Source organism: Sorangium aterium (assembly GCF_028368935.1).
Taxonomy (GTDB): domain Bacteria; phylum Myxococcota_A; class Polyangia; order Polyangiales; family Polyangiaceae; genus Sorangium; species Sorangium atrum.
This window is the reverse complement of sequence record NZ_JAQNDK010000002.1, coordinates 288,358-519,043: the sequence shown is the minus strand read 5'-3', so window position 1 is coordinate 519,043 and position 230,686 is coordinate 288,358. Positions and strand designations below refer to the sequence as shown.

The 230,686-nt window shown below is 70.7% G+C and carries 179 protein-coding genes (2 of these 179 running past the window's edge); 100 read left to right on the top strand and 79 right to left on the bottom strand.

Features of this window, described 5'->3' with window-relative positions; translation table 11 throughout:
- The 3 genes from POL72_RS16860 to POL72_RS16850 form a co-directional block, all read right to left on the bottom strand.
- On the bottom strand, positions 1 to 318 hold the start of the coding sequence (locus tag POL72_RS16860) for a S8 family serine peptidase (RefSeq protein ID WP_272096397.1). Its footprint begins 1,617 nt before the window's first position; only the first 318 of its 1,935 coding nucleotides appear in the window; its start codon is at positions 316 to 318; its stop codon lies off the left edge, out of view.
- Between the two features lie 483 nt (positions 319 to 801).
- A complete protein-coding gene (locus tag POL72_RS16855; protein ID WP_272096395.1) occupies positions 802 to 2,340 on the bottom strand; it encodes an aminopeptidase P family protein in 1,539 nt (512 codons plus the stop codon).
- Positions 2,341 to 2,437: 97 nt separating this feature from the next.
- Positions 2,438 to 3,178 (bottom strand): SDR family oxidoreductase, encoded by a 741-nt coding sequence (locus POL72_RS16850; RefSeq protein WP_272096394.1) that lies wholly within the window; start codon positions 3,176 to 3,178, stop codon positions 2,438 to 2,440.
- A gap of 104 nt (positions 3,179 to 3,282) precedes the next feature.
- Here POL72_RS16850 and POL72_RS16845 point away from each other — a divergent pair, with 104 nt between their 5' ends.
- A complete protein-coding gene (locus tag POL72_RS16845; protein WP_272096393.1) occupies positions 3,283 to 4,131 on the top strand; it encodes a hypothetical protein in 849 nt (282 codons plus the stop codon).
- Positions 4,132 to 4,204: 73 nt separating this feature from the next.
- Here POL72_RS16845 and POL72_RS16840 read toward each other — a convergent pair whose 3' ends face one another.
- The 3 genes from POL72_RS16840 to POL72_RS16830 form a co-directional block, all read right to left on the bottom strand.
- Positions 4,205 to 4,750: an HdeD family acid-resistance protein gene (locus tag POL72_RS16840; RefSeq protein WP_272096392.1), complete on the bottom strand. Its 546-nt coding sequence runs from the start codon at positions 4,748 to 4,750 to the stop codon at positions 4,205 to 4,207.
- Between the two features lie 251 nt (positions 4,751 to 5,001).
- Positions 5,002 to 6,348, bottom strand: coding sequence for a DUF1552 domain-containing protein (locus tag POL72_RS16835; RefSeq protein WP_272096391.1), 1,347 nt, complete (start codon positions 6,346 to 6,348; stop codon positions 5,002 to 5,004).
- Between the two features lie 43 nt (positions 6,349 to 6,391).
- Positions 6,392 to 8,086, bottom strand: coding sequence for a DUF1592 domain-containing protein (locus POL72_RS16830; protein WP_272096390.1), 1,695 nt, complete (start codon positions 8,084 to 8,086; stop codon positions 6,392 to 6,394).
- Positions 8,087 to 8,808: 722 nt separating this feature from the next.
- Here POL72_RS16830 and POL72_RS16825 point away from each other — a divergent pair.
- From POL72_RS16825 to POL72_RS16765, 13 genes are all read left to right on the top strand, one after another.
- Complete coding sequence (locus tag POL72_RS16825) at positions 8,809 to 11,070, top strand: bifunctional salicylyl-CoA 5-hydroxylase/oxidoreductase (protein WP_272096389.1); 2,262 nt, start codon at positions 8,809 to 8,811, stop codon at positions 11,068 to 11,070.
- 128 nt (positions 11,071 to 11,198) lie between these two features.
- Entirely contained in the window at positions 11,199 to 12,050 is an 852-nt protein-coding gene (locus tag POL72_RS16820; protein ID WP_307730597.1) for an AraC family transcriptional regulator, read from the top strand.
- A gap of 83 nt (positions 12,051 to 12,133) precedes the next feature.
- Complete coding sequence (locus POL72_RS16815) at positions 12,134 to 13,378, top strand: MFS transporter (protein ID WP_272096386.1); 1,245 nt, start codon at positions 12,134 to 12,136, stop codon at positions 13,376 to 13,378.
- Positions 13,379 to 13,500: 122 nt separating this feature from the next.
- Complete coding sequence (locus POL72_RS16810) at positions 13,501 to 14,220, top strand: MerR family transcriptional regulator (protein WP_272096385.1); 720 nt, start codon at positions 13,501 to 13,503, stop codon at positions 14,218 to 14,220.
- A 343-nt stretch (positions 14,221 to 14,563) separates the two neighbouring features.
- Positions 14,564 to 15,577: a YihY/virulence factor BrkB family protein gene (locus tag POL72_RS16805; RefSeq protein ID WP_272096384.1), complete on the top strand. Its 1,014-nt coding sequence runs from the start codon at positions 14,564 to 14,566 to the stop codon at positions 15,575 to 15,577.
- A 63-nt stretch (positions 15,578 to 15,640) separates the two neighbouring features.
- Positions 15,641 to 15,979: a hypothetical protein gene (locus tag POL72_RS16800; RefSeq protein WP_272096383.1), complete on the top strand. Its 339-nt coding sequence runs from the start codon at positions 15,641 to 15,643 to the stop codon at positions 15,977 to 15,979.
- Positions 15,980 to 16,072: 93 nt separating this feature from the next.
- Positions 16,073 to 17,023, top strand: a complete 951-nt coding sequence (locus tag POL72_RS16795) for a diacylglycerol/lipid kinase family protein (protein WP_272096382.1) — start codon at positions 16,073 to 16,075, stop codon at positions 17,021 to 17,023.
- Between the two features lie 135 nt (positions 17,024 to 17,158).
- Positions 17,159 to 18,283: an AAA family ATPase gene (locus POL72_RS16790; RefSeq protein WP_272096381.1), complete on the top strand. Its 1,125-nt coding sequence runs from the start codon at positions 17,159 to 17,161 to the stop codon at positions 18,281 to 18,283.
- The gene (locus POL72_RS16785) at positions 18,280 to 18,981 is read left to right on the top strand and encodes a hypothetical protein (protein ID WP_272096379.1); all 702 of its coding nucleotides are present in this window, start codon (positions 18,280 to 18,282) and stop codon (positions 18,979 to 18,981) included. Before POL72_RS16790 ends, POL72_RS16785 begins: the two co-directional genes overlap by 4 nt.
- A gap of 158 nt (positions 18,982 to 19,139) precedes the next feature.
- A complete protein-coding gene (locus tag POL72_RS16780) occupies positions 19,140 to 20,444 on the top strand; it encodes a ketopantoate reductase family protein (RefSeq protein ID WP_272096378.1) in 1,305 nt (434 codons plus the stop codon).
- A 226-nt stretch (positions 20,445 to 20,670) separates the two neighbouring features.
- Positions 20,671 to 22,626, top strand: coding sequence for a hypothetical protein (locus POL72_RS16775; protein WP_272096377.1), 1,956 nt, complete (start codon positions 20,671 to 20,673; stop codon positions 22,624 to 22,626).
- 2 nt (positions 22,627 to 22,628) lie between these two features.
- Positions 22,629 to 24,455: an acetyltransferase gene (locus tag POL72_RS16770; protein WP_272096376.1), complete on the top strand. Its 1,827-nt coding sequence runs from the start codon at positions 22,629 to 22,631 to the stop codon at positions 24,453 to 24,455.
- A gap of 29 nt (positions 24,456 to 24,484) precedes the next feature.
- Positions 24,485 to 25,972 carry an OmpP1/FadL family transporter gene (locus POL72_RS16765; protein ID WP_272096375.1) on the top strand — a complete coding sequence of 496 codons (1,488 nt, stop codon included), beginning with the start codon at positions 24,485 to 24,487 and terminating at the stop codon, positions 25,970 to 25,972.
- 24 nt (positions 25,973 to 25,996) lie between these two features.
- On the opposite strand, the gene POL72_RS16760 is transcribed toward POL72_RS16765, so the two are convergent.
- A complete protein-coding gene (locus POL72_RS16760) occupies positions 25,997 to 26,332 on the bottom strand; it encodes a hypothetical protein (protein ID WP_272096374.1) in 336 nt (111 codons plus the stop codon).
- A gap of 337 nt (positions 26,333 to 26,669) precedes the next feature.
- Here POL72_RS16760 and POL72_RS16755 point away from each other — a divergent pair, with 337 nt between their 5' ends.
- Entirely contained in the window at positions 26,670 to 26,879 is a 210-nt protein-coding gene (locus tag POL72_RS16755; protein WP_272096373.1) for a hypothetical protein, read from the top strand.
- A gap of 172 nt (positions 26,880 to 27,051) precedes the next feature.
- Positions 27,052 to 27,333 carry a hypothetical protein gene (locus POL72_RS16750; protein ID WP_272096372.1) on the top strand — a complete coding sequence of 94 codons (282 nt, stop codon included), beginning with the start codon at positions 27,052 to 27,054 and terminating at the stop codon, positions 27,331 to 27,333.
- Positions 27,334 to 27,448: 115 nt separating this feature from the next.
- On the opposite strand, the gene POL72_RS16745 is transcribed toward POL72_RS16750, so the two are convergent.
- Positions 27,449 to 27,715, bottom strand: a complete 267-nt coding sequence (locus tag POL72_RS16745; RefSeq protein WP_272096370.1) for a hypothetical protein — start codon at positions 27,713 to 27,715, stop codon at positions 27,449 to 27,451.
- 7 nt (positions 27,716 to 27,722) lie between these two features.
- Here POL72_RS16745 and POL72_RS16740 point away from each other — a divergent pair, with 7 nt between their 5' ends.
- The gene (locus tag POL72_RS16740) at positions 27,723 to 30,599 is read left to right on the top strand and encodes a serine/threonine-protein kinase (protein WP_272096368.1); all 2,877 of its coding nucleotides are present in this window, start codon (positions 27,723 to 27,725) and stop codon (positions 30,597 to 30,599) included.
- A gap of 161 nt (positions 30,600 to 30,760) precedes the next feature.
- Here the strand turns inward: POL72_RS16740 and POL72_RS16735 are convergent, their stop codons facing one another.
- The 9 genes from POL72_RS16735 to POL72_RS16695 form a co-directional block, all read right to left on the bottom strand.
- Entirely contained in the window at positions 30,761 to 32,290 is a 1,530-nt protein-coding gene (locus POL72_RS16735) for a sigma-54-dependent Fis family transcriptional regulator (RefSeq protein ID WP_272096366.1), read from the bottom strand.
- Positions 32,291 to 32,924: 634 nt separating this feature from the next.
- Entirely contained in the window at positions 32,925 to 34,979 is a 2,055-nt protein-coding gene (locus tag POL72_RS16730; RefSeq protein ID WP_272096365.1) for a GAP1-N1 domain-containing protein, read from the bottom strand.
- A 3-nt stretch (positions 34,980 to 34,982) separates the two neighbouring features.
- Positions 34,983 to 35,837 (bottom strand): TRAFAC clade GTPase domain-containing protein, encoded by an 855-nt coding sequence (locus POL72_RS16725; protein ID WP_272096364.1) that lies wholly within the window; start codon positions 35,835 to 35,837, stop codon positions 34,983 to 34,985.
- A complete protein-coding gene (locus POL72_RS16720) occupies positions 35,834 to 36,790 on the bottom strand; it encodes a TRAFAC clade GTPase domain-containing protein (protein WP_272096363.1) in 957 nt (318 codons plus the stop codon). Before POL72_RS16720 ends, POL72_RS16725 begins: the two co-directional genes overlap by 4 nt.
- Before the next feature lies 1 nt (position 36,791).
- A complete protein-coding gene (locus POL72_RS16715; RefSeq protein WP_272096362.1) occupies positions 36,792 to 37,883 on the bottom strand; it encodes a GTPase-associated system all-helical protein GASH in 1,092 nt (363 codons plus the stop codon).
- Positions 37,884 to 37,900: 17 nt separating this feature from the next.
- On the bottom strand, positions 37,901 to 39,238 hold the full coding sequence (locus POL72_RS16710) for a metallophosphoesterase (protein WP_272096361.1): 1,338 nt from the start codon (positions 39,236 to 39,238) through the stop codon (positions 37,901 to 37,903).
- Positions 39,238 to 39,450, bottom strand: a complete 213-nt coding sequence (locus POL72_RS16705; protein WP_272096360.1) for a helix-turn-helix domain-containing protein — start codon at positions 39,448 to 39,450, stop codon at positions 39,238 to 39,240. Before POL72_RS16705 ends, POL72_RS16710 begins: the two co-directional genes overlap by 1 nt.
- 110 nt (positions 39,451 to 39,560) lie before the next feature.
- Complete coding sequence (locus tag POL72_RS16700; RefSeq protein ID WP_272096359.1) at positions 39,561 to 39,833, bottom strand: hypothetical protein; 273 nt, start codon at positions 39,831 to 39,833, stop codon at positions 39,561 to 39,563.
- A gap of 236 nt (positions 39,834 to 40,069) precedes the next feature.
- Positions 40,070 to 41,527 (bottom strand): peptidoglycan-binding domain-containing protein, encoded by a 1,458-nt coding sequence (locus tag POL72_RS16695; protein WP_272096358.1) that lies wholly within the window; start codon positions 41,525 to 41,527, stop codon positions 40,070 to 40,072.
- 374 nt (positions 41,528 to 41,901) lie between these two features.
- On the opposite strand from POL72_RS16695, the gene POL72_RS16690 reads away from it, so the two are divergent.
- Positions 41,902 to 43,002, top strand: coding sequence for an LLM class flavin-dependent oxidoreductase (locus POL72_RS16690; protein WP_272096357.1), 1,101 nt, complete (start codon positions 41,902 to 41,904; stop codon positions 43,000 to 43,002).
- A gap of 379 nt (positions 43,003 to 43,381) precedes the next feature.
- Here the strand turns inward: POL72_RS16690 and POL72_RS16685 are convergent, their stop codons facing one another.
- On the bottom strand, positions 43,382 to 45,319 hold the full coding sequence (locus POL72_RS16685; protein WP_272096356.1) for a sensor histidine kinase: 1,938 nt from the start codon (positions 45,317 to 45,319) through the stop codon (positions 43,382 to 43,384).
- Between the two features lie 103 nt (positions 45,320 to 45,422).
- Between POL72_RS16685 and POL72_RS16680 the strand changes: the two genes are divergently transcribed.
- From POL72_RS16680 to POL72_RS16650, 7 genes are all read left to right on the top strand, one after another.
- Complete coding sequence (locus tag POL72_RS16680; protein ID WP_272096355.1) at positions 45,423 to 46,013, top strand: Uma2 family endonuclease; 591 nt, start codon at positions 45,423 to 45,425, stop codon at positions 46,011 to 46,013.
- 34 nt (positions 46,014 to 46,047) lie between these two features.
- A complete protein-coding gene (locus POL72_RS16675) occupies positions 46,048 to 46,575 on the top strand; it encodes a carbohydrate binding domain-containing protein (RefSeq protein WP_272096354.1) in 528 nt (175 codons plus the stop codon).
- Positions 46,576 to 46,909: 334 nt separating this feature from the next.
- Complete coding sequence (locus POL72_RS16670) at positions 46,910 to 47,158, top strand: AbrB/MazE/SpoVT family DNA-binding domain-containing protein (protein ID WP_272096353.1); 249 nt, start codon at positions 46,910 to 46,912, stop codon at positions 47,156 to 47,158.
- A gap of 2 nt (positions 47,159 to 47,160) precedes the next feature.
- The gene (locus POL72_RS16665) at positions 47,161 to 47,487 is read left to right on the top strand and encodes a type II toxin-antitoxin system PemK/MazF family toxin (protein WP_272096352.1); all 327 of its coding nucleotides are present in this window, start codon (positions 47,161 to 47,163) and stop codon (positions 47,485 to 47,487) included.
- A gap of 84 nt (positions 47,488 to 47,571) precedes the next feature.
- Positions 47,572 to 48,336 (top strand): ABC transporter ATP-binding protein, encoded by a 765-nt coding sequence (locus POL72_RS16660; RefSeq protein WP_012241252.1) that lies wholly within the window; start codon positions 47,572 to 47,574, stop codon positions 48,334 to 48,336.
- Positions 48,337 to 50,457, top strand: a complete 2,121-nt coding sequence (locus POL72_RS16655) for an FtsX-like permease family protein (RefSeq protein ID WP_272096351.1) — start codon at positions 48,337 to 48,339, stop codon at positions 50,455 to 50,457.
- 684 nt (positions 50,458 to 51,141) lie between these two features.
- On the top strand, positions 51,142 to 52,923 hold the full coding sequence (locus tag POL72_RS16650) for a right-handed parallel beta-helix repeat-containing protein (protein WP_272096350.1): 1,782 nt from the start codon (positions 51,142 to 51,144) through the stop codon (positions 52,921 to 52,923).
- A 27-nt stretch (positions 52,924 to 52,950) separates the two neighbouring features.
- Here POL72_RS16650 and POL72_RS16645 read toward each other — a convergent pair whose 3' ends face one another.
- Entirely contained in the window at positions 52,951 to 53,673 is a 723-nt protein-coding gene (locus tag POL72_RS16645; protein ID WP_272096349.1) for an RNA polymerase sigma factor, read from the bottom strand.
- A gap of 459 nt (positions 53,674 to 54,132) precedes the next feature.
- Between POL72_RS16645 and POL72_RS16640 the strand changes: the two genes are divergently transcribed.
- From POL72_RS16640 to POL72_RS16630, 3 genes are all read left to right on the top strand, one after another.
- On the top strand, positions 54,133 to 56,079 hold the full coding sequence (locus POL72_RS16640) for a YgiQ family radical SAM protein (RefSeq protein WP_272096348.1): 1,947 nt from the start codon (positions 54,133 to 54,135) through the stop codon (positions 56,077 to 56,079).
- The gene (locus POL72_RS16635; protein WP_272096347.1) at positions 56,054 to 57,286 is read left to right on the top strand and encodes an aminotransferase class V-fold PLP-dependent enzyme; all 1,233 of its coding nucleotides are present in this window, start codon (positions 56,054 to 56,056) and stop codon (positions 57,284 to 57,286) included. The genes POL72_RS16640 and POL72_RS16635 overlap by 26 nt, the downstream gene beginning before the upstream one ends.
- 400 nt (positions 57,287 to 57,686) lie before the next feature.
- Complete coding sequence (locus POL72_RS16630) at positions 57,687 to 60,233, top strand: FG-GAP repeat protein (protein ID WP_272096346.1); 2,547 nt, start codon at positions 57,687 to 57,689, stop codon at positions 60,231 to 60,233.
- Between the two features lie 6 nt (positions 60,234 to 60,239).
- Here POL72_RS16630 and POL72_RS16625 read toward each other — a convergent pair whose 3' ends face one another.
- A complete protein-coding gene (locus tag POL72_RS16625) occupies positions 60,240 to 60,821 on the bottom strand; it encodes a hypothetical protein (RefSeq protein WP_272096345.1) in 582 nt (193 codons plus the stop codon).
- 39 nt (positions 60,822 to 60,860) lie between these two features.
- The gene (locus POL72_RS16620; protein WP_272096344.1) at positions 60,861 to 61,739 is read right to left on the bottom strand and encodes a hypothetical protein; all 879 of its coding nucleotides are present in this window, start codon (positions 61,737 to 61,739) and stop codon (positions 60,861 to 60,863) included.
- 92 nt (positions 61,740 to 61,831) lie between these two features.
- Between POL72_RS16620 and POL72_RS16615 the strand changes: the two genes are divergently transcribed.
- From POL72_RS16615 to POL72_RS16600, 4 genes are all read left to right on the top strand, one after another.
- A complete protein-coding gene (locus POL72_RS16615; RefSeq protein WP_272096342.1) occupies positions 61,832 to 63,697 on the top strand; it encodes a bifunctional homocysteine S-methyltransferase/methylenetetrahydrofolate reductase in 1,866 nt (621 codons plus the stop codon).
- Between the two features lie 75 nt (positions 63,698 to 63,772).
- Positions 63,773 to 66,436, top strand: coding sequence for a M1 family aminopeptidase (locus tag POL72_RS16610; RefSeq protein ID WP_272096341.1), 2,664 nt, complete (start codon positions 63,773 to 63,775; stop codon positions 66,434 to 66,436).
- A 44-nt stretch (positions 66,437 to 66,480) separates the two neighbouring features.
- On the top strand, positions 66,481 to 67,269 hold the full coding sequence (locus POL72_RS16605) for an enoyl-CoA hydratase-related protein (protein WP_272096339.1): 789 nt from the start codon (positions 66,481 to 66,483) through the stop codon (positions 67,267 to 67,269).
- 108 nt (positions 67,270 to 67,377) lie between these two features.
- Positions 67,378 to 68,253 (top strand): hypothetical protein, encoded by an 876-nt coding sequence (locus POL72_RS16600; RefSeq protein ID WP_272096338.1) that lies wholly within the window; start codon positions 67,378 to 67,380, stop codon positions 68,251 to 68,253.
- Between the two features lie 138 nt (positions 68,254 to 68,391).
- Here the strand turns inward: POL72_RS16600 and POL72_RS16595 are convergent, their stop codons facing one another.
- Positions 68,392 to 69,543: an FAD:protein FMN transferase gene (locus tag POL72_RS16595; RefSeq protein ID WP_272096337.1), complete on the bottom strand. Its 1,152-nt coding sequence runs from the start codon at positions 69,541 to 69,543 to the stop codon at positions 68,392 to 68,394.
- Positions 69,544 to 69,722: 179 nt separating this feature from the next.
- Here POL72_RS16595 and POL72_RS16590 point away from each other — a divergent pair, with 179 nt between their 5' ends.
- Entirely contained in the window at positions 69,723 to 70,910 is a 1,188-nt protein-coding gene (locus tag POL72_RS16590; protein WP_272096335.1) for an amidohydrolase, read from the top strand.
- Between the two features lie 6 nt (positions 70,911 to 70,916).
- On the opposite strand, the gene POL72_RS16585 is transcribed toward POL72_RS16590, so the two are convergent.
- Complete coding sequence (locus POL72_RS16585; protein WP_272096334.1) at positions 70,917 to 71,501, bottom strand: hypothetical protein; 585 nt, start codon at positions 71,499 to 71,501, stop codon at positions 70,917 to 70,919.
- A 177-nt stretch (positions 71,502 to 71,678) separates the two neighbouring features.
- On the opposite strand from POL72_RS16585, the gene hemE reads away from it, so the two are divergent.
- The 7 genes from hemE to POL72_RS16550 all read left to right on the top strand — a co-directional run bounded on the left by hemE (position 71,679) and on the right by POL72_RS16550 (position 81,259).
- A complete protein-coding gene (gene hemE, locus POL72_RS16580; RefSeq protein ID WP_276596791.1) occupies positions 71,679 to 72,767 on the top strand; it encodes a uroporphyrinogen decarboxylase in 1,089 nt (362 codons plus the stop codon).
- Between the two features lie 78 nt (positions 72,768 to 72,845).
- Positions 72,846 to 73,631, top strand: a complete 786-nt coding sequence (locus POL72_RS16575) for a class II glutamine amidotransferase (protein WP_272096333.1) — start codon at positions 72,846 to 72,848, stop codon at positions 73,629 to 73,631.
- A gap of 1,293 nt (positions 73,632 to 74,924) precedes the next feature.
- Positions 74,925 to 75,788, top strand: coding sequence for a diguanylate cyclase (locus POL72_RS16570; RefSeq protein WP_272096332.1), 864 nt, complete (start codon positions 74,925 to 74,927; stop codon positions 75,786 to 75,788).
- 44 nt (positions 75,789 to 75,832) lie between these two features.
- Entirely contained in the window at positions 75,833 to 77,194 is a 1,362-nt protein-coding gene (locus tag POL72_RS16565; protein WP_272096330.1) for an aspartate aminotransferase family protein, read from the top strand.
- A 48-nt stretch (positions 77,195 to 77,242) separates the two neighbouring features.
- Complete coding sequence (locus POL72_RS16560; RefSeq protein WP_272096329.1) at positions 77,243 to 78,430, top strand: LuxE/PaaK family acyltransferase; 1,188 nt, start codon at positions 77,243 to 77,245, stop codon at positions 78,428 to 78,430.
- On the top strand, positions 78,430 to 79,554 hold the full coding sequence (locus POL72_RS16555; protein WP_272097931.1) for an acyl-CoA reductase: 1,125 nt from the start codon (positions 78,430 to 78,432) through the stop codon (positions 79,552 to 79,554). The genes POL72_RS16560 and POL72_RS16555 overlap by 1 nt, the downstream gene beginning before the upstream one ends.
- 148 nt (positions 79,555 to 79,702) lie before the next feature.
- The gene (locus POL72_RS16550; RefSeq protein ID WP_272096327.1) at positions 79,703 to 81,259 is read left to right on the top strand and encodes a GAF domain-containing protein; all 1,557 of its coding nucleotides are present in this window, start codon (positions 79,703 to 79,705) and stop codon (positions 81,257 to 81,259) included.
- Positions 81,260 to 81,286: 27 nt separating this feature from the next.
- Here POL72_RS16550 and POL72_RS16545 read toward each other — a convergent pair whose 3' ends face one another.
- Positions 81,287 to 81,409: a hypothetical protein gene (locus POL72_RS16545; protein ID WP_272096326.1), complete on the bottom strand. Its 123-nt coding sequence runs from the start codon at positions 81,407 to 81,409 to the stop codon at positions 81,287 to 81,289.
- Positions 81,410 to 81,541: 132 nt separating this feature from the next.
- On the opposite strand from POL72_RS16545, the gene queD reads away from it, so the two are divergent.
- Positions 81,542 to 81,904: a 6-carboxytetrahydropterin synthase QueD gene (queD, locus tag POL72_RS16540; protein ID WP_272096325.1), complete on the top strand. Its 363-nt coding sequence runs from the start codon at positions 81,542 to 81,544 to the stop codon at positions 81,902 to 81,904.
- 4 nt (positions 81,905 to 81,908) lie between these two features.
- Positions 81,909 to 82,193, top strand: coding sequence for a (2Fe-2S)-binding protein (locus POL72_RS16535; RefSeq protein ID WP_272096324.1), 285 nt, complete (start codon positions 81,909 to 81,911; stop codon positions 82,191 to 82,193).
- 63 nt (positions 82,194 to 82,256) lie between these two features.
- Here POL72_RS16535 and POL72_RS16530 read toward each other — a convergent pair whose 3' ends face one another.
- Together POL72_RS16530 and POL72_RS16525 are read right to left on the bottom strand one after the other, a co-directional pair.
- Complete coding sequence (locus POL72_RS16530; protein WP_272096323.1) at positions 82,257 to 83,084, bottom strand: class I SAM-dependent methyltransferase; 828 nt, start codon at positions 83,082 to 83,084, stop codon at positions 82,257 to 82,259.
- Positions 83,084 to 83,761 carry a HEAT repeat domain-containing protein gene (locus tag POL72_RS16525; RefSeq protein WP_272096322.1) on the bottom strand — a complete coding sequence of 226 codons (678 nt, stop codon included), beginning with the start codon at positions 83,759 to 83,761 and terminating at the stop codon, positions 83,084 to 83,086. The genes POL72_RS16530 and POL72_RS16525 overlap by 1 nt, the downstream gene beginning before the upstream one ends.
- A 207-nt stretch (positions 83,762 to 83,968) precedes the next feature.
- On the opposite strand from POL72_RS16525, the gene POL72_RS16520 reads away from it, so the two are divergent.
- Positions 83,969 to 84,901, top strand: a complete 933-nt coding sequence (locus POL72_RS16520) for a M23 family metallopeptidase (protein ID WP_272096321.1) — start codon at positions 83,969 to 83,971, stop codon at positions 84,899 to 84,901.
- Here the strand turns inward: POL72_RS16520 and POL72_RS16515 are convergent.
- Both POL72_RS16515 and POL72_RS16510 read right to left on the bottom strand, forming a co-directional pair.
- Positions 84,883 to 85,572, bottom strand: a complete 690-nt coding sequence (locus tag POL72_RS16515) for a response regulator transcription factor (protein ID WP_272096320.1) — start codon at positions 85,570 to 85,572, stop codon at positions 84,883 to 84,885. The two genes, POL72_RS16520 and POL72_RS16515, sit on opposite strands and share 19 nt — an antisense overlap.
- A gap of 190 nt (positions 85,573 to 85,762) precedes the next feature.
- The gene (locus POL72_RS16510; protein ID WP_308738125.1) at positions 85,763 to 88,156 is read right to left on the bottom strand and encodes a hypothetical protein; all 2,394 of its coding nucleotides are present in this window, start codon (positions 88,154 to 88,156) and stop codon (positions 85,763 to 85,765) included.
- Positions 88,157 to 88,770: 614 nt separating this feature from the next.
- On the opposite strand from POL72_RS16510, the gene mgtE reads away from it, so the two are divergent.
- The gene (mgtE, locus tag POL72_RS16505; protein ID WP_272096317.1) at positions 88,771 to 90,156 is read left to right on the top strand and encodes a magnesium transporter; all 1,386 of its coding nucleotides are present in this window, start codon (positions 88,771 to 88,773) and stop codon (positions 90,154 to 90,156) included.
- Positions 90,157 to 90,399: 243 nt separating this feature from the next.
- A complete protein-coding gene (locus POL72_RS16500) occupies positions 90,400 to 91,017 on the top strand; it encodes a single-stranded DNA-binding protein (RefSeq protein ID WP_272096315.1) in 618 nt (205 codons plus the stop codon).
- Positions 91,018 to 91,277: 260 nt separating this feature from the next.
- On the opposite strand, the gene POL72_RS16495 is transcribed toward POL72_RS16500, so the two are convergent.
- The 4 genes from POL72_RS16495 to POL72_RS16480 form a co-directional block, all read right to left on the bottom strand.
- On the bottom strand, positions 91,278 to 91,940 hold the full coding sequence (locus POL72_RS16495) for a hypothetical protein (protein ID WP_272096314.1): 663 nt from the start codon (positions 91,938 to 91,940) through the stop codon (positions 91,278 to 91,280).
- Positions 91,921 to 92,286, bottom strand: coding sequence for a MerR family transcriptional regulator (locus POL72_RS16490; RefSeq protein ID WP_272097930.1), 366 nt, complete (start codon positions 92,284 to 92,286; stop codon positions 91,921 to 91,923). The genes POL72_RS16495 and POL72_RS16490 overlap by 20 nt, the downstream gene beginning before the upstream one ends.
- A gap of 11 nt (positions 92,287 to 92,297) precedes the next feature.
- Positions 92,298 to 92,603: an integration host factor subunit alpha gene (locus tag POL72_RS16485; protein ID WP_272096313.1), complete on the bottom strand. Its 306-nt coding sequence runs from the start codon at positions 92,601 to 92,603 to the stop codon at positions 92,298 to 92,300.
- Positions 92,604 to 92,922: 319 nt separating this feature from the next.
- Positions 92,923 to 94,488 (bottom strand): glycosyltransferase family 2 protein, encoded by a 1,566-nt coding sequence (locus POL72_RS16480; protein WP_272096312.1) that lies wholly within the window; start codon positions 94,486 to 94,488, stop codon positions 92,923 to 92,925.
- Between the two features lie 517 nt (positions 94,489 to 95,005).
- On the opposite strand from POL72_RS16480, the gene POL72_RS16475 reads away from it, so the two are divergent.
- Positions 95,006 to 96,046, top strand: a complete 1,041-nt coding sequence (locus POL72_RS16475; protein ID WP_272096311.1) for a hypothetical protein — start codon at positions 95,006 to 95,008, stop codon at positions 96,044 to 96,046.
- A gap of 82 nt (positions 96,047 to 96,128) precedes the next feature.
- Here the strand turns inward: POL72_RS16475 and POL72_RS16470 are convergent, their stop codons facing one another.
- From POL72_RS16470 to POL72_RS16435, 8 genes are all read right to left on the bottom strand, one after another.
- Entirely contained in the window at positions 96,129 to 96,503 is a 375-nt protein-coding gene (locus POL72_RS16470; RefSeq protein ID WP_272096310.1) for a DNA-binding transcriptional response regulator, read from the bottom strand.
- A gap of 282 nt (positions 96,504 to 96,785) precedes the next feature.
- Positions 96,786 to 97,544 carry an ABC transporter ATP-binding protein gene (locus POL72_RS16465; protein WP_272096309.1) on the bottom strand — a complete coding sequence of 253 codons (759 nt, stop codon included), beginning with the start codon at positions 97,542 to 97,544 and terminating at the stop codon, positions 96,786 to 96,788.
- Positions 97,541 to 98,341: an ABC transporter ATP-binding protein gene (locus tag POL72_RS16460; RefSeq protein ID WP_272096308.1), complete on the bottom strand. Its 801-nt coding sequence runs from the start codon at positions 98,339 to 98,341 to the stop codon at positions 97,541 to 97,543. The genes POL72_RS16465 and POL72_RS16460 overlap by 4 nt, the downstream gene beginning before the upstream one ends.
- The gene (locus POL72_RS16455; RefSeq protein ID WP_272096307.1) at positions 98,338 to 99,588 is read right to left on the bottom strand and encodes a branched-chain amino acid ABC transporter permease; all 1,251 of its coding nucleotides are present in this window, start codon (positions 99,586 to 99,588) and stop codon (positions 98,338 to 98,340) included. The genes POL72_RS16460 and POL72_RS16455 overlap by 4 nt, the downstream gene beginning before the upstream one ends.
- 56 nt (positions 99,589 to 99,644) lie before the next feature.
- Positions 99,645 to 100,373, bottom strand: coding sequence for a ClpXP protease specificity-enhancing factor SspB (locus tag POL72_RS16450; RefSeq protein WP_272096306.1), 729 nt, complete (start codon positions 100,371 to 100,373; stop codon positions 99,645 to 99,647).
- A gap of 289 nt (positions 100,374 to 100,662) precedes the next feature.
- A complete protein-coding gene (locus tag POL72_RS16445) occupies positions 100,663 to 101,985 on the bottom strand; it encodes a phenylacetate--CoA ligase family protein (RefSeq protein WP_272096305.1) in 1,323 nt (440 codons plus the stop codon).
- 282 nt (positions 101,986 to 102,267) lie between these two features.
- A complete protein-coding gene (locus POL72_RS16440; RefSeq protein ID WP_272096304.1) occupies positions 102,268 to 103,191 on the bottom strand; it encodes a DMT family transporter in 924 nt (307 codons plus the stop codon).
- A 70-nt stretch (positions 103,192 to 103,261) separates the two neighbouring features.
- Complete coding sequence (locus POL72_RS16435; RefSeq protein WP_272096303.1) at positions 103,262 to 104,929, bottom strand: IgGFc-binding protein; 1,668 nt, start codon at positions 104,927 to 104,929, stop codon at positions 103,262 to 103,264.
- Between the two features lie 482 nt (positions 104,930 to 105,411).
- Between POL72_RS16435 and POL72_RS16430 the strand changes: the two genes are divergently transcribed.
- Positions 105,412 to 105,693 carry a hypothetical protein gene (locus POL72_RS16430; RefSeq protein WP_272096301.1) on the top strand — a complete coding sequence of 94 codons (282 nt, stop codon included), beginning with the start codon at positions 105,412 to 105,414 and terminating at the stop codon, positions 105,691 to 105,693.
- Here the strand turns inward: POL72_RS16430 and uvrA are convergent.
- The 8 genes from uvrA to POL72_RS16390 all read right to left on the bottom strand — a co-directional run bounded on the left by uvrA (position 105,671) and on the right by POL72_RS16390 (position 118,865).
- Positions 105,671 to 108,709 carry an excinuclease ABC subunit UvrA gene (uvrA, locus tag POL72_RS16425; RefSeq protein ID WP_272096299.1) on the bottom strand — a complete coding sequence of 1,013 codons (3,039 nt, stop codon included), beginning with the start codon at positions 108,707 to 108,709 and terminating at the stop codon, positions 105,671 to 105,673. The two genes, POL72_RS16430 and uvrA, sit on opposite strands and share 23 nt — an antisense overlap.
- A 126-nt stretch (positions 108,710 to 108,835) precedes the next feature.
- Complete coding sequence (locus POL72_RS16420; protein WP_272096297.1) at positions 108,836 to 109,606, bottom strand: Stp1/IreP family PP2C-type Ser/Thr phosphatase; 771 nt, start codon at positions 109,604 to 109,606, stop codon at positions 108,836 to 108,838.
- Between the two features lie 439 nt (positions 109,607 to 110,045).
- Positions 110,046 to 110,492, bottom strand: coding sequence for a hypothetical protein (locus POL72_RS16415; protein ID WP_272096295.1), 447 nt, complete (start codon positions 110,490 to 110,492; stop codon positions 110,046 to 110,048).
- Positions 110,493 to 110,505: 13 nt separating this feature from the next.
- Positions 110,506 to 111,369, bottom strand: a complete 864-nt coding sequence (locus tag POL72_RS16410) for a DUF2894 domain-containing protein (RefSeq protein ID WP_272096294.1) — start codon at positions 111,367 to 111,369, stop codon at positions 110,506 to 110,508.
- A 149-nt stretch (positions 111,370 to 111,518) separates the two neighbouring features.
- Positions 111,519 to 112,151, bottom strand: coding sequence for an OmpA family protein (locus POL72_RS16405; protein WP_272096293.1), 633 nt, complete (start codon positions 112,149 to 112,151; stop codon positions 111,519 to 111,521).
- Between the two features lie 118 nt (positions 112,152 to 112,269).
- Complete coding sequence (locus POL72_RS16400; protein ID WP_272096292.1) at positions 112,270 to 115,659, bottom strand: hypothetical protein; 3,390 nt, start codon at positions 115,657 to 115,659, stop codon at positions 112,270 to 112,272.
- Positions 115,660 to 115,677: 18 nt separating this feature from the next.
- Positions 115,678 to 116,484 (bottom strand): hypothetical protein, encoded by an 807-nt coding sequence (locus POL72_RS16395; protein WP_272096291.1) that lies wholly within the window; start codon positions 116,482 to 116,484, stop codon positions 115,678 to 115,680.
- Between the two features lie 236 nt (positions 116,485 to 116,720).
- A complete protein-coding gene (locus tag POL72_RS16390; RefSeq protein WP_272096290.1) occupies positions 116,721 to 118,865 on the bottom strand; it encodes a prolyl oligopeptidase family serine peptidase in 2,145 nt (714 codons plus the stop codon).
- 888 nt (positions 118,866 to 119,753) lie between these two features.
- On the opposite strand from POL72_RS16390, the gene POL72_RS16385 reads away from it, so the two are divergent.
- Positions 119,754 to 121,385, top strand: coding sequence for a caspase family protein (locus tag POL72_RS16385; protein ID WP_272096289.1), 1,632 nt, complete (start codon positions 119,754 to 119,756; stop codon positions 121,383 to 121,385).
- Positions 121,386 to 121,411: 26 nt separating this feature from the next.
- Positions 121,412 to 121,879, top strand: coding sequence for a hypothetical protein (locus tag POL72_RS16380; protein WP_272096288.1), 468 nt, complete (start codon positions 121,412 to 121,414; stop codon positions 121,877 to 121,879).
- Positions 121,880 to 121,934: 55 nt separating this feature from the next.
- On the opposite strand, the gene POL72_RS16375 is transcribed toward POL72_RS16380, so the two are convergent.
- Positions 121,935 to 125,030 carry an AAA family ATPase gene (locus POL72_RS16375; RefSeq protein ID WP_272096287.1) on the bottom strand — a complete coding sequence of 1,032 codons (3,096 nt, stop codon included), beginning with the start codon at positions 125,028 to 125,030 and terminating at the stop codon, positions 121,935 to 121,937.
- Between the two features lie 189 nt (positions 125,031 to 125,219).
- Here POL72_RS16375 and POL72_RS16370 point away from each other — a divergent pair, with 189 nt between their 5' ends.
- Together POL72_RS16370 and POL72_RS16365 are read left to right on the top strand one after the other, a co-directional pair.
- A complete protein-coding gene (locus POL72_RS16370) occupies positions 125,220 to 126,326 on the top strand; it encodes an AraC family transcriptional regulator (RefSeq protein WP_272096285.1) in 1,107 nt (368 codons plus the stop codon).
- A 261-nt stretch (positions 126,327 to 126,587) separates the two neighbouring features.
- Entirely contained in the window at positions 126,588 to 127,388 is an 801-nt protein-coding gene (locus POL72_RS16365; RefSeq protein WP_272096284.1) for an alpha/beta fold hydrolase, read from the top strand.
- A 119-nt stretch (positions 127,389 to 127,507) separates the two neighbouring features.
- On the opposite strand, the gene POL72_RS16360 is transcribed toward POL72_RS16365, so the two are convergent.
- From POL72_RS16360 to POL72_RS16350, 3 genes are all read right to left on the bottom strand, one after another.
- Positions 127,508 to 128,623 carry a lactonase family protein gene (locus POL72_RS16360; RefSeq protein WP_272096283.1) on the bottom strand — a complete coding sequence of 372 codons (1,116 nt, stop codon included), beginning with the start codon at positions 128,621 to 128,623 and terminating at the stop codon, positions 127,508 to 127,510.
- Positions 128,624 to 128,678: 55 nt separating this feature from the next.
- The gene (locus POL72_RS16355) at positions 128,679 to 129,992 is read right to left on the bottom strand and encodes a lactonase family protein (RefSeq protein WP_272096282.1); all 1,314 of its coding nucleotides are present in this window, start codon (positions 129,990 to 129,992) and stop codon (positions 128,679 to 128,681) included.
- Positions 129,993 to 130,262: 270 nt separating this feature from the next.
- Positions 130,263 to 131,171, bottom strand: coding sequence for an AraC family transcriptional regulator (locus POL72_RS16350; protein WP_272096281.1), 909 nt, complete (start codon positions 131,169 to 131,171; stop codon positions 130,263 to 130,265).
- 111 nt (positions 131,172 to 131,282) lie between these two features.
- Here POL72_RS16350 and POL72_RS16345 point away from each other — a divergent pair, with 111 nt between their 5' ends.
- From POL72_RS16345 to POL72_RS16330, 4 genes are all read left to right on the top strand, one after another.
- Positions 131,283 to 132,170, top strand: coding sequence for an SDR family oxidoreductase (locus POL72_RS16345; protein ID WP_272096280.1), 888 nt, complete (start codon positions 131,283 to 131,285; stop codon positions 132,168 to 132,170).
- A gap of 222 nt (positions 132,171 to 132,392) precedes the next feature.
- Entirely contained in the window at positions 132,393 to 134,723 is a 2,331-nt protein-coding gene (locus POL72_RS16340) for a nitric-oxide reductase large subunit (RefSeq protein ID WP_272096279.1), read from the top strand.
- Complete coding sequence (locus POL72_RS16335) at positions 134,720 to 135,031, top strand: hypothetical protein (protein WP_272096278.1); 312 nt, start codon at positions 134,720 to 134,722, stop codon at positions 135,029 to 135,031. Before POL72_RS16340 ends, POL72_RS16335 begins: the two co-directional genes overlap by 4 nt.
- Before the next feature lie 71 nt (positions 135,032 to 135,102).
- The gene (locus tag POL72_RS16330) at positions 135,103 to 136,068 is read left to right on the top strand and encodes a universal stress protein (RefSeq protein WP_272096277.1); all 966 of its coding nucleotides are present in this window, start codon (positions 135,103 to 135,105) and stop codon (positions 136,066 to 136,068) included.
- A 13-nt stretch (positions 136,069 to 136,081) separates the two neighbouring features.
- Here the strand turns inward: POL72_RS16330 and POL72_RS16325 are convergent, their stop codons facing one another.
- The 3 genes from POL72_RS16325 to POL72_RS16315 all read right to left on the bottom strand — a co-directional run bounded on the left by POL72_RS16325 (position 136,082) and on the right by POL72_RS16315 (position 137,830).
- Positions 136,082 to 136,393, bottom strand: coding sequence for a monovalent cation/H(+) antiporter subunit G (locus POL72_RS16325; protein WP_272096276.1), 312 nt, complete (start codon positions 136,391 to 136,393; stop codon positions 136,082 to 136,084).
- A gap of 19 nt (positions 136,394 to 136,412) precedes the next feature.
- A complete protein-coding gene (locus tag POL72_RS16320; protein ID WP_272096275.1) occupies positions 136,413 to 136,697 on the bottom strand; it encodes a hypothetical protein in 285 nt (94 codons plus the stop codon).
- A gap of 272 nt (positions 136,698 to 136,969) precedes the next feature.
- On the bottom strand, positions 136,970 to 137,830 hold the full coding sequence (locus tag POL72_RS16315; RefSeq protein WP_272096274.1) for an aldo/keto reductase family oxidoreductase: 861 nt from the start codon (positions 137,828 to 137,830) through the stop codon (positions 136,970 to 136,972).
- A gap of 76 nt (positions 137,831 to 137,906) precedes the next feature.
- On the opposite strand from POL72_RS16315, the gene POL72_RS16310 reads away from it, so the two are divergent.
- From POL72_RS16310 to pfkB, 9 genes are all read left to right on the top strand, one after another.
- Positions 137,907 to 138,809, top strand: a complete 903-nt coding sequence (locus tag POL72_RS16310) for a LysR family transcriptional regulator (protein ID WP_272096273.1) — start codon at positions 137,907 to 137,909, stop codon at positions 138,807 to 138,809.
- Between the two features lie 13 nt (positions 138,810 to 138,822).
- A complete protein-coding gene (locus tag POL72_RS16305; RefSeq protein ID WP_272096272.1) occupies positions 138,823 to 138,957 on the top strand; it encodes a hypothetical protein in 135 nt (44 codons plus the stop codon).
- A 218-nt stretch (positions 138,958 to 139,175) separates the two neighbouring features.
- On the top strand, positions 139,176 to 139,565 hold the full coding sequence (locus POL72_RS52255) for a hypothetical protein (protein WP_272096271.1): 390 nt from the start codon (positions 139,176 to 139,178) through the stop codon (positions 139,563 to 139,565).
- A complete protein-coding gene (locus tag POL72_RS52250; protein ID WP_506377474.1) occupies positions 139,447 to 139,980 on the top strand; it encodes a hypothetical protein in 534 nt (177 codons plus the stop codon). Before POL72_RS52255 ends, POL72_RS52250 begins: the two co-directional genes overlap by 119 nt.
- Positions 139,977 to 141,380, top strand: coding sequence for a cbb3-type cytochrome c oxidase subunit I (locus POL72_RS52245; protein WP_272096270.1), 1,404 nt, complete (start codon positions 139,977 to 139,979; stop codon positions 141,378 to 141,380). Before POL72_RS52250 ends, POL72_RS52245 begins: the two co-directional genes overlap by 4 nt.
- Positions 141,381 to 142,045: 665 nt before the next feature.
- Entirely contained in the window at positions 142,046 to 142,876 is an 831-nt protein-coding gene (locus POL72_RS16290; protein WP_272096269.1) for a metal-sensing transcriptional repressor, read from the top strand.
- Complete coding sequence (locus POL72_RS16285; RefSeq protein ID WP_272096268.1) at positions 142,876 to 143,346, top strand: lysylphosphatidylglycerol synthase transmembrane domain-containing protein; 471 nt, start codon at positions 142,876 to 142,878, stop codon at positions 143,344 to 143,346. Before POL72_RS16290 ends, POL72_RS16285 begins: the two co-directional genes overlap by 1 nt.
- On the top strand, positions 143,343 to 145,841 hold the full coding sequence (gene mgtA / locus POL72_RS16280) for a magnesium-translocating P-type ATPase (protein WP_272096267.1): 2,499 nt from the start codon (positions 143,343 to 143,345) through the stop codon (positions 145,839 to 145,841). The genes POL72_RS16285 and mgtA overlap by 4 nt, the downstream gene beginning before the upstream one ends.
- A 312-nt stretch (positions 145,842 to 146,153) precedes the next feature.
- Complete coding sequence (gene pfkB / locus POL72_RS16275) at positions 146,154 to 147,083, top strand: 1-phosphofructokinase (protein WP_272096266.1); 930 nt, start codon at positions 146,154 to 146,156, stop codon at positions 147,081 to 147,083.
- Positions 147,084 to 147,125: 42 nt separating this feature from the next.
- Here pfkB and POL72_RS16270 read toward each other — a convergent pair whose 3' ends face one another.
- Positions 147,126 to 147,263 carry a hypothetical protein gene (locus POL72_RS16270; protein ID WP_276596788.1) on the bottom strand — a complete coding sequence of 46 codons (138 nt, stop codon included), beginning with the start codon at positions 147,261 to 147,263 and terminating at the stop codon, positions 147,126 to 147,128.
- A gap of 258 nt (positions 147,264 to 147,521) precedes the next feature.
- The gene (locus tag POL72_RS16265; protein ID WP_272096265.1) at positions 147,522 to 147,959 is read right to left on the bottom strand and encodes a hypothetical protein; all 438 of its coding nucleotides are present in this window, start codon (positions 147,957 to 147,959) and stop codon (positions 147,522 to 147,524) included.
- A 291-nt stretch (positions 147,960 to 148,250) separates the two neighbouring features.
- On the opposite strand from POL72_RS16265, the gene POL72_RS16260 reads away from it, so the two are divergent.
- From POL72_RS16260 to POL72_RS16235, 6 genes are all read left to right on the top strand, one after another.
- Positions 148,251 to 148,952 carry a DNRLRE domain-containing protein gene (locus POL72_RS16260; RefSeq protein ID WP_272096264.1) on the top strand — a complete coding sequence of 234 codons (702 nt, stop codon included), beginning with the start codon at positions 148,251 to 148,253 and terminating at the stop codon, positions 148,950 to 148,952.
- Positions 148,949 to 150,364 (top strand): ABC transporter ATP-binding protein, encoded by a 1,416-nt coding sequence (locus tag POL72_RS16255; protein ID WP_272096263.1) that lies wholly within the window; start codon positions 148,949 to 148,951, stop codon positions 150,362 to 150,364. Before POL72_RS16260 ends, POL72_RS16255 begins: the two co-directional genes overlap by 4 nt.
- Entirely contained in the window at positions 150,361 to 151,455 is a 1,095-nt protein-coding gene (locus POL72_RS16250; RefSeq protein ID WP_272096261.1) for an ABC transporter ATP-binding protein, read from the top strand. The genes POL72_RS16255 and POL72_RS16250 overlap by 4 nt, the downstream gene beginning before the upstream one ends.
- A 285-nt stretch (positions 151,456 to 151,740) precedes the next feature.
- The gene (locus tag POL72_RS16245) at positions 151,741 to 152,502 is read left to right on the top strand and encodes a hypothetical protein (RefSeq protein WP_272096260.1); all 762 of its coding nucleotides are present in this window, start codon (positions 151,741 to 151,743) and stop codon (positions 152,500 to 152,502) included.
- 190 nt (positions 152,503 to 152,692) lie between these two features.
- Positions 152,693 to 153,319 carry a hypothetical protein gene (locus POL72_RS16240; protein WP_272096258.1) on the top strand — a complete coding sequence of 209 codons (627 nt, stop codon included), beginning with the start codon at positions 152,693 to 152,695 and terminating at the stop codon, positions 153,317 to 153,319.
- Positions 153,320 to 153,419: 100 nt separating this feature from the next.
- The gene (locus tag POL72_RS16235) at positions 153,420 to 154,418 is read left to right on the top strand and encodes an NADPH:quinone oxidoreductase family protein (RefSeq protein WP_272096256.1); all 999 of its coding nucleotides are present in this window, start codon (positions 153,420 to 153,422) and stop codon (positions 154,416 to 154,418) included.
- Positions 154,419 to 154,532: 114 nt separating this feature from the next.
- On the opposite strand, the gene POL72_RS16230 is transcribed toward POL72_RS16235, so the two are convergent.
- Entirely contained in the window at positions 154,533 to 156,746 is a 2,214-nt protein-coding gene (locus tag POL72_RS16230; protein WP_272096255.1) for a glycoside hydrolase family 3 protein, read from the bottom strand.
- Between the two features lie 1,023 nt (positions 156,747 to 157,769).
- Here POL72_RS16230 and POL72_RS16225 point away from each other — a divergent pair.
- Complete coding sequence (locus POL72_RS16225) at positions 157,770 to 159,047, top strand: hypothetical protein (protein WP_272096254.1); 1,278 nt, start codon at positions 157,770 to 157,772, stop codon at positions 159,045 to 159,047.
- A gap of 33 nt (positions 159,048 to 159,080) precedes the next feature.
- Here the strand turns inward: POL72_RS16225 and POL72_RS16220 are convergent, their stop codons facing one another.
- Positions 159,081 to 161,006: a fructose-bisphosphatase class III gene (locus POL72_RS16220; RefSeq protein WP_272096253.1), complete on the bottom strand. Its 1,926-nt coding sequence runs from the start codon at positions 161,004 to 161,006 to the stop codon at positions 159,081 to 159,083.
- Positions 161,007 to 161,269: 263 nt separating this feature from the next.
- On the opposite strand from POL72_RS16220, the gene POL72_RS16215 reads away from it, so the two are divergent.
- Positions 161,270 to 161,623 carry a response regulator gene (locus POL72_RS16215; protein WP_272096252.1) on the top strand — a complete coding sequence of 118 codons (354 nt, stop codon included), beginning with the start codon at positions 161,270 to 161,272 and terminating at the stop codon, positions 161,621 to 161,623.
- Positions 161,624 to 161,831: 208 nt separating this feature from the next.
- Positions 161,832 to 162,194, top strand: a complete 363-nt coding sequence (locus POL72_RS16210; protein WP_272096251.1) for a VOC family protein — start codon at positions 161,832 to 161,834, stop codon at positions 162,192 to 162,194.
- A 77-nt stretch (positions 162,195 to 162,271) separates the two neighbouring features.
- Here the strand turns inward: POL72_RS16210 and POL72_RS16205 are convergent, their stop codons facing one another.
- Entirely contained in the window at positions 162,272 to 164,809 is a 2,538-nt protein-coding gene (locus POL72_RS16205; RefSeq protein ID WP_272096250.1) for a serine/threonine protein kinase, read from the bottom strand.
- Positions 164,810 to 165,089: 280 nt separating this feature from the next.
- Between POL72_RS16205 and ggt the strand changes: the two genes are divergently transcribed.
- On the top strand, positions 165,090 to 166,919 hold the full coding sequence (gene ggt / locus POL72_RS16200; RefSeq protein ID WP_272096249.1) for a gamma-glutamyltransferase: 1,830 nt from the start codon (positions 165,090 to 165,092) through the stop codon (positions 166,917 to 166,919).
- Positions 166,920 to 167,764: 845 nt separating this feature from the next.
- Complete coding sequence (locus POL72_RS16195) at positions 167,765 to 172,726, top strand: AAA family ATPase (RefSeq protein WP_272097929.1); 4,962 nt, start codon at positions 167,765 to 167,767, stop codon at positions 172,724 to 172,726.
- Positions 172,727 to 172,832: 106 nt separating this feature from the next.
- On the opposite strand, the gene POL72_RS16190 is transcribed toward POL72_RS16195, so the two are convergent.
- Together POL72_RS16190 and POL72_RS16185 are read right to left on the bottom strand one after the other, a co-directional pair.
- A complete protein-coding gene (locus POL72_RS16190) occupies positions 172,833 to 173,735 on the bottom strand; it encodes a terpene synthase family protein (protein WP_272096248.1) in 903 nt (300 codons plus the stop codon).
- Between the two features lie 338 nt (positions 173,736 to 174,073).
- Entirely contained in the window at positions 174,074 to 175,267 is a 1,194-nt protein-coding gene (locus POL72_RS16185) for a cytochrome P450 (RefSeq protein WP_272096247.1), read from the bottom strand.
- A 1,353-nt stretch (positions 175,268 to 176,620) separates the two neighbouring features.
- On the opposite strand from POL72_RS16185, the gene POL72_RS16180 reads away from it, so the two are divergent.
- From POL72_RS16180 to POL72_RS16170, 3 genes are all read left to right on the top strand, one after another.
- Complete coding sequence (locus tag POL72_RS16180; RefSeq protein ID WP_272096246.1) at positions 176,621 to 177,289, top strand: TetR/AcrR family transcriptional regulator; 669 nt, start codon at positions 176,621 to 176,623, stop codon at positions 177,287 to 177,289.
- A 22-nt stretch (positions 177,290 to 177,311) separates the two neighbouring features.
- Entirely contained in the window at positions 177,312 to 178,076 is a 765-nt protein-coding gene (locus tag POL72_RS16175; protein ID WP_272096245.1) for an SDR family NAD(P)-dependent oxidoreductase, read from the top strand.
- Between the two features lie 204 nt (positions 178,077 to 178,280).
- Positions 178,281 to 179,807, top strand: a complete 1,527-nt coding sequence (locus tag POL72_RS16170; protein ID WP_272096244.1) for an ATP-binding cassette domain-containing protein — start codon at positions 178,281 to 178,283, stop codon at positions 179,805 to 179,807.
- A gap of 46 nt (positions 179,808 to 179,853) precedes the next feature.
- Here the strand turns inward: POL72_RS16170 and POL72_RS16165 are convergent, their stop codons facing one another.
- From POL72_RS16165 to POL72_RS16155, 3 genes are all read right to left on the bottom strand, one after another.
- Positions 179,854 to 182,076 (bottom strand): S46 family peptidase, encoded by a 2,223-nt coding sequence (locus POL72_RS16165; RefSeq protein ID WP_272096242.1) that lies wholly within the window; start codon positions 182,074 to 182,076, stop codon positions 179,854 to 179,856.
- 502 nt (positions 182,077 to 182,578) lie between these two features.
- Positions 182,579 to 182,839, bottom strand: a complete 261-nt coding sequence (locus POL72_RS16160) for a hypothetical protein (protein WP_272096241.1) — start codon at positions 182,837 to 182,839, stop codon at positions 182,579 to 182,581.
- Between the two features lie 142 nt (positions 182,840 to 182,981).
- On the bottom strand, positions 182,982 to 184,958 hold the full coding sequence (locus tag POL72_RS16155; RefSeq protein ID WP_272096240.1) for an ABC-F family ATP-binding cassette domain-containing protein: 1,977 nt from the start codon (positions 184,956 to 184,958) through the stop codon (positions 182,982 to 182,984).
- A 363-nt stretch (positions 184,959 to 185,321) separates the two neighbouring features.
- Between POL72_RS16155 and POL72_RS16150 the strand changes: the two genes are divergently transcribed.
- Positions 185,322 to 186,284 (top strand): BON domain-containing protein, encoded by a 963-nt coding sequence (locus tag POL72_RS16150; RefSeq protein WP_272096238.1) that lies wholly within the window; start codon positions 185,322 to 185,324, stop codon positions 186,282 to 186,284.
- Here the strand turns inward: POL72_RS16150 and POL72_RS16145 are convergent.
- The 4 genes from POL72_RS16145 to POL72_RS16130 form a co-directional block, all read right to left on the bottom strand.
- A complete protein-coding gene (locus tag POL72_RS16145) occupies positions 186,266 to 187,093 on the bottom strand; it encodes a carbohydrate-binding family 9-like protein (protein ID WP_272096237.1) in 828 nt (275 codons plus the stop codon). The genes POL72_RS16150 and POL72_RS16145 overlap by 19 nt on opposite strands.
- Positions 187,094 to 187,334: 241 nt before the next feature.
- Positions 187,335 to 188,975: a signal recognition particle protein gene (gene ffh / locus POL72_RS16140; RefSeq protein ID WP_272096236.1), complete on the bottom strand. Its 1,641-nt coding sequence runs from the start codon at positions 188,973 to 188,975 to the stop codon at positions 187,335 to 187,337.
- Between the two features lie 215 nt (positions 188,976 to 189,190).
- Entirely contained in the window at positions 189,191 to 189,628 is a 438-nt protein-coding gene (locus tag POL72_RS16135; protein ID WP_272096235.1) for a hypothetical protein, read from the bottom strand.
- 134 nt (positions 189,629 to 189,762) lie between these two features.
- A complete protein-coding gene (locus POL72_RS16130) occupies positions 189,763 to 190,305 on the bottom strand; it encodes a hypothetical protein (protein WP_044967211.1) in 543 nt (180 codons plus the stop codon).
- A gap of 345 nt (positions 190,306 to 190,650) precedes the next feature.
- On the opposite strand from POL72_RS16130, the gene POL72_RS16125 reads away from it, so the two are divergent.
- From POL72_RS16125 to POL72_RS16115, 3 genes are all read left to right on the top strand, one after another.
- A complete protein-coding gene (locus POL72_RS16125; protein ID WP_272096234.1) occupies positions 190,651 to 191,493 on the top strand; it encodes a hypothetical protein in 843 nt (280 codons plus the stop codon).
- Between the two features lie 169 nt (positions 191,494 to 191,662).
- Positions 191,663 to 192,373, top strand: coding sequence for a hypothetical protein (locus POL72_RS16120; protein ID WP_272096233.1), 711 nt, complete (start codon positions 191,663 to 191,665; stop codon positions 192,371 to 192,373).
- Positions 192,374 to 192,412: 39 nt separating this feature from the next.
- Positions 192,413 to 193,456: a hypothetical protein gene (locus POL72_RS16115; RefSeq protein WP_272096232.1), complete on the top strand. Its 1,044-nt coding sequence runs from the start codon at positions 192,413 to 192,415 to the stop codon at positions 193,454 to 193,456.
- Here the strand turns inward: POL72_RS16115 and POL72_RS16110 are convergent.
- Together POL72_RS16110 and POL72_RS16105 are read right to left on the bottom strand one after the other, a co-directional pair.
- The gene (locus tag POL72_RS16110) at positions 193,425 to 193,850 is read right to left on the bottom strand and encodes a type II toxin-antitoxin system VapC family toxin (protein WP_272096231.1); all 426 of its coding nucleotides are present in this window, start codon (positions 193,848 to 193,850) and stop codon (positions 193,425 to 193,427) included. The two genes, POL72_RS16115 and POL72_RS16110, sit on opposite strands and share 32 nt — an antisense overlap.
- 26 nt (positions 193,851 to 193,876) lie before the next feature.
- A complete protein-coding gene (locus tag POL72_RS16105; protein ID WP_272096230.1) occupies positions 193,877 to 194,161 on the bottom strand; it encodes a hypothetical protein in 285 nt (94 codons plus the stop codon).
- Positions 194,162 to 194,495: 334 nt separating this feature from the next.
- On the opposite strand from POL72_RS16105, the gene thiO reads away from it, so the two are divergent.
- From thiO to POL72_RS16085, 4 genes are all read left to right on the top strand, one after another.
- On the top strand, positions 194,496 to 195,605 hold the full coding sequence (thiO, locus tag POL72_RS16100; protein WP_272096229.1) for a glycine oxidase ThiO: 1,110 nt from the start codon (positions 194,496 to 194,498) through the stop codon (positions 195,603 to 195,605).
- Positions 195,606 to 195,821: 216 nt separating this feature from the next.
- Positions 195,822 to 196,406, top strand: coding sequence for an RNA polymerase sigma factor (locus POL72_RS16095; RefSeq protein ID WP_272096227.1), 585 nt, complete (start codon positions 195,822 to 195,824; stop codon positions 196,404 to 196,406).
- Positions 196,346 to 197,089, top strand: a complete 744-nt coding sequence (locus POL72_RS16090; protein WP_272096226.1) for a zf-HC2 domain-containing protein — start codon at positions 196,346 to 196,348, stop codon at positions 197,087 to 197,089. The genes POL72_RS16095 and POL72_RS16090 overlap by 61 nt, the downstream gene beginning before the upstream one ends.
- A gap of 21 nt (positions 197,090 to 197,110) precedes the next feature.
- Positions 197,111 to 198,217, top strand: a complete 1,107-nt coding sequence (locus POL72_RS16085; protein WP_272096225.1) for a cytochrome c biogenesis protein/redoxin — start codon at positions 197,111 to 197,113, stop codon at positions 198,215 to 198,217.
- 15 nt (positions 198,218 to 198,232) lie between these two features.
- On the opposite strand, the gene POL72_RS16080 is transcribed toward POL72_RS16085, so the two are convergent.
- Both POL72_RS16080 and POL72_RS16075 read right to left on the bottom strand, forming a co-directional pair.
- Positions 198,233 to 198,661, bottom strand: coding sequence for a (deoxy)nucleoside triphosphate pyrophosphohydrolase (locus POL72_RS16080; protein WP_272096224.1), 429 nt, complete (start codon positions 198,659 to 198,661; stop codon positions 198,233 to 198,235).
- Between the two features lie 214 nt (positions 198,662 to 198,875).
- On the bottom strand, positions 198,876 to 200,228 hold the full coding sequence (locus tag POL72_RS16075) for a hypothetical protein (RefSeq protein WP_272096223.1): 1,353 nt from the start codon (positions 200,226 to 200,228) through the stop codon (positions 198,876 to 198,878).
- A 152-nt stretch (positions 200,229 to 200,380) separates the two neighbouring features.
- On the opposite strand from POL72_RS16075, the gene POL72_RS16070 reads away from it, so the two are divergent.
- Positions 200,381 to 201,289, top strand: a complete 909-nt coding sequence (locus POL72_RS16070; RefSeq protein ID WP_272096222.1) for a PhzF family phenazine biosynthesis protein — start codon at positions 200,381 to 200,383, stop codon at positions 201,287 to 201,289.
- Positions 201,290 to 201,544: 255 nt separating this feature from the next.
- Positions 201,545 to 202,591, top strand: a complete 1,047-nt coding sequence (gene purM / locus POL72_RS16065; protein WP_272096221.1) for a phosphoribosylformylglycinamidine cyclo-ligase — start codon at positions 201,545 to 201,547, stop codon at positions 202,589 to 202,591.
- A gap of 102 nt (positions 202,592 to 202,693) precedes the next feature.
- On the opposite strand, the gene POL72_RS16060 is transcribed toward purM, so the two are convergent.
- On the bottom strand, positions 202,694 to 206,374 hold the full coding sequence (locus tag POL72_RS16060) for a serine/threonine-protein kinase (protein WP_272096220.1): 3,681 nt from the start codon (positions 206,372 to 206,374) through the stop codon (positions 202,694 to 202,696).
- A gap of 217 nt (positions 206,375 to 206,591) precedes the next feature.
- Here POL72_RS16060 and purN point away from each other — a divergent pair, with 217 nt between their 5' ends.
- Together purN and POL72_RS16050 are read left to right on the top strand one after the other, a co-directional pair.
- Positions 206,592 to 207,305 carry a phosphoribosylglycinamide formyltransferase gene (purN, locus tag POL72_RS16055; protein WP_272096218.1) on the top strand — a complete coding sequence of 238 codons (714 nt, stop codon included), beginning with the start codon at positions 206,592 to 206,594 and terminating at the stop codon, positions 207,303 to 207,305.
- Entirely contained in the window at positions 207,302 to 208,927 is a 1,626-nt protein-coding gene (locus POL72_RS16050; RefSeq protein ID WP_272096217.1) for an NAD(P)-binding protein, read from the top strand. Before purN ends, POL72_RS16050 begins: the two co-directional genes overlap by 4 nt.
- A gap of 362 nt (positions 208,928 to 209,289) precedes the next feature.
- Here POL72_RS16050 and POL72_RS16045 read toward each other — a convergent pair whose 3' ends face one another.
- Complete coding sequence (locus POL72_RS16045) at positions 209,290 to 210,084, bottom strand: ABC transporter ATP-binding protein (RefSeq protein ID WP_272096216.1); 795 nt, start codon at positions 210,082 to 210,084, stop codon at positions 209,290 to 209,292.
- A gap of 327 nt (positions 210,085 to 210,411) precedes the next feature.
- Here POL72_RS16045 and POL72_RS16040 point away from each other — a divergent pair, with 327 nt between their 5' ends.
- Together POL72_RS16040 and POL72_RS16035 are read left to right on the top strand one after the other, a co-directional pair.
- Positions 210,412 to 211,866 (top strand): cellulose binding domain-containing protein, encoded by a 1,455-nt coding sequence (locus POL72_RS16040; protein ID WP_272096215.1) that lies wholly within the window; start codon positions 210,412 to 210,414, stop codon positions 211,864 to 211,866.
- A 291-nt stretch (positions 211,867 to 212,157) separates the two neighbouring features.
- Positions 212,158 to 213,522, top strand: a complete 1,365-nt coding sequence (locus POL72_RS16035; protein ID WP_272096214.1) for a hypothetical protein — start codon at positions 212,158 to 212,160, stop codon at positions 213,520 to 213,522.
- 205 nt (positions 213,523 to 213,727) lie between these two features.
- Here the strand turns inward: POL72_RS16035 and POL72_RS16030 are convergent, their stop codons facing one another.
- Together POL72_RS16030 and POL72_RS16025 are read right to left on the bottom strand one after the other, a co-directional pair.
- Positions 213,728 to 214,750 (bottom strand): aminoglycoside phosphotransferase family protein, encoded by a 1,023-nt coding sequence (locus POL72_RS16030; protein ID WP_272096213.1) that lies wholly within the window; start codon positions 214,748 to 214,750, stop codon positions 213,728 to 213,730.
- 211 nt (positions 214,751 to 214,961) lie between these two features.
- Positions 214,962 to 215,303 (bottom strand): hypothetical protein, encoded by a 342-nt coding sequence (locus tag POL72_RS16025; RefSeq protein ID WP_272096212.1) that lies wholly within the window; start codon positions 215,301 to 215,303, stop codon positions 214,962 to 214,964.
- 98 nt (positions 215,304 to 215,401) lie between these two features.
- Here POL72_RS16025 and POL72_RS16020 point away from each other — a divergent pair, with 98 nt between their 5' ends.
- Positions 215,402 to 217,192 (top strand): DUF2169 family type VI secretion system accessory protein, encoded by a 1,791-nt coding sequence (locus POL72_RS16020; RefSeq protein ID WP_272096211.1) that lies wholly within the window; start codon positions 215,402 to 215,404, stop codon positions 217,190 to 217,192.
- Positions 217,193 to 217,307: 115 nt separating this feature from the next.
- Positions 217,308 to 218,756, top strand: a complete 1,449-nt coding sequence (locus POL72_RS16015; protein ID WP_272096210.1) for a type VI secretion system Vgr family protein — start codon at positions 217,308 to 217,310, stop codon at positions 218,754 to 218,756.
- Between the two features lie 64 nt (positions 218,757 to 218,820).
- Here POL72_RS16015 and POL72_RS16010 read toward each other — a convergent pair whose 3' ends face one another.
- Positions 218,821 to 220,023 (bottom strand): STAS domain-containing protein, encoded by a 1,203-nt coding sequence (locus tag POL72_RS16010; RefSeq protein ID WP_272096209.1) that lies wholly within the window; start codon positions 220,021 to 220,023, stop codon positions 218,821 to 218,823.
- Between the two features lie 565 nt (positions 220,024 to 220,588).
- Entirely contained in the window at positions 220,589 to 220,933 is a 345-nt protein-coding gene (locus tag POL72_RS16005; protein WP_272096207.1) for a DUF4288 domain-containing protein, read from the bottom strand.
- Between the two features lie 702 nt (positions 220,934 to 221,635).
- Between POL72_RS16005 and POL72_RS16000 the strand changes: the two genes are divergently transcribed.
- The 6 genes from POL72_RS16000 to POL72_RS15975 all read left to right on the top strand — a co-directional run.
- Positions 221,636 to 223,090 (top strand): ATP-binding protein, encoded by a 1,455-nt coding sequence (locus tag POL72_RS16000; RefSeq protein WP_272096205.1) that lies wholly within the window; start codon positions 221,636 to 221,638, stop codon positions 223,088 to 223,090.
- On the top strand, positions 223,050 to 225,107 hold the full coding sequence (locus POL72_RS15995; protein ID WP_272096204.1) for a hypothetical protein: 2,058 nt from the start codon (positions 223,050 to 223,052) through the stop codon (positions 225,105 to 225,107). The genes POL72_RS16000 and POL72_RS15995 overlap by 41 nt, the downstream gene beginning before the upstream one ends.
- A complete protein-coding gene (locus POL72_RS15990; protein ID WP_272096203.1) occupies positions 225,104 to 226,156 on the top strand; it encodes a hypothetical protein in 1,053 nt (350 codons plus the stop codon). Before POL72_RS15995 ends, POL72_RS15990 begins: the two co-directional genes overlap by 4 nt.
- A gap of 29 nt (positions 226,157 to 226,185) precedes the next feature.
- The gene (locus POL72_RS15985; RefSeq protein ID WP_272096202.1) at positions 226,186 to 227,247 is read left to right on the top strand and encodes a hypothetical protein; all 1,062 of its coding nucleotides are present in this window, start codon (positions 226,186 to 226,188) and stop codon (positions 227,245 to 227,247) included.
- Positions 227,248 to 227,404: 157 nt separating this feature from the next.
- Positions 227,405 to 229,210, top strand: a complete 1,806-nt coding sequence (locus tag POL72_RS15980) for an ATP-binding protein (RefSeq protein ID WP_272096201.1) — start codon at positions 227,405 to 227,407, stop codon at positions 229,208 to 229,210.
- Positions 229,207 to 230,686, top strand: the 5' end (the start) of a protein-coding gene (locus POL72_RS15975; RefSeq protein ID WP_272096200.1) for a hypothetical protein. It continues 3,944 nt past the right edge of the window; 1,480 of the gene's 5,424 nt are visible here — the first part of the coding sequence; the start codon lies at positions 229,207 to 229,209; the stop codon falls past the right edge of the window. Before POL72_RS15980 ends, POL72_RS15975 begins: the two co-directional genes overlap by 4 nt.

Genomic DNA, 230,686 nt, shown 5'->3' with positions numbered 1-230,686 from the left:
GTCGAGCTCCGAGGCCATGCCGTGCAGCGGCTCACCCGCTGTCGCAACCGGTTCGATCAGCAGGTCCTGGCCGCGCAGCGACGGGCCGACATCGACCGGCAGCGCAGTGTTGACGTACCCAGGGAGGTGAGGCTCGAGCATCCCCGGCGAGCGCGCCGCGAGGACGGCGCCGGCGCCTCGGCCGTCCGTCCCATCCTCGGCCCTGGCCGCGCCCGCCGCTGCGACCACCGCTGCCGCGGCGAGCAGCGACGTCGCGAGCGCGCGTCCGGTTCGGAGATTTGCGGTCCCTGGCCAACGCAGAAGACGAGACGTGTGCATGCGGGTCTCCTCATCGGCAGGGTAGCGCCGCCGCCCGCGAGCAGCCATCGCTCCAGCATCCTCGCGCCCGCCGTTGCGTCCGTGCGCCAGCCCCCCTCAAGCCCCTCGCCGTGTCCCGACGGCATCAACCGCCCTCCACAACCACGGACTTCCTGGAACCACCAGACACCACCCCACCGCCCCTCAAGCCCAAGCTCCCAACCACCGCCCTCCATGGCAGAGCCGCCGGCGGAGGGTGGAGCCGCGCGGGAGGGCGGCGGGGGTGGGCCCCACAAACCCGAGCGCCGACCCGCACCGAAGCGAGTCGCCCCCAGCCCCACCCCACCCTCATGTACGGCAACAGCCCCCCAAAAGGCGCGAGTTTGTGGGGGGACCCCCGCCGCCCTCCCGCGCGGCTTCACCCTCCGCCGGCGGCCCCCGCGTCTAGGTGCGCCCTCCAACTCGCTCGCGTGGGCCGTGCCCCCGCCCGCCGTTCAGCTCAGTTCACTTCGGCGTGGCCCAGAGTCCCGCCATCCACGCTTCCACGTCGCTCACCGACCTCGGGATATCGCTCGACAGGTTCCGATACCCCGTCTCCGTGACGAGGATGTCGTCCTCGATGCGCACCCCGATGCCGCGGTACCTGGCCGGCACGGTCTCGTCATCGAGCTGGAAATACAGCCCTGGCTCGACCGTGAGCACCATGCCCGGCTTGAGCTTGCCGAATTTGTAGACCTGCTGCCGCGCCTGCGCGCAGTCGTGCACGTCGAGGCCCAGCATGTGGCTGACGTTGTGGAGCGAATACCGCCGGTAGAGCTGCCTGTCGTCCTTGAGCGCCTCCTCGGCGGAGACGTGGAGGATACCGAGCCGCTCGAGCCCCCGGGCGAGCACCCGCATGGCCGCCCGGTTCGGCTCCATGAAGTCGTTGCCCGGCTTCACCTCGCGGATCGCCGCCTCCTGCGCCTCGAGCACGAGCTCGTAGATCTCGCGCTGCTCCCTCGAGAACTTCCCGTTGATCGGCAGGGTCCGGGTGATGTCGGCCGTGTAGAGCGCGTTGCCCTCGACGCCGGCGTCGACCAGGAGGAGCTTGCCCGGCTCCAGCGCGCCGTCGTTCCTCGTCCAGTGCAGGATGCACGCGTGGTGGCCCGACGCGGCGATGGTCCCGTAGCCGACGTCGTTGCCCTCGACCCGGGCGCGCAGGTTGAACGTGCCCTCGACCTCTCGCTCGCTCCGCGCGCGAGGGAGCGCGCGGATGACGTCCTCGAAGCCCCGCTTCGTCGACGCGACGACCGCCTCGAGCTCCTGCACCTCGAGGGCGTCCTTGAGGAGGCGCATCTCCGAGAGCGCCTCGCCGAGCTGCTTGTCGCGATCGTGCCGGGCGAGGAGCTTGTCGACGCGCTCGGACATCCCGCGGAGCACGCGGTGGGGGCGCGTCACCGTGCCGACGAGGCCGCTCAGGTACGCGTCCAGCTCGGGCAGCCCGCGGCACTCGTCGACGCCGAAGTGCGCGCGGCTCTGCTCGACGCCGAGGCGGGGGCCGACCCAGAGCTCGCCCTTGGCGCGATCGGTGAAGAACGTCTTGTCGCTGCGCCCGGGGTTCGGCTCGACGAAGAGGATGTCCCGGTGCCCGCCGCCCTCCTGCGGCTGCAGCACGAGCACGCAGTCAGGCTCGAGGTTGCCCGTCAGGTAGAAGAAGTCCGAGCCCGGGCGGAAGCGGTAGTGCGTGTCGTTGGAGCGCACCTTCTCGTGCCCGGTCGGGATGATGAGCGTCTCCGCCGGGAAGAGCTTCGACAGGGCGCGGCGGCGGGCAGCGAACACCTCTGCGTGCGCGATCGCCTGCGGGAGCTCGCCGGACGCCGGCGCCCAGCGCTCCAGCATGAACGCGATCAGCGCCTCGGGCAGCGTCGAGTCGTGGCTCGCCGGCTTCGCCTCGGCGCCGGGAGCCGCAGCCGCGGGCGCCTCGGCCGGGCCGCCGTCGGCGGGCGCGCTGTGGGCAGGATCTGCCTGGAGGGGGGCGGCGCTGGTCTCGGGCGGTTGGCTCATCAGGCTCGAACTATGGGTCGATCAGGTGAGGTCGTTCAAGCCAAAGCGCGCGCCCGTTCACGCTGGGGCGGATCCACCCGTGCGCCGAGGCGGCGCGTCACCCGACCGAGGCGCCGCCGTCGACCGCGAGGATCTGGCCGGTGATGAAGTCGTTTTCAGCAAGGAACACCACGGCGCGGGCGACGTCTTCCGCCTCGCCGATGCGCTGGAGCGGGATGCGCTCGCGGAGGCGAGCGAGCGTGGCCTCATCGTAGGAGGACGGCGGCAGCACCGTCCCGGGTGCCACGCCGTTCACGCGCACCTCCGGCGCCAGCCCCACGGCGAGGCCGCGGACCAGGTGCGCGAGCGCGGCCTTCGACACCGAATACGGAATGTAGTTCTTCCAGGGCCGCTCGGCGCTGATACAGACCATCGCGACGACGCTGCCGCGGCAGACGCGGAGCGCTGGGGCGAGCTCGAGCGTGAGCAGGTACGGCGCGGTCGCGTTGAGCGCCATGGCGCGATCCCACGCGTCGGCGGAGAGCTCGGCCGGCGGGACCCGATCGAAGTTCGCCGCGTTGTGAACAAGGAGGTCGAGCCGGCCCGACGACCAGTCGAGCACCGCGCGGGCGAGCGCGGCGAGCGCCCCCCGGTCGTGGAGGTCCGCCTGGAATGCTGCAGCGCGGCGGCCGAGGGAGCGCGCCTCGTCGACGATGACGTCCGCGCCGGCGGCGCTCGTGGCGTAGTGGACGGCCAGGTCGGCGCCGGCGGCCGCGAGCGCGCGGGCCGTCGCGGCGCCGAGGCGGGTGCCGGCGCCGGTCACGAGGGCGATACGGCCGGTCAGGGGGGCATGGGGCATGGGAGCTGTGTAGTCGATGCGGGGCCCCGCGCGTCGAGAGGGCCGACGTCACGCGCCGCCGTTTTTTTCGTCCGCGCCGCGCGCCATGGCACGCTGCTCCGGCTTTGCCGACGCCTCCGACACGCCGAGCAGCCGCACAGGAACGGTCCCTGGAGCCGCCGCGCCGCCTGCGCGCCCTCGCCGCGGCGCTGCTGTGCGCGACCGGATGTACGGAGCGGCTCGAGTCCATCGATCTGCCGAGCATCGGCCTGCCGGGCCTCGATCCGCCCGCCACGAGCGCCCACGCGGCGCCGGCGAGCGCGGCGCCGCGGGCCCCGAGCGCGCCGCGCGCCGCCGGGACAGCGAGCGCCGCGCCGCGCGCCGCCGCGCCGGCGACCCGACCCGAGTGCGACGAGCTGCCGACGGAAGAAGAGGAGCGGCGCGCGCAGCTGCCGCCCCTGACGGCGCTCGGGAAGGCCGTGCCCACGGAGCCGTGGTCCCCGCCGCCGTACGAGGTGCTCCCGGGCGTGACGCTCCCGGCGAAGATCGCCGCCAAGGTCGAGCAGATCGACCAGGGCTACGCGCGACGCACGCGCGAGCACCTCGTGATCACGAGCGGGACACGCGACGCGAACCGCCAGGCCAGGGCGATGTTCACGAAGCTCAGGCTCGGCGAGGACCTCCTCCAGCTCTACCGCAACAAGGCGGCGGTCCAGGAGATCAAGAAGGCTTATCAGGCGAACTCCCGCAAGCCGCCGGAGCAGGTGGTGGCCGCCATGGAGGCCGTCATCCAGGACCAGATCGACCGGGGGATCTACGTCTCCGCGCACCTGCGGAGAGGCGCCGTCGACGTGCGCAACAGGACCATGTCGTCCAAGGAAAAGCGCGCGTTCCTCGAGAGCGCCGCGGAGGTCGGGGGTGTCCTGGTGCTCGAGGAGACGACGCCCGCGCACTACCACCTGCAGATCGATTGACGGGCACCTGCAGATCGATTGACGGGCTCGCTCCGCTCCATGGCGCGCCGTCTACATGGCGCGCCGCCGGGCGTCACGGCATGCGCATCGGCGCGACCACGCTCGCCACGCGGCGCAGGCGCAGCGAGTGCCCGAGGAGCATCGCTCCCTCGACGATCGCGAACGCTCCGATGAACCAGACGAGCGCCAGCACGCCGGCCGCCGGGAGCGCCACCATGAGGACGCCGAAGATCACGAAGACGGCGCCGCTCAGCCCGAGCCAGACCTCGTTGGTGATCACGTGCCGGAGCTTCACCGCGCTGACGATCTTGAAGATGCCCAGCACGATGGCCCACGCAGCGATCACGCCGTAGAGCGTGAGCGCGGTGATCATGGGCCGCCAGAACGTCAGGACCGCGATCCCGACGCCGAAGATGCCCTCGACCACGGAATACACGCCGCCGCGGCCGCTGAGCGCGGACGCGAACGCGGCGCAGCCGTCGAAGAACGCCCACACGCCGAACAGCAGCACGAGCGTGGCGAGCGATGGGAGCGGCCACAGGAAGAACAAGAACCCGAAGAGGATCCCGACCACGCCCCTCAGGGCCAGCAGCCACCAATACCGTCCCAGCGATTCCATGCCTCACCCCTCCTCTGGCATCCACGTCGCTCACATCCGGCGGACGCGCGCGGCCTGAGCGCACGGCGCGTCCGCCGCTCACGCGCGGAGAGCTGTGCCGCTCATGCCCGCACGGCGTCACATGGCCCGGGCTGGATGCACGTCCCCTGCCCGACCGTGGCGGGCGAGCTGCTCAGCAGCCTCGGGCAGGCGAGCCCATCGAAGGTCGATCGCTGGTAGGTGTCACGCGCAGGCCTCGCGGCGCGCGAGGCTCACAGGCCGGCGATAGGCCCGCTCGCCGGGTCGCCGTACTCCGACAGCTCGACGCCGAAGTAGTTGATGATGGAGCAATGGAGCGCGCCGGTCGGCGGCTTGTTGGCCTTGACGGCGCGGCCTGTCTGGAACCCCCCCACGTGCCCGGCGAGCATGATGGGCATGTTGGTCCGACCGTGGGAGTCCCCGTCGCCGTTCTCTGACGTGTAGAGCACGAGCGACTCGTCGAGCAGGTTGCCCGTCGCCGTCTGGGCGGCCTTCATCGCGTTGAGCAGGTAGGCGAAGCGGCGCACCTTGAACCGCGACGTCTGGACGACGCGGGCGTTCGCGATGCGCATCGCCTCCGCCTGCGGCAGCCCGTCGAGATCGGTCGCGCGGTCGCGATCGCCGAGCTTGTGCGAGATGAAGTGATCGCTCCAGTCCCCCACGCCGTCGGGCAGATCGTACCCGGCGAAGTCGAGGCCCCAGCTGTTCGAGTACTGCAGGACGAGCACCCGCGTCAGGTCGCAGGTGAGGGCGAGGAGCCCGAGATCGATCATCTGCTTGAACTTGCCGTGCAAGTTCTGCCCTTTCGTGGGCGCGCCGGGGACGGTGCAGCCCGACTGCGCCGTGGACTGGATCTGCTTCTCCAGCTCGAACACCGACTCGAGGTGCTGCTCCACGCGCGCCCGATCCGCCGCGCCGAGGCGCAGGTTCAGGCGCCTCGCGTCCTCTCGCACCCAGTCGAGGACGCTGGCGCGGCGCCGCCGGATGTCGTCCATCTCCTCGCTGGGGTTGCCCATGTTGCTGAAGAGCGTGTCGAACACCTTCGCCGGATCGCGGAACGCATCCTCGACCTGACCGCCGTCCCTGAACGAGATGAAGCCCTGCGTGACCGCCGTGTCGCCCGTGGGGGACAGGTTGAGGTTGCGGAACGGGGTCTCGGCCGCGATGTGGTTGGCGAGGTACTGGTCGAGCGTGGCCTTGCGCGGGACGGCCGTCCCGCCGCCGTCGGTGTGGGCGCACAGCGCCATGGCCGGGCTGTGGATGTCGGAGCAGATCCCCTGGTGGTCGACGCCGGACACCATCGTGACGTCGCGCCAGATCGCGTCTCCCGCCGGCCACTCGCGCTCGGCGTCAAAGCCGTTCATGTCCACGAGACAGGGCGGCAGCCCCTCCGCCGAGAGCGGCCCCTCCGTCTTCGGGTGCCACGCCCCGGGATCCGTGCCGTTCGGGACGAAGAACGCCACGAAGCGCTTCGGATCCGCCGGCGCGGCGCTGGCGCGCTGGGGCCGCATCACGTCGAGGAACGGCAGGGCGACCGCGACACCCGCCCCGCGGAGCAGAGCTCTTCTCGAGATCTTCACTGGCGACACTCCTCTTCCGTCGGTCGAACCGTGTGCGAGCACATCACTCTGGCGCCCTCCGCAGCCGGAACTCCGGCGAGCGCACGATGGCGGTCAGGAAGGAGCGGAACCGGTTGCCGTCCTGCGTGAAGCTCCCCGCGGAGGCGTCGATCGCGCAGCGGTCCTCGGCCGCCGGCTCGCGCCCCTGGGTGTAGATGAACAGCTTCTCCGCGACGCAGGCGGCCAGATCGGGGCTCCGCCGCAGCTCCGCCGCCAGGGCAGCGAGCGAGTCGAACGACTCGTTGGCAGCGCCCTCCAGGCGCGGCGCCAGCCCGAACTCGTCGATACCGATGCTCCCATCGTACTTCCCCAGCTTGTCGTACTGGGCGAAGCCGACGCCGATGGGATCAATGAGCGAATGGCAGCCAGCGCACCCTTCCTGGGTGTTGCGCTTCTGGAGGACCTCGAGATACGTCAGGCCGGAGAGCTCGCTCTCCAGCTGCTCGAGGAGCCCCGCGGGGATCGAGATCTTCTCGCAGAGGAAGGCCGCCCGGAGCCACTGGCCGCGCACGGCGATGAGATCGCCGTCGTTCTTGGCGCTGATGAGGCTCGCGTGCGTGAGAAGCCCCGTGTTCGCCCGGTGGTGGCCGGCCGGGAACTCCACGCGGCTCACGCCGTCTCCCGATACCTCGAGGCCGTAGAACTTGCCGAGCGCCGGGGTGACATACGTGTGGTTCGCGGTGAGCGCGTCGAAGAAGTCGACGTCAGGCGTGAACGCGTGCTCGCCGAGGACGAGCTCGCTTTCGGCGATCATGTCCTCGAGCAGCGCGGGCGTGAACGACGCGTCCGGGTTGACCGGCGCGCGGAGCTGCTCGAAGGTCAACCACTGCTTGAAGAAGGCGTTGAAGAAGACCTGCGTCCGCTCGTCTTCGACCATCTCCTCCGCGACCGCGCGGAGGCCCGCTTCGCTGTCGAGCTCGCCGGATTCGGCCCGCTCGAGCAGCGCTGCGCTCGGGGACCGGCCCCACAGCGTGAACGACAGCCGCGACGCGAGCTCGAGCGGCGTCAAGGTCGACGTCTGCGAGCCGGCCGAGCCGACCTCGATCCTGAACAGGAAGCTGGGCGAGGTCAGCAGCGCCTCGACGACGAAGCGGAACGCGTCCTCCCTGTCCCGCGCGACCTCGCTCGCCCGCGCGACCAGATCGCTCGCCTCCTCGGCCGAGAGCGGCCTTCGATACGCCAGCTTGCCGAAGCGCTGCACGAAGCGCTCGAGGCAATCGTCGGCCTCCGGCTCGCAGCCGAGCACCGATGTCCGGCGCGCCTCGTCCGCCATGAGCTCCTGCCCGAGCGTCTCCGCGATGGCCAGGTAGGCGCGCAGGTGCTGATCCGACACGTTCTGGAGGGCGGCGATCGTCCGGAAGCCCCCCTGACCTGTGTCTTCCGGGATGCTGTCCACGGCGGGCGGCTCGTCGAGCTGGAACAGATCCTGAAGGGTCAGCTGGACCTCGACCTTGGACAGACGGCGCAGCACGCTGGGGCTCGTCCGGGCCTCGCTGCAGTCGTAGGCGGCCGGCTTCCCGGTGGTCGGGTCGATGGGCCTGTCGTCGTCGGTAGAGCTGCCCGGGCTCCCATCGCCGAGCTGCCCGGTGCAGGCAGCCGCCGTCAGGCCGACGAGCCCCATCGCGAACATGCCCGCCGCGATGGAACGGCGGAGGAACGGTACCGATCGATCGGTGTCGGGCGGCGCTGTCTTGCTCATGGAGTGACCAGCCGTTCGGGTGGAGTTCAGCTGGCGCATCCCGAGACGTGTCCCGGCGATGAGCCGCATCGTGGCTAAGGAGAATATTTGAAGCAGAGCGGTACGTGCGCCCCGGCGTCACCTCGGGGTTCGGCCTACATTCCCGACGATCGCTCTTCTGATCAACGCTTACCCTACTTACGCCCGCCGACCAACCCCGTTCGTCGGTCGCCCGGAGACGCTCCCGCAGAGGCATTCAGGGCGGCAGAGGGATTCCGTCGAATTTTCCGTGGCGGATTGAACAGGAGGCGGGGGCAAAGAGGATCAAAATCCGACCGAATCTCCCCGTCTTTTCACCTCCCTGTTCAATTTTCCGCCACATGCCAGGCAATGAGAGGAATTGTCGGATCAGGCGGACCCATCTGCTCCAGCGCGCCGAATTCGCTCTCTGGCCGCCGGGCTCGACACCGATGCTCGTGGCGCTCTGGGAGCCTCCAAGAAATCTGGTGTGGAGATCGCCTCTGACGACAGCGTCGCCGGCTGCCTGTGCGAGCCGGGTGACGGCGCGGACTGCCGCGCTCGATCGCGCGATGAGGCGAACCAGCTCTTGCGAGTCCCGGAAATCCTGTTCTTCGAGCCTGTCCGCGCTTGATTTCCACCGGAGCGGCGCTGTACGCGCTGTACCTCGCGTTCTCGTGTAGGCTCCGGCGCGGGCGCAGACGCGGGAGCAGAGGAGCAGGGCGGTGAAGATCACATGCGTGGGCGGCGGGCCGTCGGGCCTCTATTTCGCCCTCCTGGCAAAGCAGGCAGACCCCCGGCGAGAGGTCGTCGTGGTGGAGCGGAATCGGCCCGATGACACCTTCGGCTTCGGGGTCGTGTTCTCGGACGCGACGCTCGACGGCCTCGCCGACGCGGATCGCCCGAGCTACGACGCGATCCGGAGCAACCTGGCCCACTGGGACGAGCTCCACGCGCACTTCGGCGGCCGTGTCCTCGTCTCGAGGGGGCACGGCTTCAGCGGCCTCTCGCGCCGGAAGCTGCTCGCGATCCTGGGGGACCGGGCGCGGGAGCTCGGCGTCGTCCTGCGCTTCGAGGAGGAGGTGACGGACCCGGCGGAGGCCGTCGCCGAGAGCGACCTCGTTGTCGCGGCCGACGGGGTGAACAGCCAGATCCGGGAGCGATTCGCCGACCGGTTCGGGCCGCGCATCGACGTCCGCCCGAACCGGTTCGTGTGGCTCGGCACGACGTTCCCGTTTGACGCGTTCACCTTCTACTTCGAGGAGAACCGCCACGGCCTCTTCCGGGTCCACGCGTACCGCTACGAGCCGGAGCGCTCGACCTTCATCGTCGAGTGCCGAGAGGAGACCTTCCGGCGGGCTGGCCTCGATCGCGCCAGCGAGGACGAGACGATCGCGTACTTCGAGGAGCTCTTCGCCGAGAAGCTCCAGGGACACCGGCTGCTGAAGAACCGGAGCGTCTGGCGGAGCTTCCCCACGGTGCACAACGAGCGCTGGAGCGCGGGCAACGTGGTGCTGCTCGGGGACGCCGCGCACACGGCGCACTTCTCGATCGGCTCGGGGACGAAGCTCGCGCTCGAGGACGCGATCGCGCTCGTCGACAGCCTCCAGCGGCACCGGGGCGTGCCCGAGGCGCTCGCCGCCTACGAGGCGGAGCGCAAGCCCAAGGTGCTCGCGCTCCAGCGGGCCGCGCAGGTGAGCCTCCTGTGGTTCGAGAACACCGAGCGCTACATGGCGCTCGACCCGGTGGAGTTCATGTTCAGCCTGCTGACGCGGAGCCTGCGGGTGACGCACGAGGGCCTGAAGGCGCGCGACCCGGCGTTCGTGCGCGAGATCGACGCGCACGTGGCGCGCAAGGCGGAAGCGCAGGCGGGGGCACGCCTCCTCGACGGAAATGGGGCGCCTCCGCCGCCGATGTTCACGCCGTTCCGGCTGCGATCGCTCGTGCTGGAGAACCGGGTCGTCGTGTCGCCCATGTGCCAGTACTCGGCCGCGGACGGGCGGATCGACGACTGGCACCTCGTCCACCTCGGCAGCCGGGCGCTCGGAGGGGCAGGGCTCGTCATCACGGAGATGACCGACGTCAGCGCCGAAGCGCGCATCACGCCGGGCTGCGCGGGGCTCTATCGCACCGGCCACGTCGAGGGGTGGCGGCGCGTCGTCGATTTCATCCACGCGCGCTCCCGGACCAAGATCGGCGTCCAGCTGGCCCACGCCGGGCGCAAGGGCGCGACGAAGCTGCTCTGGGAGGGCATGGATGTGCCGCTCGAGAGCGGCGCCTGGCCGCTGCTCAGCGCCTCCGCCATCCCCTACCTCGCCGAGAGCCAGGTCCCGAAGGCGATGGATCGCGGGGACATGGACCAGGTGACCTCGGACTTCGTGCAGGCGGCGAGGCGGGCGGACGAGGCCGGGTTCGACCTCATCGAGCTGCACTGCGCGCACGGCTACCTGCTCGCGAGCTTCATCTCGCCGCTCACGAACAGGCGCGACGACGCGTACGGCGGTCCGATCGAGAACCGGATGCGCTACCCGCTGGAGGTGTTCGACGCCGTGCGGGCCGCGTGGCCGGCGGAGAAGCCGATGAGCGTGCGCATCTCCGCCACCGACTGGGCGCCGGGCGGGCTCACGACAAACGATCTGATCGCGCTCTCGACGATGCTGCGAGAGCACGGCGCCGACATCATCCACGTCTCGGCGGGACAGACGGACCCGTGCAGCAAACCGGAGCACGGCAGGCTGTTCCAGACGCCGCTCTCGGAGCTCGTGCGGCTTTCGGCCGACGTGCCGACGATCGCGGTGGGCAACATCCAGAGCTACGCGGACGTGAACAGCATCATCGCGGCCGGGAGAGCCGACCTGTGCGCGCTCGCGCGGGCGCACCTCTACGACCCGTACTGGACCCGGCACGCCGCCGCGGAGCAGGGCTTCGACATCGACTGGCCACCTCAGTACAGGTCGGTCGAGAGATACACGCTCCGCATGCGGTGACCTGGCCAGGGCGGCGGCAGCGATGCCGCGCCGACCGATCGGAGCGCAGCACCCCGCGCCGGCGGTTCTCCGCACCCGCCGCAGCGCTTGCGCTCCACGTCTCCGTCTCGCAAAGTCACAAGACCCGGATGACGTCAGAGGACGTCCGCTACCGCGAGCTTGCGCCACACCCGCTTTTGCGCGGTGCGGTGCAGAGTTATTCCTCTTACGAGGAGCTACATACGGTGAGCACGGAGGAGCACTGCCTCCTGCCGGACGCCAACATCGACCTCGTCTTCAACTGCGGCGATGCGCGCCTCGAGGGGCGCGATGGACGCCTGCGTCCCTTGCCGCCCGTCTTCGTCATCGGCGCGCGGGACGAATCCACCCGGATGGTGTCCCGGGGCCTGTCGCGCGTGCTCGGCGTCCGGTTTCACCCGTGGCACGCCCTCTCCTTGCTCGAGCACGAGGCCGACGTGCGCGGATGCTGCACGATCGTGGGATCGGGCCTGCATGCGCTCTCCCAGCGTGTCGGCCCGCTCCTCGAGAGCGGCGACCACGACGCCGCGCTCCGGCTGGTCGAGGGGTGGCTGCTCGCGCGGCGCCGCGTGGCCCGCCGGGCCGCGGCCACGGTGGAGGCGGCGGGCCTCGAGCTGTACGCGAGCAACGGGGGCGCGCGCGTCGGCGCGCTCGCCGAGCGGCTCGGGCTGTCGGTCCGGCAGCTCGAGCGGCAGTTCAAGCGCGCCGCTGGGCTGTCCCCCAAGGTGCTCGCGCGGCTCATCCGTTTCTCCCGGGCCACCGAGCGCCTCGAGCTCGACCCGGGCGTGAGCCTCACGGCGCTCGCCTTCGAGCTCGGCTATGCGGATCAGGCGCACTTCATCCGGGAGTTCCGCGCCTTCACGAGCATGAGCCCCGGCGCGTACGCCGGCGAGGTGCGGCGCCGCTGGCCGCGCGACGGCAGCGGGAGAGGCGCTCCTCGAGGGGAAGACACGCGCGCTTGACCTGACCTGCGCATCACCAGCGCGCAGCGCGCCATGTCGCGTTTGTTCAATCGGAGGCGGCGCGGGGTCGTCACGGTGACCGCATGACGAGCACCGTCCACCGCCATCCCGGCGCGGGTCTGCGCCCCGGGGCGCTCTTCTTCCTTCAAGCCACGGCTTTCCTGAGCGCGGTCGGCACCGGGCTGGTCGCCCCGGTGATCCCCTTCCTTGCTGCGCGGTTCGACGGCGATCCTGCCCATGTGGCTTCGGCGGTCGGCCTGCTGAGCGCGTCCTATTCGCTCTGCGCCTTCTTCTCCGCGCCGGCGCTCGGGGCGCTGAGCGACGCGATCGGCCGCCGCCCGGTGCTCCTGCTCAGCCTCGTGGGCTCCGCGGCCGGCCATGCCTTGTTCGGCTTCGCCGACGCCCTTCCGCTCCTGTTCCTCGGGCGTGTGATCGACGGCATCACGGCGGGCAACGTGGCCACGCTGTTCGCGTACCTGGGCGACGCGTCGCCGGTCGAGCAGCGCGCGCGGTACTTCGGGCGGGTGGGCGCGATGTTCGGCGCGGGGTTGATCGCCGGCCCGGCGCTCGGCGGCCTGGCCCTGAAGCTCGGCCTGAGAGCGCCGTTCTTCCTTGCGGCCATTCTCACCGCCTTGAACGCCGCAGGGAGCTACGTGTTCCTCACGGAGAGCCTCGACCCCGAGCACCGGGCCCGCGCGGTGCCGTGGCGAAGGCTCAACCCCTTCTCTCAGCTCGCCGGTCTGCTCCGCCTGGAGCACCTCCGTCCGCTCCTGGCCGTGGGCGTGCTCTGCACAGCGGCCTTCGTCGCCCTCCAGGCGACGTTCGCGCTCCTGGCCAAGGACCGGCTCGGATGGGGCGCCGACGCGGTGAGCTTCACCGTCATCGCGGTCGGCGTCACGGACGTGTGCGTCCAGGGGATCTTGCTGGAGCGCCTCGCAAAGCGCCTCGGGGATTCACGCGTGCTGGCGCTGGGCCTCGCCCTCGTCGGCCTTGCCCTCGTGACCATGGCGCTCGTCGCCACCCTGCCCGCGGAGCCGGCGTTCATCGCGGCCATCGTGGCCTTCGCGGGCGGCGAGGGCCTGATCACCACGTCCTTCTCCGCTCTCCTGTCGCGCCTCGCCGGGCCTGCCGCGCAGGGACAGGCGCAGGGTGGCAACCAGGCGCTCCAGGAGCTTGCCTACGTGATCGTTCCGCTCGTCGCCACCCAGCTTTACGCGCGGGCCGGCGCGGGTGCGCCGTTCTGGGCAGCGGCGGTCGCCGCGGCGCTCGCTGGCATGCTCCTCCGGACGCGCGTCGTCGAGGCCCCCACCGCCGGCGGCGAGGAGTGACCTGTCCGGGCGCGCGAGGGCAACGAAAAAAGTTGAGGGCAGGCCTTGATCCTCACGCTACGTGAGGACCTAGCCTCCGGGGCATGGACGTCCTCACCCGCCCTGGAAACAGGGGTAGCGCCATGCGTTCAGCACCGTTGAAAGTCGGCGATCTCGCCCGGCAGACCGGCCTCTCCGTCCGCACGCTCCACTATTACGAGGAGATCGGCCTGCTCGTCCCGTCGCATCGCACCGCGTCGGGGCACCGGATGTACTCGGTGGGCGACGTCGCCCGGCTCCAGCAGATCAAGTCGTTGCGCGAGCTCGGCTTCAGCCTGGAGCAGATCGCCGCGTGCCTGGACCAGCCGGGGTTCTCTCCGCTCCAGACCATCGAGCTCCACCTGTCGCGGCTGCGCGAGCAGATCGCGCTGGAGCAGCGGCTCTGCACGCGGCTCGAGGGCCTGGCCCATGTCCTGCGGTCGGGAGAGGACGTCTCTGTGGAGCAGCTCCTTCAAACCATCGAGGTGATGACCATGAGCGAGAAATACTACACTCCAGAGCAGCTCGAGGAGCTCAAGCAGCGCGCGGAGGCGATGGGCCCCGAGAAGATGCGTGAGGCCGAGTCGGCGTGGAAGCAGATCTACGACGACATGCGGGCGGAGATGCAGAAGGGCTCCGACCCGAAGAGCGAGCCGGTGCAGCAGATCGTGAAGCGCATGCGGGAGCTCATCGACGCGTTCACGGGGAAGAACCCCGGCATCGAGAGAGCGCTCAACACGATGTACCGGGAGGATCCGTCGGTGAGGACGCAACACGGGAATGATCCGGCGCTGCACGAGTTCATCGGCAAGGCGATGAGCTAGCTCGCGGCGCAGGCCGCCGGCGGAGCGCCCGGCCGCACGGGGCGGAGCGCCCGCGCCGCCGGCGCCGTACGCCACGGCGCGAGCGCCCGGCCAGGTGGCCTCGGGCGCTCGCGCCGTGGCCGTTCTGCCGTGTGGGGCAATTCGCGCCATGCGCAGCGGTAGAGCCGCCGCTGCGCTCGGCCGGGGTCCAGCGCGGGAGACCGCCGACCCCTCCGGCCAGCTGCGACCGCGACTGGCCTGGCACTCGCGTTGCTTTTATTTCATGGACAGCGGACGGCGCCTCCGGCACGAGCCGCCCCAGGCAAATCCAGCAGCGCTCCATGCACCCCAGCGAGGGCCCATCATGCACCTGCCCGGAAGAGAGATCCCCTGGAAGGTTTTCCTGCACGAGATCTCGCAGGAATTCGTCAAGGACAAGATCGACACCGTCGCTGCTGGACTGGCGTTCTTCGGTGTCCTCTCGATGTTCCCGTTCCTGCTCTTCGCGGTCGCCCTCGCCGGCCTGGTCATCGACCCTGCCGATTCCGCGAGGCTGATGAGCGAACTGTACCAGGTGGCCCCGCCTGCCGTGGCCACCATCCTGGGCGAGCGCCTTCAGGCGCTCACCGGAGGCCAGAGCCCGGCGCTCCTGACCGTCGGCGCCCTCGGCGCGGTCTGGGCCGCCTCGGGAGGCGTCACCGCGCTGATGGACGCGCTCAACTCCGCCTACGGCGTCGAGGACAGCCGGTCGTACCTCAAGCGCCGCGGCATCGCCCTGCTTGTCACCATCGGCGGCGCCGTCCTGCTGACGGTCGCCTCGGCGATCGCGGTCGCCACACCAGCGCTCGCCGCGCACCTCGGCCCCTTCGCGACGCCCGTCCTCTGGCTGCGCATGCCGGTGTCGGCGCTCATCGTGATGGCGGTCCTGGCGACCCTCTATTACTTGCTCCCCGACGTCGAGCAGAAGTTCAAGTTCATCACCCCGGGGTCGGTCGTGGCGGTCGTCATCTGGGTCATCGCGTCGCTCGGCTTCTCCTTTTACGTCAGCCGCTTCGGCAGCTACGAGGTGAGCTACGGCGCGCTGGGCGGCGTCATCATCCTCCTCCTCTGGATGTGGATCTCGTCGATGGCGGTGCTCCTCGGGGCCGAGATCAACGCCATCATCGAGCACCGCTCGCCCGAGGGGAAGCGCACGGGCGCCAAGGACGCCAGCGATACGGGGGCGGATCTGCCCAAGACCGCGAAGGAAGAGGCGCAGAATGCCGCGGTCACGACGGGCCTCGCGCACGCCCCGCGCGACGAGAGCTCGGGCGGCGACGCGGCGCTCCCCCACCCCGTCGGCTCGCGCCGCTCGGAGCTCCATCGAGGGAGGGCATAGGCGACGCCTCTTCACCGCCGAGCCCCGCGCAGCGGGCCTGTCTCTGCCACCGGAGCCACCTTCATGCCGACTCGACACATCGCCTCCTCGCCATCGCTGCTCGTGCTGCTCGGCTCGCTCGTCATGGGTTGCCACGGCGCCCCGAGCGGCGCGCCCGCGGCAGCTCCGCCGGCCGACAGCCCGAAGGGCGCGGAGACGGGCAGCGTGCGGGGCCTGGAGGGCGAGCCGACCGGCGCCGGCGGCGCGCCGGGCGCGAGCAGCCCGCAAGGCTGCGGCACCGACAGCCCGATGCTCAAGTACGTCGGGCAGAGCCACGACGAGTGCGCCCGGATCCGCTTCGTGTGCGAGCCCGGCTGGAGCTACTTCAGCGACGACTGCGGCTGCGGCTGCACGAAGCAGTGACCGCCGCCGAGCGCGCCGAGGCGTCGGCCCGCGGGTCTCGCGACAAAAACACCTCGCCCTGGGCGGCCTGCGGCATCTAGCATCGGTGCTCGCATGCGCCCCCTCCTCATCGTGAATCCCCGGTCCAGCGGCGGAAAGACGGGCAGGCTCTTCGACGAGATGCTGACGCCCATCCGCCGCATCCTCGGCGACGTCGACATCGTGCGCACGGAGCGCCCGCGCCACGCCGCCGATCTCTCGCGCGAAGCCGCGCTCGGCGGGCGCGAGACCGTCGTGGCGGTCGGCGGGGACGGCAGCATCAGCGAGGTGGTGAACGGCCTCATGCAGGCGAGGGACCGGGGCGCCAGCGGCACGCGGCTCGGGATCATCGGCGCGGGCACCGGCAGCGATCTCTGCAAGACGTTGAAGCTCACCCGCCGGCTCGACAGCTTTTGCACCGCGATCGCGAGCGGCCACACGCGTCGGCTCGACGTGGGCCGCCTCTCGTACGAGACGCGCGACGGCCAGCGGGCCGATGCGTTCTTCGTCAACGTCCTCTCCACGGGGATGAGCGGCATCGTGGTCTCGCTCGTCAACCAGTCGTCGCGGGTGCTCGGCAACACGCTCGCCTACACGATGGCGTCGCTCCAGGGCCTCGTCCGCAGCCGCGTCGGCCGGGTGCGCTGCGTGGCGACGCTGCGCGGGGAGCGCCGCGAAGAGGAGATCTCGACGCGCATGCTGGGCATCTGCAACGGCCGCTTCTTCGGCGCGGGCATGCAGCTCGCGCCGATGGCGAAGCTCGACGACGGCGTGTTCGACGTCATCGACCTGGGCAGCGCGCCCCACCTCCGCTTCGCGGCCGTGTCGACCGGCATGTACACGGGCTCGCACATCCGCCATCGGGACGTGCGCCACTTCCAGTGCGATAGCATCGAGCTGACGCTCCTGAACCGCGACGTCGAGCAGGCGTTCTTCCTCGACGTGGACGGCGAGCCGCTCGGGAAGCTGCCGATCAAGGTCACGCTGGAGCCGAAGGCGATCGAGGTGCTGGCGCCGGGCGATTGAGGGGGACCGCGGGGGGAGGCGCTGCGGTCGAGCCGGAGGGCTAGCCGGAATGGGGGAGGCGCGTAGACTGACCGCCGTATGAGGATCCTGACCTTCGAGTTTCAGAGCGCTGGGCGTGGCTGGACGCTCGAGCCGATGGCGCTCGATGCGTTCAACCTGCTGGTCGGCGTGTCCGGGGCGGGCAAGACGCGGATTGTACGGGCGATCGAACAGGTCCGCGCCGTCGCGCTCGGAGAGAAGGAAGAAGATGAGCTGATCGACGCGATCCGCGGGGCCAGCTTCGCGATCGGCTTCGAGCACGAAGGGCTCACGTACCGCTGGGAAGCCGAGCTGGAGCCGCGCGTCGGGCGAGGGGCAGAAGAGCACGGCGCGCTGCACGCTGAGGAGCCGCCCCTCATCCGGACCGAGCGCGTCCTCGAGGGGGACCGGGCCATCGTGGAACGCTCGCCTGAGCGCTTCCTTCTGAATGGCCATGCACTCCCGAAGCTGGACCGTGCGCAGAGTGCGATTGGCGTCCTCAAGGAGGACTCGCTGATGGCTCCGCTTTACAAGGCCTTTTCGCGCTGTATTCCTCGATCAGCGCTCGAAACATTGCCGAGCCACGGAATTACGACGGAGACTCACTTCGAGAAGCGGCGGGGCAACTACCAATCCGCGGCAGATCTCGGTGCGGACTTCACGCTGCCGCTGCACCATAAGGCCGAGCTTCTCCAGGAGGTGTTCCCAGAGGCGTTCGCCGAGATAGAAGAGGCGTTCCGGGAAGCGTTTCCCACGGTCGAGAGGCTCAAGGTCCAGCGCTATTACCCTTTGGGCCCCGAGGCGAGCAAAGAGTCAAGGGGTACCTACAACCTCGCGCTCGCGGCAGCCGAGTCGGGCGTCGCTAGCTGGATCTTCTTTTACGACATGTCCTCTGGCATGCAGCGTTACCTCTCCTTCCTTATCCACCTCTCGTTCGCTCCACCAGGCACGGTGGTGCTCATCGATGAGCTGGAGTCGAGCCTCGGCGTCAACTGCCTGCCCGCAGTAACGCGCTTCCTCCTGAGCCGGGCGCCGTACCTCCAGCTCGTCCTGACCAGCCACCACCCCTACATCATCGAGCAAATCCCGCCAAGACACTGGAAGATCGTCACCCGTAAGGGCAGTCGCGTGCGGGTCCTCGACGCCGAGAAGATCCCGGCGATGGCGCAGGATCGCTCGCACCTCGACCGCTTCACGCGCCTCATCAACCTCCCGGAGTACGAGCACGGAGTCCAGGGATGAACCTCGTCCTCCTCGTGGAGGGTGCCGAGACCGAGCCGAGGGTCTACGAGGCATGGCTGCGACACCGGCTCCCCGCGCTGCATCGCGTGCCCAACGTGGCCGACCTGATCGCCGACGGCTACGTCCTTGTGAGCGGCAAGGGCTATCCCTCGTGCTATCGCAGGATCGCCGGCCTCCTCCGGGACATCGAAGCCAACCCCGGTCGCGTGCAGGAATTCTGGATCTGCATCGACTCGGACGAGGACACGTACGAAGCCCGCTACGCCGAGGTCCACCGCACCGTGCAGGCCGAGCTCCAGGGCGCCCGCATGGCGAGGACCAATCCGTCTCTAGAGATTCGCATCATCATCCAGCACTGCTGCATCGAGACCTGGTTCCTGGGGCACGACGGCTTCCTCCGCGCCGGCCCGCAGTCACCCCAGCTGGTCGATTTCAAGCGGTTCTACGACGTGAGCGCGGACGATCCCGAGCGGATGGGGACCTATCCCGGCTACGCCACGCGCGCCAGCTTCCACCTGGCGTATCTCAAAGCCATGCTCATCGAGCGCAGCCATCGGTACACGAAGCAGCGCCCGGGCGTGGTGATCGACCCGTCGTACTTCGACGCGCTGCGGGCGCGTTGCGCGCGCACGGGGCACCTCCAGAGCTTCCGGCAACTGCTCTCAGCCTTCGAGGCAGCTGGGGACGCGGGGCTGTAACGCCCATGCGGGCCGCCCCTAGAGCCACCGCCGCATCGCCCGCTCCTCACCCATGACGCGCTGCGGAAGCCACCGTGGTTTCCGATACCCCTGTCCCCTTGTGCCGCTCCCCCTCGAGCCCGTCGAGCCCGCGCCGCAGCGGTGGTAAGGGATCTCTCATGAGCTTCATCGATTCACCTGCCGAGCTTGCCGCGGGCACCTCCGTGGCCCCCGCTTCCTCCGCCCCCCGGCTGCTCGTCGTCGGTTGCGGCGGCATCGGCGGCATCATCGCCGCGTACCTCTTCGAGCAGGGCCACGACGTCACCGCCTTCACGACGAACCCGCTCATCGCGGACGCCATCAACGTCGGCGGCTTCCGGGTGCGCGGCGAGGCGAGCCCTGGCACGGTCGGGGGCCGCGCGGTGCGGGAGCTCGGCCAGGATACCCGCCCGTTCGACTACATCCTCCTGGCGACGCAGCCGCCGCAGGTCGAGGAGGCTGCGCGGAACGCGGTCGCGCACCTCGCCCCGACGGGCGCCATGATCTGCCTCCAGAACGGCCTCTGCGAGGAGCGCGTCACGCGCATCGCCGGCCCGGAGCGCACCTTCGGGGGGATCGTCGCGTGGGGCGCCTCGATGGTGGAGCCCGGCGTGTACGACCGCACCTCGAGCGGCGGCTTCGTCCTCGGCCGGCTCGACGGCGCGAGCGACCCGCGCCTCGACGAGCTCGCGCGCATCCTCGAGGCGATCGGACCGACCACCGTGACGGACAACCTCGCCGGCGCGCGCTGGTCGAAGCTCGCCATCAACTGCGCCATCTCGTCGCTCGGCACCGTCGGCGGCGATCGCCTCGGCGCGCTGCTCAGGCACCGCTTCGTCCGCCGCCTCGCGCTGGAGATCATGACCGAGACCGTGCAGGTCTCGCGCGCGATCGGCGTGCGCCTCGAGAAGGTCGCAGGGACGCTCGACCTCGACTGGATCGCGCTCACGGACGCCGAGCGCTCCGCCGTGGGCTCGCCGGGGCTCTTCGCGAAGCACGCGCTGCTCCTCGCGGTGGGCGCGCGCTTCCGCCGCATGCGCTCCTCGATGCTCGCCGCCATCGAGCGAGGCCGCCCGCCGGCCGTCGACTTCCTGAACGGCGAGGTCATCGAGCGCGGCGCGGCGCTCGGCATCGCGACGCCGATCAACGCAGCGATCCGCGAGGAGGTGCTCGCGATCGCGGCGGGCAAGCGCAAGCCGAGCCTCACGCTGCTGCGCGCGTTCTTCGACCGGACGCGCGAGCTCGTGGGCGCGCCGTCGTCCATCCGGCCCCCGCCGCCGGCGGAGCCGCCCGCGGTCGCGCCGCCGCCTGCAGCCCCGCCGGTTGAGCCGCTCATGGCCCCAGCGCATGATCCGCCCGCGACCGCAACGAGCGCCCAGGCGGACGCGTCGGGCGAGCCGTCCATGCCAGCAGCGAACGTCCAGAGCGATCTTGGAAGCGCGTAGACCGCGCGCCGAGCAGCTCGGCGACAGAAGACCGACAAGCAACCGATAGGCAGGCGAGCGGACGAAGGACACCGACACGTGTCCTGGCCTTCCCGGCGTCGTCGCGGATCGAGCTCGCCGCGTCGTCGCGGCACGAACTCTTTGTCGCGCCGTGGCGTCGAAGTTCGGTAGCATCGGGCGTCTCTTCCTGCGGATCCTGAGAGATCCCTCGACGAGGAACCCTCGCATGACGCACTTCTCGCTCGCCCTCTCCTCCCGGCGCGGCGCCGCCCTCCGCGGCGCTTCCCTCGTGCTGCTCGCCGCGCTGGCCGCGTGCGGCGACGACGGAGGCGGCGGAGGCAGCGGGGCCGCGGGCGGCGCGGGAAGCAGCGGCGAGGGCGGCGGGGGCGGCGGAGCGGTCATCACGGAGCCGAACAGGTTCCGCCTGCGCATCGACGACGCCGAGGTCCCGTCGGTCGTGCTGGAGCTCGACAAGCAGAAGGCGCTCCAGGTCTTTGGCGAGGACGGCGCCAAACAGATCACGATCCTCGACGTGGACACCACCGAGCTGCTCCGGAACGCGCTCGAGCAGATCCAAGACGCGTGCGGGACGTCGTGGCGGAACAACAGCGCGGATCCCGGCCACAACTGCTCGCTCACCGAGCTCGGCCGCAGCTTCGGGCCAGAGTGGCGGACCTCCCCGGAGTTCGCGCTCGTCCGGCTGCTCAGCATGACGCCCGCCAACGCCGTTGTGACGGGGACGCGGCTCGAGGATCTGAGGAATTTCTTCGAGGAGAACCCCGGCTCCTTCGTGTTCGACTTCGCCGATGTCCTCGCCGACACCGTCAATGTCGATCTGAGCGTCGAGCCGCCCCCCTCGACCGCGCGCAACCGGACGGCGCCGCTCGTGCCGATGGACAAGCTCATCAGCGCTCTCCAGCGGCAGCTGCTCGGCACGCACCCTGCCATCCCCGCGGCGGACGGCGTAAGGATGCCTGTCACCCTCTACGAAGCCCTGTTCGATCTTCAGCCGCTCTCCCAGAAGCTCGGCCCGTCCGGAGACCACCCTGGCGTGCTCGTCCCCGATGACGAGGAATTCACCACCAGGAGCGATGTCCTCCTACCCGATTTCCAGATGCGTGTCGTCGCCGAGTCGGGTTTGCGCAGGGTCGCCGGGGTCGACCTCTCGAAGGGGGGCGGCGACATGTTCCTGCGCGACGGCGACGCGCCGCTGCAGTTCGACTTCAATGATCCCGACAAGCTCCAGATCAACGGCATCGCACCGGCACCGATTGTGGACTTGCGGATCTCGCTCCGCGAGTTCCCGTCCGCAGTGCCGCCTTGCGACGGCGACATGAACCCGGACTGCAAGACCAACTCCCCGGATACCCCCGTCGGCACCGATCATATTTGGTCCGTCCCTCCCTACCTGCTCGAGTCGATCGTCGGCACGGCGGGTTACCTCACGCACCGCGATCGCGTCCCTTATTCGGGGTGTTACTGGAGGGCCGGCGGGACGTGCCGGCTCGGCGTGAACATCGGCCAGGGAGGCAATCCGCCCGGCTGGTCTGTCTTCCTCGGCAACATCTCATTTCCGCCCGATCCACCGCCCGAGGTACCAGGTCCGCAGTTCTTCTGGGAGCTGCTCGCCGATGTAGCGCAGGTCGCCATCCACGACCCGACCGGCGACGGCAGCCCCGAGATCCCGGAAGGCGCCGCCCAGCCGGTCTTCGCGCTCCACAACGTCGGCATCGGCCTTACCGCCGACGAGATCGTGGCCGACCTCCGCCCGACCCTGCAGAGCCAGGCCAAGCAGATCGCGGACATCATCCTGGGCCGTTACTGGGTCAACAACGACGGGCTCGACTTCTTCTACGGCCGCGGCGCGCCCGACGGCGCGCCCACCTTGTTCTTCGTCGCCGAGGACGACCTCCGGCCTTCGGATCAAAGCTCGGAGGCCCCTCGCGCCTACACCTACGAACGTCCCGGCTTCTTCACGAGCCCGGACCTCAGCGAGGCGAGCAAGGTCTCCAGCAAGGAGCTCGACGGCGTCGACGACACGACGCACGAGAAATACAGGCTGCCGCCGGGCGAGACCACGCTGTACATGAAGGACGACGAGGGCGCCGTCTACGAGGTCCGCTTCTACGTGCCCGAGAGCGACGATCCGGTGGAGATCACCGCCGACGTGGAGAAGCTCTGATCATGGAAGCGCGAGACTGCACCCGCCCCGCCGCCCCCGCCGTCCGCCGGCTCTCCCGGCTCGGCCCCCTGCTCGCCGCCGCGCTCTCCTTTGCGCTGCCCGGCTGCGTCGAGGCCGTCACGGTGGAGCAGCCGCCGCCCCCGCCGGCGCTCGGCGTGCGCGAGAGCCGCACGCTCACGCTCGAGTTCCTGCGGTTCGACGCGAGGCGCTTCGCCAAGACGCTCACGCTCGACGAGCTCAAGGCCATCCCGCGGCCCACCCTCGAAGGGATATGGCTGCTCGATCTCGACATCTCGACGCTCATCGAGAACGCGCTGCTCAAGGTCATGTACATGCCCCCCGCGGAGGTTGCGGCGCTCTCGCCCGCGTCGCGGAACCTCGTCGGGCTCCTGAACATGACGCCGGAGAACGCCGACCTCAGCGGCACGAGCCTCGAGGGCCTGCTCGGGGTCGGCAACGCCGTCGGGCTCTCGACGTCGAAGATCCTCTCGGACCTCACGGGCGCGGCTGGCAACGAGCGGCTCATCCCCGTCCAGATCACCTCGCAGGCCGTCCTGGAGAACCTCGTCAGCACTCACCCGAACACCCAGCACCGGAGAGGGCCGGTCGACGACGAGCACCCGGACGGCGTCTACCCCGTCGCGCCGCACTCCATCCCCGTCACGCTCTACGACGTCGTCACGGACTTTGCCGGCCTCGCCGCGCAGTTCGGCCCGACGCCGCTCGATCCGGGCGACCCGGACGGCGCGAAGCACCCCGGCTTCATCAAGGCCGCTTCGGGGGTGAAGGCGGCCCTCGACGACTTCACGATGACGGTCCGCGTCGACGTCAACGCCCTGCCGTACAAGGGGGTCGACGCCACGATGGCCGATGTCGCGAGCGTCAACAGCACGCCCGGCCAGATCGACACCCTGTTCGACTTCAGCCAGGACGACTGGCTCGTTCTGGACAACCTCGCCAGGAACCTGAGCATCGGCGAGCTGACGCTGGCCATCCCCGAGAGCGCGATGCTCCTGCCGGGCGGCACGAGCCGGGAGCCCGCGCCGCGCGGCAATTCGCCCGTGTGGGAACAGCCGCTCTGGGAGTTCGAGCACATCCTCGCCCGCGCGGGTGAGCTCAGGGCCGCCAAGATCAAGGATCACTGCTCGAGCTACGGGCCCGCGGGCACCTCGATGAGCGACTTCGAGGCCGTGAAGGTCTGCATCGACGAGAGCGGATGGACCGAGATCAGCGTCGACCAGAGCGTCGTCCTGGAAGACCCGCCTCCGGCGCCGTCCTACTTCTGGGACATCCTCCTGGACGTCGCCCAGGCGCGGCTCCACGACGGCGGCCTCGCCGAGGGGGAGGCCGACCTCGAGGTGACCCTGCGCGACGTGCCGGTCGGCGTGAAGACCGAGGATCTCGTCGCGAGCATCAAGAAGAACCTCGCGAGCGATCCGGCGGTCCTCAAGGACATGGCGCTCGAGCTCAACGACAACGCCGCCGGCGACGCGGACTTCTATCTCTATCAGCCGAGCACCGAGAGCGGCGTCGCCGGCCAGCGGGATTACCTCTACTTCGTCGCGCCCGACGACATCCGCAAGGACGCGGACGGCGTGCGCGTGCGCGACTATGCCTACGAGAGCCCTGGCTTCTTCTCCGACCCCGCGCTCGAGAAGAAGGTGTCGACGACCGAGGAGATCGACGGCGACGCGCTCCACGAGAAGGTGGAGGTCAAGGCAGGAGATACGCTGTACTTCGCGGACGACGAGGGGCACCGCTACGAGATCGAGGTCGGCGACAAGCCGAGCCCCCATCGCCTCTCGCTCACCCTCACCCGGATCCAGTGATCGGCCCCCCCACCGTGAGGACCCGTCTCATGCAAGGAGCTCTGCCGCCCTCGCGGCCCCGCGCCCGTGCGCGTCAACGAACACGACGTGAACTCGCCGCGCTCTCGCTCGCGACAGGCCTCGCCTGCCTGACGGCGCGGGATGCGCACGCCTCGGGCATCGACGCGCCCTGGGTGACGAGCGGCCTCTCGGGCCCCACGACGTCCGACGCCGCGGCCGTCTACTGGAACCCGGCCGAGCTCGCGGGGGTCCAGCGGCCGGAGCTCGTCCTGGGCGCGGGCCTCATCGTCGGCCATGCCACCTACCAGCGCGAGCGGCGCGGCACGTACCAGACGCCGGACACCCTCCAGTTCAAGCTCCCGCTCGATCCGGCGAACGTCGACGCGAGCAAGCGCGGCCGCGCCGAGGAGGTGTCGACGACGCCGATCGCGCCGACGGGCAACGCCTTCCTGGCGATCCCGGTCCTGCCGAACCGCCTCACGGTGGGCGTCGGCCTGTATGTCCCCTATGCCGCGGCGCTCAGCTTCCCGGACGGCGCGCAGCGCTGGCAGCTGCGGCAGGCGTTCATCGTGTCGACGTCGCTCACGGCGGCCGCGGGGCTCAAGCTGACCGACCAGGTCTCGCTCGGCGCCGGCGTGTCCTATGTCAGCGGCCTGGCCGAGCTCTCGAAGGTGCAGGACTTCGGGAGCCTCAAGGAGTTCCACGACGGCCTCGACTACCTCAAGCAGGACAACGACTTCGGCCCGAGCACGCCGTCCGAGCTGCGCGAGCTCGACGTCCTGGCGCGCTCCATCTCGATCAAGGAGGCCCTGTCGCACGGCGCCTCGTTCCACCTCGGGCTCGCCTTCAATCCCAACAAGGATCTCCGCTTCGGCCTCACGTACCAGCACAGCGCCGCGATGCGGTACAAGGGCAAGTTCGCCATCGACATGAACCACCCGTTCTTCACGCAGGACCTCGCCGAGCAGGGCCTGCGTTACAAGCCGCTTGTCGAGGGCGACGCGGAGCTCTCGTTCACGCTCCCCAAGCGGCTCACCGTCGGCGTCGGCTACCGGGTGAACGACAAACTCAGCCTCGATGGGCTCCTCTCGTACGTGCTCTATTCGGACATCGAGGCGTTCGTCGTCGAGGCCTCGTCTCCGGATCTCGCCCAGCCGAAGCTCGGTATCACCGATCGTGTCACCGTGACGCTGCCGCGCAGGTGGAACGACACGGTGTGGGCGGAGATCGGCGCCAAGTACAAGCTGAGCGAGGCGTTTCTGGCGACGGCGTCGGTCGGGTACCAGTCGGCGGCCTCGCCGGACAGCACGATCGACGTGGCCTCGCCCGACAACCACCGGCTGATCGGGGACGTCGGGGGTGTCTTGAAGCTCAGCGATCGCGTGTCGCTCTCGGGCGACGTCCGCGTGCAGGGCATCCTGCCGCGCACGGTGACCGGCTCGGATTACGACCTCGGCAACGGGGAGTACTCGCTCGTGCTCGCGACCGTGGGCGGACACCTCAAGTTCGTGTTCTGAACGCGACTCGATGACCGCCCGCGGCTACTGGACCCCGGTCGAGCAGTAGGGGCTATCGACGCTCTTGCAGGAGTAACACCATCGGCCCCCAGCACTCGTCGTCCTCGACCACGGACTCCTCCTTGGCGGTGAGGATCGGAGCGGGGTAGCCGCGGTGACCGAGATGCACTGCTTGCCGTAGACGTAAGGCGTACCGGCGGCGCTGAAGGTCACGGAGAGCCCGCCCGGCGCGGAGTCGAAAAACTCCCACTGCGGTCGTGACGACTCGCCCGTCACCGGCAGCGGTCCGCGGAAGTTCGAGGCCCACGCGATCGCGGCATGCGTGGTCGTGCCACCGCCGCTGCTGCTCGATGTGTTCACGTCGCGGCTGTTCGCCCCGAGCCGGCGGGCTGCTCTCCGCGAGGAACAGGTGTCTCCTCCAGAGAGACAGGGCGCTCTCCAGCCGCGTGCTCAGCGCCGGAGATCCGGGGAGGGATAGGCCTCGTTTTCGGCGCAAACGCGGGACCTCGCCGGCAGACGCCCGGCGCGCTCGCGGTGGCATGGCGTCTGCAAAACCTTTCGCCGGACGCTTCGTTTCTCGCCGACAACGCCGCTTCAACGCCGCTTCGACCACCGCGCCGTGCACGTTGCGCGCGGGTCGACGCGCAGAGGGCGGCTCGCCGGCGTGGAGACGACCAACAACCCGAAGGAGTTGACCATGAAGCACCTGTTCTTCGCCGCGTTCTTGCTGCCGCTCGCGCACGCCGGTGATGCCGACCCCGCCATGCCCGGATCGAGCGAAGGCGCGGTGGTCGAGGCCGCCGACGAGAGCCACGCCGAGCCGATGCCGCTGGCCGCGCCCATCTGCCTGCCCGGTGAAAAGCTCGTGTGCACCCTGGGGCCGCCGCCTCGCTGCCGTTGCGAATGACCGCCGCGAAGGGCCGTCGCGCGGCCTGCGCCGGCCCTCTGGCGAGCACGTGGCTCGCAGAGAGCAAGGGCCGCTCGCCGTGGGCTCCTGCCGAGTTCAACGAGATCGCTGTTCCACCTGTCCGGTCACCATCGAGGAGAGTCGCATGTTCACTCGCGTCACCCAACGATCCATGTCCGTCCTTCTCGCGTCGCTGCTGGCGAGCTTCGCCCTGTTCGGCTGTCAGGTCGAGGTCGCCGAGGAGCCGTCCCCGGGCGGCGACGTGGGCGAGGCGAGCCAGGAGTTGCTCAACTGCAAGGGCCAGTGCGCCAAGTTCTTCATGCTCTGCGTCCAGTGGGGCGAAGACTACGAGTCGTGCGCCGCCGAGCGCGATGCCTGCATGGCGGAGTGCGACGAGCAGACCTGCGAGCCCGGGGAGCCCGGTTGCTGTCAGGGTCAGCCGACCTGCTGGTAGCCGCCTCTCCCCCGCCCCGCCGGGATGATGGAACCGCCAAGGCGCCATGAGACGCCAAGATTATTGATATTTTCTTGGCGTCCTTGGCGCCTTGGCGGCTCAAAAGACCGCGCCTTCAGTCAAAGTACCCCACCACCCTGGAGAGGGTGACGCAGGGACCGCAGGCCGCGACGCGGCATGCTACACAGCGTCCTGTGAGCCTGGGCGAGAGCGTGATCATCTGCCCGGGGTGCAGCGCGGAGAACTCTCCGTTCAACCCGCGTTGCACCCGCTGCGACGCGCTGCTCTCGGAGGAGCCGCGGTCGCGCTCCGCGACCACCGAGGAGCCCCCGTCGAGCCGCTCGACCTCCCGCGACGAGCACACGTCCTCGAGCGTCACCATCGATCCGTTGGCAAGCACGATTGTCGTCCCGGACGGGCAAGCGTCCGAGCCTCCGGTGCCGCCCGGGGCCGATGCATCGCTCGATCTGCGCCCGGGGACGAAGCTCGGCCGGTTCGAGGTGCTCGATCGCCTCGGCGAGGGCGGCATGGGCGTGGTGGTGCGGGCGCGCGATCACGTGCTCGGCCGCGACGTGGCGATCAAGGTGCTGCGGCCCGAGGTGCTGGGGCGCTCGGGCGCGGCGACGGCCCTCGCGCGGCTCGTCCGCGAGGCGCAGGCCATGGCGAGGATCAAGCACCCCAACGTCGTCACGGTGCACGAGGTCGACGCCTCGGGCGGGCAGGTGCGCGTGGTGATGGAGCACGTCGACGGCCGGACGCTGCGCGCGTTCTGCGTCGAGAAGCGGCGGCCCGCGTCAGAGGTCGTGGCGGCCTTCCTCCAGGCGGGCAAAGGGCTGTCGCAGGTGCACCACGCGGGCCTCGTGCACCGCGATTTCAAGCCCGACAACGTCCTTGTCGGCGCCGACGGCCGCGTGCGCGTCACCGATTTCGGGCTCGCGGGGCTCGCCGAGGGCGAGGCCGTCAGCGGCCCCGCGGAGGCGGGGATAGAGGCCGCGCTCACGCGTTCGGGCTCGTTCTTGGGGACGCCGGTCTACATGGCGCCGGAGCAGCACCGGCGAGAGGCCGCGGATGCGCGGGCCGATCAGTATGCGTTCTGCGTGTCGCTATGGGAGGCGCTCGCGGGCGAGCGCCCGTTCGCCGGCACGACCTACGACGAGCTGCGCGAGAACGTGACGCTCGGGCGGGTGCGAGAGCCGCCGCGAGGGGCCGAGATGCCGGCGCGGATCCGCCGCTGTCTCGAGCGCGGCCTCTCCGTCGACCGGGACGCGCGATACCCCGACATGGACGCGCTGCTCGCCGACCTCGCAAAGGATCCGGCGGCGGCGTGGAGGCGGGGGCTCGTCGCGGCGTCGGGGCTCGCGCTCGCGGGCCTCCTCGTGTTCGCGTTCGCGCGGCAGCCTGCGGACAGGCTCTGCAAGGGCGGCGAGGCGAGGCTCGCGGGCGTCTGGGACGAGGCGACGATGGCCAAGGTGCGGGCAGCGTTCGCCGGCACCGGGCGGCCGTACGCGGAGGACACGTACCGGCGCGTGGAGAAGGCGCTGGGCGAGCGGGCGCGCGCGTGGGTCGCGATGTACGCCGACTCGTGCGAGGCCACGCATGTGAGGGGCGATCAGTCGGCCGGGCTCCTCGATCTCCGGACGCTGTGCCTGGAGCGCCGCCGCCAGGAGATGGGGGCGCTCACGGCGCTCTTCGCGCACGGAGCGGATGCCGAGGTGCTCGATCGATCGATCGAGGCATCGCTCGCGCTCCCCGGCCTCGAGCGCTGCGCGGACGCGGGCGCGCTGACCGCGGCGGTCCCGCCGCCTGCGGACGCCGCGGCGCGGGCCCGCATCGACGCGCTGCGGGGCCGCCTTGCCGAGGCCAGGGCCCTCGACGAAGCCGGCAAGTTCGGCGAGGCGCTCGCGCTCATGCGGCCGCTCGCCGACGAGGCCCGCGCGGCGGACCATGCCCCGATCGAGGCGGAGGCGCTCCTGATGCTCGGGCGCGCGGCGCGGGACGCTCACGACGCCCCGGCCGCGGAGGCGGCGCTCCGCGAGGCGCTGCGCGCGGCAGCGCGGGCCAGGGACGACGCCCTCGCGGCGGAGGCATGGCCCCAGCTCATCTACGTGATCGGCTACCTGGAGGGCCGGCACGCCGACGCGCTCGCGCTGCAGCTGGCCGCCGAGGGCGCGGTCGAGCGGACGGGGGGCGACACGCTGGCGAGCGCGCGGCTGCTCGGCACGCTGGGCAGCGTCCTCGACGAGCAGGGGAAGTACGGCGAGGCAGCGCAGCATGTGGAGCGCGCCCTGGCCGGCCTCGAGAAGGCCCTTGGTCCGAACCATCCCGAGGTCGCGGCGACGTGGAGCCGCCTGGGCACCGTCCTCCTCCACCGCGAGAAGTTCGACGACGCGGAGCGCGCCTACACCCGAGCGCTCGCCATCCGAGAGGAGACGCTGGGCGCCTCTCATCCGAGCGTCGCGCTCACGCTCAACAGCCTGGGTCGCCTCTTCAACACCCAGGGCAAATACCGAGATGCTTTGCCCCGGATCGAGCGCGCCATCTCCATCCAGGAGAAGGCGCTCGGCCCCGATCACCCGTTCCTGGCGGCCTCCGTCAACAACCTCGGCAATGCGCTCGTCATGCTCGGCGAGACCGACGCGGCCAGGCGTGCTCACGAGCGGGTGCTCGCCATCCGGGAGAAGGCGCTCGGCCCCGATCACCCCGACGTGGCGGCATCCCTCAACAACATCGGGGCTGTCCTGGAGATGCAGCAGAGGTTCGCCGAGGCGACGCCCTATTACGAGCGATCGCTCGCGATCCGCGAGAAGGCGCTCGGCCCCGATCACGCGAGCGTGGCTTCCTCGCTCGCCAACCTGGGGAGCACGCTCGTCGCGCAGAAGAGGTACGCCGAGGGCCTTGTGCGCCTCGAGCGCGCCGCGGCGATCCAGGAGAAGGCCGTGGGCCCGAGCTCGCATGCGGTCGCATCGCTGCTCACCGGGATCGCCGGCGCCCACAACGACATGGGCGAGCCGGGAAAGGCGCGCCCGTTCGCCGAGCGGGCGCTCGCCATCTATGCGGCGAAGGGCGAGGGCGTCTCTCCGATCGAGTTCGCCGATACGCGCTTCCACGCGGCCCGGGCGCTCTGGGCCTCGGCGCGGGACCGGGCGCGGGCGGTCGAGCTAGCGACCCAGGCGCGCGACGCCTATGCGGCCGAAGAGGGGGAGTACGCGAAGCGCGCGCTCACGGCGGCGAAGGAGTGGCTCGCGGCGCACGGCGGCGCGCGGTGAAGCGGGGGCCGCGCTCGGGGAGGAGCTCCCGAGCGGGTGGCAGGAGAGTTCCCCCACCCTACCGGAATGAGGGAACCGCCAAGGCGCCATGAGACGCCAAGATGATCAAGATTCTCTTGGCGTCCTTGGCGGCTTGGCGGTTCAAAGGCCGGCGGCGTCCGTCACCCATCGAAGGCAGGGCGCCGGCCACCTGCGCCGGCGACCCGGTGCTTCGCCAGGAGCTTCTGCAGGTAGGTCCGATTGAACCCGGACTCCCGCGCCGCCTGCGACACGTTCCCGCCGTGCCGATCCATGAGCGCCACGAGGAACGCACGCTCCAGCTCGGCGACGCCCGCCTCGCGCGCCGCCTCGAGCTCGTCGGCGGAGAGCCGCGAGAAGCGCGGCGCCAGGGGCCCGGGGCCTGCTGGCTGAGCCACATCGGGCGGGAGCAGATCCACGTCGAGCTCCGGTCCCGTCGCCAGGATGCACGCGCGCTCCACCACGTGGGCGAGCTCGCGCACGTTGCCCGGATACGCATGCTCGCGGAGCGCCCGCGCGGCGCGCTCCGTGAAGCGGGGCCGCTCGCCGGGGCGTTTCCAGCAGGTGCGGAGGAAATGCTCGACGAGGAGCGGGATATCGCCCGCGCGCTCGCGCAGCGGCGCAATCCCGATCTCGATCACCTTGAGCCGGAAGTACAGATCGCGCCGGAACTTCCCTGCCTCGACGAGCGCCGGCAGATCCTGGTGCGTCGCCGCGATCACGCGGACATCGACCTTGTCGGTCCGGTCGGAGCCCACGCGCTGGATCTCGCCGAACTGCAGGAAGCGCAGGAGCTTCGCCTGCACCTCGGGCGCGATCTCCGCGACCTCGTCGAGGAAGAGCGTGCCTCCCTGCGCCGATGCGACCCGCCCGACGCGGTCCCGGTCGGCCCCGGTGAACGCGCCTTTGACGTGGCCGAAGAGCTCCGACTCGAGGATGGTGCCCGGCAGCGCCGAGGTGTGCAGCGTGACGCAGGCCTTGCTGCGCCGCGGGCTGTTCACGTGGAGCGCGCGGGCGATGAGCTCCTTGCCGGTGCCCGTCTCCCCGCGGACGAGCACGGTCGCGTCCGAGTCGGCCACCTGCGCGACCGTCTTGAGGAGCGCGAGCATCCTTGCGTCCTGCGTGACGATGCCCTCGAAATCGTAGCGGGCGAAGAGATCGCGCTCGAGGCGCTGGCTCCGTCGGCGCAGCGCCTCGCGCTCGCTGGCCCGCTTGAGGAAGAGCCCTGCGAGCTCGGCGAACTCGGCGACGAAGCGGAGCGCCTCGTCGCTGGCGGCCCGCGACTTGTACTCCACGTAGACCGCGCCGTAGACGTCGGCGCCGTGGGCGAGGGGCGCCACGAGCGCGGCGGACGCGCCCGACTCCTCGAGGCTCTTGAGCAGCGAGGAGCGCGGCTCGTCGGCGTCCCTGGAGAGGTGAACGATCTGCCGAGTCTCGATGGCCTGCCGCACGAGGCCGCGGCTGAACTTGCGCTCCTTGTCGGAGATCTTCGCCTTGTCGAAGTGGACCGCGAACTTCTGCTCGTAGGAGCCGTCCTCACGGACGACGATGAAGCCGCGGTCGGCGCCCGTGGCTTCGAGGACGCGGCGGAGGACGAGCTCGGGAGCCTTCGCGTCGTCGTCCTCGGAGAGGAGGATCCTTACGATCTGAAGGAGCGAGGGGTAGAGATCCATGGCCGCAGAGCGCAGGGTACGATGAGGGGGGGAGGAAACACAGAGCGATTCCCTGTGGTGTCGGCGGTGCCGCCGTGGTGTCGCTGGGGAGCGTCGCGGAGAATGGTTCGGCGCCTGCGCGCGCCTTGGCCTGGCGCGGGTGGCTCGCCGGGGGCGTGGTCCGGGCTGCATTCGGGGAGGGGTCGCTTGCACTGCCTCCTACGTGTGCGCCGAGGGCACCGCGGGAAGCGTCACCGAATCGCCCGACCGACCAGCGCTCGCGGGGTTAGCATCCACGATCGCCAGATTAGACGCTGATCCGACCCCCTCGAAATCCACAGAAACCCGCCCCGTCGCATTTTCCCGATTCTTCTGGAAAGTGACGCTGTATCAGCAACTTATCAATGCATCAAGGGGGCCGCGTTCACTCTATAGCCTGCGGGCGCGTCAGCGGCGCGGTGTGCGAAGCGGGACAGCGTTCGCGCAGAGAACACCGAGCGCGGGACGGTTGGCCGCGCGGGACGTTCTGGACGCCGTTCGCGCGCGCTTCTCTGTCCCGTGGGGCGAGAGACGCCGAGAGCGTTTAACAGCAGGCCGGGACAGACACGCGGCGATTAACCGTCGCGTATAATAGTCTGCCGTCGGACGCGTCTGGTTACCAGTCCTCAAGCAGCGCGTCCCGCTGGTCACGCGTACCGACGGTCGAAGAAGACTCGGCAACCTTGCGAAGCGACTTCAGGTACGGGCGCATGTCCCTGTCATCGTCGAGGATGGTGGCCACCTTCCTGATGGCCGGGCGGCTGTGCACGATCCCGAAGACGGTCTCCAACGACGCGCTCCGCTTCTCGAGCAGACGAGCGAGAGCGGCCGCGAGCCTCTCGCAGCGATCCCAGTCGCGGTACCAGGACGTCGGAGGAGCCTGTTCGCGCAGCCAATCCCACTCCTCGTACTCGAGACGTGAGTTGCTCGCAGCGTCGTATGTGGGCTGGAAGCACGCCGCGAGAAGCGGCGAGCTCACGTCCCCCTCCCAGAATGCCAGCGTCAAACCGAACGCAGCAACACGAGGCCCCATCGAGGCCGCCCCCGCAGCGCCGCTCTTCCACACCGTCACGAGTCGCGCCTGCGTGGCCTTCGGGCTCACGAAGCGACTGCCCAGCTCAAGATCGCGAAGCGACGGAGCGGACAAGCTCTCGAGCCACTCGAGCACGGTATCTGGCTGTGCCGAGAGCGCCGAGCGCCATTGCCAGAAAAACTGGAGCTGACCGGACGCAAGGGCCGAGAGGGCTCGGGTGATCGCTACCTTGCCGCCGAAACGGACGAGCGCGTCGATGGACACGTCACGCCCCGATATGAAGATCGCGTCGATGACAGCGCCACGCGCGTCGTCATCCAGATTTGCGCCGCTAAGCTGCGAGAGCACGTCGATGGCTCGCGACCCAACTCGCTTCCAGAGGATGGACGATTGCGCGAGAACCGGGTTCGCGCCAACGATGGTCGACAGGAACGGCGCCTGCGCGTCTCCAAAGGCCTCCACATCATTAGGCACAAGCAGGAGGACTGCAGTACGAAGCACGCATTCTCCGACTTCGGTCAGCTCGCCGCTGACGAGCGAGAGGACCAGTGCGACGCCCTCGGTGCGCGCTTCTTCGAAGAGCCGCCGCGTCTGGTCTTCGAGCATCGTGGCAATCGGTGTGAGATCGTTGTCTCGATGCCCGCAGAGGTCCTGAAGCAGTTCACGCCGGCCGGTTGCTCCAGCCTCCGTGTCGACCCGGTCGAACACCATGCTGACGAGTCGGCTCCGAGTACCCAGCTCAATGTCCTTCGCGCTCACAACGCTCGCGACAACGCGTCGTGCCGAGGAGCCCAGCGCGTGCCACTCGCCAAAGATTGGCGCGACGCTCGGCACGATGGCCCGCCCCGCATCCGCCCCGACAGCAGCCTCAAGCCACGTGCGAAACGTTGCGTCGCCTCTCACAGCGCCATCGAGAACCAGATCCACCCACGCCTCGGGCTTACTCGGCGCGCGAAGGTCGAGGACGAGGGCAGCGCTAGCGCTCTTGCGGAACTGCGACGGCGGAATCGCGCGAGGGACAGCTTGAAGGTCCAGCAGCGCGCCGGCATTCGAACGCGGCATGAGTGCGCCCGTGCAGAAGGAGAATCGTGCCCTTTCCGCAGGCCACAGCTCCTCCCAGAGTCGCAGGAAGACTGCTTCGAACTGGACCGCCGTGTCGGCGACGACGATCACCGGACGGGGCTGGCCCAAGACCGCACCGATCATCGATGCGGCGAGTCCCCTGTCGGCGAAACCGTCCAGTTTGGCGCCGCCGGACGTCACCTCGTCCACCACGACTGGCTTCGAGGCCGCGCTCTCGACGCCCTCGATTTGGGGACGTTGAAACGCCCCGAGCAAGCTCGCGGTCGGCACGTGGGCGACATGCGCTCGAGGGATGAGCAGCGAATGCGTCCACACGCACCCGGGGCGCTGCATCTCCGGAGCGTACCACGTTCTAGCGAAAACGAAGAGGTCCGTCCCAGGCAGTGGATAGGCAGTCACATACTCGTCGAAACCGGGCTGCATCGACGGGCCGGACATATCACTCAGAACGAGCATCGTCCGTGACGCTTCCGCAGTCAGCGGAATCGAGTTGCTCAGCAGGCGGTGGCCATCGCGGTATCCGTGGATCGCCTGGTGAATGCTCGCAGGTGCCATGAGCTACCTGCCCCTCAAAAGCCATGCGATCGGCTTCGTGATGTCTTGGCTGGTGTGCTGGTCCTCCCGAACCTTGATGCGCTTTAACGCATCGTCGAGTTCGAGAAGCGTCTGCTTCTTAGCCTCGACGGTGATGTCGCCCCCCTGCGCGCTCACACCAAAAATGGAGTGTTCGAACAGATCGTCGTTCGCCTCCAAGAATTGCTGAAGCAAGGGAAGCTCGCGTGCAACGAAGGCCCGCGGCGCTCCGAGGTGGTCGACGAGGTCCCATGCCGACACCACCACGGCGACGCGCAGCCTTCGCTGCGTGCGTTCGAGGACAAACTGCAGGAGTTCCACGAGCTGCGCCTGGGTCGGGAGCATGTCGGGAGACCAGGTGTTCGCCATGGTGCTGGTTGTCGCAGCATCTCCCTTCTGGCTTGCGGACAGCTCGGCCTCGAGTCGACGCGCAACCGAGAGCTGCGTGCCCTTCTGGACATCAGGGTGAAGGAACAGCATCACCCCCGTCGCGTCTTGAACGAACCCGTTGTGGTGCCGGCTCATCCTCCGATCCGTCAGTTGCTGCTTGAAGGCTTCGCCGGCCAAGTCCGGGATCGAGAGGTCGAACGCGCCGAAGCGCTCGCCGTCGAGATGAAGAACGACGACCTGCTCCGTCTGAAGGTTCGTGCGCGGCACCTGGGAGCACTCGCGCCACTCCTTCGTGATCTGATTGAGGTAGGTCCGGTCGCCGCTCAGCTTCCTCAGCTTGAGCGTCGTCGAGCTGCTCCGGTCCGAGAGCACGTGCCACAAGGCAGCCAAAAAGGTCGTTTTCCCCGAACCGGGCAACCCGATGAAGAGGAGGTTCGCCGAATTGCTCACCGGTCCCTCCAGGTCCGCTCGAAGTGTCGCCAGCCGAATTTGCTGAACTCTCGCTCGTCGCGCGCGGGAGCCGGGCCACCATGATGCTTATCTAGCGAGGCCGGCGGCGCGACGCGCGTCCATGAGACGAACGCCTCCGCGAGCCCACCATCGGAGTTCTCCTGCTCCGATGAAGGCGCAGGACGCGCCGCGATCTTCTTGAACGCGAGGTTCGGAACGCGGGCACGGAACTTCCCTTCGAATTTCTCCTGAGTCTTGGAAAGGAACTCGAGCGCAGCCTTTCCCGCAGCCGTGATGCGATCGAGCTTGGAAAAGACGATCTCCACCTGACAATTGGGGCTCACCAGTTTGGCGTCGAGCAAGCTCTCCAGAATGTCCGCCGCATCAGCCTGCGCGCTCGTGCGTTGCGCGACGGCTGCGAGACGCTCGCCGTCAACGAGCACGACGATCGTGTCCGCCCGCCGCAAGAACGTGAGCCGCTCAGCGTCCTCCAGTGAGTCCTTCGCCATGCGAAACAGCTCACCCGACATCGCAGAGAGGAGAACGTCGCGGCGGGCCGCCGAAGGTTCCGTGCCTCGCAGGACGAGGTGGTAGTACTTCGTCTCGTCGGTCAACCGCGTTCGCTGCGTGTCCGGCTGGACCCCACCCGAGGCGAGTCGGTTCAGGTGGCAGATCTCCTCGAATCCAGGCAGCGACCTTGAGCCAGCGAACCTGAACCCAGCGAACGGCCCCTGATTCAGGCGCTCGTAGATCGAGGCCAGCACCGTCGTCTTTCCGCTCCCTTCCGCTCCCGCGAATACCACGAGGTGTGTGCGCGAGCGCAGGGTGATCGCCTCCGCGTCGGTCGCCCCGAGCACCGTGCCGGAGAAGAGGTCGATGAACTCGGGCTCCGTTTCTTCGACCGGCGACCCGGTGGCTTCCACCTTCGCATCTGCAACGACTGCGTCGGCCATGTCACTCCTCCGTCTCGGCGTCGGCCAGCGTCCGCAATAGGATAGCCTCGACGTATGCCTGACGAGCCACGCGAGCAGCCGTCAGTTGGGCGGACGACTTCATTCCGCTGGACGAGTCGAAGTACTGCTGCCAGCTCGCCGTGTCGCTTTTGCCTCGATGAAAGATGGCGAGCCTGAGCGGAGTCAGATCGAGCGCGCGCTCATCGGCCCTCTTCCCCAGCTCTTGGGCCCACTCGTCGGGCAAGACGTTGACGTAGTTGGACAAGGCCGACTCCCTCTTTGCCGTCGATTCCGAAAGCACGCGCTCTAAGAACGCCGACGCATTACGCGGCCCCAATGCCACATCGGTGAGGTCAGCGAGTTCAGTTCCGGCAATTACCGCTGCGCCGTCCTTGAGCGCGGACCAGGGCTTGTTCGTGTCGCGACTGCAGCCACCTTCAATCCACCACAGGATGTTGGTCTCCTCGTCGGCGGACCGAAGGCTCTGGGCGGCGTCCGTCAGCTCGACATCGGCCGCCCGGACTGCATCAACAAGCGCCTGAAAGATCGGCGTGACGACGCTCTTAAGGATATCCCAGTTGGAGATGCTGGGAATCTGCTTCATCGCCTCAACTGCGGCATCCGCCTTCTCCCGGATGACATCACAATTCACCGACCTTCGTTTACGCTGCTCGACGGTTATGACGTGCAGCCCGGTAGCCACCTCACGCGCGATCTCATCGAGCCGAGGCTCCTTGGCGCGAAGGCTGGAAGCCTCCAGCGCAGCGCCCGCGAGGATGGCCGCGTGCAAGCCTTCGCCGTCGGCACCAACCGACTGAACGCACTCGACGAGGGATGCGCCAGCGAGCACCTGCAGCTCAAGATCGTTGCGCTGCGGGAACGCGGGGTCCTGCTGCCGAAAGACAGCGAGGAACGGATCCCTCGACGCCTTCAACGGCAGGCCTTGGAAGATGCGGACGGTCTCGAGGACGCTCTCGTCGTCGTTGCGAAGTGCAGTCGCCCACGCCTTCACCCCGGCCCAGCGCTTCGCGAGCTTCGCTCCGTCGGGTTCGACAGCCACCAGCCGATACCATTCGCCAAAGTTCTTGTGCATGTGCGCTGCTCTCCCGGCTACTTCGAGGTCTCAAAAGGGTTGAAGGGCGCCGGATCGGCGTGACGCTCCTCAGTCTCTTCCCACAGCCTCGCGAGCAGCCCGTTCGCTGCTGCGCGCTTAAAGAGTTCGCGGAAGAGCGCTTCGTCGCTCAGCGCGCGGTCCTCGTCGGTCAGGACGTTGAGGCTGTTCGCGATGGCGATCTGGTGGCGGAACGGCAACGTGAGGAATCGGAACGTGAGCCTGCGCTCGTGGTTCGGTGGCGGCATGGCATCGGTGTCCTTCGCCGTCGTCTTCGCGGCGACGGCTGCCGACATCGCGCTATCGGCTGCTGTCACCCTCGGAGCCTCGATGGCGAGTGGCTCCTTGCGTGCCGGTCGCGGACAGTCCTGCCAGACGTAGTCGTGATGGGGTTGGTTGGTGTTCCTGTCCTGATCGGCCAGGAAGTGATGGTTGTCCTTGTGCCATCGCCGCTGAAACAGACGGACACCGAGCCGTTGGTCGTCGAGCCGCGAGATCTCGATGACGTTGTACATCGGCTCCCAGCCGCTCTCGTTCCGCTCTGGATGCATGGCCCCGGCGGTGACCCGGAGCGTCTTGTTGATCTCCTGCACGCGCTGTGAGTGCTTGTGTCCAAAGAGCTGCATTCGGACCTTCGACTCGAGGTGGCTGACCACCGTGTCCTGGTCCTGAAGCCAGTCAGGCGGGTGATGGCAAAGCGTGAGGTACTCGACCCCGTCGACGCGGTGAACGTTCACCTGCGCTTGGCCGAGGACGATGTTATTCTTTGCGTCGTGCTCGTTCGAGACGAAGGCGCTGCAAAGGCCTCGCAGTCGGATGATGGTCCCGCACGGCAGCACGAGGTCTCGCTCCCAGTAGGGCTTTGCCGCGGAGACCGAGCACTGGAAGCGCGCCGCGAAGGCATTGTACTCCGCGAGTGGCGCAAGAAGCGCCTTCGCCGAGTTCTCATCGGTGAGGATCTCTCGGAGTTCTTTGTCAAGCGTGGGGCCCTGCTTGGCGCGGATGCTCTCGTGCAGTGTCTTGGTGACCTTGCTGTTCGCGATCTTGCGGTCGACATCGTGGTTTCCGGGCACGACCCACACGCTCTCGTCGGGACACTCGATGGCGCGGCAGAACTCTAGGAGCCAAGTCGCGGCCCGATCGTATTCGGTGCGCTGGCCAGAGTACGCGATGTCGCCCGTCACTAGGACACCCGTCGCGCCGCCGAGTCCCTTCGTGACTCTGGCGGCATCGCGGAGAAGCTCGTTCCGCACCTCGGAGTCGAGGTCGTGAACGGAGGTGCCCGACGCGCCGGTAAAGTGAATGTCCGAGAGATGTACGAGGACGAGTTTGTCCATCAGCGCCCGCCCTTCTCATAAACGCCACCGTCGTGATCGTCGGCCCGTCCGGCTCGGACCAACGCGTCACCTTCAGAGAGCTTGAACTTCCAGAGACGATCGATCTTGTGGGCCGGGAGGTTCCGCGACTCGATCCAACGGTACACGGGGTCCTTCGCAACCCTGAGGTGCTTGGCGACATCGTCGACCGCGGCCCATGGCTCCGTCATCATCGGATCTCTCCTGGTCGCTTGGATCTGCACGCGCGAGCAGGGTAACGAAGTCGAGCTTTGCCAACAAGGCCCAAGCTGAGTCGAAAAGGCCAAGCGTCTCTCGGGGCCAACTAGGCCCGCGTCAGAGCTACGCACGCGGTGCGCTGTGCGGCCCATGTGCCCGCGTGAGGCACGCCCCGCAGCGTTCGCTCGGCCACCGGCTCGAAGCCGTCGACGGCTTCGAGGACCAGCGCGGCCTGCTGGATGTCGGGCGCCAGCATGAGCAGGTTGAGGATCTGCGTGACCCAGGCGCGCGTCAGCCCCAGCTTGCGCGCGACGGCAGCTCGATCTTGGGCCAGCCCCGGGTCGATGTGGCTCTGCAGGTGGTGCGCGAGGGCCAGCATGCGGGGCGCCTTGGTGGGCCTGCGCACGGGCAGGGGCTAGGAAATCCAAACGCGATTCGAAAGTCAAGCTCCTCGCCGCCGTCCCACCGTACAGCCAAGCCGCACACGCTGGTTGACATAGAGACCCATGCGCGATCCGCATTTCTCCTGGAAAAGCGACGCCATCACCACATCATCCACGCGTCGGCCCAACCGCCTACACTCAGCGCCCCGTGGCGCTCCCCTCCCCGCGAGGTTCACCCCCTGATCGTCGCGCCATGGATATGCGCCGCAAAATCGGCGTACTTCATCCGAAACCGCCCGCACCCCTCCGGCAGCGGCGCGCGCGGCGGAACGCCCTGGCAGCTGTCCGACCCCGCAGGATTGCGCAGGATCACCGACGCAGGCGTGCCGTCCGCCCCCCTCTCGATCTTCTCGCCCGCGACCCAGTGATAGCCCCCCTCCCACTTCAGGAGAACCGGCACCTTCTCCCCGCGCCCCAAAGCCCCAGCGACATCGTCAGCGACGGACGCCCCGCTGCGCAGCAGCGCCGAGACGCTCGTATAACTGCCGCCCATGATGTCCTGGAACAGGCTCGTGAAATTGCCGAGCGGCACGCGCGAGTCGCCCCCCAGAGCAGCCCAGAACGAGTCGTTGTCCTCGGGGTTGTCGTAATCGAAGATCCAGCTCATCAGGGTCGCGTGGTTCATCAGCGCCGACTGGAACATCCGGTCGATGTCGATGCGGCCCGAGGCGTCGCGCGAGATCGCGTTGCGCGGCATCCTGAGCACGCGGCCGGAGCGGAGCGTCACCTCGCCTGCCTCCCGCGTGATCCCGTCGAGGAGCCGCGTGAACTCGGCCGGATCGGCGCGCAGCAGGACGTACTCCATCGTCCCCGCGCCGCAGGTGCCGTGCCGCGCCCCCTGCTTGACGCGCAGCGGGTTGTCCACGTGCCGGATCGCCTGCGCGAGCACGAGGTGCGGATCGATGCCGCCCTCGAGCACGAGCCTGCCATCGCGGGGGACGCCCGCCATGGTCGCTAGGTTCGGCAGGAGCGCCCCCGCGTGCAGCCGGCCCGCGGCGAGCAGCCTGTCGAGCGCGGCCAGCGCGCGCACGTCGCCCCGGAGCGCGCGCCGGACCTCGTCGAGGCGCGCGCTCCGATCGGCGGCGAGCGTGCCCGCGGCGGCAGTCGCGGGCCTGTCCTCGACGGAGTCCACGGCGGGCGGCGGCGTGTCCGGGTCCGGCTCGGCCCCCGGCACGACCCGCGGGAGCCTGCTCGCGTCCGTGAAATAGCCCTGATCGTGGCGCGAGGCCGCGGCGGACGCCTGGACCGCGGACGGCTTGCGGCCGAGCGCCGCCGCCTCCTCCGGGCTGAGCCCCGCAGCCCTGGCCATGGCCTCGTCGAGCGCCACCGTACGCCGCGCCGCCATGCGCCTGTCGAGGGCGGCGATCGTCGCGGCGTCCACGATGCCCGTCTGCGGCAAACCCTGCGCGGCTTGCAGCGCGACGATGGCGGCGTGCGTCTTCGGCCCGAACGAGCCGTCGGCCTTCATCGGGTCGCCGAGCGCGATCGCGCCGAGCGCCTCTTGCAGGGCGCGCACGCCGTCGCCGTGCGCCCCCTGCGCGAGCGTCGCCGCGCCCGCCGCGACCGCTCTCAGCACCTCGTTCGACGCGAGCTCCGGGGCGCCGAGCCCTGTGTTCCCGTTATCCCCCATGGGTCCCCTCCTGCGATCACCAGGCGCGCTGGGTCCATCCCAGGGTACCACGCCGCACCCATCGGTGCGCGCGTCAGGCGGCGCTGCGGTGCGCGGCCGGTTCAGCATCAGCACCGCGAATTCGTCCTTTGGATCGCGGGACTCCTCCTTATCCTCGAGCCGCGACGATCAGCCCGGCACGAAGAGCCATCGGCTCTTGCCGAGCGTCTGCTGGAGCTGCGTACGTCGGAGCACCCCGAGAACGTCGCTATACCGGCCGCCCAACACAGGTCACGCCAGCAACGTGCTCTCGCAAGCTGCGCCGCCCCCGGCCGCGTGTCTCCTCTTTCGCGCGTGGTGCAGGGCGTGAGACGATGGGGGTCGGAGGGGCATCCATGAAACCGATCGCAGGAGCAGCGGGGGACGTCGGACATCTGGAGCTAGGGATGTTCGGCCCGAACGGTACGGGTCACTCGATGTCGAAGGTCCCCGAGCGATGGTATCCCACCTGGGAGAACAACCGCGACCTGGCGCTCGCAGCCGAAGCGGCGGGCCTGGATTTCCACATCCCGTTCGCGCGCTGGAAAGGCCACGGCGGTGAATCCAACCCCCAGGGCGCCATGCTCGATCCCATCGTCTGGGCGGCGGGCATCCTCGCGATCACGAAGCGGATCAAGGTCTTCACCACGGTGCACACGCCCTTCGTCCACCCCATCGTCATGGCGAAGCACCTGGCCACGATGGATCATATCGGCCCGGGGCGCGTCGGCGTGAACATCGTCAGCGGCTGGGACAGGGAAGAGTTCGAGATGTTCGGCATCCCCCTGCGCGAGCACGATGAGCGCTACGAGTACACGAAGGACTGGCTCGACGTGATGCGCACGCTCTGGACGGCGGACGCGCCCGGCCATCATCGGGGCAGATTCTTCGACCTGCCCGGGCTCATCGGCGAGCCGAAGCCGCGGGGCAAGATCACCCTCATGAACGCGGGCACGTCCAGCGCCGGCCGGGCCTTCGCGGTCGAACACTGCGATCTGCTGTTCAATATCCTCGTCTCTCCCGAGGCGTGCCGGGAGGAGGTCGCGACGGTCAAGGAGGCGGCGCGCCGCGTGGGTCGCTCCATCGACGTCTACACGACGGCCTGCATCGTCTGTCGTCCCACCCGGAAAGAGGCCGAGGACTACCACGATTATTACTCCCGCGAGATGGCCGACTGGCCCGCGACCGACCACCTCATGCAGCAGCTCGGGATGGACTGTCAGTCCTTCTCCCCGGAATTCTACGCCACGTTCCGGAACCGGTTCGCCGCGGCGCACGGGCACTGCTCGATCGTCGGCGATCCGGGCCATGTGGCCGAGGAGATCCGGCGCATCCGTGACACGGGCGTCCGGGGCCTCACCCTCGGATTCATCGACTTCGCCAGCGAGTTCTCGTACTTCAAAGATGAAGTGATGCCGCGCCTCGTCGACCTGCGCGTCCGCCGGCCGCCCGGCTGATCCCGCGGGCCTGCTCCTTGGCCCGCTGGGCCCACGTCGACGTGGCGCGGTGGCTCGGCATCGAGACACCCTGGCCAGGAAACAAGACAATACTCGATCTTATCCAGAAAATCGGCTCAAGTTTCTGGATAAACACGGGCTTCATCCAGAGTTTATTCTCTAATATCTAGACAATCACGAGCCAAATTCAGAGAATCAACTCAAAGAACAAGCTAAAATCACCCGGTATCCAGAGAAACTTCTCAGAAATCGAGCCAATCGGACCGGCCCGCTCGTGCTCGCTCGGTGAAGACACGCCCCGGCTCGAGAGCCGGCGTGCTCGTCGTCTGTTCAAGGCAACCGATGGATCAAGGCAACCGATGGAGACGAGCAGAACGCCTCACGTCCAGCCCTGGGCCGGCCGCGCGTCCGCCGGCAGCCGCATCGTGAACGTCGTACCGCGACCGGGGGCGCTGTCCACATGGACGCTCCCGCCGTGGGCTTCGGCGCAGGCGCGTACCAGCATCAGACCGAGGCCCCATCCGGGCGCGCGGTGCTCGCCTGCGGCGCGCGTGAACGGATCGAACAGCGTCGCTTGCGCCTCCGGCGGGATCGGCGCGCCCTCGTTGTGCACGCTCACCTCGACGCCGTCCCGCAGCTTCGTGATGGCGACGGCGATCGGCGCGTCCTTCGCGCCGTACTTCAGCGCGTTCGAGATCAGGTTCCAGAGCGCGCGCCGCAGCTCTGAGGCACCCCAGATCCCTCGGACGCCCTCGTCTGCATGCAGCACGATGCGGCCAGGGTGATCGGCCGCGAGCTCGTCGACGAGCTCGCGGCCGATCTCGCTCAGGTTGCACTCCTCGAGCGTGACCGAGAGACGCCGGCCGGCGTGAATCCGATCGGCGTCGAGCAGATCGGTCACCATGCGGTCCGCCCGATCCAGGTTGCGGACGACGACCTCGACCCGCTTCGCGACGACCGGCCCGCTCGCGTCCGGCTGCGCGGCGAGCATCGTCGCAGCCAGCCTCGCTGCCGACAGCGGACCGCGGAGATCGTGCGCCAGGACCGAGACGAACTGGCTTCGTAGCTCGCGCGCGACGCGGAGGGCATCGAGCTGTTCGAGCAGCTCCGTGTAGAGTCTGGCGTTATCGACGTGGAGCGCGAGCCGCTCGCCGACCGCCGCGATGCGCCGCGTCTCACGGGCGGTGAACGTCCGCTTTCCACGGAGGCCGACGTACAGGACACCCATGAGAGAACGCTGCGGCGGAAGACGGATGCCGAGCAGCGAATGGATGCCGCTGTGCCGGAGTCTATCCGGCACGTCGAGCAGCGTGGTCTCCACGTCGCGCATCGACATCGCATAGTCCTGCAAGGCGACGGAGCCTGCGAAGGACGATGCGTCGACGGCTCGCACGTACTCGACGAGCGGCTCATCGGCCAGGCCCACCGAAGCGACCATCTCCAGCTTCCCGGTCCTGATGTCGTGCAACAGCAGCGCAGCCGTATCGGCGTCCATCGACTCCATGACGACCTCGAGGACCTTCTTCAAACGCCCCGGCGACAGGGGCGCCTCTCCGCCGAAAGGCTGCAAGAACGGGTCATGGAGCAGCCGCAGGTAGCGCTTCTCGGTTTGCTCGTCCTCCAGGAGGTGTTGCCGGAACGCTTGCGCTATGAACACGGAACGGGCGTGGATCTCGGCGAAGAGGCGATCGATCTCCTCCAGGCTCGGCTGCTCTTCGGGGCCTGCGATGGCCCAGGTGCGCACGATCGCACGCCCGAGGATGGCGAACTCTTCCAGCGCCTCCTCGAGGCTGAAGCCGGCACGCAAGCGTGAGGACATATGGCTCTCGATGAGCTCGTTTCGCTCGCGGTGCACTTCCTCCCCATCCCATCCACGCGCGAGCGACCGCACGTACTTGGGCATCATGTTCGTCAGCTCGGGGCTCGCCAGCCCCCGCGCCGCCGCTGACCTGTTCGCTTCGCTGGCCCACGCTTTGACGATCTCTGGTGCGTGCGCCGCGATGATATGCTTGATCGTCCGCATCGACCCCCCACGTCCTTGTCGAGATGATGCTTGAGCGGCGCGACGGGGCTCGTGCCAGTGCGCGTCACCGAGGCTCCGGATCCTACCACCCGGGCGCTTGCCGGATTCCTGGATCTCACGGTCAGTGTTGGGGGCTCGATGGCAACGGGATAAAGCAGGAGCGCGTTCGGCTGAGCTGGCGCAGGGAGGCCGGCATCGAGCGCGCGCCGCCAGGGCATGCGTATCGGGCGGCCGGTTCTGCGCGTCGAGGTCGAGCGGACGTTGGAGCTCAGGGCGCAGGGCCTCACGCTGCACGACGTTGCCAGGAGACTTCGTGTGTCATCGGCGACGTTGAAGCGGGCTGGCGAAGCTGAAAAAGCGCATTGCCTCACCGCCCACCCCCGGGCAGGCTTCGCCCATGGGCCAGCCCGCCGAGAAGCAGCGCCGCGCCACGTACGCCGATCTCGGCGCCGTCCCGCCGAACAAGGTGGCGGAGCTCATCCGCGGCACCCTGCACGTGTTCCCCCGGCCGGCACCGCGACACGCGAGCGCCGAGAGCGCGCTGCAGGGGGAGCTCTTCGGTCCCTTCCAGCGGGGGCGGGGTGGCCCAGGAGGCTGGCGCATCCTTGTCGAACCCGAGCTCCACTTCCCCGATCCGGACGCGCCGGGGGAGGTCGACGTGCTCGTGCCCGACCTCGCCGGCTGGCGCGCCGAGCGCATGCCCGAGCTGCCCAAGACGGCTTATTTCGCGCTCGCTCCCGACTGGATCTGCGAGGTGCTGAGCGCATCCACGGAGAAGGTCGACCGTGACGAGAAGATGCCTATCTACGCGCGCGAGGGCGTGCGGTATGCGTGGCTGGTCGACCCGATCGCGCGGACCCTCGAGGCCCACGTGCTCGACGCGGATCGTCGCTGGGGACCCGCGGCCGTCCACCGCGACGCCGCGCGTGTTCGCGTCGCGCCGTTCGAGGCCATCGAGCTCGACCTGTCCGTGCTCTGGGCGGAGTAGCAGGCTGCTACGCTGTGAGCGCCCGGCCATCGTCATGGGCAAGGCCAATTCGGGTAACCTGCGCGCCCCTCGCCCGGCCCGGGCGGGGCGTCACCGCAGAGAACGCCATGAAGTGGGGTCCGCTCGCGCCGGCCGCCGACAGCTACGTCTGGGCGGACCGACGGGCGGAGAGCTCAGCGTGGGCCCCGCCAGCGAGCGCGAAGGCGCTGCAGCCTGCGTGAGCGGACGGACCGAGACGAGCCACGGGCTCCGCCAGGAAGCGCTGGTCGAGCCGCTCGCCGCAGGGGGCCCGTTCACGTTCTCCAGCTGGATACGCGTGGGCGGCGCCGGCGGCCAGACCGTCAATGCCGCCCTGACGATCACCGAGGAAGGGCAAGCGCTGCGAGACCTCTCGCTCGCCACCATCGTGGCCGCCGACGGGCGCTGGATCGAGCTCGCGGGGAACTTCGGCCTCGGCTTCAACGCGGCGCCCGTCACCATCGAGCTCAAGCTCTACGGACCATCGGCGGACGTGGAGCTGTGCGCGGCCGACGTGAAGATCCAGCCCCTGTCTGCGCGCTGATCCAGGTGTCGGTGAATGAGGCGCGCCGCGAAATGTTGACGGCGTCCTGGCGAATCCCCTCATTTTATTGGCATTTTAGCGAAAGATTGAACAGGGAGACGGGGACATTGGTGAGATTTTTCTCCCCGTCTCCTGGCCTCTCTGTGAATCTGCCCGAAAAATTCGAGGGATTCTTCAGGTCGGCGTCGCGAGGGGCAGCGCTCCCGCCTCGCCCTACACGAGCGGCGCTCCGTGGACGGATCGGCGAGTCCTCCGGGGGCGCACGAACGGCGCAGTCCGGGTTGCCTTGACGGCGCCTGCCTCGGTAGGTACGTTGTGATCACGCAGGCTGAACATGAAAACCCGCCTAGTCCGCATCGGCAACTCCAAGGGAGTCCGGCTCCCGAAGCCTCTCATCGAGCAAGCAGGCTTGACCGAGGAGGTCGAGCTCCAGGTGCGTGGCAATACCATCATCATCGCCGCACGAAAGTCGCCTCGAAGCGGCTGGGCGGAAGCCGCTCGGCAGTCGCACGCCGAGGACGGCGACCGGATGCTCGACGCTCCCACGCCGACACGCTTCGACGAGGCCGAATGGCAGTGGTAGGCGTGAAACCGGTCCGTCGCGGGGATGTCTTCCTCATCGATCTGGACCCGACCCGCGGAAGCGAGATCCAGAAGACGCGCCCCTGCGTGGTGGTCTCGCCGGACGAGCTCAACGCGCATCTGCGCACGGTCATCGTGGCGCCGCTCACGACGGGAGGGCAGCCTTACCCGTTTCGCGTCGCGTGCCGCTTCTCGAACAAGAGCGGGCACGTCGTCATCGATCAGCTTCGCACCGTCGACCGGGAGCGTCTCGTCCGCCATCTTGGTCGCATATCGCCGGCGACCTTCACGCGCATCCTGGCCGTCCTTCAGGAAATGTTCTCTCCCTGAGCGGAGGAACGCGCACCGCCGAACACCACAGATAGAATAGGTTCTGACACTCGGCACGTGACGAGCCCGGCACCGCGCACGCCCATGAGCACCCCCTCGACCCCTGCCTCCGACGAGGCCGTCCTCCGCGTCCGCAACCTCCACAAGTCCCACGCGCTCGGCGCGACCCCCATCGAGGTGCTCCGCGGCGTCGACCTCGACATCCACGCCGGCGAGATGTGCGCGATCATGGGCCCCTCCGGCGTCGGCAAGAGCACGCTGCTCTCGTGCGTCGCGGGCCTCGAGTCGCCCGATCGCGGCGAGATCCGCGTGCTCGGCGAGGACATGGCCGCCCTCGACGAGCACGGGCGGACGCTCCTGCGTCGCCGCCGCGTCGGGATCGTCTACCAGTTCTTCAACCTCGTCCCGACCCTCACCGGCTACGAGAACATCGTCCTCCCCTACCTCATCGACGGCGCCGCGCCCGACCACGACGCCGCGTCGCGCATGCTCGATCGCGTCGGTATGCGCGCCCGCGCCGAGCACCTGCCCTCGCAGATGTCCGGCGGCGAGATGCAGCTCATCTCCATCGCCCGCGCCCTCGTCCGCCGCCCCGCGCTCGTGCTCGCCGACGAGCCGACAGGCAACGTCAACGTCGCGACCGGCCGCCGCATCATGGCGCTGCTCGCCGACGCCCTCCGCGACGCCGGCAGCGCCATGCTCCTCGTCACGCACAACGCCGAGGACGCCGCCCGCGCCCACCGCGTCGTCTTCATGCGCGACGGCCTGCTCCTGCACGACGCCGCCCTCGCGGGCCCCGCCGTCACCTCGGCCGCCGTCCACGATCGGCTGAAAGAGCTCGGCATCTGAATGCTGCTCCTCCTCCGCGCCCTCTTCCAGCCGCTCGTCCGGATCCTCGCCCTGCGCAACCTGCGCGCCGACCGCTTCGGCGCCATGGCCGCCGTGCTCGGCGTCGCCCTCGGCACGGCCACCGTCAACGTCGTCCTCATCCTCGACGTCGGGACGCGCGCCGTCGAGGCGAGGAGCGCCGTCACCAACCCCGACCTCCCCGTCTTCACCGATCAGACCATCACCCTGCGCGGCTTTCGCCCGGACGGGCAGCCCATCGACGCCGAGGACGCCCAGGAAGAGACCCACGAGGACTACGAGATCATGCGGTCCGCGATCCGCCTCGGCTCGCTCGCCGCGTTCCTCGTCGGCGCCCTCATCGTCTTCTTCACCTTCAACGTCGCCGTCGAGCGCCGCCGCCGCGAGATCGCCCTGCTGCGCAGCGCAGGCGCGCTGCCGCCGCAGGTCGCGGCGGTCTTCGTCCTCGAGGCGCTGCTGCTCGGCGTGGGCGGCGCGGCGCTCGGCCTGCTCGGATCGATCCCGCTCGCGTACCTCGCCGCGAAGGCGGGCATCACGACGACGGGCCGCGCGCGCATCCCGCTCGACGCCATCGTCCTGCCCTGGGGCGCGATGCTGCTCGTCTCCGGCACCGGCGCCCTGACCGCGCTGCTCGGCGTGCTGCGCCCGGTGCGCGACGCGCTCCGCCTCGACATCGCGCGCGCCCTGCGCCCGCGCTTCGTCGAGGGCGGGGCCGAGCAGCGGCGGCGCATGCGCGGCGTCACGCTGCTCGCGCTGCCCTTCATGGTGCTCGTCTACGGCCTGCTGCGCCCGTTCTTCCGGGAGTCCGTCCCGCTGTTCGCCTTCTTCGTGCTCGAGGCGGGCCTCGCGTGCGCGGCGTTCCTGGCCGCCATCGTCTTCGTCCCGGACCTCGTCGCGCGCCTCGGCGCCCTCGCCGTGCGCCTCGCGCCGCGCCGCTGGGCCGCCGAGCGGCTGCTCTTGCGGCGCCGGGTCGAGCACAGCGGCCACGAGCTCGCCTGGAGCGTCGGCGGCGTGATGATGGTGTTCGCCCTCCTGCTCGCGCTGCACATCGCCACGTCGGCGCTCAAGCAGGAGGTCTCGGCCTGGGCCGGCCGCGCCCTCGCGCCCTACGCGTTCCTCTACCCGGACGAGCCGCTCGGCCACGCCGAGCGCCTGCTCCCACGCCTGCCGAAGCGCCTCGTCGCGGCGCGCTTCTCGAGCCGCACCCCGTGGCCCAACGTCGCCTACGCCGTCCCCGCCGACGAGCTCCTCGCGCTCGCCGAGGCCACGGGCCGCGCCGAGCCGATCGCGCTCGCCCGCCGCTTCGGCCCGGGCAAGGCGCTCGTCTCCACGATGATGGCCCGCCGCTTCGGCGTCGGCCCCGGCGACCTGCTCGAGGTGGGCGGCCGCGCCGGCGCGCGCCGCCTCGAGGTCGTCGGCATCACGGACGAGCTCGGCTACGTCCACGCGGCCGGCGCGTACCGCAACCTGCGCACGTACGCGGTCATCGACGCGTCCGACTTCCCGGTCATCTCCCCGTACGCGACCGCGATCGGCCACACGGTGGCGATCGCCGATCCGGTGACGGGCGCCGCGGCGGCGCGGGGCGGCCCTGCGACGCCGCCCTGGGCCGAGCTCCTCGCCGACGTGCCGCGCGCGCGCGACGTCCGGATGCAGACGGGGGCCGAGATCGAGGCCGTACGCCGGAAGGCGACGGGCCGCGACTTCGTGATCTTCGACATGATCCTCGGCTTCACGACCGTGCTCGCGGCGATCGGCGTGGCGAACCAGATGGTCCTGGCGCTGCACGCGCGGCGCCGGGAGCTCGCGCTGCACCGCGTGCTCGGCATGACGGCGGGGCAGGTCCGCCGGATGGTCCTGATGGAGGGCGCGCTGGTGGGCGCGCTCGGCGGCGCGCTGGCCGTGCTGCTCGGGATCCCGCTGGGCTCCGCGGCGCTCGGCGCGCTGCGCACGGTGTCGAGCTTCGAGGTCGAGCTCAGCATCCCGCCGGAGTACGGCCTGTTCACGGCGCTCGGCGCGACGGCGGTGGCGCTCTTCGCGTCGCTCTATCCCGCGCGGAGCGCGGGGCGGAGCAACGCGGCAGAGTCGGTCCACTACGAGTGACCACGAGCAGGGGCGCGCGCCCGTCCTTCACGAAACTCGCCCGGCCGTCGCGGGCTCTCCTCCCCCGATCGCCCTCGGCGGGACGCCGCGAAGCGCTCGGACACGGCGCTTGCGCAGAGGCGTTCAGCATGACAAGTCACGTGGCATATCGTGGGCGCGACCACATCCCCGCGGGCGCGTGCGGCGGTGCCTCCGGCGCGTTCAGCGCGACGGGCGACTCGCTCTCGAAAGTAACTGTCACGGACAGCCTCGCTAGAACACGGATCACGTCGATCGAGCGAGAAGTGAGCCGCCAAGGCGCCAAGGACGCCAAGAACAGAACCCTCTCCTGGCGTCCTTGGCGCCTTGGCGGTTTGAAATCCTGCTCTTTGCTGGCGATTTCAACCCGTTTGTCGCGCTAGCCGTCGACCGCGAGCCAGCGCGCCCCGGCCCCCAGCGTCCCTGGCGTTGACGTGCCCTCTCCGCGCCCGCCAGGGCGGGCCGCTGCGCCGCGCGCGGCGCGCCCGCTCATCAAAATCGCTCAGGCCGGACGCGGAGGAACGTCTGTGTGCTCGCGTCGCGGCGACCCCGGAGAGGTGAGTCTCTCCCTGGCACAGCGGTGCTCCGCTCGACTTCTGCGCTCGCTCCTTGCTCCTGGTGGTGACTGACATCGACGGATCGACCCTCGTCCGAGAGGAGGTATGTGTGGTATTGGATCAGCGGTTTGTGCAGATCTGGATCGGAGTCCTGCTCGCGCTCGCCTCCGCTCCAGCCGGAGCGGCGCCGCCCCCGGAAAGCACCGCCCGCTCCGAGGCGGGCTGGGGATATCACCCTCCTCCGGAGGAGCGCGCCGTGTCCTCCCAGGGGTTCTGCAGCCTCGATCAGCCCTACACCGAGCCGCCCTTCCTGGCAGACCAGACGACCGGCATCGCTTGCCCCGGTTACGCGACGCAATCGCCGCTCTGCACGGGGCCTTTCTGCCCCGAAAGCCGCGTTTGCCCGGGGACGAGGACGCTGCACGAGGACCTGAATGCTTGCGACGGGGCAGGCTGCTGCCTGCCAGGCTCCGTCGACCCGGACGGCGTGGTCGACGTCCTGCCCTACCTGGCGAGGCCGGCGGAATGGCCCTTCTCCGCCGACGCGTCCGTCGACCGCAGCACGAACGTCGACGACAGCCCGGGCATCGCGACGGCCATCGAGTGCGCGGCGTCGCTGAGCGCCAGCAGGCGCACCGTGGCTTTCGCTGCCGGGCGTTACGTGCTGCGCACCCCGCTGCGGCCTCACCATGACGCGCTCACCCTGGAGGGACCGGAGCTGTCTCCCGAGGCCCCCCCGGGCGATCCCAGCACCGCGACCCTCGTGGCGATCCCCTGCAATCCGGAGCAGTACCCCGGGGCCATCCAGGTCACCAGGGTCGTCAAGCCGGACGGGACCATCATCAGCGCGGTCCAGGGGCTCTGGATCCGCAATCTGCAGATCGCGATCACGGAGGGGCCACGCACGAAGGCGAACAGCGGCATCCAGCTGAACACCTGCTCGGACTGCAAGGTGGAGAACGTCATCCTGCGGTACTCGCCCCTCGTTCCCCAGCTACCTTCCTGCAAGCCGAGCAACCTGGAGGGCATCGGCTTCACCTGGGGCTCCGGGGGCGTCATCCGCAACGTGCTCGTGGATGGCTTCTCGAAGAGCGGCATCTACCTGTCCTCCATCGCCGGGTACCACGACACGCCGCCCATCCTCGTGGAGAACTGCGAGATCAGGAACATCGACGGCCCGGTCAGCGCCAGCGGGATCAAGATCGTCACCGCCAACGTGACCGTGCGCAATTGCCACGTGCACCACAACATGATCCATCCCGGCGACGGCTCCACCACGGTCAGCGGCGGGCATGGCATCTGGATCTCCACCCAGATCTCCCCTGGGCCCGGGATCCCGAGCCCGGTGCCGTACAACGTCGTGGTCAAGGACAGCTACTTTCATCACAACGGCGGCTCCGGCGTCGTGCTCGCGAGCCCCCTCGAGAACGAACGTCCGAAGGGGATCCTGATCAAGAGGGTCAAGTTCGCTTACAACGGGGGCCATGGCGTCCACGTGCAGGCTGGCGCCGGCGTGGAGTTCTTGGACGTCTGGTCCTGGGGCAACGCGCTCTACGGCGTGCTCGTGAGCTCGCGGACGACGCTGCCCGCGACCTCGACCCGGGTAGAGGATGTGATCCTGGAGAACCTGCTCGTCTTCGACAATGCCCTGCGCTTCACGTCGGGCTCCTATCCCGGTATCAGGATAGAGGCCAGCGACGTCACGATCCACGGCGGCGCGGTGGCCCGCTGCGAGCCCTGGCGCGGGATGCAGTCGCGATCCATCCAGCAGCAATGCTGGCTGTCGGGTCCGGCCGGCGCCCAGGTGCTCTCCCATCCGGAAGAGAACGTCATCTCGGACGTGCGCACCGATGGCCTGAGCGCGCCGGAGGTGCTGGCGTGCCCCTATTGACGAGCGGCCAGGGCGCGCTGCGCCGGCTCAGGTCCCCCGCCTGCGCCGCCGGGGGGCCGGCCGGCGGCGCGTCGTCGCCTCGGCGGCGAACGGCCTGTCGCCGAGGCGCAGCGCGTTCCGCTGCTCCGGGTCGAGCCGCTTCACCGCCGCCCGGAAGTCCTCCCGGGCCAGCCGTAGCCGGTTCTGCCCTGTATTCTCGTTGATCTGGAGCTCCCGGGCGATGTCCACGACCGGGATCTCCAGCATGTCGTGCATCACCAGCATGACCCGCCGCTGCGGGTCGAGGCTGGCGAGCAGCGCGTCGATCACCTCGGCCCGCTCCATCGCCTCCAGCCGCTGCTCCAGAGGGGACCGGCGGTCGACGCCGGCAGAGATGGCGATGAGCCGCAGGCCGTCCGGGATCTCGCGGCGCCGATACGCCCGGTCGCGGTAGTGGCTGACCTGCCGCCACGCGATCCCGTAGAGCCACCGGTAGAGCGAGTCCCACACCCGCCGCGGCTGCGGCTGCCCCTCCCCGATCCACGGGAGCACCTCGCTGAGCGGCACCGGCTCGTGGTCCTCGTCCTCGAAGTCGTCCTCGAAGAAGTCGTCCTCGTCGCGCCGCCCCTGCAACGCGCGCAGCAGGCGGCTCGCGTCGAAGGTCTCCAGATTGCGGTAAGCGGCGAGGAGGACGTCGTAAACCACGTCCTCGCGATCGTTCGCCCCCACGCCGAAGCCCCGGAGCAGCCCGCGAAGGAAGGGAACGCCCACCTCGTGCACCACAGCGAAGCTGAGATGTTTGGCGCGGAGGGCATCATCTGATCGTGATTCCACATATTATTTTTACGAACCCTCTTTCCGGGTCGTTTTGGAACCCTCCCCCGCGCGCCAAAACCCCTTGTTTTGAAGCGTTTTTTGACGACCTCGCCAGCGGCTGACGCCGTGTGGAACGCGCGGCTCCCCGCGGCGGTGCGCGCAGCCCTCATGTCGCGTCCGGAGATCCGGTGCGCCGGTGAGCAGAAGCCGTGACCTGCTGGCCGGGTATCGTGCAATTTGTGCGTTTCTCCCGGGAAAACGCGGGCTGCGCCCTCCCGCCGGCCCCCCGCGCGCCGGCCTCGGCCGCGGCCCCGCGGGGCTCCCCGGCGCCGTCACGCCGTCACGCCGTCCCCTCGCCCCCGCCGGGGCCGCCCCCTTGCCGCCCGCGCTTCCGGCCCGTAGGGTGACGGCGCCGTGCCCCTCACCCAGCTCCGCCGAAGCGCCGGCGCCGCCCCCCGGGACCTGACCGCCTTCCTGCCGACGACCCGGGAGGAGATGCGCGCCCGGGGCTGGGAGGCGCTCGACATCCTGCTCGTCAACGGCGACGCCTACGTCGACCACCCGGCGTTCGGCGCCGCGATCATCGGCCGCTTCCTCGAGGGGCGCGGCTTCCGGGTCGGCATCGTCTCGCAGCCCGGCTACCAGGACACGAGCGACCTCCTGCGGATGGGGGTGCCCCGGCTCATGGTCGGGGTCACCGCCGGCAACCTCGACTCGATGCTGAACAAGCTCACCGCGCAGAAGAAGGTGCGCAGCGAGGACCAGTACTCGCCGGGCGGGCAGGTGGGCCTCCGCCCCAACCGGGCCTCGATCGTCTACGCGAACCTCTGCCGCCAGGCGTTCCCCGGCGTCCCCATCGTCCTCGGCGGCATCGAGGCGTCGCTCCGGCGCATCGCCCACTACGACTACTGGTCCGACCAGGTCCGCCGCTCGGTCCTGCTCGACGCCAAGGCCGACATGCTCATCTTCGGCATGGGCGAGAAGGCCGTCTGGGAGGTCGCCGATCGCCTCCGGCGCGGCGAGCCCGTCCGGTCGATCCGCGACGTCAGGGGCACCGCCGTCCCCCTGCGCAAGGGCGAGTGGGAGCAGATCGAGGGCTCCCGCTACGTCGCCGACGGCAAGGCGGTGATCCTCCCGAGCTACGAGGAGGTCGCCGCGGACAAGGGCGCCTTCGCGGAGATGTCACGCGCCTTCCAGTTCGAGACGAACCCCGGCAACGCCCGCCCGCTGCTCCAGGCGCACGGCGCCGAGGCGGTGTACTTCAACCCGCCCGCGTTCCCGCTGGAGACGGGCCAGATGGACGCGCTCTACGACCTGCCGTTCACGCGGGTGCCGCACTGGTCGTACGACGCGCCCATCCCCGCGTACGAGACGGTGAAGCACTCGGTCGTCACGATGCGCGGCTGCTTCGGCGGCTGCACGTTCTGCTCGATCACCGAGCACGAGGGCCGGGTGATCCAGTCGCGCTCGGCCGACAGCATCCTGCGCGAGGTGCGGGCGCTGCGGCGCATGGACGGCTTCCGCGGCGTGCTCAGCGACCTCGGCGGGCCGACCGCGAACATGTACCAGATGCGGTGCAAGGACGAGGCGATCGAGAACGCCTGCCGGCGGCTCTCGTGCGTCTTCCCCGAGGTCTGCGAGAACCTGAACACCGACCACGGCCCGCTGCTCAAGCTGATGAAGGCGGTGCGCGAGGAGCAGGGGATCAAGAAGGTCTTCATCGCCTCGGGCGTGCGCTACGACCTCGCGGAGCGGTCGCCCGAGTTCATCGAGGAGCTCGCCGCGCACCACACGGGCGGCCAGCTCTCGGTCGCCCCGGAGCACAACAAGAAGGACGTGCTCGACAAGATGAAGAAGCCGGGCATCGAGAGCTACGAGCGCTTCGCCGAGCAGTTCCGGTGCGCGAGCGAGGAGGCCGGCAAGAACCAGTTCCTCGTGCCCTACTTCATCTCGGGGCACCCCGGCTCGACGCTGCGGGACATGGTCGACCTCGCGATCTACCTGAAGAAGAGCGGGATGAGGCCGCGCCAGGTGCAGGATTTCATCCCGACGCCGATGTCGATGGCGGCCTGCATGTACCACACGGGGATCGACCCGCTCACGCGGGAGCCTGTGTACACGGCGAAGGACCTGCGCGAGAAGAAGCTCCAGAAGGCGCTGCTCCTCTACTGGGACCCGGCGCACCACGACGAGGCGCGGGAGGCCTTGATCAAGGCGGGCCGCGGGGATCTCATCGGCACGAAGCCGCACTGCCTCGTGCCGCCGGCGGCCGGGAAGGGGGCGCCGCCGCGCTACCTCGCCAAGGTCCGCGGGGAGCGCCGGGGGAAGCCTGCCGATGCGACACACCGCCGAAATCGATAGGGATCGGGCGTTCACCGCGAAGCTCGGCGATCGCGGGCTGTTCCCTCACCTCGCGCCGCTCGTCTACGTGAACCACGCGGGGATCTCGCCGCCGTCGCGGCCGGTGCGCCTCGCGATGACGGCGCTGCTCGACGACTACGCCGCGCAGGGGGCGGCCGCGTACCCGGCGTGGCACGCGCAGCGGCTCCGCCTGCGGGAGAAGCTCGGCCGGCTCATCGGCGCGGCGACGGCAGGTGACGACATCGCGCTGGTCCAGAGCACGACGCGCGGGCTCACGGACATCGCGCTGTGCTTCCCCTGGCGGCCGCGCGACCGGGTGATCCTCTTCGAGGGGGAGTTCCCGGCCAACGTGACCCCGTGGCAGCGCGCGGCCGCGATCTTCGGCCTGGAGGTCGTCTTCCTGCCGCTCGGCGGCTTCGCGGACGGCAGCGGCGCGGGCCTCGCCCGGCTGGAGGGCGAGCTCGAGCGCGGGGCGCGGCTCGTCGCGGTGAGCGCCGTGCAGTTCCAGACGGGGCTCAGGATGCCGCTCGCGGAGATCGGCGCGCTCTGCCGCGCGCACGGCGCCGAGCTCTGCGTGGACGCCGTGCAGGCGATCGGCGCGACGCCGGTGGACGTCGAGGCGGCCGGGGTCGATTACCTCGCGTGCGGCGGCCACAAGTGGCTGATGGGGCTGGAGGGCACGGGCTTCCTGTACATCCGCCGCGAGCGCCTGCCGTCGCTGCGGCCCGCGGTGGCGGGCTGGCTGAGCCACGAGGACGCCGTGAGCTTCCTGCTCCAGGGCCCGGGCAAGCTCCGGTACGACCGGCCGATCCGGCAGCGCGCCGACTTCGTCGAGGGCGGCAACCTCAACGCCGCGGGCTTCGCGGGGCTGGAGGCGGCGGTGGACCTGATCCTGCAGATCGGGGTCGAGCGGATCCACGAGCACGCGAACCGGTTCCTCGACCCGCTCGAGGAGGCGCTCCGGGAGCGCGGTTGGGAGAGCCTCCGGCCGACAGATCCGGCGCTGCGGGGCTGCTCGCTCGGGGTGAGGCCGCCGGGCGGCGCCTCGGTGGTCGAGCTGTACCGCGAGCTCACCCGCCTCGGGATCGCCTGCGCGATCCCGGACGGCGTGCTGCGCTTCTCGCCGCACTGGCCCAACGCGCTGGACGAGTGGGAGCAGGTGCTGCTGTCGGCCGACGAGGCGCTCGGGCGGATCGCGACCGGGTGAGCCGGCGTCGCGCGCGGCGCGTCGCGCGTCGCTCAATGCCGTCGCGATAGCTGTCTGACATCCACGCATTGAAGGACCCACCTTCACACCACAACCTATCGATACAGCGCCCCGACTCAACGTCATCGAGGCTCGCCCTCCTTGACACGCGCGAAACCGAAGAGGACGATGACAACGGCGAATAAGGACGAGACCGTCCTTCGCGTGACCTAACCATCCGCGTGTGCTCGTGCGCTGGCGCGCTCCGCAAGGCGCTCGACGGCAGCGAGCCGCTGTGGACCGCCTTCCAATCCAAATTCGGGTCATTGGCTCCGGCGCCGCACACGCCGCCGGTCCGTCAGGGTCTATCACCGACAGGGAGAGCCACATGCCGCGTCATCGAACATCCATTCATGCACTCTTGTTTTGCATCACCGCCGTCACGTCGTGCAGCGCGGAGGTCGATCCAGCGAGCACGGACAGCGCCGAGGAAGCAGGGCCTCACGAGCAGAAGGGACCCGACGCCGCGTCCGCAGAGCACCGCGCGGCGTTCATCGCGAGCGTTCAGAGACAGGCGCCTTCTGACTACAATGTAAACCTCGACGCGTCGGCCGTGCGCGCTGGGGTGAGCGCTCTCAATCCGGCGCACGGCTTCATCTCCGAGTTCACCTCGGCCGGCGTCGCCGTGACCCGGGAGAGCTCGGAGAGGGCGGGTCGACTCACGATGAAGCTCGCGCGTTATGGCTGCGAGGGGGCGCTCGTCCCCCTGGACGTCGCGGCCGAACCACGCGGGACGAACAACCGCGTCGAGCTACGGCATCGAGCCCCGTCCGCGGGCCTGAGCGTCACGGAGTGGTACCTGAACGGCCCCCTCGGGCTGGAGCAGGGCTTCTCCCTGGACTCGGCGCCTCCATGCCGGCGCGAGGGCGAAGGCAGGGTGGAGCTCGAGATCGCGCTCGGGGGCGATCTCTCGCCGGAACTATCCGAGGACGGCCAGTCGGTGGCGCTGGTGGACGAGTCCGGCGCGGCCGTGCTGCGGTACGCCGATCTCGTCGTCCAGGACGCGCGCGGGAGCGTGCTTCCGGCAGAGATCAAGCTGAGCGACGCGAAGCTCTCGATCGTGGTGGACGACGCCGGCGCGACCTATCCGCTGGAGGTCGACCCGCTCATCGCCACGGAGCAACAAGCGCTCTACGCCAGCGATGCCTCGAGCGACGACTATTTCGGGTCGTCCGTAGCCATCTCGGGGAACACCGCGGTGGTCGGCGCCATGGGCGCGGAAGCAGCTTACGTGTTCGTGCGCGACGGCGCGTCGTGGTCCCAGGCGGCCGTGCTCACGCCCAGCGATGGCCAGCTGGGAGATTTCTTCGGCGTTTCTGTGGCCATCGACGGAGATACGATCGTCGTCGGAAACAGCACTCGTTCAATGGAGCGCCGCGCCGTGTACGTGTTCGCGCGCAGCGGCGGCGCCTGGCACGAGCAGCAAAAGCTCGCCTCACAGGACGACGGAGGCGGCGACGTTCGGTTCGGATATGCCGTCGCCATATCGGGCAATACGATCATGGTCGGGGCCCCCGACCGTTATGGTCCAGGCGGTGCGTCGATCTTCGTCCGGAGCGGCGCCGCGTGGGCGCAGCAGGCCAAGCTCGCGCCCAGCCACGACACCCGGAACCAAGGCTACGCCGTCGCCCTGCACGGCGACACCGCGGTCATGGGCAGCGACTGCGACGACGGTCCAGCGAAACCATCGTGTCGAGTCTACGTGTTTACCCGCGCCGGCAACGCCTGGTCCGAACAGGCCGTTCTCTACCCGCCGGCCGGAGCGACACCGCACTACAGGTTCGGCGGCTCGCTCTCGTTGAGCTCGGAGACGCTGGCGGTGGGCACCATCGTCTACAATGAGTATGGCCCTGACAGGCTGGCCGCCGTGGTCTTCGCGCGCAGCGAGGGCGCGTGGACCCAGCAAACCATGCTGTACTCCAGCGATGTCGATGCTCCTGGCTGGGGGGGCTGGTTTCGCAACACCAGCGTCGCCATGTCCGGGGACAGGTTGATCCTCGGAAGTGACGACGGCGAACAGGGACCGAGGGTCTTCGCCAGGATCGGCGGCGCATGGACGCCGCAGGCCACGGTCGATAGTTCCACATGGAGCAGGTGGGAGGTTCGTGTGGCGCTCTCGGGAGACACGCTGATTGCCGGCACGTGGGCCGACGGCGTTCGCGGCAACAGCGCCGGCGCAGCTCATGTCATCAAGCTGCAAGAGGGTCCGCCTGCTCACCTCGTGGGAGCCCGCGCTTTCGTCGAGCATGCCGCCGACCTGCCGTTCGTGCTCGACAGCGCCGACACCAACAGGTTCGGGACGCCGAGCAGCATCGACTGGGCGAGCTTCACCGGGACCACGCAGGGCGCGTCGCTGTTCACCCTGTCCCTCTTGCATGAGGATCCCACGCTGACGACCTCGATCCTCCGCGGCTGGTGGGGCTCCACGAGCCCGACCTCCACGAACCTGTACGGTCAGGTCGTGGCCGGGAACCACTTCAAGCGGATCTCGAAGATCAGCGACGTCCTGCCTGGCGATCTGCTGGTCATCAACTACACGGACGGCGGCTCGGGACACACGGCGATCGTCGACGCGTCCCCGACCGCCATCGCGGCCGTCGAGCCCGTCGTCCCCGGCACGACCCAGTATTCGCTCCGGGTCATCGACTCGACGAGCACCGCCCACGGGTGCACCACGGACCCGAGCACGGGGGACACGCGATGGGTGCCGGCCGATCCGACCAGGCCCTGCCGCGGCGGGAGCACGGACGGCGGGGCAGGTAGGGGCACCATGCGTCTTTACGCCGTCTCCCCGGGCCGGGCGAACGCCGGGGACCTCACCGGGTACAGCTGGAGCCTCACGTCGGGCTCCGCGTACTTCCCGCAATCCGGCGCGCGGCCCCACGCGATCGGCCGGCTCGTCCGCTGACCCCCCTCACCGCCCCCGCTCGTAATCGAGCGCTGCCTTCTCCACGACGTCCCAGTCCCGCGCGGCCCGCTCGGCCTCGGCCACGAGGTCCGCGGTGAACAGCGTGAGCCCCCAGATGCCGTTGTCGCGCCGCCGGAACGGGTACCGCGTGCCGCGCGCCGTCTCGACCGTGGCCCGCTCGCCCGTCACCTCCACCTTCCCGATGCCGGACAGGTCGCGACGGAGGCGCGCGATGAAGCCCTGCTTCGTGGCCATGTCGACCCACACGTCCGCCCCGTCCTCGGCCATCGCGTGCGCGCGGTACTGCTCCAGCAGGCGCGCGCGCTCCGGCTCCGGGTAGCTCGCCTCGATCCGCTCGCTCGCCTTCCGCCGGTAGTCGCGGATGGTGTACGCCGCGTGCTGCGCCCGGTCCTCGAGGTACGGGAAGCACGCGCGCGCATCGCTGACGCCGATGTTGTACGCGATGCGGAGGTAGGCGCCCTCGGGCGTCGTGTCCGGCGGGAACTGGTTGAGCTTGCGCCAGACGAGCACGAGGGCCAGCAGGGCGACGACGGCGGCGCCCCAGGCGATGGCGCGGCGACGGGTCATGTCCGGCTCATCTCTCGCTCTCTCCAGCCGCCCGGCGCACTAGTCGATGTGCCCGCCGAACTGCAGATAGAGGGACGCGACCCGATCCCTGTCGAACGCGGGCCCGAGCGGCTCGTCCAGCGCGAGGAGCAGGCCGGCCCGCATGAAGAAGGTCTTCTGGCTGTCGTACACGAAGTACGGCAGCAGCGAGACCTGCCCCCGGTCGTCGTAGACCGACGACGGCACCCACACCGTCTGGAGCGCCACGCCGCCGCCGAAGCCGGAGCGGCTCTGGAGCTCGGGCTCGACCTTCGCCTGGAACACCGCCTCGAGATCGTCGGAGTCGTCGATGAAGCCGCGCCGGACGCCGTCCCCCACCGGGACGAAGAACGTGAGATCCCCGCCCGCCCGGAGCACGAACGACCTTCCGAAGCGGTACTCGATGCCGCCCAGGCCGCCGATCGGGAGCGAGTTCGCCGACCAGAGGTGCAGATCGTACCAGGCCATCGCCATCGCGCTGTAGCCCCTGGCCACGTGCCAGTCGAGGCCGTCGATCGCGCCGAGCGGCAGCCCGGCGCGGCCGCCCGCGTACCAGGTGAGCTTGCGGCCCGCGTCCGAGTAGTAGAGCGTGAACGTCGGGTTGCCGAGCGCGGCGCGCGACTGGCGGTCGAGATCTTCGGCGTCTCCCGGGCCGTCGAACGAGAGCGCCAGCGGGAACTTCAGGTTGATGAACAGGTTCGGCGTCGGCTCGAACTGCACGAAGGGGACGGCGGCGAGCGACGTGCCGTAGAAGCGGGCGCTCCACAGGTAGAGATCCACGCCGGCGTCCGAGCGGTGCACCACCGGATCCCAGGCGTGCGCCGCCGTGGGGGCGGCGAGGAGCGGAGCAGCGGCGGAGACCGCCAGGGCGAATGCGCGAAGCCATCGGTGCGTGCTCATCTCGAGAACTGCCTACCGAGATCCGCGCCGCGCCGTCAACCGCGTCGCGCCCCCCCTTCCTGAGAAGCCGGAGCGCCCCTACGATGCGCCCCATGTCCCGCACGAGACCAGAGGCCCCGTTCCTCGACGCGCTCCGGCGTTCGACCCTCGTGTTCGACGGCGCGATGGGCTCGCTGCTCTACGAGCGCGGGGTGTTCGTCACCCAGAACTTCGAGCAGCTCAACGTCGCGCGCCCCGATCTCGTGAAGAAGATCCACGCCGAGTACGTCGCGGCGGGCGCGAACGTCATCGAGACGAACACCTTCGGCGCGAACAGGTTCCGGCTCGAGCGGTACGGGCTCGTCAACGAGGTGCGCAACTTCAACCTCGCGGGCGCGCGCCTCGCGCGCGAGATCGCGGGCGGCGACGCGTACGTCGCCGGCTCGATCGGCCCGACGGGGCTCGTGCCCGGCGTCGCCACGCGCGACGACCTCGCCGCCGCGGCCGCCACGTTCGCGGAGCAGGCCGGCGCGCTCGCCGAGGGCGGCGCGGACCTCCTGATCCTTGAAACATTTCGCCATCTCGACGAGATCAAGCTCGCCATCGACGCGGCGCGGGCGGCCGCGCCGGGGCTCCCGGTCCTCGCGTCGATGACGTTCGACACGAGCGGCGTCGCGGCCGACGGCAGCGAGCCGGAGCGCGTCGCGCGGACGCTGCGGGACTGGGGGGTCGACCTGCTCGGCGTCAACTGCGGCGACGGCCCGCAGCTGTCGCTCGCGATGGCGGAGCGGATGGCGACCGCGGGGCTCCCGCTCTGCGTGCAGCCGAACGCGGGCCTGCCGCGCACGGTCGACGGCCGCCAGCTCTACATGGCGACGCCCGAGTACTTCGACGTCTTCGCCCGCCGCATGATCCAGGCCGGCGCGGCGATGATCGGCGGCTGCTGCGGGACCACGCCGGAGCACGTCCGGTGGATGGCCAAGTCGGCCCGCATGCTCCGGGGCGGCGCCGCGCCCGAGGCCGCCGCGCGCCCGCAGATCACGATGGACGCGCCCACGGGGCTCGAGCCCACGCCGCTCGGCGAGCGCAGCCCCCTCGCGGCGAAGATCGCCGCGGGCAAGTTCGTGGTCTCCGTCGAGGTGAACCCGGCGCCGGGCCTGAACCCCGAGAGCGCGCTGAGCGCCGCCAAGATGCTCATCGACAGCGGCGTCGACGTCGTGAACGTCGCCGACGGCCCGCGCGCCACGGCGCGGATGACGAACCTCGCCTTCTGCTCGCTCCTGGTCCAGCGCTACGGCATCGAGCCGATCCTGCACGTCTGCGGCCGCGACCGGAACCTCATCGGCCAGATGGCGCACCTGCTCGGCGCCCACGCGATCGGCATCAAGAACCTCGTCATCATCACGGGCGATCCGCCGAAGGTCGGCGACTACCCGGAGGCGACCGCCGTCTACGATCTCGACTCCATCGGGCTGCTCCACATGGCGAGCACGATGAACCGCGGCCTCGACCCGGCCGGCAAGCCGATCCCGGGCGGCAAGACGTCGTTCCTGCTCGCCACGGGGCTCGAGCCCGGCGCCCAGGACCTCGACAAGGAGATCGCGCGCTTGGAACGGAAGCGCGCGGCGGGGGCCGACATCATCATGACCCAGCCGATCTTCCACCAGGATCTGCTCGAGAAGGTGCTGCGGCGCATCGAGCACCTGGGGATGCCGGTGCTCGTCGGCGTGCTGCCGCTGGTCAGCCACAAGAACGCCGAGTTCCTCCACAACGAGGTGCCCGGCATGCAGATCCCCGAGGAGATCCGCGAGCGCATGCGCAAGGTGCCGGCCGGCCCCGAGGCGCGCAAGGAGGGGGTGAAGATCGCCCGCGAGATGCTCTTCTCGGTGCGCGACCGGGTGCAGGGGGCCTACCTGATGCCGCCCCTCGGCAAGTACGAGCTGGCGCTCGAGGTGCTCGACGGCCTCAAGACGGGCTGATCCGACCAGCGGCCCGCCCCCGCGCACGAGTTCTTGCTTGCAGCGCCGGGCGCCGCGCGGGGAAACTCCGCGGAGATGTCCCTAGAGTACCGGCTCCACTCGCGCTGCGCCTGCGGCTCCGTGCTGTCGTCGTCCGAGTTCGCGGCCGCGTCCCGCCCCTTCACGCTGGCCGGGACGAGGCGCGTCTACGAGCGCTCGCGCCCCTTCACGATCCGGCACATCGCCCTCGATCTCACGCTCGACGTCGAGGCGCGCTCGATCCGCGGCACGGCGCGGCTCGACGCGGTCCGCGTCGACCCCGGCGCGCGCGAGATCGCGCTCGACGCCATCGGCTTCGACCTCGAGGCGGTCGAGATCAGCGCCGGGGCCGGGCGCGCCGCGAAGCCCAGGCGCGGCGCGGGCAAGGCGGCGAGCGGCGCGTTCCACCCGGCCGAGCACACGTACGACGGCGAGACGCTCCGCGTCGCCGTGCCGCTCGACGAGGCCGAGGCGTCGATCCTGGTCCGGTACCGGGCGACGCCGCGGCGGGGGATCTACTTCCTCCAGCCGGACGAGCACGTCCCCGATCGCCCGCGCCAGGTCTGGACGCAGTGTCAGGACGAGGACGCGCGCCACATCTTCCCGTGCATCGACAAGCCCCACATCAAGCAGACGACCGAGCTCCGCGCGCAGGTTCCGCCGGGCTGGTACTGCCTGTCGAACGGCGAGCTCGAGAGCGACGCGAGATCGCAGAAGGAGGGCGTCTATCACTACCGGCTGGACGAGCCTCACCCGAGCTACCTGTTCACGCTCGTGGCGGGCGAGTTTGCCCGCATCGACGGCGCGGCGCTCGACGTCCCGCTCGCGTACTTCGTGCCGAAGGGGCGCGAGGAGGACGGCCGCCGCACGTTCGCGCGCACGCCGGACATGATCCGCCACTTCAGCGAGAAGCTCGGCGTCAAATATCCTTTCCGCCGCTACGCGCAGGTGGTGGTGAGCGACTTCATCTTCGGAGGGATGGAGAACACGACCGCCACCACGATGTACGAGCACATCCTGCTCGACGAGCGGGCGGCGCTCGACATCTCGTCGGACGATCTCATCGCCCACGAGCTCGCGCACCAGTGGTTCGGTGATCTCGTGACCTGCCGCGACTGGTCGCACGGCTGGCTCAACGAGGGATTCGCGACGTTCATGGAGCACGTCTATCGGGAGCACCACCTCGGCGCCGACGAGTACGATCACGGCCTGAAGGCCGATCTCGACTCGTACCTTGGCGAGGCGCGCGGGCGTTACCGGCGGCCCATCGTCTGTCAGGACTACGACGCGCCGCTCGACGTCTTCGATCGACACCTCTACGAGAAGGGCGGGCTCGTGCTCCACCTGCTCCGCCGGGAGCTCGGGGACGAGCTCTTCTGGCGCGGGGTGAGCACCTACCTGACGCGCCACGCGCGGGGGGTCGTGGAGACACGGGATCTCGCCCGCGCGCTCGAGGACGTGAGCGGCAAATCGCTGGAGCGCTTCTTCGAGCAGTGGGTCTTCCGCGCCGGTCACCCCGAGCTCGACGTGAAGATCGAGATCGAGGGCGACCAGTGCACCGTGACGGTGAAGCAGGCGCAGGCGGCCGGGCAGCCCAGCCGGGAGCACGCGCTCCAGCCGGACGCCTCGACGCCGCCCGCCTTCGCGTTCGACCTGGTGCTCGATTTCGGCTTCACGGAGGGCAAGGGCTCCATCACGCGGCGCGAGGTGCGGCGCGTGGATCAGGCGGCGCACACGTTCGTCATCCCGCTCCCGCGGCGGCCTCGCTTCGTGGTGGTGGATCCGGACCTCAGGATCCTGGGCGAGGTCAGGGTGGACGCGCCCGGCGATCTCCTGCGGGCGCAGCTCGCCCACGCGCCCACGGCGCGCGGCCGCCTGCTCGCCGCGAAGCCGCTCTCGCGGCGCGACGACCCGCCGACGGCGCGGGCGCTCGGGCAGTCGCTCTCCGACGCGAACGAGTTCTGGGGGGTGCGCGCCGCCGCCGCGGCCGCGCTCGGCGCGCTCCAGTCGAGCGCGGCGTTCGCGCTGCTCGAGGGCAGCGCGGGCGTGGAGCACCCGAAGGTGCGCCGGGCGGTCGCGGGCGCGCTCGGCAACTTCAGGTCGGCCAAGGCGGCCGAGGTCCTCGGCAAGCTCGCCCTGCGCGACGCGAGCTACCTGGTGCAGGCCGAAGCGGCGCGGGCGCTCGGGGCCACGCGGCAGAGCTCGGGGTTCGAGACGCTCGTCGATCTCCTGGATCGCCCCTCGTGGGGCGAGGTCATCCGATGCGGCGTGATCGACGGGCTGGCCAACCTGCGGGACGAGCGCGCCGTGCCGCACCTGACGGCTCGCACGCGCTACGGCGTCCCGACGCGGGGGCGGCGGGCGGCGATCATGGCGTTGCCGAAGCTCTCCAGCGATCGGCGGACGCGCGAGCTCCTCGAGGAGCTCCTCGATCAGCCGGATCCGTACCTCCGGGTCGACGTCGCGCGCGCGCTGGGCGATCTCGGCGACGGCCGGTCGCGGGGCGCGCTCCAGCGGCAGCTCGACCGCGATCTCGACGGCCGGGTGCGGCGCCGGATCCGCGAGGTCCTGCGCGATCTCGGCGGGGCGGGCAAGCGCGAGCTGGATCGGCTGCGGGACGAGCTCGAGGCGCTGCGGCGCGACAACGCGGAGATCAGGGCGCGGCTGGGCAAGCTCGAGGCGGCGAGCACCAAGCCCAAGAAGGCGGCCGACGCCAAGTGAGCGAGCCTCTTTGCCGCGCCGCCGCGGTCGATTAGGCAGGATCCATGTCGGAAGCCCCTCCCGTGAAGCTCGACCGGCGCGGCGCGGTCGCGGTGCTCACCATCGATCGGGCGGATCGCCGCAACGCGCTCTCCCGGGACGCGCTGCTCACCTTCGGCCGCCTCGGGCGCGAGCTCGTGGACGACCCGGAGGTGCGCGCGATCGTGATCACGGGCGCCGGGGACAAGGCGTTCTGCGCCGGCGCCGACCTCAAGGAGCGGCAGGGCATGAGCCCCGACGACGTCCGGCGCCAGGTGGGCCTGTACCGGACGGAGCTCGGGGTGCTCGCGCGGAGCCCCAAGCCGGTGATCGCGGCCATCAACGGCGTCGCCTTCGGCGGGGGGCTGGAGCTCGCGCTGATCTGCGATCTCCGGGTGGCGGCGCCGCACGCCGAGCTCGCGCTGCCGGAGACGTCGCTCGGCATCATCCCGGGCGCGGGCGGCACGCAGCGTCTGCCGCGGGTCGTCGGCGAGGCGCGGGCGAAGGAGATGATCCTGCTCGGCAGGAAGCTCACCGCGCCCGAGGCGCTCTCCTGGGGCCTCGTGAACCGGGTATCGCCCGAAGGGACGCCGGTGGTCGACGACGCGATCGCGTGGATCGAGCCGATCGCGAGCGGCGCGCCCGTCGCGCAGGCCGCGGCGCTCGGGGCGATCGACGACGGCTATGACGTGCCGCTCTCGCTCGGGCTCGAGATCGAGCGGGTCCACTACGACGAGACGCTGCGCAGCGAGGATCGGCTGGAGGCGCTGCGCGCGTTCGCCGAGAAGCGGAAGCCGGTCTACAAGGGGCGGTGAGGGCAGCGAGCGGCGGTGACGGCGCGGCGCTGCTCGCGCTGGGAGCGGCCCTGCGGCGCGCACTGGCCCGGGGGCGAAGCTCGCAGCCTTCGTGCTAGCCTTGTCCGCATGGATCCCAAGCCGACCGGTGCCGCGCTCCTGCTCGCCCCGGCCGCCCGGGGCGGCGCGGCGGTGAGGCTCCCGCCCGCGGAGCCGCAGCGGGCGCATTTCCCGGCCGTCGATGAGCACCTCGTGGCGCCCGAGGTGACGCGCGACGAGCGGATCCGCGGGCGCAAGGTCGTCGCGGCGCCGGCGCTCGAGCCGCACGCCGAGCAGCAGGTGCGGCTGGATTTCCTGATCGCGCCGCACCTTCGGCCCGGCTACATCGGCGCGGCCGATCTCATCACCCGCGTCGCCGAGGGCTCGGATTTCGCCACCGACCTCTCCATCCGCAGGGCAGGGCTCGATCCGGCGACGGGACGCCGGTATCTGGAGGAGCTCTCGTTCGAGATCGTCAACGAGCAGTCGATGCAGGACGCGCGCGAGAAGGCCGAGGATCTCGTCGCCCGAGGCGTGCGCCGCGTCTTCGTCATCTTCGTCAAGCGTGATGAGGTCGCCGAGTGGTCGGCGGCCGAGGGGCGGTTCGTGCTGCTCGCGCCTGACGCGACGATCGAGGATCCGTGCTTGGTCCGTCCGGTCCCCGTCCGCGCGTTGCTCGACGGCGCGGCGGCCGAGCGCGAGGTCGTCCGCGCGCTGGAGCGCAAGGGCAACCCTGAAATCGAGGCCATCAAGGCCCGCGAGCGAAAGGCGGCGCTCGATGAGGGGCGGCGCGCGGGGCTCGACGAGGGCCAGCGAGCCGTGCTGCTGCGCCAGCTCCGGGCGCGGTTCGGAGAAGTGCCCGAGGCGAGGCGGGAGCAGGTCCTCGCTGCGTCCGGGGAGCGGCTCGCGGTATGGGCCGAGCGGATCCTCACCGCCAAAACGCTGGACGAGCTCTTCGAAGGCTGAAACGCCCGCGCATCGGTCGACTTTGCCCGAGAAAGATCACAGGGAGACGGGGAGAGTTACTAAGTTTTTCTCCCCGCCTCCCTGTTCAAATTGGGCCAGTACCCTGTCCGGGCAGCGCGTCCCCCGCGTAAGCCCCACCTACAGCCCATCGGTCGGCTGGCGGAGCACCTCGGCCTTTCCTTCCAGCCGCTTCGACACCCACACCTTGTTGTTCCGGTCGACGATCACGGCGCCGCAGTCCTCGATCGACTCGACGAGCGCGAGCCCCTTCTCGGCCCCCAGGATGAACACCGCATCGTCGACGGCGTCCGCGGTCAGCGCGTCCTTTGCCCAGATGGTCACGCTCCGGCTCTCCGACGCCGGGAAGCCGGTCCGCGGATCGATGATGTGGTGATAGCGCCTGCCGTCCTTGATGAAGCTCCGCTCGTAGTCGCCCGCCGTGGAGAAGGCGTGGTCCTCCACCTCGATCATCGCGAAGTAGTCGTTCGCGTCCTTGCCGCGCGGATCCCGCACCCCCGCCCTCCACGGCGACCCGTCCGGCTTCTTTCCCGCGATGTACAGGTCACCGCCGGCCTGCACGAAGAACGACGTCAGCCCCTCCCCCCGCAGCACCCGCGCCGCGGCGTCGACGGCGTAGCCCTTCGCGATCCCGCCGAGGCTCATCCGCATCCCGGGCTTTCCGAGCATCACCGTGCGCCGCGCGCGATCGATCTTGATCTGCCTGTGATCGATGAGCGCGCGCGCCCGCTCGACGTCTTCCTTGTGCGGCACGTTGTCGTCGATGTCCTCGTCGAACTTCCAGAGCCCGTGCATCGCCTCGAAGGTGACGTCGAAGACGCCCTCGGAGCGCTCGCTGATCCAGAGGCTCTTCTCGATCACGGCGAGCGACTCCGGGCTCACCTCCACCGCGCTCTTCCCGGCCGCCGCGTTGACCCGTGACAGCTCGCTGTCCGGCCGCCAGGTCGTCATGAGCCCCTCGAGCCTGCGGATCTCGGCGATCGCCTTGTCCAGCCGGACCCTGATCGCCGCCTCATCCATCGCCTCGCTCGTGTAGGCGGCGAGGAGCAGGCTCGTGCCCATCGCCCTCGCCTCGACCGCGACGCGGGCGGGCCCGGCCTGCGCTGGAGCGGACTGAGCCGGCAGCGGCGCCACGCTCGCGGCGGCCGGCCCGGCCTCCTGGCGGGCGCGTGGGGACGCGTCGCAGGCAGCGAGCGCGAGCGCCGCCGCGAGGAAGGGGAAGCGGGGTAAGCGGGGTAAGAAGAGGAGCGGAGAACAGCGCGGTCCGTGCATTCGAGGGTCCTGGGTCCGTGAGAAGTCCCGACAGCGTGGCGGCGCGCGGGGTGCCGATGTGCGAACGAGGGAACACGCGAACGCGCGAACGTGACCACGGGGCGGCGGCGGAGCTCCTCCGCCAGCGCCACCATGGCCCGGGCGAGCCGCGCGGATCCAGAGTAGTATCGCTCGCCCCTATGAGCCTCGACCCGAGCCGCATCCAGCGTGACATCGACGACCTCTCCCCGGATCTCCGCGAGATCGCCGCGCGCATCCACGCGCACCCGGAGCTCCGGTTCGAGGAGCACAGGGCCGCGGCCTGGCTCGCCGAGGCCGTCGAGAGCCGCGGCATCCAGGTCGAGCGCGGGCTCGCCGGCATGCCCACCTCGCTGCGCGCGCGCATCGGGCGCGGCGGGGGGCCTCACCTCGCCATCCTGGCCGAGTACGACGCGCTCCCTGAGATCGGCCACGCCTGCGGGCACAACCTGATCGCGGCGGGGGCGCTCGGCGCGTTCCTCGCGCTGGCGCGGCAGAAGGACGCCGTGGCCGGCACCATCGATCTGGTCGGGACGCCCGCCGAGGAGGGGGGCGGCGGCAAGATCAGGCTGCTCGAGGCGGGCGCCTTCGAGGGCGTCGACGCCGCGATGATGTTCCACCCGTTCGACCGCGACCTGCTCGCGCACGACACGCTGGCCAGCGTCTGGCTCGAGCTCCAGTTCCACGGCAAGCCGTCGCACGCGGCGCTCGCGCCGTGGGACGGGAGCAGCGCGCTCACGGCCTGCCTCGACACCTTCCGGCTGATCGACGGCCAGCGCGTCCACTTCCGCGATGGCGTCCGGGTGCACGGGTTCATCAAGAACGGCGGTCAGGCGGTCAACATCATCCCGGAGCTCGCCGTCGCCGAGTTCTCGGTCCGCGCCCTCGACACCGAGGAGCTCGCCCGCGTGCGGGCGATCGTGGAGCGCTGCGCCCGCGGTGCGGCCATGGCGAGCGGGGTCGAGCTCACGCTCGTCGATCAGGGCGGCTACAAGAACATGGTCAACAACCGGAAGATGGCGCGCCGCTTCGGCGAGCACCTGCGCGCCCTCGGCCGCTCGCCGATCGAGATGGACCCCGCCGTCGGCACCGGCTCGACCGACATGGGCGACGTGTCCCACGCGCTCCCCGCCATCCACCCGTGGATCGCGATCTGCGGCAAGGGAGAGACGACCTGCCACCAGCACGCGTTCGCCGCGCGCGCCGCGAGCCCCGCCGGCCAGGACTCGATGCTGATCGCCGCCAAGGCCATGGCGATGACGTGCGCGGATCTCCTGCTCGACCCCGAGCTGCGGCAGGGCGTGCGCGAGGAGTTCGCGCAGCGGAAGGCCGGGGCGAGCGCGCGCTAGGCCTGTTCAGCCGTCGTCCTGAAGGGGGTTCCCGAGGTCGTCCATCAGCCCGGTTCCCCCCTCGACCGGGATCGCCCGCGCCAGGGCGACCCGCTCCAGCATCACCGACAGCGCGATCTTGTCTCCGACGTCCGGCAGCCAGGTGCGGGACCCATCCCAGAGATCGAGCCGGATGTTGCTCGCCGGCACGCTCCCGCCGACCGCCGCCGCGCCGCCGGCGCGCGCCTGCGCGGAGGGCACCGCCATCCGGTCGATCTGCGACCAGGCGAAGCGCCGCACGCGCGGCACGCCGAAGGTGAGCAGCTCGCGCAGCTCGATCCCGTCCGGGTGCACGACGACCCCCCGCATCTGCTCGCGTAGCACCATCGCCACCGCGCTCACGCACAGGACGATGGCGCAAACGCTGGAGGAGACGAGCCGGTGGCGATCGCCCTCGACGACGTACTGGAAGAGCCGGGAGCTCGAGGGAGCGTTCTGGCCATAGAAGATCACCCCCGAGACGCCGAGGGCGAAGGTCAGGTAAAGCAGCGCCGGGAGGCGCTCCTTCAGCGGCGGCCCGAACGCGATGCGCTTCTCGGGCCTGTACGTCATGTCAAAGCCGGGAGGTCTGGAGGGACGCGCCATAGGCTCCTAGTCTACACGGCGAGGGAGCCGACGCTTGGGTCCGCCCCCTCGACGGGCCGCCTCGGGCCCGGCCGCGCCGCGCTCCCGGCGAGCCGCGCGCGAGCGATGGGCTGAAACCCATTGCCGGGCGATGGCTGAACGGACATGAAGGGGCGTCCCGTCGACCCCCTCCTGGAGCCTTCCATGCACGATCGCTTCCTGCGCGCCTGCCGGCGTGAGCCGACCGATGTCACGCCCGTGTGGTTCATGCGCCAGGCCGGCCGGTACATGGCCGAGTACCGGGAGCTCAGGAAGAAGTACACGCTCCTCGAGATCTGCAAGACGCCCGAGCTCGCGCTCGAGGTGACGCTCCAGCCGCTGCGGCTCGGGATGGACGCGGCGATCCTCTTCGCCGACATCCTCCTGCCGCTCGAGCCGATGGGCGCCCCCTTCGAGTTCGCGAAGGGCGAGGGCCCGGTGATCCACGAGCCCGTGCGCGATCGGGCCGGCATCGAGCGGCTGCGGGTGTTCGAGCCCGAGGAGGGCCTCGGCTACGTGCTCGACGCCGTGCGCCTCATCCGCAAGGAGCTGGACGGCAAGACGCCGCTCATCGGCTTCGCCGGCGCGCCGTTCACCATGGCGAGCTACCTCGTCGAGGGGGGCAAGTCGAGCGACTACCGGCTCACGAAGCAGCTGATGTGGAGCGACCCCGAGGCGTGGTCGGCGCTGATGGGCAAGATCTCGGAGGTCGTCCGCCGCCTGTTGCGCGCGCAGGTCGCCGCGGGCGCCCAGGCGGTGCAGCTGTTCGACTCGTGGGTCGGCTCGCTCTCGATCGACGACTACCGCGAGCACGTGCAGCCGCACGTGCGGCACATCCTCCGCGACCTCGAGGCGACGGGGGTCCCGGTCATCCACTTCGGTACGAACACAGGGGCGCTCCTGGAGGCGCAGCGCGACGCCGGCGGCACGGTGATCGGCGTCGACTGGCGCACGCCGCTCGACAAGGCGTGGCAGCGCATCGGGTACGATCGCGCGGTGCAGGGCAACCTCGACCCGCTGCTGCTCTGCGCGCCGCGCGCCGTCGCCGAGCGCCGCGCGCGCGCGGTGCTCGCGGAGGCGGGCGGCCGCGCCGGGCACATCTTCAACCTCGGCCACGGCATCATCCCCGAGACGCCGGTCGATACGGTCAAGGCGGTCATCGATCTCGTCCACTCCATCCCGCGCGCGTCGCTCCAGGGCGAGCCGGCGCGCTGACGCCGCGCATCGCGCCGCGGCATCGATCGGGATCGGATCTCAGACCCCCTCCGGGGGTGATATGGTCCACCCGCGAGCATGTGCGAGCTCCTCGGGATGGAGTGCAACGTCCCCACAGACATCGTCTTTTCGTTCAACGGCCTCCGGCACCGGGGCGGCCGCACAGGTCCCCACGCTGACGGTTGGGGCCTCGCGTTCTTCGAGGGGCGCGCCGCGCGCGTGTTCCTCGATCCGAGCCCCGCCGCGGAGAGCCCGCTGGCGCGATTCCTCAGCGAGACGCCCATCAAGACGCTGCTCGCGATCGGCCACATCCGGCGCCGCACCCGCGGCGATGTCCTCCTCGCCAACACGCACCCGTTCGTGCGCGAGCTCTGGGGACGCCACTGGGTCTTCGCGCACAACGGCACGCTCCCTCGCGTCCGGCGCCGCGCGCTGGGCCGCTTCAACCCCATCGGAACGACCGACAGCGAGCACGCCTTCTGTTACCTGCTGGAGGGGCTCCGCAGCTCGTTCCCCGGCTATCCTCGCCGGCCCAGCGAGCTCTGGGAGGCGATCGCGGCGCTCGGCGGCGAGCTAGGCCAGGACGGGACGTTCAACTTCCTGCTCGGCGACGGGCGCCACCTCTTCGCCCGCTGCGCAACCCGGCTCTGTCACATCATCCGCAAGGCCCCCTTCGGCATCGCGACGCTCCTGGACGACGATGTCCGCGTCGACTTCTCGGCCGTCACGACCCCGAAGGATCGGATCGCGGTGGTCGCGACGAGCCCGCTCACCGCGAACGAGACCTGGACCACGGGACGACCGGGCGAGCTCTGGGTATTCGACGGCGGCGAGCTGCGCGCGACGCTGTCGTCGCTCGCCTGATCGACGCCAGCGCGGTGTCCACCCCTCACGCCCGCGCCTGCGCGTCAGGGATCGCGCCGTCGATCCCGGCTTCGTGATGGGGGTCGGCCTCTCGGCGCCTTTCTCCGCAGCGGGCGCAGCGACGCCTTCCCGCCGTGGCCGGTTCCAGCATTGACGGAGCGTTGCGGCTGGCGGAGGAACGAGCTGCTCCTGGAGCCATCCAAGGCAGGAAGCGCGCTGCCGTGCCGCGGCCTGGAGATGGGCACGGCAGCCTGAAAAGAAAAACGCCGCGACGGACCTGGGGGGGGAAGGTCTCCGCCGCGACGCAGGTCTATCCTACGCACCCTGTGTGCCAAGTCAACTGACCGGCAACGCTGGCGGGAGGCCTCTGCGCTGCGGGGTCGCAGCACGCGCGGCGTGCAGCGCACGCGGTCCACGCGGCCCCGCTCCGGCTCCGCGCCGTTCCGCGCCGTTCCGCGCCGCTCGCGACGTTCTGCTCGGCTTCGCTGGGTTCCGCTCCGCTCGGTTCCGCTCCGCTCCGGTTCCGCTCCGCTCCGGTTCCGCTCCGCTCCGGTTCCGCTCCGTTCCGTGCCGCTTCGCTCGGTTCCGGTCCGCTGCGTTCCGCTTCGCTCAGTTCAGCGTTGTGATGCGCCCTCGTTTTGAGGCAGAACTCACAGAGCCTCGTCCCCGCAGAACGCGGACATGCCAGGCGAACAGACACATCGTGTTCCAGCAAACCATTCCCTCCCTTGCCGGCTCAATCGCTCGCCGGACGGGTGGCGGCGCGCTCGGGAAACGCATAGAGAGACCCGCGTCCTCGGCAGCTCGGGCTGTACAAGAGGAAAGAGATGGGGCGTCAACTGCGATAACAGCGCACAGCGCCCCACAAGGCGCATCGGCGAGCACCTGCGGTGCGGCGCGGCGTGAGCGGCAGCGAACAGCGGCGAGGGGGCGGACGGCGTGCGGGGAACAAGCCGAGAACGTGGAAGGGCGCAACGGACGCAACCGACGCAACCGACACGACCGACACGACCGAGCGCAGAAGGCGACGTAGGCCGTTGTCGGGTCGGGAAGGCGGAGGAAGCACTGAAGACGGCTCCGCCCGGATGGCCGTCTTGACGGGAGTCGGGGCATGTCAGTACGCTTTGACGTTGGGCGAGCTAGGGCATATCGAACCGTTGCATCGCGACCGAAGAGCCACGCCCGGGTAGGTTCCGTCTCGGGAAGAGCTCGAACGATGTCGAGGCTAGGTCGCACGACGGGTTGGGCTGAGCGCGCGTGAGTGACTTCGACGAAAAGACTCGTGTAACGCAGGTGGTCCAGCCCCCACCGGGCGGCGGCAGCAAGAACACGACCGACTGCCTGGTCGTGATCTACACGAAGGAGCCCACGCTGCTCGGCAAGCGGTTCGTGCTGGAGAACAACCCGACGCGGGTCGGTCGCGGCGCGGACAACCACATCGTGCTCGACGGCGACTCCGTGTCACGAAGGCACGCCCATTTCGAGCAGCGGCCGAGCGCCTGGATGGTCGTCGACGATGGGAGCACCAACGGGACGTACTGCAACGATGAGCAGATCTCCCGCGAGGTGGTGCTGAAGAACGGAGACCGGGTGAAGATCGGCCCCACGATCTTCAAGTTCCTGTCCGGCGCCGACGTGGAGGCGCAATACCACGAAGAGATCTACCGGATGACCATCATCGATGGTCTCACGCAGATCCACAACAAGCGCTACCTCTACGAGGCGCTCGAGCGCGAGATCATCCGCGGCCGCCGCCACGAGCGGGACCTCGCGATCCTCCTGTTCGACATCGACCACTTCAAGCGCATCAACGACGTCCACGGCCACCTGGCCGGCGACTTCGTGCTGAAGGAGGTCGCGCGCATCGTGCAGAGCCGCATTCGCCGCGACGAGGTCTTCGCGCGCTACGGCGGCGAGGAGTTCGCCATCATCCTGCCGGAGACGTCCATCGAGGGCGCGGCGGCCCTCGGCGAGACCCTGCGTCAAAAGGTCGCGGAGCACCTGTTCGTGTTCCAGGCCGACAGCATCCGCGTGACGATCAGCGTCGGCGTGGCGCTCCTCCAGGAGGGCGATCGCACAGCGAACGACCTCATCAAGCGCGCGGACGAGCGCCTCTACCACGCGAAGAACAGCGGGAGAAACCGGGTGTGCGCCTGAGCAGCCGCCCGCGGGCGCGCTAGGTTCCGGCGGAGGTAAGGACGATGCCGAACAGCGATCTGCCGCTGCCGGCGGCGCCGGACGCGGGCAGCGGCGCTGAGCTGCCCGCGATCCTGTCGCCGCCGCCTGGTCCCCTGTCGCGGAGCGCCCTCGAGCGGCTCGAGCGCGTCGAGTGCCCGGCGTTCGGCCGGCGGCGCGAGGCGCGGGCGCAGAAGAGCGGCGCCGACATGCTGCCGATCGTGCTGTCGCACGGGCGCGGCGCGAACGTCTGCGACGTCGACGGGAACCGGTACGTCGACCTGTGCGCCGGCTTCGGCGCGCTGCTGCTCGGCCACGCGGCGGCGCCGGTGCGGCGCGCGGCGGAGGAGCAGCTGTCGCGGCTGACCCTCGCGCTCGGCGACGTGTACTCGGCCGACGTGAAGATCGCCCTGCTGGAGCGCCTCACGGCGCTGCACCCCGGGCCCTCGCCCATGGCGCTGCTCGGCCAGAGCGGCAGCGACGCGATCACCGCGGCCGTCAAGACGGCGGCGCTCTCGACCGGACGGCCTGGGCTCGTCGCGTTCGAGGGCGCGTACCACGGGCTCGGGTACGCGCCGCTCGCGGCGTGCGGGCTGCGCGAGAGCTACAGGGCGCCCTTCGCGGAGCAGCTCAACCGGCGCGTGACGTTCGCGCCCTACCCGCGCGACGAGGCGGGCGCCGCGCGCTCGGTCGACGCCGTCGAGCTCGCGCTGCGCGGGGGCGACGTCGGCGCGGTCCTCCTCGAGCCGATCCTCGGGCGGGGCGGCTGCGTCGTCCCGCCCGACGCGTTCCTGCACGCGGTCTGCGAAGCGGCGCACCGGCACGGGGCGCTCGTGATCGCGGACGAGATCTGGACCGGCCTCGGTCGATCGGGGGCGATGACGCGCACAGGAGAGCTCGGGGCGCCGGTCGATATCCTCTGCTTCGGCAAGGGGCTCGGCGGCGGGCTGCCCATCTCCGCGTGCGTGGCGCCCGAGCCGATCATGCGGGCGTGGGCGCGCGAGGGCGAGGTGGTCCACACCTCGACGCACTCCGGATCGCCCCTCGCGTCGAGCGCCGCGCTCGCGACGCTCGACGCCCTCGGCGAAGGCCGGCTGGCCGCGCGCTCGCGCGACGTGGGCGCTCGCTTCCAGGCGATGCTGCGGGAGGCGCTCCCACGCAGGGCGGGCGTCGTCGACGTGCGGGGCGCGGGGCTCATGGTCGGCGTCGAGCTCGAGAGCGCCGAGCTCGGGCTCCGGGCCCTGCGCGGGATGCTGGCGGAAGGGTACCTGGTCCTCACGGGCGGGGTGCGCGGCGAGACGCTGACGCTGACGCCGGCGCTCACCATCCCCGAAGCGCTGCTCTCGGCCGCGGCCGGGGCGCTCGCCCGCGTGCTGCGCGCGTGTTGACGGCCTAGCGCGCGAGCGGAGCAGGACGCGCGTGCTATCCCGGTGCCCGTGGGACCGATAGACCAGAGCGAGGCGCTGCACCGCCGCGCGCGGGCGTTCATCGAGGCGTCGCTCCGCGTGGACGGGGCGGGCTCGACAGGCGCCGGCCGAGCGGCGGGAGCCTCTCCTCCGCAGGACCAGGGCGAGCGCGGGGCGCTGCCGGAGACCTTCGATGCGCTCGCGCTCGCCCTCGCCCGGCACCAGGCCGCGCATTGCGCGCCGGTCGCCCGCCTCTTCGAGGCGCGCGGCGCGGACGTCGCCGCGATGGATCTCGCGGCGCAGATCCCCGCTGTGCCGTGCGACGTGTTCCGGTTCGCGCGCGTCGCGGCCCACCCGCCGGAGGCGGACGAGCGCGTCTTCCGCACGAGCGGGACCTCCCTCGGCGCGGCGTCCCGCGGCGAGCACCCGTTCCGCACGACCGCCACGTACGAGCTGGCCGCGCTCGCGTGGGGGGAGCGCCTGCTGTGGCCCGACGGCGCGCGGCTCCGGGCGATCGTCCTCGCGCCGCCGCTCGACGAGGCGCCGGACTCGTCGCTCGGGTTCATGATCGACCGCTTCGCGGCGCGCCTCTCGGGGCCGGCGAGCTGGCACGTTCGCGGCGGCGAGCTCGACGCCGCAGGGTTCGCCCGCGCGTGCGCCGAGGCGCGCGCCTCGGGCGAGCCGGCGCTCGTGCTCGGAACATCGTTCGCTTTCGTGCACCTGATCGAGGCGAAGCTGCCCGAGGGCGCGGCGCTGCTGCCCGAAGGGAGCCGGGTCATGCAGACCGGCGGCTACAAGGGCCGCTCGCGCGAGGTGCCCGCGGAGGAGCTGCGGGCGTCGATCGCGCGGGCGCTGGGCGTGCCCCTCTCGCATGTGGTGAGCGAGTACGGCATGACCGAGCTCTCCAGCCAGCTCTACGAGGGCACGCTCGCGGCGGCGCTCGCCGGCGCACCGCGCGCGGCGCCAGGGCTGTACCTCGCGCCCCCCTGGACGCGCGTCACCGCGGTGGACCCCGAGACGCTCGCGCCGCTCCCTGCGGGCGCGATCGGGCTCGCGCGGATCGTCGATCTCGCGAACGTCGACTCGGCGGTCGCCATCCAGACCGCCGACCGCGTGCGCGTCACCGCGGAGGGCGTCGAGCTCCTGGGCCGCGCGTCCGGGGCGCCGCCGCGCGGCTGCTCGATCGCGATGGACCAGATGCTCGGCGGCGGCCCGTGATGATGGACGACGGCGCGGCGCGGCGCCGCCGGGTCGAGCGCGCCGTCGCCGCGGCGGCGCGGATCGCGGACGCGCGCGATCCGCTGGGCGAGGAGGCGCGCCAGCGGCTGCCTTCCACGAGCGGCCTCTCGCAGGAGGGCGTGGAGCTCGCGCTCGGCCGCCACCTCGAGATCGCGCCGAGCGATCGCGAGCTCGACGCGCTCGTGGCGGCCTCGGGGCGCGCGCGCCGCTGCCACGTGGTCCTGGCGGCCAACGTCTGCACGGCGCCGCTGCGGGCCATCGCCGTCGCGGCGGCGACAGCGCCGGAGGTCGTCGTGCGCCCGTCCCGCCGCGATCCCGTCGTCGCGGAGCTCCTCGTGCGCGCGCTGCAGGCCGACGAAGGTTTCCGCCGCGCAGGCGGGACCATCGCGCTGGTCGCGGACATCGCGCTCGGGGACGCCGGGGCGCCGGCGGCCGGTGAGGGCGGCCCCGGGGATCTGCCGGGCGCCGAGCTGCACGTCTACGGCTCGGACCAGACCGTGGCCACACTGCGGGCCCAGGTCGGCCCGGGCGTGCTCGTGCGCGGGCATGGCGCCGGCCTGGGGCTCGCCGTCGTCGGCCTGAGCGCGAACCTCGCCGAGGCGGCGCGGGACATCGCGGCGGACGTCGCGCCGTTCGATCAGCGCGGCTGCCTGTCGCCGCGCTTCGTGCTGGTGGAAGGCCCGGCCGAGCGCGCGGAGGCGCTCGCGCGCGCCCTGCACGAGGCGCTCGAAGAGCTGGGCGCGCGCGTCCCGCGCGGGCCGCTCGACGGCGCCGCCCGCGCGGAGGTGACCATGTACCGGGCCACGCTCGAGGCCGTGGGCTCGTTCTGGGAAGGTCGAGGGCACGGGGTCGGCCTGGATCCGGCGCCGCGATCGCTGCTGCTGCCGCCCGCGGCGCGCGTGGTCCACGTGGCGGCGAGCAGCGCCGAGGCCGCGCCGGCGCTGCTCGCGCCGATCCGCGGCGCGATCACCGCGATCGGCGCGGGCGGAGCCGGGCCGCTCACGCGCGCGGCGGCCGCGGCAGCCCCGCGCGCGCGGCTCTCTGCGCTCGGGTGGATGCAGCGCCCGCCCCTCGACGGACCCGTCGACCTGCGGACGCCCTGACCTCCGGCTGCCCACCCGCGCTCTCGCCGCGCGGGCGGCTCGCAGCGAGCGCGCACACCGCGCGGCCGCGCCGTCCAGACCGCGCCGCGGTCCGGAGGCGGCGGGAGCAAGGTGCGCTCGAGCGACGGTGTGTGATAGCGATCATGGCATGTCGTCGCGCACCGATCCGAAGGCGACCCATCCGCCCACGGAGCTCGAAGCGATCGCGAGCCCGTCCGCGACGCCGTCCGACGTGGAAGGCTCACGGGACAGCTTCCCGGACCGCGCGCTGGACGGGCCCGGCCCCGACGAGGAGGACGCGTCCGTCTCGAGCGACCCGGCCCGCAGCTCGGCCCGCGCCGCGGATACCGACGACGAGGGCGCGCCGCCGTCGGTCGCCTCCGCGAGGATCCAGGTGCGCCGCGATGAGCGCCTGGATCTCGTGATCGAGTACCTCGCCTTCGTGGCGAAGCCGATGCCGCTCTCGCTCCTCCTCGACGAGGCGCCGCAGCGGATCGCCGCGATCCTCGGCGCCGACGTGGCCTCGCTGTACCTCCTCGAGGGCGACGGCGACGAGCTGGTGCTGCGCGGCAACGTCGGCTTTCCGCGCGAGGCGCGCGGCACGGTGCGGCTCTCGGTCGGCCAGGGCATCACGGGCATGGCGGTCGAGTGCCTGCGGCCGATCTCGGTCGTCCAGGCGACCGAGCACGAGCGCTACCGGGCGTTCCCCGAGCTCCGGGAAGAGCGCTTCCCGGTCTTCCTCGCGGCGCCCATCCTCGGCAGCGGCCGCCCGCTCGGCGCCCTGGTCGTGCAGCGGGCGGGCGATCGCGCCTTCACGGCGCGCGACGTCGAGCTCGTCATGGCGCTGACCGCGCCGATCGCGGCCGGCGCGCGCCACGCGCAGGTGCTCGACGAGCTCCGCGAGCGGCGGCGGCGCACGGGCGGCGGCACGCGCAAGGTCACGCTGCCGGGGTTGCCCGTCGTCGCGGGGCGCGCGCTCGGCGCCATCGCGGCCCTGCGGCGGCCGGCGACCTCATCGCTCGGCGCGCGGCAGGGCAGCGGCGATCCGAAGCTCCTGCGGTTCGCTTTCGACATCGCGGAGAAGGCGCTCCTCGACCTCAACGCCCGCGCGGCGAAGCGAGGGCTCGCGCAGGAGGCGGCGTTCCTCTCGACCTACCTCCTGATGATCGGCGACGGCCGCCTGCGCGCGCGCGCCTTCGAGCTCACGGCCAGCGGGCGCAACGTCGCGCAGGCGCTCGGGACGGTCGCTCGCGAGGTGGCGCGGGCCGCCAACGGGATCGTCGGCGACCCGTTCTTGCAGGATCGCGCCCGCGACATCGAGGATCTCTGCGATGCGATCCTGATGCTGGCGACCCCGGACGCCCGGGCCGAGCTCCCGTCGAAGGCGGTCCTCGTGGGAGACCAGCTGACGGTCTTCGACCTCCTGATCTCCGCCCGGGCCCACCCGGTGGGCGTCGCGCTCAGCGACCGGTCCGGGCCGCGCTCGCTCGTGCTCCTCCAGCTGCTGGAAGTGCCGTCGATCGTGGATGTGGCGGGGGCGTTCCGCTGGGCATCGCCGGGAGACGTCGCGCTCCTCGACGCAGACCATGGCTTCCTCGTGATCAACCCGTCCAGGGCCGAGGTCGCGACCGTTCGCGCGGCGCGGCGCAGGGGACCGGCGTCGCCGGGGCCGGACGACAACGAAGAGGACGAGCCGGCGAGCTGAGCACCGGCCGCGGCCGGTGCTCGCGGCTCAGCTGCCGGATCGCGCGGCGGCGGCCGGCTCGGCCGGCGTTCCCTGGGCGCTCTGCAGCTCCTTCTTGGCGCGCCAGTTCGCCAGGCGCTTCGTGTCGCGACGCTTCTTCTTGGCTCTCACTGCGGGCTTCTGCGGCATGGCCGGGGGTATAGTCGCTCGAGCGCCTCGAGGGAACCCCGTACCTCGCACCGCCCCTCGCGAGGCCGCGGGACGTTGACGCCCCACGGCGGCCGCCCCATGACCGCTGCTCCGATGAACGTCCGTCTCGTACACGAGTTCCGCTTCGAGGCCGCCCACCGCCTTCCCAGGGTTCCGCAGGGGCACAAGTGCGCGCGCCTCCACGGTCACAGCTTCAAGGTCGAGGTCGCGATCCGCGGCCCGGTGAACGAGGAGACGGGGTGGTTCATCGATTACAGCCACCTCTACGAGGCCTGGGCTCCCCTCCACGACCTGCTCGATCACCACTACCTGAACGAGGTCCCCGGGCTGGAGAACCCGACGAGCGAGGTGCTCGCCCGGTGGATCTGGAGCCGCCTCGCGCCGTCGCTGCCGTCCTTGAACCGGGTCACCATCTTCGAGACCTGCGACGCCCGCTGCGAGTACGAGGGCGACTAGGTCGATGAAGACGCTCGTCTGCCGCTGCGAGGACGTGACGCTGCACGAGCTCGAGGCCGCGATGGATCGTGGCTACAAGGACATCGAGTCCGTCAAGCGCTACACGGGCTTCGGCACCGGCTGGTGCCAGGGCAAGTGGTGCCTCGCGCTCTGCGCGCGGCTCATCGAGGAGCGCGGGGGCGACGCCCGGAAGCCGATCACCCCGCGGCCGCCGTACCACCCGGTCTCGCTCGCGGCGCTCGCCGGGCTCGACGAGCTCGGGCTCCGCGGCGGCGGGCGCGAGCGCTAGCGCAGGCCGCGCTCCGCGCGACCAGCGCCCCTCGCTCGATCGTCAGCCGTCGTCAGGCGATCGTCAGCCCAGCGGGCGCCGAGCGCTCACGCACCCGACGTTCACGGTCAGCTCGAAGACCCCTTCGGACCAGTACTTCGAGACCGCGTGGTGCAGGTACTTGAGCATCGAGTCGATGATCTGCGGCTCGACGTCGAGCATCGCCGTCGACTCGGGGATCACCATCAACCTCGAGATGGGATCCTCGAGGAACTCACGCCCGCTCTCGAACGACACGGCGATGAGCTGGACGTCGACCTCGACCTCGTCGAGCCCCGCGCCCTCGATCTCCTCGGCGATGGTCTCGATCGTGGGGCGGCTGACGGCGGCGGCGTCCACCGCGGCGCCGAGCTCCGAGAGGTCTTGCTTGAGCGCGCACTCCCGAGCGATGTCGGCGATCTCCGGGAACGAGCCGCGCAACGGCAGCGCGATGAGCGCCTGGCCGCCGGGGACCAGGACCCGGCGCAGCTCGGCGAGGAGCTGCGCCCGCTCGTCCGGACGGCAGACCGGGTGCAGCGTGAACGCGTGGGAGAAGCTCGCGTCGGGCAGCGGCGTCGGCAGGGCGTCGGCGAGCATGTAGCTCGCGTTCATCCCGGAGAACAGCGCGGCCTTGTCGCGCGCGAGCTCGAGCGCGGCGGCGGAGCCGTCGACGCCCACGAGGGTCGCGCCGGGCAGCTTGTCCGCCACGATCGCGTCGGGGAAGCCGCTCCTGCAGCCGAGGTGGACGATGCGCGCCGCCTCGGAGGGCAGCAGCATCTCGACCGCCAGCGAGGCGAAGAACGAGAGGTAGCGCGGGACGACCGCGTGCTCGAACAACACGGCGTCCGCCGCGCTCAGCGGCGGGCCGATCATCAGGCGACCCCGTCCTCCTCGTCGTCGTAGGGCGCGAGGAGGCTGAGCGCCTCTTCGGCGAGCTCGCCGATCGTGACCTCCGACGTCGCGTCGTCGCCGCCGTCGTCCGCGAGCTCGACCGTGCGCTTGTCGTCGAGCAGCGGCTGGATGAGCGGCGCATGCGCCGGGTCACCGATCTCGACGAGCGTCTCGATCGCCGCCGCGACCGCGTCCGGATCCTTGTGGCTCAGGAACTGGCTGAGCAGCTTCGGCACGCCCGGCTCCGGCACCTCGGCGATGAGGTACGGCAGCTCCGGGAGCGCCGACGAGCCCACCGGCAGCCGCTTCAGCGCGCGCTCGATCGCCTGCGCGACCTCCTTGAACCGATCGTAGGCCAGCGTTTCGATCTCCTCGCCCGCCGCCTGGCGCGCCTCGGGGTGCTCCGACGCGAGCACATCGATGAGCGCGTCGAGCGCGCGCGGACCCTCGTGCTCGCCGAGCAGCGACGCGATACGCACCAGCCGGAGCGCCGCCTCGTCCTCGTCGTTCTCGCGCGTCGCGGCCGCGATGGCGTCCGTGAGGACATCCAGCAGCCCATCGCCGGGCGTGGCCGTCAGGTCTTCGTGGAGCCGGCGAGCCGTGCGCTCCGCGTCGAACAGCTTGTTCAGGGTCGTCTCGATGGCTTGACGATTTTGCACGAAGAGGAGCTATCAACAGCGCGTCGCCTCCGCAAGCCGGCAGGCAACAAGGGCCTGTTCCTCGCGAATTCCCGTCCACGGCGGGCGCGGCCGCGCGTGCCCGGCGCCGCCCACGCCGGGGCCGCCGCGCGCAGGCCGGGCGGGACGAGCGCGCCGCCGCTGCATCGAGCTCGCCCGCCGCGCGCGATGCGGTAGACCGTTCGTGGCATGCGTGTGTCCGGCTCATTGCAAGCCCGCCCGACGAGGGCAGCGGTCTCCCCTTCCCCGCTCGTGCGCGGCGCCGCGGCGTCGGCGCTCGTCCTTGCGCTCGGCGGCATCGACGATCCCGAGCCGCCGCCGCCCGCGGTCGTCCCTCCGGCGGCCGCAGCGCGCGGCGCCGCGGGCGCGGCGGCGCTCTGCGGCCCGCGCACCGTGCCGGAGGGCGCCGCCTGCGTCCCGCTGCCTGCTCCGGGCGCGCCGCTCCCCGAAGGCGGCGCGGCGTCGCTCTCTGACCCTGCCAGCCCGCGTCCCGCTGGAGCGGGCACGCGCAGCCAGGCCCACGAGCACATCCCCCGCCGCCCGGAACGTCCGGCGAGCGCCGCCGCGTACACGTTCCCGATCGGCGCGCCGGACGGGCCGCCGGGGTTCCTCCTTGTCGAGGACGCTCCGGCCGGGGCGGGAACGCTGCCTGCAGCGGGCTTCGTCGCCGCGATCGGCGCCGCGCGGCCCGAGCCGCCGTCGTGGCTCGGCGGGATCGACATCGCCGCGACGCGCGGCGAGCGGGTGGCAGCGCTCAGGCTCGAGGGCCAGTATGGGAAGGCCGAGGTCATCTTCGTCGGCGCGCTGTCCGGCATCACGGTGGCCACGGCGCACGACGTGCGCGACGGGGATCGCGTGCGCAGGTACGTCCTTCTCCATGGCCACCTCGATCGCCCTGGCCCTGGCGTCGTGGCGGGCGCGCGCCTCGACGCGGGCGACGTGGTCGGGTACGCAGGCGAGACGGGCAGCCCGGGCCTCGTCCGGCTGCGCCTCGAGGCGCGTCAGATCCGCGAGGGGGCGCGCATCGAAGAGCTAGATCCGAAGCGCATCACCGACGCCGCGGTGACGGTGCCTTGCGACCTCCGCAACGTCCTGCCGCTCCGTCAGGGAGCGAGCTTGTAACCGAAGCCGTAGACCGTGAGGATGTGCTCCGGCTTGTCGGGCGAGCGCTCGATCTTCTTGCGCAGCTTGACGATGAAGTTGTCGACCGTGCGGTTCGACGGTCCGGCCTCGATCCCCCAGATCTTCTGGAGGATCTCCTCGCGCGAGACCGGCTGGCCCAGGCGCTCGTGCAGCAGGCGAAGGAGCTCGACCTCGTAGAACGACAGCTGATCCGAGCGAGAGCCCCGCGAGACCGTGTGGGCCGTCATGTTGATCTGCACGTTGCCGATGGTGAACACCTCGACGGGCGCCTCGGCCGGCCGGGCGGCGCGGCGGAAGAGGGCGCGCAGGCGGGCGATGAGCTCGCCCACGCTGAACGGCTTGGTCACGTAGTCGTCGGCGCCCGCGTCGAGGCCGCGGATCTTGTCGATCTCCTGGCCGCGGGCCGTCAGCATGATGATCGGCACGAACGCGTCCCAGCGCCGCAGGTCCTCGCAGACCTTGAAGCCGTTGGTGTCGGGGAGCATGAGGTCGAGGAGGATGGCGTCCGGCTTCTCCTGCCGCGCGAGCAGCACGCCGTCCTTCCCCTTCGAGGCCGACGCCACCGAGAAGCCCTCGAACTCGAGGGCGTCCGTCAGCCCCAGCACGATGTGGGGCTCGTCCTCGATGATGAGAATCTTCTTGCGTGCCACCACGAAGGAGTCCGGTCTTAGCACAAAACCGGGCAGGTCCCCCCGAGCGCTCCGCCGGCCGGCTCGCCGGAGCCGCGCTGAAGCCGCAAAGCGCCACAAAAGCGCCGCGGGGCGCGATCTCACGATCGCACCCCGCGCGCCGGGCTCAATCAGACGCTAGCTGACGCTAGCTGACGCCCGCTGACGCCGCCTACTCGCCGGAGCAGGTGATGAACAGCGTGGCCCCTTGCTGGGCTTCACCCTTGCCCGTGAACCGGATCTTGCGCTGCTCGGTCGACGGGCAGTCGGCCACGATGGCGGCGTCGCCGAGCCGGATCGACGGATCGACGTAGCACCACCCGTGCACCGGCTGGCCACCGGACTCAACGTTGTCGCCGACGTTGGTCCTGCACTCGTAGGCAGGCTCGCCCTCGTTCATGCCCTCGAGCTGCTGGATCTCGCACACGCAGTCCCAGCCGGAGGCCTTCGCGATGTCGAGGGAGAGCACCTCGTCCTTCGCGGGCTTATGCTCGCCCGTCACCTCGAGGCGCCCCGGCATCCGCTCATCCGCGCAGTTGCACTGGCCCTGCGAGTTGCGCGCCTCGAGGATCAGGCAGGAGACCTGCTGGTTGTCGTGCGGCGTCAACGTGCGCGGCAGGCACTGGCCGCCGAGCACCGTCTTCAGGCGGTCGATGATGGCGCCGATCGCCGGCCGGTAGCCGTAGTCGGCCGCGCCGTCGTTGTTGAGCTGGCGCGGGCACACCGAGCCGACGATGCCCTGGGGGCCGAGCTCCCGGATCAGCTGCAGCTCGCGGAGGCCCGGGTAGGCCTTCGCCTTGATCTGCGTCGTCGACCTGGGCTCCGGATCCTCCTGATCGTTCCCCGCTTCGGGCCTGCACAGCGGGTTGTCGGTCGCCTGACCGCCCACCGCCCTGCAGTCGCAGCTCTGAGCCTGCCCGTCGCAGGTCTTCACCGCGTCTTGGGGGAGATCGAAGATGCAAGCGTACTGGAGGTCCCCCGTGCTCCCCTCCGGGATCGTGTACTCGCGGCCGTTGATGGTGTTCCAGCCCGCCTCCTGCGGCCCGACGATCGTGTCGTTGGTGATCGGGTTCGTGCCCGAGCGAGGCTTCATCGACTCGACCATGAAGGGATCCTTCGGCGCCTGGTACTTCGCGGGATCGCCGAGGATGAGCTCCCAGGCGCTGGCGGCGCCGCCCACCGGAGCGCTGAGCTCGTCGGAGTTCTTGAACCCACCGACCGGCTCGCCGTCCTGGTTGAGGCCGTTCAGCAGGTCGGGCTGGCCTTGCGCGTTCTGACGCGCGATGTCCTGCCACGGCACGCCGACGATACCGGCGAAGAAGACGAGCCCGGGATCGCGGACGTTGGAGTCGAGGTCGTCCGGGTTCGGATCGCTGAAGATCGGGTTCGGGACCAGCTCGCCCTTGCGGTTCGGGATCTGCGCCTCGGTGAAGGCGCGCCGGTAGCGGTCGATCGGATAGAGGAAGTCGAAGCCGAACCGGCGCTTCTGATCCCAGCAGCGAGAGTTGACCGGATCCTCCGCGGGGGTCAGCCTGGCGGCGTTGCCGTCCGGGCCCGTGCACGCGTCGTCCTTGGGGCAGCCTTCCTGTCTCTGGCTGCACGACCTGCAGCACTTGTTGCCCGGATCGGTGGCGCACTCGGCGCGCGGCCGCCACAGGCGGAAGCCCGGCCCGGTCTCTGCCACGAGGTAGTTCTTGCCCTCCTCGCGGATCGAGCAGTCGTTCTCGTCGGTGAGCATGATGATCGCGAGGAGGGAGCTCGGCCGCATGAAGTCGGCGCGCTGCTTCTTGACGACGGCATCCTCGCCGGTGACGACGATGTTCTCGTCCGCGTCGATGCCGATCGTCTCGTAGGGCTCCGGGTCGACGAGGAAGCGGTACACGCTCTCGAGCTGCGCCTCGAAGCCGCAGCCGGTCTGCCCCGTGCCCTTGACCATATCGGTGAGCTGCTTGACCAGCGACGTGTCGTTGAGGTCGGCGTTCGAGTCGGCGGTGATGTCCGCCTCGCCGTCGTTCGGATCCGGCTGATTCGGCTCGCCGTCGAGCTTCTGATCCGGGTCCCAGGCCAGGAAGCCCAGGTTGAGGTAGGTCGGGATGTCGTTCGTCGTGGAGGTCTCGCTCCGGCGCGCGAGGAGGTGCGCCATGTCCACGTTCGAGGCGCTCGTCGTCCCCTGGCAGGCGCCCGACCCGTGGCCGCCGAGGCTCGAGCTGATGATGCCGATGTGGATGTCCTTGACCGGCTCGAACTCACGCTTGTAGTCCTGCGGACAGGGCGTGTTGGGCGAGGCGACCGTGGTCGCCATCGTGCCGTCCTTGTGGATGCAGCGCGGGTTGACGAGACCCTGGACGAGGTCGGGGATCGCGGTGGCGAGGATGGCCTGCTTGTCGGCCATCGAGCCCGAGTTGTCGATCGCCAGGAGGAGATCGATCTTGTCGACCGAGCTCTGCGTCAGCCGCTCGACGATCGTCGACGTCGACCGGGGCTTGTTCTCGGCGATGGGGCGGCTCAGACATCCGAAAGCGCTGCCTGTGCCCGCGATCAGCAGGCCCGCCATGGCGAACCTCACCGCGCCCCTCCACGGGCGCCTGCTCTCACGCTCTATCCGCGTCATATTCGACTTTCCTTTCGACCACCGATCCAGTTGCGCGGCGGTCAAGCCACCGAAAAGGCCCGCCGTCCACGGGCCCATGACCGACTTCCGCAGGCGATCCACGGCTCGACGGGAGCCCGATGCTAGGGACCCGACCGGAAGGCTGTCAATTCGACCCGGCCGGCCCCGCTCGACCCCGCGAAGGGGTGCCGTAGCAAACGAGATGCCGCAGCCGCAGCGCCGTACCCTCCATGCCCCGCGGGCCGCCGCGACGTCAACCTGATTGCGCGACAGCCAACGCAGTAGGCGACCCGCTCCTCAACCTGGGTCGACCTGGCTCCCGACCTGGTCCCCGACACGGGTCGGCCAATAGAGAAAGTTCACTTATCACTGTAGTGCAAATCACCCGTTCACGGTCCCGGGAGACCGGCCTCCATCGCTCGCGACCGGGGGTCGCGGGAGGCTCAACCTCGGTCGGCCGCGGCGCCGCAACCCAACCTCGGTCGATGCGGGGGTGGGTTGCTCGCGGGCCCGGCGCCGGTGGGGTTTGCCGCTTCCCAGCAGGGCCGAGTTGTGGTCAGTGCCCGGGCATGTTGCGCGTCGCCCTCGCCATGGTCCCGGAGGTACGGCAGCTGCTCACCGAGGATCCGGCGCAGCTGTCCGACCTGCTGGACGAGATCCATGACGAGGATCTCGCCGACCTCATCGGCCTGCTGGACGACGCCGAAGCGGCGAAGGTCCTGATGGCGCTCAAGGCCGAGGAGGCCGCGCCGATCTTCGAGCGCCTCGACGGCGAGACCCAGGAAGCGCTCGTCGAGCAGATGGGCATCGAGAGCATCGCGCCGATCGTCTCCGAGATGGCGGCCGACGACCGCACGGACCTCATCGAGGCCCTCCCGGACCAGGTCAGCGGCACGCTGCTCTCCACGCTGGAGAAGGTCGACCCCGAGGCCGCGGCCGAGGTCGAGGAGCTCGCCAAGTGGCCCGAGGACAGCGCCGGCGGCCTCATGACCACCGACTACGTGTCGGTGGGCATCCACCTCAAGGTCGCCGACGTGATCGAGCGCATCCGTGCCGTCGGCGAGGACGCCGAGACCATCTACTACGTGTACATCGTCTCCGATCGCGGGCACCTCATCGGCGTCGTGTCGCTGCGCGATCTGCTGCTCGCCTCGCCGTCCGAGAGGCTCGCGGACGTGATGACCGAGAACGTCTTCGCCGTCAGCCCCGAGACCGATCAGGAAGAGGTCGCGCGGACCATGGCCAAGTACGATTTCAACGCGCTGCCCGTGCTCTCCGCGGATCGCAAGCTGCTGGGCGTCATCACCGTCGACGACGTGATGGACGTCCTCACGGAGGAGCAGTCCGAGGACATGCAGCGGCTCGGCGCGGTCGGCCCCATCGAGGACAGCTACTTCAAGACGAGCTTCTGGACGTTCATCCAGAAGCGGGCCCCGTGGCTCGCCGTGCTGTTCGTCGGCGAGTTCATGACCGGCGAGGTGCTCCGGCGTTTCGAGCACGACCTCGAGGCCGTCGCGACGCTCGCCTACTACGTGCCGCTGCTCATCTCCACGGGCGGCAACTCCGGCTCGCAGTCGTCGTCGCTCATCATCCGCGGCCTCGCCGTCGGCGATCTGCGCGTCGGCGACTGGGCGAGCGTCCTCGTCCGCGAGCTCGGCCAGGCGGTCGTGCTCGGCCTCATCCTCTCCGCCATCGGCATGCTCCGCGTCTGGCTCTGGGGCGACGGCACCGGCTTCGTCCTGACGATCGGCGCGACGCTGATGGCGATCGTCCTCATGGGCTGCACCGTCGGCGCCATGCTCCCCCTCCTCCTCCGGCGCATCGGCCTCGATCCGGCGACCAGCTCCACGCCGTTCATCGCGAGCCTCGTGGACGTCCTGGGGATCCTCCTCTACTTCACGATCGCCCGGCTCTTCCTGTCCGACCTCCTCGCGCAAGCCGGAGCGGGCGGGTGAGCGGAATCACGCGGCATTGCGCGGAACCGGGCGAAATTGGACGGCGATCGGACCGTGATCGAGCGGCGCTCGAGCGACGCCGCGCCGCCCGTGCCGAGGCCCACGCCGGTCCCGCCGCGCGGGCGCGCCGCGTGCTTTTCGGCGCGCCACGACCCTTGACGCGTCGGCCCCCATGGGGGAGTGAAGCAGGCGACGTTCGTTCAGCGCAGCGTGCGCTGAGCCCCTCCTAGGGAAGGAGTGACGATGGCCGAAGGCTTGAATCGCGTAATGCTGCTCGGCAACCTGGGCGCCGACCCAGAGCTCCGGTTCACCCAGGGAGGTCAGGCCGTCTTGAACCTGCGGCTCGCGACGACCGAGTCGTACCTGGACCGCGACAAGGTCCGGAAAGAACGGACGGACTGGCACAATGTCGTGATCTGGGGCAAGCGCGCCGAGGCCTTGGGCAAGATCCTCAGCAAGGGTTCCTCGATCTTCATCGAGGGCTCGCTCCGCACGTCGAGCTACGACGACCGGGATGGCAACAAGCGCTACAAGACCGAGGTGATCGCGAACAACGTCCTGCTGACGGGCGGGGCCCGCGGTCGCGGCGCTGCCGGTGATGACGCAGGCGCGTTCGGCGCGGATCCCGGCGGTGGCTACGGTGGTGGTGGTGGCGGTGGCTACAGCGGCGGCGGTGGCGGTGGTGGCGGCGGTTACGGTGGCGGCGGCGCCGGCGGCGGCGGAGGCCGCCCGGCGGGTGGCGGCTACAACCGCGGCGGCGGTGGTCGCCCCGCGCCGGCTGCGCAGGATCCCGGTCCTCCGCCCGACGATTTCGGCGGCGGCGGTTACGGCGGCGGCAACGACGACGACATCCCGTTCTGATCGCTCCCCCTGCCCGGCCGAGTGATCACCCCGGCGACGCCTCTCTCTTCAAACATCTCGAATACCGTCAGGCCCTCGGAGAGGGTGCTCGTCGCGCGGCGCACGCAGGGCCGTTGTCTGAGCCCATTGGACGCTTTGTCTCCGGCGTGCGCAGCGCGCCGGAGACAAAGCGTCCAAGGCGAGTTCGGCCCTGCGTGCGCCGCGCGACGAGCACCCTCTCCGAGGGCCGGGCAGTTCTCCACGAGCCCCTCTTCCCCGTCCTAGGGCCGCGGTCGCGGCCGCCGCGCCAGCAGGACGGTCACCCCCGCCGCCGCGAGCACTCCGAGCGCCGCGGTCGTGGCGACGGGCTGCTCCGCGGCGAGGAAGATCATCCGCACGACCAGCCCCGGCTCAGGCGGCGCCACGAACGTGCCCTCGAACGCGGTCGCCCCGAGCAGCGCGCCGCACCGGGCGCCCGCCCCCTGCGCAGGCTCGAGGCAGGCCAGGCTGCAGAGCGCCGCGTCGTGCTCGCTCCCGGCGAAGCCGAGCACGTGCTGCCCCCGGATCACCACCGCGCGCGCACCAGCCCTCCCGGCCCCCTCGAACGCCTGCTCGAACCGCTGCGACTGCGCGTGGATCGGCCCTGCTTCCCACCGCTCGATCGCCACCCCGAGGCCCCCCCGCACGAGCCCCGAGGCCCGATCGAGCACGAGCTCCTCCAGGCCGGTCACCCATTGCCGCGACGGGGCCGTCACGCACACGGCGCGCAGCGAGAGCCCATCCGCCTCGACGCCCCGCAGGAGCGTCACCTTCGCCCCCGGGATCGCGGAGACGTCGATCGCGGGCAGCGCCTCCTTCGGCGCCTCGCTCGCCCCGGCCGGCAACGCAAGGCGCAACCCGAGGCCCGGCGCCACGCCGTGAAGCTCAGACGCGCTCGAGCTCATCCATCAGCGCGAGCACCTCGGTCCGGATCTCGACGAGGGCCGTGCGCATCCGCTGCACCTCCTCGTGGCTCGCGCCCGCGTCCGGCGCCGGCGGCTCGATGCCGCCCTCGCGCAGCTTGCGCCGCGCGCCCGCGATCGTGAAGCGGTGCGAGTAGAGCAGCTCCTTGACCTTGAGGAGCGTCTCGACGTCGCGCCGGCTGTAGACCCGCTGCCCCTTCGCCGACTTCTGCGGGCGGATGGAGCGGAACTCCGTCTCCCAGTACCGGAGCACGTGCGGCTCGACCCCCACGATGCCGGCCACCTCGCCGATCCGGTAGTACAGCTTCGCCGGAAGCTGCGCGCGCACCGCCAAGCGGTCTACTCCTCGGCCGCCGAGGCCGTCTCACGCGGGTTGAGGACCTGCTTCAAGATCTGGCTCGCCTTGAAGTTCAGGACCCGGCGCTCCGTGATGAGGATGGGGTCGCCGGTCTGCGGGTTGCGGCCCTGCCGCTGGCGCTTGTCGCGCAGCACGAAGTTGCCGAATCCAGAGATCTTGATCTTCTCCCCGCGCCCCAGGGTTTCCTTCATGGTCTCGAACACGAGGTCCACCAGATCGGCAGATTCCTTCTTCGAGAACCCCCCAAGGCGGGAGTAGACCGCCTGAACGATTTCGGCTTTCGTCATGACACCCCCATCGCCCTTGCAGAAGGGGGGACGCGCCGCAACCCCTGAAGACCGTTCAGGAAGCCGCGTGCGGTCCCCCGACCGGCCTGGAGGGCAGAATGCCAGCCTGCGTCGGTGAGGTCTAGGGGGTTACGCAGGCTTCGCCCGATGTACACCAGGCACGCTTCGTGGAGCCCCCCGGGCAGCGCGGCGCTCGGAGCGGACCCGCGACGACACGAGCAGCGCCCCACACCTCGCACCCTCGAGCCGGCGGCCAGGGATCCGGCAGGCCCACCGGCGCGACCGCGGGCGCTGGCTGGGCTCGGCGGCGACGATCCGCTCAGACGGCAAGATCGCCGAGGTGGCGTTCCTTCGTCGACTGCCGGGACCAGGCGCCCACGACGGCCGCCTCGCTCGGCCGCGCGTCGCTCCAGCCGACGACCGGCGCGCTCGAGGTCGCATCGCGGCGGCGCACGATCTGCTCCTGGACGACCAGGACCGCCACGTAGAGGTAGCCGACGGCGAAGAGCACCGCGAACGGCGTGGCGAAGTAGTGCCCCGTCTCCACGGACGCGACCACCGCGCCGCACGACAGCACCGAGAGCATCGCCTCGGTGATCGGCAGGTCCGTGCGGACCTTGTACCGGCCCTTGTTGTCGCCCTGCTTCGGCGTCCGGACGAACTCGCCGGACATGCTGCGGAGCCCCTCGATCACGGCCTTCGACAGGTACGGCGCGAGCCCCGTCCCGAGCGCGATGAGCATCGGCAGGCGCCTGACCGCGCCCCAGCGCGAGCGGCCCTGCGCCGTCTCGGCCAGCATGTAGAACGCCGCGAGCGACCCCGTCGTCGCCGTGCAGAGCGGCAGATCGATGGCGACCATCGTCAGCGTGTCGGCCGCGGGGAACAGGACGAGCGCCGGCAGCAGGAGGACGCTCAGCAGCACCAGCAGCGGGTAGGCGAAGTGCGGCGTGAGGTGGAAGAACGCCTCGATCCGCTGCCCGACCGAGAGCTTCGCGCTCAGCACGGTCGCCATCAGCTTGCGCGACGTCTGCACCGTGCCCTTGGCCCAGCGGTACTGCTGCGCGCGCAGCGCCGAGATGTCCTCGGGGAGCTCCGCCGGCGAGACGACGTCCTCGCGGTAGATGAAGCGGTAGCCCGCGAGCTGCGCCCTGTACGACAGGTCGAGGTCCTCGGTCAGCGTGTCGTGCTGCCAGCCGCCGGCCTCGCGGATGGCGTCCTTGCGCCACATCCCGCCGGTGCCGGAGAAGTTGAACAGGAGGCCGGCGCCGAAGCGCGCGCGGTTCTCGACGAGGTGGTGGCCGTCGAGCATGAGCGCCTGCACCTGCGTGAGGATCGAGACGTCGCGGTTCAGGTGGCCCCACCGCGTCTGCACCATGCCGACCGTCGGGTCCTCGAAGTGGCCGACGATGGACCGGACGAAGTCCGGCTGCGGGATGAAGTCGGCGTCGAAGATCGCGACCAGCTCGCCCTTCGCGACCTTGAGCCCCGCGTCGAGCGCCCCCGCCTTGTAGCCGACGCGATCCACGCGGTGCAGGTACACCGCGTCGAGGCCCTGCGCGCGCAGCCGCTCGACGTGCGCGCGGACGAGGCCCTGCGTCTCGTCCGTCGAGTCGTCGAGCACCTGGATCTCCAGCTTGTCGCGCGGGTAGTCCATCTTCGCGACGGCATCGAGCAGCCGCGCCGCGACCGTCGACTCGTTGAAGAGCGGGAGCTGGATCGTCACCGGCGGGAGGTCGCGATCGGTCAGGGCCGCGACCTCCTGCGCGCGGGTGATCTTCGCGCGGTTCAGGCGACAGAGGACCACGAGGTGCAGCCGGTGCAGGCCGTAGGCGCTGAGACCGAGCAGCACGCCGAAGTACAGGACACAGAGCAGCAGGGAGAGCATCGCGAGCACCTACCGCCGGCGGGTTGCGTGCAGCCGTGGGAACGGGCGAGAGCGCCGATCTCCACCCCTGCAGGCGCCGGCAGACAACGAACGCGTACCATCCGCCGGATCCGAAGTTGTCAGGCACTTGTAATTCGTTGCAACTCACTGTCGCGAGGTGCGCAAAGTTGACTTCGGCCCGAGTCGCTCCCCGCGGAAAATGACAATCGCCGACAATCCCGCTTCGCCCGGGCGCGCGGCGCTGCCCGCAGGTCTGCCTCGCGAACGCACGTGCGCGAGCGGCGCGGCGACTCAGGGCGTCCCCGGACACTGGAGCTCCAAGTAAGGTGTTTTTGGTAAGGCTCCTCCGAATCCACGTTCGATGAGTAGGGTGCTCACCCGCTGGGCAGATTCACAGTACTGCGCGATTTCAAGGCTCGGGCAGGGGCCGCGCGCCGCGCGCCGCGTGCCGCGTCGGCGGAGGCCCGGGGTCATCTGCGCCTGGCACCAGCGGGGGCTCGGGGCTATCGGTTCCCCGATGGATCGGGCGCTACTTAATGAACTGAAGGCTCGTCAGATCGCGTTCCTCGAGGCGCGGCTCGTCTCCGAGGCCGCCGCGCGCGACTTCCGGGAGCGGCTGCCCGCCGGCTTCGCCGCGCTGCTCGCGACGCCGCTGGGCGAGCTCGTGGACGCGGGGGCGATCGGGCGCGCGCTCGAGGCCCTTGCGGCGGAGGAGCCGCTCCGGCGGGCGGTCCGGCCCGCGGCCGCCGCGGCGCTCGCGGCGCTCGTCGAGGCGGCGCGCGCCGAGCGGCGGCGCGGGAAGGAGCTCCTGCCGGAGGGCGCCCGCGACAAGCTCGATCGCATCCTCGAGCAGCCGAAGATCGTGCCGGAGCGGCTCGTGCGCGAGGTGCTGGAGAGCGCGGCGCTCGACGCGGTGATGCGCGACGTCCTCTACGACACGCTGATGGAATTCTCCGAGAAGGTGAACCCGTTCTTCGCCGAGTGGGGCCTGCCGGCGCTCCTCAAGCGGGTCGCCCCCTTCGGCCTCGGCGGGGTCGGCAAGACGATGGGCGCGATGCGGGGCGAGTTCGAGCGGCGGCTCGAGCCGGAGATCCGCCGGTTTCTGCAGGGCTTCTCGCGCACGGCGATGCGCCAGGTGCACGACCTCCTCGTCGCCAAGGGCGACACGCCCGAGTTCGTCGGCCTGCGCAAGCAGGTCGCCACGTGGGTGCTGGAGCAGGAGATCTGCGCGCTCGTCGGTCAGCTCGACGCGAAGAGCTCGGCGATCGCCGAGGAGCTCGGCGCCGACATCGCCGCGCAGCTGCTCCGGGATCGGCCCGTCCGGGCGCGGACCAGCGAGGCGATCGCGGCGTTCGTGGCGGCGCACGCGGGCGAGCCGCTCGGCGAGGCGCTGGGGCGCCTCGGGATCGCGCCCGAGCTCGACGTCGGCGCGCTCGCGGATGCGCTCTGGCCCGTCGTGAGGAGCGTGTGTGCGACCGGGCCGGTGCGGGCCTGGCTCGCGTCCGTGGTGGAGGAGTTCTTCGACGGGCTGCCGGACGGGATCGAGCCGTCCGCCTGAGGCGAGCCGCTGCGATGGGCGCCTGCCGCGGGTGGGACCAGGCCCGCGGCGAGCGCGGGCCCCGGCCCGCGACTGGCCGCGCTCAGCCCATGGCCGAGGCGTCGGCCACCGCAGACTCGATGTACGCGAGGCCGCGCGACGGGCACGCGGGCACCGTGGGCGCAAACGCCTCCATGTCCAGGATCAGCTCGGGGCCGGCCGCGGGCGTGAGCACCACGACGGGCACGCGCGGCGACATGCGGCGGAGCTGCTCCATCTCGCTGTGGAGCTCCGCCTCCTCCCGCGGCACGAGCACCATCACATGAGGACGCCAGCGGGCAAGCACGTCACGCGCATGGCCGAGCCCGCAGCACGTCTCCACCGTGTAGTCCCGGGATGAGAGGAAGTGGACGAGCGGCTGGGAGTTGCTGGCGTCGTCATCGATCACCAGAACGCGGGTCGTGCTCTCAATCTCCATGGGTATCCCCCGTCAGCGGCCGGCGCTGACCGCCGCTGTGAAAACCAGGTCTTCATGGCCTGGCTCACAGTGACCATACTCCATATTCGGCAAAGAGCGATATCAATCGCGCCTCAGCGCATCACGCGATGCGTTGATACGCGCTTGAAACACCAGCGCTTTCCGCCTGTCTCTTTTGCGATCCGCTGCGATCCGCTGCGATCCGCTGCGATCCGCGATGATCTGCGACCCGTCCGGGGGATTCGCGGCGCGCCGACACGCGTCGACGCGGGAGCGGCGGGATCAGCCGCCGAGGTAGGCCGCGCGGATCTCTTCGTTCGCCGCGAGGTCCTTCGACTCGCCGCTCATGGCGATCTGCCCAGTACGGAGCACGTAGGCGCGCATCGAGTACTTGAGCGCCAGTCGGGTATTCTGCTCGACGAGGAGTACGGTAGTTCCCGACGCCGCGATCTTGGCGATCGACTCGAAGATGTCTGCGACGAGCCGCGGCGCGATGCCGAGCGACGGCTCGTCGAGGAGCAGCATGGCGGGGCGCGCCATCATGGCGCGGCCGATCGCGAGCATCTGCTGCTCGCCGCCGGAGAGCGTGCCGCCGTGCTGGTGCATGCGCTCGCCCAGCCGGGGGAAGAGCTTCACCACGTCGTCGACGGTCTCCGCCATGGTGGGGCCGTGCTTGTGGCACCACGCGCCGAGCTCGAGGTTCTCGCGGACGCTGAGGTTCGAGAAAATCGCACGCCCCTCCGGGACGAGCGAGACGCCGGCCGCGACGAGCTCCTCCGTCGAGACGGACGCGAGGTCCTTGCCGTCGTAGCGGACGCGGCCGGAGGCGATCGGGAGGAGGCGGACGATCGTCTTCAGCGTGGTCGTCTTGCCGGCGCCGTTCGCGCCGATCATCGCCACGATCTCGCCGCGCCGCACCTCGAGGCTGACGCCCTTGAGCGCCTTGATGCCGCCGTAGCTGACCGCGAGATCCTCGACGACGAGCAGGGGGTCGCCGGGGGCCACCGAGGGGGGCTGCCGCGTCGGATGCGATGTCTTCATGCGGGCTCCTCCGCCGCCGCGCCGGCCGCCTCGTCGTCGATCTCCTCGCCGAGGTACGCGGCGAGGACCTTCGGGTCCCTGCGCACGACCTCCGGGGTGCCGTGCGAGATGGTCTCGCCGTGATCGAGGACGTGGATCTCCTCGCACACGCCCATCACGACCTGCATGTTGTGCTCGACCAGCACGACCGTGATGTCGAAGGTGTCGCGCAGCCAGCGGATCTGCTGCTTGAGCCCCTCGGCCTCGCCGTAGTTCATGCCCGCCGCCGGCTCGTCGAGCAGGAGCAGCCTCGGCTTGAGCATCATCGCCCGGGCGATCTCGAGGCGGCGCTGGTTGCCGTACGAGAGCGACGTCGAGATCTCGTCGGCCATCTCCTCCAGCTTGAACACCGAGAGCAGCGAGAGGGCGCGCTCGGTCATCTCCTGCTCGTCCTTGTAGAAGAACGGCGAGCGCAGCAGGGCGGAGGCGAGCGTGGATCTCCGCAGGTTCTCGCAGGCGACGAGCACGTTCTCGAGCACCGTGAGCTGGCCGAAGAGGCGGATGTTCTGGAACGTGCGGGCGATGCCGAGGCGCGCGATCTGGCTCGGCCGGAGCGGCGCGAGGTCGGTCCCGCCGAAGCGGATCGCGCCCTCGTCGTGCTTGTAGACGCCGGTGATCAGGTTGAACACCGTCGTCTTGCCCGCGCCGTTCGGGCCGATGAGCCCGAAGATCGAGCGCTCGGGCACGGTGAAGGAGACGCCGCCGACGGCCCGCAGGCCGCCGAACCGCTTGGTCACGTGCTTCAGATCGAGGTTCACTCGAGCTCCCTCCCGGTCGGCGCGCCTTCGCGGCCGACGGTGATGCCGGGCGGCGGCTCGTCCGGCGGCGCGCCCGGGCTGGGCAGCGCGCCCCCGTGCCCGACGGCCACCTCCACGCCGGTCGTGGCGGGGACGGGCTCGGCCGGGCCCACCGGGGAGCGCTTCCTGCGCGACCAGCGCCGGCCGAAGAGCTCGCGCTCGCCGAACAGGCCCTCGGGGCGGAGGACCATCAGCCCGATGAGGATGCCCGCGTAGAGCACCATCCTGAGGGCGTTCAGATCGAGCGCGGGGTAGGCCGCCTTCAGCGCGAGGACGCTGTCGAGGCCCTGCAGCTGCTCGATGAGCTTCACCGTGAAGGTCACGAACACGCCGCCGAGGATCGCCCCGGAGACGCTGCCCGAGCCGCCGAGGATCACCATCGTGATGGCGTCGAACGAGTAGTTGAACGTGAACTGGTCCGGCTGGACCGTGGGGTTGCCGTCGCGCATCGAGGAGAGCAGGGCGCCGGCGATGCCGCCGCCGGCGGCGGAGATGACGAACGACGTGACCTTGTAGCGCGTCGGATCGACGCCCACCGCGGCGGAGGCGATCTCGTCCTCGCGGAGCGCGCGCAGCGCGCGGCCCCAGCCGGAGAACTTCAGCCGCCAGGCGAGGATCGTCGCGATCACGACGGCGCCGAAGATCCAGAACGGGCCGGCGTACTGCGGCACGCCGGTGTCGTCGGGCCCGGCGTAGCCGATCGGGCCGCCGAGCGCCCCGAGGAGCTTGCCGAGCGCCCCCTGGTCAGGGCCGCCGGTCGTCGCCGTCGCGATCGTCAGGCGGAAGATCTCGGCGAACCCCAGGGTCACGATGGCGAGGTAGTCGCCGCGCAGCCGGAGGCTCGGCAGGCCGACCACGAGGCCGAAGAGGGCCGCGACGAGCCCGGACGCGAGCAGCGCCGCGGGCATCACGACGAACGAGTTGCCGAAGAGCGGCTCGCCGCCGCCGAGGTGCTGGTGCAGGTTGCCGGCGACGACCGCCCCGGTGTACGCGCCGATCCCGACGAAGCCGGCGTGGCCGATCGAGAACTGGCCGGCCATGCCGTTGATGACGTTGAGCGAGAGCGCCGCGATGACGTTGACCATCGCGAACAGGGCGAGCTGCCGCCAGGCGGCGTCCGGCAACAGGGTCTCGAAGCCGAACTCGAGGGCGACGACGACGCCGAGGAGCAGGAGCGCAGTGAGGACGCGCTGCAACGGTCGAGGCATGGCCGGCCAGAGTTGGAATGGCCGAGCCGCACCGTCAAGCAGTAGCGTCAGTAGCGTTACTTGATGACCCGCAAATAAGGGGGCAGTTCCCGCTTCGGCTTGCCCGCTCCCTGGCGAGGCTTGGGCTCGGGCTCACCAGAGCCCCCCGATTCGTCGTCTTCGCGCTCCTCGGTGGACCGCACCGGCGCGAGCGCCGGCGCCGGCACCGGCGCGAGCGACCTCACGGCCGCACCGGCGTCCCGCGCCGGAGCCTCGCCCGCGCCGAGGCGCTCGCCGGCCTCCACGGCCTCGAGCTGGGGGCGCGCCCTGTCGCGCGCCCGCGCCTCGTCCGCCGCCTCGTCGCTCCGCTCTTCGTCGCTGCTGGGGGGCGCGACGGCGGCGAGCCGGGGGCGCGGCCTCTTGGCGGGCTTCTGCGGCGGGGCGACGGCCGGGCGCTGCTGCTTCTGCGCGGCGAGATCGGCCGGGATGTCCTCGGGCCACACCATGCCGCGCTGGTCCTCGCTCACGAGCGCCCAGATCGCGTGCCACGGCAAGCGGCACCAGAAGGGCGCGCGGTTGAACGACAGGGTGCAGCTGATCCCGTCGTCGTCCACCTTGAGGTCGGGGATGGCGATCGCCATGTTCATGCCGACCTGGAGGATCAGCTGCGGCTGTCCCGTGAACCACTTGGGGACGGAGACACCGGGCCGGCGCGGATCGAGGTGGATGAACACGCTCGGCTCTCGCTCGAGGAGAGCCAGCGCGACGTCCTTCTTCGGCGGAAGCGGTCTCTGCACGTCGGACATCGTACTGCTCTGCCCAATACCCCGGACCGCGCGGCTCCGCCAGCGCTTCGGGGGACGCCGCGCGCCGAGGACCGTGACGGGTGAGCAGGCCGCGGCGCGCCGGCCGCCAGGCGCTCCAGCAGATCTGTAGAAAGCGCGCTGTGACCGTGAGCGCCGCGCTTGGCGTGGGGCGTGGCCGCGGCCGGCGCCGGCGCCGGCGCCGGCGCCGCTCGAGGCCCCGGGCAGCCCAGCGTCGCCGGGGGCGCCGCGCGGCGCGGCGCGGCAGGCCCGCGCCCGACCCCGGCGACGCTCATGCTGCGCGCCCCCGGCCCAGCTGGACGGGGACCTCGGAGAGGGTGACCCGGTGCTTGCCGCCGCTCGTGAGGGGGATGTCGTCGACGATCTGGACGCGGACCTCCGCGCGCTCGCCCAGGTGCTGCCGGACGACGCGCTCGATGAGCCTCGCGGTCTCGGGCTGGAAGCCCTTGCCCGGCACGAGCTTGACCGTGAGCGCGCGCCGCCGGTCCTGGTAGACCTGGTAGCGGGCGATCGTCGGCTGGTCCTTGATGAGGTGCGGGAAGAACTCCCCGGCGAGCAGCTCGCCGTCGGGGCCGACGAGCAGGTCGAGGACGCGGCCCTCGACCGAGGCGAGCATCGGCAGCCCGCGGCCGCAGGCGCACGGCGCGCCGGCGGCGATCGCGACGTCCTGGTTCTTGTAGCGGATGAGCGGCATCGAGCGGCAGACGAGGTCGGTCACGACGACCTCGCCAGCCTCGCCGGGCAGGGCGTGCCGCCCGTCGCGGATCAGCTCGACGAACACGTTCTCCATGTTGATGTGCTTGCCGGCGTGCCGCCCGCACTCGGCGGCGATCAGCATGAGCTCCCGGCAGCCGTACCGATCGAACACCGGCGCGCCGAACGCGCGCTCGATGGCGTCGCGCTGGTGCGCGAACAGCCGCTCTGCGCTGGTGACGATGCCGCGCGGCGCGGGGAGCGCGCGGCCGTCCGAGAGCGCGTAGCGCGCCGCGTGGTACAGCGCGCTCGCGTAGCCGACGATGAGCTGCGGCCGGTACCGCGCGATCTCGTCGAGCAAGGCGGCGAGGCGCCGCTCGGACAGGTCGAAGGCGGAGACCATCTTCTTGCGGAGGATGGCCTCGTGAAGGGAGCGCTTGGCCTTCTTCGCGAGCGTCTCGCTGACCAGCACGGCGCTCCACAGGTGGAGCTCCCGGTCGCCGAGCCGGGCGCCCGCCCACCCGTCGGACCGCATGGCGGCCGCGATGCGGCGCTCGTACGTGCGGTGGTCGAAGCGGAACTGCACCGGCTCCCCCGTGGACCCGCCCGTGCCGCTCGCATAGAGCCGGCCGACGAAGCCCTCGGCGAGGAGGTCCTGCCCGTGGGCGCGGAGGTCGGCCCTCGTGAGGACGGGGAACCGCAGCAGGTCCTCCGGCGCCTTCACCGAGGCGGCGCGCACGCCGTGCTCGGCGAAGCGAGCCCGATAGAACGGGACGTGCTGCTCGGCGAACTGGAGGGCGGCGAGCATCCGCCGGAAGCTGAGATCGCGAATCTCGTCTTCCGATCGCCACTGGGAGCGCTCTATCTGCTCCAGGTCTTTCAGGGTCTCCCTGCCCCTCAAACGGGTCTCGTAGAACGGAAACAGGATGTTTCGAAACAGCCCACCATACATGGGCGAAGCGTTCTTTCGAATCATCGACCGTCAAGCGCGCGCGGGCGGCTCTCCCGCGAAATCCCTGTGTTCGTGGCGCGGAGTCCGACCGGAGCGGCGCTCACGGGCAAGCTCCGTCCCGGCAGAGCCGGTGAGCGCTCGGCGCGACCGCTGCACGGACACACGCTGTCACGCCTTCACGCCGCGACGGGCATCGCGCGCCAGCCGGGGCCGCGGCGCGGGAGGGACGCGTCAGCCTGCGCTCGTGGCCGCGGACGAGCTCGACCCGAGGATCGCGACGGTGGCGCCGAGGAGGATGACCGCGGCGCCCGCGATCTCGAGGGCGGTGGGGGTGGCGCGGAGCCACAGGGCGCCGATGGCGATCCCGCCCAGCGTCTCGCCGGGGGACACGAGCGCGACGATGGACGGGGACATGCGGCGCGCCGCGATCTGGACCGCTGTGTGGCCGACGACGGTGGGGACGAGCGCGAGCGCGACGATGGCGACGGCGGCGTGGGCCGGCGGCGGGGCGACGCCCTCGAGCGCGCCGGGCGCGAACGGGAGCGCCACGGCGAGGAAAACCGCGGCGCTGCCGTAGACGAGGACGGCGTAGCTCCGCGCTGGCAGCGCGTCCCGGAGCGCGCGGGCGAAGGAGACGTAGAGGCCGTAGAGGAGGGTGGCGCCGACGACCAGGAGGTCGCCCGAGAGCCGGTGATCGCCGGCGCCGGCCGAGCGCGCGACGACGAGCGCGCCGACGGTGGCGAGGAGCACGCCCGCCTGCTCGGAGCGCGTGGGGCGGACGCCGAAGAACGCCCACGCGCAGAGCACGACGGCGAGCGGCTCGAGCGAGACGAGCGAGAGCGCGGCGGCGAGGGACGTGCGGTCGAGCCCCCAGAGGAAGAGCGCGAAGTGGACGGCGAGCAGGAGGCCGGCGCAGAGGACGGCGGCGCGCTGGCGCGGCGAGAGGCCGGCAGCCGAGCGGGCGATGGCGCGCAGGTCGACAAGGGAGAGCGCGATCGCGGCGAGGGCGACCCGGCCGAAGGCGATGGCGAGCGGGTGGACCGGGCGCGCATAGCGGGCGAGCGGGCCGCTCGCGGCGAAGGCGAGGCTGGCCAGGACGACGAAGAGCGCGGCGCGGCGGGCGCGACGTGCCGAGGAGCGCGGCTCGTCCGTCATGCGAGGGTGCTAGTTCAGGAGACCGGGAAAGACAACCAGCGCGACGCGCGACGACGATCACCGCGCGCGGTCAGCGCGGCGGGGGCGGCGGAGGCGCGATGACGACGAGGTTGAGCCCGCCAGGGTACTGGTAGCTCGTGTAGGCGCCGTAGCCGAGCACCTGGATGCCGACAGGGGCCGAGGCGGTCAGCACGTGCGCGCCGCCGTTGCCGGGGCCGAGCCGGACGCGCGCGACGCCGAAGCCGGAGCCGTTGCCGATCGGGGTCGGCGCGACGTCGACGGGGGCGTCGTCGAGCGTGATCCTCGCGTCGAGCGGCTGGATGATGTCGACGTAGCTCTCATCGTAGTCGCTCGGCGCGAGGAAGACGTACTTGGAGCGGTATTGCTCGACCGCGGTGGGGTGGCTCTGCGACGGATCGCCCTTCTGGCGAGACTCGGTGTCAGCGTCGACGATCTCGGCGCCCAGCATGAACGTGCTGACCGCGAACTCGTGGTCTCCCACGACCTCGAAATCCCGCCTCACCACGTCGAGATCGACGACCTGACCGGCGTTGATGGTGGTCGGCGCGCCGTCTGGCCTGCCGGACGGATACGTGAGCGCCGTGCCGTCGACGTTGCCGTAGAGGCGCACGAGGTGGCCGATGACGTGGCCGCCGGGCGACGTCGGGACCGTGACGAAGTACCGCTTGCCCAGCGTCTCGGCGGGGAACACGGACTCCTCGATGTGGTCGCAGGCCTGGTGGCCGACGGGCGCCTGCACGCACGGTATGCCCGTCAGCACCTGGACAGGGCGGGTCGCTGTGACGAGGCTGCCGCTGAGGTCGCTCCTCGGGTGCCCGAGGACCTCGACGACGTCCCCCGCTTCGAGCTGGACGGTGAAGCTGCCGCCGCCGGTCGTCCGGGGGATGCCGTCGCCCGCGACCACCGAGCCGCCCTGGGCGACGTTCACGGTGACGCTGGTGCCGTCCTGGATCCCGCTGATGACGATGTAGCCGCCGAAGTCCGCCTCCGCCCAGCCGCGCTGGCCGGTGATGCGGTAGTTGCCTGTCATCGCGGTGCTCGGCAGGAGCAGCGACGCGTCGTTGGTGAAGGAGAAGCAGCCGAAGGGTTCCCCGTCGTTGGCCGCGCACGCCTCGTTGCCAGGGCAGGAGGACCAGTCCTTCCCGGACGGGCCGCCCTCCCCCTTGTACTCGAGCGCGTTGAATTGATAGACGGTGACCGGCCTGGTCGAGACGAGGTGGTAAGCGCCGCCGTCGACGCGGACGGAGCTCGTGATCGAGTCGCCCCCGGTGCAATGGGTGGCGTCGGGCCCCTTCAGCTCGCGCACCCAGGGGAGGTAGATCTTGCTCAGGCTGTTGGGCTTGACCTCGGCGCGCGCCACGGCGGCGCCGGCGCGTGTCACCTCGACCTCGGCGATCTCGTCGCCGGCGTTCGCGACGACGACCGCGTAGTCGAAGATCGACCAGACGATGTTCGCGGTGACCGTGGGCCAGAAGTCACAGCCGATATAGGACTTGCTCGCGGCGGCCTCCGCGCACGTCTTCGGGTCGCCGGCCAGCTCGGGGCCGACGGCGTCGCCCCCGGTGCCGGCGCCGATGTCGTCGCCGAAACCGCCGGAGCTCATCGACCCGACGTCGTCGCCGCCCGAGCCGCCGCCGGCGCTGGAGGTGGTCCCGGGCCGAGGGGCGCCCGCCGACGAGCCGCTGGCGGAGCACGCCGCCGCCGAGGCGGCGCCCACCCAAAGTCCTACGCCGAGAAATAGAGCATGCTTCGAGATCTGCATGGGCCCTCCCGTCAACGGATCTCGAGCGCAGGGGCCTGTACGACAGCCCCGCTGGCGCGAGATATCATGATGTTTTTTTGCTGAAGGTGCTGGTCGGGTGCTCGCGCACTCCTGGACACGTTGGTGTCCATCGATCCCGGCTACGCGCTTTTGTGCCGCGGCGCAAGCCGATCGAATAAATCCGTTATGGGCGCCACCAATGAATATCGCGCTTATCTGAAATGGATGGTCAGCAGGCGACGCAAGTCACAAGTACGCCTGTCTCAGGCCTGACGGAGTGAGCCGTCGCAGACGTTCTCTGCCCCACTCTGCCCCAGATGATCCATCGTCGAGCGGCCAGCGCCTGCGCAGGGCATAGGCGTTAGCCAAGCTCGTTCGTTTGCACTCAGCGCACGAAGCCCTCCCCCACCACCCCACCAGCGGTCACCAACGTGAACGTGGTCGTGAACGTAAACGTGGTCGTGGTCGTGAACGTAAACGTGGTCGTGAACGTAAACGTGGTCGTGGTCGTGGTCGTGGTCGTGGTCGTGAACGTGAACGTGAACGTGAACGTGAACGTGGTCGTGGTCGTGGTCGTGGTCGTTCACGGTCTACCGTTGACGACCACGACCACGACCACGTTTACGTTCACGACCACGACCACGTTTACGACCACGACCACGTTCGAATGTAGGAGAACGCGGCGCGAGGCGTTGGTTAACGCGGGAGAAGGGGGCTAAGGAACTGCCCTGTATACGAGCCCTTCACCTTCGCGACGTGCTCCGGCGTCCCCTCGGCGATGATCCGGCCGCCGCCGGCTCCGCCCTCGGGGCCGAGATCGATCACCCAGTCCGCACACTTGATGACGTCAAGGCTGTGCTCGATGACCACCACCGTGTTCCCCGCTTCGACCAGCCGGTGGAGCACGCCGAGCAGCTTGCGGATATCCTCGAAATGCAGGCCCGTCGTTGGCTCGTCGAGGACGTAGAGCGTTCGCCCCGTCTGGCTCTTGCCGAGCTCTCGGCTCAGCTTCACGCGCTGCGCCTCGCCGCCGCTCATCGTCGGCGCGCTCTGGCCGATCTTCATGTAACCGAGGCCGACCTCGACCAGCGTCTCCAGGACGCGGCGCAGCGCGACGTGGTGCTCGAAGAGACGCAGGCAATCCTCGATGCTGGTGTCGAGGATATCCGCGATGCTCTTGCCCTTGTACCGCACCGCCAGCGTCTGCGCGCTGTACCGCTTGCCGGCGCACACCTCGCACGGGACATAGACGTCGGCGAGGAAGTGCATCTCCACCTTCACCATGCCGTCGCCGCTGCACGCCTCGCAGCGCCCGCCCTTCACGTTGAAGCTGAACCGCCCTGGGCCATAGCCGCGCGCGCGCGACTCCGGCAGCTCGGCGAAGATCTCGCGGATCTGGTCGAACGCCTTCGTGTACGTCCCCGGGTTCGAGCGCGGCGTGCGGCCGATCGGCTTCTGGTCGATCGCGATGACCTTGTCGAGCGCCTTGAGCCCCTCGATCGCGCGGTGCGCGCCGACCGGCTCGGTGCTGTGGTGAAGCGCCCGGCCCAGCGCCGGCAAAAGGATGCCGTTCACCAGCGAGCTCTTGCCCGCGCCGCTCACCCCGGTCACCGCGAGCAGCACCCCGAGCGGGAAACGGACGTCGATGCTCCTCAGGTTGTGCTCGGCCGCGCCGAGGATCTCCAGCCACCCGCGCGGCGCGCGCCGCGCGTCGGGCACCTCGATGCGCGCGCGCCCCGCCAGGTACGCTCCGGTCACGCTCTCGGGGTCACGCGCGATCTCCTCGGGCGTCCCCGCGGCCATCACCCGGCCGCCGAGATGCCCCGCCCCCGGGCCGAAATCCACCACGTAGTCGGCGGCCCGGATCGTCTCCTCGTCGTGCTCCACCACGAGCACCGTGTTGCCCAGATCCCTGAGGCGCCGCAGCGTCTCGATGAGGCGCTGGTTGTCGCGCTGGTGCAGGCCGATGCTCGGCTCGTCGAGCACGTACATCACCCCGGAGAGCTCGCTGCCGAGCTGGCTCGCCAGCCGGATGCGCTGCGCCTCGCCGCCGCTCAGCGTCGGCCCCGAGCGGTCGAGCGTCAGGTAATCGAGCCCCACGTTCAGGAGAAAGCTGAGCCGGCTCGTGATCTCGCGCCGCACCCCCTCCGTGATCTTCTGCCGGTTGCCCGGCAGCTCCAGCCGGGCGAAGTGCTCGTAGGCGTCCCTCACCGTCATCGAGGTGACGTCGGCGATCCCCTTGCCGGCGACGCGCACCGCGAGCGACTCGGGGCGCATCCGCCGGGAGCCGCAGGCGTCGCACGAGCGCTCGCTCATGAACTTGCGGTAAGCCTCCCGCGCCGACTCGGACGACGACTGCTGGAACCGGCGCATCAGGCTGGGGATCACGCCCTCGAACTTCATGCCCCACGTGCCGTGGGTCTCGGTCCCCTCCTTCCCCCACGTCACCGCGATGCGCTTGCCGGAGAGGCCATGGAGCACCATCTCCTGCTTCTTCGCCCCGAGCTTGCGCCAGGGCACGTCGAGGTCGACGGAGCACGCCTTGGCCACGGCGTCGATGATGCGGAACGTCCAGCCCTCCCCGCGCGCCATGGCCGACGCCCAGGGGGCGATGGCGCCCTCCCGGATCGACAGCGCAGGATCCGGGATCACGAGGGCCGGATCGATCTCGAGGCGGGTGCCGAGGCCGTTGCAGGCGCCGCACATGCCGAGCGGGCTGTTGAACGAGAAGCTCTGCGGCGAGAGCTCGGGGAAGCTCTGGCCGCAGCAGGAGCGCGCGGCGCTGAACAGCAGCGGGGCGTCGGGGCGACGCCGCTTCCCGGACGCCCCCTCGTCGGCCTGGAGCTCGACCCGGAGCTCGCCGCGCCCCTCCTGGAGCGCGAGCTCGACCCCCTCCGTGATGCGCTGGCGCTCGTCCGACCGCACGACCAGCCGGTCCACCACGAGCGCGATGGTGTGCTTGAGCTTCTTGTCGAGCTTCGGCAGCTCGTCGAGCCGGTGCTGCGCCCCGTCGATCTCGACCCGCACGAAGCCGCGGCCCCGGAGCTCCTCGAACAGATCCTTGAACTCGCCCTTCCGGTGGGTCACGAGCGGCGCGAACAGCACGAACTTCGTCCCCTCCGGCATCCCGAGGAGCTCGTCGACGATCTGCTCCGAGCTCTGCGCCTTCACCGGCTTGCCGCAGAGGTGGCAATGCTGCTCGCCGGCGCGCGCATAGAGCACGCGCAGGTAATCGTAGACCTCCGTGATCGTGCCGACCGTGGAGCGCGGGTTGCTCGACGCGCTCTTCTGCTCGATGGCAATGGTCGGCGACAGGCCGCGCAGGTGCTCGACCTGCGGGCGCTCGAGCTGACCCAGGAACTGGCGCGCGTAAGAGCTCAGCGTCTCGACGTAACGCCGCTGCCCCTCGGCGTAGAGCGTGTCGAACGCCAGGCTCGACTTGCCCGAGCCGCTCACCCCCGTGAACACCACGAGCTTCCGCTTGGGCACCTCCAGCCGATCGATGCGGAGGTTGTGCTCCCGCGATCCGAGCACCTCGATGAAATCCGGCTCGCGCGCCGCGTCGAGGAGCTTGAGCGCCGGCCGGTGGTGCTCCGCAGGATCGAGCTCCGTCGCCGCCGGCCCGGCGCGCCGCGCGCCCGATGAGCTGCCCTTCCCCGGCTTGCTCAGCGCCGCGCTCCGGGACGGGGATTCGATGGATTGCGGGTGTGTGGAGCCGTTCGTTCGCGCGCCCATTGGATTCCCCACCGCCATTAACACGGTGGCGCGCTCTCCGGCACGCGGTGTTCCATGGAAAAACCGGCGAGCTGAGCGCAATGCTGTCGCCCCCACACCGCCGGAGCGGCGGGGCGGGCGCGCGGATCAGCGCCTGGTGGGGCCGCCGGGCGAAGCGCGCCAGCGCACGACAACGCAGGTGACGTTATCGGGACCACCGTTCTCGTTGGCACGCTTGACGAGCCGCGACGCGATCTCGGCCAGATCGGCGTGGGTCGCCAGGATACTTGCGATATCTTGCGCCGGCACCACGCCGGACAGGCCGTCTGAGCAGAGCAGCAGGACATCGCCTGCCTCGATGGCGTCGATCCGCGTCTCCACGTCGACCGCCTCGTCGGTGCCGAGGGCGCGGGTGATCACGTGCTGGAGCGGGAACGAGCTCGCCTGCTCGGGGAGGAGGTGGCCGAGCCGGATGCACTCGTTGACCAGCGAGTGATCCCGCGTGAGCTGCTCGAGGCGATGATCGCGGAGGCGGTATACGCGGCTGTCGCCCACGTGCGCGACGGCGATGAAGCCGTCGCGCGCCAGCACGGCCGCGATCGTGGTGCCCATGCCGCGCTTCTCCCGGTCGCGCCGCGCCGCGGAGAAGATGCGGCCGTTCGCGAGCTGGATGCCCGCGACGAGCAGGGGGAGCCCCTGATCGACGTAGCGCGCCTCCGAGCCCCGCGTCGTGGGCGGCCCCACGCCGACGGCGACAGGCCAGGTGGAGTCCGGATCGTCGAAGAAATCACGCACCGTATCGATCGCCATGCGCGAGGCGACCTCCCCGGCGGCGCGCCCTCCCATGCCGTCGGCCAGGAGGAACAGCCCACGGTGCTCGAGGATCGCGAAGCTGTCCTCGTTCGTGTCTCTGACCATGCCAGGATGGGTGATCCCGGCGGCTTCAAAAACGAGGTGACGCTGCACGGCGCTTCCCTCCAGCTTGCTCGCAGGCACGCTCTGCCGGACTGCCGGACGACGGGCGCGCGTCTTCCGTCATCGCGTCATCCACGCCCTTCCGGCACACCCTTCCGGCGCCTTCATCGGACCGATCGCGCGACACGGGGTGCTTCGTCTGCTCATCTTGCCGCCCGCTCCGACTGCTCGTAGCGAGCCTACGCGCCAAGGATCGGTCGCGTCCACCAGATCAGGCCTCGGGCCGCGCCCGCCCGCGGCTGTCCGCGCCGGGCTCGGCGCGGCGCGCGATCGCGCCTCACGCTGCGCGCCCGTCACCGTTCCGTTTCCAACGTCTCGATTTGCCGCGGCTTCGGGGCAGCCTCCCGTCGGGCCGCCGGGCCGCCGGCGCGCGGCGGCCTCGTCACGGGACCGCGAACCGCTCGGCGCCGCCGCCGGAGCACGCGCTCAGCGCGAAGCCGAACCGCCGGTCCTCGGTGCCGTCCTGCATGATCCGCTCGAGGTTGCGGCACTCGTGGCGGAAGACGCCCCGGAGCGCGTAGCGATCCTTGCTGTTCACGACGACCACGACGCCCGTGAGCGTGACCTCGAGGCGGTAGGTGACGGGGTCGCCTTCGATGGTGTACCGCGTGGTCGTGAACTCGGACGGGTCGTGGTTCCTGTACGCCTGCCAGATGCACTCGCGCGCCGCGCCGTTGTAGCCGTCGCCGTGCTTGACCACCTCGGTGCCGCACTGCTTGAGCGGCGGCGTGAGCGGCCCGCTCTGCACCTTGTCGGGCGAGGACGAGCAGGAGCCGGCGAGCAGGAAGAGCGCGAGGGAAGCGAGCGATCGGCCTGGCGAGCGAAGCATGGGGACTACTTACCTAACGCGATCCGCGAAAAAGGGATTCTTTTTTTCGGGCGGACCGGGCTGGCCGTCGGCGAGGGGCAGCGTCGCTGCTGGTGTTCCGCGGGGCGGCCTTTTTCCGCGCTGGCTTCTCGGGCTGCGGCTCGAGCGCGGCGGCCAGGGCGCCGAGGTCCTGGAGGCTGGCCACGAGCGCGCGCAGGTAGTGCTCCGAGAGCCGCTCGGCGGCGCAGAGCGCCCGGGCGGCGAGCACCTGGGCGTTGTAGGGGCCGGCGTCCTCCGGCACGTTGTCGGCCGCGCGCGCGACGGCGAGCGTGGCGCGAGCGCTCACCAGCGACTCGTGGAACAGCGCGGTGGACAGCGCGCTGCTGAGGGCCTGGGCTTGCCGCTTCACCCGGCGCTCGACGACGTCGCCGTCGCACGGGAGCTCCGCGAGATCGCGCGCGAGCGGCTCGGGGAGGCGCACGTCGCGCGCGGCCACCTCGCCGCGGAGGCGCGCGAGCGAGGGGACGGCGGTCGTCTTCCGCTCGGCGGCGAGCGCGCGCAGGCGGCGGCGCGTGGTCCTCACGACGGCGGGGAAATCGCCGAGCGCGAGCGCCGCGGCCAGGGCGCCGTCGTGAGGGAGGCCGGCGTCGGCGAGGGCGCGGAGGTGGGCCTCGGCATCGGCGCGGGCGCGGTGGAAGGCGGCTTCGAGCGCCGCGAGCCGCGCGGAGGCGCGGGCAGCGAGGCGCGCGCGGGCGCCGCCGTCGAGGGCGCGAGCGCGCTCGAGGAGCGCCTCGACGAGGCGGAAGCCCGCCGGGTCGAAGCGGTGGGCGCCGGCTGCCCGCAGGGCAGCGAGGCGCGCGTCGGCCGGGGGCGACCCGGGTTGGGGCGACGCGGCCAACCCGGGTTGGGGCGACGTGGCCGACCCGGGTTGGGGCGACGTGGCCGACCCGGGTTGGGGCGACGTGGCCGACCCGGGTTGGGGCGACGCGGCCAACCCGGGTTGGGAGGGCATGGGCATTGTCGGCGAAAAATCCGCCGTGGATGTCATCAGGGCGCGCCTCGCCGCGGGATCGGCGAGATCTCCACCCGGCGGTTCTTCGCCCGGTTCTCGCTCGTGTCGTTGGGCGCCACCGGGTGCCGCTCTCCGAAGCCGGCCGCGAACAGCGATGTGTCGGGGACACCCGCCGCGGCGAGCGCCCGCGTCACCGTGAGCGCTCGCTGCGCCGAGAGCTCCCAGTTGTCGGCATATCCGCGGGACGAGCTCGTGAGCGGGCGGTCGTCCGTGAAACCGCTCACCATGATGAGCTCGTCATGAAGATCGAGGTAGGCCTTGAGCGGGCCGGCCAGCGCGCGGAGCAGCGCGATGCCGGCAGGCTGAAGCTCGGCCGAGTTGAGCTCGAACAGGATGCTGCCGCGGATCCCGATGCGCCCCTCCGTCAGGGTGATCCGTCCCTCGGCGAGCGGTCCGGCCAGGGCGCGCTCGAGCGACTCCAGACGCGCGCGCTCCGTCGCGCGGGTGGCGCGCTCGGCCGCGAGATCGCGGGCCAGATCGACCTGAAACGAGATCGCCCAGACGAAAAAGAGCACGAAGAGGCCGAAGAGACAGGCCATGAGGTCGCCGAAGACCGGCCAGACCGCCGCCTGCTCGGGGACATCGTCTTCGGCCGGCGTCAGGGACATCGCATCGCGCTCGCGGCAGACGTCAGCAAACAACGCGGTGAGCGCTCGCCACGATCCTCGGAGCCCACGATCGCGAGGCGCGGGAGACCAGGGCCGGACGCACGCGAGGCGCGGCGCATCAGCTCGTCTTGCTCCTCAGCGCCCGCAGCTCGGAGAAGAGCTCGCGCTGGAACTGCAGCGAGTGATCGAAGACCTCACGGGTCTGGTCGAGGTAAGCGCCGAGGAGGTCCGTCGCCTCGCCGTGCTCCCGCCGCTCGATCGCGTCCTCGATCGCCCCCAGGCTGTTCAGCCAGCGATCGCTCGCGTCGCGGTAACGGTCGACCGCTACGGTGAACATTTCCGCCACAGCCGTCATCTCGGCACCGCCGGCCCGCACGAGCTCCGAGGCCTCCCGCACGACGGCTGCGGTTGCCTCGAGGCTCTCGCCGAGGCCGCGGGCGTGGGCGCTGAGCCGCTCTGCGAGCCCGTCGGCCGCCTCCCGCCGCGCTCCGTCGAGCCGCTCCTCGAACGCCAGCAGCCGCGCCGCCTGCTCCGCAAGCTGCGCCCGCGCCGCCTCGCCCAGCGCCGCCACGCGCGCCTCTGCGCGCGCCTCGCGCTCCGCGCCGCTGCGCTCCGCCGCCTCCGCCAGCGCAGCTACGCGCTCCGCCTGCTCCCGCGCGCTCCCCGCCATCCCCGCCGTCGCTTCCGACAGCTTCTCCAGCAGCGCGTCCAGCCGCGCGTCCCGCGCTGCGTCCGCCTCCGCGCGCGCCGACAGCCGCTCCGACGCCTCCCCGATCAGCCGCGACGCCGCCTCCGGCGCCGCCTGCGCTGCCCGCGCCGCCTCCGACAGCGCGCCCGAGAGCGCCTCGCCCAGCGCCGTCAGGTGCGCCGCGCGCTCCGCGTCCAGCTCCGCCTGCCGCTCCGCAGCTTCCGCTGCGCGCGCCGCGTGCGCTCGCTCCAGCCGCTCGATCGCGTCCCCCACCACCGACGACAGCCGCTCCGCCTGACCCTCCAGCCTCGACGCCGACGCCGTCTCGAGCTCGTGCCGGCGCGCGGCGGCCTCCTGGTCGAGCCGAGCGAGCCGCTTCGCAGCGCCCTCTTCCATCTGCTCGAGCCGCTTCGCGGCGCCCTCTCCCATCCGCTCCAGCCGCGACGCCACGCCCCCTTCCAGCTGCGCCAGGCTCTCGCCGAGGCCGCGGGCGTGGGCGCTGAGCCGCTCTGCGAGCCCGTCGGCCGCCTCCCGCCGCGCTCCGTCGAGCCGCTCCTCGAACGCCAGCAGCCGCGCCGCCTGCTCCGCAAGCTGCGCCCGCGCCGCCTCGCCCAGCGCAGTCACGCGCGCCTCTGCGCGCGCCTCGCGCTCCGCGCCGCTGCGCTCCGCCGCCTCCGCCAGCGCAGCCACCCGCTCCGCCTGCTCCCGCGCGCTCCCGGCCATCCCCGCCGTCGCTTCCGACAGCTTCTCCAGCAGCGTGTCCAGCCGCGCGTCCCGCGCTGCGTCCGCCTCCGCACGCGCCGACAGCCGCTCCGACGCCTCCCCGATCAGCCGCGACGCCGCCTCCGGCGCCGCCTGCGCCGCACGCGCCGCCTCCGACAGCGCGCCCGACAGCGTTTCGCCCAGCGCCGTCAGGTGCGCCGCGCGCTCCGCGTCCAGCCCCGCCTGCCGCTCCGCAGCTTCCGCTGCGCGCGCCGCGTGTGCCCGCTCCAGCCGCTCGATCGCCTCCCCCATTACCGACGACAGCCGCTCCGCCTGGCCCTCCAGCCTCGACGCCGACGCCGTCTCCAGCTCGTGCCGGCGCGCGGCGGCCTCCTGGTCGAGCCGAGCGAGCCGCTTCGCAGCGCCCTCTTCCATCTGCTCGAGCCGCGACGCCACGCCCCCTTCCATCCGCTCCAGCCGCGACGCCGCGCCCTCTCCCATCCGCTCCAACCGCGACGCCACGCCCCCTTCCAGCTGCGCCAGGCTCTCGCCGAGGCCGCGGGCGTGGACGCTGAGCCGCTCTGCGAGCCCGTCGGCCGCCTCCCGCCGCGCTCCGTCGAGCCGCTCCTCGAACGCCAGCAGCCGCGCCGCCTGCTCCGCAAGCTGCGCCCGCGCCGCCTCGCCCAGCGCAGTCACGCGCGCCTCTGCGCGCGCCTCGCGCTCCGCGCCGCTGCGCTCCGCCGCCTCCGCCAGCGCAGCCACCCGCTCCGCCTGCTCCCGCGCGCTCCCCGCCATCCCCGCCGTCGCCTCCGACAGCTTCTCCAGCAGCGCGTCCAGCCGCGCGTCCCGCGCTGCGTCCGCCTCCGCGCGCGCCGACAGCCGCTCCGACGCCTCCCCGATCAGCCGCGACGCCGCCTCCGGCGCCGCCTGCGCCGCCCGCGCCGCTTCCGACAGCGCGCCCGACAGCGACTCGCCCAGCGCCGTCAGGTGCGCTGCACGCTCCGCGTCCAGCCCCGCCTGCCGCTCCGCAGCTTCCGCTGCGCGCGCCGCGTGCGCTCGCTCCAGCCGCTCGATCGCCCCCCCCACCACCGACGACAGCCGCTCCGCCTGGCCCTCCAGCCTCGCGGCCGTCGCGACATCCGCCTCCCGCCGCGCGCGCGCCTCCTCGTCGAGGCGCCGCTCGACCGCCTGCAGCGCGCCGCCCGCGGCCGCGCCGGCGCGCTCCACCGCCTCCGCCAGGATCGGCCTGACCACGCTCGCCGCGACGTCGGCGGTCTGTCGGAGGCCCGCGGCGATGTCGCCGCGGACCTCGGCCGCGGCCGCCGCGAACGACGCGGCGGCCTGGCGCGCGCCCTCCACCTGGACCGCGAGCAGCCGCTCCTCGAGGCGCTCGAGGCGGCCCGTGGCCTCGTGGAGCGACGCCGCTGCGGCGGGGAGCGCCTCGCCCTGCCGCGCGAGCGCCTCCAGCGCCGCGAGCTGCCGCCCCGCCACCGTGAGGGCCGCGAGCGGGCCCGACGCGTAGGCCTGGAGCGCCGCCGCGGCCCGCGCCTCGGCCCGGCGAAGGAGCACGCCGGCGAGCCCGAGCATCCCCGACGCCGCGACGCCCGCCGCCGAGGTGCCGAACGCGCGCGAGAGGCCCTGCATGGGCGCGGCCAGGCTCTCCCGCAGCGCGTCGACGTCGGCGCTCATCGTCAGCGCCTCGCGAGCCCCCCGCAACGTCTCGAACAGGCCGAGGAACGTGCCGAGCAGCCCGATCATCACGAGCAGGCCGACGAGGTACGACGCGAACGTGGCGCTCGCCGGGGGCAGCGCGGCGCCGGCGATCCGCGCCTCGAGCATCGATCGGAGCGGCGCGCCGCTCTGCTCGATCGCCGCCCGCGTCGCCGGCCGCGGCAGCGCGCCGAGCTCGCGCTCGATCCGGACAGCCCGCCCCGCGCGCACGAACAGCTCCAGCGTGCCCAGCGCGAGCCCCAGCGCGATGAGCTGCACGAGGCGGTACGCGAGCGGGTCCGCCCCGCGGTAGACGAGCGCCGCCCGCCCCACCAGGGCGAGGCCGACCCCGCCGGTGAGGAGCACCAGGATCCGCGTCGTCCACTGCCGCGCCGTCGCGAGCCGCATCGTGAAGCCCCCCGCGAGCTACGCGGGCGCGCCCGCCGCCGCCGCCCCGTCGACCAGCGAGAGCAACCGGCCCGCCTCGTGCGCGAGCACCGCCTGGACCACGCGCTCCATGCGCTGGAGCTCCCGCAGGAGCCACTGCTCCTGCCCGAACCAGCCCGCGACGTCCTCGAGCCCGGCCCCCTCCGGCAGCGCGCCCACGGCCGCGCGGAAGGCCCGCGCGAAGGCGCGCGAGAGCCCGGGGACGAGCTCGGCGAGCGCGCGCTCGCGCCGCTTCTGGGTGGCGGAGGAGATCGCGGCGTCGAGCCGCTCGAGCCGCGCCGCGTCCGGGCCGAGCGCCCGCAGCGAAGGCGCGAGCTCCTCGCGCAGCGCGCGCGTCTCGAGCCGGATGCGGCCGAGGACGCGACCCACGAGCTCTCCGAACGGCTCCCAGAGCTGCCCTGCCGCGGACGCGAGCGGGCGCCCCCCGCGGTCGCGGGCCGCGCGGGCAGGCAGCACCCCGGTCTGCTCCAGCGTCGCGTGCACCGCCGCCGCGTCGGGGAGCTTGTTCCGCCGGTGGAACGGGGCGGCGAACACGTGGTCGAGCGCCTCCGCGAGCTCGCCGAGGCGATCGGCGGCGAGCGCCCGAACCTCGGCGCGCGCGCCCTCGGACGCCCGCGGAGGCGCGGCGTGGCGGTCGAGGAGCGAGAGCTCGCGCGCGAGCGAGACGCTCCCGTGCAGGTCCATGAGCCCGGCCAGGACCGCCGCAGGATCGGCGAGGTCCGCGAGCGGCGCGCGCGGGCCCTCCGCGAGCGCCGAGACGGCGGCCGCGAGGGGGCGCGAGATCAAAGGCCCGCGGCGCGAGGCCCCGGCTACGGGGTGAAGCGTTCGCACAGCGGCGCGTTGTTAGCCGTCGCGGCGCGGAGCCGCAAGCCTGTCCGTCGCCCCGCCCGCGGCGCGCGTCCCGCGCCTCCTGCGCGGCTCTCGTGGTGCGCCGCGCGCCTCATGCGTCTTGCGGCGTACGAGCGTCGCGCGCCGCACGCGCGGCGCCCGTCATGCGCAGCGCCGCGCGCCGCCTCGACTCGTTACTTGTTTGACTTGTTTGCCGGCGCCTGCGCGCTCGTGGCCCACAGCGCGAACGAGATCTGGTCGGCGCCCTTCGCGACAGCCGCCTTGATGAGATCCGCGCCGCCGTGCCCGGCGTTCCGCTCGATGCGGAGCAGGACCGGACCGCCCGCGCTCGCAGACTGCAGCGCGGCGGCGAACTTGCGCGCGTGCATGGGATCGACCCGATCGTCGCTGTCGGCCGACATCAGGAGGACCGGCGGATACCGCTTCCCCGCCTGGACGTGGTGATAGGGGGAGTAGGCGTAGAGCGCCTTGAACTGCTCCGGATCGTCGGCGGAGCCATACTCGCTGATCCACGTCTTGCCGGAGCCGAACAGGTGGTATCGCACCATGTCGAGCAGGGGGACGCCGCAGAGGACGGCCCCGAACAGGTCGGGCCGCTGCGTGAGCGCGGCGCCGACCAGCAGGCCGCCGTTCGAGCCGCCCAGGATGGCGAGCCGCTCGGGCCGCGTGTACCCCTCGCCGACCAGGTGCTCCGCGGCGGCGATGAAGTCGTCGAAGACGTTCTGCTTCTTCAGCAGCATCCCGTCCCGGTGCCACGCCTCCCCGTACTCGCCGCCGCCGCGCAGGTTCGCCACCGCGTACACGCCGCCCCGCTCGAGCCAGGGGTACATCGATGCGGTGAACGCGGGGGTCTGCGACATCTGGAACCCCCCGTAGCCATAGAGCAGCGCGCGGGAGCTCCCGTCCTTCTTCATGTCCTTGCGGCGGACGATGAACATCGAGATCTTCGTGCCGTCCTTGGAGGGGAAGAAGGTCTGCTCGACGCTGAAGGGCGACGGATCGACGGGCACCTCGACGCGCGCATAGAGCTCGGTCCGACCCGTCTTGATCGAGGTCGCGTGGATCTCGTGAGGCGAGGTGTAGGACTCGAACGAGAAATACGCCTCGTCCTCGTCGGGCAGCCCGGAAGGGCCGCCGACGGTGCCGATGCCCGGCAGCGGGACCTCGCGGACCAGCTTGCCGTCGAGCGTGCGCACCTCGACCCGGCTCGAAGCGTCCTTGAGATAGCTCAGCGCGAGGTGCCCACCCACGATGGATACGCTGTCCAGCGTGGCGTCGGGGCGCTCCGGGACGATCTCCTTCCACGCAGCGCGTTCCGGCCTGTCCGGATCGACCTCGAAGACGCGATAATGCGGCGCGCCCTCGTCGGTGTGGACGTAGAACCTGTCCTTGTAGACCTCGACGCTGTAGTGGGCGTCGCGCCCGACCGCGAGCGGCTTGTCCACGGCGGGCCCGCCCGGCCGGCGGAGATCGCGGAAGTAGACGTCCGCCGAGGTCCACCCGTGGGAGACGGTGAGCATCAGGAAGCGGCCATCCTTGGAGAGGGACGCGCCAAGGAACGTCCTTGGATCGCCCGTCCTGCCGCGCACCACGCGATCCTGCTTCGGATCCTGGCCGAGCCGGTGGAAGCGCACCTCCGCGTAACCCGGCCGCTCGGCGACAGGGATGGACGGGTCGGTGGGGAGCCAGACGTAGTAAAAGCCGTCGCCGGAGGGCGTCCATGACGCAACCGCGTACTTGCCCCCTTCGATGACATCCACGTCGGAGCGCTTGCCGGACGCGACATCCATCACATGGAGGGTCGCTTCATCCGAGTTGTTCTGCTGGATCTTGTAGGCGACGTTCTTGCCGTCCCACGACACCTCCCATCCGCCCAGCGAGACGCTGCCATCGTCGGACCAGGTGTTCGGATCGAACAGCACGCGCTCCTCGCCGCTCTTTCCTTCCTTCCAGTAGACGACCGACTTCTCCTTCGTCGCGTGCCGTCGGCTCAGGAAGTACCGGCCCCGGCGGTGGCGCGGCGCGGAGACCGCATCGATGTAGAAGAGCTGCTTCAGCCTTGACGCGATCGCGTCCCGCTCGGGGAGCCGGGCGAGCTCGGCGCGCGTGAACGCGTCCTGGGCCTTCATCCACTCCTTCACCTCGGGCGCGCTGCCGTCCTCGAGCCAGCGGTACGGGTCGGTGATCTCGACCCCATGCACGGCGTCCGTCACCGGGGCGACGCGGGTGGGCGGGTAGGCGGGGCGGCTGGGACCTTCGGACGCGGGAGCGGGCGCGGCGCTGGCCGCGGTGGGGAGCAGAGAGGAGCTTGCGGTCATGGTCGAACCCGATGGGTGTGCCTCGCCACCTCCGCAGGCGCCAGCGAGAAGCGCCGAGAGGAGCAGGCCGGGAGAGTACTTCATGGTGCGACAAGCATACCGTGCCCCAGCCGACAGGGGCACGCGGGTTCGCGGGGCGCGCGCCGGGGCGCGAGCGCCGTGCGAGGCGGGTCGCCGGGGAGGGCGGTGTTCCCGCGCCGGCCAGCGGGTGGGAGGCCACATGATGGGCTGGAATATCCGATGGATACGCTTCGATCGCGCTTCTCGCCGTGTCATGGCCTGCGGCTCGTGGCGGGCTGCGGGGTCGGCTGCGGCACGCCAGCAACGTCTTGCGGCGGGCGCCGGGGGCGGCGGGACCGCGGGAGGCGGCGCTCGTGTCGCTCGTCAGCGACGAGAGCATGAGAGCGACGCCCGGCCATTCGAGCCGCGTGGGCCCCGCTGAAGAGCCCGGAGCTCCCGTGCAGCTCGCCGCGCGCCTCCGCGATGCGCACGGCGACAGCCCAGCGCTCGCGTGCAGCCCGAGTCGGCCCCATCGGGCGACGCGGAGAACGGCTCCTCCCACGGCGTCCTCGTGAAGCTCGCCGCGTTCGCCGCCGCCATCCGGGCCGGCGGCGTCCCGATCGTCGCTCCCAGAGCTTCGATTATTGCGTCAATGCGGAAATCGCGCCAACCCGGCTCTGCCTCGATGAAGGCAGCCTGTGCCACGGAGATCGATGACAACAACGAGATCACGAGGGGTTCCCTTGACCTCTCCAGTTCGCGATTCGATGTATTGGAGTGACGGTCGTCACGCCGCACGACCACGCCGCGCCCAGGCGCAGCCTTCGACGCACGCGCAGGAGAAACCCCATGATCGGCCAACCGAACCACGAAACCGACGATCCGGGGATGAGCAGCGCTCGGGACACGGGCCCGACGTTCCGGGCGTTGCTCATCGGCATCGACGTCTATCTCCCGAACCGGCTCTCGAATGACGCCACGTACGTGTCGTTGCGCTGCTGCGTGAGCGACGTGGAGCGCATCGACAAGATCCTGAGCGCCCGGATCACCATGCCGTACAAGAGCACGAAGCTCCTTGCGCCCAACATCGGGCGCGGCGCGCCCGGTGGGGATCGGAAGACCTGGCCCACGTACAGCAACATGAAGGCGGCGCTGGATGAGCTGCTCGCCAGTACGCAGCCGGGCGACCATGTGTACATTCACTATTCCGGCCACGGGGGCCGCGTACCGACGATGTTCACCCACTTGAAGCCTGGTGGGGTCGACGAGACGCTCGTGCCAATGGACATTGGGGATGGCTCGACACCCTATCTGCGAGATCTCGAGATCGCGCATTACCTCGACGCGCTCACGACGAAAAATCAGGCGACCGTGACCGTCGTGCTCGATAGCTGCCACTCCGGTGACGCGACGCGTGGAAACGACTTCGCGCCGCGGTGCGCGACGGGCGCCCGCAAGGGCGCCGATCCGACGCTTGACACCACGGAGCGCCCGACGGGCGGCGTAGCCCCCGACGACGCGCTGAGCGCCTCGTGGAATCGGCTCGAGGCAACGGGCAGGGCGCTCCGCGGTGCCGCCGCCACGACCTGGCTCCCCGAGGCCAAGGACTACGTGCTGCTCGCGGCGTGCCGCGACGTGGAGACAGCGATCGAGTTGCAGAGAGGTGACGAGGCGGGAGGCGTGTTGACGACGGCATTCATCAAGGCGCTCACAGAGGCCGGCGACGACCAGACCTGGAAGACGCTCTACGAGCGCGTGCTTGCGCACGTGCACAGCAGGTATCCGTCGCAGACACCCCAGCTCCTCGGTCAGGGGGCGCGGCAGATCCTCGGGAGCAAGCTGCGGCCGGTCGTGAGCACGGTGACGGTCAAGGACGTCGACGTTGCGAGGCGGAGAGTAAAGCTGGGTGCCGGTCGAGTGACCGGGACCCCCACGGGCGCCAAGTTCGGAATTTACCCGCTGGGGACGACAGACTTCACGCAGGTCGACCGGCGCGTGGGCGTCGCGACCATCGAAAAGATGATGGCCGTGGAGAGCTGGGCGTCGCTGGAGGAGGGCGCCGCGATCGAGGCTGTGAAGCTGGGCGCCCCTGCGGTTCTCGAGGACGTGGGATCCATCGCGCTGCGGCGCGCGGTCAATCTGTTTCACAGGGACGACCTGGCGCCCGGGATCGATCAGGATCGGGCGCTCGGCGCCGTGGGAGCCGAGATCAAGACGCGAGGGCGAGGTTTTCTCGAGCTCGCCACCGGCGAGGCACCGTACTACCAGGTCGCTCTCGACAAGGATCGACACTACGAGATCTGGGACGGGTCAGGGAAGCCCCCAACGTGGGGACGGTGGCGATCGACGCACCGGACGGCGCCGAGGTCGTGGTCGCTCGACTTGTCCATCTTCTCCGGTATCAGACCATCCTGGAGGTTACCGCCCCTCTCTCGGGGCTCAAGGACAGGCTCCGCATCGAGCTCCTCGCCCCGCCGCCGGCGTGGTCGGTGGGCAAGCCAGCTGTGGGCGGGGCCGTGATCGAGCCGAGCGGCGAAGCGTACGTGATGAAGCCTGACGCCTGGGTGTTCGTCCACGTCGTGAACGACAGCAGCAGCCCTGTCAACGTCGCCGTCATCGGCCTCGGCGAGGACTGGGGGATCCGTGCTCTCGAGCCTGCGCCGCCCGGAGGGCGCATGTTCCCCACGCAGCGGTATTCCACCGTGGATACCAACAAGGAGAGCCGATTCCCGTTGCAATTCTTCCTGTCCGAGGGGCGCGCCTCGTCGATTGACGTCATCAAGATCTTCGCGACGGTCGGTGATACCGATTTCTTGTGGCTGCTGCACACCCCGATCAATGAGCCCGTGACCCGGTCCATCGACATGAGGGAGGAGGCCGCGCGCGACGCGCTCTTCCGGCTGCGCGAGGCGCTCGATGCGGAGGAGAACGACCAGCGCGAGGTGCGCCCCAGGTCAGCGCCGGGGGAGGACTGGACCGCAAGGCAGTTCCGCATTGTCACGAAGCGGACGTGAGCCTCGATGGGAACGGCGCTCGGCGGCCACACCACGGCCGGCGCGCCGGGGCGCGTCAAGCGCTCGGCGGATGGATCCAGTCGAGGAAGTGCAGAGCGCCCGCGGCGTCTCCAGCGAGGATGGTCTTGGCGTCCGTTGTGGTGGCGCAGCAATGCATGTGTGAATGGGTTTTCAGGGTCGTGATGGCCTGGAGCGTCTCGACAATGTCCCACACCTTCAGGGTATTGTCATACGAGGCGGAGACGGCGGTACGACCATCCAGCGTCACCGCCACGCCGTTCACGATATGGGTATGCCCTTCGAGCGTGCGGAGGACCTGCCCCGTCCCCAGGTCCCACACCTTCAGCGTCTTATCCCAGGAGGCGGAGACGGCGGTACGACCATCCGGCGTCATCGCCACGCCGCTCACAGCTTCAGTATGACCTTCGAGCGTGCGGAGGACCTGCCCCGTCCCCAGGTCCCACACCTTCAGCGTCTTATCCTGGGAGGCGGAGACGGCGGTACGACCATCCAGCGTCACCGCCACGCCGAACACAAGCGAGGCATGCCCTTCGAGCGTGCGGAGGACCTGCCCCGTCCCTAGGTCCCACACCTTCAGCGTCTTATCCCGGGAGGCGGAGACGGCGGTACGACCATCCGGCGTCACCGCCACGCCGAACACAAGCGAGGCATGCCCTTCGAGCGTGCGGAGGACCTGCCCCGTCCCTAGGTCCCACACCTTGAGTGTCGTGTCGACGGAGGCAGAGACGGCGGTACGACCATCCGGCGTCACCGCCACGCCGAGCACCCATTCGGTATGCCCTTCGAGCGTGCGGAAGACCTGCCCCGTCCCTAGGTCCCACAGCTTCAGCGTCTTATCATAGGAGGCGGAGACGGCAGTACGACCATCCGGCGTCACCGCCACGCCGATTACAATTTCGGTATGCCCTTCGAGCGTGCGGAGGACCTGCCCCGTCCCTAGGTCCCACACCTTGAGTGTCGTGTCGACGGAGGCAGAGACGGCGGTACGACCATCCGGCGTCACCGCCACGCCGAACACAAGCGAGGCATGCCCTCCGAGGGTGCGGAGGAGCGCCTCGGAGTCACGGCTGAAGGGAAAGCGCTCGCGCAGCCAGGACCACCGGTGCTCCCCGAGCTTCGCTTCCGCCCGCGTCCGTATCTCCCCGATCCCCATGTCCAGGCATCGATTGCGGAGCTGCTGGAGAAGGAACTCGGGTGCCTTTTCCGGATCCCACCTGCGCAGAATGCTGGACTCTCGATCCAGCGGCCGGCTCAGCGCCTCCAGCCTGGCTCGCCCGGGCTCCCCCGCGAGCTTGATCCCGATCCGCAGGTCCGTGAGCACCTCGTCGATTTTCCTCTTCGCCACCTCCTTGTGCAGCCGATCCAACTCCCAGAGCGCCTCGCCCAGCCGCTCCCCGCAGGTCGCGGCGAACGCCTCCGGTGCTTCGATCTTCTGCTTCACGAACTCCCACACCAGCGGTTCCAGGCGGACGACGTCCCGTCCCCTCATCGGCTCGACGAAAGACAGCGCGCTGATCTCCCGAAGCGCATCATGGAGTGGGATCGGAAACCCTTCTTCTGCCTCGCTCGCGAGCCCGGTGAGCAGAGAGAGGCGCGCTTGCGGGATGTCCGCAGCCACCTCCAGCAGCGCGGCTGTCTTCAGCACCTCTCGTGCGTCGGCGTTCTCCAGCGCGTCCCACTGCGATTGCAGCGTCGCCTTCACCGTGGCTTCGTGCCGCATCGCGAGCTCTTCCGGCGTGACGCCGGTCGTGTCGGTCGCCCTCAGCAGTCCATATTTTTCCATCCGGCGCGCGTAGCCAGCGAGCGAGATCGCGGGGTTCTTGCCCAGGAACGCCGCCGCGAGCTCGATGGCCAACGGCATCGCGCCAAACCGCCGGCAGATCCTGCCCGCCACCTTGGGGTCGTCGGCCGGCTCCCGCGCTCTCCGCTTCGAGAGCAGGAGCTTCACCGCGGCATCCTCCGGCAACACCGGGACATCGATGCTCTCGAAGAGCGCGTCGCGCCGCCGCGTCGTCACGAGGACGCGGCATCCCAGGTTCGCCGGCACGAGGCCGGCCGCGCGGTCCGTCCCGAGATCGGCGGGGTTCTCGACATAGTCGAAGATCACCAGCGCCTCCGGCCGCGCCCGCAGGTACGCGTCGAGCGCCGCCACGAGCCGGAGTTGCCGCTCCGCCTCCGGCGCTGCCTCCGCCTTCAGATCCAGGTCGACCGCGAGCTTCGCGATCGCTGGCCGCCAGTTGTCGCCGGTGGCGTTGATGAAGTATACCCCGTCCGGATAGCTCGCCTCGTGCTTGAAGGCGTGCTCGACCGCGAGCTGCGTCTTGCCGATCCCGCCCATTCCCGTGAGCAGCACAGGCCGCCTGCCGCGGGGTCGCGGTTCCCGCAGCATCCGGTGCAGCTGTTCGAGCTCCTCGTCGCGGCCAACGAAGGACGGGTTGCGCGCGAGCGGCACCCTGAATTGCACCTTCGGCAGCTCCGCGAGGCCGAGCTTCTCCGATGTTCCAGGGACGCGCGGACAGAGCTCGTACACCTTGGAATCGCCGAGACGCCCAAGATCCACCTCGATGCGGCCCAGAGCGAGCGCCTTCTCGATGCTGTCACCGTTGAAGAGCCCGCGATAGAGCCCCTTCGAGAAGGCGATCGCGGCCTGGTCCCCGATCGCGCTCGACGTCCCGATGGCGCAGTCCACGTGCTGCGCGATGGCCTTCGCCTGCGCGAGCGAGTAGCAGGCGTTGAGCACCACGCAGCGCACCGAGCCCCCTTCGAGCTGGAACAGCTTCGCGAGCGCCTCGCTCGGGACCGGCGCAGGGCGCCCGGCCGCGTCGTTCAGCAGCAGCTCCGTGCGCTCGTCGAGAGGGCGTCCGGCGCCCGGGATCGGGCGAACGTCGCGCCCGCCGGCGGCGGGCCCGGCGTGCTGCCCGTGGCCGCCGAAGTGCACCACGACGGGCCCGTACTGCTGGAGCGCACGGCCCACGTCCTCGATGCGCGCGGCGAGGACGGGGCGTAACTCGAACGCGTCGCGCAGGCGCGCTCGCATCCGCTCGTCCTCGATGTCCCGGTATTCCTCGTCGAGGTCGAGCTGCCTGGTGCCGGAAGGGTTGGCGCTCAGGAAAAGGATGGTGACAGGCATCGCGACCCCTCGCCGGAGTCCGGCATCCGATGTGCCAGAGGACGCGTGAGGATTCTGCTCGACGCGACGCATGTTCCTCGCCCATTTCAGACAACTTGCGTGGTCCGGCGCTCGTCCCCTCGCGCACGAGGCCATAAATCTCTTGATTCTCGAGAAGGCGTTTGCTCCTCTTACCCCTCACCCCGGACGATGCCTCCGCGCGGCACAAAAGACGCGACACCGAGCCACAGCGCTGCTGCCGGCGCCTTCCTGTCGATTCTCACGTTCGCCGATCAGCTCGCCCCCGGCGCTGCGAGCCGCCTCCGCGCCGAGGTGCTCGCCGGCATCGCGCTGGACGGCGTCGACGCCCGAGGTCCGGCCGAGAAGCTCCCCGAGCTCCTGGCCGCCGCCGTCGAGCTGACCCGCGTCGACGATCTCGGGCTTCGCCTTGCGAAGGCGGCGGATCCGCGCCGCTTCGGGGTCGCCACCTATGCGGCCTCCACGAGCCCCACGCTCCGCGCCGCCTACGAGCGGGCCGCTCGCTATTTCAGGCTCTGGAACGAAGGAGTCCGCCTCGAGCTCGAGCGCGATCGCGCGGCGCGCCTCACGTCGATCGTGCTCCGGTCCCAGGGGAAGACGGCCATGGCCGCTCCGGAAGGCCGTCGCCAGCTCGCGGAGCTGGGCAGCGCGACGATGCTGATGCTCGGCCGCTCCTTCACCGGCGCGCCGATCTCCCCGGCGCGCGTCGAGCTCGCGTCCGCGGCCCCGGCCGACGTGCGGCCTCACGAGCGCATCTTCGCCGCGCCGATCGCGTGGAGCGCGCCGGTGCCGCGGCTGATCTTCGATGACGCCGCGCTCGACCAGCCGCTGCCTCAGCACGACGCCGTGCTTCAGGAGATCGTCTCCCGCTCAGCGGAGGCGCTCCTCGCCGCCCTGGCGACCAAGGAGACCTGGTCCGCACGGACGCGGGAAGCGCTCCTCGGCCTCCTGCGCGACGGCTCGCCCGACATCGCCCGCGTCGCGAAGTCGCTGGGGACGAGCCGGCGCACGCTCCAGCGGAGGCTCACGAGCGAGGGCCAGACCTTCGAGTCGGTGATCGATCAGGTCCGATACGAGATGGCGGCGGGCCTCCTCGCCGACGAGCAGCGATCGATCGCCGAGGTCGCATGGCTCGTCGGGTTCCGTGAGCTCAGCGCCTTTTACCGGGCGTTCCGGCGGTGGAGCGGGCGCACGCCAGCCGAGTACCGCGCTTCGCTTTCGCCAGGCGCCACGACACAGCCGCGTCCCGACGAGGCGCCGGCGCGCCGGGTTCCCTAGAGCGCCGGGCCCGCGCGCCGGCTCGATCCCTGGCAGCGCGCGGCCTCTGGCGAGATCGCAGGACACCGTGCGCTTGGCGTCGCGTGCCACCTTTCTGGCACGTCCGGACAATGTCCGCCGTCGGGCAAGGCGCTAGGGTCGAGTCATCGAAGCCGCCACGGCGCGCCCGAGCGGGACGATCCGCGCGCGTGCGGCTTCGAAAAGAGCCTTACCACGAGCGGTTCGGCGAGCGCGCTCGCCGCCCGCCGACAAGGAGCCTCCATGGCAACGCACACCCTCACCATGCCCGGCCACGGCCAACTCGATGTCACCGTCGACGCGTACGGCGCCGGACACCCGTTCCTGCTGCTGCACGGCGGCGCCGGTCCGCAATCCGTGGCCGGCTTCGCCAGGACCCTTGCCGAACGCCACCACGCCCGGGTGATCGTTCCCATTCATCCTGGCTTCGACGGGACCCATCGCCCGCAATGGCTGACCACCATCGCCGGCCTCGCCCAGCTCTACCGCGCCTTGCTCGACGACCTCGATCTCGTCGATGTCACCGTCGTCGGCAGCTCCATCGGCGGCTGGATCGCCGCCGAGCTCGCCCTTCTGCAGAGCCAGCGCATCAGCAGCACCCTCCTCGTCGACGCTGTCGGCATCGACGTCGCCGGCCAGCCCGTCGCCGACATCTTCTCTCTCACCCTGCCCCAGCTGGCTGAGCTCAGCTACCACAACCCAGAACCGTTCCGCATCGATCCGGCCAGCCTGAGCGACGCCCAGCGCGCCGCCATGGCCGCCAACCGGGCCGCCCTGCGCACCTACGGCGGCACCATGACCGATCCGACCCTGCGCCCACGGCTGGCCGCCATCTCCCAGCCCACGCTCGTCCTCTGGGGCGACAGCGACGGCATCTGCACCCCCGACTACGGCCGCGCCTACGCCGCCGCCATCCCCGGCGCCCGCTTTGCGTTGCTCCCCAACGCCGGTCACCTCCCCCAGTTCGAAGCCCCCGAACCCCTCCGCAAGCTCGTCTGGGACTTCGCCGAATCCCACGCCACCCATCGATCCGCCGCTCGCTGACCGAGGATCGCGCCCGCGTTCATCCAGGAAGCAAGCAGCCCGGGAACAGCGCGGGCGAGCGCTGGCCGGGCTCTTGAGATTCCCGCGGTTCGTTGGAGGCGCCTGCCGCATCGCCCCGGCTACACCGCGGCGAGCCCGGTAGCGCCCTGGGGCAAGCGGCCTACCGGCGGGCCCAGCGAGGTCAGCGCGCCGCTCGGCTCGATCCGGTAGCCGTGGACGACGGCCGGGCCCGCGCCGGTGAAGGGGGGCACGCTGAACCCGTCAGGGCTCAGCACGTAGAGGAAGTCGTCGCCCATGCTCACGGCGCAATCGAGGGCCAGTCCGCTCGTGAACGCCGCCTGCTCCGTCGCGCTCAGCGGCCCCACCGGCGTCAGGCTGCCGCTCCTGTCGACGCGGAGGGCGGTGACAGAGCGCGAGCCCGCCGACGTGATGAACGCGAACGTCGAGGGGCCGGCGGTCGCGGTCGCCACCCAGCACGCCGCGGTCGTGAAGATGCGCTGCTCCGCGATGAGCCGCATTTCCCCGGTGGGGGCGACGCTGTAGCGCGAGACCGAGCTGTCGCCGGTCAGCGACAGGTTCGAGAGGATGACGTGGCCGCGCCGATCGAACGTGAAGCCGAACGGCGCCTGGCCGGCCTTCACCACGTCCTGCCGGCGGACCGGCCCGGGCATCCCGTGGTCGTCGACGGTGACGGTCTCGAGGCTCCCCATCGGCTCGCCGTCGCCGCGGCTCGCGATCACAAGGACATCGCCCGTCCGGTTGAACGCGATGGTGGCGATACCGGAGCCGCTCAGCGAGCGCGAGGCGCCGGCGAGCATCGTCAGCTCTCCCGTGTGGCCGACACGGTATCCCTGGATGCTCTTGCTGTCCGCGCTCGCGACGTAGAGCACGCCCTCGTGAAGCGCGAGGGAGACAGGGCGCGTGCCGTTCGAGGAGACAAGGCCGACCCGCTGGAGCTCCCCGCCTCGGCGGACGACGAACGAGGAGATCGTGTCGCTCCCTGCATTGACGGCAAAGACCATGCGCCCGTCCCGGCTCAGGACCAGGGCGCTCTGGGACTCGAGGATCGGGAAGCCGAGCGGAGGGTTCGGGGCGTGGCCGTTGCCGCCCGTCGGGTAGGACGCCCCCGGGGAGAGCATGCCGTCGCCCGCCCGGTGGAACACCTGGATGGCATTCGGGGTCGCGTTCGTCATCACGTAGACCGCGCGTCGATCGTCCTTGGCATCGTTATGCATGATTCGATTCCTTGAGTTGAGCGTGGATGGATGCGGTGGAATGGGCCCGTGAGGCTCAGAGCACGCCGATGCCGGCCGGGCTCCCGCCGGGGCCGAAGCGCTCCTCAGGCGCCCTGTCGCCGTCGACGGTCCTGGGGAGCCCGCCGTATTCGCCGATCTTGGTGAGGCCGCCGTCGTCCTCGATCCGCCAGGCGCCCACCTTGCCGGAGCCAGGCAGGACGTCGTAGAGGAACCTGCCATCGGGGCTGATGCCGAGATCGAGCGGCGTCGAGCCCTGCTGGCTCGCGCCGGCGGTGCCCGCGCGCTCGTCGGTGAGGCCGGCTTGCTCGTCGAGCACGGTCAGGCTGCCGTCGTCGCCGATACGGAAGCTCGAGAGGGTGCCCGAGGTGTAATTCGCGGTGAACGCGAACTCCCCGTTGTTCTCGAGCCAGCACGGATCGAGCTGGCTCACCTTCGCGTTCCGCGTGATCGGCGTGAGCGTGCCGTCCGCGTTGATCTGAAACGATCCGGCCGCGCCGGCGAGATCATCGCCGCCCACGAACATGGCCGTGAGCAGGTGCCCGGCCGCGTCGAACGAGAACCCGAACGGACCGTCGTTGTCGAGCTCGGTCTGCGTGAACGTCTGCGCGAGCTGGCCGTCATCGAGCACGTCGAACACGAGCACCCGGCTCGGGCCGGTCGGGGTCACGCCGCCGATCAGGCCCGCGGCGGGCCCGTCCTTGATCGTGACGACGAGCTGCCTCCCATCCGGCGTGAAGGACGCCTGGGCCGGGTTGAACAGCGTGTCCGGCGGGCTGGCCTGGTTCGCGGAGAGCAGCCGGGTCGAGCCGGGGATCGGCGTGAGCTTCCCCTCGTCGCTCAGGCGGAAGCCGGTGACGCTCCCCTCGCCGGCGCCGTTCAGCGCATAGACGAGATCGCCGTGCTGGGTCACGCTGTTCGGGAAGCCCGGCCCGGCGCCATCGCTGGTGGGCTGGACGTCGGTGACCTCGAGGGTGTCCTTTCGGACGCGGAGCGCGGAGAGCGTGTCGCTGCCGGCGTTCGTGACGAGGAGGAATGCCCGGTCCTGACTGAGCACCATCGAATGGGACGAGCCGAGACCATCGCCGGCGAAGCGCGCCGAGGGCCCGGACCCCTGGCCGCCGGTGTCGACGTGATCGGCGAGCTCGAGCGATCCATCGGCGAACCTGCGGTACACGGTGACCTGGTTGGCAGGTTCGCCGGCGTCGTGCGTGTTGTTGTGGTTCGTCCCCACGAACACGAATCCGACGGCGCTCTGGCCGTCCGCGGGGCTCTCGGGTTCACCCCCGCAGGCGCTCAGACAGGCCGACGCGAGGGATACGAGCAACAGGGCGCCAAATGACTTTCTCATAGCTGCCTCTCCATTCTCTGATGGTTTGCGCTGTCCGCGACGCACCATCCGCGCATTGCCACCGTCGTGCGGCGTCCACGGGCGAGCCCGTGTCCGGATACGGCCGCATGCTTCGGCGTTCGACGCATCGCCGCGCTCGTGTCGAGCGGTGCCCAGTCCTACGGCGAAGGCGCCGAGCGGTTTCTTGGCGAGCTCGATCTTTCAGATCGAGGCGGCCACGGGGGCGGGATGGGGGAGCGGGAACGAAGGACGTCGATGGCAGCGGCCGGACTACATGTCCTGGACGACCGCGGCCTTCTGCTTCAGCGCGCGGGCATCGCGCAGCGGCGAGTTGCCGAACATGCGCGAATACTCGCGGCTGAACTGCGAGGCGCTCGTGTAGCCGACCTGGAACGCCGAGACCTCGGCGCCCGCGCCCTCTTCGACCATCAGGCGGCGCGCCTCGAGCAGGCGCAGGCGCTTCTGGTACTGCAGCGGGCTCATGGCGGTGGCCTCCTTGAACCGCTTGAAGAACGCCGCCCGGCTCATCCCTGCGGCGCGCGCGAGCGCGGCGATGTCGACGTCCTCGTCGAGCGACGCCTGCAGGTGATAGACCGCCTCGGCGATGCGGTGCGCCTGGCTGCCCGCGCGCACGAGCTGGCGGATCGCCGGGCCGTCGGGGCCTTTCAGCAGGTGAAAGGTCAGCTCCTTCCTCACGAGCGGCGCGAGCACGGCCGCGTCGTCGGGCGTCGCGAGCAGCGCGCCCAGCCGGACCGCGGCGTCGAGCATACGGTCGCTCGCCTTGCCGATGAAGATCGCGCGCCCCGGGTTCTCGAGGCCGTCCGGCCGCGCGCCGTCGAGCTGCGCCGCGACCTCGCGCAGCAGCGCCGCGTCGAAGTCCATCTTCAGGCCCAGAAGCGGCTGCGCCGGCGACACGCCCATCACCCGGCTCGTCACGGGCAGGTCGATGGGACTGACGATGTAGTGCGGCTCCCGCTCGCGAAAGACCTGCCGCTCGAGCAGGATCTCCTTCGTGCCCTGCACGACGATGCAGAACGACGCGCGCCAGTGCCGCTTCGCGCGTTGCTGCGGGCGCGAGACTTTGATGCAAGAAATCCCGGGCACCGGCGAGGCGTGCACGCCGTCGCTGGGGCACCAGCGCGAGATGAGGTTCTTCAGCTCGTCGCTCCCGGGGATCACGGTGGCAGCCTAGCCCCGCGTAGACGATCGGGCAAGAACTGGAGACGGCCGTGTATTTCGCGGTTGCCGCGGCGGTGCCATGGTGGATCGCGAACCAAGGAGAGGTTTCCTATGCGCATCTTCCTCACGGGAGCCAGCGGCTTCATCGGATCTTCCATCGTCCCCGAGCTCGCCCGCGCCGGCCACCGCGTGGTCGGTCTCGCGCGCTCGGACGCGTCCGCCGAGAGGCTCGCCGCCGCCGGCGTCGACGTGCACCGCGGCTCGCTCACGGATCTCGATAGCCTGCGCCGCGGCGCCGCCGCGTGCGACGGGGTGATCCACTGCGCGTTCTCGCACGACGACTTCACCGACTACGCCGGTAACTGCGAGAAGGACCGCGGCGCGATCGAGGCGCTCGGCGGCGCGCTCGCCGGCTCCGGACGCCCGCTCGTCATCGCCTCCGGCATCGCGCGCTTCGCGCCGGGCCGGGTCGCCAGCGAGGACGAGGCGCCCGACGCGTCGGCCGGCGGCCTGCGGGCCGCCTCCGAGCAGCTCGCCCTCTCGTTCGCGAGCCGCGGCGTGCGCGTGTCCTCGCTGCGGCTGCCGCCATCGGTCCACGATGACGGCGACCACGGGTTCGTCCCGATGCTGATCGAGATCGCGCGCAAGACCGGGCGCTCCGGGTACGTCGGCGGCGGCGAGAACCGGTGGCCCGCGGTGCATCGGCGCGACGCCGCGCGGCTGTTCGTCCTCGCGCTCGAGAAGGCGCCGGCCGGCGCGCGACTCCACGCGATCGGCGACGAGGGCATCCCGACCCGCGACATCGCCGGCGTGATCGGCCGCAAGCTCGGCGTGCCTGTCGAGTCGGTCCCCAAGGAGCACTTCGGCTGGCTCGGCGGGTTCTTCGCGCTCGACACCCCCGCGTCGAGCGCGCTCACGCAGGCGCGGTTCGGCTGGAAGCCCGAGAAGGCGGGGCTGCTCGCCGACCTCGAGCACGGCACCTACTTCGCGCGCGCATAGCGGCGTACGCGATCCCGGCCCTCGCGGCCGAGCTCCAGGCGCGCCGAACGCCGCCCAACCTCGAGCACGAGCTCGCCGGCAGCGGCCACGAGGAGTCCGCGGAAAGACCCCCGCTTCCTCATCCAGGTCATCGTACCCGGCACGAACGCCGCGCAACGCAGCCTCCTCGGTCGTCATCTCGGAGAAGGGGTGAGCCCTCCTCGGCTTGCTCCCGGCATTCCCATGGCGCGCTCCTCCGAACGGCGAAACCTCCTCATCTCGCGCGGCTGGGTCCAGGCGACGGCCCTCGTCTTCCTGCTCGGGTTCTTCGTGCTCGGCCTGCTCGCCTACCGCACCTACGCGGCACAGCCACCCATCCCCGCCCGGGTGGTCGACCCTGCGGGCCGCATTCTGTTCACGGGCGACGACGTGCTCACGGGTCAGGAGCTGTTCCTGCGCAACGGGCTCATGGAATACGGATCCGTCTTCGGCCACGGCGCCTACCTCGGCCCGGATTTCACCGCCGATTACCTCCGTCGGGCCGCCTCCCACGCCGCCTCTCGATACGGCGGCGCGGGCTCGGCGGAGGCGCTCGCGCGCACCGTCGGCGATTTTCGTCGAAACCGCTATGATCCCGCGACAGGGACGCTGGTCTTCACCGACGCCCAGGCAGAGGCCTTCGAGCTGCTGAAGGATCACTATCGCCGCTTCTTCGCCCAGCCCAGCGGCAAGCACGGCCTGCGCTCCGGCCTCTTCTCGGACGCGCGCGAGCTCTCGCAGCTCACCTCGTTCTTCGCCTGGACGGCCTGGACCGCCGCGGCGGAGCGACCCGGAGAGGCCTACTCGTACACCAACAACTGGCCTCCAGAGCCGCTCGTCCGGAACCAGCCCACGGGCGAGCTGGTGGTATGGAGCGTGCTCTCGCTCATCGCGCTCCTCGGCGGGATCGGCTTGCTCTTCGCGGTCTTCGGGCGATGGCGCTTCCTCGGTTGGCACGGGCGGGAAGGGCACCGGCTCAGCTTTCGCCAGCCGGGCGAGGTCGCCTTGACCCCAGCCCAGCGCGCGACGGCGTGGTTCTTCCTGGTCATGGCATTGCTGTTCGCCCTCCAGTCCGTCCTCGGAGGCGCCACGCAGCATTATCGCGCCGAGCTGTCCAGCTTCTTCGGCATCAACCTGGCCGGCGCCTTCCCCTTCAACCTGGTGCGCACGTGGCACCTGCAGCTCGCCATCTTCTGGGTCGCGGTCTCCTATCTCGGCGCGGGCATCTTCATCGCGCCCATGATCAGCGGGCGCGAGCCGAGAGGCCAGAGCTGGCTCGCCTATGGTCTGCTCGGGGCGCTCGTCATCGTCGTCGCGGGAAGCCTCCTCGGCGAGCTCCTCGCCATCCACGGCGCGTCGGACAGCATCTGGTTCGCGCTCCAAGGGTTCGAGTACCTCGATCTGGGCCGCTTCTGGCAGGTGCTCCTGACGCTCGGCCTGTTCTCCTGGGTGGCGCTGCTCTTCCGCGTGCTCCGGGGTCGGCTCGCCGTCGAGCACCGGGGCAACATGCCCTGGCTCTTCTTCTTCGCCGCGCTGGCCATCCCGGCCTTCTACGCCGTGGGCCTCCTCGCGCACCCGCGGGCAAACTTCACGAGCACCGACTTCTGGCGCTTCTGGGTGGTGCACCTCTGGGTGGAGGACTTCCTCGAGCTGTTCACCACGCTCATGGTGGCCTATCTCTTCGTCCTGCTGGGGGTGGTGGCCGAGGCGATCGCGCTGCGGCTCATCTACCTGGAGATCATCCTCTATTCGGCAGGCGGGGTGATCGGCACCATGCACCATCTGTACTTCTCCGGCACGCCCGTGGAGCACATGGCGCTCGGCGCCTTCTTCTCGGCCGCAGAGGTGATCCCGTTGACCTTCCTCACGGTGGAGGCGTGGACCTTCCTCCGCCTGGGGATCGTGCAAGGCGAACGGTCGACGAAGCCCTTCCCGCATCGCTGGGCGATCATGTTCCTGGTGGCCGTGGGGTTCTGGAACTTCCTGGGGGCCGGGATCTTCGGGTTCCTGATCAACTTGCCCATCGTGTCCTATTACGAGATCGGCACCGCGCTGACCGCCAACCACGGGCACGCCTCGATGATGGGCGTCTATGGCATGCTGGCCGCCGGGCTCGCGCTCTTCGCGCTGCGCTACCTGATGCCCGCCGCGCAATGGTCCGACAGGGCGGCCAAGATCAGCTTCTGGTCGCTGAACGTCGGGCTCGCGTGGATGGTCTTTGCCACGCTGTTCCCGCTCGGGCTCATGCAGCTCCACCACGCGGTGAGCTACGGGTATTTCGAGGCTCGAGAGCTCCAGTACCTGACGAACCCGACGAACCGCCTCATGGAGTGGATACGCCTGCCGGGCGATGTGCTCTTCATCCTCGGCGGCACCCTGCCGCTCCTCCTCCTCGCCTACCGCGGCGTTCGCCATCGCGTCCCGCAGCTCGCGGGGCCGGAGGCCCAGGACAACCTCTTCACCGAGATCGAGGCGCCGCCCGACAGCGCCGGGAGGGCAGCGCCCTCGGGCGCGGGGCAGGGCGAGCTCTCGTGAGCGTCGCGCTGGAGGCGCTGCTCGGCGCCGGGTATGCGGTGCTTCTCCTGGGGATCGCCGCCGGGATCCGGGCCTTCGGAGGAGCCAGGGCCGAGCCCGCGCCCGGGTGGCCGCACGACGACGCGCGCCGGTTTCACCTCGGCCTTTCGCTCGTGGTCCTGCTCGTGGGCGATTGCATCGTCGGGGCGGTCGCGCTGCGGAACCACGGCCTCGCTGATCTCGGGATCCTTGGCCTCGCCGCGGCGCTCGTGACGAGGGCGCTCGCCAGGGGCCTGGCCGCGTTCACCCGAGGCGGTCGTCGCGCCTAGAGCGGCTGTTCCAGGCGCGGTGGAGGGCGTTCTCCGAAAAGGGACCTGCTTCATGGAGAGGAGGCCACACGATGACCGAGAGTCTGAAGAACCCTGGGGCAGGCAACGGGCAGCCCGAGACGGACGAGGCCGGGCGCTTCCATTCGCTGCTCGTCCCCGTCGATCTGACGGCCATTGCGGACCGCGTCCTCGGCCGAGTTGCACTTCTACCTCTGGCCGATGGAGCTCGCGTCACGCTGCTTCACGTCGTTCCCGGCAACCTCCCCGCCAAGGCCCAGGAACGCGCCGAGCAGGACGCCAGGAAATCACTCGTGAACGAAGCGCGGCACCTCGCAAGATCGCTGCCCGAAGGCGTCGACGTCGAGCCGGTGGTGAAGGTCGGCACCCCGGCCGCGGAGATCGCGGGCTGCGCGACCTCGACGACGGCCGAGCTCATCGTCATGGGTCGCGGCGGCAGCCGCGCGCTCCGGGACATCTTTCTCGGCTCGACCGCGGAGCGTGTCATCCGTCGCGGGCAGCTCCCGGTCCTGGCGGTTCGGCTGGCTCCTCGCGCGGCGTACAGCCGGCCCGCGGTCGCCCTCGATCCCGAGCAAGGATCCACGGATGTGCTCGCTCTGATGCTCCGGCTGATTCCGACCCCGCGGCCGCGGGTCATGGTGATCCATGCATTCGACACTCCCTATCGCGGAGCCATCTATCGCAGCCTCCCGGAGGAGGGCGCAGAGGCAATGCGCAGTGAGCTCGAGCAAGCAGCTACACAGCAGCTCGTGAAGCTGCTCGCTGCCTCGCTTGCGCGGGCGAAGGTGCGGCCAGCGGAGGCGCCGCCCTGGAAGATGCATGTCCGATGCGGCTCCGCGCGGCGCGTGATCGAGAAGGCAGTCAAGAAGGCAGACAGCGACCTCCTGGTGCTGGGCACCCACGGCTATTCCGGGGTCGCTCACGCCTTCCTCGGAACGGTCGCTGGAGACGTGCTGCGTGAGGTCGCCAGCGACGTGCTGATCGTGCCTGCTCGGCCGTGCGCCGAGGAGCCCGAATGAGGCAGAACCGCCCTCAGGAGTCGCGGCGTGGAGTGAGGGGAGGCGGAGCGTAGGCCGCTCCCGCGGCACGGCGGCGGAACAGGGCCACACGTGCCAAGAGCAGCGTGGTCACAGGGACCGTGATGGAGAGCATGATGACGATGAGCCACGGGTGCAGCACGGGCCGGGACTCGATCATCGAGGAGTAGAGGACGCCTGCCAGCGCCACGCACCAGCTGCCGAAGGTGTACGCCAGCGCAGGGGGATGCATGCGCAGGAAGAAGTCTGGCAGGCGCAGGAACCCGAACGCGGAGATGACCACGAGCAGACAGGAGTGCGGAAACAACCGATCGGTAGAGTGGCCATCAATCAGAGAGGGGGCACTGCTCGTAGCAGCGCCAGGCCTCCGTGTTGCGGTCCGTGCCGCCGGCGAAAGACGCCTTGATCTCGTCGCAGGGCGCGTCGAGCACGCACGACGCGCGACACTCCTCGTGTCCGGAGCAGCCGACGAGGTCGTCCTCGAGCTCGAGGCCGTCGACCCCGCAGGCCTCGGCGTGCTCGACGGCATCCGCGCATGTCCCCGTTTTGCAGCCCGCCGCGAGGAGCGCGGTCGCGACGAAGATTGACGCCATGAGATAAGTCTTGCGCATGGTCCAGCTCTGCAGCTCGCAACGTGTGGATGGAGGGGAGCCGGCCGGCCCATACAGCGCGGCGCCCCGGAAGCGGCCCGCCGTTGTCGCCGGCCCCTTCGCCCCAGGAAGAACGTGGGGGAGCCAGCTTGGGCACGGGCCGATGTCGATTTTTGAGTTCGAGTCTTGCTGGAATCCGGCGGAGGTTGAACCGGGGGATCCGCCCGCTCGGATGGGAAGTCGGCGATGATCCTCCGGCAGCTTCGAGCCGACAAACGAAGCTGCACCCCGCCCTAGATGCGATCGAGCGCCTTCATCGCATTGTCGGGCAAGTCGAGATCTGCCGCCGCGAGGTTCTCGCGCAGGTGCTCGACGCTCGACGTCCCGGGGATGAGAAGGATATTCGGCGAGCGCCGCAGGAGCCACGCGAGCGCGACCTGCATCGGCGTCGCGCCGAGCCGACGCGCGACGTCGGACAGCGTCGAGGACTGGAGCGGCGAGAAGCCGCCGAGCGGGAAGAACGGCACGTACGCGATGCCCGCCGCGGCGAGGCTGTCGATCAGCGCGTCGTCCTGCCGGTGCGCGAGGTTGTACAGGTTCTGCACGCACACGATCTCGGTCATCGCGCGCCCCTCTTCCACCTGCTTCGCGGTCACGTTGCTGAGACCGATGTGGCGGACCTTGCCCTCGCGCTGCAGCTTCATGAGCGCGGAGAGCGGCGCCTCGATCGAGCCTTCCGCGGCTCCCTGCGCGTCGAACAGGATGCGCAGGTTCACGACGTCGAGCGCTTCGACGCCGAGATTCCGCAGGTTGTCGTGGACCGAGCTCGTGATGTCCTCGTCGGCGAACGCCGGCTCCCAGGATCCCTGTGGGCCGCGTTTTGCGCCGACCTTCGTGGCGATCACCAGATCCCTCGGATACGGGTGCAGCGCCTCGCGGATGATCTGATTCGTGACGTGCGGCCCGTACACGTCGCTCGTGTCGATGTGATCGACGCCGCTCTCCACCGCCTCGCGCAGCACGGCGAGCGCGGCATCGCGGTCTCTCGGCGGTCCGAACACGCCCGGCCCGGCGAGCTGCATGGCTCCGTAGCCGAAGCGCTTCACCGTGCGACTGCCCATCTTGAACGTCCCGACCTTGGCTATATCCGTCATGGCTGTCGACGGTAGGCCACGGCGGGGTGTATGATAAGAGCCTCGAATCAGTACGGCCCGTACGGAAAGGCGAACAATGGCAGTGGATCTCGACGATGTCCGGGTCTTCGCCGCGGTGGCGCGCGCCGGCGGCTTCCGCGAGGCGAGCCGCACGAGCGGCACGAGCGCGTCGAGCGCGAGCGAGGCGGTGCGCCGGCTGGAGGGCGAGCTCGGCGTCCGGCTTCTTCATCGGACGACCCGCAGCGTCGCGCCGACCGAGGCAGGCGCGCGTCTCCTCGAGCGGCTCGGTCCTGCGCTCGCCGAGATCGCAGCGGCGCTCGACGTCGTGAAGAGCACGAGCGAAAAGGCAGCCGGCACGCTCCGGTTGAACGTCCCCGTCGTCGCCGCGCGGCTCGTGCTCCCACGGATCTTGCCGCCGTTCCTCGCCGCATATCCAGATATCCGCGTCGAGGTGACGGCGGACGACACGCTCGTCGACATCCTCGCCGCAGGCTGCGACGCAGGCATTCGTTACGAAGAGACGCTCGAGAAAGACATGATCGCCGTCCCGATCGGCCAGCGCGAGCAGCGCCTGGCGCTCGCGGCGTCGGGCGCCTACCTCGAGCGGCGCGGGCGCCCGACCCATCCGCGCAAGCTCCTCGATCACGCATGCCTGCGCGGCCGCTTCCCGAACGGCGCGCTGTGCCCGTGGGAATTCGAGCGCGACGGCGAGGTCGTGAAGGTCGACCCGACCGGCCCGCTCGTCGGCAGCCTCGGGAGCGCGACGGACCTCCTCGTGGACGCCGCGATCGCGGGCACCGGCCTCGTCTACTGGTTCGAAGACTGGCTGCACCCGCACCTCGAGAGCGGCGCCTTGAAGCCGGTCCTGGAGCGCTGGTGGTCGCGTTTCCCGGGCCCCTTTCTCTATTATCCGAGCCGCCGCCACATGCCCGCGGCGCTTCGCGCGTTCGTGGACTTCATCCGCGCGGACAGCAAATAGTCATGGAGGGAGCATGAAAAAGAAATGTTCGACGGACGACGTGGGCAAGACGTTTGTTCTACGACGCGACGCGCGCCGCTTCGGCCTGCGCCGCCGTTCCGGGCATCGCCCCAAAGGGAGCAGCGCGGCCTCGCGGCAGATGGTGTAGCGAGTGCGCGGCTTGCGCGCCGTCACTGCCTTGGCGATCACTTTGGCCGCGGCGTCAGCGGACAAGCTCGCCGGTAGCGGCCAGGAGGAATCCGCGGAAAGACCCCCCGCTTTCTCGTCCAAATCATCGTACCCGGCACGAACGCCGCGCAACGCAGCCTCCTCGGTCGTCATCTCGGAGAACGGGAGGGCTCTTCGCGGCTTGCTCCCGGCATTCCCATGGCGCGCTCATCCAAACGGCGAAACCTCCTCATCTCGCGCGGCTGGGTCCAGGCGACGGCCCTCGTCTTCCTGCTCGGGTTCTTCGTGCTCGGCCTGCTCGCCTACCGCACCTACGCGGCACAGCCACACATCCCCGCCCGGGTGGTCGACCCTGCCGGGCGCATTCTGTTCACGGGCGAAGACGTGCTCACGGGCCAGGAGCTGTTCCTGCGCAACGGGCTCATGGAATACGGATCCGTCTTCGGCCACGGCGCCTACCTCGGCCCGGATTTCACCGCCGATTACCTCCGCCGGGGCCGCCTCCCACGCCGCATCTCGCTACGGCGGCGCGGGCTCGGCGGAGGCGCTCGCGCGCACCGTCGGCGATTTTCGTCGAAACCGCTATGATCCCGCGACAGGGACGCTGGTCTTCACCGATGCCCAGGCAGAGGCCTTCGAGCTGCTGAAGGATCACTATCGCCGCTTCTTCGCCCAGCCCAGCGGCAAGCACGGCCTGCGCTCAGGCCTCTTCTCGGACGCGCGCGAGCTCTCGCAGCTCACCGCGTTCTTCGCCTGGACGGCCTGGACCGCCGCGGCGGAGCGACCCGGAGAGGCCTACTCGTACACCAACAACTGGCCTCCAGAGCCGCTCGTCCGGAACCAGCCCACGGGCGAAGTGGTGGTATGGAGCGTGCTCTCGCTCATCGCGCTCCTCGGCGGGATCGGCTTGCTCTTCGCGGTCTTCGGACGATGGCGCTTCCTCGGTTGGCACGGGCGGGAAGGGCACCGGCCAGCTTCCGCCAGCCGGGCGAGGTCGCCTTGACCCCGGCCCAGCGCGCGACGGCGTGGTTCTTCCTGGTCATGGCGCTGCTGTTCACCCTCCAGTCCGTCCTCGGAGGCGCCACGCAGCATTATCGCGCCGATCTGTCCAGCTTCTTCGGCATCAACCTGGCCGGTGCCTTCCCCTTCAACCTGGTGCGCACCTGGCACCTGCAGCTCGCCATCTTCTGGGTCGCGGTCTCCTATCTCGGCGCGGGCATCTTCATCGCGCCCATGATCAGCGGGCGCGAGCCGAGAGGCCAGAAGTGGCTCGCCTATGGTCTGCTCGGGGCGCTCGTCATCGTCGTCGCGGGCAGCCTCCTCGGCGAGCTCCTCGCCATCCACGGCGCCTCGGACAGCATCTGGTTCGCGCTCCAAGGGTTCGAGTACCTCGATCTGGGCCGCTTCTGGCAGGTGCTCCTGACGCTCGGCCTGTTCTCCTGGGTGGCGCTGCTCTTCCGCGTGCTCCGGGGTCGGCTCGCCGTCGAGCACCGGGGCAACATGCCCTGGCTCTTCTTCTTCGCCGCGCTGGCCATCCCGGCCTTCTACGCCGTGGGCCTCCTCGCGCACCCGCGCGCAAACTTCACGAGCACCGACTTCTGGCACTTCTGGGTGGTGCACCTCTGGGTGGAGGACTTCCTCGAGCTGTTCACCACGCTCATGGTGGCCTATCTCTTCGTCCTGCTGGGGGTGGTGGCCGAGGCGATCGCGCTGCGGCTCATCTACCTGGAGGTCATCCTCTATTCGGCGGGCGGGGTGATCGGCACCATGCACCATCTGTACTTCTCCGGCACGCCCGTGGAGCACATGGCGCTCGGCGCCTTCTTCTCGGCCGCGGAGGTGATCCCGTTGACCTTCCTCACGGTGGAGGCGTGGACCTTCCTCCGCCTGGGGATCGTGCAAGGCGAACAGTCGACGAAGCCCTTCCCGCATCGCTGGGCGATCATGTTCCTGATGGCCGTGGGGTTCTGGAACTTCCTGGGGGCCGGGATCTTCGGGTTCCTGATCAACCTGCCGATCGTGTCCTATTACGAGATCGGCACCGCGCTGACGGCCAACCACGGGCACGCCTCGATGATGGGCGTCTATGGCATGCTGGCCGCCGGGCTCGCGCTCTTCGCGCTGCGCTACCTGATGCCCGCCGCGCGGATCGCCGCCGGGATCCAGGCGTTCGGAGGATCCAGGGCCGAGCCCGCGCCCGGGTGGCCGCACGACGACGCGCGCCGGTTTCACCTCGGCCTTTCGCTCGTGGTCCTGCTCGTGGGCGATTGCATCGTCGGGGCGGTCGCGCTGCGGAACCACGGCCTCGCTGAGTTCGGGATCCTCGGCCTCGCCGCCGCGCTCGTGACGAGGGCGCTCGCCAGGGGCCTGGCCGCGTTCGCCCGAGGCGGTCGTCGCGCCTAGAGCGGCTATTCCAGGCGCGGTAGAGCGTCGTGCTGGAGTTCTCGACCTCTCGACCGCCGAACCCATCGATGCGATGGCGGAGCCGCCACGAGACGACACGAGAAACAGCGTCCAATGGGCCCGGATCGGCACGCCTCGAACATAGAACAACGTCGGCGAGCCGCGCTCAACCATGAGCCTACCTCTACTGCGGGAAGTCGGCCGGGGAAGCGAACCGCCAAGCCGCCAAGGGCGCCAAGAAAACCGGGGAATAGGGGGGATGCCCGGACGGCCCCCTTCCCCTTCTCCCCTTGGCGTCCTTGGCGGCTTGGCGGTTTTTCTTCTGATCCGGGGCAACTTCCCGCAGTAGAGCTACGCTACGCACCGTATGTGCCAGTGCCAAGGTTCCCGGTCCGCCGCCGAGAACGTGGCGCTCGTGAAGTGGCTTCGTCTCGGTGGCGTCGGGCGCGCCACGAGGGGACGTTCAAAGCCGTTGGGCACCGGCGGCACGTTCTGCTCATCGGCCGGTTGACACGCAAGATCTGCGCTGACCCGCCGCCGTCCGGCGGCGACCAAGGTCGAGCCTGGTCGGGTTTCGACCACTTCAGGCCTGCACGGCATGCCAATTGCGCGAATCATGCATACCCCAGGGCGGAGGGGGGCATGCTGCCCGGAGATGTACGGCCATGATGAACCCGGGGACCAAGCAGAGCACTCGCGCACGGCTCAGGCGGATCGCCGGTCACCTCGAAGGGATCGAGCGCATGGTTGAGGCAGATCGCCACGCTGTGGACCCGTTGCACCAGCTTCCTGCCGTGCAGGCGGCGCAGGGGAAGGTAAGTTTCGCGCTGGAAAGGCGAAAGGTTCCCCGAAGACGTGACGCGGTTGCCCCAGAACGAAGCGGCCAGCGCCACGGCACACGAGAGGCCATCATGACCTCGCGCGTGGATGGTGACGGGCACGACGAGGCGTTGGGTGGTGCCGATCCCTTTCCGGAGACGGAAGAGCACCGCACCGCACATCGTGCGCTCCGATGGTTCTCCTGGATCTTCGGCCTCGCCATGCTCGCTGCGGTCATCATCGTCGCGCTCCACTTCCCGGAGGAGCGAGAGCTCGCGCGCATCACTGAAAGGGCACAGCCGTGGTGGCTCGCGATCGCCATCGTCCTTCAAAGCGGCACCTATCTCGCGCAGGGCGAGACCTGGCGGGTCGTCACGCGTGCTGCGAAGGTCTCGGTGCCTCTCTCCGCGGCCTTCAAGCTCAGCCTCGCCAAGCTCTTCATCGACCAGGCTCTCCCCTCGGCCGGAATCAGCGGAACGGTGGTTGTTGCCAAGCTGCTCGAGCAGCGCGGGGTTTCGCGCGCCGTGGTCATGGCGGCGGTCGTCGTCGACACCGTCTCGTACTACGCCGCCTATGTTCCGGCCCTCGCAATCGCGGTGCTCATCACAATCGTGGGAGGTCACGCGAGCCCGCTCATCATTGCGGCCGCCCTCTTCTTCGTGTGTTCAGCGCGGTGATGACGGCGGCCGCCCTCGTGCTGTCGGGTCGGAGCAGCGTCGGTCCCAAATGGCTCAAGCGCCTTCCCCTCCTCAAACACGCGTTGGCGCTCCTTGGCCAAGCGGACCCGAAGCTCGCGCGCAGCGTGCCTCTGATCGTCAAGAGCGGATTGTTCCAGCTCGCGATCGTCTTGCTCGACACCGCCACGGTCTGGGTGCTCATCCGCGCGCTCGGCGAGACGGCGTCTCCCACCGGGGTGTTCGTCAGCTTCATGGTCTCCACGCTCCTTCGGACGATCAGCATCGTCCCCGGAGGTCTGGGCGCCTTCGAAGCGGCGTCGGTCTTGACGTTAAAGGTCGCGGGGGTGCCGCTCGCCGTGGCGCTGGCGGCGACGCTGCTGTTCCGAGGGCTCAGCTTCTGGCTTCCGATGGTACCCGGCCTCGTCTTCTCGCGCGGGGCTTCTCGCGCGGGGGCACGAACGGCAACATGATTGCCGACGCGCCCAGCTGCGCGAACGCGGCCACGGGCTTGTCAGAGGCCGAAGCCTCGGAGCGGCTGGCCCTCCACGGGCCAAACGTCTTGGAGGCACGGCAAAGGCGCGCGCTCGTCCTTCAGCTTCTCGCTCGATTCAAGAACCCGCTGGTCATTCTCTTGCTCGCGGCGAGCACGATGGAGGCAGCGACGGGGGACTTTGTCAGCGCATCGATCATCATGGTCATGGTGGCGCTCAGCGTCACCATGGACTTCGTCCAGGAGCACCGAGCCGGGCGCGCCGCCGACAAGTTGCGCAAGGCAGCCAGCGTCCGCGCGTCGGTCGTCCGCGACGGGAAAATTCGTGAGGTGCCGGCAGAGGAGGTCGTCTCAGGCGACGTGGTGCTCCTTTCCGCCGGCGACCTGGTGCCCGCAGATGGGACTCTTCTCGAAGCCCGGGACCTCTTCCTCAACCAGGCGCTCCTGACCGGCGAGCCCTATCCTGTCGAGAAGCGCCCCGGCCCGAGCGGAGATCCCGGGGAGGTGGCAGCGGCCACCGGAACGGTATTCATGGGCACGTCGGTCGTGAGCGGCAGCGGAAGGGCTGTCGTCACCCAGACCGGCTCACGCACCTCCATCGGCCAGATCGGCCTTGCGCTCACGCGACGGACGCTCCCCACTGCGTTCGAGAGCGGCACGAAGAACTTCGGTCTGCTCATTCTGCGGCTCGCGATGCTGATGGTCCTTTTCGTCATCTTCGTGAACCTCATTCGCGATCGACCCTGGCTGGAGACGTTCCTCTTCGCCATCGCGCTCGCCGTCGGCCTGACCCCCGAGCTCCTCCCCATGGTCGTCTCCGTGACGCTGGCCCGAGGTGCGATGCGCATGTCGAGTAGGAAGGTGTTGGTCAAGCGGCTGGCGGCCATCCACGATCTCGGGAGCATGGACGTCCTTTGCACAGACAAGACGGGCACCCTCACGGAAGCGCGAATCAAGCTCGACCAGCATCTCGACGCGCAGGGCCGAGAGAGCGCGCGCGTGCTCGAGCTCGCATACCTCAACAGCCAGTTCGAGACCGGCCTGCGGAGCCCGATGGATGAGGCGATCCTCCGCCACGAAGAGGTCGACGTCCGGGCATGGGAGAAGATCGACGAGGTGCCATTTGACTTTGAGCGGAGGCGGGTCTCCGTATTGGTCGGAAGGAGCCACACGCGTCTCCTCGTCATCAAGGGGGCATTCGAGGACATTCTCGAGCTGTCGACGCAGTATGAGGCGAACGGCCCCACGGAGCTTCGGCCGATAGATGACGCCACTCGACGCGCGCTGGTCGAGCGGTTCGAGGCGCTCGGCCGCGAAGGGTACCGGGTGCTCGGAATCGCATGGAAGGCCGAGGCCCCCGAGTGCCAGCACATCGTCATCCGCGACGAGATGAATCTGGTGTTCGCCGGGTTCGCGGTGTTCGAGGACCCTCCGAAGGAGAGTGCCGGTGCAACCATGCGCGGGCTCGCCGAGGTGGGAGTGTCCGTGGTCATCGTAACGGGGGACAACGAGCTCGTCGCCCAGCACGTCTGCCGGCACGTCGGCGTTCCCATTCGAGGAGTGCTCACGGGAATCGAGCTTCAGAGTCTCGACGAGCAAGCGCTGGAGGCGCGCGTCGAAACCACCAACCTGTTCTGCCGGCTCAATCCCGCGCAGAAGGACCGGGTCATCCTTGCCTTCAAGAAGCGAGGCCACGTGGTCGGCTATCTCGGGGACGGCATCAACGACGCCCCCTCGCTCCATTCGGCCGATGTCGGGATCTCCGTGGACGGCGCGGTGGACGTAGCGAAGGATGCCGCTGATCTCATCCTGCTCGATCGCGATCTGGCCGTCGTCAAGGAAGGCGTGCTTGAGGGACGCCGGACGCTCGGCAACATCATCAAGTACATCCTGATGGGAACGAGCTCGAACTTCGGAAACATGTTCAGCATGGCCGGCGCGTCCGTCTTTCTGCCTTTCCTACCGATGCTCCCGATGCAGATCCTAGTGAACAACTTCCTGTACGACGTGTCCGAGGTCCCAATCCCCACGGACAAGGTGGATGATGCGTTCGTGGCTCGTCCTCACCGATGGGGCATGGCCTTCATTCGCAAATTCATGATGGTGATCGGGCCCGTCAGCTCGGTGTTCGACTTCGCAACTTTTTTTCTGCTGCTCCGCCTCTTCCCCCGCAACGAGCGGCTCTTTCACACGGGGTGGTTCGTCGAGTCGCTTGCGACCCAGGTGCTCGTCATCTTCATCATTCGCACACAGGGCAATCCGTTGCGAACGCGCCCCAGTCGCCCGCTTCTGCTCACGTCGCTGGCGGTGGTTGCGCTCGCCGTGCTTCTGCCCTTCACGACCATCGGCGCGAAGATTGGCTTCGAGCCACTGCCGATGGCGTTCTTTGCCATCTTGGTCCCGCTCGTGGTGACCTATCTCGCTACGGTCGAGTTGGTAAAACGGTGGTTCTACCGGCACCACGTCCTGGCGTAGGCAGGTGGAGAGAGGCGGATGGATAACCGCGAGAATGAAGGGACCCCCGCGCACGAAGAGGGAGGGACGCGCAGCGTCGAGCGAGGAGCTCCCGCGTCAGAAGGGGACGCCGCCGTCGTCGGGCTGGTTGAGCACCCGGTTGACGGCCGAGGGTAGGAGCGGGTGCGGGCGCCTTCGCCGGGGACGCCGAGCCTCCGGAGCACAGCTCGACGATCCTCGCCCGCCCGCGTCGACTTCGCGGCACGAGGTTTGCACCGGAACTCGTCCGACGACGAGCGTCACCGGAGACCACGGGGGAAGGAGCTGGGTGGCATGATCCTCACGCTGACGCCGAATCCAGCCGTCGATCAAACGGACTGGCTCGATCGCGTAGAGCTCGGCGCCGTCAACCGAACACGCGAGACGCATTTCGACCCGGCAGGCAAGGGCATCAACGCCTCGCGCATGGCGCACCGGCTCGGGTGGCCCACCATCGCCTTCGGCTTCCTGGCCGGAGAGACCGGCGCCATCATCGAGCGGGCGCTGCGCGCGGAAGGCGTCCAATACCACTTCGTGCAGGTCCCGGGGCTCACACGCGTGAACATGACCATCATCGACGATGCCGGTGTGGTCACCAGCTTCCATGGGCCCGGAGCCCGGGTGAGCGCGGCGGACGTCGCCACGCTCGACAGCATGGTCCGCTTCTGGCTTCGCGGCGTGCGCGTGCTCGTCCTCGCCGGCAGCCTGCCGCCCGGGATGTCACCCGACACCTATGCCGGCTTCATCGCCAGAAGCCATGAGCAGGGTGTCAAGGTGATCCTCGATGCGGACGGCGAGCCCCTGCGTCTCGGCGTGGCCGCGCATCCCGACGTCATCAAGCCGAACGTGCAGGAGGCGGAACAGCTCCTCGGACGCAGGCTCCCCGACTTGGCGACGGTGATCGGAGCCGCGCGCGAGCTGTCGCTCCGGGGTATCGCCGCCGTGGTGATCTCGATGGGCGCGGAGGGGGCTGTCTGTGCGTCCGGTGAGCGGGCGTGGCGCGTGCGCTCGCCGCGGGTCCAGGCGCGCAGCACGGTGGGCTCGGGCGACTCCATGGTCGCGGGGATCGCCGTTGCGCTCGCACGGGGCGAGGACCTCGTCGATGGGCTGCGCCGCGGTGCTGCAGCGGGAGCTGCAACGGCCGCGACCGCGGGGACCGCGCTCGGGGCGGCCGAGGACGTCGAGGCGCTGCTCCCCCAGGTTTCCGTCGAGGCGATAGGATGACATCGAGCGAGGGGAAAGGCGACGCAGAAGGCAATCGTCCCTTCAACCCTCGGGAGCGCGCCGCGCCCGGATGCGGGCGGGCCGCTGCGCCGTCAAGCGCTCATAGCTGCGCTGGATGAGGTGAGCCTCGATCTGGTTCACCGTGTCGAGCGCCACGCCCACGACGATCATCAGCGACATGCCTCCAAAGCGGAGTCTCCCCGCCCGACCGATTTCGGTCCTCGCGGCCGAGCTCTAGCTCTACTGCGGGAAGTCGGGCTGCGAAGCGAACCGCCATGACGCCAAGGGCGCCAAGAAACCAGGGGAGTAGGAGGGGAAAATGCCGGGGCGGCTCTTCCCTTGTCCTCTTGGCGGCCTTGGCGCCATGGCGGTTTTTCTGCCGATCCGGGGCAACTTCCCGCAGTAGTGCTAGGCGCCCCGAGCGCCGCCTTCCGCCGCTCAGCGCGGCGTGCTGCTCGCCGCCGGCACCGCCGTCCGCTGGCCCGAGCCCGAGCGCGCGCCGCCCTTGATGCGCGCCTCCGTCACGACCTCGTCCCACTGCGCATCGTAACCGTCGAAGTGGACGCGGTAGGAGCCGAGGGCGACGACGCTGGTGATGATGGCGGGCTTGTACGAGCCCTTCCACTCGACCTCGATGCGGTCGCCGACCTTCCGCGCGGCGCCCTCGCCCGAGGCGCGCTGCTCCTCTTCCCGCAGGCGCCGGGCGCTCCCCTCGTGAAGGCATTGCTCGCGGTGGCAGGCGAGGCCTGAGGCGCAGTCGTCGTCCGCGCGGCACGGAGACCCGAGCGGCGCCTTCTTTCCACAGGCGGCGAGCGCCCCAGGCACGGCGGCCACGATCAACAGCGCTCTCAGGAAGGTAATGGCTCGAACGCGCACGACACGGCATCCCAGCAGAGCGGCCGCGGCCCGACAACAGGGATCGCAACGCGCTTCACCGGCAACGCTTCTCGACTCGCGCGCGTTCCCAGCGCCCTCGCCAACCACGCCGTTCGGACGGCGGCCCGCGCGCGCCCGCCGCCGCCCACCGCCCCTCCCGGGCGCGCCGCCGCCCTCCACGCCCGAGCACCCCCGCTTCCGATGCGCCGCCCCCTGCGCGCCGCGCCCGCCACCACGCCCACCACGACCCGCCTCCGCCACCGGGGCGCCCTACCAGGGCCGCCCTCTGCTATGGTCGCCCCCGCTGTGCGTCTGCTCGCCGCCCTCGCGCCCGTGGCCCTGCTCGTCGCGGCGCCGCCGCTCCTGGGCTGCGGCGGCGGCCCCGCGAAGGACGCGGGCGTGTGCGCAGGCGCGGGCGTCTGCGGCGCCGGCTACTGCGTCGCCGGGCGCTGCCGGCCGGCGAGCGCCCTCCCAGCGCCCCTCGACGCGCGCCGCGTGCTGCTCCCGCCCGCGGACCTCGCCGTCCTCGTCGAGGACGACGCCGCGGCCACGCCGGGCGTCCCCGACGCCGTCGCGCTCGGGCGCGCCGGGGCCGGCGATGTCGTCCTGCTGCTCCGGTTCTCGCCGACCTTCGGCGTCGGCGCCGACATCGCGAGCGCCTTCGTCGTGCTGGAGCCGGCCCCGATGGCGCCCCCCGCCGAGCGCGCGCTCACCCTGGAGGTCGCGCGCATCCTCGAGCCGTGGCGCTCCGAGACGGCGACGTGGGGCCGGCAGCCGCGCCTGTCGATCCCGGAAGCCGCCGCCATCGCGCGGCCCCGACCGGCGACGCCGCTGCGGATCGACGTCACCTCGCTCGTGCGCGACTGGGCCAGGCGGCGCAAGGACGACCACGGCATCGCCATCCTCGCGCCGGGGAGCGACGCCGTCGGGGCCGCCTACTCGATGGGCATCTCCCAGGGCGTCGGCCCCCGCCTCGAGGTGTACGTACGGTGAGCAACGGCCAGGACGACGAGGACGACGACCTTGGCGCGCGGAACTCGCTCCCGCTTCCCCTGATCCGCCACGACCTCGGCGAGAGGAGGCCGGCCGTGCCGAGCGCGCCCTCTCTGCCCAGCGCTCCGACCACGCCCGACGCCCCGAGCGGGGGAGCTCTTCCCGCGCCCACCACGCCGCCCGCAGGCACTCTCCCCGCGCCCACCACGCCAAACGCGGGCGCTCTCCCCGCGCCCAGCGCCTCCGCCCTCCCACGCGGCGCCCTCGCGCGCGGCCTGCTCGACGACGACGAGCCCGCAGTCACCCAGCGCTCAACGGCGAGCGGGCGCCGGTCCGTGCTCCCCCGCACCGCGCCGCCCGTCTCGCCCGAGGAGGCCCCGCCGCCCACGCTGCTCCGGGTGAGCGACCTGCGCGTGTCGTTCGCCGCCGACGGCCGCGTCACGCGCGCCCTCGACCGCGTCTCGTTCACGGTGCCGCGCGGGCGCACCGTGGCGCTCGTCGGCGAGTCGGGCTGCGGCAAGACCGTGACCGCGCTCAGCATCCTGCGGCTCCTGCCCGCGCCCTACGCGACCATCGACGGCGGCTCGATCGAGCTCGACGGCCAGGACCTCCTCGCGCTGAGCGAGCGCGAGATGCGCGCCGTGCGCGGCGGGAAGATCGGCATGATCTTCCAGGAGCCGATGACCTCGCTGAACCCCGTGTACACGGTCAGCGCCCAGATCGCCGAGGCCATCCGGCTGCACCGGCCCATGTCCCGCGGCGACGCCCGGCTCTACGCCGTGAACCTCCTGCGCAAGGTCGGCTTCCCGGAGCCCGAGGTCCGCGCGAACAGCTACCCGCACGAGCTGTCCGGCGGGATGCGCCAGCGCGTCATGATCGCCATGGCCCTCGCGCCGGAGCCCTCGCTGCTCATCGCCGACGAGCCCACCACCGCGCTCGACACGACGACGCAGGCGCAGATCCTCGACCTCCTCGAGCGGCTCAAGGCAGAGACGTCGATGAGCCTCCTGCTCATCGCGCACGACCTCGCCGTCGTCGGCGAGCTCGCGGACGAGATCGTCGTCCTCTACGCCGGCGTCGTCGTCGAGCAAGGGCCGGCGCGCGACGTGCTCGCAGCGCCCTCGCACCCGTACACGCGCGCGCTCCTCAGGAGCATCCCGGCGCGCGGGCTCCGCCCGCACCGCGTGCGCGGCGAGCGCTCGCTCCGCCTGCCGACCATCCCGGGCGCGCTGCCCGATCTGCGCGATCCGCCGCGCGGCTGCCGCTTCCAGGACCGCTGCGACGCCGTGTTCGACCGCTGCCGCGCCGAGGCGCCGGACCTGTACGCCGTCCCGCCCGGCGCCGGGCACCACGCGGCGCGCTGCTTCCTCCTCACGGGCCCGGGGCGCGCGGGGAACGAGGGCGCCTCGTGACGCGCGACAGCGGCTCCCCGCCCCCCACCCAGCGCGACGAGCCCGGCGCCGCCGCGGCGCACCCGCAACCTGCAGCCGCGGCGCACCCGGAAGGCACGGAGAGCGCGCCGGGCGAGCGGCCGCTCGTCCAGGCGGAGGGGCTCTCGAAGTTCTACCCGGTGCAGCGCGGCGCCTTCGCGAAGCCGTCGTTCGGGCAGGCCGTCGTCGAGGCGACCTTCCACGTCCACCGCGGCGAGACGCTCGGCCTCGTCGGCGAGTCGGGCTCCGGCAAGAGCACCCTCGGGCGCCTCGTGCTCCGGCTCACCGAGCCAACGGTCGGCCGCGTCCTCTTCGACGGCCACGACCTGAGCGCCCTGTCGAGCCGCGCGCTGAGGGCCATGCGCCGGCGGATGCAGATCGTCTTCCAGGACCCCTACGGCTCGCTCAACCCGCGCATGACGCTGCGCGAGATCGTCGGCGAGGGCATCGTCATCCACCGCCTCGCGAGGAGCCGCGACGAGGAGACCGCGATGGTCGAGGGCGCGCTCCAGAAGGTCGGCCTGCGGCCGGACATGATGGAGCGCTTCCCCCACGAGCTCTCCGGCGGCCAGCGGCAGCGCGTCGCGATCGCCCGCGCCCTCGCCGTGCGCCCGGACTTCATCGTCTGCGACGAGCCCGTGAGCGCGCTCGACCTCTCGGTGCAGGCCCAGATCGTCAACCTGCTGGAGGAGCTCCAGGACGAGCTGTCGCTCGGCCTGCTGTTCATCTCGCACGACCTCCGGGTCGTCGAGCACGTGAGCCACCGCGTCGCGGTGATGTACCTCGGCCGCATCGTGGAGATCGGCCCCACGCAGGGCGTCGCCGGCCGGCGGCACCACCCGTACACGCGCGCGCTGTTCGATGCGACGCCGTCGATCGAGCGGGGGAGCAAGGCGCGCCGCCTGCTGCCGGGCGCGCCCGGGAGCGCGATCAACCCGCCCGACGGCTGCGTGTTCCACCCTCGCTGCCGGAAGGCCGAAGAGGGCAAGTGCGATGTCGAGATCCCGCCGCTCGAGGAGCTCGTCCCCGGCAGCGGCCACCGCGTGGCGTGCTGGTACCCCGAGATCGAGTGAGGGCACCGCGCCGGCGCGTCGTGGGATGTGCCGGGCCGGCCGCTGGTTCGTGCGTTGAGATGTCGCCGGGATGCCCCGGAATAGCTGGTTCGCCGGGAATGGCGCCCTGCGAGCGCAGCAGCTCACAGCCCACCACGGCCCAAACTGGCACAATCGAAGATCCCGGGTGCCGCGAACCAGAGGCGCTCCTGCGGGAAGCTGCGCTTGCCGCGCGAGGCATCCCTTTTGCTGCACGCCCCGCGCCGCCGCGCGCGAGGTTCGGTGGCGGCGCCACGAGGTGATGCGATGACGAGCGACGTGCTTCGCGTGCTGGCGGCAGCCCTGCTGTCCAGTGCGTGCCTGATGGGATGCAAGGACAGCGTGAATGACGGCGTTGGTGCCAGCGGCGGCAACGGCGGCAGCGGCGCCAGCAGCAGCAGCAGCGGCGGCGAGGACGGCACTGGCGGAAGCGGCGGCCACAACAGCGGTGGCGGCGGCAACGACGACAGCGGCGAGGACGGCACCGGCGGCTGCGGCGAGGGCAGCGGCGGCGGCTGCATCGACCCGTCGGACGGGCCGTGCGCGGTGCGTGACGTCGAGGGCACGATCCCCGGCGTGAAGATCTCGATCGAGTCGAGCCGCTGCAACTACCGCCAGGGAGAGCCGGCCGAGTTCATCTACACGGTCACGACCGACTCGAGCGTCCCCCCGATCGACGTCGCGGCCTCCACCGGCTGCGGGCGCTGCGTCGAACCGACGAGCGATCCCCTCTCGCTCGTCTCCTACAAGATCAGCGGCCTCTCGTGGGGTGCGGATCCGCAGCCGCAGCTCTACTGCCTGTGCGACGTGGGCTGCTGCGCTCCCGACGAGGCGGTGACCGTGCAGGTCGACGCGACCACGGCGACGCAGACGATCCGCTGGTCGGGGCGGCAGTGGACCGGGCCGTCCGACACGAGCAATCCGGAGGGCGACCCTTTCGCGCCGGGGAGCTACGAAGTCGAGGTGACGTTCGATGGCAAGGAGCAGGGCGTCGTGACGGCAAAGCTGGGGATCGAGATCTATCCCTGAAGCACGGCTGAGGCGAAGCTGGCCGCGGCCCAGGCTGGCACAGTCGACGCCCCGGGGTGGGCCGAGCCACGGCCTGTCCCGCCGGAGCCCGCACGCGCTTCGTGGAGCATCTCCCTTGCTGCCGATCGCGCGCCGCCGCAGACAGGCGGCGTGGCGCGAAGGAGGGAGAGGTGAGGGAATGGCGAACGACATGATTCGAGCTCTGGCGATAGCCTTGCTGTCCGCTGCGTGCGCGGCCGGATGCGGCGGCAGCAAGGAGGGCGGCGGAAGCGGCGACGACGGCAAGAGCAGCAGCAGCGGCGGCGACCGCGGGCTGCCGCCGGGGGCGGAGCCGTGCGCGGTGCGCGACGTCCAGGGCACGATCCCGGGCGTGACGATATCGATCGAGTCCAGCCGCTGCGTCTACTGGAGGGGCGAGCCAGCGGAGTTCATCTACACGATCACGACCGACGCGAGCGTCCCTCCGATCGAGATCGCGGCCTCCGACGGGTGCGGGCACTGCGTCGTGCCGAGCGCGGATCCGCGCTCGTTCGTCACGTACCAGATCACAGGGCTGTCGACGGCGGGAGATCCACAGCAGTACTGCCTCTGCGACACCGGGTGTTGCGCTCCCGACGACGCGGCGACCGTGCAGGTCGACGCGACGGCGGCGACGCACACGATCTCCTGGTCGGGGCGGCAGTGGAGCGGGCCGTCGGACACGGACAACCCGGAGGACGAGTTCTTCGCGCCGGGGACCTACGATGTCGAGGTGACGTTCGACGGGCAGGAGCAGGGCTCCGTGACGGCGAAGCTGCCGATCGAGATCGTCCGCTGATCGCGCGCGCCGGCGATCCCGCAGGGGATCCGCGGCGCGCGAGGCCGCGCCGCCGCGGCTTCCGCCGGGTCGCCCGGGCTTTCTGCTAAGGTCCGCGCGCATGCACGCCTGGCGCGGACACGCCTTCGGTCCCCCCGAGATCCTCGTCTGGGAAGAGGTGGACGACCCCCCGCTCGCCGAGGGGGAGGTCCGGATCGAGGTGGCCGCCGCGGCGATCAACTTCCCCGACGTGCTCTTCACGGCGGGCGCGCACCAGGTCAAGCCGACTCCGCCGTTCATCCCCGGCTTCGAGGTCGCCGGCGTCGTCGTCGAGAGCCGCGAGCCATCCCTCCCGCCGGGCGCCCGCGTGGCCGCGACGCTCCCCGGCTCGGGGGGGTACGCGACGCGCGCGATCGCCGGGCCGCGCACCACCTACGCGCTCCCGGATGCGATGCCGTTCGAGGACGCCGCGGCGATGACCATCACCTACCAGACAGGCTATTTCGCGCTCCACCGACGCGCCGGCGTCCAGCCCGGCGACACGGTCCTCGTGCACGCCGGCGCGGGCGGCGTCGGCAGCGCAGCGATCCAGCTCGCCAAGGCGGCCGGCGCGACGGTCATCGCGACCGCCGGCGGCGAGGAGAAGACGGCGGTCTGCCGCGCGCTCGGGGCGGACGTCGCGATCGACTACCGGCGCGAGGACTTCGTCGCCATCGTGAAGGAGCGGACCTCGGGCCGGGGGGCCGATATCGTCTTCGACCCCGTCGGCGGCGACGTCTTCGATCAATCGACGAAATGCGTCGCGTTCGAGGGCCGCATCGTGGTGATCGGCTTCGCCTGCGGCCGCATCCCCGCGGCGCGCGCGAACCACCTGCTCGTGAAGAACTATTCGGTCGTCGGCCTCTACTGGGGCACCTACAGCCGCACCCGGCCCGATCTCACGCGGAGGGCGCAAGACGAGCTCTACGCGCTCTACGGCCAGGGCGCGATCAAGCCGCTCGTCTCCGCCGCGATGCCGATGGCGGACGCGAAGGCGGCCATGACGGCGGTCGCGTCCCGCGCGACCACGGGCAAGGTGGTGCTCACGACCGCGCGAGGCGGCGGCGCGCTGACGCGCTGACGCGTTGAGCGCGGAGACCCGGCCCGCTGTGCAGCGGGCTGGGTCCCTCGGCCTATCTCACGAATGCCGCCGCTGCAGAGAGCGGGGAGAGCGGCAGCGGCGCGGAGGGTGGGATCAGTTGCAGCCGCCGGCGGTGGACGCCTCGGGGAGCGCCGCAAGCGTATCCTGGTCCGCCGTCGTCAGGCCGAAGCCGTACGGGAACAGCGCGCCGTCTTCCCCGCGGTTGATGCGCTGGCAATCGGTCGCAGGCCAGGAGTACGACAGCTTGCCCTGGAACGGCTGCTTGCCGAACAGCACGTCGGCCACGCCGCCGCCCTCGGAGCCCGGGAGCCACGCGGCCACGAAGGCGTCCGAGCGGTTCAGCTCCTTGTTGACGTAGAGCGGACGGCCCGACAGAAAGACCGTCACGATCGGCAGATCCGGCTTGGCCGTGCGGATCGCCTGGAGGACCTGCAGATCCTCGGGGTGGTAGACCGCGTGCTCCAGCGTCTTCGCGTGCGGGTTGTCGTCCGTCGCGAGCTGGATGTCCCCGTACATCTCGGCATAAGGCGTCTCGCCGATCACCACGATCGCCGCGTCGAAGGTCCCCGAGCTGGCGGCGGAGCCGTTGGCGCTCAGCGTCGCCTGGCCGCCGCCTGCCGACACCAGATCCTGGATCCCCTTGAGGATCGACGTCGCGCCGGGGAAGTCGGCGTTCGTGAGGTCGGTGCCCTGCCACGTCCGCGACCAGCCGCCGGACTGGTTCGGGATGCTGTCCGCGGACTTGCCCGCGACGAGCACCTTGGCCGACGCGGCGAGGGGAAGCACCTTGCCGGCGTTCTTCAGGAGGACGAGCGACTTGCTGACCGCCTCGCGCGCGAGGGCGCGGTGCGCCGCTTGCCCGAGCACCGACTGATCGCCCGCGAACATCCGCTTCGACGGCGCCTGCTTGGTCTTCTTCGGGCCGAGGAGCCCCGCCCGCATCTTGACCCGCAAGATCCTCGTCACGGCGTCGTCGACGCGCGCCATCGAGATCTGGCCCCCCTTCACCTGACTGAGGGTGTTCTCGTAGAACATCTTCCAGTCGTCCGGGACCATGATCATGTCCACACCGGCGTTGATCGAGGCGGCGCACGAAGCGTTCGTGCAGCCCGACACCTGCCCATGACCGTTCCAGTCGCCGATGACGAAGCCGTCGAAGTGGAACCTGTCCTTCAGCACCCCGGTGAGCAGATCGCCCTTCCCGTGCATCTTCGTGCCGCGGACGCTGTTGTACGACGCCATGACGGTCTGCGCGCCCGCCGGGATGGCAGACAGGTAGCCCTGAGCGTGGATCGTGCACAGCTCGGTGTCGGAGGCGAGGTTGTTCCCCTGGTCATCGCCCTTGTCCGTGCCGCCGTCACCGATGAAGTGTTTGGCCGTCGCGATGACGTGCATCGCGCCGAGGAGATCAGGGCTGTTCGCGGCGCCCTGGATGCCTTGCACGATCCGACCCCCGTAGGCGTTCACGATCTCGGGATCCTCGGAGTAGCCCTCGTACGTGCGGCCCCAGCGGTCGTCGCGCACCGTCGCGAGCGTCGGCGCGAAGGTCCAGTCGAGCCCGGTCGCGAGGACCTCCTTGGCCGTCGCGGCGCCGATGCGCTCGAGCAGCTCGGGGTCGTGGGCCGCGCCGAGGCCGATGTTGTGCGGGAAGAGCGTGGCGCCGCGGACATTGTTGTTCCCGTGCACCGCGTCGATGCCCCAGATGATCGGGATGGCCACGCGGCCACCGCTGGTGTCCACCGAGGCGTTGTAGAAGTCGTCGGCGAGCTTCACCCAGTCCGCCGCCGTCGCGTTCTTGTTCTTCCCCGGCCACGAGCCGCCGCCGTTCAGCACGGAGCCGATGTTGTACTGCTTCACCTCGGCCGGCGTGATCTTCTGGATCTCGGCCTGCACCATCTGGCCGACCTTCTCCTCCACCTTCATCTTGCCGAGCAGCTCGGTGATGGCCGCCTCGATCTCCGGATCCTGCGCGATCGCGCTCCGCACCTCGGGCCAGCCATTGTCGCAAGGCAAGAGGCCGCCGCTGTCCCCGGCGCCGCTGCCGCCGCCGCCGGTGCTGTCGCTGCCGCCGGTGCCGCCGCCTCCGGTCCCGGAGCCGCTGGCGGAGGAGCCAGCGCCAGCGCCGGAGCCGCTGCCGGAGCCGCTTCCGGAGCCAGCGCCAGCGCCGGAGCCGCTGCCGGAGCCAGCGCCAGCGCCGGAGCTGGCTCCGGAGCCGGTCGCGTTGTCGGACGTGTCGTCACCGCAGGCGGCCGGCGCGAGAACGACAGCCGCCGCCAAGATCCATGTTGCATACCGTGTGAGGCGCATGGGTGCTCCCCTCTCTTGTCTATGAGATGAAGGATGGGCTCTGAGGTGAACCGTGCCGGGCAGCAGAGCCCTGTCGAGCCGTTCGCCCGAGCGAGGCCGAAAGCCGATCGAGGGCGTGAGCATGGGAAGAAATGATCTCCAAGCGATGGGTGTAAGAAATATAAGACAGAGAGCGAACGTTCTAATCCATGACTCCACCGGCACGCAAGCCCCCCTCATGCCGCGAACGAGGGTTCGGTCACGTGGTCGCGTGGTCGCGCTTGCGCGATCGTCGCCGCCGCGACGAGGCGATGAGGCCGAGCCAGCCCTCTCTCGTGCCTCGTGGCGCACCGGATGACACGGTGCGTCCTGGGACGCCACCGGTTAACCATAGTTCGAGTCGGGCCGCAAGTTGCAAACCCGATGGCGCAGCGCGGTAATTTACCCGTGGCATAACGCGACAACCCGTGCACGAGCGAGGACGCGACGGGCTCATCGATGGATGCGGGCTCACCGGGGTCGAGCACATCCTCTCCGATCCGATGATCGAGAGACGGCGCGAGGGAGACAAGGAGGAGAGAGGATGGCGGCGCAACGACGAGCCATCCTCAACGGAGTTGACATCACCAGCGTTCCACGGGTGGTCGAGGAGTCGGCGCTCAACGCTCCATCATGAAGATGGCGGTGAACAGCTATCATGTGCCGTGGCACCTCGGGGATACGATGCAGCCGCGGCACCACGCCGCGCGCGCTCCGGATCGTCGAGCCCGTCCTCGCGCGGTCGTACACCTGCAATGAGGACTCCAGCCGGGCGCGGCGTGATCGGCGCGGTCCAACAGGGCCGGCGGACAGAGCCGTGGCCTCACTGGAGCGGGAGCCGACGGGCGAGCCGGGGCGTCGACCGCCGCGATTCAGCGGAAGCATATTCCGTCAAGGGAGCAATGATAAAATCTTGTCTTCTGTGCGGCAGCATTTACCCGCGATACTGCACGCGCCTATTCTCCGCGCATGGTCTCTATCCCGCGTACTTCCATTCGTCTCTTCATGACCACCGGGACGCTGCTCCTCGCGCTCACCGCGTGCGGTGACGACGAGGTCGGCTTTGGCACAGGCGGCGCAGGCGGTGAGGGCGGCGGCGGCACCTCCACCAGCACCGGCGTAGGAACTGGCGGCGGCAGCACCAGCGGCAGCGGCGGCGAGGGCGGCACCGGCGGCGCTCCTGGTACGGGTGGCGAGGGCGGCGCCGGCGGCGCTCCTGGCACGGGTGGCGAGGGCGGCGCCGGCGGCGCTGCCGGCGCGGGTGGCGAGGGCGGCGCCGGCGGCGCGGGTGGTGAGGGCGGCGAGCCTTCCACCGGCGCGAGCGGTGAGCCTTCCACCGCTGCCAGCACCAGCGTCGCGGCTAGCTCCAGCGGCTCGGGCGGCGAGTCCTCCACGGCTGCCACCTCCGGCGCCGCGGTTGGCGCGGGCGGCTCGGGCGGCGAGTCCTCCACCGCCGCCACCACCAGCGCCGCGGTTGGCTCCGGCGGCTCGGGCGGCGACTCCTCCACCGCCGCCACCACCAGCGTCGCTGTTGGCTCCGGCGGCTCGGGCGGCGACTCCTCCACCGCCGCCACCACCAGCGTCGCTGTTGGCTCCGGCGGCTCGGGCGGCGACTCCTCCACCGTCGCGGTCGGCGCAGGCGGTGCGGGCGGCGAGTCCTCCACCGTCGCAGTCGGCGCAGGCGGCGAGTCCTCCACCGCCGTCGCAGTCGGCGCAGGCGGCGCGGGCGGTGAGTCCTCCACCGTCGCGGTCGGCGCAGGCGGCGCAGGCGGCGAGTCCTCCACCGCCGTCGCAGTCGGCGCCGGCGGCGCGGGCGGCGAGTCCTCCACCGTCGCGGTCGGCGCAGGCGGCGCAGGCGGCGAGTCCTCCACCGCCGTCGCAGTCGGCGCCGGCGGTGCGGGCGGCACTGGCGGCGCGGGCGGCGCGGGCGGCGATGACGCCGAGCCCGTGCGATGGGCCGACGTGGAGCCGATCCTGCTGGCGAAGTGCTCGCCCTGCCACACCCGCACGGATCCCCCGCCGGCCAGCGGCTTCTCAATCACCTACGAGTCCGCGAAGCTTCCCTCGAACTCGGCCCAGTGCGCCGTGGGCCCGGGTGAACCCGCGCGGACGCAGGGGGCGTGCACCGTCATCCGCATCCACGACGTCGACAACGCCACCCGCATGCCGCGCAACCGCGGATGCACCGGCGACCCGGCGCTCGACGCCGCGAACGCTAACTGCCTGACGGCCGCAGAGCAGCAGACGCTCGTCGACTGGATCGCGGACGGTCAGCTGGAGTGACGAGGCCAGGCGCGGCCCCCGCCGCGCCTCACCTCACCTCGGCTGCTCCAGGAGCGCGCCGTCTCGATACGCCTCGATGAGCCGCTCCAGGATCTCGATCTCCCGCTCGATCTCCTCCCCCTTCTCGGTGTCTCCGACCCGGCGCTCGGCCTCGTAGACCTCCACGTCCGAGATCACGGGGATGATGTCCTCCCCCGCCTCGACGGCCTGCTCGACCGACGTGAAATGGTGGTGCTGCGCGAGCCGCGCCCCGCTCGCCTCGAGCACGAGCGTGTACCCCTTGTCGCCGTACGCCTCCGAGAACGCCCCGTCGATCGTCACCGCGCGGCGCGACGCCTTGATCGGCGACTCCCCCCGCTCGACCCTGACCGGCACGTGCCCGTTCACGATGAGCCCGCGCTCCTCGTCCACACCGAACTCACGGCACACCCGGCCGCAGAACGCGGCGTCGTGGATCAGGTGGAAATACGGGTTCTTCGTCTCCTTGTGCGTCCTCTCGTCGGCGACGAAATACGACTCGAACGTCGTCATCCGGTCCTTGCCGAACATGGGCGAGAGCGGCCCAGTCCAGAGGTACCAGAGCATGTCGACGTCCTCCTGCGCGCCCGCCCGGAAAGCCCGGCGCACCGTTCGCTCCAGCGCGTCGAACAGCGCCCTGCCGCGGCGAACCTCGCCGTCCACCACGAAAGGAAGGAGCTCGCCCTCGCCGTCCACCGGGACACAGCCGTGGAAGATGAGCGCCCGGTCGCGCCTGAGCCACGTCGTCCCCTGCTGCACCATCCAGCGCATCTGGCGCGACAGCGCCGGGCTCCTCAGGAAAGACTCCTTCAGAAGGGCGATGCACGCCGCCTCGTCCGGCGTCAGCGCGTACGGATCGCCGGGGTCGAGCGTCGGGAAGCGCGCGTCGAGCAGCGGAAACACGTCGCCGTCGATCGCGACCGTGCCCGCGCGCGGGTCGATGCGATGGAGCAGGCAGCGGTGCTCGAGCGCGTACTCGGGGCGGCGTCGGCAGAGCTGCCCCTCCAGCTTGAACTGGAGGACGGCCGCGGCCTTCTGCATCCGCGCCAGCAGGAGGGCGTCGCGCAGCCCCTCGCCCCGGACCGCGAAGCGCTCCGCCGGATCGTCGGCGTAGGCCGTGCGCGCGAGCCGATCGAGCGGCGCCACCGGGATGCCAAAGCCCTCTTCCAGCTGCGACAGGCGCCCGTACCGCAGCGAGAGCCGGACCACCGTGGCGATGAGCGCCTCCTGGCCGAGGCTCGCGCCCATCCAGCTCACGTCGTGGTTGCCCCACACGACCCGCACGCGCGGCTGGCGCATCAGGTACTCGATCACCTTGTCCAGCCGGGGACCGCGATCGCCGAGATCGCCGGCCACCACGAGCTCGAAGACCGTCAGGTTCCGGATGGCGCGCGCCGTGGCGCGCAGGATCTCTATCTCACGACCGTGCTGCACGAACGGCTCGATGAGCGCGTCGAGGTAGCCGCCCTCGCCGAGGGCGGCGCGCGCCGACACGAGCTCGCGGAGCAGGCCCCGCATGTCCTCCGGGAACGCCGCCTCCACCTGGCGGAGCGTGTAGCGCAGCGACAGCTGGCGGATGACCTCGATCTCGCGCGCGAGCGTCCAGAGCAGGAAGCCCCGCCGCTCCCCCTCGCTGCGGGACGCGACGCGGGCATAGCTCTCGCGAGGGTAGTAGACGACCGAGAGCAGCGCGCGCTTCTCGGCCGCCGTGAGCCGGTCGCCGAAGACCCGCTCGACGAGCGGCCGCAGGCTCCCCGAGGCGTTGTTGATGATGTGCTTCAGCTTCCTGTGCTCGCCGTGGACGTCGCTGACCACGTGCACCGTCCCCTTCGGGAGCGACAGGATCGCCCGCAGATGGCCGATCTCCGAGAGCGCGGCCTCGGTCGTCGGGTACCGGCCCGCGAGGGCCCGGAGGAGCGGCAGCTCCCGCGTGTCGAGCATGGCGCCACAGCATAGAGCAAGGCCGCGGCTCGACGCACGCACGCGCGCGCGACGTGTGCCGCGTGCCGCGCTGAAGCAGCCGGGCAAGCGCGCAAGGCGAGCACATGTGCCTGGCTCTGCCGCGTTTCTCCTTGCGGCCGCGCGGCGTCCTACTAGCAAATGCAATGGGAGCCCATGCAATTTCGGGGCTGCGAGGCCGCCCCTCTGCGCCGGACGGACTCGACGCCGGCCTCACATTCACCAGCGAACGCCCTCTTCACTACATGACCAAGTCTGTTCTGATCATCGATGACGACGTGGATCTGGCGACGACCCTGGCCGAGACGCTGCGCGACCTCGGTTATGAAGCGACGCCCTTCTTCAGCGGGCGAGAAGCGCTCGAGCGGCTCCTCGACGGCGAAAGGCCCGGAGTGATCCTGCTCGACCTGATGATGCCGAAGATGAACGGCTGGAAGGTGTGCGACGAGCTCTGCGCGGTCCCCGCGCTGGAGGAGATCCCCGTCGTCATCATGACCGCGGCGTCGAACATCAAGCAGCCGATGCCGACGCACGCGCGCAAGGTGCTCAGCAAGCCGTTCGAGCTCGAGGCCCTGCTCAGGACGATCGACACCGCCTGAGCGGCGCTCGATGACGGCCGGACGGCCGAGAGCGACGGCCGCCCCTGGGCTCCGCGACGGCGCGATGCCGCGGTGAAGGAGCGCGCGCGTGGAGTGGAGGCGCGCCGCGCATCGACCGCAAGATTCTCCAAGAGCGCCGGGGGCACCCCTCGCTAGCGTCTCCGGCGTGGAGGCGCCCTCTCGTGGGTCCTCCTCATGAGGAGGCAACATGTACGATCACATCGGACTGAAGGTGAAGGACATCGAGGCGAGCGTTCGCTTCTACGCCGCTGCGCTGGCGCCGCTCGGTCACGTGCTGTGCGCCCGCGACGAGGCTTATGCGAGCTTCGGTCCCGAGGGGGCCCCGGCCCTTTATCTGCAGGTGGACCACGGCCCCCGGGGCCCCGGCGCGCACATCGCCCTGCGCGCCGCGGATCATGCCGCGGTCGATCGGTTCTACCGGGAGGGGCTGGCGGCCGGCGGCCGCGACAACGGCAAGCCCGGCGTGCGCGCGGATTACGCCCCGACGTATTATGCGGCTTTCCTGCACGACCCCGACGGCAACAACCTGGAGGCGGTCTGTATGAAGTAGGGGCGCGCGGCCATTGCGCCATTGCCGCAGAGGGCTCCGGCCGCCGCACCGAGGCGGCCTGGGCGCCGGGCGCCGGGCTACCGCTTCTTCTTCGCCTTCGGCGGTGCGCTCGGCTTGATATCGATGCTCGTGGCCCCCTGGCAGGGCACCTGCGCCGTCACACCCGCGCTGAGCCACTCGGGGAACTTCGTCTTCCCGGGCCGGCCGACGCGCACGAAGAAGCGGCCGCAGCGCACGGCCAGCGCCTGGTTCACATCCCCCGCGTACTTGCCCGTCATGTAGACGCCCCCCGGCTGCGGAAACCCCACCGTGAGCAGGCCCTGATCCTTGGGCAGCGACGCGGGATTGCCCCCCTGCTTCGCCTGGCTCGCAGCCTCCTTGGCCGCCGCGTCCTTCGCCGCAGCGGCTTCCTTCGCAGCGGCCTCCTTCGCAGCGGCCTCCTTCGCAGCGGCCTCCTTCGCAGCGGCGGCTTCCTTCGCAGCGGCCTCCTTCACCGCAGCGGCTTCCTTCGCAGCGGCCTCCTTCGCAGCGGCGGCTTCCTTCGCAGCGGCCTCCTTCGCCGCAGCCTCCTTCGCCGCGGCGGCCTCCTTTGCTGAAAGCGTCTTCGCCGCCTGCGCCTTCCCTGCCGGAGCCTTCTTCGCGGGGGGCGACTCGCTCGCAGCGGACGCCGCCGCGGCTGTGGGCTCGACGAGCGCGGGCGCCAGCTCCACCGCGGCAGCGGCATCCGGCTCGGGGCGATCCCGTCGCGCCACGTAGATCCAGAGCCCCGCCACCACCGTCGCCGTGATCGCCGACACCGCGATCGTCCCGGCAGGCGACAGCGAACGCGGCGCTTGCCACGCCAGCGCAGGCAGCCGCGGGCGCCGCGACGACGCGCCCGCCGGGGGCGACGACTCCATCGGAGAGCCGCTGCGGCCCTCCGCGCTCGGCCTCGGGTACGGCACGCCCCCGGGCGGCGTCAGCCCCGATGAGCCGTCCACTGGCACCGTCACCCCGGGCGGCGTCAGGCCCGACACGCCCATCGGCACGGTCACGCCGGAGGGGGTCACCGGCGAGCCGGAAGGCGGCTTCGGCGGCGCTCCCAGGAACGCGGGCGCGAGATCCGCCGGGAGGGCCGGCGGCGGACCGAAGCGGATCGCCTCCGGGATCACCGAGGTGGTCGGCACGAAGCGGGCTGCCTCCGCGCCCGTGCCGGGCATCGTCGTGCCGTCCTCCTCGAAGAACACCGGATCGACCTCGGTCAACGTCGGCGGCCCGCCCCCCGGCGGCCCCTCGTCGGCCGCCGCCGCGTCGCGCTCCGCCGCGCGCTTCGACGCCTCGAACAGGCGGCCGAATGTCTCGCGATCCGGCAGCGCGGGCCTTCGTCCCTCGACGCCCTTCGCGCCCTCGCCCCGCACCTCGAGCGCCGACGACGCATGGCCCGCCGGCACCGGGATCGTGATCGGCTCGGGCGCCGGCGCGCCGAGCGTCGGCTTGCCTTCCTGCCGAGCCGACCCGCTCAGCGCCTCGGACGCCGCCGCCGAGGGAGGCGCGGTCTTCGCCTGCGCGCCGGGAGTCCGCAGCCTCGCGGCGCCGCCGTCCCTGGCCGCCTGATCCCTGGCAAAGAGATCCTTCGCGAGCCGCTTCGCCGCGTCCGCCGCGGGCCGCGCGGTCTGGCCGCCCTTGCCCTTGACCGGGATCGTCGGCCGCCTGTCCTCCTCGCGATCCGCGTCCTCGATCTCGATCGTCGCGTGCGCGGATTGCACGCGCGTCACGAGCTCGGCCTTCCCCTTCTCAGGGCGAGCGACCTTCGCGAGCGCCTGCTCGATCTCGTGAACGGTGATCTTCCGATCGTCCGGCGCGGGCGCGAGGGCCGTGTCGAGCAGCGCCACGATCGGGCGCGGGATCTCCGGCCGGATCGTGGCGATCGCCTGCGGGCGCGTGCCGTCCGCGGGCGGCCGCCGCCCCGTGAGCAACGACCAGAGCAGCAGCCCCACGCCATAGATATCGGCCTTCACCGTGACGCGCTCGGCGCGCGCCTGCTCGGGCGCCATGTAGCCCGGCGCGCCTTTCACAACGCCCGCGATCGTATCCGGCGTGCGCCCGAGGATCTTGCCGATGCCGAACCCCGTCAGGCGCACCTGCCCGTCCCACCCGATCACGATGTTCTCCGGGTGGAGGTTGCGATGGATGATCGGCGTGGGGCTGCCGTGCTCATCGACGGACCCGTGCGCGTGCGCGAGCGCCCCGGCGATGCAGTGGACCAGGTAGTAGACCGCCGCGTCGGCGAGCTTCTGCTGCCGCGCCGCGAGGTGCTGGTGCAGCCGATTGAGGTTCACGCCCTCGACGTGCTCGAGCACGAGCACGAGCCGGCCGGCGTGCTCGAAGAAGTCGAACATCCGCACGATCGCCGGGTGGTTCATCGTCGCGCAGATCGACGCCTCGCGGGCGAGCTCGTCGGCGAAGCGCGGATCGCCCTCGGCGGTATTCGGGACGAGCTTCAGCACGCAGACGCGGCGAAACCCGAGCGGGCCATCCAGTCGCCCGAGATAGACGCTGGTGGGCCCAGAACCGGACAGGTGCCGGAGAATCTTGTAGGCCCCAATCGTCTCGGGAGCGGGCTCCGTCGGAAACATCCGGGGCCGATCATACCCAAGCGGGGCGAAGCCCCCAAGCCAACGACCAAGACCGATCACTTCGCGGCGCCAGGAGGCGTCCCCGGGCGCCTCGGTACGAGCCCATGCTCCACGCGCCCTGTACGGCGCGTCGCTCTCCCGTTCGCCAGAGAGCGGTACGGCTGATCAGCAGAAGCCCGAACAGCTGTGACGGATCACCGTGGAGAAACCTCCGGCCGCGCTCGCGCGGCCGCGCCTCCGGCTTTCGAGCGGCGCGGGGCCTGGGCTATAAGCCGCCGCGATGAAGCTCCGTGCCTGGCATCGATTGCTCGCCGTCGTCCTCCTCGCGGGCTGCGAGGCCGCCGTCCCGCCTCCTCCGCCCGCGCCGCCCCCGCCCCCGTCGCCGAACGCCGCCTCCGCCTCGGCGCCCGCGCCCGCGCCGGCCGCGCCGCCCGCGCCGGCGTCGCGGTTCCCCGCCGGCTGGCCTTTCCCCGAGGGCGCGCCGCCGGTGCGGGGCCCCTCGATGGTCACGAGCGACGCCGCCCTGGCCACGAAGGTGGGCGCGGAGGTCCTCGCCTCGGGCGGCAACGCCGTCGACGCGGCGGTCGCGACGGCGTTCGCGCTGGCGGTGGTGCACCCGACGGCCGGCAACCTCGGCGGCGGCGGGTTCATGGTCGCGCGCGTCGGCGACAAGGAGCACGCGCTCGATTTCCGCGAGACCGCGCCGGGCAAGGCGACCCACGACATGTACCGGGGCAAGGACGGCAAGGCCACGGAGAGCGCGCGCGTCGGCCACCTCGCGGTCGGCGTGCCCGGCAGCGTGGCGGGGCTCTGGGAAGCGTACGACAAGCTCGGCTCCAAGAAGAAGACCTGGGCCGAGCTCGTCGCGCCCGCGATCCGGCTCGCGAAGGAGGGCTTCCCGGTCGACGAGAACTTCGCGACGACCGTCAAGGCCGCGTCGGCCAAGCTCAAGCGCTTCCCGGCGTCGGTCGCGCTGTTCCTGCCGGGCGGCGCGCCCATCGAGATCGGCGCCACGTGGAGATCGCCCGAGCTCGCGGCGACGCTCGAGCGCATCGCCGAGAAGGGGCCCGCGGGCTTTTACGAGGGCAAGACCGCCGAGCTCTTCGTGGCGGAGATGCGGCGGGGCAAGGGCATCATCACGGCCGCGGACCTCAAGGGCTACAAGGCGAAGTGGCGCGAGCCCGTCGTGTTCGAGTACCGCGGGCGCCGCGTCGCCTCCATGCCGCTCCCGTCGTCGGGCGGCCTCGCCCTCGCGATGATCGCGCATCAGCTGGAGGGGCTCGACGTCGCCAAGCTCGGCTGGCACTCGCCGTCGCACGTGCACGTGGTCGCCGAGGCGATGCGGCGGGTGTTCCTCGCGCGCAACGAGGTCCTCGGGGATCCCGATTTCGTGAAGAACCCGGTGGACGACCTGCTCTCGGTCGCGTGGGCCGAGAAGCAGCGCGCCACGATTGCGGCGGACCGCGCGACGCCGACCGACGAGCTCGCCCGCGGCGCGGCGGTCAAGGACTCGGGCGGGCGCGGCCCGCACACGACGCATTTCTCGGTGGTCGACGCGCAGGGCAACGCCGTCGCGCTGACCACGACGCTGAACGGCTGGTACGGCTCGGGGGTGACGGTGTCGGGCGCCGGCTTTGTGCTGAACAACGAGATGGACGACTTCGCCGCCGTGCCCGGCACGCCGAACCAGTTCGGTCTGGTGCAGGGGGAGGCCAACTCCATCGCGCCCGGCAAGCGCATGCTCTCCTCGATGTCGCCGACGATCGTGACGGGCAAGGACGGGCGCGTGGAGCTCGTGCTCGGCGCCGCGGGCGGCCCGACGATCCTCACTGCGGTGTTCCAGATCCTCTCCAACGTGGTCGACTTCGGCTTCGACGTGACCACGGGGGTCAACGCGCCGCGCTTCCACCAGCAGGATTACCCCGACAAGCTGATGGTCGAGCAGGGCGGCTTCCCCGACGAGCTCAGGAGCGCGCTCGGCGCAATGGGCCATACCCTCGACGACCGCGAGCACATCGCCGACGCGCCGTCGATCGGCCGCGAGGGCGCCGCGTTCGCCGGCGCGCGGGAACCGCGACGGCCCGGCTCCGAAGCGGCTGCCGGAAAGTAGCGTCGACAACGTCGACAGCGGGCGCCGCTCCCCACATCGGCCCACGCGACGCCCGCGTATCCCACAACGGGCGGGATCCATGGTCTGCTGCGGACCGGCAGACCGGCGCCGCCGCGTGCCGGGTGGCGCCGCCGGGCGAGAGCCTCAACAACGAGCCACGCCCGTCGACGGACCCACCCGACCCACGTTGTCGCCCGCCGGGCGACGCATGTTGTCGGGACGACATTGCGACGATCAATCGGTCAGGCGTCTCCTTACCTCTCTCTCAGAGCCCAATCGCCGCTCATTTCGACGGCTTACCGCCCCGAGACGCGCCGCGCGCATCAGGCACTCCCCTAAGGAAGCCCCTCTCTGTCTGGCGCACGTTGGCCGTTCCCGGCACGCGCGTGTGCCCAATGGACTATGGCGCCCCTCCTCGTGAAGGCGTCATCGCGTGATGCACATCCGACGGCCCTCTGCGCTACGGAGCGCCGTGAGTCCGGGCGGCGAGGCGACGCTGTGTCGCATTCGCTCCGGGCCCTCGAACCGAGTCGTGCGTCGCTGGCCTGACGCGCGGCGTCTCGGCGCGGCGGCGGATCCACGCAGGAGCGCTCGATCCGCGCGCGGAGCCGCGGCGGTTCGACCTTGACACAACCCGCCCGTTTCGATTGCTTATGGCGATGCGCTTCGCCGAGCACGTTCGCTCCCTCGGCGGATCGCGCGCCCGCCTGTCGCCATCCTTGAATCTAGCGCCCCGAGGAGCTGCCGTGAAACGGGGGACTTCAGCTTGACACGGACCGAGATACCGGCTGAACGCCGCGCTGTGGGTAGATAGCCCTGTCACGCAGGGGGGGGTCGCCGTCATGGTGGAGCTGTTGAATCACGAGTTGCTCGAGACGTTGCACGACGGTGCTCGCAGCAGCGTCTACCTCGGCCGGAAGAAGAGCACCGGCAAGATGTGCGTCATCAAGGTCGCGCGCAAGGGCGTCAATGGCACCCGCAACGTGGCGATCCTGAAGCGCCAGTACGAGATCACGAAGCACCTCGACCTCGACGGGGTCGTCCGGGTCCACGAGCTCGAGGTCCGGCTCGATTACGCCGCGCTCGTCATGGAGTACTTCGCCGGTCGTTCGCTGCGGGCGATCATCGACGGCAATGGGCAGGGCGTCGGCCTCGCGCAGGCGGTGAGGATAGCGCTCCAGCTCGCGGACACGCTCGGGGCGATCCATGAGCGGAACATCGTCCACAAGGACATCAAGCCGAGCAACATCATCGTCGACAGCGACGTGCGCACATCGAAGCTCACGGACTTCTCCATCGCCTCGCTCCTGCCCGGGGAGCGCGCGGCGGTGGTCGACCCCTGGTCGGTCGGCGAGGGCACGCTGCAGTACATCTCGCCCGAGCAGACGGGCCGGATGAACCGGTCGATCGACTTCCGCTCGGACTATTACTCCCTCGGGGTCACGCTCTACGAGCTCACGACGAGGCGCCTCCCCTTCGAGACGACGGATCCGCTGGAGCTCGTGCACCATCACATCGCGAAGACGCCTATCGCGCCGCACCTGATCCGGCCGGCGATCCCGGAGGCGCTCTCCCGGGTGATCATGAAGCTGCTCTCGAAGACGGCGGAGGAGCGGTATCAGAGCACCTTCGGCCTGAAGGCCGATCTGAAGGCCTGCCTCGACATGCTGGAGCACGGCGCGCCGGTGGCGGACTTCGTGCCAGGGAGGAGGGACAAGCCCACGCGGCTCCAGATCTCGCAGAAGCTGTACGGCCGGCAGAGCGAGGTCGGCGTGTTGATGGCGGCCTTCAGGGACATCAGCGGATCTGGGCCGGAGGCCGCGGAGGGTGGCCGGTCGGAGCTCGTCCTCGTGGCCGGCTACTCCGGCGTGGGCAAGTCGGCGGTCGTCAACGAGATCCACAAGCCGATCGCGAAGGAGGCGGGCTACTTCGCCGCCGGCAAGTTCGACCAGTTCACGCGCAACGTCCCGTATGCGGCCGTGCTCGCGGCGCTGCGGGAGATCGTCCGGCAGATCCTGACCGAGACCAGGAATGAGCTTGCCGACTGGAGGGCCCGGATCCTCGCGGCGGTCTCTCCGAACGGGCGGGTCATCGCCGAGGTGATCCCGGAGATCGAGCTCATCATCGGCGAGCAGCCGCCCGTCCCGGCGCTGGGCTCGATGGAGACGCGGAACCGCTTCAACCTGACGTTCCGGAACTTCATCGGCGCGATCGCGCTGAAGACGCGGGCGCTCGTCTTGTTCCTCGACGATCTCCAGTGGGCCGACACGGGGTCCCTGAACCTGCTCAGCGTGCTCCTGGAGGACCCGGACATCCGCCATCTCTTGCTGATCGGGTCGTACCGGGACAACGAGGTCGACGACGCGCACCCGCTGACGATGATGCTGAGCGCGCTCCGGAAGAGCGAGGCGCGCGTCCGCACGATCACGCTCACGCCGCTCGGGCCCGATCACGTCAACCAGCTCGTGTCGGACACGCTCGACGCGCCTCGGGAGGAGTGTCGCGAGCTCTCGGGTGCCATCTTCGCCAAGGCGCACGGGAACCCGTTTTTCACCATCCAGTACCTCGAGAGCGTCTGCCGCGAAGGCCACCTGCGCTTCAGCTCCGAGACGGGTGCCTGGCGCTGGAACATCGCCGACATCCAGCGGATGGAGGTCGCGGACAACGTCGTCGACCTGATGGTCCGCCGGATACAGGGCCTGGGTGAGGCGACGCAGCGGGTCTTGAAGCTCGCCGCGTGCATCGGCAATCAATTCGATCTGAGGATGCTGGCCCTCATCCACCAGAAGAACCGGCGCGCGACCGACGAGGACCTGTGGGGCGCGCTGGACGCAGGGCTCGTCGTGCCCGTCGACGGCGAGTACGGGATCGCGCGCTTCCTCGACGACGCGGACGAGGACGCTGTCACGTTCAAGTTCCTCCACGACCGCGTGCAGCAGGCGGCTTACAAGCTGCTCCCGGAGGGCGAGCAGAAGCGGATCCACCTGGAGCTGGGGCGGCTCATGCTCGGAGAGAGCCCTCCCGCGTCCGTCGAGGAGCGGATCTACGACATCGTGATGCACCTCAACATGGGGGCAGAGATGATCGTGGACAGGCGCGAGCGCGAGGAGGCCGCGACGCTCAACCTGAGGGCCGGGCAGAAGGCGAGGCGCTCCACGGCCTACGGCCCCGGGGTGCAGTGCCTCCGCGCCGCCGCGGCGTTCCTGCCCGAGGACTCGTGGGAGACGAACCACGAGCTGTCGCTCACGATCTACACCGATCTCATCGAGCTGGAGTACCTGACGATCAACTTCGACCGCGCAGAGGCCTGCGCGAAGATCGTTGAAGAGCAAGCCAGGGATGTGCTGGAGAAGATCCGGGTCTACGAGACGCGCATCCAATTTTACATATCACAAAATCGCATGCACGAGGCCATCGACGTGGCCCTGAGCGTGCTCGCGATGCTGGAAGTTCGGCTGTCCGAGGCGCCGCCGGAGGACATCGACGTCTCCCGCCTGGCGCACCTGCCCCCGATCTCAGACAAGCGGATGCAGGCGGCGCTCCGGATCATGACCACCGTCAATCCGGCCGTGTACCTCGCGAGGCCGGCGTTGCTGCCGACCAACGCGTTCACGATGGTCAACATCTGCGTCAAGCACGGCAACTCGCCTCTCGCCGCGTTCGCTTATTCAATCTACGGCGTCATTCAGTGCCTCATGAACAACACCGACCAAGCCTTCGAGCTCGGTCGCCTGGCGATAGAGCTCGCTCACACCTACGGTGCGGTCGAGCTGGAGTCCAGGATCCATGCCACCGTGTACGTCCTCATCCACCACTGGAAGCGTCATTTGAGGGAGACGCTCGACTCCCTGCTCCACGCCGCTCAGATCGGCCTGGAGACGGGGGACATAGAGTACGCCGTATACGGCTCGATATTCCATTCGGTGCACTCGTTCTTCGTCGGAGAGGATCTGGCGACGACCGAGCTACGGATGAAGCATTCTGTCGAGCTAGCGTCGAAGCTCGACAACAAATATTCGCTCTATCAATGTAGCATATGGAAGCAGCTCGTCCAAAGCCTCCGAGTTCCGTCCGCGAACAAGCTGCTCCTCGTCGGTGACAACTTCGACGAGACGACGATGCTCGCGTGCCTGGGGTCAAGCAGGACCTCGGTCCTGTCACTGCACCTCGCGAAAGGCATGCTGCTGTACTATTTTGGCAATACCCAAGAGGCGTACGCCTGTCTTCGCGCCGGCGAGGAGTACCAGGACGCGGTTCTTGGCATGGCCGCCGACCTTGAATACACGTTCTACGACTCGCTCTCGATCCTCGCCGTGCTCGATCGGCTCCCGGACGGGGAGCGGAGCGCCGCGCTCGCCAAGGCTGACGCGCACCTGCGAAAGCTCGAGCTGTGGGCTCGCTCTGCACCGGAAAACGTCCAGCACAAGCGCGACCTCGTGAGCGCGGAGCTGGCGCGCGTGAAGCAAGCAGGGTTTGAGGCGATGGATCTCTATGACCGAGCGATCGAAGGCGCTCGGAAGCACGGATACATCCAGGAAGAGGCGCTGGCGTGCGAGCTGGCGTCGTCGTTCTACCGAAGGATGGGGCGGCGCGAGATCTCTCGTCACTATTTGACCCTCGCCTATCGCGGTTACGCGCTGTGGGGAGCCGACGCGAAGTGCCAGAGCCTCGTCACCGTCTTCCCTCAGCTCATCCTCGAGGGGACGTTCGATCAGCGGACGTCGGGAGTCGCAACGTCGACCCACGAGGGCACGCCCCTGGATCTGCTCAGCGCCATCAAGGCGTCGCAGGCGGTGGCGAGCGAGATCGTCCTGGAGAGGCTGCTGGAGAACCTGATGACGATCGTGCTCGAGAATGTCGGCGCGCAGTCCTGCGTGCTCGCGCTCGCGCGCGGCGACGCGCTCTTCGTCGAGGCCGAGGGGGCCATCGAACCGAAGCAGATCAACGTGCTCAAGGGCACTCCCGTGACCTCGTTCAGCAAAGTTCCATTGTCCGTGATAAGCTACGTGCAGCGCACGCTGAAGAGCGTACTCCTGGACGACGCGACGGATGAGGCCAGGTTCGCTGTCGATCCCTACATCCAAGAACGGCGACCGAAGTCGCTGATGTGTTCGCCGATCATGCGCCAAGGTCGGCTGATCGGCGTGCTCTACCTGGAGAACAATCTTTCGACCGGTGTCTTCACGAAAGACCGCTTCGAGCTCCTGGGGCTCCTCTCTACGCAGATCGCGATCTCCATCGAGAATGCGAAATTGTACGAGGGGCTCGAGCAGAAGGTCGCCGCGCGCACCGATGAGCTCCGCGTCTCCAATGACCAGCTCCGCACCGTCAACGACAGGCTACAGGTGGAGCTGGCCGAGCGCGTCCGCCTGCAGGAAGAGCGTGTTCAGATGCAAGAGGAGATCATCCAGGCGCAGAATGATCGGCTCTTTGAGCTGTCGACGCCAGTCATACCGATCACAGATGATATTATGGTCATGCCCATCATCGGGACGATCGACGACAAGAGGGCTGCGCAGATGCTCGAGACCGCAATGGCGGGCGTCGCGGCCAGCTCCGCGAAGGTTGTGATCGTCGACATCACGGGGGTCAGGAGCGTGGACACTAGCGCTGCGAACAGGCTGATGAGCTTGGCGAAGGCTGTGGGGTTGCTCGGAAGCAAAACGATCCTGACCGGACTCCGTCCGGCGGTGGCGCAGAGCTTGGTCGCGCTCGGCTTGGACCTCGGCTTGCTGGAGACGAGAGCCAACCTGAAGGCAGGCATCGCATATGCCATGAAGCGCACCTCTGCCCGACTGTACGCGTGAAGCTCGCGAGCCTCTCGCGGCAACTGAAGACCCGGAGCAACCAGCCACCACGCCCCGTCGTCGTCGCCGTTCCGCTTGCCGCCGGTGAGCGCGATCGGCGCTGCGTTCACCCGGCGTTCGCGACGATGCCCCCAAGCTCGGCGTAGCGGAGCGCTGCCAGCGCCCAGCGCTGATGGCCTGCGATCATGGCGTCTGTCGCGGCCAGGTACTGGCGGATCCCGCTGGCCGACCATGACGAGAGCACCTTCTCTTTGACGTCCTGGTACTCTGCGACCCGGGCGTCGTGCATGCGCCTGAGCTGTTCGACAGCTTGCGCCAGCGTCAGCCCCGCGTTGTCCCGAAGGACGACGATCAGGTTGTGCACCTCGCCCGACCTCAGCTCCTTTTCGAGCGAGAAGTAATCATTGGTCCAGCAGAGAATATCGTTACATATCTCGCGGACGCTCTGCAGCAGCGGGTGTTGTACTATCTCGAGAGGCAGCGGCTGATCGAGCAGCAGTTCCATCAAATCGCAATAAGGATATACGGCTCCACTGTAGCGCCGCATCATGATGTATTCGTCGATCCCGGGAACCCTCCGTTGCTTGCGATTTTTCGCTTCCCAGAGGTTGGCCTCGTAGTAGTACTGAAAATGCGAGAGCCAGCGGTTCAGGAAGAAATGTGGATGACATTCCTTTATACGATCGCGGACGTCGAGTAGCCCACGCGTCAGGGGATCATCGAGGTCCGGTTCGATATAACCGAAGAGCTCGCCGAGGTATTTCTCGTTCAGCTTAGCGACGGATTGAGGGTCCGCGCTGAGCTTGCCCTCGTCATACGCATCGTCCAGGAGGAACAGTACGGCGGTGAAGTCAGACGCCAACTGCAATGTCTGCACGTTTGCTGAAGGGAACACCCAGGCGGCCAGATATGCGACGTGCGCCGCCTCGATGCGCGATAACGCACGGTCGTCGGTCGCCACCCGTAGTCGACGAGCCCATTGCAACGTGCGGAGCTCGATGACATCCACCTCGGGGTGGCATGACGCGGAAATGGGTACTCGAAGTACTCAGCTTCACTCTTACTGACGACGATGCTTTTGCGATCAGACGACATCATGGACTCCATCGCAGACCGTGGTCTTCCTGCTCGTGACGCCGAGCGCAGGGCGGCACCTCACAGTCTGCCAAAAGGGATGTTGGCGGTGGATTCTACGCACCGACAGGTCGCGCCTACCACGTCCGGGTGCGCTGTCGTACCGCTTATGTGAAGATCAACGGTATTGTCAAAAGGAGACATCCGGCCGAATGTGGCGGTACGGTGCCATCATACCCGAGAGAGAGAAGGCGCTCGCTGGCGGCGTATGCACTAGAAGGGGATCAATTCGATGGGTAGCGTGACCGGGCAGCGGGTGTTGAGGACCGAGTTCCACTCGACACGCTCAGCTCGGAGCTCAAAACGATGATATCGGGTCAGAAGCTCTTCCAGCACCACGCGGGCTTGCGTGCGCGCCAGCGAAGCCCCAAGGCAAAAGTGAGCACCGTGACCGAATGCCAGGCTTGTCGGCTCGCGACGCTCGGGCTCGAAGCGGTCCGGATCCTGGAATCTCGTCTCGTCGCGCAGGCCCGAACCCAGAAGCAGCGCCACGACCGAATGCGCGGGGACGCGCACGCCGCCTATCTCTGTCTCTGCTAGAGTCAGCCGCATCGTGGCATGCACGGGCGGCTCGAAGCGGAGCACTTCCTCGATGAAGCGCGGAATGAGCGCTGGCTCGGCCCGCAGACGATCCATCCACGCGGCCCGCTGGGACAGGATCAACGCCATGTTGGTCATCAGCGAAACCGTCGTTTCCATCCCCGCGACGACGAGCAGGAAAAGGAGGGCGACAAGATCTCTATCTGTGAGCGAATTGTCGTTTACCTGGGACCGGAGCAGATCGCTGACCAGATCGTTCTCCATCTGGTGACGGCGGCCTGCCAGCAAATCCTGCATGTAACGCTCCATCTGGTCGATGGTCTGGCGCACCTCATCGAGACGCGTGTGATCCTCCGGGGATAGGCTGCCGACGCTGACCAGATCCGCCGTCCATCGATTAAAATGCTTCTCCAGTGAAGGGTCGAGGCCGATCAATTGGGCAAGCAATCGGATCTGCGCACGACACGCAACTTCAGGGAGGAAATCAACCACGCGCCGCCGCATCAGATCGTCGGCGATCTGCGCGGCCGCAGAGCGCATCCGCGGCACCATCGAGCCCACGGTGTTCGCAGTGAAGCCGCGGTTGATCAGGTTCCGCAGTTGAGTATGTCGCGGCGGATCCGCGACGATCATCGAGTCGGACAAGGGGTTGTATCGCCCGAGGAACGGGGGCTCGGTGGCCATGCGCAGCCCCGCGGACGAGAACACCTGCGTGTTCTTGAACGCCGCCACGATGTCATCATACCGGGTGACCACCCACATCCCGTTGGGGTCCACCTGGCACACGGGCGACTCGCGGCGCAGCGCCGCGTAGAAGGGGTACGGGTTCTCTCGGACCTCGGGGGCAAACAGATTCAGTCGACTCATCGCGCTCTTCCTGTGGCGAAGGCAGGACGCAGCCGCAACGCCATGGCGGCACGCGTCGATCAGCCTGGAGTGTGGTGTTGCCTCGGATGACGCGCTGGGCGACGCGATGGCGTCGATTCGGTGCTGCCTTGAGGCAGCTGGCCCCTAGCGCTGATAAGGAGCACGAAACGGAACCCGCAAGCCGCGTTTCCGCGATGCTCCAGCGCGTGGTCACCTGGGCGCATCTCCCGCGAGCAGGGCGCTGAACAGCCGCCACGCGGTCCGAGCCAACGCTCGGCGTCCGCACGACACGGCTGCACTCCTCGGTCGTCGCTGCGCTCGCCAGGATGCGAGCATGCGACTCACGAGCGCCTAGACTGCTTCCAGGGCATCTCCCGGTGCATCATGAGACCAGAGCAAGCGAGAGAGCCGCTAGGCTCTCTTCATGGCTGCAGGGGTCCGATGGTTCGTGGGTGCTCCTCCATCTGATGACAGCATCCTATACCATGCGGACGAATGCGCAACTGTATTCTTATTTGCGGACTTCACACGACGACCTCGTCGTGTTCGAAACTTCACGGACAACGAATCTTCCAACGCTTCAATACGATGGCCGAGCCGCCACAACATGCCGCGTGAATAAAAATACATTTGAGCGTCCGCGACCTGCGCGCCTCCAGCACGCGCCGAGAACATCTACTGCCCCCGGGCGACACCTCGATGGCCATCCGATAGAGATGCGTTGCGATCGATGAGCGCAATGATCTCTGGATGATCTACGTCATCTTTCGTGAGCGACTGTGCAGCAATGCAAGATGCAGTCGACTCGGGTTTCATTCGTGAACGCATAGCGCATGACCCTGAGCCGCCCCCGCTACGCTCCGGATGGAGCGAGCCGTGGAGACGAGAACACTGCAGGCATGCGTCGGCCCGGACGCCCGCGGCGTCGGCCTGGGATGCTGATGGCGAAGTAATGCACCATCGATGTGACGTGCATTGCAGTAATGCACGGCCGCACGAGGGTGCTCCTGCGCGCTATGCAAAATGAACGCCTCGCTCGGGCGGACCACGGTCACGCGTGCCGGCATCCTCGACGAGGATGCGGGTCGCTCGATGTCACGCTCGGCTCGATCTCGTGACCTCGAAAGAGGGCGCTTCTCCCTGGAACCACACCTCCTCCGGAGGCGCGCCGACCCACGCCGGAGGCGCGTTCAGGATCGGGTGTCGCGCTCTGGACACGTCCGGATCGTGCTCAGGGAGAGCCGCAGTCGTGCTCAGGGTGCGCCCTGCCCTGAACCGCTGAACAGCGGCCAGCGACGCGAACCGCCCCCGCCTTGACGATGCGACCGATCGGTCATATGACTGACCGGTCGCATGCCGAAGAGCACGTTCTTTGGGTTGCCCGAGGAGCGGCGGGACCGCCTCGTGCGCGAGGCGATCGCCGAGTTCGCGGATCGCCCCTACGCCGAGGCCTCGCTCTCGCAGATCGCGCGCCGCGCCCGCATCCCCAAGGGGAGCTTCTATCAGTACTTCGAGGACAAGCTCGATCTCTACCGGTGGCTCCTCACGGAGGAGGTGCCGCGGCAGAAGCGCGCGTTCCTCGGCGCCGCGTGCCTGGAGGGGGACTTCTGGGCTCGCCTGGAGGTCCACATCGAGCGCGGCATGGCGTTCCTCGTGGAGCACCCGCGCCTCGCCCGCCTGTCCGCCGCGGCGGCCGACCCGACAGCGACGGTCGAGGTCCGCGGCCTCCACAAGGCCATCTGCGAGGCCGGCGCCGCGGAGCTCCGGGCCCTCCTCGAGGAGGGGATCGCGAGCGGCGCCGTCCGGTCCAACGACACGAGCCTCGAGGTGGCGACCCGGCTGGTCGCCGCCGTCATCGGCCCCGGGCTGACCGAGGCGGTGCTCCAGGAGCTCGGGGCCGAGCTCCACGACGTGCTGGCCTCCGACGCGCTGCGAAAGCAGCTCGGCCCGAAGCGCCGCCGTCGCCTCGCCCAGCAGGCGGTCCAGTTCATCCAGCGCGGCCTAGGCGCGAACACTGCGTGATTCCACCAGGAAAGGGAGCTTCATGATCAGCTACGACTTCGCCGGACGGGTCGCCCTCATCACCGGGGGCACCTCGGGCATCGGCCTCGCGACCGCGCGCGCGTTCGCGCGAGGAGGTGCGCGCGTCGCCATCGCCGCGCGCGACGGCGACGCCGGGCAGCGGGCCTGCGCCGCGCTCGAGCGAGAGGGCGCGCCGGCGCTGTTCGTCCAGACCGACGTGCGGGACGACGCCTCGATGAAGCGCGCCGTGGAAGAGACGATGGGGCGCTTCGAGCGGCTCGATTTCGCGGCGAACTGCGCGGGCATCGGCGGCGACATGGCCCGCCTCGAGCACGCCGATCAGGCGGTGTGGGACGACGTCATGGCGACCAACGCCCGCGGGATCTGGCTGGCCATGCGGCACGAGATCCCGGCCATGCTGGCGTCGGGCGGGGGCGCCATCGTCAACATGAGCTCCATCTACGGCGTCGCCGGGAAGGCGGCGCACCACGCCTACGTCGCGTCCAAGCACGCGGTCCTCGGGATGACGCGCTCGGTGGCGCTCGAGGTGGCACCGCTCGGGATCCGCGTGAACGCCCTCTGCGCCGGCGTCACCCGCACGCCCGCCATGCAGCAGGCAGAGGCGCTCGCGCCCGAGCTGGTGCAGGCGCTGGTGGCGCAGCACCCGATGGCGCGGATGGCCACCGAGGACGAGATCGCCGGCGCCGCGCTGTGGCTGTGCTCGGAGGGCGCGGGCTACGTGACCGGCGCGGCGGTCCCAGTCGACGGCGGCTTCCTGGCCGCGTGACCGCGCCGATTGCGCAGGCCTCGGCCGTCTGTTAGAGAGCACGGCTGACGCAAGAGGAGAGTGCTCCGGTGAAGATCAACTCCTGAATCGGTCTCCGTCGCAGGTAGCGAGCGCGACAGGTGGCATCCCTGCCTCCCTGGTCGCGCGAGGCAGCCTGCCCGTCCCGTGACCGGGCCATGTGGCCCTCTGGATTCAGGAGCTCGTATGTCGTCGTTGCGCGCGCAGCGCCTCTCCTTCTCTTATTCCGACGCGTCCGCGATCCTCGCGGACGTCGATCTGTGCCTGACCCCCGGGTGGTACGGGATCGTCGGGCCGAACGGCGCCGGCAAGACCACGCTCCTCCGGCTCTTCGCCGGCGAGCTCGCGCCCGAGGCAGGGAGCTTGCGGCTCGATCCGCGGGGCGCGACCATCGCGGTCTGCCCGCAGGCCGTGGAGCACGCCGACGCGGCCATCCATGCGCTGGCCGACGCCGAGGACGGCGCCGCGCGCAGGTTGCGCGGCGAGCTCCTCCTGGATCCGGCGGAGCTCGGGCGCTGGGCCACGCTGTCGCCCGGCGAGCGCAAGCGGTGGCAGATCGGCGCGGCGCTCGCCGCGGCGCCGGACCTGCTCCTGCTCGACGAGCCGACGAACCACATCGACGCGGACGCGCGGGCGCTGCTCGCCGGCGCGCTCGCCGGGTTCCAGGGGATCGGGGCGTGCGTCTCGCACGATCGCGAGCTCCTCGACGCGCTGACCACCGGCACGATCCGCGTCGAGCGGGCCGCGGCGAGGCTCTATCCCGGCGGGTACAGCGCGGCGAAGGCGCTCTGGGAGGCCGAGGCGCGCGGGCGCGAGGAGGCGCACCAGCGGATGCGCGCCGAGGAGCGGCAGCTCCGCCGCCGCCTCGGCGAGGAGCGGCGGGCGCAGGCCGCGGCCGACGCGGACCGGAGCACGAAGCGGCGCATGAAGGGCCCGCGCGACAGCGACGCCCGGGGCCTGCTCGCGGACTTCCGCGTGTCATCGGCCGAAGCGCGGCTGTCGCGCAACGTCGGCGTGACCCGGCGCAAGCTCGAGAAGGCGTCGGCCGAGGCGGGAGAGGTCGAGCTCGAGAAGGCGGTGGGCCGCAGCGTGTTCGTCGACTACGAGCGATCGCCCGCGCCGTGGCTCTTCGTGCTCGACGCGCCCCGGATCCGCGCCGGCGGCGAGAGCGACGGCCGGACCCTGCTGCGGGACGTGCGGCTCGCGGTCGGCCGCGAGGACCGCATCCGGATCGCGGGCCCGAACGGCGCCGGCAAGACCACGCTGGTGAACGCGCTGCTCGCCGGCGCGCGCGTGCCGGCGGACAAGGTGCTCCATGTGCCGCAGGAGCTCGACGAGGCGGAGCAGCAGGCGCTCCTCGCGAGGGCGCGGCGCCTCCCTCCGGACGAGCGCGGGCGGGTGATGTCGCTGGTGGCCGCGCTCGGCGTGGAGCCGGGGCCGCTGCTCGGGTCGGCGCGGCCGTCGCCCGGCGAGGCGCGCAAGCTGATGATCGCGCTGGGCCTCGGGCAGCACGCGTGGGCGCTCGTGCTGGACGAGCCGACCAACCACCTCGACCTGCCCTCGATCGAGCGGCTGGAGCGCGCCCTCGCCGACTACCCGGGGGCGCTGCTCCTCGTCACGCACGACAGGGCGTTCGGGCGGAGCTGCACGTCGATCCTCTGGACGGTGGCCGGCGGAGAGGTGCGGGTGTCGTCCGACGACGCCGGCGCGTGACCCGCGCCGGCGTCATCGCGATCGTGCTGTCAGCGCAGCGCCGCGCTCACTCGATGGCCGGCTTGCCGCCCATCTCCTTCAGCACGGCGTCCGCGCCCGACACCGCGTCCATCACCCACTCCATGTAGCGGTAATCGACGTGGATGGTCCGGGTGATCGACGGCATGAACAGCCAGTCGGACGCCATCGCCTCGTAGTTGCCGTCGAAGGCGAGGCCCACGAGCTCGCCGCGCGCGTTCAGCGTGGCAGAGCCGGAGTTGCCGTTCGTGATGTCGAGATCGCTCAGGAAGCAGACGGGCACCTCGCCGAGGTCCTTGTCCACGTACGGGCCGAACCGCTTCTCGCGCGCCGCCTCGAGCAGGGTCGCCGGGGTGTTGAACGGCGCCTTGTCGGTGCTCTTCTTCACGACCTCGCTGAGGGTGGTGAACGGGCGATACGCCGGCTTGTTGGCCTCCGGGCGGTACCCCCGCACGGTGCCGTACGTGATGCGGAGCGTGCCGTTCGCGTCGGGCGCCAGGAGGCCGCCCCGGTACACGCGGAGCGCCTCGACGAAGCGCGGCTTCACGAGGCTCATCGCCCCGGCGTAGGCCTTGTCCCGCGCCTCGATGGCCTTGTCGACAGGCGCGAGCTCGAGCGCCAGGCGGATCATCGGATCCCGGCTCGCCTGGAGCTCCTCGAGCGTCGCCGTCTTGAGGAGCTTGATCCGGGTCGCCGCGTCCTCGAGCGCCGTCTTCTCGTAGAGCGCGTCGATCGCCGCGGCGACGCCGGCCTCCGTCGGCGACTGCGTGCCCGCGAGGCTCCCGAGCAGCGCGGGCCTGTCCTTCGGATCGAGCTGCAGCGCGCGCTTCGTGGCCAGCTTGAAGGTGCTCCGATCGAGCGCGCGGTCGTACGACTTCTGCAGCGACGCCTGCGCCTGCTCGAGGCGCTCCCAGTTGCGCTGCTGGTACTCGGCCTCGCGCTCGGCGTCGGCCTTCGGCCGCTCCTCCGCCATGCGCACGATGGTGACCGCGGCGTCGAGGAGCCTCGCCGACGAGGCGATCTCCGACACGGCCGCGTCATGGTCGCGCGTCGCCCGCTGCTCGGCGTGCAGCGCGGCGATCCGCTCGATCGCGCCGCCGTAGGCCGCCTTGCGCTCCGGGTCGGCGTCGATCCAGGCCTTGAGGTCGGCCTCCTGCTTGGCCTTCTCCTTGGCGAGGCCGCCCTGGACCAGCCCGTCGAGCAGGCCGCGCGTCTTGAGCAGGTAATTGGCGTAGCCCTGGATGGTCGGCTCCGCCTTGATCCGCAGGGCCGGGTCGTTCTTGCCGAGCTCCTCCAGGAGGGCGATCGACTCCTCGTAGAACGACACCCGCTTCGGGTACAGCCATGAGACCGCGGACTCGACCTCTGCCGCGGTCCGGAGCCGGTTCGTCGTACCCGGGTAGCCGGCGACCATCACGAGGTCGCCCTGGTGGAGCGGCGACGACGCGAGCTTCAGGTGGTGCGCCGGACGGTAAGGCACGTTGTCCTCGGCGTGGGCCGCAGGCCGGTTGTCCTTGCCGACATAGGCCCTGAAGAAGGCGAAATCGCCGGTGTGGCGCGGCCAGCGCCAGTTGTCGATGTCCCCGCCGAAGTTGCCGATCGCCTCCTGTGGGACATAGACGATGCGAACATCCTTGATCTCCAGCTGCTCGATCAAGGAAACCTGGCCACCGCCGAAGTACTCGGCGACGGAGCAGCGGATCTCGGGGCGCCCCTCCTCGCACGCCGTCACGAGCTGCTTCTTGCGCTTCTCGATCTCGTCGTAGCGCTCGAGATCACCCTGGATCGCCTCGATGCCGCGCCGCACCTCGGCGGTGACATCGCGGAACGCGCGGGTCACGAGCACGCGCGCGGTGGGGCCGGCCCATCGCTCCTCGGCGCGGGATTTCGCGAGGTAGCCGTTCGTCAGGAGGTCCTGCTCCGGGGTGGAGTTGTACTGGAGCGCCCGGGTCGAACAGTGGTGGTTCGTGGCGATGAGCCCATCGGGCGAGACGAACGAGGCCGAGCAGCCGCCCAGGCTCACCACCGCGCCGAGCGGGGACGCCGTGGGATCGGCGAGCGACTCGGGATCGATCTCGAGCCCGAGCGCCTTGAGCTGGTCCTTGTGCTGCGCCATCTGCTCCGGCATCCACATCCCGCCGGGGTTCTCGAAGGGCGCCCCCTGACCGGGCTCGGAGCCCGGTGGCCTGGTATCGCCCGCTTGCGGCCGCTCCGAGCCGCAGCCCGGCGCGAACGCGGAGACCGCGAACAACGCCAGGAGCGTATGACTACGTAGAGAGGAGTGAGACATGCGGTGTTGTTACCATCGTCGGTAGACAGTGCAACCACACACCAACTTTCTAGTGATACGAGACACAGTAGAATGAGCCTCCTGCGGGCCGATGCGTTCCATGCGTGATGATGGACACCGGATCTCATCGATGTTCGTGGAGGCGAGCTTCGCCTGCTTCAGCGGGCTTGTCGGGACTTCATGTTCTGTGCGCCGGGCGGCCGGACTGGCATCCACGGCATTCCGGACAAGGCGCGCGCGGGGTGGTGGGGGAATACCCCCACCCTGACGGAAGGATGGAAGAGATGATGGAACCGCCAAGGCGCCAAAAGACGCCAAGAAAAATACAAAAAATCTTGGCGTCTTATGGCGCCTTGGCGGCTCCAAAGCCCTCCACCTTCGGTGGAAGTCCCCGCCACAGCGCGCAGGGGGATGCCGCGCCAGGGCGGCGCGGGGGTCTATCGAGCAGCGGGGGCGATGTGGCTCAGTCGACCTGGTGAGCCCGGAACGCGGTGACGGCCCCGTGGGTCTCCAGGCAGCGGTGGATCCAGGCGGCGTCGCGCGCGCGCACGGCGATGAGCCGGACGTTGCCGGAGCCCTCGAGCGCCTGGAGGCCCTGGAAGCCGACAAGCGCTGCTTCCTGGAGCGTCATCACCTGCGCGCCTGTCTCGCTCAGGACCTCGTCGCTGAGCAGGCCGGCGCCGTCGGATCCCTCGGCGAGGTGCACCTCGAACACGGTCATCATGCGGCCATGGTCGCCGGGCGGCGCCGCGCCGACAAGGGTCGTCGTGCGAGGCGGGTCGCCCCCTGCACCGCTGGCCAGCGGCCTCGCGCTCGGTCGCGCCCTGTCACGCCTTGCCGCGCTCCTCGCGCTCGGTCGCGCCCTGTCACGCCTTGCCGGCGGCCTCGCGCTTCGTCTCGAGCTCCTCCCAGCGGCTGACCAGGCGCGCCGCCTCCTGCTTGGCGCGCTCGAGCTCCGAGAGCAGCGCCGCCACGTCCGCGCCGCGGCTCGCGTAGAGCGTCGGGTCGGCGAGCTTCGCCTCGAGCTCGGCGACCTTCTGCTCGGCCGCGTCGATGCGCCCCACGATGCCGTCGAGCTCCGTCCGCTCCGCGAACGTGAGCTTCGGTTTGTCGCCGGCCCGCGCGGCGGGCTTCGCCGGCGCCGCCGCCGGCCGGGCCTCCGCCGCCTGGGCCTTCGCAGCCCGGGCCTCGGCCTCGCTCTCGAGCGCCGCGTTCGCGCGCTGCTCGCGGTAGGCGTCGTAGTTGCCCGCGTACCGCACGACCCGGCCGTCGCCCTCGAACGCGAGGATCGAGGTCGCCACCCGGTTCAGGAACCAGCGGTCGTGGGTCACGACGAGCGCCGAGCCGTCGAGCTCGATGAGCATCTCCTCGAGCGCGGCGAGGGTCATCACGTCGAGATCGTTCGTGGGCTCGTCGAGGATGATCACGTTGACGCTCTGGGTGAGCATCTTCGCCAGGGCGACCCGCGCCCGCTCACCGCCGGAGAGCGAGCCCACCGGCTGCCGCGCCTTGTTCGGATCGAACAGGAACCGCTCCAGGTAGCTGCGCACGTCCATGGATCGGCCGCCCACCTCGACGCGCGTGTGCGAGCCCGCGATGTTCTCGAAGATCGATTTGTCGAGGTCGAGCCCGCTCCTGTGCTGGTCGAAGTAGGCGACGCTCGAGTTCTTTCCGAGCACGACCTCGCCTTCCATGCGGGGCCCCTCGGCGGCGGCGCCGTCGCCTTCGGCGCCGAGCTGGCCGAGGATCGCGCGGAGCATCGTGGTCTTGCCCGTGCCGTTGCGGCCGACGATGCCGACGCGCTCGCCCTTGGTCAGGGTGAAGTCGAGGCCGCGCACGAGCCATTTGCCGTCGAGCGAGAGGCCGAGCTTCTTCAGCTCGAGGATGGTCTTGCCGGTGCGCACCGACTCCACCGAGAGCTGCGCGGTTCGCTCGGCCTTGGGCGGCGGCGCGCTCTTGGTCGTCTCGGCGCGCTGGATGCGGGCCTTCTGCTTGCCGGTGCGCGCCTTCGGCTGCCGCCTGAGCCACTCGAGCTCGGTGCGCAGGAAGTTCTGCCGGTTCGACTCGGTGCGCGCCTCGAGCGCGAGGCGCTCGGCCTTCTGCTCGAGGTACTCCTCGTAGCCGCCGTCGTAGCTGTAGACCTTGCCCTTGTCGATCTCGAGGGTGCGCTCCGCGACGCGGTCGAGCAGGTAGCGGTCGTGGGTGATGAGGAGGAGCGCGCCGGGGTGCTCCTCGACGAGGTAGCGCTCGAGCCACTCGACGGTCTCGACGTCGAGGTGGTTGCTGGGCTCGTCGAGCACGGCGAGGGCGGGCCGCGACACGAGGAGGCGGGCGAGCGCGACGCGCCTGCGGTCGCCGCCGCTGAGCACGCTCATGGGCGCGTCGGGCCGGGTGACGCCGACGTGGCCGATGATGGCGTCGACCTGGTGCATCATGTCCCACCCGCCCAGCCGCTCGACGTCGGCCCCGGCCTCGGCCTGCTCGGCGAGGAGCGCCTCGGCGTCCCCCGAGCCGGCCGCGAGCGCCCGGCTCACCTCGTCGTGGCGGGCCTTGGCGGCGTGCCAGGCGGAGAGCCCGGCGAGCACCACGTCGCGCGCGGTGTCGGTCGGCTCGAAGACCGGATCCTGCGAGAGGACGCCGATCTCGGCGCCGCGGCGGCGCGCGATGGTGCCGCTGTCGGCCTGCTCGACCCCGGCGAGGATGCGGGCGAGCGTGCTCTTGCCGGAGCCGTTGACGCCGACCAGGCCCACGCGCTCGCCGGTGCGGATGTTGACCGAGACGCCGTCGAGGATCGTCTGGGGACCGAAGGATTTGTGGAGATCGTGAGCGGTGAGGACGGGCACAGGGCGCGGAGCTTAGCGCAGCCGGGGGTGCATGGGCCGGCTTTGCTGGGCCCGTGACGGAGGGTTCCGGCCCCAGGGGGCGCGGCGCCGCCCCAGCCCTTATGGGGAGGGCGGGTGTGCCGTGTCCTGCCACGAGAGGCGGAAAGGCGCTCAAGGCAAGCTCTTCTGTGCTGATCCGATGAATCGTCATTTTCGGGATCGCCCGGGCGCGAGACGAAGGGTTCTCCCCGGTGGCAGAGGGCGCCGACGCGACCCATCTTCGCGATCCACGCTACCAGGCTGGCGCGTTCTGTCGCGCAGCGCTGTCGCGCGGCGGAGACGTGTTGAAGGAGCAGTGCTCGCAAGGAAGAAAGGAGGCGCAGGATGCGAGATCGATTCGACAGGGACACAGGCTATGGACGAAATGAGCCCGGTTGGGATCAGCGCTACAGAGACGACCGGGGCCATTTCACCGAGCGCGGCTATCCTCGCGACGAGCGCCGCAGCGCGGGCCCGATCTACGATCACGGGGCCGCGCCGCGCGACGGCCGCGATGGGGGCCGCGAGCACGCTCGCACGGGTGAGCCCGCGACGCACCGCGACCCCATGCGCCGCGCGTCCGGCGACGGTCGCTTCGCCAACAGCGACAGTCGTCCCGGTGACCAGGAGCGCGGCTGGCCCCACGACGACCGCGGCGGCGATCACGTCGGCGGCCGCGATGACGGCCACAGCTTCGGCGGCAATCCCCTTCCCGCTGTGGGCAGCGCCTACAACTTCAACCTCGGCGGCGCCTATTACCTTGGCATGACCCGCGTCGTGAACCCCGACTACGGTCCCGATGCGGCCTGGCGCGGCGGCGCGTACCGCGACGAGAGCCACGATCTCGGCGAATCCGGCCACTCGGCGCTGGAGAGCGTCGGCCACGCGCTCGGCGAGATCGGAGACCGCGTGCGCAGAGCGTTCGGCCGCGGACCGAAGGGCTACAAGCGCTCCGACGCGCGCATCCAGGAGGACATCTGCGAGACGCTCTCGGAGCGCCACGACATCGACGTGAGCGACGTCACGGTCCAGGTGGAGAACAACGAGGTCATCCTCGAGGGCACAGTGCCCCAGCGCCACCACAAGCGCATCATCGAGCTCGTCGCCGAGGGCACGCGGGGCGTCGAGGACGTGCACAACAGGATCCGGGTCCAACGAGGGATGGAGTCGACGACCCGCTCGACCGCCACAACGGGCACGATGGGTGATGCCGCGCTGGCGGGCACGGCAGGGGGCGCCACGCCCGACGGCGAGCCACACGGCCCGGATCTGAGCCCGCGCGCTGGCGCCTATCGCACGAGGTGCTGAGGGCCTGCCGATGCGGAGGGCGCCGCGGCGCCCGGCCTGGCGCCTGCCGCGCCCAGCGGCGCCGCCGAGGGCGCCGCGCCGGCGTCGCGCGCGGACGCCCCCGCGCCGCCCGTCTCACCTTCGGCCGCGACGAACCGGACCCGACCGAACCGCCGCGCCCTGTGGAAGTTCCCCTGCCCCAGGATGGGCGACCACGCCGCCCCGCCGTTGTTCTGCATGGCGTAGAAGTTCATCCGCCACGCGTCCCCCGGCGCCGGCGGCGCGGCCTTCGCCTTCGCGAACGAGCTCCACGGGATCTTCGCCTCGACGACATACCCCCGGTCCTCGTCCGAGTCGTCGTCGAGCGTCCCTCCCAGCGCGACCGCGCTCGCGAGCCCCGCGCTCCACTCCTCATGACCGAAAGGCCCGCTCGGGCCGCCCCTTGGAGCGTTGTAGTCGTCGAACTGCGAGTCGAAGACGAGGTTCTGAGGGTTTATCTGGATTTCGTAATAGTCTTTATTATCTCCGTCTCCGTCCGGATCGATCATCACCTCGACGGTATCCCGCTCCCACAGGTGCGGATCCCGCGCGCCCTCGGGGAACCCGCCGGTGAGCGTCCTGTCGCTGACGTCGAATCCGACGTAGAGGAACCCGTCGTCCCAGAGCAGCCGCGCCTCGCCCTGCGTCGGCAGCGACCGATCCTCGCGGCCCGTGCCCACGTTGACGAACGGGCCTGTCGTCGCCGCGGCCTGCCACGCCGGCTCGTCGAGGCGGCCGTCGATGACGATCGCCGCGCCGGGCGCGAGCTTGCGCACCGAGAGCTCTTTCACGAGAGCGGGCGGTCGTCTCTGACTCTGCCCGGCGCCCGCGCCGCTGCTCGCCGGCGCTGGCGAGCGACCCGTCGCCCCGGACGGCGCCGCCTCCTGCTCGCCCCCGCCGCCCCGGGAGCACGCGGCGGCGAAGGCCACGGCGACAAGCGCGAGCGCCCGCGCGCGAGCGTGCGCGCCGTGCGGGCCGTGCGCACCGTCAGCAACGCGCCGCCGGCCGCAGGGCCCGCGCACGCGGCCGCCGCTACTTCCGCCCCTTCTTGCGGGCGTCGCGCTCGCGCTTGCGCTGCGCCTTCTTCGCGTTGCGCTCGGAGGCGCTGAGCGTCTTCATCTTCGTCATGTTCGGGCCCCCGGCGCCGGCGCCCGGGAAGCCGCCCATGCCCGGCATCCCCAGCCCGGGCATCCCCATGCCCGGGAAGCCCATCCCCGGAAAGCCCATGCCCGGCATCCCCATCCCGGGCAGGCCGCCGCCGGCCATCATCTGCTTCTGCATCTCCCGCATGTTCTTGGCCATGGCCATCTGCTTCATGCCGGGGATCTTGCCCATGAGGCCCATGTTCTGGCCGAGGCCGCTCATCATCTGGCGCATGAACAGGAACTTCTGGACGAGCTCGCTCACGGCCTCGGGCTTCGAGCCCGAGCCCTTCGCGATGCGCTCCACCCGCTTCGGCTCGCGGACCAGCGCGTACGGGTCGCTCTTCTCGAAGCGGGTCATCGACTGGATGATCGCCTCGATGCGGACGAGCTCCCGGTCGTCGAGGTTCACGTCCTGGGGCAGGCCGCCCGGGAACATGCCGCCGAGGGGCAGCTTGTCGACGAGATCCTTCAGCGATCCCATCTTCTGGATCATCCGCACCTGATCGAGGAAGTCCTCGAGCGTGAAGTCGCCCTGGAGCATCCGCGCGGCGTCCTTCTCGGCCTTCTTCTGGTCGACGACCTCCTCGAAGTCCTGCATGAGGCCGACGACGTCGCCCATGCCGAGGATGCGGCTCGCCATGCCGTCGGCGCGGAACGGCTCGAACTTGTCCGTCGTCTCGCCGATGCCGGTGAAGAGCACGGGCGCGCCCGTCACCTCCTTGATGCTGAGCGCCGCGCCGCCGCGGGCGTCGCCGTCGAGCTTCGTCAGCACGACGCCGCCGATCGACAGCCGCTCGTTGAAGCCGCGCGCCGTCTTCACGGCGTCCTGGCCGATCATCGCGTCGACCACGAGGAAGATGTTCTCCGGCTTGGTCGCGTCCTTGATCTGCGCGAGCTCCTGCATGAGCGGCTCGTCGATCGCGAGGCGGCCGGCGGTGTCGTAGATGATGACGTCACGGCCGAGCCGCTTCGCCTCGCCGCGGGCGGCGGCGCAGATGGCGACCGGCGACTCGCCCGGGATGTTGAACACGGGGATCTTGAGCGACTCGCCGAGGACCTTGAGCTGCTCGACGGCCGCGGGGCGCTGCATGTCGGCCGCGACGAGCAGCGGCTTCTTCCCCTGCTTCTCGAGGTAGCGCGAGAGCTTCGCGCAGCTCGTCGTCTTCCCGGAGCCCTGGAGGCCGACCATCATGATGCCCGTGGGCCCGCCGTCGGCCCAGGCGATCTCGTCGCCCTCGTGGGTCATCATCGCCTCGAGCTCGTCGTGGCAGATCTTGATGAAGTGGTCGCTCGCCGAGACCTGGTGGACCTCGCCGGCGTGCTTCACGCGCGTCTCCAGGGTGCGGCCGACCGCGGCCTCCTTGACCCGGGCAAGGAACGCCTTGACCACCCCGATCTCGACGTCCGCCTCGAGCAGGCTGAGCCTTACCTCGCGGAGCGCGACGTCGATGTTGCCCGCGGTGAGCTCCGTGAGCCCGGCGAGGCGGTTTCTGGCCTGACGAAAGCCCCGTGTCAGCGTGTCGAACATGGCAGGGCGGGTCTTAGCACAGGGGACCGCGAGCGCGGATGCCCTTGCCCTCTTCAAAACGCCGCACGCGGCGCGGCGCGGGCGCGGCCGGCGCCCCTCCCCGGGGGCGCGCGGCGCGGGCGCCTCGGGCGACGCGGACGCGGCCGACGCGGCCTCGGCCGACGCGGGCGCCGTCGACGCGGCCTCGGCCGACGCGGGCGCCTCGACGCGGCCCGTCACATCCCGCGCCGGCCCGAGCGGCGGAGGATCGCGAGCGCCTCGGCGCACCTCGGCATGACCTCGGCGCTCTCCTTGACCTTGGCGTCCGCCGCGGCGAGATCCGCCAGCGCGCCGGGCCCGGCGGCCCCGTCGGGCGCCTCGAGCAGGGCGCGGACGCGCGCCTCGGCGGCCGTCGCGTCGAGCAGCAGGCGGTAGGCCCGCGCGCACGTGTCCTTGGCGCTCGCGGCAGGCGGCGTCGATGCGGGCTGGCGCTCGAGCTCCGCCAGCAGCGCCTCGCGCGCTTCGCGAGGCTCGCTCGGCGCATCGCGGAGGACGTCGATCGCATGCAGGAGCGCGTCCGCCTCCTGCTGCTCGGCCGACCGGCCGCATCCGGGCGCCGCCTGGGCCATGGCGACGGCGGCGAGCACCGCGGCGATCCGCTTCGCTAAAGCCATCCGCCGGACGGCCGTCCCAGCTGCGCCCGCCGTCCCTGCTGCGCCTGCCGCCCCTGCCGCCTTCGCTGCCCCTGCTGCGCCTGCCGCCTCTGCGCTGCCCGTCGCGCCGGGCCTCGTCGTCACGCTGGGCGCCCTCAGTCGGCCGGCTTCGCGGGCGGGCCCATCTGGATGCGCTCGCCGAGGTAGGAGCCGATCAGCGTGAAGAGCACGCCGATGAGCGCCATGATCACGTACATGAACAGCGGCATCGTCCGGACGGTCTGGCTGTGCAGGAGGTAGAACACGGTCGGGATCGCGACGAGGAACGACGCGACGACCGGCTCGAGGAACGTCTTGCCGGGCGAGATCATGCCGAGGAGGACGCCGCCGATGAACCAGACGGGGATGGCGACGATCATCCCGTTCGACCCCTCGAAGTCGAGCTGCTGCACGATCATGGGGAGGCCGCCGACGAGGGCCGCGGTGAGCACGCTCTGCAGGACGAGGGCGATGAGGCACCAGAGGATCGAGAAGCCCTCCTGCTGGTAGCGGCGGTGGCGATCGAGCTCGGAGTCGCGGAAAGGCGCGAGCGAGCCCATCCTGGCGCCGCACGCGATGCAGCGCCCGCTCGCCGTCACGGAGGCGTTGTTCGCGCCGCATGACGGGCACACGATGGAGCTGTCGTTCTTCGAGGGCATCGCGGCTAGGCTAGGCAAGGCGCCGCTTGCGGGCAAGCGCGCGGCGCGGCCCCCTGCGCCGCGGCCGGGCGAGCGTGCGGCGAGCTCGAGGGCAGCCCGAGAGGGCGGTGGGCCGCTCGACGGTGCGTGCGGCGCCTCGCGACCACGCCGGCCCATGGGAGGGTGCCGCCCCCGACGCCCCCCGGCGCGTGTCCGGGCGCCGGCGCGGCGATCGCGCCGCGCGGTTCCTGATGGGCGAAGGCACGGGCTAGACTCGGAGCCCCGCCGACGGACGCTCGCGCGGCGGGGCTCCCGCCGGCTGGTGCGAGCCACACGAGAGGCGCACGAATGGGCCTGGACGCGACCGTGATGTGCAGATGTTGGCTCGACGGGACGACGCGGACGCCGCCCCCGCACGCGGAGCACGTGGGGTTCGATGACGATGGGCAGCTTTGCCTGACGCTCCCCGAGGAGCGCCGGGACGCGCACGACGCGTTCTATGCGTGGCTTGAGGACTGCTGCCCGCACCCACGCATGTGCCTCGCCTCCGAGTGGATCTCGAACTGGGCAGGTCTCAGGGCGTTCCAGGCGGCGCTCGATCGGATCGGCTGGCAGCATTTCCCGACGCTGCAGGCCGAGCTGCCGGCGGCGAACGGCGGCATGATGCTGGCCGAAGCCAGCGCGCAGGCGCTGGGAGAGCTCGCGCGGTTCGCCGAGCTCGTCGCCTCCGTCCGCTCGGCCTTCCTTGTCGATTCCGAGACCGGCGATGAGCTCTATGACTTCATTCCGCAGTACGACGGCATCTTCATCATGAGTGGCTCGGAGCAGATCGACCTCGGCTTCGACGTGAATGGCTTCTTCGTTCAGAGCCGCGAAGCGCCGCCCTGCGAGCTGTTCCGCGCCCTGCGCGTCGCGCAGATCCTGCTGGAGCCCGAGCGCACCGAGGCCCACGAGGACGGCCGCGTGCTGCTCCGGAACCTCGACACGGGACGCGAATTCGAGTCCAGGATCGCCGTTCCCGGCGCGTGCATTCCTTGGCCCGACGGTCGAATGCAGGACGGTAGAGGGCGCGTCCGCTCGGCGTATCCGCGCTCCTTCCACGTGAAGCAGCGCGCGCTGGGCATCGCCGATTTCGAGCAGATCCTCGGCTCCCTGCGGCGGGTCTTCGAGGCCTCGGTGGCCACGGGCAACCCGGTGTGCTGGTGCTGAGCCCGCGTACGCACGCCGGGAGCGTGTCGTTCGCCCGTGTCTCGCGTGCCGCGCCCGACGTCCTGCGCGCCCAGGGCCGCCACGCCCGAGCCCGCTCCTCCCCTCGTCCGAGGACGGGCGAGACGGCGGTGCACCGCGGCCGGCGCTCCGGCTATATACTCGACGAAGCGTGCCCACCGACCCGACCTCGACCCTGGAATCCATGACGTCCGGCCCGCGCGGCGCGGGCGGCGATGGCCTCGACGTGGCGGGGCCCGATCCGGAGCTGCTCGCGCTGCCGTCGCCGCCGAAGCAGGAGCGCACGGTCACGGTGGCGCTGATGGCGGCGACCGCGATCGCCGCGCTGTGGATGGCCGTCGCGCTCCTCGGGGAGGCGCGTTACGCGCTGTCGCCGGGCCAGCCGACCGACGTGGGAGAGCTCGCGTCGCTGCGGCCGCAGGCGGACCTCGCCAACCGCTACGTGCGGGCCGTCGGCCTGCTCGGGACGCGCGGCGCGATCCGGTACGGGCGCGCCGCGGAGGGCGACTCGTTCCGGCTGGCGCCGGTGGCGGGCAACCCGGGGCTGTGGGTGGAGATCCGGGTGCCGGAGGGGTTCGAGGGCCCGCGCTTCGTCCCGCCGAGCACGTTCGCGGGGCGGCTCGTGCCGTTCAAGAGCGCGGGCATCCGGCACGCGCGGCTGGCCGCCGAGGTGGAGGAGCAGGCGGGGACGGCCGTGACGGACGACGCCTGGATGCTCATCGACGGCAGCTCGCCGCGCGCGTCGCGCTGGGCGGTCGCGCTCGTCGCGCTGTTCGTGGGCTTCGCGGGCTGGAACCTGGTCGGCATCGCGCGGGTGCTCCACCGCGTGCGGGACGCGAGGGACGCGCGCCGCGCTTCTTGACGCGCTCGCGGCAGGGGAGCAGGACGCTCCCGGCCACCGATGCCCAAGGTCACCTTCGTCAACGAGCACAGGACGGTCGAGACCTCGCCGGGTCGTCTCCTCAGCGACATCGCGGCCGAGCTCGGGATAGCGGTCTGCCGCGAGGCGTTCCGGGGCACCGGCATCGGCGATTACACGTGCTGGGTGAAGGGGGAGCCCGGCGCGACGTCGCCCCCGACGTTCCTGGAGAAGCTGCTCGGCGCGCGCGGCCAGCGGCGGATGGCGAACAGGACGCGCGTGCTCGGCGACGTGCAGGTGTGGACCCAGGCCGGCCCTGGCAACAGGCTGCGCGCGCCGCGGCCGATCGCGCCGCCGCCGAGCCCGGCGACGGATCCGGAGGCCCCGCGCAAGCCGATCGACGCGAGCGGCAGCGCGGCGTTCCCGTACGGCGATCCGCGCGCGGTCGGCCACGGCAAGCGCGAGCCGATCGCGGCGGGCGCGCTCGAGGCGAAGGCCGCGAAGGAGAAGAAGGCGAAGGCGGCCCCGGCGAAGGCGGCGGAGGCCGCGGCGCCGGAGGCGGCGGCGAAGGCGGCGGAGGGCGCGGCGCCGGAGGCGGCGGCGAAGGCGGCGAAGGCGGCGGCGAAGGCGGCGGATGCCGCGGCGGCGAAAGCGAACGAGGCCTCGCCGACGAGTGCGGCGGAGACCGGGACGGCGGAGGTGAAGCAAGGCGCGGCCGCGGTGGCGAAGGATGTCACGGCAGCCGATGCCACGAAGGCGCCAGAGGATGTCGCGGGAAAGGCACCAGAGATCACGACACCTGAAACCGCGCACACATCGGAGGCGACGGCACCTGAACCTGTGAGGGCGCCCGGGCGTAGCGGAGGCCGAAACTCCAGCGAAAACGCCCGGCTCGACAGCGACAGCCGAGGAGGTCCGTGGAGGGACCTCGGAGTAGCGACCACCACGCCCTCCTCGGGACGAGCGGGTCAGCGCGGAGGCATCGAGGGCCTACTGTCGCGAGGATCGTCGCGCGGGCCGATGATCCTCGTACGATGGCTTGAGGGCCATGCGACTACACCTCGGACCATGGTTCGAAAGGATTGAGCAACCGGACACCGGTCCGAGCAACGTCGCGCGTATTGCGCGTAACGAGGATGAGGTTGTGCACAACGGCTGTGGCGGCGAGCAGACCGTCTATCTCAGGTAGCCGATCAGGGGCGGGTAGCCGCCCCCAGACGTCTGCGATCTCCACGGTGACGGGAAGGACCCGTGAGCCGAATGACGCGATGACCGCGTTGAGCCACGTGTCGAGCGATCCCGCCTGAACGGGATCCCGTATGCGCACCCCCTCGATGCCACGCCGAACCTCGCCGATAACCAGCGCCGACAAAAACAGGTCGCTCTCGCGGTTTGTTGCAGCCCATCGGAGGACGTTGCTGTTGGCCCGCGCCTGCTTGCGCAGCTCCGAGAGCACATTGGTGTCGATCAGAAACCCCATTCCGGAAGCTCCACTGGGAAAGCGCCTCAATCGAACTCGATGACCGGTCGCCCGTAGTCCAGGGGGCGCTCGAAGTCGGCGTCCTCTCCTACGTCGGGCATGCTCAGCAAGAGGTCCATCAACGTCCCCTCCTTCTCGGGCAGGGGCGGCGCGGCGAGGTCCTCGGGCGGGGCCGGCGCGGCGAGGTCATTTGCTGCTTCCGGCGCGACGTCCCCTCGCGCGACCCAGAAAGCCGTCGCCGCATGCCGCATCTCTTCAGCGATCTGCTGCGAGGTCTTGGGCGTACGGAACGCATCTTCCCGTATTTCCACGACGATCCTCATTCGACCCTCCGCATTTCTGCAGAACTTAGCGCTTCCTCGGCGCAAACACACTGCCCACGCCGCTTCCAGCACCTGGCAGCGCTTCCCTCTTCCCCTGCCAGCCCCGGCAGCGCTTCCCTCCCACCCCTGCCGGGTTTCCCCAGCGCAAGTGCTCCGAAAGGCGCACGCCCCGACGCCGCCCCGCGGTCGCTCGTCGATAGAACCTCCCCCTCACCGGCGCATCCCGCGCACCAGCCCCCGCTCCCATGTCGCAGTGCGCCGCGCTCGCTGCGCTCCAGGTTGTGTGGCTGCCCTCGGCGCCCGGCGTGCTATGCACGCGCCGATGAGCGACGTGGTGGTGATCGGCGGCGGCGTGGCCGGGTGCGCCTCGGCGCTGGCCCTGGCGCGGCGCGGGCTGTCTGTCCGCGTCCTCGAGCGCAACCAGGGCGAGGGCGCTTCCTGGGCGGCGGCGGGGATCATCGGCCCCCAGCTCGAGGCCGCGGGCGACGGCCCCCTCGCGCGGCTCTGCCTCGCGAGCCGCGCCCTGTACGCGGAGCTCGCCGGGTCGCTCGTCGAGGCGACGGGGATCGACGTCGGGTACCGGCAGAGCGGCGCCCTCCGCGTGGCGTTCACCGCTGAAGGACGTGAAGAGATCGCGCGCGAGCTCGCGTGGCAGCGGGAAGCCGGCCTCGCCGTCGAGATCTGCGACGGCGACGGGGCGCGCGCGCACGCGCCGGCCCTCTGCGACGAGGTCGCCGGCGGCGCGTGGCTCGCCGACGAGGCGCGCATCGATCCGCCGTCGCTCATGCGCGCGCTGCGCATCGCGGCGGAGCGCGCGGGCGTGCAGTTCAGCACCGGGGCGACCGTGCGGCGCATCGTGGTCGAGCGGGAGCACGCGCGCGGCGCGCAGCTCGAGGACGGAACGAAGGTCGAGGCGCGCTGGACGGTGCTCGCCGCCGGGAGCTGGTCGTCGCTGCTGGAGGCGTCGGGCCTCGCGCCCTCGGCGGTGCGCCCGGCGCGCGGGCAGATCGTCGAGCTCACGCCGGCGACGCCGGTGCTCTCGCAGGTCGTCTACGGCCCCGGCTGCTACCTGTCGCCGCGCGACGACGGGCGCGTGCTCGTCGGCGCGACCACGGAGTTCGCCGGCTACGTCACCGCGGTGACGTCGCGCGCCGTGCGCGACCTCCTGACCGCGGCGCTCCGGCTCGTGCCCGCGCTCGGCGACGCGCCGATCGGCAGGACGTGGGCCGGCCTCCGGCCCCACCCGAAGGACGCGCTGCCGATCCTCGGCGAGGGGGAGATCGCCAATCTGATCTTCGCGACAGGGCACTTCCGCAACGGCGTGCTGCTCGCCCCGGTGACCGCGAAGATCGTGGCGGCGTTGATCGCCGGAGAGGAGCCGCCGCTCGATCTGTCGCCCTTCTCGGCCAGGCGGGCCGGCATCGCCGGCTGAGCGCCGCCCGCGCAGCTCGGGCCTGACCCGGCGACGGGCTAGCCGCTCGCACCTCGTCGCCCGAGGACGAAACCGCGGCGCGAACCGCCGCGAGCCGTCGGCACGCCGGGATCCCGGCGAGGCGTGACGGTCAGGAACTTTTCGCGGGGCTCGCCGTGTCCTCAGAGTGTCTGGGGAACGAGGCGGCGCACAGCCCTCCGGCTCCCGGTCCAGCCCATGCCCACGTCTCCCCACACCTCGTTCGTCGATCGGCTCCTCGCCGAGCTCCCGTGCCTCCTGCGCGCGGCGCGCCGCCTGACGCGCTCGGAGCAGGACGCCGAGGATCTGGCGCAGGCGACGCTCGTGCGCGCGATCGAGCGGCACACCGACCTGCGCGACGAGGATCGCATGCGCTCGTGGCTGCTCCGCATCGAGCGAACGGTGCTGCTCAACGCGACGCGCGGCGCGCGGCAGCGGCTCGAGGTGATCGAGGGCGGCCGCGGCGCCGAGTCGGTGCCGGAGCCGCAGGGAGATCTGGAGGCGGAGCTGCTCGAGCGCGGCTTCGCGGACGAGGTCGAGCGCGCGCTCGCGCGCTTGCCCCCGGAGTGGCGCGAGGCGCTGCTCCTGCGGGAGGTCGAGGAGCTCTCCTACGAGGAGATCGCCGATCTCCAGGGGTGCCCGGTGGGCACGGTACGATCACGGCTCTCGAGGGCGCGGCTGGCGCTCGTCGAGGGCCTCTCCGAACGATGCGAGGAGACGTCATGGCAGGGTGCAACCGCGAGTGGTTCGAGAACATTTCGGCGTGGCACGACGACGAGGTGACGCCCGAAGACGCGGCGCGGATCGAGGCGCACGTCGCCGGCTGCGGGCCCTGCCGGCGCGCCGCGGAGGTCCTCGGCGGCGTGCGGCGCGCGCTCGTCGCCAAGGCGGACGGGGAGGTCCCGGAGCGCCTGCGCGATCGGGCGGAGGCCGCCGCGCGGAACGCGCGCGCGCGGCGCCGCGGCCCCTGGGCGATCACGGCCGCCCTCGCCGCGGTCGCGGCGGCCGCCGCGCTGCTCGTCGGCAGCCCGAGCCGGGGCGTGAGCGCGGCGATGGCCGACGAGCTCGTGAGCCACCACGTGCGGGGCTTCGCGCGCGAGCGCCCGTGCGACTTCGAGTCCTCCGATCCGGGCGCCGTCGCCGGGTGGCTCGAGGGGAAGCTCGGCTACGCGGTGACCGTCCCGCCGGTGTCCGGCGCCCGGCTGCTCGGGGCGCGCCTCTGCCAGATCGGCGGCACGCGCACGGCGGCGCTCATGTATGAGAGCGGGGACAAGCCGCTCACGGTGTTCGTGCCGCCGCCCGGCTCCGGCGCCGCGACCGCGGCGCGTGCGCTCGCGGGGCGCAGCGTGGGGTGCACCCAGGGGCCGCTCGGCAACGCGATCTGCGCAAGGAGCGTGGAGCAGCCGGTGCTCGCGGTGGCTGAAGTGGACGCAGCGGCGCTCGCGCCGGCGCTTTTCGGGCGCTGATCCCGTCGATCTCGAGGACCCATGATGACGATCGGTTCATTGCTGACGCTCTTCGGCGCGGGGCTGCTGACGTTCGCGTCGCCCTGCGTGCTCCCGATGCTCCCCGTCTACCTGTCGGCCCTCGGCGGCGCCGGGGCGCTCGGCGGTCCGGACCCCGCGGCGGCGAAGCGCGGCGTGCGCCTCGCCGGTGTCGGCTTCGCGATCGGCCTCGCGATCGTGCTCGTCGCGCTCGGCGCCGGCGCCTCGGCGATCGCGGCGGTCCTCGCGCCCCACCGGCGCGCGTTCACCGTCGCCTCCGGCGTGATCCTGGCGCTCTTCGGCGCGAAGCTCCTGGGCGTGCTGCGCCTCCCGTGGCTGGAGCGCGAGGCGCGCCCGCTCCTCTCCCGCCTCCCGAGCGCGGGCGGCTTCTGGGGGGGCACGCTCTTCGGGATCGCCTTCGCGGCAGGGTGGACGCCGTGCGTCGGCCCGGTGCTCGGCGCCGCGCTGACCTATTCGGCCAGCGCGGGCGCGAGCCCGCTCACCGGCGCGATCCAGCTCGGCGCTTACGCCGCGGGCCTCGCCGCGCCGCTCGTCGCCGCGGCCTTCGTCGGGCCGGCTGCCGTAGAGCTCGCGCGCCGCGTGATGCCGGCCACGCCGGCCCTCCAGCGCCTGACGGGGGCGCTGCTCGTGGCCGCCGGGATCGCGGTCGCCGCCGGCCGTCTGGACGCCCTCTCGCCGGCGCCCGCGGCGGCCCTGGACGCGGGTGCGCCCTGCGAGGTCGGCCCCGCCGGCGCGTGCGCGGCCCCGGAGGGCGCCGTGGCGCACGGCGACGTCGCGCTGCCCGAGGGGATGCCTCGGCTGCTCGAGTTCGAGAGCGCGCACTGCGCGGTGTGCGAGCGCATGGCGCCGCTCATGAAGGAGCTCGAGGCGCGCTGCGCCAGGGAGGACGGCACCGTCCTGCGCATCCAGGTCGACGACCCGCGCGGGCGTGCCCTCGCCGCCCGCTACGGCGTGCGCTTCGTGCCGACGTTCCTCAGCGTCGACGCCGCAGGGCAGGAGGTGGAGCGCGCCGTCGGCGAGCTGCCTGCCCAGCGGCTCGCGAGCCTCATCGGCGACGTCCGCGGCGAGGCGTGCCCCCCTGCCCTGTGAGCCCCGACGACGGGGCTAGGCTCCCGCGAGGCGCGCGCGCACCTTGGCGAGCACCGCGACGTCGGCGGGGGGAAAGAGCTCGTCCCGGAGATCGGCCGCCTCAGCCCAGCGCACGGCGGCGACGTCGAGCGCGGCGGGCGCGGGCGAGCCCTCGGCGAGGGCGGCGGCGTAGAAGAGGAGGAGCACCGGCTTCTTCGGATAGCGGTGGTAAGTCACCTCGACGATGTCGCCGACCTGGGCCTCGACGCCGATCTCCTCGCGCAGCTCGCGGATCAGGGCGTCTCGCGGATCCTCATCGGCCTCGACCTTGCCGCCGGGGAACTCCCACGCGCCCTCGAGGTGCGCGCCCGCCTTGCGCTGCGTGAGCAGGACGCGGCCGCGCTCGATGATGACGGCGGCTGCGACGAGGACGAGGGGAGGAGAGGGCTCGGGCGTGGCGGACATGGGCGCGTAGAATGTCGGCCGCGGCGCGCAAGACAAGGGCGAACGGCACGCTCGACGCTGCGCTTCCCCCCGGAGTCTTCATTGCCTTTCTGGGCTGGGATTTCTCACCCTCGGACTCGAGCTCCGGCGGCGGCGGGAGCGGGGGCGCGATCGGCGGCACCGGCACGACAGGGAGCACCTCCGGCACGCCAGCGCGGCCAGTCGCGTCCCGTCATCACGGTTCGTAGCTGGGCAGCTCGATCACGTAGGCGTCGACGGTATCCCCGTTGCCCCAGTCGCTCCCGAACACGGCGCGCGTGCCGCTGGGGCTGGGCACGGTGTGCGGCTCGGCCCAGTACGGCTCGGCGAGGTGGGTGTTCTCCTTGCCCCAGCTCCGGTGGCGGCCAATGCGGCAGACCTTGCCCGTGCTCGTGTCGGCGATCAGGTTTTCCATGTCGAGCACCCCTCCGCCCGACGCATCGCCGATCGACGACACGAAGACCCACCCCGGCTGCTTGTACGCCATCCCCGAGATGTGCCCTGTCGGGGGATAGGGCCACCCCGTCTCCGGGCCAATGACCACCTTCGAGGTGCCCTCCGCGAGATCCCATGTCACGAGGAGCCCGAGGTCGTCGTTCCCGCCGGGGCCGGGATCATAGACAGCCCCGTTCCAGGTGTCGTGGCCGTTCACCATGCTCAGCGACGCGTGGCCGTACGGCTCCAGCAGGTCCAGCGTGCGCACCACGTTCAGCTGCGGATCGATCACGCCGCCGCTGTCGCTCAGGAACGCGAGCGTCCCGCTCGGCGCGACCTGGGCGGGGTTCTCGTCGAGGGCCTTCCTGGCGAGTACCGTATTCTGGCCGATATCATAGAGGAACACCTGATCGTCGCACGCGAGGCCGATGCGGTTCGAATCCCACGACATGAACAGCGGGTCGCTGCCCGCGCTCGCGCCGCCCGAGCAGAAGTCGAACGTCGTCACGACCTCCTTCGTCCCGGAGCCGACGTGGTAACGGATGAAGTCCTTGTCGTCCACGTAGAACAGGACGTCGGGCTCGGAGGTGTGCCAGTACACCTGCTCGATGTCCGCAGGCGAGATGTCGAGCGCCTCGATGAACTCGTAGGTTTTGCCGTCGTAGAGCTGGTGCTCGCCGGCCGCGACCGAGAAGAGGATGAGCCTCGACTCGTCCGCGTTCCACGCCGAGATGGTCGAGTACATCGGCTTGATGACCGGGTCGTTCCCGCCGCCCGGCGCGACCGCCGTGATCCGGCGGATCGTGGTGCCGAACTCGGCGTCGGTGACGGCCTCGCCGAGCGCCGGCTTGGCGAGCTCGGTCATCGGGCGCGCGTCCTTGTCCTGCACGAGGCCCGCGCAAAGATCGATCGGCTCGCCCGGGCCCGCGCCGCCCGCGCCGCCCACGCTCGAAGAGCCGCCCATCCCCGTCGCGCCGGCGGCGCCCGTCCCCGCAGCGCCACCGGATCCGGGCATTCCTCCGGTCCCGCCGTCTCCGGCCGAGGTGCCGCCGTCGGAGCAGGCGGCGAGGAAGGAAGAGGAGACAAGGACGGTGACAGCGACGCCGACTCTCATGGGGTTTCCTTGGCGCGAGCCACGACGCGTGGCCGCGGCAGCATACCCCGAGGCGACGTCAGGCGTACGCGACGGTTTGCAAACTTGCCGGCTGTCCCGCCGCACGGCGACCCCGGTCGCGGCACAGCCTGATCGGGTGTGGTGCTGTTGATATGGCGTCGCTTTTCACGCTACATTCTCGTGCAGGCCAGAGACGCCGGCTCCACTCGCCGGAGGCGGCCTCCGCACCGGACGATCGAACCCTCGCTGAGCACGTCAAGGACCTGGCGGACACCGTGCGCGCACCCATCTTTCAGCTCGATGCATTCACCACGCGGCGATTCACAGGGAACCCGGCGGCCGTCGTGGTTCTGCAGAATTTCCCCCAGGAATCGGTCATGCAGGCCGTCGCCGCAGAGAACAATCTGGCGGAGACAGCCTTCCTCGTGCGCGAGGACGCCGAGTACCGCCTGCGCTGGTTCACACCGATGACGGAGGTGCCGCTCTGCGGCCACGCCACGCTGGCGAGCGCGGCCGTGGTCATGGAGCGCCTGGAGCCCGCGCGCAGCCGGGTGATCTTCCATTCGGCGAGCGGGCCGCTCACCGTTACCAGGGCGAGCGCCGGTTACCTCATGAACTTCCCGGCGCGTTTTTCGGAGGCCGTGCCGCCTCCGCCTGGCCTGGCAGAGGCGCTGGGGCTCGCTCCTCTCGAAGTGCATGTCAATGCCTTCAACTACATGGCGGTCCTGGAAAGCGAGAGCGCGGTCCGGACCGTCGCGCCCGACATGGCACGTGTGCGCCGCCTCGATCGCAGCGGGCTCATCGTGACCGCTGCGAGCAGCGGCGAGTATGATTTCGTGAGCCGCTACTTCGCTCCCGCGAAAGGCGTCCCGGAAGATCCGGTCACCGGGAGCGCTCACTGCATGCTCACCCCCTACTGGGCCAAACGACTGCACAAGAGCGAGTGTCGCGCCTTTCAGGCATCGCAGCGAGGTGGAGAAATGACGTGCCGGCTGCTCGGCGATCGCGTCGAGATGGAGGGTGCCTGCGTCTTCTACATGGAAGGCGAGGTGGAACTCTGAAGCTCATGCGCTCGCATCGCTTGTTGCCGATCGGGTCATCCAAGAAGCCCATCCACGCGACGTCAAGACGCTTGCGGATGCCATACAACCTTCACCGGAGGAACGAGCGGCAGGCCGGCCGGTCGCCGGCCCGACCCGAGGCGCTCCCCGCGGCACGGGGAGCCCGGCCGCCCGCCGACCCCGGAGCCGCCCGGAGGCCGGGGCCGGAGAGCGAGCCCGCTTCCCTTTGCCGCCGAGGTGTGGGATGCGCCTGCCATGAGCGTCACGTACCGGGAAGCCGGGGTCGATATCGATGCAGGGGACGCGCTCGTCGAGCGCATCAAGCGGCTCGCGAAGCCGACGCGCATCCCCGAGGTGCTCGCCGACGTGGGCGGCTTCGCCGGGCTGTGCGCGCTGCCGGGCGGGCTGTCCGAGCCGGTGCTGGTCAGCGGCACGGACGGGGTCGGCACCAAGCTGAAGGTGGCGTTCGCGACGGGCGTCCACGACACGGTCGGCATCGATCTCGTCGCGATGTGCGTGAACGACGTGCTGACCGTCGGCGCGCGGCCGCTGTTCTTCCTCGACTACTTCGCGACAGGCAAGCTCGACGTCGACGTGGGTGAGGCCGTGGTCCGCGGCATCGCCGAGGGCTGCAAACAGGCCGGCTGCGCGCTGATCGGCGGCGAGACGGCCGAGCTGCCGGGCATGTACGCGGACGGCGAGTACGACCTCGCCGGGTTCGCCGTGGGCGTCGTCGAGCGCTCGCGCATCCTCGACGGCAAGCGGATCGCGGTCGGCGATGCGGTCATCGGCGTGGCGTCGAGCGGGCTGCACTCGAACGGCTTCTCGCTCGCGCGGCGCGTGCTCGAGAAGGAGATGGGCCTCACGATGAGCGACCGCGTGGCCGATCTCGGCGGCACCGTGGGCGAGGCGCTGCTGACGCCGACCCGGATCTACGCCCGCGCGATCACGGCGCTCCTCGCGGCCTGCGGCGATGCGGTCCGGGGGCTGTCGCACATCACGGGCGGCGGCCTGCCGGGGAACCTGCCGCGCGTGCTGCCGGACGGGCTGGGCGCGCGGCTCGACCTCGGCTCCTACCAGCGGCCGGCGGTGTTCCAGGTGCTCCAGCGCGGCGGCCCCGTGGAGGAGGCCGAGATGCGGCGCACGTTCAACCTCGGCGTCGGGCTTGTCGCGGTCGTCGAGAAGGGCGCCGCGGACCGGGCCATCGAGGCGCTCGCGAAGAGCGGCGAGCAGGCCTGGGTGCTCGGCGAGGTGCTGTCGGTCGGCGACGTGCCGTTCGAGGAGCGCGTGCTGTTCGGATGAGAGGGCCGGCGAGGGCGATGCGCGGCGCGCGGGCCGCGCGGCGCGAGACAACCGGGCGGGCCCGGATGCGCTGAGCGACCGCGCGGGACGCGCGGCGCGAGCTCAGCCGCCTTCGAGCCGCGATCGCAGCTTCTTGATCGCCTCGTCGATCGCCCGGTTCGTCTTGTAACAGGGCCTCACCGTCGTCTCGAGCACGACCAGGGTGCGCTCGTCGCCCTCGGAGACGGCGCGCTCGAGGAACGGGAGCTTCTCGCCGCACGTGGCGTCGCGCAGCTCGAAGGAGATCCGGACCGCAGGGGTCCCGCGGGCCGCGATCTCCGGATCGCGCAGCAGCTTCGCGGCCCGGGTGGCCGGCGTGGAGCGGCCGCGGGTCTCGACGATCTCGTAGAGCACGTCGATGCCCGCCGTCCCGAAGCGGCTCGAGAGCGCGTCGAAGACCTTGTCGGCGTGCTCCTCGCCCGTCTTCGCGATGGCGATGGCGACGTTGCGCGCCGCGATCGCGAGCGGGCGCTCGCGGAGCGCCGTCGGATCGTGCTCCGCGAGCTTCTGGATCGCGTCGGCGGCCTTCACCCACCGGCGCGCCCTGACAGCGTCGGTGAGCGCCTTCCGGGCCGCTTCATCCGGCGGAGGCTCGGCCGGCGCATCGGGCGCCGCCGACGCAGCGGCCTCGGGCGCCGGCGCCGTGGGCGCGGGTGCCTCGGGGACGGCGGCGTCTGCCGGGGCCGGCTCGCTCGTGGCGAGCGCGCTCGCGGGAGGCCTCGCGGGGCCGAGCTGGGGCTCCGGCTCGGGCGGGGCGCGCCCACCGCCGGCGAGCGCCGCGATCACGGCCGCCGCAAGGATGCCGCCGCCCAGGTACGGGGCCAGCCGGCCGACGCGGCCGCCGAGTCCTTCGTGGCTCAGCCGCGACGCGCGAGCTTCCCGGGCTTCCCGCTTTCGCCTGGCCTTCTCCTCGCGCTCGCGCGCGGCGCGCTCTGCCTCCTCGGCGAGCTTCCGCTTGGCCTCTTCCTCGCGCTCCCGGGCGACGCGCTCTGCCTCGGCGGCCTCCAGCTCCCGCAGCAGCGTCGGGGCGAAGGCTGGCCGCGAGCCGCTCATCCGCTCGGACGTCGGCTCCGAGACGGGCGCCGCCTCCTCTGCGGGCGGCTCGTCCAGCGGAGGGGACGCGGACGCCACGGGCGCCGGCTCGTTCTGCGGCGGCTGCGCCTCCACGGACGGCGCGGGCGATGGCGATGTCGCCGGCTCCGCGCTCGCCCCTGACGGCGGCTTCGACGACGCCGGCTTCGCCACGGATGTCGGCTCCGCAGCGGACGCGGACAGCGGCTCCGATGACGCACGCTCCGCTGCAGGCGACGGCGGCTTCGACGACGCCGGCTTCGCGACGGACGCCGGCTCCACAGCGGACGCGGACGGCGGCTTCGATGACGCGCGCTCCGCTACAGGCGACGACGGCGGCTTCGATGACGCGCGCTCCGCTACAGGCAACGACGGCGGCTTCGATGGCGCACGCTCCGCTGATGGCGGCTTCGATGACGCAGGTTCCGCCGCAGACGACGACGGCGGCTTCGACGACGCCGGCTTCGCGACGGACGCCGGCTCCACAGCGGACGCGGACGGCGGCTTCGATGACGCACGCTCCGCTGACGGCGGCTTCGATGGCGCAGGTTCCGCCGCAGACGACGACGGCGGCTTCGATGGCGCAGGTTCCGCCGCAGACGACGACGGCGGCTTCGATGACGCACGCTCCACAGCCGACGCAGACGGCGGCTTCGATGACGCGCGCTCCGCAGACGGTGGCTTCGATGGCGAGCTCTCCGCCGAAGGCGACGACGGCGGCTTCGATGGCGCCTGCTCCGCTCCAGGCGACGACGGCTCGTCCACGCCCGACGGCGATGGCTTCTTCGCCGAGGGCTCTACCGGACGACGCTCGGCCTGACCCGGCGACGACAATAGATCGTCCAGCGACAGTCGTAGGGAGCTCAGTCCCGTTGCCGCCGTCGCCACAGGCGCTTCGACCGACCGCGCTGCCTCCCCAGGCAACGGAGCCGCTTCCGGCGACGGAGGCGTCGAGGCCGGCCGCGCCGGCTCCTGCGACGGCGCCGCCGCATCGAGCAGCTGCGACGACTCGCGCGGCGGCCCCGGGTCATCGGCCCCGGAAGGAGCGCCGCCGCCTGCTGCTTCCCGAGCGAAAGCGGCCTGGGCGATGAGCGCGGCGCCGCCTACCGTCGTCGGGCGCGCGTCCTCCGGCACGCTCGAGTCGTCGGCCGCGGCGGCAGCGTCGGCCCTGGCGACCTCCTGCGCGAAGGCGACCTGCGCCATGAACGCCGCGCCGCCGACGGCCGTCGGGCGCGAGTCGCGCGTCAGCTCGGCGACGAGGGTCGGCGTGTTGCGCACCGGCGTCGGCCGCGAGTGGCTGAGGGCGTCCTCGTCGTCTTCTTCGTCGCCCTCCGGCAGCTCCGAGGCCGCCGCCGCCCCCGCCGGCTCCACGGGCGCCGTCATCCCCGCCAGCTCCACGCTGTCCGCGCGGCCCTCTCCCGGCTCGCTCGACGCGCGCGCTCGCTCTGCCTCCGGCGCGTCCGCGCCGCTCCCGGCCGGCGCCAGCGCGTCCGCGACGTCGTTCAGCGAGACAAGGCACGAATCCCCGAGGACGATCGCCGACGAGCCGCCGGCGCTCGCGTCGGTCGCGCGCGACGGCGCGCTGGGCACGGGCGGCCGGTTGCTCGGCACGCGCGCCGCGTCCGCGATCGCGGGCACCGACGTCATCTCCGCCCTCGATGACATCTCCCCCCTCGATGCCATCTCCGCCCGCGGCTCGTGCACGGCGATCCCCGACACGGAGCACGCGTCGTCGAGCGCCGCGATCAGCTCCGCCGCGGTCCCGAAGCGGGCGCGCGGATTCTTCTCGAGGAGGAGCCGCACGACCGCCTCGAGGGCAGGCGGGACCTCGACGCCGGGCGAGTGCGCGGCGATCGCCGGCACGGGCGCGCTCCGCTGCTGGTTGAAGAGCTCGACCGGATCCTTGGCCAGGAACGGGTGCTTGCCGGCCAGCATCTCGTAGAAGATCAGGCCCACGGCGTAGAGATCCGCGCGCTCGTCGACGAAGTCCATCCCGAGCGCCGACTCCGGCGCGAGGTAGGCGATGGTCCCGAAGATCACGCCCGCCGTGGTGAGCCGGACCGGGAGCGAGTCGGCCCCCGCCCGCGCGGACTCCGGCGACGCGACGGACCGGCGCAGCTGATCGACGCTCACCTTCGCGAGGCCGAAATCGATGAGCTTCACGAGGTCGCCCTGCGGCTCGACGACCATCACGTTGCGCGGCTTCACGTCGCGGTGGACGATGCCCATCGCGTGGGTCGCGTCGAGCGCGGCCGCGAGCTGCCTGGCGATCAGGGCGGCGCGCGCGGCGGGCAACGGCCCCCGCCGGATGATCTCGTGGAGCGTCGTGCCGCGCACGTACTCGAGCACCAGGAAGAACGACCCGTCCTCCGCCTCGCCGAAATCGGTCGCGGTCGCGACGTTCCGGTGCTCGATGTGCGCGCCGGCGATGGCCTCGCGCTCGAAGCGCTGCACGAGCTCGGGGAGCCGCTCGGTGTCGGGGTGCAGGATCTTGATCGCGACGCGCTTGTGCATGTGCACGTGCTCGCCGCGGTAGACCGCGCCCATGCCGCCCATCGCGATGACCTCGTCGATGCGGTAGCGCTTCGAGATCACCCGCCCGAGGTAGGACCTCGCCCGGTGCTTCGCGGCCTCGTCGGCGGTAAGGGTCGGCTCAGGCGGGCGTTCCGACATCGTGGCGCCGCCACCCTACCCCGAGCGGCGCGGCATTGGTAGGTGGCCGGCCAGAGGGGCCCGGCCCCGACGAGGCGGGAGCGCGCGCAGCCGCAAATGACAGCGCGAGCGGCCCGGCGGTCGCCTCGCAGCCCTCGAGGCGTCCCCCCGGGGGCCGGGCGGCCGCTTCCGCCCCGGATCTCTCCCGCGCCCGCCTCCGCCGTAGTATCTGCCCCCCATGCCCCCCCTCGATCTCGGCGTCCTCATCTCCGGCCGCGGCTCGAACCTCCAGGCGATCCTCGACGCGATCGCCGCCGGCCGCCTCGACGCCCGCGTGCGGCTCGTCCTGTCCAACCGGGCGGACGTGGAGGGCCTCGCGCGCGCCGAGCGCGCCGGGGTCCCCACGCGCGTCATCGCGCACCGGGACTTCACCGATCGCGACAGCTTCGACGCCGCCGTCGTCGCCGCCCTGCGCGAGGCGGGCGCGACCTGGGTCGTCCTCGCGGGCTTCATGCGCCTGCTGACGACGACCTTCCTCGACGCCTTCCCGCACCGGGTCGTGAACATCCACCCGTCGCTCCTGCCCTCCTTCCCCGGCGTCGACGCCCAGCAGCAGGCGCTCGATCACGGCGTGCGCGTCACCGGCTGCACCGTCCATCTCGTGGACGCCGGCACCGACACCGGGCCCATCCTCGCGCAGGCCGCCGTCCCCGTGCTCGACGGGGACGACCGCGACGCGCTCGCCGCGCGCATCCTCGTCCAGGAGCACGCCCTGCTCATCCGCGCGCTCTCGTGGATCGCCGAGGGGCGCCTCCAGATCGCGCCGCCTGACGTGCCGGGCGGGCGAGCGCGCGCGACGCTCGCCGGCGTCGAGACCGCGCTCGGGCTCGCCCAGAGCGGCCCTGCGCGCGGGGACGTCGGAGGCGTCGGAGAAGTCGGGGAAGGGGCGTGATCCACAAGCACTACGACGTCATCGTCCTTGGCCGGTCCATCGGCGCGCTCACGGCCGCGGCGCTCCTCGCGCGCCGCGACTTCACCGTGATGGTCGTCGGGCACGGCGAGCGCCCGGCCACCTACCGCCTCGACCAGCACGTCCTCCGCCGGCGCGCGTTCACCATGCTCGCCGAGCCCTCGCCCGCGTGGCGCCGCTTCCTCGTCGAGCTCGCCCAGTCGCAGACCTGGAAGCGCCGCATCGTCCCGGCCATGCCCATGCTGCAGGCCGTCGCGCCGCGCCGGCGCCTCGACGTGCCGCCCGACATGGTCCTCTTCGGCCGCGAGATCGACCGCGAGTTCCCCGAGCTCCGGCGGGTCGTCGACGAGCTCTACGCCGAGCTCGCCCACGTCAACGGCGCCGCGGACGACGCGTTCTCGCACGACGCCCTCTGGCCGCCGGGCACGTTCTGGGAGCGGCGCGAGACCGCGCGCTACGCCGGCCTGCTCCCGTACGCGCGCGCCGAGCCCGACGCCGACCTGCTCGTCGAGTTCCCGCGCGGCCACCTGTTCCGCTCGATCGTCACGCAGTCCGTCCTCTTCGCCACGGATCTCTCGGCGCTCCCGCCCCCCTTCGCGGTCGCGCGCCTGCACGGGGCGTGGACGCGCGGGCTGATGATGCTCCCGCGCGGCGAGGAGGAGCTCGAGGAGTTCCTCGTCGAGCGCATCCTCGCCCACGGGGGCCGCTGCCTGCTCGACGAGCGCGCCGCGTCGGTCCACGTCCGCCGCGGCACCGCCGCGGGGGTCGTCCTCGACGGCGACGATCACCCGAACGGCAGCAGCTTCGTCATCACCGACATGGACGGCGAGACGCTCGCGAGCCTGTCGGGCGGCGAGGGCATCCACAAGCGCGCGCTGCGCGAGTGGCCGCGGATCACCTCGTCGGTCGGCCGCTTCGTCGTGTCGCTCATCGTTCGCCGCGAGGGCTTGCCCGAGCCGCTCGGCCCGGAGGCGCTGCTGTTCCCCTTCCCGTCCGCGTCGACGGGCCGCTCGCCCGCGCCGCCGCGCGTGTCGAGCGACGGCGCGCCCGGGGGCCGGCCGAGCTCGCCGCGGCACACGCGGCCGGCCGGGCCCGGGCGCCCCGTGGTCCACCTCCAGCGCTGCGATCTGCCGGCTCCCTCGACCGACACGCTGCTCGTGGCGGAGATCCTGCTCCCCGACCGGGGCCCGCTGTCGCTTCTCGAGGCGCGCCAGGCGGTGCTCGACGCGCTCACGGCCGAGCTGCCCTTCCTCGAGCGCCACCTCGTGCTCGTCGACTCGGTGCACGACGGGCTGCCCGTGTGGCTCTACGACGGCCAGCGCCGCCGCCTCATCGAGCGCGCCGCGCTGAAGGGCGCCGCGCCGGGCGCCGAGCCGATGGTGCGGCAGCTCGAGGTCGACCCGCCCGGCTACCTCGGGCTCGCGGGCGAGCCGATCCGCGGGCCGATCGAGCGCACGCTGCTCGTCGGCCGGAGCGTGCTGCCCGGCCTCGGCCAGGAGGGCCAACTGCTCGCCGCCTGGGGCGCAGCGAGGCTCGTGACCCGGACCGACCGGCGGAAGGAGCGGATGCGGCGCGACATGTGGAGCAAGGTGGAGATCGGGTAGCGCGCGGGGGGCGGGCACTCGCTAGAGTGCCGGGTCCCCCCTCCACCGGTCACCAACGTAAACTTGAACGTGAACGTAAACGTAAACGTAAACGTAAACGTAAACGTAAACGTAAACGTAAACGTGGTCGTGGTCGTGGTCGTGGTCGTCAACGATAAGCCGTGAACGACCACGACCACGACCACGACCACGACCACGTAAACGTAAACGTAAACGTAAACGTTCGGATGATAGGAGAACGCGGCGCAAAGCTTCGTTAACGCCTATGCGCGAGGGCCTACCATTTTATGATCTCTCCAGTGCGCAGAGGACGAACCGTGCGTCTTGCGAAGCGGTGAGACGTGAAGGCGAGACTCCGTGCCTCAGAGAGATCGGGGGAAGACCTGGAAGAAGCCGTCGCGCTCGACGACGGTGAGGGGCACGTCGAACAGGCGCGACAGGTTGTCGTCGGTCAGCACCGCGCGCTTCGGGCCATCGGCGAAGACACGGCCTCTCCGCAGCAGGACGACGCGCCCGATCTCCGGCGGGATCTCGTGCACATGGTGCGTCACCAGGATCAGCGTCTTGCCCCGCTGCGCGAGGCGCCTGAGCAGGTCGATGAGCTCGAACGCGGCCTTCAGATCGAGGCTCGTCGTCGGCTCGTCGAACACCAGCGCCTCCGGGTCGTGCACAAGGGCGCGCCCGAGCAGGCAGCGCCGCTGCTCGCCGGCAGACATCTCCGCGATGGGCTTGCCGCCGAGGTGCGCGACGCCGAGATCGCCGAGCACCTCCTCGGCGCGCCGGCGCTGCGCGGCGGTCGGCGGCTCGTGCTCGTGCAGGCCGGCGCTCGCGAAGAAGCCGGAGAGCACCACGTCGCAGCCCCGCACACCCCGAGGATAGGCCATCTGCAGCTCGTACGACACGAGCCCTAACCTGCGCCGGAGTGCGGACACCTCCCACCTTTCGCGACCGAGTATTCGCACATGCGAGCTCTCGCGGTGGACCGGATAGATTTCCCGTGAGAGCAGCCGCAGCAAGGTCGACTTCCCGGCGCCGTTGGGCCCGAGGATCGCGGTGTTCTCGCCCTGCTCGATGCGCAGCGACAGCCCCTCGAAGACGCGCGTGTCGCCGCGGAAGACGTCGGCGTCCTCGATCTCGATGAGCGCGGGCGCGCTCATCGCTCCACTCCACGGTCCTGGTTCATCGGGCGCAGCCTACCCGCTTGCCGGCGTTCCGCACCGAGAAATCAGGCCGTTCGCGGTGGATCATCCGTGCCCCGGTTCGGCGATCCACTCCATCGGCCCACTCTCCATCTCTCGCGGACAGGCACCGTCGGAATGCGCCCGTGAACCGGCGTTCTCCGCTCTGGAGAGACGATGGCCCGGCCGTTGCAACGATCTACGAACCTTCCTTTCAACAAGCGCCCCGTGCCAAGCCGATGCTGGCACTCGGGAGTGGAAAAATCCGATGCGGCGCGGAGCCGCTCGGTCACTTGGAGATTGACAATGACGAAGATCAAGGGTTCGCTTTTCGGTGCTGGGGCAGCTCTGTGCCTGCTCGCCGCTGTCGGCGGGTGCATCGTTGTCGCGGACGATGGTTCCAGCGCCTCCGAAGAGGACGAGATTTTCGCCGATGAGGCAGCGGCGGCCGCGGCGGCATCGCAGATGCGCTTCGGCGTCGCCCCGCAGTGGAGCCAGACCTGGTCGCCGCCCCAGTCCGGACCCGCCAACGTCGAGGTGGTCGCCGTCGGGGACTGGTTGCAATCTGGCGGCTTCACCAGCACACATAAGACCAAGCTTCAGCAGATCGTCAACGCCGGGAAGACCCCCTACTTCTTCGGCTACATCGCCACGGACATGACGAAGAAGGGGCTCGGATCCGAGAACGATTGCGACGGCAACAGCGGCGCACCGCTGTGCCAGAAGGGCGCGGCGTACGTGCGCGCCAACATCGCCTCGATGGCGAGCGCCTACCAGAAGGCGGCGGCAGGGATCGGCGCGGCCCTCGGAGGACGCGAGGCGCTGATCCACATCGAGCCGGACTGGTACCAGTTCTCGCAGACGGCGCAGCAGAACGCGCTCACGGAGACGGAGTCCGACAGCTTCATCAACCAGATCCTCGGCGCCATCAAGTCGGGCTGCCCCTCGTGCAAGGTGGTCATCGACTTCAGCCCGTGGTTCAGCCCGTCGGCCACCAAGTGGGCGTCGTCGGTCGGCGACTTCTACGACGGCTGGGATCGCAGCGTGGTCAAGTACGTCGGTCTCACGGGCAAGCAATTCCCGTTCACCACGGGCAAGATCGACAACTTCACCTACAAGGAGATCACCACCGCGGTCAGCCTGCCGCTCGTCATCGTGGACGCGTACACGTTCGGCGGCGGCCCGATCAACGTCGACTCCACCTGGCTCAACGAGAGCAACGTCGCCAAGGCCGTCGACATGGGCGTCGCGATCGTCATGCTCTCCCAGACGGGCGACGTCGCCGGCTATGACAGCTTCATCGCCCGGGTGAAGGGCAGCAGCAGCTCCAGCTCCAGCAGCAGCACCTCCAGCAGCTCCAGCTCCAGCAGCTCCAGCACCTCCGGCAGCGGTGGTGGCGGCGGCGGCACCACCACGTCCTCGTCGAGCAGCAGCAGCAGCAGCACCGGCGGCGGCGGCAGCGGCGGGGGCAACCCCGGGACCGGGGTGCGCGTCGAGGGCGGCAACATCACCGTCAGCATCACCCCCAACTCGACGTGGACGGGCGGCTATTGCAACAACATCAAGCTGACGAAGACCGACAGCGGCGAGACCACATGGAAGCTCTACGTGCCCTCGAACGGCGCGACGCTCCGTGACTTCTGGAACACCAACGCCGTCAAGCAAGGCACCGACTTCGTGTTCACCGGCGTGAGCTGGAACGCCAAGATCAAGCCTGGGACGAACGTCGAGTTCGGGTACTGCGCGAACGGCACGCGCTGAGCTCCAGTCGACGAGCGCCGCGCCGATCGAGGAGGAGAGACGGCCTCCCGACGGCGCGGCGCACCTACCTCGCAGGAGGGGCCGAGCGACACGGGAAGAGCCCCTCTCGGGCTCCCCGCGGGGCCTCCGCGCCCGGTCGAGCTCGCCCGCAGCCCGCGCCCTCTGGTACCGTGGGCGCACCGTGCCCTCCGCCCCGCAGCGCTTCCCCCTCGCCGGCGATAGCCCAATCGAGCCCCTCCACGCCGCCGCGCTCCCTCGTCGCCGGGCGCGCCGTCCGGTCCGGGGCGCCGCATGGCGCTGAGGCTCCGGGTCACCTGGCGCAATGCGGGCAGCCCGCTGCTGCCCGACGCGCTCTCCGACGTACAGGCAACGGCCGACGACGCGCCGCTGCCGCTCGCCGGCTCGAGCCCGGGACGGCGCGAGTTCGTGATCCCGGCCGGGGCGTCGCGCGTCGCGCTCAGCGCGCGCTTCTCGGCGGCGTTCGAGGCCTTCGAGGACGTCCCCGCCCGGGAGGAAGAGGTCCTGTCGGTCGACCAGGCGTTCGACGTGACGGGCGGGGGGACGGCGCTCAGCCCCGCCCCTGACCCTGCGTTCGGGCAGGCTCACCCGCTCGTCGACGTGCAATCAGCGCCCGGCCTCGCGCTCGCCCAGGTCAAAACGGATTTCGTCGATATCACCCCGTTCTGGATGGCCTACGCCGGGTACACGGACGAGTACCAGCGCGAGCACCGGCCCGGGACCGAGCTCGTGGCCCTCGGCGCCACCGCGGGAGATCCGAAGATCTGGTTCGCGAGCATCCCGGAGGCCTGCAAGGCGCCGCCGGACGGCGGGATCTCCGCCCTCGTGTTCTACCGGCCGGAAGGGTACGCCTATACCCGGGTCGACCAGCGCCACGAGATGTTCGGGCTGAATCGATACCTGCTCACGCCCGACCCGTCCCCCGGCGCGTCGTTCTGGGCGCGCGACGTGTTCGAGCGCGATCCGCGCGACCAGTCCCGCTGGGTCTATGTCCGCTGCGGCTTCGAGGAGGCGCTCGCCGCGAGCGGCAGGGCGGTGGTCATGCTGCACCCGTGGCCGAGCGGGGCGAGCTTCGGCGCCGCCACGACCGCGAGCCTGCCCGGCCTCGCCGAGGCGGCGCTCCGCTTCCTCTGCGGGGCGCAGAAGGTCGGGTTCGGACAGGGCGGGCCGCGGCTCGGGAAGCTCGGGCTCGCGGGCTTCAGCGCCGGCGGACTGGCCCTGTGGCAGGCGCTCGCGGCCAACAAGGACCGCGTGAGCGAGGTGTTCGCGTTCGACGCCCGCGGCATCGCCAAGAACGAGGCCTTGCTCGTGCGCTGGCTCGGCGGCGACGCCTCGCGCCGCCTGCGGATGACCGGCGGCCACCAGCTCGACGCGAACGCCGCGCTCCAGCAGAAGCTCCCTGGCCCTTCGAAGGAAGCGCGCCTGACCCGCCTCCCGCCCGACAAGAGCGGCTATCTCCCCGGGGCGAACCCGCGCTGGGATCACGTGTGCTCCTCGCTCGAGCCGAGCGAGAAGGATACCTATCTGCACGCCGACTGGGTATGGCACCAGTTCGCGATGTTCGGGGGCTTCCCGGAGGCTGGAGAGCATGCCGCCGTCACGTTCCTCCAGCGCTTCCTGGAAGAGTCGGAGCTCTGAGCCGCACAGCGGCCGGGGCCGAGATCCAGCCGGCCGACGACCGGGCATGTCGGATTGAAACGCCAAGACGCCAGAAGACGCCAAAAAAGAGACGGGATTGTTCGCGACAAGATAGCCAGGGTCCTCGATATGGCGTTCCGAGGACCACGCGCCCCCTTTTCTCTCGTCTTTTGGCGTCTCTTGGCGTCTTGGCGTCAACTCTCTCTCACAACGCGATGAGGCGCGCCAGCACCCGCATGTCCTCGTCGTCGCCCATCCTCGCGAGCGCGGCGCGCGCCGTCGCGAGCGCGGGCTCGACGTAGCGCAAATACGTCGAATCCACGCCGATACGATCGAGAAAGACGAAGCGGCCTGCGTCCTTCAGCTTGCGCTGGACCGTGAGCACGTCGAACTCCCGGCCAAGCGCGTCGCGCGCCGGCCGGTCGAGCGAGGCGGCGGCCGCATAGTCGTCCAGCCGGGCCTCGACGAACGGGCGATCCAGGTCCTGGGCGCTGTCGTTCAGGAGCGTCGCCAGATCGTAGGCTCGCGGGCCGAGGAGGGCGTCCTGGAAGTCGAGCCAGGCGATCTCGAGGCCCCCGCCCGCCGCGTCCACGACCATGAGGTTCTGGCTCTGGTAATCGCGGTGAACGAAGCCACGCGGCCACGCGGCGATGCGCCGGGCGAGGCGATCCGAGACGGCATCGAGCTCGGCCCGCGCGGCGTCGCCCAGGCGGAGCCCGCGCGCGTCGAGCGCCCACGCGCGGAAATGGTCGAGCTCCCAGCGCAGGAGCGTCTCGTCGAGCGCGCACGAGTCGACGATCGAGCCGCTCGGGAGCGCCGCGAGCGCCCGCTGCGCCCGGGCGAGATCGCGCGAGGCCAGCGCGTAGACCTCGACGCGGCGGGCGGGCGCGCGCTCGACGAAGGCCGAGAGCGTCGCGTTCCCGAGATCCTCCAGGAGGAGCAGGCCATGCTCGCAATCCTCACCGAGCAGCGCCGGCACCCGGACGCCGCGCTCCCGGAGGAGCGCGTGCACCTCCAGGAAAGCCCACCGCGGGGGAGCGGCGCCGACCGCGACGCCGTCGCCCTCCGCGCTCGGCGCGAACATCGCGACAGCCGTCCCGGCCGGCGTCACGATGCGCAGATAGCGCCGGCACGACACGCCCCCGCGCAGCGGGACCATCGACGACGGGACATGGCCCGTGGCCCGCTGGACGAGCCGGAGCAGGGCGTCGGTGTCGAGCTCGCGCACACCCTCTCCTACGCCGGCGGACGGCGCGGACGCCAGGGCTGTCACGACATCGCCCCGCGCCGCGCTGCGGCCGTCACGCCTCGCCGCCTGTCCCCCTCGCCGCCTCGGCGCCTGTCCCCCTTGCCGCCTCGGCGCCTGTCCCCCTCACCGCCTCGGCGCCTGTCCCCACAACGCGTTGACGCCTGTCCCGGTGCAGGAACGGGCCAGGCGCTCAGCAGGCGCCGGCGCAGCCGTCGGCGCTGTTGAACCAGAGACCGCCGGAGTCCTCGCACGCGCTGCGGTCGTACCTGCCAGAGCAGCAGCGCTCCTGGCTCTCGCACACCTTCGCGGCGCCCTCGCCGCTCCGGAAGCAGCACTTCCGGCTCTCGGGCGTCTCGGGCGCGGCGGCCGCATCCTCGGGCGCGGCCGGCTCCCCGGGCGCGGTCGCCTTCTCGATGACCACCGGAACCGCAGGCGCGACGAGCGTCGCCACCGTGTCGCAGCCGAACGAGGCAATCATGACGAGGAGGGCGAGCGCCGATCCCAGCCCACGAGCGGTTCCAGCCAGCTTCATGATCGCCGTGGGTGGCATGGGCGCAGTGCGGCGGCAAGTTCGTGACGAGAGCCGTGCTATAACGCCGCGGAATGGCGAACGGTGCGACCAAGAGCGCGATGAACCGTGGGACGAACGGCGCGACCGGGCCCGTGAGGGTCACGCCGCTCAACGGAGCAGCAGCCGCCGCCGTCGCATGGCGCAGCCGGGGCGAGCTCCACATCACCGTCATCGTCAAGGCCACCTTCGCCTTCGCGGCGGACGCGGAGATGCCCAGGGTCGAGCCGCAGCAGGTCGTCCACGGGGAGGTCCATCACGGCAACAACCCTGGGCGGAGCGTCCGGCTCACGAGCGATCTCGCGCCGCACCTGGAGCGCGCCGACGTGCTCTTTACCGGCCACGCCCACGCGCCGCCGCCCGGCGCGCCCGTGCACGCCCTGCCCGTGCGACTCGCGATCTCCGATGAGGGCGGGCCCCTCCTAGACAAGGAGCTCCTGGTCAAGGACAGGGCCGGGTTCCAGCGGATGCCGCTCGTGTACGAGCGGGCGCTCCGCGGGGAGAACGACCAGGAGAACTTCCTCGGCGTGCAGGGGACGGGCGACGCGTCCGAGCCCGAGGCGAACATCGTCGATCCGCTCCAGCCGGCGCGCGCGGCCGGCTTCGGGCCGATCGCGCGCGCCTGGCCCGCGCGCAGGCGGCTGCTCGGGGCCACGCCCCGCAAGGCGCTCGACGCCGCCATCGCCGAGATCCCCGATCCCTTCGAGTGGGCCTATTACCAGGCGGCGCCCGCCGATCAGCGGACGCGCTACCTGCGCGGCGGCGAGTGGATCGAGCTCCACGGGCTCCACCCCACGCTGCCGCGCCTCCGGATGCGGCTGCCCGAGGCGCGCGGGCGAGCGCGCGTCCACGGCCTCTCCGGGTTCGGCGTGAGCGAGGGCCACCCGCTCGAGCTGAACGCGGACACGCTGCGCATCGACGGCGACGAGCAGCGCTGCACGCTCGTCTTCCGGGGCAGCCTGGTCGTCCCCGACGAGGCCGCGCTCGCGGCGGCCACCCTCGTGGCGGGGGTCGAGCTCCCCGGCGAGCCGCTCGAGTGGCCGGAGCTGCCGGCGGAGCAGGGCGCCGCGGGCGGACCCGCGCGAGGCGTCGACAGCGACCACGACGGCGGCCTGGGGGAGACCCTGGCCGCTCCGGCCGCCGGGGCGCGCACGTTGAGCCTCCCGGACGCCGGCGTGGCGGCGGCTGCCCTGGCCTCGGCGGCGGCGACGCCGTTCCGCCCCGGGTCGGCTCCCGGCGACATCGTCGGGCCGGCCGCGGGCGCGCCCGGGCCGCGGATCGACACCGGGACCCTCTCGATCTCCTCGGTGGAAGAAGGCCCGGAGGCGTCTCCGGCCACGACGCTGGCCCTGCTGCCCGAGCAGGACGCCGACGCGACGGACCAGCCGGCGCTCCCGTTCCAGCCGGCGCCCCCGGGCGCGGGGCTGCCTCCCTCGATGACGGCCCAGGAGCCGGTCGCGGCGGAGGAGCGCGCGGGCTCTGGCACGCTCGCCCTCGCGCTGGACGACGACTGGACGCCGGGCGCCGGCGCGCCCGACCCTTCCGGCGATCGCGCGCCCGCGGCCTCGCCTGCGATCACGCCTGCTCACGCGGGAGCGGCGGAGACCGCGGCCGCGCCGCTCCCAGAGCTGGAGCCGGCCGCGCCGCCTCCGGAGCCCGCGCTGCCGGAGCCTCCGCCCCCGCCGAGGCCGGTGCTCAGCGCCTCACCGGCGCGCTCCCCCGAGCCGGACGAGCCGCCGCCGGCCCCGCCGCCCCGACGGCCGCCGCCACCTCCGCCGGAGCGCCCGGCGCTGCCGACCCCTTCCCCTGCGTTGAGGAGGAGCCTTTACGAACGGTTCGATCGCAAACGGTAGCTCGCGCAAACGGTAGCTCGCCGAGCCCACCTCGACGAGCGCGAGGGGCGCCCGCGCGCGAGGCGCCCCAAGGCAGGAGATCTTCTCCCAAGGCACGAAGGATGGAGCTGCGACGATGACCACCCGATCCGATTCACTAGACATTCGACTCGAGCTCTCCGGCTTCTCGTCCGACCTCCTCCAGGTGAACAGGCTGTCCGGGCGCGAGGCGATCTCGCAGCTCTTCACGTTCGAGGTCGAGGTGGCCTGTCCGAGCGACGCCGGGGTCGACGGACAGACCTTCACGGGCGAGAGCGTCGCGATCGTCTTCGAGCAGGACGGGGTCGAGGTGCGGCGCGTCCACGGGATGATCGCGGAGGTCCACGACCTCCTCGCGAACCTGCGCGATTACCGCGCTTACCGGCTGCGCATCGTCCCGCGCGCCTTCCGGCTGACGCTGGTCGAGACCACGGAGATCTCGATGAACAAGGCGGTGCCCGACATCATCAAGCAGAAGCTCGAGCTCGTGGGCCTGAGCGGGAGCGACGTGGAGCTCCGGCTGACGGGCACCTACCCGCCGCGGGAGTTCACGGTGCAGTACCAGGAGACCGATCTCGCCTTCATCTCCCGCCTGGCCGAGCACGCCGGGATCAGCTTCTTCTTCGAGCACCAGGACGGGCAGGACACGATGGTCTTCACCGACGGCGCCGGATTCAAGCCCGCGGCCGGCGCCGAGTCCGTCCATTTCCGCGAGCGCGGCGAGACGCGGGACGTCTTCGAGCTCGAGGCGAGATCGCGGCTCGTGCCGAGCGTGTATGTGGCCCGCGACTACAACTACCGGCAACCGATGCTCGATCTGACGTCGGAGCACGTCCTCTCGACCGGGTATGCGGGCGGCATCATCGAGTACGGCGGCCATTACAAGACGCCGGCGGAGGGCAAGGCGCTGGCGCAGGTCCGGGCCGAGGAGCGGCAGGCGACGCAGCTCGTGTATGCGGGCAGGAGCGCGGTGTGCGCGATCGGAGCGGGCGGGCGATCGGTGCTGGAAGGGCACCCGAGCCTGGAGTCGCTCGATCTGCTCTTCGTCGAGGTGGAGCACCGCGCGTCGCAGGCGGCCGGCGGCCAGGGCGGCGGCGACGAGCCGCGGCGCTACGTGAACACGTTCCGCGCGATCCCGGGCAAGAACACGTACCGGCCGCCGCGCGTCACCCCGACGCCCCGGATCGGCGGCGTCGTCACGGGCATCGTCGACGCCGGGCCGGGGGGCGGGGGCAACGACGCCCAGATCGACGATCAGGGCAGGTACATGGTCCGGTTCCTCTTCGACACGGGGGCAGCCGGCGGCGTGACGTCCAGGCCGGTGCGCATGCTCCAGAACCACGCTGGAGCGAACTACGGCACGCATTTCCCGCTCAAGCCGGGGACGGAGGTGCTCATCGCCTTCGTGAACGGCGACCCGGATCGGCCGGTCATCGTGGGCGCCGCGCCGAACCCGCTGACGCCCTCTCCGGTCAACAGCGCGAACCGGTCGACTCACCGGATCAAGACGCAGGGAGGCATCGTCTTCGATCTCGTGGACGAGTGAGCGGCCTCGATCTCGTGAACGGGCGCGCCGCGCGCGGTCCCGGGGTGGCGGGCGATGACGCCGCTCAGGGAGCTGGCTTCTTGCCGGGCACCGGGCCCGCGGCGGGGGAGGCGCCCTGGGCGCTCGTCATGGCCCGGATGGCGTAGTTGAGCGCGGCGCGCAGGTTGCGTTGCGTGTTGAGCTGGGAGAGGTCGAGGCCGAGCGCGACCATGGTCTGGGCGACCGTCGGCTTGATGCCGGCGACGATGCCGTCCGCGCCGAGGAGGCGGATGGCGGTGATGAGCTGGATGAGGTGGCTCGCGACCCGGGTGTCGACGACCTCGACGCCGGTGAGGTCGAGGATGGCGAAGCGCGCCCGCTTCTCGACGATCTGCGCGAGCAGGCTGTCCATGACCTCCGCGGTGCGGACGCTGTCGACCGTGCCGACCATGGGGAGCGTGAGCACGCCGTCCCAGACCTCGATGATCGGCGTCGAGAGATCGCGGATCACCTTCTGCTGCGCCGCGATCTGGTCGAGCTGGATGCGCAGCTCCTTCTCGACGAGCCTGGAGTCCGACACGTCGAGCGAGACCCCGAGCACGCCGTCGATGGGGCCGCCGGGCTCGCTGCGGAGCGGGATGAGCCAGGTGTCCCAGTCGGCGCCGTGCGCCTCGCCGCGACCGCGGCGCACCTGGCCGTCGTACCATTGCCGCATGTCGGCGGCGGCCTCCGGGGTGGCCCCATAGAGGTCGTACACGCTGTGCCCGACGTGCTGCCCCCGTGTCAATCCGGCCTTCGCGGTCGACTTGCCGTCGTGATAGACGTAGATCCCGTCGCGGTCGAGCGCCCATATCGTCAAGGGATCCACGTGCTCGACGAGGCCGTCGAGGAGGCGCGCCTTGAGCCGGAGCTTGCTCAGCTCGTCCTCGGTCACCGGGGCGGCGGCCGCGGGCGCGGGGCGGAGCGTGCCGAGGACGGCGCTTCGGTCGGATGACCGGCTGACGCTGCACGACAGCGGCCGGTAGGCGCCGCCGCCGTCGCGCAGGCGCACGCTGAACGAGACCGGCTCGTCCCTCTGAAGGACTGTCGACCAGGCCGCCGAGAGCGCGGCGCGATCGTCCGGGTGCGCGAGATCCGCGAGGAGCGCGCCCCCCTCGACCCCGGGGCCCAGCGCCTCGCGCAGCCCGCCGCTCCCGTGGAGCAACGCTCCGTCGGCCGAGGCGATGAAGAGCAGATCGGCAGAACGGGCGAAGAGCTCGCCGAGCAACACACTGGAGGCAGATTCCATCAGTCTCACGACTCCTCAGAGAGCAGAGAAGGATAAGTATAACGTGGACGGAGCAGGCTGCGAAAGAGCTCCCTGGCGGCCGTTGTGCGATTGAGCCGGGAGAAACGCGCCACTTCGTGGGGGCGCTAGCGCTAGCGTGGCGGGCGCTGCGCGGCAAGACGGTGAGCTGGCCCGCCGCTGAATGAGCTGCGGCGAGGTGGGCGCAGGACGGCGGTGCGCTGCTTGCGTGGACCGGAGCGGGAGAGGTGGTGAGAGGTGCGGTCCAGGGGATTCCGGGAGCGCCTCACGACAGGCTCGTGACCACGAGGCCATGGGCTGGGTCGCTCTGGACGAGGGACCGGCATGTCATCAGGACCCAGGGGACGCCCCGCGGCGGAGCGGGCGTAGTGACCGAGGGAGACCATCATCGCGAGGTGACCCCAGCAGACGCTCGCGCCCTCAGGTCGGCGTCTACCGTCTCGAACTGCTCGACAAGGGCGGGATCGGCGCAAGAATCCCCACTAGGCTTGAGAGCACAATCCCGACAATGACGGCCCTGCGCGCTCCACCCCTTCCAATTCATGTGTCAGTCGACACTGCCGCCGAGCAATAGCTCGAACGCGTGGTAAGCCTCATAGCTCTTGAAGTGCCGCGCGTAGATGTCCGCGCCGTCATCAAGAGCGTCTGAAAGAACACGGCTTACATCCACAACGTGCTTCAGCTTCCAGTGAATCTCCTGCCCTAAAACATTGCTGAAGCATGTTTCATGCGCACGGCTGTGTTGCTCGGCGCGCGCGCGTGCCTGCTCCTCACCTTCGGCGCGCACCAGCGCGAAGCACTCTTCGCACATGGGTGTGTACGATGGGTCCGGTGACCAAGACTCGTAGAGGAGAACGGCAACATAGAGATCGTTGTTCGGGCTGGATTCCATGGATGAACTCGCTTGTCTATGCGGCTTCGACCGGGAGTGTAATGCCGCGTGATGCCGAGATCAGCCTGCCCTGTCGCGGGGCGCGGCGGTAGGGGCCTGCCTGTCCGGACGCTTCCCTTTCCTCAAGTCGGCCACCTTCCGCCGCGCAGGCGGCGGCCCCGTCGAAGCCGACCAACCAGGCGTGGCTGAGCAGAAGCCCGCGAGGTGCCGCGATCGCGCGCTCGCCGGCGTCCACCTCGACCCCGCGGGCCGGTCCGCAGGAACTGCTTTATGTGCACGTCGTCTCGCCCCGGGCTCGTCGCCTGTGGAGCGGCTCCAGCGTCGTCTCGCCCCGGGCTCGTCGCTTGTGGACCGGCTGCTGTGTCGTCTCGCCCTGGTCTCGTCGCTTGTGGACCGGCTGCTGTGTCGTCTCGCCCTGGTCTCGTCGCCCGTGGACCGGCTGCTGCGTCGAGCGCCACACCTCCCTGCTTCCCCTGCGCTTCGGTGGACGGCCCTGGCATCACCACGGACTCCCGTCGGATGCACCGGAGGACACCTCGTGGTCCGGCGACGGTCCGTGTGTTGACGACGGACGACATGGCGCACGAGGGCGCGATCCAGGGCCGAGCAATGTCCTGGCGCTTTGGTGGGGACGCTTGCTTCTGGAGGACGCGCGGACGAGCGTGCCCTGGCGAGAAAAATCGCGGGGAGGAGGCGATGAGCATGGGAACGAGGCGACAGATAAAGGTCGTCGCGGTGGCCGTGGCCGCCCTGGCGTTCGGCGCGACTGCGGCCGGGTGCTTGTGGAAGTTCGGGGACGACACGTTCGGGAGCTTCTGCGCGGCGGCGGCGGGCGGCGAGGAGCACTGCGTGGGCGAGAATCAGGGGCCGGCCGCCGCGTGGGCCCAGGCCGAGAAGGACGGCGCGCTGCCCATCGAGGTGTGGGCCACCTGGCCGAACAACAAGACGCCGGAGGAGATCGTCGCGAGCGAAACCTCGCTCGGCGTCTGGTTCGGCCACATCGACGAGGCGATCGCGTACGTGCGCGACGACGCGAGGAACGCCGAGTCGCTGCGGGCAACGCTCGCGGGCAAGCTCGCGCGGCTGCTCGACGAGGCGAGGGACCGCCAGAGGGCGCTGCTTGCGGAGGCGCCGGTCGATGCGGCCGGCAACTTCACGGCGGCGATGCTCGACAAGGCCAGCGCCGAGAGGGAGCCGCTCGCCGCCGCGCTCGCGGCCGACAGGCAGGCCATGGCGGCCGTGCAGGCGGTCTTCGACCAGGCCCGGAGCGACGTCGCGCCGCTGCGATCGAAATACGCGGGCGTCGCGGCGCGCTTCGCCGCGTACCGCGCGACCGAGGCGGCGGAGACGGCGGCGTACGCGACGCTCTCGAAGCAGGCGTCGCGGTCGGACATCGACGGCCTCGACGGCGTGGAGCAGGCGGTGCTCGCGACGGCGCGCGAGGCGAGCCGCTCACCCGGCGAGCTCACCGCGGAGATCCTGAGGTGGTCGGCGACGCTCCAGGTCTTCGCGGCCTCCTTCGATGAGGCGATGGCGCCGCACAGGGAGCTGCTCGCGACGCACGGCGCGGTGCTGCCGGACATGACGTCGGGCGCGCTGCGCTCGCTGAACGCGATGCTGGGTTACGGGAAGGGTCGCGTCGCCCGGAGCGACGCGACCGCGGCGGCGCTGCTCGGCGGCATCGCGCTGCGCCGGCAGGCGCTCCGCGTGCTGCAGATGGACGAAGGGGCGCGCGAGGCCGTCGCAGGCGCGCGGACCCGCAAGGCGTCGGACGCCTTCGGGGAGCGGGCGCGCGCGCAGGTCGCGGCCCTGTCGGCGGCGCCGCCGGTGAGCGAGAAGCTCGGGCTGCCGCTCTTGGCCGAGCGGTGCGGGGAGCTCCTGGCGTTGGCGCAGCTGCGACCGCTCTGCGAGGCGGCCGGGTCGTCCTGGCGCGAGGCCGGGTGCGCGGAGCTTCGAGGAAGGTTCGACGCCGCGGAGGCCGAGCTCAGGACGGGGGTGCCGCAGAAGATCGCGGCGGGTCTCGCGGCGCTGCGGGAGAAGGGCATGGCCGCGGCGGAGCTCGACGCGGCTCAGGCGAGGCTCGACGCGGGGGACGTGAAGGGCGCCGCGATCGCGTATGACGCCGCCGTGCGCGGCGCCCCTCTTCGTCGGGCATGACTTCTTCAGCGTGAACGACACGCCGCTGACCACCTACGAGGTCCCCGGCGCGCTGGTCGAGCACGCCGACGGCTCGGCTACCAACAGGGCGGAGACGGAGTTCGACTCGGTGCTGCTCCAGATTGGAGCGAACGACTTCCACTTCCACGTGCAGAACTCCGCCGGCGAGGACCGGTGCACCGACGCGCACGACGTGGTGCACCTCGTCTCGGAGCCGCTCGGGCTGAACAAGCCGCTATTCAATGTGCGGCGCAGCGGGACGGCGTTCCACGGCGACACGACGCTCGACCTGAGCCTCGCGGAGATCAACCCGACGCTGGCGCGCGACATCGAGGTCTTGCTGGCCGAGATCACCAAGGAGCGCGCGGCGCTCGTGGCGAACGCACGGGCGGTGGGCCAGCTGGCGGAAAAGCTGGACCTGCTCCAGCAGCTCGACACCGAGCTGAAGGACCTGGTGAGCCGGCCGCTGGACGAGATCTCGCGGACCGACCTCGAGGCGATCCTGGACCGGTACGAGGACGCGGTCGCGCCGGCGACGCGCACGGCGATGGAGCAGCTCGTCGACGACCTGAAGCAGAGCGTCAGCGATCTCGAGGACGAGCTCGCGCGGCTGATGGACGAGTTCGGCGCGCAGGCCGACGAGGTGGCGGACCTGGCGACGGAAGACGCGCGCGCCGAGGGGTGGGACCCGGACGACCCGCAGGCGTACGCGCTCGGGGAGAGCGAGGTGCCGTGGGTCGAGGTGCCGGACATCTCCGAGGTGGACGGCGCGTTCGAGGAGGGGAGGGACCCCTACGCGGCGTACGCGGACGCGGTGCTCGCGGCGCTGGAGGCGGACGTCAGCGGCCGGGTGGTGGTCCTCCGGGCGGACTTCGTGGCGAACGTGCGGGCGTGGAGGGCCAACAGCGCGGCGCTGGAGATCGCGCTGCGCGACCGGATGGGTGTATCGCTCGCGGAGACCAACGCGTTCCTGAAGGCGCAGAACCGGATCACCGGGTTCGTGCGGCAGTTCATGGATGCGTCGGACTGGTTCGAGGACTCGCCCGTGCCTGCCGACCTGCGGGCGCAGGTGGACACGGTGCTGAAGCCACGGTTCGATGCGCTCGCGGACCAGATGAAGGACAACCTCAACCTGTGGACGGGGGGCGGGCTCGACCTGGAGCAGACGCAGCTCTACCAGACGATCAGCGCGTTCGCGGGCGCGATGTCGACGGTCGCCGAAGGCTTCGAGGCGTACGCCGAGGTGATGCAGACGCTGGTGCACGCGACGACGCGCATCGGGGTGGGGTTCGTGCCCGTGGTCGGGCCGACGCTCGACCTGTGCGAGGCCGTGACGGGCAAGGAGTGGTGCCTGCCGGCCGGGCGAGAGCTCAGCGATGAGGAGCGGATCTTCTCGGGGCTGGGGTTCGGGCTCGGGGCGGTCGGGCACATCTGGCACGGCGTTGCTGCCGCCGGCGCGCTACCGCCGCGTGGGATCCGGATCGCCGGGGAGATCGCAAAAGTCGATAAGGTCGTTGTCGAGGGGTTCGAGGTATGGAGGCTCCGCGGGTTCAAGAACCTGAAGGGGCACGTCACGGAAGCCGCCTTCAACACCTTCGAGAAGGCGGCGATCAGCCACATGACCCGCGAAGGGCGGGCGCGCCTCGGCGTCGGCGACGAGGGCGTGCGCGAGATGCTCAAGATGCCAAAAGAGTCGCTCCCCGGCATGTCCGGCGGGAGGGCTCCTGACTTCGTGACGGTGTCCCGCGGGCAGAAGCTCATCGTGAGCGAAGTGAAAGGGGGCAACACCGTCAAAGTAGACGATGTGGTCAGGCAGCTGTCGAACGGGATGGAGGGGCTACGGAAGGAGGGGGTCGTCGGGGATGTCGAGCAGGTCGAGCTCATCATGAAGCGCGGTGCGAAATTCAAGCCGGAAGATACCTATACCGTCAAGGATGGGTACCTCTTCAATGTGAAGAAGGGCAAGAGGGAGCCCCTGAACGGGTTCAACAGACCCATCAAGGTGACCCAGCTATGAGTGAATCAGGACCGACCTTCTTCGCCTGGTGTGACGCGACAGAGACGCTCGAAGCGTTCCTGGCGGCGCTCTCGGCGCTCGTAGACCCACGGCTTCCTATCTGCGTGCGGAAAGACGGAACCCTCACCGACACGACTTCTATGGACGAGGCGGTCGAGATGATCCGCACCGAGTTCGCCGAAGGTCCTGCCGGTGGAGCACTCTTCGACGTAATGTTGAGCGCCTCCAAGCGCATCTTCCCGTGCAGCGGCTACTGTTACACGGAAGAGGCCGCCCGTAACATCTCGGCCGGTCCCATCGACATGTCCACGAGCGACCAGGAAGGCTTCCTCTACTCCTACCTCGAGCTCGCCTGGGGCAGGGGCCCGCGCTCGATCGAGGCCGAGGCCGCGGTCGCGTGGCACCTGCTCCGGGACGACCTCGAGGACCTCCTGCTCCGCCTCTGCGCGCCGGACGCGAGCGGCCGCGTCCGCACCGGCGCGTGCACGAACGGGGGAGACTGGATCGCGCCGGTGCGCATGTGCGCGACGTACAACGCGGACGCGCGGGACATCGCGCGCGATCTCGCCCTCTCGTGGCTACAGCGCCACGACAAGGAGATGATATCGCGCAATGCGGGCCTGTGTCTGGAAGCGCTCCACGCGGGCGTCGACGCCGCGCCGGCCGGGGCGCGCGTCCCGCTCAAGGGCGGAAGCGAGCGCGCGCACTCCCTCTCCCGCGAGACCGTCCTCAAGGCGCTGGCAACGCCGCCCTCCGCCCTGCTGGAGGCGCTCGAGGCCGCGGCGGCGCCCGACGAGGCGTGGCGCGCCGCCGAGCCGCGCGCGAGAGAGATCCTGGCGCTGACGAGCCAGATCGCGGAGACGGGCGAAGGCCCGCCCACGTGGCCGGTGCACACGGACACGCGTGCCCACGTCCGCTTCCTCCGAAAGCACGCGCCTTTTCACGTGCGCCGCCTCGCGGGCGGCGGCGTGATCCTGGCTACCCACCCGTTCCGCTCGCTCTGGCCGCTCTGGGTCGACGCGCTCTTCTCGCTCGGCCTGATGCCCTGACCCAGCAACCTCATGAGGGTGAACCAAGGATGAAACCAGGGCCGTACTTCTTCGCCTGGTGTGACGAGGCAGAGCGGGTCGACGCGTTCGCGGCGGCGCTGCCGGCGCTCGTCATCCCAGGGATGTATATCAGCGTGACGATGGGCTCCGACGTGGATCGCACCGTGAGCTTCGTGGACGAGGCGGTCGCGATGATCCGCGCCCACTTCGGACGCACCGACGCCGAAACCTACTTCGCCATGGAGTTCGACGACCGGCGCTCATTCTATGGCCACTATCGCTGCTTCACCGGCAAGAGCGAACGTCTCAAGCCACGGGGCCCCATCCACATGGTCCCTGCGAGCGCGGCGGACATTCTCCCGCTGGAATTGTACCCCGCCCTGGGCAGCGGCCCGCGCTCCGTGGAGGCGGAAGCCGAGCTCACGTGGCACATCGTTCTGGACTACCTCGAGGACTTGCTGCTCCGCCTCTGCGCGCCCGACGCGAGCAGGCGCGTCTCGACCGGCGGCTGCACGAGCGCGTGGACCTGGCTCGCGCCGGTCTCGATGTGCGCGACGTACAACGCGGACGCCCGCGACATCGCGCGCGATCTGGCCCTGTCGTGGGTCAGCCTCCACGACAAAGAGAAGGTCTCGTTGATCGCGGGCATGTCGCTGGAGGCGCTGCACGCGCGTATCGACGCCGCGCCGGCCGGGGCGCGCGTGGTTCCGACAGACAAGAGCGGGCGCTCGATCCCGCTCTCCCGCGAGACCGTCCTCAAGGCGCTGGCCATGCCGGGCTCCGCCCTGATCGAGGCGCTCGTGGCCGCCGCCGATGTGCCCGACGAGGCGTGGCGCGCCGCGGAGCCACGCGCCGAGGAGATCCACAACCTGACGGTGCAGGCCAGGGCGCGCGGCGAGCCGTTCACCCGCGGCGGCGGGTCCCTCACCTGGGTGAAATTGACGGGCGAGCACGTCTACTTCCTCGTGGATCACGCCCGGTTCCACGTCCGGCGCCTCCCGAACGGTGGCATCTTGCTGGCAACCCACCCCTACCGCACGCTCTGGCCGCTCTGGGCTGCCACCCTCTCCGCACTCGGCCTGATGTCCTGACGCAGAGTCTCCCCCGCTCTCTTCACTTCGGGCTTTGCACCTGTCACACCTGCGCCTGTCCTAGGTCCGGTCTCCGCTCGCAGCGACTCCACCCCTCCAGCCCCGGCAGGCCCCCCTCCAACCGCAGCTCGCGCCGTGTGATAGCCTCGCAGGACGCATGGCACCCTACCGCTCCTCTCGCGAGGACCGCGCCGCGCCCCCGCCGCCGCCAGGCCCGGTCGCCGACATGGTGCAGCAGTTCGCCGACCCGTACGCCTTCCTGCGCGAGCTCGTGCAGAACGGCATGGACGCCGGCGCGCGGAAGATCGCCGTGCGCGTCGAGGCGCTGCCCGGCGCGTGCGCCACCTCGGTCGCCGACGACGGGTGCGGCATGAGCCGCGAGGACATCGAGGGCCCGCTGCTCACCCTCTTCAGCTCGTCGAAGGAAGGCGACGCGACGAAGATCGGTAAATACGGCGTCGGCTTCGTCTCCGTGTTCGCCCTCCAGCCGCAGCAGGTCGACGTGGAAACGTGGCGCGACGGGAAGGCATGGCTCCTCCGGCTGCACAGCGACACGAGCTACGAGCTCGAGGACGCCGGACCGCGCCAGGGCAGCGGCACGCGCGTGACCCTGATCCAGCGGCTCGGCCGGGAAGCGTTCGTGGAGCACGCGCGCCGCGCGCAGGCGGCGCTCCGCCGCTGGTGCCGCCACGCCGATCGCGAGATCACCCTCAGCATCGCCGACCACGAGGGCGGCTCCCGCACGGGCGCCCTGCGGATCGACTCCCCGCTCGCCATCGCAGCGCCCGTCTCCGTGACCGCCGTCGAGGAAGAGACCACCGTCGTCGTCGGCCCCTCCGCCGGCGCTCAGCACCTCGCACGGCCCACGAGCGGGGACGGGGACCCCGCCGGCGAGCACGGCCAGAGCTTCGCCGGCTTCTACAACCGCGGGCTCACCCTGTTCGAGACCGCGGACGAGCTCTTCAGCGGGCTCTCGGGCGTGCGGTTCAAGGTGATGAGCCCCCACCTCCAGCACACCCTGAGCCGCGACAACGTGCGCCGCGACGACGCCTTCTGGGAGGCGATCGCGCGCGTGCGCGAGCTCGTCAAAGGTCCGCTCCGGCGCGAGCTCGCCGCCCGCCTCCCGCAGGCCGCGGCAGCCGCAGCCGCCGGCGAGGCCGAGGGCGCCGCCACCTACGCGGCGATGCTGGAGGCGGCGCTGTCGCCGCCGACCGCGCTCGATCCGGACGAGATCCCGTTCCCGCTCGCGAGCCCCGTCGCCGGCGACCGGTGCCGCGCGGGGCTCCGGGCGCTGGCGCCAGGGCGCGAGCCGCTGCTCGTGGCCAGGCGATCCGACGCGCTGACCGCGGCCATGGCCCGTGGCGGGCTGCCCGTCGTGCTGTGCAACCACCGCGCGACCAGGGCGCTGCTGAAGCGGTGCTTCCCGGCGGCGCGCATCGAGAAGGCGCACGCCGCCTACCTGCTCGTGCGCGAGGAGCGCGAGGAGCCGAAACGCGCCCGCGCGGCCGACGCCGCGCTCCTCCAGGTGATCGCCGACGCGCTCGCCCGCGCCCGGCACGGGGTCGCCCGGGTGAGCCTCTGCCAGGTCGAGGGCGCCCTCCGCCAGCGCAGCGGGTTCCTCCTGCCCGGGAGCGGGGAGCGCGCCGGGCCCGAGCAGAGCTGCCACGCGGCGCGCGAGGTCGTGCGCCGCGCGGCGCGCTTCCCGCCCGGGCACGCCCTCTACCTCAACATCGAGAGCGACACCGTGGCCCTCGCGCGCAGACGGGCCGCCGTCGACGCGGTGACGGCCGGCAACCTGCTCGCCCGCGCGCTGCTCGTCGAGGCCAAGGGGCCGCTCGATCCCGAGGACAGCGACCGGCTCCTCGACCTCTCGGCGAGCCCGCCGCCGCTCGCGGGCGCGGCGCGCGGCGAGCGGGCGCCCGCAGGCGGCCCGCGCCCCGCGCCAAGGGGGTCCCCGCGGTGAGCCGGGTCGTCGCCCGCGGCGCGATCCGCGTCGATGCCCGCCGCGCCGTCCAGAAGCTCAGGGAGCACCTGCTCGTCGACCTGGACCTCTACCTGCTCGAGCTCGTCCGCGCCGCCGCGGCCGGGGGCGCGACGCAGATCGATCTCCGCTACGACGCCGACGACGTCGTCGTGACCTTCGACGGAGAGCCGCCCGACGGGCCCGCGCTGGCGCGCCTCCTCGACCACGTGCTCAACGCCGCGCCCGACGCCGCGTCCCGGAGGCTCCGCCTGCTCGCCCTCGGCGTGAACGCGGCGCTCGGGCTGCGCCCGGCGCGCGTCGACCTGCTCACGACGGGCCGCGGGCCGTCCGGCGAGGCCCGAGGCACGACCTGCACGCGCGTGCGCTTCACGCCCGCCCTGCTCGAGGCGCCCGCCGAGGCCCCCGCGCCGGCCGCCGGCCCCGCCTGCGAGGAGGTCCCGAGGCCGCCCGGGATGCCCGCGGCCGGCCTGCGCATCGAGGTGCGGCGGAGGCTCGGCTGGTCGGTGCTCCGCCGGGCGATCACGGGCGATAGCCCGCCCGAGCTCGCGCACCTCGCCGCGGCCACCGGCGATTTCCCGGTCCCGATCGCGCTCGCCGGCGAGCCGCTGCGCCGCGCTCTCCCGAGCAGCGACGTCGCAGTGCTCGTGCGCGTGCCGTTCCATGTGCGCGGCGCGCGCCGAGCCGCGCTGGAGATCGTCGCGCCCCCCGAGCCCCCAGCAGGGCCGGCCAGCTCGGCGCCCCGCTCGCGCCCCCTCGCCGCGCCCGTCTCCGCGCCCCTCCCCACTCCCCTCCCCTCCGGCCTCCCCGCCGTCGACTACCTCGAGCACGGCGTGCGGCTCGTCCGCGAGCGCTGGAGCTTCGCCCCGCGGTTCCCCTCGGCGCCCTACCAGGGCGTCGAGCTCCCGGTCCGCGTCGTCGTCGACGCGGACGCGCTGCCCACCAACGCGTCGCGCTCGGCGCTGCGCGAGGACGCGCCCCTCCGCACGCGGCTCCGCGAGGCGGCGGCCGGCGCGCTGCTCGACGCCATCAAGGCCCTCGCCGCGCTCGTGTGCGGCGAGGGCGCGGTCCCCGACGGCGCGCTCGTCGTCGACGAGGACCGCGGCCGGCTCGCGAACGCGCTCGCGGCCTTCGCCTGCGTCGCGACCGGGGCGGCGCGGACCGGCGCCGAGCTGCCCGCCGAGGCGCAGGCCGTGCGCGAGCTCCCGCTGCTCCGCGACGGGCGCGGGCGACCGACGTCGCTCGCGGCGCTCGACGCGCACGATGCGCCGCGGCTCTTCCTCTTCCGCGGCGACGCGAAGCTCCCGAAGGAGCTCGCCCCCTGGGCCGGCGACGTGGTCTGGAGCCCGGGGGGTCTCGTCGAGCGCGCGCTCGCTGGGCTCCCGCTCGCCGACGCCGAGGCCATGATCGAGCAAGTGAAGCTCGGCGCCGAGCGCCGCAGGGCGTTCCTCCTGCACG

What these genes read in the sequence shown, in the direction of transcription:
- POL72_RS16345 (WP_272096280.1), top strand. Translation starts at nt 131,283, where the DNA reads ATGCGCATCTTCCTCACGGGAGCCAGCGGCTTCATCGGATCTTCCATC.
- POL72_RS16180 (WP_272096246.1), top strand. Translation starts at nt 176,621, where the DNA reads ATGCCGAAGAGCACGTTCTTTGGGTTGCCCGAGGAGCGGCGGGACCGC.
- POL72_RS16820 (WP_307730597.1), top strand. Translation starts at nt 11,199, where the DNA reads ATGACGTCAGAGGACGTCCGCTACCGCGAGCTTGCGCCACACCCGCTT.
- POL72_RS16450 (WP_272096306.1), bottom strand. Translation starts at nt 100,373, where the DNA reads ATGTCCGACGTGCAGAGACCGCTTCCGCCGAAGAAGGACGTCGCGCTG.
- POL72_RS16025 (WP_272096212.1), bottom strand. Translation starts at nt 215,303, where the DNA reads ATGAAGCTGGCTGGAACCGCTCGTGGGCTGGGATCGGCGCTCGCCCTC.
- POL72_RS16475 (WP_272096311.1), top strand. Translation starts at nt 95,006, where the DNA reads ATGGATCGGGCGCTACTTAATGAACTGAAGGCTCGTCAGATCGCGTTC.
- POL72_RS16370 (WP_272096285.1), top strand. Translation starts at nt 125,220, where the DNA reads ATGCCTCCGCGCGGCACAAAAGACGCGACACCGAGCCACAGCGCTGCT.
- POL72_RS16675 (WP_272096354.1), top strand. Translation starts at nt 46,048, where the DNA reads ATGGGCAAGGCCAATTCGGGTAACCTGCGCGCCCCTCGCCCGGCCCGG.
- POL72_RS16095 (WP_272096227.1), top strand. Translation starts at nt 195,822, where the DNA reads ATGCCCACGTCTCCCCACACCTCGTTCGTCGATCGGCTCCTCGCCGAG.
- POL72_RS16130 (WP_044967211.1), bottom strand. Translation starts at nt 190,305, where the DNA reads ATGCCCTCGAAGAACGACAGCTCCATCGTGTGCCCGTCATGCGGCGCG.
- POL72_RS16385 (WP_272096289.1), top strand. Translation starts at nt 119,754, where the DNA reads ATGAGCAGCGCTCGGGACACGGGCCCGACGTTCCGGGCGTTGCTCATC.
- POL72_RS16620 (WP_272096344.1), bottom strand. Translation starts at nt 61,739, where the DNA reads ATGAGCACGCACCGATGGCTTCGCGCATTCGCCCTGGCGGTCTCCGCC.
- thiO (WP_272096229.1), top strand. Translation starts at nt 194,496, where the DNA reads ATGAGCGACGTGGTGGTGATCGGCGGCGGCGTGGCCGGGTGCGCCTCG.
- POL72_RS16235 (WP_272096256.1), top strand. Translation starts at nt 153,420, where the DNA reads ATGCACGCCTGGCGCGGACACGCCTTCGGTCCCCCCGAGATCCTCGTC.
- POL72_RS16705 (WP_272096360.1), bottom strand. Translation starts at nt 39,450, where the DNA reads ATGATGACGGAGCCATGGGCCGCGGTCGACGATGTCGCCAAGCACCTC.
- POL72_RS16045 (WP_272096216.1), bottom strand. Translation starts at nt 210,084, where the DNA reads ATGAGCGCGCCCGCGCTCATCGAGATCGAGGACGCCGACGTCTTCCGC.
- POL72_RS16135 (WP_272096235.1), bottom strand. Translation starts at nt 189,628, where the DNA reads ATGGCTTTAGCGAAGCGGATCGCCGCGGTGCTCGCCGCCGTCGCCATG.
- POL72_RS16755 (WP_272096373.1), top strand. Translation starts at nt 26,670, where the DNA reads ATGAAGCACCTGTTCTTCGCCGCGTTCTTGCTGCCGCTCGCGCACGCC.
- POL72_RS16815 (WP_272096386.1), top strand. Translation starts at nt 12,134, where the DNA reads ATGACGAGCACCGTCCACCGCCATCCCGGCGCGGGTCTGCGCCCCGGG.
- POL72_RS16810 (WP_272096385.1), top strand. Translation starts at nt 13,501, where the DNA reads ATGCGTTCAGCACCGTTGAAAGTCGGCGATCTCGCCCGGCAGACCGGC.
- POL72_RS16320 (WP_272096275.1), bottom strand. Translation starts at nt 136,697, where the DNA reads ATGCGCAAGACTTATCTCATGGCGTCAATCTTCGTCGCGACCGCGCTC.
- POL72_RS16465 (WP_272096309.1), bottom strand. Translation starts at nt 97,544, where the DNA reads ATGAAGACATCGCATCCGACGCGGCAGCCCCCCTCGGTGGCCCCCGGC.
- POL72_RS16010 (WP_272096209.1), bottom strand. Translation starts at nt 220,023, where the DNA reads ATGGAATCTGCCTCCAGTGTGTTGCTCGGCGAGCTCTTCGCCCGTTCT.
- ffh (WP_272096236.1), bottom strand. Translation starts at nt 188,975, where the DNA reads ATGTTCGACACGCTGACACGGGGCTTTCGTCAGGCCAGAAACCGCCTC.
- POL72_RS16830 (WP_272096390.1), bottom strand. Translation starts at nt 8,086, where the DNA reads ATGAGCAAGACAGCGCCGCCCGACACCGATCGATCGGTACCGTTCCTC.
- POL72_RS16035 (WP_272096214.1), top strand. Translation starts at nt 212,158, where the DNA reads ATGGCGCTGAGGCTCCGGGTCACCTGGCGCAATGCGGGCAGCCCGCTG.
- mgtE (WP_272096317.1), top strand. Translation starts at nt 88,771, where the DNA reads ATGTTGCGCGTCGCCCTCGCCATGGTCCCGGAGGTACGGCAGCTGCTC.
- uvrA (WP_272096299.1), bottom strand. Translation starts at nt 108,709, where the DNA reads ATGGGCGCGCGAACGAACGGCTCCACACACCCGCAATCCATCGAATCC.
- POL72_RS16795 (WP_272096382.1), top strand. Translation starts at nt 16,073, where the DNA reads ATGCGCCCCCTCCTCATCGTGAATCCCCGGTCCAGCGGCGGAAAGACG.
- POL72_RS16205 (WP_272096250.1), bottom strand. Translation starts at nt 164,809, where the DNA reads ATGTTTCCGACGGAGCCCGCTCCCGAGACGATTGGGGCCTACAAGATT.
- POL72_RS16000 (WP_272096205.1), top strand. Translation starts at nt 221,636, where the DNA reads ATGGGAACGAGGCGACAGATAAAGGTCGTCGCGGTGGCCGTGGCCGCC.
- POL72_RS16600 (WP_272096338.1), top strand. Translation starts at nt 67,378, where the DNA reads ATGGATCCCAAGCCGACCGGTGCCGCGCTCCTGCTCGCCCCGGCCGCC.
- POL72_RS16340 (WP_272096279.1), top strand. Translation starts at nt 132,393, where the DNA reads ATGGCGCGCTCCTCCGAACGGCGAAACCTCCTCATCTCGCGCGGCTGG.
- POL72_RS16655 (WP_272096351.1), top strand. Translation starts at nt 48,337, where the DNA reads ATGCTGCTCCTCCTCCGCGCCCTCTTCCAGCCGCTCGTCCGGATCCTC.
- POL72_RS16150 (WP_272096238.1), top strand. Translation starts at nt 185,322, where the DNA reads ATGCGAGATCGATTCGACAGGGACACAGGCTATGGACGAAATGAGCCC.
- POL72_RS16440 (WP_272096304.1), bottom strand. Translation starts at nt 103,191, where the DNA reads ATGACGGACGAGCCGCGCTCCTCGGCACGTCGCGCCCGCCGCGCCGCG.
- POL72_RS16355 (WP_272096282.1), bottom strand. Translation starts at nt 129,992, where the DNA reads ATGAGAAAGTCATTTGGCGCCCTGTTGCTCGTATCCCTCGCGTCGGCC.
- POL72_RS16305 (WP_272096272.1), top strand. Translation starts at nt 138,823, where the DNA reads ATGAAAAAGAAATGTTCGACGGACGACGTGGGCAAGACGTTTGTTCTA.
- POL72_RS16390 (WP_272096290.1), bottom strand. Translation starts at nt 118,865, where the DNA reads ATGACCGCAAGCTCCTCTCTGCTCCCCACCGCGGCCAGCGCCGCGCCC.
- POL72_RS16365 (WP_272096284.1), top strand. Translation starts at nt 126,588, where the DNA reads ATGGCAACGCACACCCTCACCATGCCCGGCCACGGCCAACTCGATGTC.
- POL72_RS16575 (WP_272096333.1), top strand. Translation starts at nt 72,846, where the DNA reads ATGTGCGAGCTCCTCGGGATGGAGTGCAACGTCCCCACAGACATCGTC.
- POL72_RS16110 (WP_272096231.1), bottom strand. Translation starts at nt 193,850, where the DNA reads ATGGGGTTTCTGATCGACACCAATGTGCTCTCGGAGCTGCGCAAGCAG.
- POL72_RS16555 (WP_272097931.1), top strand. Translation starts at nt 78,430, where the DNA reads ATGATGGACGACGGCGCGGCGCGGCGCCGCCGGGTCGAGCGCGCCGTC.
- POL72_RS16480 (WP_272096312.1), bottom strand. Translation starts at nt 94,488, where the DNA reads ATGCTCTCCCTGCTGCTCTGTGTCCTGTACTTCGGCGTGCTGCTCGGT.
- POL72_RS16070 (WP_272096222.1), top strand. Translation starts at nt 200,381, where the DNA reads ATGGCGTCGCTTTTCACGCTACATTCTCGTGCAGGCCAGAGACGCCGG.
- POL72_RS16085 (WP_272096225.1), top strand. Translation starts at nt 197,111, where the DNA reads ATGATGACGATCGGTTCATTGCTGACGCTCTTCGGCGCGGGGCTGCTG.
- POL72_RS16415 (WP_272096295.1), bottom strand. Translation starts at nt 110,492, where the DNA reads ATGCTTCGCTCGCCAGGCCGATCGCTCGCTTCCCTCGCGCTCTTCCTG.
- POL72_RS16470 (WP_272096310.1), bottom strand. Translation starts at nt 96,503, where the DNA reads ATGGAGATTGAGAGCACGACCCGCGTTCTGGTGATCGATGACGACGCC.
- POL72_RS16375 (WP_272096287.1), bottom strand. Translation starts at nt 125,030, where the DNA reads ATGCCTGTCACCATCCTTTTCCTGAGCGCCAACCCTTCCGGCACCAGG.
- POL72_RS16260 (WP_272096264.1), top strand. Translation starts at nt 148,251, where the DNA reads ATGGTCGCCCCCGCTGTGCGTCTGCTCGCCGCCCTCGCGCCCGTGGCC.
- POL72_RS16710 (WP_272096361.1), bottom strand. Translation starts at nt 39,238, where the DNA reads ATGGACAAACTCGTCCTCGTACATCTCTCGGACATTCACTTTACCGGC.
- POL72_RS16745 (WP_272096370.1), bottom strand. Translation starts at nt 27,715, where the DNA reads ATGGTGACGCTCGAGGACGTGTGCTCGTCGCGGGAGGTCGAGCGGCTC.
- purN (WP_272096218.1), top strand. Translation starts at nt 206,592, where the DNA reads ATGCCCCCCCTCGATCTCGGCGTCCTCATCTCCGGCCGCGGCTCGAAC.
- POL72_RS16495 (WP_272096314.1), bottom strand. Translation starts at nt 91,940, where the DNA reads ATGAGCTCGAGCGCGTCTGAGCTTCACGGCGTGGCGCCGGGCCTCGGG.
- queD (WP_272096325.1), top strand. Translation starts at nt 81,542, where the DNA reads ATGAACGTCCGTCTCGTACACGAGTTCCGCTTCGAGGCCGCCCACCGC.
- POL72_RS15985 (WP_272096202.1), top strand. Translation starts at nt 226,186, where the DNA reads ATGAAACCAGGGCCGTACTTCTTCGCCTGGTGTGACGAGGCAGAGCGG.
- POL72_RS16590 (WP_272096335.1), top strand. Translation starts at nt 69,723, where the DNA reads ATGAGCCTCGACCCGAGCCGCATCCAGCGTGACATCGACGACCTCTCC.
- POL72_RS16455 (WP_272096307.1), bottom strand. Translation starts at nt 99,588, where the DNA reads ATGCCTCGACCGTTGCAGCGCGTCCTCACTGCGCTCCTGCTCCTCGGC.
- POL72_RS16715 (WP_272096362.1), bottom strand. Translation starts at nt 37,883, where the DNA reads ATGCACAAGAACTTTGGCGAATGGTATCGGCTGGTGGCTGTCGAACCC.
- POL72_RS16780 (WP_272096378.1), top strand. Translation starts at nt 19,140, where the DNA reads ATGAGCTTCATCGATTCACCTGCCGAGCTTGCCGCGGGCACCTCCGTG.
- POL72_RS16270 (WP_276596788.1), bottom strand. Translation starts at nt 147,263, where the DNA reads ATGTCGCTGATGATCGTCGTGGGCGTGGCGCTCGACACGGTGAACCAG.
- POL72_RS16225 (WP_272096254.1), top strand. Translation starts at nt 157,770, where the DNA reads ATGACCACCGGGACGCTGCTCCTCGCGCTCACCGCGTGCGGTGACGAC.
- POL72_RS16400 (WP_272096292.1), bottom strand. Translation starts at nt 115,659, where the DNA reads ATGCGGCTCGCGACGGCGCGGCAGTGGACGACGCGGATCCTGGTGCTC.
- POL72_RS16770 (WP_272096376.1), top strand. Translation starts at nt 22,629, where the DNA reads ATGGAAGCGCGAGACTGCACCCGCCCCGCCGCCCCCGCCGTCCGCCGG.
- POL72_RS16520 (WP_272096321.1), top strand. Translation starts at nt 83,969, where the DNA reads ATGCGTGTGTCCGGCTCATTGCAAGCCCGCCCGACGAGGGCAGCGGTC.
- POL72_RS16750 (WP_272096372.1), top strand. Translation starts at nt 27,052, where the DNA reads ATGTCCGTCCTTCTCGCGTCGCTGCTGGCGAGCTTCGCCCTGTTCGGC.
- POL72_RS16215 (WP_272096252.1), top strand. Translation starts at nt 161,270, where the DNA reads ATGACCAAGTCTGTTCTGATCATCGATGACGACGTGGATCTGGCGACG.
- POL72_RS16075 (WP_272096223.1), bottom strand. Translation starts at nt 200,228, where the DNA reads ATGAGAGTCGGCGTCGCTGTCACCGTCCTTGTCTCCTCTTCCTTCCTC.
- POL72_RS16245 (WP_272096260.1), top strand. Translation starts at nt 151,741, where the DNA reads ATGACGAGCGACGTGCTTCGCGTGCTGGCGGCAGCCCTGCTGTCCAGT.
- POL72_RS16625 (WP_272096345.1), bottom strand. Translation starts at nt 60,821, where the DNA reads ATGACCCGTCGCCGCGCCATCGCCTGGGGCGCCGCCGTCGTCGCCCTG.
- POL72_RS16040 (WP_272096215.1), top strand. Translation starts at nt 210,412, where the DNA reads ATGACGAAGATCAAGGGTTCGCTTTTCGGTGCTGGGGCAGCTCTGTGC.
- POL72_RS16220 (WP_272096253.1), bottom strand. Translation starts at nt 161,006, where the DNA reads ATGCTCGACACGCGGGAGCTGCCGCTCCTCCGGGCCCTCGCGGGCCGG.
- POL72_RS15995 (WP_272096204.1), top strand. Translation starts at nt 223,050, where the DNA reads ATGACGCCGCCGTGCGCGGCGCCCCTCTTCGTCGGGCATGACTTCTTC.
- POL72_RS16765 (WP_272096375.1), top strand. Translation starts at nt 24,485, where the DNA reads ATGCAAGGAGCTCTGCCGCCCTCGCGGCCCCGCGCCCGTGCGCGTCAA.
- POL72_RS16700 (WP_272096359.1), bottom strand. Translation starts at nt 39,833, where the DNA reads ATGCTGGCCCTCGCGCACCACCTGCAGAGCCACATCGACCCGGGGCTG.
- POL72_RS16680 (WP_272096355.1), top strand. Translation starts at nt 45,423, where the DNA reads ATGGGCCAGCCCGCCGAGAAGCAGCGCCGCGCCACGTACGCCGATCTC.
- POL72_RS16015 (WP_272096210.1), top strand. Translation starts at nt 217,308, where the DNA reads ATGACCACCCGATCCGATTCACTAGACATTCGACTCGAGCTCTCCGGC.
- POL72_RS16695 (WP_272096358.1), bottom strand. Translation starts at nt 41,527, where the DNA reads ATGGGGGATAACGGGAACACAGGGCTCGGCGCCCCGGAGCTCGCGTCG.
- POL72_RS16290 (WP_272096269.1), top strand. Translation starts at nt 142,046, where the DNA reads ATGATGAACCCGGGGACCAAGCAGAGCACTCGCGCACGGCTCAGGCGG.
- POL72_RS16315 (WP_272096274.1), bottom strand. Translation starts at nt 137,830, where the DNA reads ATGACGGATATAGCCAAGGTCGGGACGTTCAAGATGGGCAGTCGCACG.
- POL72_RS16855 (WP_272096395.1), bottom strand. Translation starts at nt 2,340, where the DNA reads ATGAGCCAACCGCCCGAGACCAGCGCCGCCCCCCTCCAGGCAGATCCT.
- POL72_RS16360 (WP_272096283.1), bottom strand. Translation starts at nt 128,623, where the DNA reads ATGCATAACGATGCCAAGGACGATCGACGCGCGGTCTACGTGATGACG.
- POL72_RS16850 (WP_272096394.1), bottom strand. Translation starts at nt 3,178, where the DNA reads ATGCCCCATGCCCCCCTGACCGGCCGTATCGCCCTCGTGACCGGCGCC.
- ggt (WP_272096249.1), top strand. Translation starts at nt 165,090, where the DNA reads ATGAAGCTCCGTGCCTGGCATCGATTGCTCGCCGTCGTCCTCCTCGCG.
- POL72_RS16175 (WP_272096245.1), top strand. Translation starts at nt 177,312, where the DNA reads ATGATCAGCTACGACTTCGCCGGACGGGTCGCCCTCATCACCGGGGGC.
- POL72_RS16840 (WP_272096392.1), bottom strand. Translation starts at nt 4,750, where the DNA reads ATGGAATCGCTGGGACGGTATTGGTGGCTGCTGGCCCTGAGGGGCGTG.
- POL72_RS16585 (WP_272096334.1), bottom strand. Translation starts at nt 71,501, where the DNA reads ATGACGTACAGGCCCGAGAAGCGCATCGCGTTCGGGCCGCCGCTGAAG.
- POL72_RS16660 (WP_012241252.1), top strand. Translation starts at nt 47,572, where the DNA reads ATGAGCACCCCCTCGACCCCTGCCTCCGACGAGGCCGTCCTCCGCGTC.
- POL72_RS16115 (WP_272096232.1), top strand. Translation starts at nt 192,413, where the DNA reads ATGCCCAAGGTCACCTTCGTCAACGAGCACAGGACGGTCGAGACCTCG.
- pfkB (WP_272096266.1), top strand. Translation starts at nt 146,154, where the DNA reads ATGATCCTCACGCTGACGCCGAATCCAGCCGTCGATCAAACGGACTGG.
- POL72_RS16565 (WP_272096330.1), top strand. Translation starts at nt 75,833, where the DNA reads ATGCCGAACAGCGATCTGCCGCTGCCGGCGGCGCCGGACGCGGGCAGC.
- POL72_RS16610 (WP_272096341.1), top strand. Translation starts at nt 63,773, where the DNA reads ATGTCCCTAGAGTACCGGCTCCACTCGCGCTGCGCCTGCGGCTCCGTG.
- purM (WP_272096221.1), top strand. Translation starts at nt 201,545, where the DNA reads ATGAGCGTCACGTACCGGGAAGCCGGGGTCGATATCGATGCAGGGGAC.
- POL72_RS16805 (WP_272096384.1), top strand. Translation starts at nt 14,564, where the DNA reads ATGCACCTGCCCGGAAGAGAGATCCCCTGGAAGGTTTTCCTGCACGAG.
- POL72_RS16785 (WP_272096379.1), top strand. Translation starts at nt 18,280, where the DNA reads ATGAACCTCGTCCTCCTCGTGGAGGGTGCCGAGACCGAGCCGAGGGTC.
- POL72_RS16060 (WP_272096220.1), bottom strand. Translation starts at nt 206,374, where the DNA reads ATGTCGGAACGCCCGCCTGAGCCGACCCTTACCGCCGACGAGGCCGCG.
- POL72_RS16285 (WP_272096268.1), top strand. Translation starts at nt 142,876, where the DNA reads ATGACGGCGGCCGCCCTCGTGCTGTCGGGTCGGAGCAGCGTCGGTCCC.
- POL72_RS16380 (WP_272096288.1), top strand. Translation starts at nt 121,412, where the DNA reads ATGAAGCCTGACGCCTGGGTGTTCGTCCACGTCGTGAACGACAGCAGC.
- POL72_RS16535 (WP_272096324.1), top strand. Translation starts at nt 81,909, where the DNA reads ATGAAGACGCTCGTCTGCCGCTGCGAGGACGTGACGCTGCACGAGCTC.
- POL72_RS16090 (WP_272096226.1), top strand. Translation starts at nt 196,346, where the DNA reads ATGGCAGGGTGCAACCGCGAGTGGTTCGAGAACATTTCGGCGTGGCAC.
- POL72_RS16170 (WP_272096244.1), top strand. Translation starts at nt 178,281, where the DNA reads ATGTCGTCGTTGCGCGCGCAGCGCCTCTCCTTCTCTTATTCCGACGCG.
- POL72_RS16420 (WP_272096297.1), bottom strand. Translation starts at nt 109,606, where the DNA reads ATGGTCAGAGACACGAACGAGGACAGCTTCGCGATCCTCGAGCACCGT.
- POL72_RS16485 (WP_272096313.1), bottom strand. Translation starts at nt 92,603, where the DNA reads ATGACGAAAGCCGAAATCGTTCAGGCGGTCTACTCCCGCCTTGGGGGG.
- mgtA (WP_272096267.1), top strand. Translation starts at nt 143,343, where the DNA reads ATGATTGCCGACGCGCCCAGCTGCGCGAACGCGGCCACGGGCTTGTCA.
- POL72_RS16690 (WP_272096357.1), top strand. Translation starts at nt 41,902, where the DNA reads ATGAAACCGATCGCAGGAGCAGCGGGGGACGTCGGACATCTGGAGCTA.
- POL72_RS16635 (WP_272096347.1), top strand. Translation starts at nt 56,054, where the DNA reads ATGCGACACACCGCCGAAATCGATAGGGATCGGGCGTTCACCGCGAAG.
- POL72_RS16615 (WP_272096342.1), top strand. Translation starts at nt 61,832, where the DNA reads ATGTCCCGCACGAGACCAGAGGCCCCGTTCCTCGACGCGCTCCGGCGT.
- POL72_RS16775 (WP_272096377.1), top strand. Translation starts at nt 20,671, where the DNA reads ATGACGCACTTCTCGCTCGCCCTCTCCTCCCGGCGCGGCGCCGCCCTC.
- POL72_RS16005 (WP_272096207.1), bottom strand. Translation starts at nt 220,933, where the DNA reads ATGGAATCCAGCCCGAACAACGATCTCTATGTTGCCGTTCTCCTCTAC.
- POL72_RS16080 (WP_272096224.1), bottom strand. Translation starts at nt 198,661, where the DNA reads ATGTCCGCCACGCCCGAGCCCTCTCCTCCCCTCGTCCTCGTCGCAGCC.
- POL72_RS16595 (WP_272096337.1), bottom strand. Translation starts at nt 69,543, where the DNA reads ATGCACGGACCGCGCTGTTCTCCGCTCCTCTTCTTACCCCGCTTACCC.
- POL72_RS16210 (WP_272096251.1), top strand. Translation starts at nt 161,832, where the DNA reads ATGTACGATCACATCGGACTGAAGGTGAAGGACATCGAGGCGAGCGTT.
- POL72_RS52255 (WP_272096271.1), top strand. Translation starts at nt 139,176, where the DNA reads ATGGCGCGCTCATCCAAACGGCGAAACCTCCTCATCTCGCGCGGCTGG.
- POL72_RS16800 (WP_272096383.1), top strand. Translation starts at nt 15,641, where the DNA reads ATGCCGACTCGACACATCGCCTCCTCGCCATCGCTGCTCGTGCTGCTC.
- hemE (WP_276596791.1), top strand. Translation starts at nt 71,679, where the DNA reads ATGAAGGGGCGTCCCGTCGACCCCCTCCTGGAGCCTTCCATGCACGAT.
- POL72_RS16310 (WP_272096273.1), top strand. Translation starts at nt 137,907, where the DNA reads ATGGCAGTGGATCTCGACGATGTCCGGGTCTTCGCCGCGGTGGCGCGC.
- POL72_RS16550 (WP_272096327.1), top strand. Translation starts at nt 79,703, where the DNA reads ATGTCGTCGCGCACCGATCCGAAGGCGACCCATCCGCCCACGGAGCTC.
- POL72_RS16735 (WP_272096366.1), bottom strand. Translation starts at nt 32,290, where the DNA reads ATGGATCTCTACCCCTCGCTCCTTCAGATCGTAAGGATCCTCCTCTCC.
- POL72_RS16720 (WP_272096363.1), bottom strand. Translation starts at nt 36,790, where the DNA reads ATGGCCGACGCAGTCGTTGCAGATGCGAAGGTGGAAGCCACCGGGTCG.
- POL72_RS16605 (WP_272096339.1), top strand. Translation starts at nt 66,481, where the DNA reads ATGTCGGAAGCCCCTCCCGTGAAGCTCGACCGGCGCGGCGCGGTCGCG.
- POL72_RS16160 (WP_272096241.1), bottom strand. Translation starts at nt 182,839, where the DNA reads ATGATGACCGTGTTCGAGGTGCACCTCGCCGAGGGATCCGACGGCGCC.
- POL72_RS16500 (WP_272096315.1), top strand. Translation starts at nt 90,400, where the DNA reads ATGGCCGAAGGCTTGAATCGCGTAATGCTGCTCGGCAACCTGGGCGCC.
- POL72_RS16730 (WP_272096365.1), bottom strand. Translation starts at nt 34,979, where the DNA reads ATGGCACCTGCGAGCATTCACCAGGCGATCCACGGATACCGCGATGGC.
- POL72_RS16230 (WP_272096255.1), bottom strand. Translation starts at nt 156,746, where the DNA reads ATGCGCCTCACACGGTATGCAACATGGATCTTGGCGGCGGCTGTCGTT.
- POL72_RS16405 (WP_272096293.1), bottom strand. Translation starts at nt 112,151, where the DNA reads ATGTCCCTGACGCCGGCCGAAGACGATGTCCCCGAGCAGGCGGCGGTC.
- POL72_RS16020 (WP_272096211.1), top strand. Translation starts at nt 215,402, where the DNA reads ATGAACCGTGGGACGAACGGCGCGACCGGGCCCGTGAGGGTCACGCCG.
- POL72_RS16670 (WP_272096353.1), top strand. Translation starts at nt 46,910, where the DNA reads ATGAAAACCCGCCTAGTCCGCATCGGCAACTCCAAGGGAGTCCGGCTC.
- POL72_RS16530 (WP_272096323.1), bottom strand. Translation starts at nt 83,084, where the DNA reads ATGATCGGCCCGCCGCTGAGCGCGGCGGACGCCGTGTTGTTCGAGCAC.
- POL72_RS16790 (WP_272096381.1), top strand. Translation starts at nt 17,159, where the DNA reads ATGGCGCTCGATGCGTTCAACCTGCTGGTCGGCGTGTCCGGGGCGGGC.
- POL72_RS16330 (WP_272096277.1), top strand. Translation starts at nt 135,103, where the DNA reads ATGACCGAGAGTCTGAAGAACCCTGGGGCAGGCAACGGGCAGCCCGAG.
- POL72_RS15990 (WP_272096203.1), top strand. Translation starts at nt 225,104, where the DNA reads ATGAGTGAATCAGGACCGACCTTCTTCGCCTGGTGTGACGCGACAGAG.
- POL72_RS15980 (WP_272096201.1), top strand. Translation starts at nt 227,405, where the DNA reads ATGGCACCCTACCGCTCCTCTCGCGAGGACCGCGCCGCGCCCCCGCCG.
- POL72_RS16185 (WP_272096247.1), bottom strand. Translation starts at nt 175,267, where the DNA reads ATGAGTCGACTGAATCTGTTTGCCCCCGAGGTCCGAGAGAACCCGTAC.
- POL72_RS16240 (WP_272096258.1), top strand. Translation starts at nt 152,693, where the DNA reads ATGATTCGAGCTCTGGCGATAGCCTTGCTGTCCGCTGCGTGCGCGGCC.